Source organism: Mesorhizobium sp. BR1-1-13, from assembly GCF_020165515.1.
Lineage (GTDB): Bacteria > Pseudomonadota > Alphaproteobacteria > Rhizobiales > Rhizobiaceae > Mesorhizobium.
Genome location: NZ_JAIUIH010000002.1, coordinates 1 through 229250 on the forward strand (window position 1 = coordinate 1; position 229250 = coordinate 229250).

The following is a 229250-nucleotide window of genomic DNA, read 5'->3' on the forward strand; positions in this document are numbered from 1 at the left end:
CTGATCGCAGTTTCCGGTGCGCGCGCCGCCGACGCCGTCGTCGTCGCCGAGCCGGAGCCCGCTGAATACGTCAAGATCTGCGACGTCTACGGCGCTGGCTACTTCTACATCCCCGGCACCGAGACCTGCCTGCGCGTCGGCGGCTATGTCCGTTACGACATCGGCGTGGGCGACACCGGCTCGTTCGATGGTGCGAAGGCTGCCGATCACCAGGACGGTGACGACCACAACACCTACTACAAGAACACGCGCTTCACGCTGAAGACCTGGACCGGCCAGGAAACCGAGCTCGGCACCTTGAAGACCTACACCGAGACCCGCTTCAACTTCGGCGACGACAATGCCTTCGACGAGCCGATCAACGCCGCCCACAACCGGGACGTCTCGCTGAACTTCGCCTGGATCCAGCTCGGTGGTCTCCGCGTTGGTAAGGACGAATCGGCCTTCGATACGTTCGTCGGCTACGCCGGCAACGTCATCCAGGATACGCTCGTTCCTTACGGCGATTTCGACACCAACGTCGTCCAGTACTACTTCGATGCCGGCAACGGCTTCTCGGCCGTGGTTTCGCTCGAAGAAGGCACCGGCACCGACACGATCGACAGCTATGTTCCGCATGTCGTCGGCGGCGTGAAATATACGCAGGGTTGGGGCGCCATCACCGGCGTCGTCGCTTATGACAGCAACTACGAAGAAGTCGCCGGCAAGGTTCGCTTGGACGTCAATGTCAGCGACGCACTGTCGCTGTTCATCATGGGCGGTTACGGCACCGATGACAACCTCAACGACGACGCCGGCAATTTTGTCGAAGCCCATGGTCGCGGCTTCTACAAGGCCTGGGGCGGCAACTGGGCAGTCTGGGGCGGCGGCACCTACAAGTTCAACGAGAAGACCTCGTTCAACCTTCAGGTGTCTGCTGACGACTGGAAGAACGTCGGCGTTGCGGCGAACGTTGCTTATGACGTCGTTCCCGGCTTCACCGTCACGGCCGAAGTCGACTACCTCCATGCCGGCCGGTTTGACGATGCTGGATTCATCAACCCGTCGTTTACGCCTGCCGACAAGAAGAACAGCGTCGGCGGCATGCTCCGCTTCCAGCGCTCGTTCTAATAGCCATCGCTTCGTGAATATCGAAACCCGGCGGGCAACCGCCGGGTTTTTTTCATTGGGGGTTTCGACTGCGCGATTCCGCAGCGGACGATGATTGCTCTGGGATGCATCAGGTGTTTGGATCAGGCGGGCGGCAACGATTGCTCATTGCGCGCAACTTGCACCCGCCCGTTGAGCGCGCTAGCAAGAAGCCCCTTCCCTACGCGAGCCTACGCCATGCTTCTGCGCCCTCCGCTTACGCCGCTCATTGCCGCACTTCCGTCGACCGTGCCGTTTGTCGGCCCCGAAGCGCAGGAGCGCGAGCGCGGGCGTGCATTCCGCGCCCGCATCGGCGCCAATGAGAGCAGCTTCGGGCCGTCGCCGCGCGTCATCGCCCGGATGGCCGAGATCGCGCGCGACATGTGGATGTATTGCGATCCCGACAATCACGACCTGAAGGTGGCCGCGGCCGCGCATCATGATCTGAAGGTCGAGAATGTCGTCGTTGGCGAAGGCATCGATGGCCTGCTCGGGCTGGTGGCGCGCATGTATGTGGCGCCTGGCGATGCGGTGGTCACCTCGCTCGGCGCCTATCCCACCTTCAACTTCCACATTGCCGGCGTCGGCGGGCGGCTTGTCACCGTGCCCTATGCGAACGACCACGAGGATTTGGAAGGGCTGCTGGCTGCGGCCGCCAGGGAGAAAGCGCCGCTGGTCTATCTGTCCAATCCGGACAACCCCATGGGGAGCTGGTGGGAAGCGGCCGAACTGACGCGCTTCATCGAAGCGCTGCCGGAAACCACCATGCTCGTGCTCGACGAAGCCTATGGAGAATTGGGGCCAGCCTCCGCACTGCCGCCCATCGACGTCTCGCGGCCGAACGTCATCCGCATGCGCACCTTTTCAAAAGCTTACGGACTTGCCGGCATACGCTGCGGCTATGCGGTCGCCGAGGCCCAGGTGATCAGCGATTTCGAGAAGATCCGCAACCATTACGGCGTCAGCCGCATGGCGCAGGTCGCGGGCGTCGAGGCGCTCGCCGACCAGGATTATCTGGATTCAGTGGTGGCGCGAGTGTCGGCAGGGCGCCGGCGCATCGCGCAGATAGCCGAACAGAACGGGCTGACGCCGCTGCCGTCGGCGACCAATTTCGTTACCATCGATTGCGGCCGCGACGGCGCTTTCGCGCTGAAGATCCTGCAAGGCCTGTTGTCGCGCGACGTCTTCATCCGCAAGCCGATGGCGCCGGGGCTCGATCGTTGCATCCGCGTCAGCGTCGGACTGGACCACGAGCTCGACATTTTTGCCGAAGAACTGCCCGGCGCACTGGCCGCCGCCCGTGGAAACTGAACGCGCGTTGCCATCGCGGCGACACCTGCCGGCCCGTCAAAGATCCAGCTCCCAGTTCTGGCCGGTCAGTTCCTTGCCGAAACTGTGATGGCGCTCCTGTGAAACCAGTCTGAACCCGGCGCGCTCATAAATCGCGCGGGCGGCGACCAGAATGTCATTCGTCCACAGAACGAGCTTGATGTAGCCGCAGGCGCGCGCCTGGTTCACGCATTCCGCGACCAGCCGTTTGCCGATGCCCAAACCGCGCGCCGCCGCCTCGACATGCAGCAGCCGCAGTTTCGCAACCTCGTCGTCCTGGTGAACCAGAAACACCGCGCCAAGCGGGAGGCCGGCGCGTTCGGCGATCCAGCAGAAATCGCGCCCTGGCTTGAAATTGCGGATGAAGTCGGCCCCAATTTCGGCAACCAAGGCTTCGAACTCGATGTTCCAGCCATATTCTTCGGCGTAGAGCTGGGCCTGACGCTGCACCACCCAGCCAATGTCGCCGACGCGATGCGGACGCAACGTCACCGCCGGGGCGGCCGCCTGGCCTTCAGCCGCCGGATCGCCCAGCAGCCCCGCTGCCTTGCGCAAGGCGTCGCTGAGTTCGGCCAAGCTGTGGTCAGGCAGGTTCTCGATAAGCCGTGAGGTATCGCGGTCCGCCGCGGCCTGCAGACCGGCAAGGGCGTCCCGCCCCCTTGCCGTCAGGGACAGGATACGCCTTCGCCGGTCGACCGGATCGGTCCGGGTCTCGGTCAAGCCTTCGCTAGCGAATTTTCGCAGGATCCGCGTCAGATAGGCCGCGTCGAGACGCAGTTGTTTGGCGATGTCGGAAGCGGCTGGGCCAACATCGATGTCGAATGCTTCCGAAAGGAAGCCTCGCTCGCCGGCGATTTCCGCCGCCGCCGGGCGATCCCGGAGGCCAAGCTCGAATAGGACACGCGCCTCGGTGAGCGTGAACGGGCTCTGCGTCAAGGTCTCGTCGAGAAGGCCGACGGTGCGGGTGTAGAAACGGTTGAAGTGCCTGATATCGGCCACCAAAGCACTGCGTTGGTCCAGCATATGCATTCAGCCCTTGATTATGATGGCTACAGTGTGAGAAATTTAGTGGACTGAGTCAACTAAATTCAATTTCGACGCGGCCCTCCTTCCTCGTTCGACCGGCCCTGTTGCATTCCCCCCCGCCTGCGCCAGATTCCAGCAGACAAGCCTCAGGAGAGACCCATGGCTGACGATCGCAAGGCAGTGCGTGTGCGGGCCCGCGGCAAGGTGCAAGGCGTCGGCTACAGGATCTGGGTCCGGAGCCAGGCTGCCAGCCTTGGGCTTGCAGGCTGGGTGCGCAATGAAGCGGACGGCTCGGTGACCGCCGAGATTGCCGGCAGAGGCGAGGCCGTCTCGACCATGATCGAACGACTTTGGAAAGGACCGCCGGGAGCATCGGTTTCCGGCATTGACGTTGAAGATGCGGCGTCCGGCAATCTCCTAACCGGCTTCCGGATCGACGCGTGACGCCGGTTTCGGCATAACCCTTGAATTAATTGAACGTTCGTTTTATTAGTTAACGTCGAGGAGGCTCATTTGGCGCGCACGACAGGATCCGATGGCGGGAAGACCGAGGCGGCAGCCCGCGAGGCTGCGGTCAACCTGATCGCGCGGCTCGGCTATGAGGCGATGTCGATGCGCCAGCTGGCGGCCGAAGTCGGCGTGCAGGCGGCCGCGCTCTATCGCTATTTCCCGACCAAGGAGGATTTGCTGTTCACGCTGATGCGCGAGCATATGGAGGAGTTGATCGCAGCCTGGAACGCCGCACGGCCAGCCGACGCCGATCCGGCAAGCCGGCTTTCGGCCTTTGTCGCGAACCACATCGCCTTCCACATCGCCCGCCGCCATGCGACGCATGTTTCGAACATGGAGCTGCGCAGCCTGTCGCCCGAAAGACTGACGCAGATACTGCGGATGCGCACGGCCTATGAGAAGGAACTGTGCGCCATTCTGCGTGACGGCGCCGAGGCAGGCGTGTTCGTCGTCGAAGACACCGGCCTCACCGCCATGGCGCTGATCCAGATGATGACCGGCGTCATCGTCTGGTTCCGGCCGGGCGAGCGGCTGTCGATCGCAGAAGTCACGGCGACATATCTTTCGATGACAATGCGGCTCGTCGGCGCGAGGACCGACGCCTACAGCGCCGCGCGTCCGTTTGGACGCGCAAAGGATGCTGTAGCACTTTGATTTTCGCGCATGACCTTTCCGAAAATCCAAGGCGATTTTCGGGGGTCATGCGGCAGGAGGAACCGGATGTACACGAACACGCTCAGCTTCGGGCATGACGAGGATATCGAGGCATTGCGCGAGCTGGTGCGGCGCTTCGCCCAGGACAGGATCGCGCCGATCGCGGCGGAAATCGACCGCTCGAACGAATTCCCGGCGCATCTGTGGGCGGAACTCGGCAATCTCGGCCTCCTCGGCATCACCGCCGATCCGGAGTTCGGCGGCAGCGGCATGGGCTATCTCGCCCACGTGATCGCGGTCGAGGAGATCTCAAGGGCATCGGCCTCGGTCGGCCTGTCCTACGGCGCTCATTCCAATCTCTGCGTCAACCAGATCAACCGCTGGGCAACGCCGGCGCAGAAGGAGAAATTCCTGCCGCCGCTTTGCTCGGGCGAGCGCGTCGGCGCGCTGGCCATGTCGGAGCCCGGCGCCGGCTCCGACGTCGTCTCGCTCAAGCTGCGCGCCGAAAAGCGCAACGACCGGTACGTGCTCAACGGCACCAAGATGTGGATCACCAACGGCCCGGACGCCGAGACGCTGGTGGTCTATGCCAAGACCGATCCGGAGCGCCATGCCCGCGGTATCACCGCCTTCATCGTCGAAAAGGCCTTTGCCGGATTTTCGGTTGCGCAAAAGCTCGACAAGCTCGGTATGCGCGGCTCCAACACCGGCGAACTGGTTTTCGATAATGTAGAGGTGCCGTTCGACAACGTGCTGCACGAGGAAGGGCGTGGCGTCGAGGTGCTGATGTCCGGTCTCGACTACGAGCGCACGGTGCTGGCCGGTGGCCCGATCGGCCTGATGGCTGCCTGTCTCGACGTCGCGGTCCCCTATGTGCATGAGCGCAAGCAGTTCGGCCAGGCGATCGGGGGATTCCAGCTTGTGCAAGGCAAGCTCGCCGACATGTACACGACGATGACCGCCGCGCGCGCCTATGTCTACGCGGTCGCCTCCGCCTGCGACCGCGGCCAGACCAGCCGCAAGGACGCCGCAGGCTGCGTTCTGTTTGCCGCCGAAAAAGCAACGCAGATGACGCTTGACGCACTCCAGCTTCTGGGTGGCAACGGATACATCAACGACTATCCGACCGGCCGGCTGCTGCGCGACGCCAAGCTCTATGAAATCGGTGCCGGCACCAGCGAAATCCGGCGATGGCTGATCGGCCGCGAGATCATGGCAGAGGGGGTATAGCATGGCCGTCCTGCAGACCCAGATCTCGCCCTCTTCCGATACCTTCCATGCCAATGCCGAACGCATGCGGGCGCTGGTAGCCGATATTGCGGAAAAGGCCGCGAGCGTCGAGCGCGGCGGCTCGGAAGAGGCGCGCGAGCGACACGTCGCGCGCGGCAAGCTGCTGCCGCGCGAGCGGCTGGCGCAATTGCTCGACACCGGCTCGCCCTTCCTAGAGATCGGCCAGTTCGCCGCATGGTCGATGTATGGCGAGGACATTCCGTCCGCCGGCATCATCGCCGGTATCGGCCGCGTCGAAGGCACGGAAGTGATGGTCGTCGTCAATGACGCCACGGTGAAGGGCGGCACCTATTACCCGCTGACGGTGAAGAAGCATCTGCGCGCGCAGGAGATCGCGCTGCAGAACAATCTGCCTTGCGTCTACCTGGTCGACAGCGGCGGCGCCAACCTGCCCAACCAGGACGAGGTGTTTCCCGACCGCGAGCATTTCGGGCGCATATTCTACAACCAGGCAAACCTGTCGGCGTCAGGCATCCCGCAGATCGCCTGCGTCATGGGTTCGTGCACGGCGGGCGGCGCCTATGTGCCGGCAATGTCGGACGAGACGATCATGGTGCGCAACCAGGCGACCATCTTCCTGGGCGGTCCCCCGCTGGTGAAGGCCGCCACCGGCGAGGATGTCAGCGCCGAGGATCTCGGCGGCGCCGACGTCCACACACGGCTCTCCGGCGTCGCCGACCACTACGCGCTCGACGACGAACATGCGCTGGCCATCTGCCGGCGCATCATCAAGAACCTCAATCGGAACAAGACCGTAAGCGTTGCTGTCCAGAAAACGATTCAGCCGCTTCATCCGGCAGATGAGATCTACGGCATCGTGCCGACGGATCTGCGCCAGCCCTATGACGTGCGCGAGGTGATCGCACGCCTCGTCGACGGTTCGGAGTTCGATGAGTTCAAGCAGAATTACGGCACCACGCTCGTCACCGGCTTTGCCCATCTCCACGGCATGCCGGTCGGCATCATCGCCAACAATGGCGTGCTGTTTTCCGAAAGCGCGCTGAAGGGCGCGCATTTCATCGAGCTGTGCTGCCAGCGCAAGATTCCGCTGGTGTTCCTGCAGAACATCACCGGCTTCATGGTGGGGCGCAAATATGAGGCAGGCGGCATCGCCAAGGACGGCGCCAAGCTGGTGATGGCAGTCGCCACCGCCCGCGTGCCCAAGGTCACCGTGATCATCGGCGGCTCGTTCGGCGCCGGCAATTACGGCATGTGCGGGCGCGCCTACTCGCCCCGTTTCCTGTGGATGTGGCCGAACGCCCGCATTTCGGTAATGGGCGGCGAGCAGGCGGCGACGGTGCTGGCCATGGTCAAGCGCGAGGGTATCGAGCGCAAGGGCGGCGAATGGAGCGCCGAGGAAGAAGCGAAGTTCAGGAAGCCGATCCTGATGAAATACGAGCATGAAGGCCACCCGCTCTATTCCTCCGCAAGGTTATGGGACGACGGCATCATCGATCCGGCCAAGACGCGCGAGGTGCTGGCGCTCAGCCTCTCGGCCGCGCTCAACGCGGAGATCGAGGAAACGCGCTTCGGCGTGTTCAGGATGTGAGATGGGCAAGGTGCAGGACAGGATCCGCATTCACGTCGGCGACATCACCAGGCTGGATGTCGACGCCATCGTCAACGCGGCCAATTCCTCGCTGCTCGGCGGCGGCGGGGTCGACGGCGCCATTCACCGGGCGGCGGGGCCGGAACTCCTCGCCGAATGCCGCACGCTCAACGGCTGCAAGACCGGCGATGCAAAGCTGACCAGGGGCTATCGGCTGCCGGCGCGCTACGTCGTCCATACGGTCGGTCCGGTCTGGCAGGGCGGCGGCAAGGGCGAGGCGGAGTTGCTCGCCTCCTGCTATCGGCGTTCGCTCGAAATCGCCGCCGAGAAGGAATGCCGCTCGGTCGCCTTTCCGGCGATCTCGACGGGCATCTACCGCTATCCGAGGGATGAGGCGGCAGCAATTGCAGTCGGTGCCGTAAACAGCTTCTTGAGCGGAAATACGACGCCGCAGACCGTCATCTTCTGCTGCTTCGACGAACAAATGGCCGAACTCTACCGTGAGGCCGTTGCTTCCTCGAGGCGAACGCAGTCTACGGAGGTTTCATGTTCACAAAGATCCTGATCGCCAACCGAGGCGAGATCGCATGCCGGGTGATCCGCACGGCGCGCAGGATGGGGGTGCGCACGGTTGCCGTCTATTCCGATGCCGATGCGAAATCCCTGCATGTCGAGATGGCCGACGAGATAGTGCATATCGGTGCTTCGCCCGTCAGCGACAGTTATTTGCGCGGCGACAGGATCGTCGCGGCTGCCTTGGCGACAGGCTCGCAGGCCGTTCATCCCGGCTATGGCTTCCTGTCGGAAAATCCTGATTTCGTCGACCAGGTGGCGGCCGCGGGGCTCACCTTCATCGGCCCGTCGGCGGCCTCTATCCGCGCCATGGGGCTGAAGGATGCCGCCAAACGGCTGATGGAAAAGGCCGGCGTGCCCGTCGTGCCGGGCTACCATGGCGAGGCACAGGAGATCGTGGTCCTGGCCTCCAAGGCACGCGAAATCGGCTACCCCGTACTGATCAAGGCGCGCGCCGGCGGCGGCGGCAAGGGAATGCGCCGGGTCGAGCACCCCGATGAATTCTCCGAAGCGCTGTCCAGCGCACGACGCGAGGCGAAATCCGCTTTTGGCGACGACCGTGTACTGGTGGAAAAATATATCGACAAACCGCGCCACATCGAGGTGCAGGTTTTCGGCGACAATTTCGGCAATGCCGTCCATCTGTTCGAACGCGACTGCTCGGCGCAGCGACGCCATCAGAAAGTTATCGAGGAAGCCCCCGCCCCCGGCATGACGGAGGCGTTGCGCAAGGCAATGACCGAGGCGGCGGTGAAGGCCGCCAAGGCGATCAGCTACTGCGGCGCCGGCACCATCGAATTCATCGTCGATGCCTCGCAAAGCCTGAAGCCTGACCGCTTCTGGTTCATGGAGATGAACACGAGGCTGCAGGTCGAGCATCCCGTCACCGAGATGGTCACCGGCACTGATCTGGTAGAATGGCAGTTGCGGGTCGCCTCCGGCGAGAAGCTGCCGAAAACGCAAGGCGAGATAAAGCTAGCCGGCCACGCCTTCGAGGCGCGCCTCTATGCCGAGGATGCCGCAAGGGAGTTTCTGCCTGCGACCGGCACGCTGCATCATCTGAAATTTCCCGACACGGTTTCCCAAGGGGCCGCCATGCGTGTCGAAACCGGGGTGCGGGCCGGCGACGCCATTTCTCCCTATTATGATCCGATGATCGCCAAGCTGGTGGTGCATGACAGGGACAGGCCGGCTGCGCTGGAGGCACTCGGCGCGGCGCTTGCGCGAACCGAAGTCGCCGGTTCGATCGTCAATACTGCCTTCCTCGCCGCACTGGTGACCGATCCGGACTTTTCGGCGGGCGATGTCGATACCGGCCTGATAGGCCGGCATCAGCAGGCGCTGACCGAGATTGGGCCGCCGAGCGGCGAAACGGTCGCAGCCGCGGCCATTGCGGCCTCCGGGGCGGGCGCGCTGCCCCAATCGGACGATCCATGGTCGTCGCTTGCCGGCTACACGCATTTCCATGGCATGGCGCGACGGATCCGGCTGAAGTTTGGCGATGAGGATATTCTGGCGAAGGTCTCGGTACGGCCAGACCGACGTTCCGAGGTGACACTCCATGCACCCTACGACAGCGCCAATTCGCATGACCTTCGCGCCGTTCCTCGCCTCGCCCGCTGGCCAGGCCACATCACGATATTCGAAGGCGCGGTCGGCTATACCTTCGCGGTACCGGACCCGTTGGCCAGAAGCGATGATGCGGCGGCGGCTTCAGGCAGCTTGCGCGCGCCGATGCCGGGACTGGTCAAGCTGGTGCGGGCGACAAAGGGCGATACGGTGATGAAGGGGCAACCGCTGCTTGTTCTCGAGGCGATGAAGATGGAGCATACCATCGCCGCGCCGCATGATGGCGTGATCGCCGAGATCGCCATCGAAGGCGCGCAGGTCACCGACGGCACCGTGCTGGTGCGGTTCGAGGATATGCAAGGCTGACAGCCTCGCTGCCGGAGGCCAAGCGTCCCTGTCCTGCCGGACAGTCAGAGGCGCCGTAGAATGTCGACCGGCGCTATATGTCCATGGCAAGACACACAGGCAGAAATGAATGGCCGGGACGAGCCCGGCCATTCCATCATATGGGCAGCGATTACGGCTGGATCGGCGCGTATTTGCCGTCGTGCCACTGGTTGATGTCGTAGCTGGCGTTCTTAAGGTCGCCCTTCTCGTCGAAGGTGACATTGCCGACAACCGTGCTGATCGGCTGCCCGTTCTTCAGCGCCTCGGCGACCTTGGCCGGATCATCGCTGCCGGCACGCTTGATGCCTTCCGCAAAGGCCTGGATCGTGGCGTAGGAGAACAGCGTGAAGCCTTCCGGCACGAAGCCGCCGGCTTTGATCTTCTCGACGGCTGCCTTGGCTTCCGGCTTTGCCTGAGGATCCGACGGGAAGACGAACATGGTGCCTTCGCCGGCCGGGCCGGCAACCTGCCAGAACTCCGGCGAGGCTATCGAATCGGGCATGATCAGCTGGAACTTGATACCCTGTTCCGCCGACTGGCGCAGGATCAGGCCAGCCTCCGGGTGATAACCGCCGAAATAGACAACGTCGGCCTTGAGGTCCTTAAGCTTGGTGACCAGCGCCGAATAGTCCTTTTCGCCGGCGTTGATGCCTTCATAGTCCACTTCCTTCAGGCCGCCGGCATTCATCGTCGCCTTGACCGCATCGGCAACGCCCTGACCGTAGGCACTCTTGTCATGCAGGATGACGACGTTCTTGCCGGCATATTTCTTCGCGATCCACGGGCCTATGAAGGCGCCCTGCGCATCGTCACGCGTGTAGAGGCGCATGATCGTCGGCCAGCCGGCCTTCGCTGCGGCGTCGGTCAGCACCGGGTTCGAGGAGGCCGGGCTCATCATCAGGGCACCGGCTTCGGCATAGACGGCGGAAGCCGGAATGCTCGAACCCGAGCAAGCGTGGCCGTCGATGAACTTGACGCCGTTGGCGACGATACGGTTGGCGACCGAAACCGCCTGCTTCGGGTCGCACTGGTCATCCTCGATATCGAGCTTGATCTGGCGACCGTCAACACCGCCGGCGGCATTGATCGCGTCGGCGGCAGCCTGCGCGCCCTGCTTGAACTGATCGCCGATGGTGGCGAGTTGTCCGGTCATCGGACCGACCACCGAAAAGGTGATGTCGTCGGCAAAGGCGACCGGCGTGCTCATCATCAGGCCGAAAATGGCCGCGTTCAAAATACTCAATTTTTTCATTGTGGTATGACTCCTCCACTCACGCGCGGCCGCCCCGGCCACGCTTCTTCCAGAGAGGCCGGACAATTTCATCCTTCGTGTGGCCTGTCTAGGCGCATTGACGCCGCTCGATTGGGCCTGCGAAGCATCGCTGGAGCAAAAAGGCAAAAGCCGCGCCGGCCTTGTTCCGGCCGGTCGCGGCTTTGCCTGTCGAGCTGTTTCTCAAGCGCCCCCGCACTCGAACCCAACTCGCCTTCCCTGTCTTCCTGCTGGCCTTGATCTTTCCGAAAACCGGATCATGGCCGCCGCGCCGCTGGCCCTGTCGGGCGTGCCGCGTTCTTGGTTTGCCGCGTGGCCGTCTTACCGCGGCCTTGTCCTTGCCCGGCGGACCGGAAGGCCGCCCTGCCTTGTCTCCAAATTCAGTGCATCGTCATCCATTCGCGGGCTTCGCGCAGCGCCTTGGCGATCTCGACCTTCGACATTGCAGCCGACAGTTCCGAGCGCAATTCCGCAGCGCGAGCCGAACCCTTGATCGCGGCGATGTTGAACCATTTGTGGGCGGCCACGACATCGGTCTCGCAATCGCGGCCCGTCGCATACATCATCCCCAGTTCGAAAAGAATGTCGGCCTGGGCAGTTGCCCCCATGGCGCCGAAGCCTGCTTCAAGCATTTCAAAACGTGCCATTTTTCAACCCTCTCTTCCGGCCCTGTCTGGCTCCCGAGAGCTGCCTCCGTTTGTCTGTCCGGGCTGCTCTTTCGATGCTTTCGAGAATGCCGCTCAGGCTTGAATCCGTCGTTAAATGGCGTGCTTAATTTGAGGAAAACAAAGCTAAAACAATAGGTAAACGTGGAAATTCGTTAAGGATACAAAGCCAGCGATTCAGCCGGATAGCGCCAAATTTGACGAAAATTTTCGCGAGCGGAATCAACACTCCGCTAACCACGCGAAACAAACGCCGCGCATGCATGCATTCATTTCCCCGCCGACATTGCTTCCGTCGACGCTTCTGAATTGCCAAAGCTTCCGCTGCGGCACCGCTTTTGTTTTGCAGGGAGCTGGATTAGCTTACGTTTGCGTAAGCGGCAGACCGGCGGGCGGAGCCTCCTGCCGGGTATCCAAGGGAGGAAAGATGTTTCGAAAAGCAAGCCTGGCCCTGGCGGCCACTTTGATCCTGACCGGTGTGGCCTGGGCCGATCCGATCGAGGGAAACTGGAAGACGCAGGCCGGCGATACCGCGGCCATCGGGGGCTCGGGTTCATTTTCCATCACGCTGAAGTCTGGCAAATATGCCGGCAAGACCATCGGTTCGCTCAAGGCGTCCGGCGACAACAAATACACCGGCAGCATAACCGACCCGGCAAACGACAAGACCTACTCCGGCAAGGCGACGCTGTCGGGCACCTCGCTGAAAATGAGCGGTTGCGTGCTCGGCGGGCTGATCTGCAAGAGTCAGACCTGGCACAAGCTCTGATCGACCCCATCCTTGCGACATGAAAACGGGGCCGGCAGGCCCCGTTTTCGTTTCATGATCCTGGCACGCTGTGCCGGCGGCCATGCTCCTTATGGCCAGCGCCGCCTCAAAACTCATCAACCAATTTGAACGGCAGATGAACGCCGGCATCAGGGCCGGTTCAGTCGTGCCCGGGCATTCTCCTGCGTGTTGAAGGAGACACGACCAATGCTCGCCCGCCGCTTCACCATCGTCTGCCTGCTGGTGAGCCTGTTTGGAATGTTCTTCGCCATCCTCGTCGCCGAAGCGGGCCGTTCGGCCCGTTCCTGGGACGAGGCCAGTTCCAGAACCTGCCGCCTCGCCTGCCCGACCACCCTTCGCCCCTGAGACAGAAACCAAAGACCTGACCAAACACAAAACCTCGAAAGAAAAGCAAAGACCATGAACCGCATCGCCGCAAACCTCTTCAAGACCGTTCGGCTTCTGCCGCGGGCGGCGCTCATCCTGGTGCTTCTTGCCGCGCCGGTCCTGGCTGTGCCGATGATGCGTGCCGATGCCGGTTCCACGATCGAGGCGCCAGCCATGAAGAAATCCGGCGTCGGTTTCGTGCTGCTGGTCAGCCTGCAGCGCGGATAAATTGCGCCTTCGATCGGGACACCCCTCCCAACTGCGATTCCAAATCTCTATATTGGGCCATGGAAAAGCGAATCTATCCCCAGGCCATCGAATCTGTCGTCATGCCCGAGCCTTTTGGCCGGCAAAGCTTCGACACCGCTGAAAAAGCAGTCGCGGCACTGCAAGCACTCTACGAGCGAAACACCAAGTTCCTGCGCGACTCCTTCGCGGCACTCGCCGCCGGCGGCGACAACAGCAAGCGCTACCGCGCCTTCTACCCGGAGATCGGCGTCACGACCAATTCGTTCACCCAAATCGATTCACGCCAGGCCTATGGCCACATGCCGACGCCGGGGCATTTTTCCACCACCATCACCCAGCCGAGCCTGTTCGAAAGCTATCTGGTCGAGCAACTGCGTCTGATCATGCGCAACCATGGGGTCGCGGTCACGGTTTCGGAATCGACCACGCCCATCCCGCTGCACTTCGCGTTTCTCGAAGGCACCCATGTCGACGGAACGGCGGCCGAGCGTATCCAGCGGCCGATCCGAGACCTGTTCGACGTGCCAGATCTCGACGGTACAGATGACCAGATCGCCAACGGCACGTTCGAAGTGGCGTTCGGAGAACCAAGGCCGCTGGCGCCGTTCACCGCGCAGCGGATCGACTATTCGCTCCACCGCCTGTCGCACTATACCGCCACCACGCCGCAGCATTTCCAGAATTTCGTGCTGTTCACCAACTATCAGTTCTATATCGACGAGTTCGTGGCGCGCGCCCGCGACCTGATGGAAAATGGCGGCGGCGGGTATTCCGAATTCATCGAACCGGGCAACGTCGTCACCAAAGCCGGGCAGAGCGCCCCCAGTGAAGGGGTGGCGCCGCAGCGCCTGCCGCAGATGCCGGCCTACCACCTGAAGAAGCCGAATCATGGCGGCATCACCATGGTCAATATCGGTGTCGGCCCCTCCAACGCCAAGACAATCACCGACCACATCGCGGTGCTGAGGCCGCATGCCTGGGTGATGCTCGGCCACTGCGCGGGCCTGCGCAATACGCAGGCGCTGGGCGACTATGTGCTGGCGCATGCCTATGTGCGCGAGGATCACGTGCTGGACGACGACCTGCCGGTCTGGGTGCCGATTCCGCCGTTGGCCGAGATCCAGGTGGCGTTGCAGGAAGCGGTTGCCGAAGTCACCGGCCTGTCGGGGTACGATCTCAAGCGCATCATGCGCACCGGCACTGTAGCCACCATTGACAACCGCAACTGGGAACTGCGCGACCAGCGCGGACCGGTGCAGCGGCTTTCGCAGTCGAGGGCGATCGCGCTTGACATGGAATCGGCAACGATCGCGGCCAATGGCTTCCGCTTCCGCGTGCCTTACGGCACGCTCTTGTGTGTCTCCGACAAGCCGCTGCATGGCGAACTGAAGCTGCCCGGCATGGCGACCGAATTCTACAAGCGGCAGGTGGCGCAGCACCTGACCATCGGCATCAGGGCGATGGAAAAGCTTTCGGAAATGCCGATGGAGCGGCTGCATTCGCGCAAGCTCAGAAGTTTTTCGGAAACGGCCTTCCAGTAGCCGATCTGCGCGCCGCCAGAGCCATTCGCCGTCTTGCCGGCGATTCGCTATCTTGCCAGCAATTCGCTATCTTGATTGAGCCGCATTTTTGCCGATAACCGATCGAGGACCATCGCTGGCAACTCATGCAGATCTGATCCGATGAAACGCAGTCGAGACATGGCGGCTTCACTGGTATTCATCGTGATGATGACGCTCTCGGCCGCGCTGGTGGCCGGCTTCTTCGGCGCCTTGCACCCGGCGCTCGATTCCTTTTCGCATTTCCGCATCCACCTCTCCGTGCTGATGGCGCTTTGCGCGGTGCCGCTGCTGGCGACATCGTTTCGCCTGCAAGCGGCCGCGGCCCTGGTTTTTGCCGTGGCAGCCCTAGCCACCGCTTCGACCGCCTTGCCCCGGCTATGGCCGGTTCAGGCGGTCGCCAAATCCACCGACCAGATTGTCTACAGCCTGCTGCAGATGAATCTCCGCTATGACAACCCGACGCCGAAGAAAGTGCTGTCACTGATCGGCCGGACCAATCCCGACGTCATCACCCTGGACGAGGTGTCGGCGATGTGGGCGACGGAGCTTGGCTACATCGCCAGTGCCTATCCATACCGGATCCTCTGTCCCTATCCCAACGGCGTATTCGGCGTCGCGCTGCTCTCGCGGCGACCCTTTGTCGCCGGCACCGCGCCACATTGCGAGCGCCGGGGCGCAATGGCCATTGCGACCATCGATTTCGGCGGCAGGAGCGCCGACGTCGCCGCCATCCATCTCAGTTGGCCGTGGCCCCGGGAACAGTATTGGCAGATCGGCGAACTCTCGGAGCAGCTCTCATCGCTCGGCCAAACCGCCATCATGGCCGGCGATTGCAACGCGGTGCTATGGAGTGCCGCGGTGCGGCGCGTCGCCGCTCTCGGCGGACTGACCGTCATGCCGTCGGCCGGGTCGACCTGGATTCACCGGAAGCTGCCTGACTTCCTGCGCCGCTATGCAGGCCTCCCGATCGACCAGGCGTTCAGCAAGGGCGGCGTGACCATTCTGTCGTCAACGCGACTGGAAGATACCGGCTCCGACCATCTTCCCGTACTCGTGGAGTTCTCGCTTCGCCCCGACGACAGGCAGCCCCATGACGAGCATGAGAGCGCGCTCGCGGCGAGCGACCTTCAAAACAATCCGCGCGGTTGATGCTTCGACATTCTCAGGGCTTGGTCAACGCTTCGACAAGGTGCTCGACAGGCCCGCCGCCGCGATGCTCGCGCGCATCGAAAGCGTTCTGCCTGGCTTCATATTCGACATAGATGGCCTTGATCCGGCGCCGCGCCTCGAGATGCGTGCCGGTGCAGAACCAGTTGTCCGGGCTCCGCAGGCCGGCAAGCGCGGTCTCGGTGGCCCGCATCATCCGCCTCGCGATACCGCCATGCGTCTGCTCGTGCTTGCGAACGCCGATCATGAAACGGTCCCAACGCTTGCGCAGGACTGGGCTTGCCGACGAGAGCCGCGGGAAAGTGTAGGTTAGGTTGAGCGTCCCGTTGGCCTGCCGAAGATGGCAGGCACCATCCTTCCGGACGATATCGAGATCCCAATGCACGGCGTAACCGGTTTCGGCGATGGCACGCGCCATATAGCCGTGCTTGGGTCCCAGCCGATCCATCGCCTCGACAAGGGCGGCTCCGGTATTTCCAGCGACATCATAGGTGCGGATGTGAACGGTGAGCTTTGTGCCCGCCGACGCGGCTGATGCGCAAAGCAGCATGAAGGCCATGGTGAGCATCGTCGGGCTGGTCAGGCGCATGTCCGCCTCCTTTGTCGGAGCCGAGCAGACCACACTCGGCGGAAGGCTTCAACGGGCTTGATCGAGGCAGGCGGTCGACGGCGACAGACAAATCCGCCGCCACTCGCATGTTCTTCGTGATGGCTTAGCCCGGCACGGCTCACATGTTCTGATAGACCGGTCCTTCGCCACCTTGCGGCGGCACCCAGTCGATATTTTGGTTCGGATCCTTGATGTCGCAGGTCTTGCAGTGGACGCAGTTCTGCGCGTTGATGACGAAGCGCACGTCCTTGGCCGCCGGATCGGCAGCGGCATTGCCGTCCTTGTCGACCCATTCGTAGACGCCTGCAGGGCAGTAGCGCGTCGAAGGTCCGGCAAAGACGTCATGCTCGGAACGCTTCTGCAGCTCCATGTCCGCCACCAGCAGATGCACCGGCTCGTTTTCCTCGTGGTTGGTGTTGGACAGGAAAACCGAGGACAAGCGGTCGAAGGTCAGCACGCCATCGGCCTTGGGATAGTCTATTTTCTTGTGCTTCGCGGCGGGCTCTAGCGTGGCGTAGTCGGCCTTGCCATGCTTCAGCGTGCCGAAGGGCGAGAAGCCGAACAAAGTGTTCAGCCACATGTCCAGGCCGCCGATGGCGACGCCGGCGATGGTGCCGAAGCGCGACCACAGCGGCTTGACGTTGCGCACCTTCTTCAGATCCTTGCCGATGTCTGTCGCCCGCCACGCGGCTTCGTAGGCGGAGAGCTCGTCATTGGCGCGGCCGGCGGCGATTGCCTCGGCGACATGCTCGGCCGCCAGCATCCCCGACAGCACGGCATTGTGCGAGCCCTTGATGCGCGGGACGTTTACGAGGCCGGCGGCGCAGCCCATCAACGCGCCACCCGGGAAGCACAGTTTCGGCACCGACTGCCAGCCGCCTTCAGTAATCGCGCGCGCGCCATAGCCCAACCGCCTGGCGCCCTCGAAAGTACCGCTGATCGCCGGGTGGGTCTTGAAGCGCTGGAACTCCTCGAACGGCGACAGCCAAGGGTTCTTGTAATTGAGGTGGACGACGAAGCCCACCGCCACCTGATTGTCGTCCAGATGATAGAGGAAAGAGCCGCCACCGGTCTTGAGATCGAGCGGCCAGCCGAAGGAGTGCTGGACGAGACCCGGCCTGTGCTTCTCCGGCTTGACCTGCCACAGTTCCTTGAGGCCGATGCCGTATTTGCCCGGCTCGCGGCCCTCGGAAAGCCTGAACCTGGCGATCAACTGCTTGGCGAGCGAACCGCGCGCGCCTTCTCCGATCAGCACATATTTGCCCATCAGCGCCATGCCCGGCGCGAAACCCGGGCCGTGTGTGCCATCCTTTTCGACGCCCATGTCGCCGGTGACAACACCGGTGACGGCGCCTTCCTCGTTATAGAGCAGGCCGGCCGCGGCGAACCCCGGATAGATTTCCACGCCGAGCGCCTCGGCCTTGGCCGCCAGCCAGCGGCAGACATTGCCAAGCGAGACGATGTAGTTGCCGTGATTGTTCATCAGCGGCGGCATCATCATGTTGGGCAGGCGGAAAGAGCCGGCGGGGCCAAGCACCAGGAAATGGTCCGCCGTGACCGGCGTTTTGAATGGATGGTCTTGTTCGTCGCGCCAGCCCGGCAGCAACCGGTCGATGCCGATCGGATCGACGACGGCGCCTGACAAGATGTGGGCGCCAACCTCACCGCCCTTTTCCAGCACGACCACGGAAAGCTCGGGATTGACTTGCTTCAGGCGGATGGCGGCGGCGAGGCCGGCCGGGCCCGCACCGACGATCACCACGTCGAATTCCATGCTTTCGCGTTCGATATCGCTCATCAACCCCTCCGCACTGGCTTGTCGCTATTGCGCGTATCTTGCTGGCTCCTGCGCTGCATAGCGCATCAAGTCGCGACAGGAAACCGGCGCGTCTGTGACAACGTGGATTTGGCCAAAAAGTCGCGCATCGTGCCGAAGGACACCCGTTTTGCGCCGGCCTGCCCGCAACGCGTACGTTTTTAATTGTTCGACGGCTTGCTTATCGGCCATACTTCGCACCATGCGCATTCCTGGGCCAGCCGGCTTCTCATCAACGCGCTTCCCATCGACGCCCGGCAGGGCCTGCCGGGCGTTCCTTTCGGCCCTCCCCCTGCTGGCGCCGGTCCATGCCTTTGCCGACGAGGTGAAGGTCTGGGCCACCGGTGCCTACTCCTTCTCCGACGAGCTTGGCGGGTTCGAAATCACCGGCGCTTCCGGCACCGGCACCAAGGACGATCCGCTCGTCATCACCGAAGAGCTGAATTCAGCGACGCCGGTAACGTTGACCATCCGTGCAACCAAGCCGATCCAGGCGTTCGGCAAGGCGGGCGAGTTCGCCAACGGCATCATGTATTTGCGCTTGGACGTGCTCAACAACAGCGGCCAGGCCTGGATCGAATTCCAGTTCGAGCTTCAGGAGGTCCTGAATCAGCCGAGCGTCTTCGGCGATGGGCTTTCGTTCGACCAGCGCAACAAGACGCCTGACAACATATGGTCGAGCAATTTTGCCGATTTCGACCGCGATTTTGAACCGTATGACCGTCTGCTGTTCAAGAACGGCAAGGTCGACCCCCTAAAGACCGCCAGGTTCGAATTCCTGATCACCGACTATACGCCGCGCTGGACCTTTTATCTGGTGCAGGACCCGCGAATACCGACGGGTTAGGTTGCGGTGAGCGTATGACGCCGCCACAGACAGGCCGTCATTGCCAATGTCCCCAATCACCAACTTGCAATATGCGACCAGTCGAACGATGGTGGCGCCATGACTGCCGCTTCCCCAAACAGCCGACCTGATATCGCCGAGTTGCTCGCCTTCTATGCCAGCGCGGGCGTCGACGAGGCGTTGGATGACGCGCCGGTGAACCGCTTCGCGGAAGCCGCGCCCAAGCCGGCGGAGCGGATGCCGGCTGCCGCGCCCAGCGATAGCAGAGCACCGGAGCGACCCGCGGCCCAACCGCGTTTCGATGCGAGCGCCGTGCCTAACGCTCCGCCGGCGCGCCCGCCCATTTCGGCGGTACCCGACGGGGCGCAGGCGGCGCTGGCGCGTGAATTGGCCTCGGCTGCCTCGACGCTGGACGAGCTTCGCCAGCACATGTCGACTTTTGATGGCTGCAACCTGAAGTTCACCGCCAAGAACCTGGTCTTTGCCGACGGCAACCCGGATGCATCGGTGATGCTGGTCGGCGAGGCGCCCGGCCGCGACGAGGATATAGAAGGCCTGCCCTTCGTCGGCCGCTCCGGCCGGCTGCTCGACCGCATGTTGGCCGCGATCGGGCTAGATCGGACATCCGTCTATATCGCCAATGTCATCCCTTGGCGGCCGCCGGGAAACCGGACGCCGACGCCGCACGAAACCGAGATCTGCCGGCCGTTCATCGAAAGGCAGATCGAGCTGGTCAGGCCGAAGGTGCTGGTCAATCTCGGCGGGCCCTCGGCCAAGACCCTTCTCAATACGAGCGAAGGCATCTTGCGGCTGCGCGGCAACTGGCGCGCGCACACGACAGCGTCCGGCGTCGTTATTCCGGCGATGCCGACGCTGCACCCGGCCTATCTATTGAGGACGCCGGCGCACAAGAAGCTGGCCTGGCGGGATTTTCTCGAGGTGAAGGCGAAGCTAAGAGCGCTCACCTCTCCATGACCTCGCGGGTAATTGAAATGCGCCTGCCGTCGCCCTAACCATGCCCTCATGATATCTCCTCAAACCTCCGCCGGGCGCCTCATCCGTGAATGGCGCACGCGACGCCGGATGAGCCAGCTCGACCTCGCCACGGAAGCCGAGATCTCGCAGCGGCATCTGAGCTTCGTCGAGAGCGGGCGGGCCGCGCCCTCGCGCGACATGGTGCTGCACCTGGCCGAGCAGCTTTCGATCCCGCTTCGCCAGCGCAACCAGCTCTTGCTGGCGGCGGGCTTTGCGCCGAGCTTCAGCGAAAGGCCGCTGACCGACATTTCGCTGGCACCGGCCATGGCGGCGGTCGAGACGGTGCTTCGAGGGCACGAGCCGTTCCCGGCGCTCGCGGTGGACCGGCACTGGAACCTCGTTTCGGCAAACACCGCCATTGGGCCGTTTCTGGCCGACGTTTCCGAGCCCTCGCTGCTCAAGCCGCCAGTCAACGTGCTGCGGCTCAGCCTGCACCCTGGAGGTGTCGCGCCGCGCATCGTCAATCTCGCGGAGTGGCGGGCGCACCTGCTGGAACGCCTGAAGCACCAGAACGACGCGTCAGGCGATCCGGTGCTGATCGAACTGGAGCGTGAGTTGCGCGGTTATCCCTCCGGCCTGAAGAGTGGGCGGCCGGCGCCGGTCGAGCCGAGCGGCATCGTGCATCCGCTGCGGCTTGCCCATGGGGATCAGGTGCTGTCGTTCATCAGCACCATCACCGTGTTCGGCACGCCGCTGGACGTGACGCTGTCCGAACTGGCGATCGAGTCCTTCTTTCCGGCCGACGAGCAGACGCGGACGGCGCTGGTAAGATTGGCGAAAGAGCGGGCCTAACGGTGCTGATCACCCCTGCGGTGGGGCAGCCTTGCGCGTGCGGGTGCGTTCCAGGCCGAGTTGACGTTCGCGCCAGATGATGAAGATGCCGGCGGCAACGACGATCAGGCCGCCGGTCAGCGTGTTCAGCGTGGCGACATCGCCGAAGACGAGGTAGCCGACCACGACGCCGAGGATCATCGAGGTGTATTCGAACGGGGCCACCACCGATGCCTCGGCATGGCGATAGGCCGAGGTCATCAGGATCTGGCCGAGGCCGCCGCAGAAGCCGGCGGCGACGAGAAGGGCCGCCTGCCCCGGCGTCAGCGCCTGCCACCCAAACGGCAGCGACAGCAGCGCCATGACGCTCGCGGTCACCGAAAACCAAAGCACGATCGTGGCGGTGCGCTCGCTTTGCACGAGATTGCGCACGAGCAGCATGGCGACGGCCGAAATCGCCGCCGCTATCAGTGCGGCGATGACGCCGAGCACCTCCTGGTCGTCGAGCGCCTCGCCGGAACTCAGGAGCGTCAGCTCCGGCCAGGAGATGATCAGCACACCGACGAGACCGACGGCGACCGCGCTCCAGCGATAGACACGAATGGCTTCGCCGAGGAAAATCGAGCTGAACACCACCACCAACAGCGGCTGGGCGTAATTCAGCGTGATTGCTTCCGGCAGCGGCAACCGCGTCAGCGCGAAGAAGCCGAGCCCCATGGCGCAGACGCCGACGACGCCGCGCGCGATGTGGTTGAACGGACGGCTTGTACTGAAAGCCGTGCCGAGATTTCCCTTGAAAGCCAGAAAGGCAATGATCGGAAAGATAGCGAAGAAGGAGCGGAAGAAGACGATCTGTCCCGCCGGCACAGTACCCGCCGCCTTGATGCAGGTCGACATGCCGACGAAGACCGCCACCGAGACGATCTTCAGCATAATGCCAGTGAGCGTGTTGTGCCCTACGGTATTGTCACTGTTGCCGGGGCCTGCTGTCACGCTCCCGCCGCTTCCCGCATGGTTGCCCAGGTGCGGGCCGGTGTTGCCGGTCTCTCGATATGCCTGACGTCGTAGACGGCGGCCATGACTGCCTCGCGATGCTGGAAAGGTGGGTCTGAATAGACCTTGTCGCAGTTTTGTCGAGGCGCCGGTTCGTGTAAAGAGCGCGGACTTCAATTTTTGAACGGGCAGGACAGGCCCGGAAAGACAGGAACCACGGAATGCGCACCGACACTGGCCAGGTCTTCAAACTCGAAGACTATCGCCCCAGCGACTATCTCATTCCGGAAACGAGCCTTGAATTCCGTCTTTCGCCAGGGGCGACGATCGTCACGGCAATTTTGACCGTCGAGCGCCGCGATGGCGTCGCGGCCTCTGCGCCGCTTGTGCTGGACGGCGACGGGCTGACGCTCAGGCGCGTCGAGATCGACGGCAGGAAAGCCAAGCCGACGGATTTTGCCGTGACGCCCGACCGACTGACCATCGTCACCCCCCCGGCCGCGGGTCGCTTTCGGCTGTCGATCGAGACCGAGCTGGTGCCATCGGGCAATGAAGCGCTGATGGGCCTCTACCGCTCAAGCAACGTCTATTGCACGCAATGCGAAGCAGAGGGCTTCCGCCGCATCACCTACTTCCTCGACCGCCCCGACATCCTTTCCGTCTACACCGTGCGGATCGAAGCCTGCCGCGACGAGGCGCCGCTGCTTCTGTCCAACGGAAACCCGGTCGACAAGGGCGATCTCGGCGATGGCTGGCACTATGCCATTTGGCACGACCCCTTCCCCAAGCCATCCTATCTGTTCGCGCTGGTCGCCGGCAATCTCGGCCGGGTCGCCGACAGTTTCGTCACCATGTCCGGCCGCACGGTCGAGCTCGGCATCTATGTCGAGCCGGGCAAGGAGAAGCTCGCCGGCTACGCCATGGATGCCTTGAAGCGATCGATGCAATGGGACGAGGAGGCATTCGGCCGCGAATACGACCTCGATGTCTTCAACATCGTCGCCGTGTCCGACTTCAACATGGGCGCGATGGAGAACAAGGGCCTCAATGTCTTCAACGACAAATACGTGCTGGCCGACCGGGAGACCGCGACGGACGCCGATTTCGCCAATATCGAGGCGATCATCGCGCATGAGTATTTCCACAATTGGACAGGTAACAGAATCACTTGCCGCGACTGGTTCCAGCTTTGCCTGAAGGAAGGGCTGACCGTTTATCGCGACCACGAATTCTCCGCCGACCAACGTTCGCGTGCGGTCAAGCGCATCGCCGAGGTGCGCACGCTGCGCGCGCATCAATTCCCCGAGGACCAGGGGCCGCTGGCGCATCCGGTCAGGCCGCGCCGCTATCGCGAGATCAACAATTTCTACACGGCGACCGTCTACGAAAAAGGCTCGGAGGTGGTGCGCATGATCCGTACCATCCTCGGGCCTGATAGCTTCCGCGCCGGCATGGATCTCTATTTCGAGCGGCACGACGGCACGGCGGCGACGATCGAGGATTTCCTGACAGTGTTCGAGGAGGTGTCCGGCCGCGACTTGTCGCAATTCGCGCTCTGGTACCATCAGGCCGGCACCCCTAACCTGGCGGTGAGCTCGACCTATAACCGGGCGGAGCGGGAATTCACGCTGGAAATCGAGCAATCGGTGCCCCCGACCCCGTCGGAAAGCCGCAAACGGCTGATGCACATACCGCTCGCCTTCGGTCTGATCGGCGCCGGTGGCGAGCCGGTCGCCTATGACGCGGTCGACGGCGCCAGCGTCGAGGACGGCATCATCCACATCCGCAAGCGCCGGCATCTGGTGCGCTTCTCAGGCGTCGCCGAGCGTCCGGCGGTTTCGCTGAACCGCGGCTTCTCGGCGCCGATAACGCTTGCCGTCGAGCAGAACACCGATGACCAATTCTTCCTTGCCGGCCACGATAGCGACAGCTTCTCGCGCTGGCAGACCTTCAACACGCTGCTTACGGATGCATTGATCTTGGCCTTCCGCCAAATTCTCGGCGGCGCTGAGCCTGGCTTCACCGCGCGACTGACCGAGCTTGCCGGCAGGATCGCGAGCGACGAGACGCTGGAGCCGGCCTACCGGGCGCTGGCGCTTTCGCTTCCGGGCGAGACCGACATAGCGCGCGACATCGGCAAGAACATCGAACCCAACGCCATCTTCGCTGCGCGCGAGGCGCTGGCGCTGGCAATCGCCAAGGCGAACCGGGACGTGTTCGCAGGCCTCTACGAGCGGCTTGCCGACGAACGGCCGTTCAGCCCGGATGCGGCTTCCGCCGGTCGGCGGGCGCTGCGCAACATCCTGCTCGATTATCTCTCGCTGCTGCCAGGTGGCGCCGAACTTGCGGCGGAGCACTTCCGGTCGGCCACCAACATGACTGACCGCGCGGCCGCGCTGACCGTGCTCGCGCATCGCCACCATGGTTCGCCGGAGGCAAACACGGCACTGGCGGCTTTCGAAGAGACATATGCGTCCGACCCGCTTGTGATGGACAAATGGTTCCAGATTCAGGCCAGCGTACCCGGTCCGCAGGCGGTGGAGACGGTTCGCGCCCTGACCGCGCATCCGGCCTTCTCGATGGCCAATCCGAACCGGGTGCGCTCGTTGGTCGGCACATTCTCGAGTGCCAACCAGACCGGCTTCCACCGCGCCGACGGCGAAGGCTACCGATTCTTCACGCAGACGGTGCTCGAAGTCGAAAAACGCAATCCGCAGGTGGCGGCAAGATTGGCAACGGCGCTCCGGTCGTGGCGATCGCTCGAACCTGGCCGGCAGGCCAAGGCCAGGGAAGCGCTGCTTTCGATCGCCAATGCCGAAAACCTGTCCGCGGATTTAAGCGATATTGTCGAGCGTACGCTGGCGTGAGCCAGACCCAAGCGGCCACCATGGTGGTCGGCGGCAATGCCAAAGCAACGCCACCGGCCTGTCGGGGTGTGCCTCTGCTGCTCGAACGGATTCCCGCCTCCCTACGCGGATATCAACATGGCGATGCGATGCACGCCGACCTCGGCGCTCGTATTCGTCGCCTCATCGGTCTTGCCTTTGGCGCAAGTGTACATGTCGCCTTCCTTGAGCTTGAACTCCTTGTCGGCCTTCTTGATCGTGAATTCGCCCGCAGTGATGGTGCATACCATATCGTTGTCCATAACCATCGCCGGAGCATGTGTGCCGGGCTGAAACACGACATCGACGATTGAGATGCTTTTGTAGGCAGGAATGTCTGAGTTTCCCGTACCGACCTCCACCACTCTGATGCCGGGCGCAATTTCCTTGCCCTCCTTCGGGCCGTATGTCTTCGTTTTTGCCGACGCCGCCAGGGCGAACAAAGGCGTTACCGCTGCCGCTGACACGCCGAGAGCAATTGCAGATCTGCGATTCATGCTTTCCTCCCAATGTGCAATCCGCACGGAATATGCGTGATCTCTAATATTACTCCCTTTCAACGGTGATCGCCATCGCATGCCGCTGCTCGGTTGGCGGAAAAGCCACTATTTTAGTCGATTTTTAATCTTTTTTCGCCGGACCACTGGACAAGGCGAATCACCTTTGATTCTTTAATGACGATTCGGAAGTGCGGCGTTTGCCGGATCATCAGACAGCATAGGCAAATCGGGGAGTGCCATTTATGGCGAAGGCGGACGCGTGGGGCGCGCCCGGAGGGATAGCTTTTGCGCGTCGCGAGACGCCGCGAAGCGACGGCCTTGCCGGGAATGCGCGACTCATCGCCGAACCGGCCTACAAGCGGCTTCTGGCCGCCGAGCCATTGCTGCGCCGATCGATACCGGCTCTCATCGTCATCTTCCTGATCGCGATCGCGGCGCTGCGCGTCCTGTCGCTGATGAACGAACGCGACGATATCGAGCGCAACGCCAAGGCGATCCTGATGCTGGCGTCCAGTCAACTGGCGAGTTCGCTGGCCACCATGTCCGACACCGCGCCGGGCGCTATCCAGGACCTGTTGGAAACGACCAGCCGTCAGGGCGCAATGAGCCGCGGCCACGTTCTTGTCATCACCGACAGCGCCTTCAAGATCACCGCGGTGACGCCGCGCTCGATGTCCTGGCAAGGCCGTTCGCTGGATAGCCTCGCCCAGGGCGGCCAGCCTCTGTTCATGTTCGGCGACCGCGCCGGAGTGATGGAGGTCGATATTGGCGGGCAGGACTGGTATGCCGCGGTCAGCCTGGCGAACGGTCGCAAAGGCGCGGCAGCGGCGCTGGTGCCCCAGGACGCGGTTTTCGACGCCTGGCGCAAGACAGTCTCGCTGAATGTGACGCTGTTCGTACTGACGGCCGGCGTGCTGATCATCATCCTCTATGCCTATTTCGGCCAGGCGGCGCGCGCGCAGGCTGCCGACCGCATCTACCTCGAAGCGCATCAACGCATCGACATGGCGCTGGTACGCGGCCGCTGCGGCTTGTGGGACTGGGACATGGTGCGCGGCAAGATGTATTGGTCGCGCTCGATGTACGACATGCTGGGCTACGAGCCATGCGACACGATGCTGTCCTTCGGCGAGGTCGACGAGATCATCCATCCCGATGATGGCGACCTGTTCCAACTCGCCAACAAGATCGTCGCGCGCGAGATCGATCATATCGATCAGGTGTTCCGGATGCGGCATGCCGACGGGCAGTGGGTATGGATGCGCGCAAGGGCGCAGGTCATGGATCCGGAAGCGCCCGAAATCCAGTTGATCGGCATCGCCGTCGACGTCACCGAGCAGCGCCACCTGGCGCTTCGTTCCGAGGCAGCCGATCTGCGCCTGAGAACGGCGATCGAGAACATCAACGAATCCTTCGTGCTGTGGGATGCCGCCGAGCGGCTGATCATGTGCAATTCCAAATACCAGAAGGACAATGGCCTTTCGGACCGTGACGTGATGCCAGGCGCCGTGCGCGCCACGCTGGAAGAGCGCATGCTCGCTTTCGCTTCCGATCGGCGGCTTGCCAACAGCAATGGACCGCAGGGCGGCGCGACGTTCGAACGGCAGCTGGCCGACGGCCGCTGGTTGCAGGTCAACGAACTCAGAACCCGCGACGGCGGCATTGTCTCGGTCGGATCCGACATCACCCAGATCAAGCTGCATCAAGAAAAGCTGGTCGACAGCGAGCGCCGGCTGATGGCGACCATACACGATCTCAGCCTCGCCCGCCGGGCCGAAGAGGAGCGCGCGCGCGAACTGGTCGAGCTCAACCGCAAATACATGAAGGAAACCGAGCGCGCCGAAGCGGCGAACCGGGCCAAGTCCGAATTCCTGGCCAACATGTCGCATGAACTGCGCACGCCCTTGAACGCCATCATCGGCTTCTCCGAGCTGATGGAACAGGGGCTGTTCGGCCCGCTGGGATCGGAGCGCTACGAGGAATACGCCACCGACATCAACAGCAGTGGCAAATATCTCCTGGGCGTCATCAACGACATTCTCGACATGTCGAAAATCGAGGCCGGCCAATTCTCGCTCGACCGCGAAGAGATCGATCTCGGCCCGCTGATCAGCGAGACGGTCAGGGTCGTCTCGCTGCAGGCCGCACAGAAGGCGATCACCGTGGAGACCCGCATCGCCGACGCGCTGACGCTGTTCGCCGACCGCCGCGCGATCAAGCAGATCGTCATCAACCTTTTGTCCAACGCAGTGAAATTCACCGGCCAGGGCGGCCACATATCGGTCAGGGCCCGCAATACCTCAGGCGCGCTGGTGCTGACGATCGAGGACAATGGCTGCGGCATACCGAAGGAGGCGCTCGGCAAGCTCGGACGGCCCTTCGAACAGGTGCAGAACCAGTTCTCCAAGAGCCATGCCGGGTCCGGCCTCGGCCTTGCCATCTCGCGCTCTCTGGCCGAACTGCAAGGCGGTGCCCTGAAAATCCGCTCAACCGAAGGTGTCGGCACGATCGTGTCGGTGCGCATTCCGGTGAAGAAGGCGACGCCCGTGGTCAAGGTCGCAGCTTGAGCAACGGGCTCCGGCGATGTCGCCGAAGCCCGTGCCGGAAGGCGTTATTGCATGCTGCCGTCGTCGCCTTCGTCATCCCACTGGCGGTGTAGGCCAAAGCGGCCGCCCTTTGGCAGTTCGCCCTTGTTGATCTTTCCGTCGTTGTTCTTGTCGAGCAGGGCAAAGAGCTTCTTGTCGCGACCGGCGATGTCCTCCGTCGTCAGCATACCGTCGCCCTTGGTGTCGTAACGCGCGATGATGCGCCTGGCCATGCGCTCGAAGCGGGCCTTTTCCAGCGCCGCGGCGAGCTGCTCCACCGTGAGCTTGCCACCACTGTCGGCAACCAGCTTCTTCAACCGCGAATCCATGACGCTTGAGAACTGGTCGAAGCTGATGGTCCCGTCATTGTCCTTGATCGCCTTGTTGAGGCGCATCATTGTGCGCTCACGCCTGTTTGCGCTGTCGCTGTTCCCGGCATAGGCCGCAGTGCCGACGGCTCCTGCCAACGCGATGAAGGCGAATGCGAGCTTGGTTGTCTTTCTCATGGTCTTCTCCTGTTGCATCGTCACCCCCGATGCGATCCGCACGGCCGTTGATCACAGCCGCCCGGCACGAAGCAGAAGGTCGAAATCCTTCCTGACCTTCCGCGACGTCTCCTTGAGATGTGCTTCAAGCACACCGAAATCCGGCAAGTCGGTGACCGCCAGAAGCAGATCCGAAAGCCCCGGCGGCACATCGTCCCGCTCGAACTGGCCGGTGAGGCAAAGCCTGATCATTTGGGTCAGCGCCAGATAGAGCCGGTAGGCCTCGCCAAGCTCCTCCCTGACATCGGCGGCTGCGAATTGTGGCGCAAGGCGCGACAATACCTCTGCGGTTGCCGTGACCCTGCGGCCGGACTCGACATTGCCCGTGACGACGGCTACCTGGGCGATGAATTCGAGATCGATCAGGCCGCCGGCAATGAGTTTGATGTCCCAGAGGTCGCGCGGCGGCTTTTCCTTCTCGATCATGGCGCGCATGTCGGACGCTTCCGCTTTCACCTTTGCTGCGTCGCGCGATTGCCCGAGCACCGCCGCGACGTCGGCTTCGACCTCGGCACAGAGCCTGGCATCTCCGGCAATGGCGCGCGCCCGCGACAGCGCCATGTGCTCCCAGGTCCAGGCCGCCTGGCGCTGGTATTTCCTGAAGGCGTCGACGTGGGTGGCCACCGGCCCCTTGTTGCCCGACGGCCGCAGCCGCAGGTCGAGTTCATAGAGTACGCCTTCCGCGGTCGGCGCGGAGACGGCCGAGATCAGGCGCTGTGTCATGCGGGTGTAGTAATGCGAGGGCGCCAGCGGCTTTTCACCGTCGGATTCCTCGGCGTCCGCATCGTGGTCGTAGAGCAGGATAAGGTCGACATCTGATCCCGCCGTCAATTCACGGCTGCCGAGCTTGCCCATGCCGAGCAGCGAAACCACGCCGCCGGCGATTGTGCCATGGCGCGCCTCGAATTCGGCCATAACCGCGCGCAACGCGGCCTCAATGGTGAGATCAGCCAGGTCAGAAAAGGCGTGGCCTGCACGGGCCGGATCGATCGAGCCGGCGAGCAGCCGCACGCCGATCAGGAATTTCTGCTCGGAGGCAAAGATGCGCAAACGATCGAGAACGTCCTCATAGGCGCGGTCGCCTTCGAGGAAAGCGGTAAGCCGTGCCGATAGATAGCCACGGTCCGGCAATTCGGTGAGAAGAGCGGGATCGAGCAGGCCATCGAACACATGTGGCCGGCGCGTGATGATCGCGGCCAGCCGGGGTGCTGCGCCCATGATCGTCGCCATAAGCTTCAGCAACGCCGGATTGGACTGGAGCAGCGAGAAGAGCTGGATCCCTGCAGGCAGGCCGGCGAGGAACTCGTCGAAACGGATCAACGCCTCATCGGCCCGACGCGTCTGGCCGAAAGCCTTGAGCAGCGCCGGCGTCAGTTCCGTCAGTCGCTCGCGCGCCTCAGCCGACTGGGTGACGCGGTAGCGGCCGAAATGCCAGCCACGGATCACGCGGCAGATGTCGCTCGTTCGCTGGAAGCCGAGGCCGTGCAAGGTCTGCAGCGTATCGGGGTCGTCGACGTCGCCGGTGAAGACCAGATTGCCGATGCCTGCCGAGAGCTCCGGCGCCGTTTCGAACAGCGCCGCGTAGTGACGTTCGACCTGCTGCAGCGAGGCGCGAAAGCCCAGGGAAAAAGCAGCCGCATCGGCAAAGCCCAGCATACGGGCGATTCGCTCCAGCCCTTCATCATCCTCCGGCAAAGTGTGCGTCTGCTCGTCGGCCACCATCTGGATGGCATGCTCGACCCGGCGCAGGAACCAATATTGCCGGGCCAGTGCGTCGCGTGCCTCGGCGGTGATCCAGCCGCGCGCGGCCAGCTGGCCGAGCATCGGCACGGTCTCGCGGCCGCGCAGTTCCGGGAAGCGGCCGCCGGCGATGAGCTGCTGCGTCTGGACGAAGAACTCGATCTCGCGGATGCCGCCGCGCCCGAGCTTGACGTTGTGGCCCTTGACCGCGATTTCGCCATGCCCCTTGTGGGCGTGGATCTGGCGTTTGATCGAATGGACGTCGGCGATCGCGGCATAGTCCATGTATTTGCGCCAGATGTAGGGTTGGAGCTCCTTGAGGAAAGCGGTGCCGGCGTCCAGATCGCCGGCCACAGGACGCGCCTTGATCATGGCGGCGCGTTCCCAGTTCTGGCCGCGCGCCTCGTAGTAGCGCAGCGCCGCCTCGACCGGGATCGCCAGCGGGGTCGAACCGGGATCGGGACGCAGCCTGAGGTCGGTGCGGAAGACATAGCCATGTTCGGTGCGATCCTGCAGGATGCGCACCAGACGGCGCGTCAGCCGCGAAAACAGCTCCGTCGCATCGAGCGGATCGACGACGGCCGACGCTTCCGGGTCGAAGAAGACCACGAGGTCGATATCGGAGGAAAAATTGAGCTCATGCGCGCCAAGCTTGCCCATGCCGAGCAGGATCCAGCCCGACCGGTTCGAGGGATTGGCGGGATCCGGCAACTTCAGCTTGCCGTGGCCATGCGCGTCGCGCAGCAGGAAATCGACGGCGGCGCGCGTGCACGCATCGGCAAGGTCGCTCAACCGCCGCACCGTAAGCGAGGTCTCGGCCTCGGCGGCCAGATCGGCCAGCGCTATCAGGAAGTGCGCATCGGCCTTCCATTGCCGCAGTTCCATCATCAATCTGGATTCGGATATCGTCTCGGAGAACGATGCCCGGTCGATCGCCACGAGGAACGCCTTCAGCCGGGCCTCGACCGGCTGATCGAAAAGCCCATCCAATATTTGCGGTCGGCGACGCGCCATGTCACGCAAGAACGGCGACAGGTCGAAGACGGCGGCCAGGAAGTCCTGCGCCTCACCCGTTCCAGCCAGGAATTTCGCCAGCCGCGTCAACCCCTCTTCGCGTGCCAAGGTGGCGATCTCGGCCAGCTCCTGCCGGGCCCGGCTGTCATCCAGAGGAGCAAGCCTTGCCGCCGGCTTCAACAGCCAGTCCCTCGCCATCCGCTTTGCAGCCGCCGTCATCAATGATCCTCCCGCGCGGGAAAACTCATGACCACGGATAATCCGGGATTACCAGGCAACAGATCAAGCCGGCCATAGTGGAATGTCATGACCGCCTTTGCGAGGCTGAGGCCAAGCCCGGAACCTGGCTGGGAACGGCTCTTCTCGAGCCGCACGAACCGTTCCGTCGCCCGGGCGCGATCGGCATCGTCCGGAATGCCCTGGCCGTTGTCGGCGACGGCGAGCCTGATCTCGCCATGCGTGCGTTCGAGCGTCACGCGGACCGCCGGCTTGGAGGTGGAATCGGTCGAGTACTTGATCGCATTGTCGACGATGTTGGACAGCGCCTGGCCGATCAGCTCGCGGTTGCCGTCGACAAGGAATGCGCCATCGATCGCGGCTTCGAGCGAAACGCCAGCCTCTTCCGCCACCGGCTCGTAGAGTTCGACGACATCGCGCACGGCTGCGGCCAGATCGACGCGGCTGGTGCTTTCGGAGGAATAACCCGCCTCCAGCCGGGAGATCATCAGGATGGCGTTGAAGGTCTTTATGAGCTGGTCGGACTCGGCGATGGTGCCTTCCAGCGCCTGGCGGTAGTCCGACGTCTTGTGCTTGCCCGAAAGCGTCGCCTCGGCGCGGTTGCGCAGCCGGGTCAGCGGCGTCTTCAGATCATGCGCGATGTTGTCGGAAACCTGTTTCAGCCCCTCGTTGAGCATGGCGATCCTGGCCAGCATGGCGTTGAGGTTTTCGGAAAGCCGGTCGAATTCGTCACCGGCGCCGGTCACCGGCAGCCGGCCCGAAAGATCGCCGCCCATGATGCGGCGGCTAGCTTCCGAAACGCCATCGATGCGCTTCAGCGCGGCGCGGCCGACGAAGAACCAGATCAACAGCCCGCCCAGCCCCATCATGCCGAGCGCCAGCATCAGGGAGCGGCGGATGACGGCGCGGAACCGCTCAGGTTCGCCGAGATCGCGGCCGACCAGCATGATCATCTGGTTCGGCAGGCGCAGCACCAGGGCGATCGCATTGTGGCCCTTCTCGCCTTCGGATCGGACCGCCGTATCGCCGGCCTGCGGCGTGGCCTGATCGGAAGGTGTGCTGCGCTGCCGGTCGAGTTCGCCTTCGCCGAAACGACGGTAGGAGAACGGCTCGGTCGTCCAGCCTTCGGTTTCGATGACCCCCGGCTCCAGGCTCTGCACATTGCCGGTCAGGATCTGGCCGTTGACATCGGCGATCAAATAGAGATTGGCGCCGGGCTGGCGCGAGCGCTGCTCCACCACGCGGACCAGGACTGGCAGGCCGCCGCGCTGGTAGGCGCGGGCAAGGCCGAGCACCTCATCGTTGATGGTCTCCTGCGTCTGCGCGGTCAGCATGCGCGCCGAAAGCGAGGTCATGTAGAGGACAAGCAGCACGGCGCAGAGCGCGAAGAGCAGGAGATAGAGCGCCGAGAGCCGCGCAGCCGTCGTCTTCATGATGGCAGGCACGGAAAGGGCCATGCCGCCGCCTAACCGGCCCTAAGCATGTAGCCGGCGCCGCGAATCGTATGCAGGATGGGCTTGTCGAAGCCTTTTTCGATCTTGCCGCGCAGTCGCGAGACATGGACGTCGATGACGTTGGTCTGCGGATCGAAATGATAATCCCAGACATTTTCGAGCAGCATGGTGCGCGTCACCACCTGGCCGGCATGGCGCATCAGATATTCAAGCAGGCGGAACTCGCGTGGCTGCAGCGTGATCTCGCGTCCGGCGCGCCTGACCGAATGCGAAAGCCGGTCAAGTTCGAGATCCCCGACGCGGTAGACGGTTTCGGCTTCCTTGGCGCTGGCCCGGCGGTTCAGCACCTCGACGCGGGCGAGCAGTTCCGAGAAGGCATAGGGCTTGGTCAGATAATCGTCGCCGCCGGCGCGCAGGCCGGTGACCCGGTCGTCGACCTCGCCCAGCGCCGACAGGATCAGCACCGGCGTGGCGTTGCCCCTGGAGCGCAGGCCGGCGATGACCGACAGGCCGTCGCGGCGCGGCATCATCCGGTCGATGACCATCACGTCGTAGTCGCCGGCATCGGCGAGCGCGAAGCCGGTCTCGCCGTCACCTGCGACATGCGCGGTGTGCCCGGCCTCGGTAAAGGCTTTCTGTAGATAATCCGCAGCCTCGCGATCGTCTTCTATGACGAGAATCTTCATAGGACCGTTATACGCGATTTCGCTGGAAGATTGAGTAGCCGGCATCTGCATTTTAGCCTTCGCCAAAGCGCATCGCGATCAAGATGATCCAGGCCGCGCGCGATAAAGTCTTGGTTCTCTGGTGTTACTGTCCCAGCATGCTGCCGGCATGCCGTTGCCACCAAAGCGCTCCGCTTGTTCGCTCAGCCTGAGCGCATGGTCTGCGGGTGAGTGCGGCAGCGGGCGATGGGAAGCCCGCTGCCGCCGGAGGGGAGCACGATGACTGACTAACGCGCTCGGCTCCATGCTTTCCCGTGCGGCGGCTCGGGGGTGTTTGACACCGCCGCGCCGGAAAGTCGTCGTCAGCCCTTGGCAACGGGCAGCGCCACGAAGCGGTTGTTGTCGTCGCGGGTGATCTGCATCAGCACAGCCTTGCGCCCGGATTTCACTGCTTCATCCATGGCCTTGGTAACGTCGTCGGTGCCGTTGACTTCCATCGAATTGACCGCGGTGATGACGTCGCCCGGTTGGATGCCGCGATCGGCGGCATCGCTGTCGGGATCGACATCGGTCACCACCAGGCCCTTTCCGTTCTCGGATTTGGTGACGGTCAGACCGAGATCGGCAAGCGTATCGGCCTTGGCCGGAGCCGCCGGCTTGTCGTCGGCCGAGGCCTGCTTGTCGCTTGAAGGCAGCTTGCCGAGCTCCACCTTGACGCTCTGGCTCTTGCCGTCGCGCCAGACCGTGACGTCAACCGACTTGCCCGGCGAATAGGCGCCAATCAGGCGGGCGAGCTCCTTCGGCGAAGCAACATCCTTGCCGTCGACCTGGGTGATCACGTCACCGGCGGTGATGCCGCTCTTCTTGCCGGGGCCGTCGTCCTGAGCGCTGGATACCAGTGCGCCGTTGTTCGACTTCAGGCCGAGCGATTCGGCGATGTCTGATGTGACCGGCTGGATCTCGACGCCGAGCCAGCCGCGCTGCACGGCACCGCTCTTCATCAGATCCTCGACGACCTGCTTGGCGGTCGAGGCGGGAATGTCGAAGGCGATGCCGACGCTGCCGCCGGAAGGCGAGAAGATAGCGGTGTTGATGCCGACCACCTGGCCGCTGAGGTTGAAGGTCGGGCCGCCAGAATTGCCGCGGTTGACCGAGGCGTCGATCTGGATGAAGTCGTCATAGGGACCGGCGCCGATGTCACGGCCGCGCGCCGAGACGATGCCGGCGGTGACGGTGCCGCCGAGACCGAACGGGTTGCCGACGGCCACGACCCAATCGCCGACCCGAACCTTGGAGTCATCGGCGAAGTCGACATAGGTAAACTTGCCACCACCCTCGACCTTGAGCACCGCGAGGTCGGTGCGCGGGTCGGTACCGACCAGCTTGGCGTCGAGTTCCTTGCCGTCATTGGTCACCACGGTGAAGGCGGTGCCCTCTTCGACCACATGGTTGTTGGTGACGAGATAGCCATCCTCGGAGATGAAGAAGCCCGACCCTTGAGCCACCGGGCGCGGCTCGCCGTGGCCGCGGTTACGATGCCCGAACCGGCGGGGACCGTCGTCGTTCTGGCCCTGATCGCCAAAGCCGCGGAATTCCTTGAAGAATCGGCGCAGCTGCGGATTGTTGGGCAAATTGTCGAAGCCGTCCTGGTCGTCGGAACCGTCATCGGCAGTGGGCTGGACCTTGGCCTTGACCTTGACGCTGACCACGGCGGGCGAAACGCGCTCGACAACATCGGCGAAGCTGGGGACCTGCGGCGCCTCGACGCGCACGGCATCGGCCAGAACGGGGCTGGTTCCGCTGGTCAATGCGCCGACGCCGATCGCGCCGGCAACGGCGACGGAAGCGACGGCAGCCAGGAGACGCTTGCGGGTGCGGGAATATGAATTGGGGGCAATATTCATGGGGTCTCGTATCCTCTTTTCGAAGGGACGCGCCTTGTCGGCATCCTGACGAAGAGAATTAGAGCGGCGTACATTACGACGCCATTTCCGACGCATGAAACTTTGGTAATGTTGGCGAACGATCGCCGCCTGCACTCAATCGCGGCGCAGGATCGCCTCCAGTGCCGCCCGTTCGTCGGCGGAGAGGGATTTTGTCGCCAGTGACCGGCGCGATCTCGCGCTGAGAACGACAAACAGGCCACCGGCCAAAAGCAGGATCACCGGCGTGCCCCAAAGCAGAGCGTTGCGCAGATCGAAGCGCGGCTTCAGCAGCACGAACTCGCCGTAGCGCGAAACCACATAGTCCATCACCTGCTTGTCGGTATCGCCAGCGACCAGGCGCTGGCGCACCAGAACGCGCAGGTCACGGGCAAGATCGGCATCGGATTCGTCGATCGACTGGTTCTGGCAGACCATGCAGCGCAGCCCTTCCGACAGCGCTCGCGCCCTCGCTTCCAGCGTCGGATCGGCAAGCATCTCGTCGGGCTTCACCGCCAACGCCGTGCCGGCAAAGGACAGCGCCAGCACCATCACGAGCGACGCGATGGACAACTTCGCCTTCATGGCAGGCCCGCGGGGCTCATGGCGCCGGCCTGCTTGCGGCGGCGCGAGGGTGCGCCGACGCGCAGGCGCCTGTCCATCAGCGACATGGCCGCACCGACCATCATGACCAGGCCGCCGCCCCAGATTAGCGTCACCAGCGGTTTCCACCACAGGCGCACCACGACCGATCCGTCATTGCCCTCGTCGCCGAGCGAAATGTAAAGCTGTGAAAGGCCCATCGTCCTGATGCCTGACTCCGTCGTTGTCGTCTGGCGTACCGGATAGAAGCGCTTGGCCGAGCTGATTTCGCCAACGGGACTGCCGCCGACACCGATCAGCTCGAAGCGACCGCGATCCTCGCTGTAATTCGGTCCCTGCGCGGGATGGAGCCCGACGAAACGCAGAGTATGGCCGGACAATTCGACGGTTTGCCCGGCATGCATTGACAGGATTTTCTCGGTGCCGAAGCAAAGCGTGCCGACAATGCCAAGCGTGGTCAGGCCAAGACCGAGGTGGGCAAGCGCTGTGCCGAAGACCGAACGCGGCAGGCCGAGCAGGCGCCTGACCATGACTTTTGCTGCCACATTGCCGAACCCCGCCTTGACGGCGAGGTCGGTGAGAGCGCCGAGGATCAGCCAGACGGCAAGACCCACGCCAACGGCTGCGAATACCGAAGCGCCGTCGATGAACAGGGCGGTGACCAGCGTTGCCAGAAGCGCCGCCGCGAAGGCCGCCATCAGGCGCTGCGCGACGGCGAACATGTCGCCGCGCTTCCAGGCCAGCAGCGGCCCGAACGGAACCATGGCCAGCAACGGTAACATGAGCGGTCCGAAGGTGAGGTCGAAGAACGGCGCGCCGACCGAAATCTTGTCGGCCGAAAGGGCCTCGACCGCCAGCGGATAGAGCGTACCGACGAGTACGGTGGCGGTGGCCGTGGTCAGGAACAAATTGTTCAGCACCAGCGCGCCTTCGCGCGAAACCGGATGAAAGAGGCCGCCGGCCGTCAGCTTCGAGGCACGCACCGCAAACAGCGCCAATGATCCACCGATGAACAGCGTCAGTATGCACAGGATGAAGATGCCGCGCGTCGGGTCGGTGGCGAAGGCATGCACCGAGGTCAGGACGCCCGAACGCACCAGGAAGGTGCCGAGCAACGACAGTGAAAAGGTCAGGATGGCGAGCAGCAGCGTCCAGATCTTCAGCGCCGAACGCTTTTCCATGACGATGGCCGAATGGAGCAGCGCGGTGCCCGCGAGCCAGGGCATGAAGGAGGCGTTCTCGACCGGATCCCAGAACCAGAAGCCGCCCCAGCCGAGCTCGTAATAAGCCCAGTACGAGCCCATGGCGATGCCGCCGGTCAGGAACATCCAGGCGACCAGGGTCCATGGCCGCACCCAACGTGCCCAGGACGCATCGATGCGTCCGTCGATGAGGGCGGCTACCGAGAACGAGAAACAGATCGAAAAGCCGACATAGCCGAGATAGAGCAGTGGCGGGTGAACGGCGAGGCCGAGATCCTGCAGGATGGGATTGAGATCGCGCCCTTCGATGGGCGCCGGTGAAAGCCTCGCGAAGGGATTGGACGTTGCCAGTATAAACAGGAAGAATGTCGCGCCGATCGCACCCTGCACGGCAAGCACGTTGGCACGTAGCGTCGCCGGCAGGTTGGAGCCGAAGGCGGCGACCAGCGCACCGAAAAAGGTCAGGATCAGCACCCAGAGCAGCATCGAGCCTTCGTGATTGCCCCAGGTTCCAGTGATCTTATAGATCATGGGCTGCAGCGAATGGGAATTTTCCCAGACGCTGGCGACCGAGAAATCGGAACTCGCATAGGCGCTGAGCAGTGCGGCGAAGGACAGCGCCGTCAGCGCAAAGCTGGTGATCGCGACTGGAGCGCCGACCGCCATCAGGCGCTGATTGTTGGTGCGGGCGCCAAACAGCGGCACCACCGTCTGCACCAGGGCCAGCGCGAAGGCCAGGACCAGCGCGAAATGTCCGGTCTCAACCATGATCGCCAACCCGGCTATATCGAGCCTGCCTATTCACTCTTGCTCTCCTGCCAAACGCCCTTGGCCTTCAGCCCATCGGCCACTTCCTTGGGCATGTAGCGCTCGTCGTGCTTGGCCAGAACGCTGTCGGCCACAAAGACGCCATCAGGGCCGAACGTGCCCTCGGTGATGACCCCCTGCTCCTCGCGAAATAGGTCAGGCAGGATGCCTGTATAGGTGACCTTGACCGATTTATGGGTGTCGGTCACCGAAAACGCCACTGTCGCCCCCTGCCCGCGCTGGATCGTGCCTTTTTCCACCAGGCCGCCCAGCCTGATGCGCTGGCCCGGCTGCACCGTCGCCGTGGCCAGATCGGCGGGCATGTAGAAATAGGACGCCTTCTGGCCGAGCGCATAGAATGTCAGACCGGTGGCGGCGCCGAGGAAGGCCAGGCCGCCCGCGATCACCGACAATCGTTTCTGTTTGCGTGTCATTGTCCGGTCAGCCCTATTGCGTCGCCGTCAGGCCGAGCGAAGCGGCAAAAGCGGTGAATTTCCTGGCTTCGTCACTGTCGGCTCCAAAGACGGCAATAGCGCGGCTCAGCGCCTCGCGCGCCTGGTCGGCCTTGCCCAGCACGATGTAGGAACGAACGAGCCGCATCCATCCGTCCGGGTCGCGCGGATTCTGCCGCAGCTTCTCGTCGAGCCCGGCGACCATGGTGTTGATCATGGCTTCCCTGTCCTGCGGCGACATCGATGAAGCGGCATCGATATCGCCCGCGGTCGGTCCGTTTGCCGGCTCGCTCGAAGCGACGCGTGCATTGCCGGCGCCGGAACCACCGGACTTGGCCAGCGCCTGCTCGATCGCGCCGCGCCATGGCGAATCCTTCGGCAGCGTGCCCAGCATCGCCTGCCAGGCCGCGGCCGCCTCCTTGCTGCGGCCCTCCTGTGCCAAGGCCATAGCCAGGTAGAAGCCGGCCTTGGCATTGGCCGGGTCAAGTTTCAGGGCCGCCTCGAAGGCCTCCTGGGCATCCGCCGAAACGATGCCGCCGGCCTCGCTGGCGATCGCCTCGCCGAGACCGGCCCGGCGAACAGCGCTGTCGCCGTCGAGGCGAATGGCGTTGCGATAGGCGGCGACCGCGTCGGAAAAGCGCTGCATGCGTAGATAAACCGGCGCCAACACGTCCCATCCCCTGCCGTCGGACGGATTGGCGGCAAGGTGGGCTTCGGCGCGAGCCACAAGTTCGTCGACCGAGCTGTCGGCCGGACTCTTGGCCAGGCGCTCGCTGAGCGGCTGCGAGGGCAGATCGGGCGAGCCGATATTGATGTACAAGCCCCAACTGACCAACGGCACCGCCAGCACGGCCGCGGTGGCGACAAGCCGCGTCGCGACGGATGTGCGTCCGACGGATGCGCTGCCGGCCTGGTCCGCATTGTCGAGGCGAAGGATGCGCCGGGCGATCTCGGCGCGCGCCTCATCGGCTTCGGCAGGCTTGATCAGGCCACGCGCGGCATCGCGGTCGAGTTCGGACAGTTGATCGCGATAAACTTCCAGATCGTGCTCGCCGTTCGAAGACGCGCTTCTGGCGCCACCGGCCAGCGGCAGCAGCACCGCCAGGCTAGCGCCCAGCGTTAGGATTGCGGCTATGACCCAGAACAGCATGGTTCTTCCAATAACGGCAGAGCCTTGCCCTGCCAACACAAGCATACTGCGACGCTTTGACGGCGGGCGCGCTGCATATCCTTCATCGACATCAACCGGCCGGGTCCGAAATGGACCGGCTAGGCCGTCAGGTGAGCGGCGTCCAACTGCCATCGGCGTTGCGGCAAGCCGTTCCACGCGCCGTGACGCCTGCCCCGCCGGTAAAGACGGTCTGCGTGTACTGGCGGCAGTCTTGTGAGCCGACGCGGTAGGGCTGAGCCGGAACCACTTCGCCATAGCGGGACGCCTGGGTGCCCTTCCACGTCACCTTCTGGCCGCTCGTGGTGTATTCGAGCGCCTTGTATTCCGCCTCGAGCGCGCTGCGCTTCTCGGCGTCGCTAAGCCCGCTGCCGATCGACCCGCCAATGAGGCCGCCGCCCATCGCCGAAATGATCGTCGTGGCGACTTTGCCGCTGCTGGGTGGCGTGGAGGCCGGCGTCGCAGCGATGGTGGGAGCCTTGCCGCCCAAGGTGGTGCAGCCGGAAACGGCCATTAATGCGGAAACAAGTGCGACGCGAATCTTCATGCCAACAACCGGTTTTCTTGAGCTGGAGCCTGTCATGGATGAGCCGGGGGCCGCGTCATCGGAGAAGTCCGCGGGCCTATAATGTTGATATTTGTCGGAAATTTGGCCGTTGGGCCCGCTACGGAGCCGATCGGTGCGCCGCCGTGACATGTTCCGTCCGTCAATGTCGATCGGGCCGGGAAAGGCATCACTGAAGGCTCCGCAATCGCACTACCGCCTTCAATCCGCCCATGCCGGATCGTTCGAGCAGCAGTACGCCTCCATACTCGTTGACGAGGTCGGCGACAATGGCCAAGCCGAGACCCGTGCCCGGCTTGGTCTCGTCCAGGCGTCGTCCGCGTTTCAACGCTTCGCGCGCTTTTTCCTCGGGTATGCCCGGCCCGTCGTCTTCGATGGCGATCTCGAATATGTTGTCGTCCTTGTCACCCACGGGAACGACGGAGACCGAAACCGCGCTCTTCGCCCATTTCATCGCGTTTTCGAGCAGATTGCCGAGCAACTCCTCGAGGTCCTCGCGCTCGCCGGCAAAGACGATCTCGATCGGCGGCAGCGACAACGACAAGCTGGTCTGCGGATTGAGCTTCTGCAAAACCCTGACCATGCGCTGCACCAACGGCGCTATCGGCGTGCGGTAGACGACGCTGTCGCGCTGCGCCGCGACGCGGGCGCGCTGGAGATAGTGATCGACCTGCTTCTGCATGGAAGCGGCCTGTTCGGCGATCAGTTGCCCCTTGGCGCCGCCAAGCGCCCGCCCCTCGTTGAGCAGCACCGCCAGCGGCGTCTTCAGGGAATGGGCGAGATTGCCCACCTGAGTCCGCGAGCGCTCGACGATACGCCGGTTGTTCTCGATCAAGGCATTGGTTTCGTTGGCAAGCGGTTCAATCTCGGCTGGAAACTGGCCGTCAAGCCTTTGCGCGGTGCCTTCGCGCACCATGGCGAGCGCGTTCCTGACCCTTCGCAGCGGTTGCAGGCCGAGCAGGATGGCGATGGCGTTGATGGCGATCATGCCGACGCCGAACAGGGAAAGGTAGGTCAGGAGGCGGCGCTGGAAGGTGGCGATCTCCTGTTCCAGTTCGGTCTTGTTGCCCATGACGCGAAAGCGGGCGGCGCGATTCTTGGCATCGAGAACGAATTCGCTCTCGAACACGACCAACTCCTCGCCATCGATGCCTTGCGCCGCGTAGCTGCGCTGGAAATTGGCGTTGAAGGGAACGTCCGCCACGTCGGGCGACGGGATCGTCCTGGTCATCGATGATGAGTGGAGATTGCCGTGCACGCCTTCCGAGGCGGGTTCGACGGACCAGTACCAGCCCGAATTCGGTTCCGAGAAGCGAAGATCGCCGAGATCCGGAGCGCCGGTGAGCGCGCCGGTATCGGAAATGCCGATGGAGCCGATCAGGTTGAACAGATGCGCAGAAAGCAGGCTGTCGAAACCGCGCTCGCTGGCTTGTCGGTAGAGCGTGGTAATGAGGGTGAAAATGACGATGAGGGTCAGGATCGCCCAGACCGTGGAAAAGGCGATGACGCGGAACGTCAGCGAGCGCGGCCACAAGCGCAGCGAGAGCCGCTTACTCACGGTTGGGTTGGTAGGGAGCGGTTCCGCCTTACGCCTCCGGCTCACGCATGCGATAACCCATGCCGCGCACGGTTTCGATCATGTCGATGCCCATTTTCTTACGGAGCCGTCCGACAAACACCTCGATCGTGTTGGAATCGCGGTCGAAATCCTGGTCGTAGAGATGCTCCACCAGTTCGGTCCGCGAGACGACCTCGCCCATGTGATGCATCAGGTAGGCAAGCAGGCGGAACTCATGCGATGTCAGCTTCAACGGCACGCTGGCGACATCGGCCTTCGAGGCCTTGGTGTCGAGGCGCAGCGGCCCGCAGGTCAGTTCGGACGAGGCGTGGCCGGCGGCGCGGCGGATCAGCGCCCTGACCCGCGCCAGGACCTCCTCGATGTGGAACGGCTTGGTGACATAGTCGTCCGCGCCGGCGTCGATGCCGGAGACCTTGTCGCTCCAGCGGTCGCGAGCGGTCAGGATCAGCACCGGCATCTTGCGGCCGCCGCGCCGCCAGCGCTCGACCACGCTGATGCCGTCCATCTGCGGCAGGCCGATGTCGAGCACGACCGCGTCATAGGGCTCGGTGTCGCCGAGGAAATGGCCCTCCTCGCCGTCATAGGCCCGATCGACGACATAGCCGGCGTCGACCAGCGCATCCGATATCTGCCGGTTGAGATCCTTGTCATCCTCGACGACCAGTACGCGCATGCGGGGACCACTGCCTGTTGACCGATGGCTTCCAGCTATAGGCCGATTCCGCCGGTCTGGGAAACGATGGGTCAGTTCTGCGGGACGACAATCTCGGAGCGGCGCGGACGCTGCCCATCCTTGCCGGGGACAAGCACGACGATGACGCAGACCGGCTGCCCACCTCGCGTCGACTGCGAAGCCTTGGCAAGGGTCCCGCCATTCTGCTCGGCCACCTGCTGGCCGATCGCGTAGCAGTCGGCCGCCGCCACGACGATCGGTTCATCCTGCGCGGCTGCCGGCGCTGCGCTTGCCGGCGCCGCAATCAGCCCGGCGCAGAGCGCCAGGGTCGCGGTTCGGAAATGGGAGCGAAGCGTTCTCATGGCCAGCGTTGTAACGCATCGGCGCTGAACGTGAAATGAACGGTGATCGCCGCTGAAACCATGCTCGCCACACCCCTGCAACGCGAGACAAACAATTGAGATTTCATCGCCCAACTCGATGAAACCCATGAAGTTCCAGTCTAGACTCCGTTTCGTTCATATTGAAAGCGCGCGTCAGGCGTTTTCCTGGGTCAGCGCCCGAAAACGCAGCAGGCCGTGATGGACAAGCAGTTCCTCGTCGTAGCGTGCCTCGCTGAATTCCAGCGACAGGCGTGTCTGGCCGCGAGCGCCGACCTCCAGCACCGCATCGGCAAGGCGGGCCTCGATGGCATCCATGATGGCGCGCGTTTCGGCGTCGCCATGGGCTTTGGACCAAACATGCAGCGTAATTAGTTGATCGTCGCTGTTCTCGGCGCCAGTGTCCCAGTCAAAGGCGCAGGTCTGGCCGCATGTCACATAGGGAAAGGCGGCGTTGTCGGTTGGTTGTTGCCGCAACCCGGCACCGCCCAGCAGTGCCGACAGGGACGGATCGCTTTTCAGCCTCAGAAACAGTCCCTGCTGCAAATCGCCGGGCGCCGTCATCGTTTTTCTCCCTCGCCCGTTGCGCTACCGACCCTTGCATGCCAGAAGCTCTTCCGCGTTCTAGACGCTTTGCCATATATAGCGATTTACCGTACGGACACGATTGCCGATTCGTCGTCACGATGATGAATGTCGATGATTTCGAAAATACGACTTCCTGACAATCTCGTCAGCGACGACGCATAGCGGATACCCATTGCGCACCGCAAGCATCAGCAACGCCCGGCAGCGGCCCATTTTCCTAGATTTCAGGAGCTGATCATGCTCGATCCAGAAAAGGCCAGGGCCGCGTCGCGCCTCCTGGTAGGCCATTGGGACCAGGGCACTCGTCTCGACGCCATACCCGAGGAATTGCGGCCGAAGACGCGGGCCGAAGGCTACGCCATCCAGTCGCATGTGATGGATCGCTCAGTGGGTCCGCTCTTCGGCTGGAAGATCGCGGCAACCAGCCTGGCCGGCCAGCGGCATATCAATGTCGATGGCCCGATGGCCGGGCGCCTCCTCGCCGAGAAGGCAGTCGAGGTCGGTGGCTCCGTTTCCCTGGCGACTAGCAAGATGCGTGTCGCCGAGATCGAATTCGCCTTCCGGTTCGGCCGTCAGTTGCCGCCTCGCCCCGCGCCTTACGAAATCGCTGATGTGATGGACGCCGTGGCGAGTTTGCATCCGGCGATCGAAATACCGGACTCCCGCTATGAGGATTTCTGCGCTGTCGGCGCGCCGCAGCTTATCGCCGACAATGCCTGTGCCAATCTGTTCGTCATCGGCGGGGCGGTGGAAGATGATTGGCGCGACGTAGATCTCGCGAAGCACCCGGTGGCCGCTTCTGTCCCTGGAAAGTCGCAGCATATCGGATCAGGAGCAGCCGTGTTGGGCGATCCGCGTATTGCGCTGACATGGATCGTCAACGAATTGTCGGGGCTGGGTATAGCGCTCCAGCCGGGGCAAGTGGTGATTACAGGCACTTGCGTGACGCCGATCAGCGTAGAGGCTGGCGACGAAGTCATCGGCGATCTTGGCAGGTTCGGACGGGTCTCGGTGTGCTTCTGCTAGCAGTTTTACCTCGGTGATAATCCCCTGAGGCAGACAGGCCACCGATCATTGTCCTCCGCGCAGCCGCACTACGACGCTGCGCACTGCAAGCACCAGCACGGTGATGACGATCAGAATCACCGAGAGAGCCGCGATCGCCGGGTCGATATTGTCGCGTAGGCCCATCCACATCAGCCTGGGCAGCGTGATGGCGTTGACCGAGGTGATGAACAGCGTCACGCCGATCTCCTCCCAGGAGAGAACGAAGGACAGCAGTGCCGCGGTGACGATGCCGAATTTGATGTTGGGCATGATGACGCGCGTGGCGCGCTCCCACACGCTGGCGCCAAGGCCACGCGCGGCGAGGTCGATACGACGGTCGAGCTGGCTGAGGGAGACCAGGATCAGCACCGTGGCGAAGGGCACCGTCATCACCGAATGCGCCATGGCCACACCCAGCCAGGTGTCGTAGCCGAAAAAGGAACTGACGCCGGAGATCGAGGTGAGCAGGAAATAGAGCGTCACCGCCGAGACCACCGGCGGCACCACCATCGGCAACAGCACGAAGCCGACCAGAGCCGCGGTGAAGCGCGGCTGGAACATCCACACACCAAGGCTGAAGCACAGTGCCAGCACCGTCGAGATGACACTGCTGACGATGCCGATCCTGATCGAAAGCAGGATGGACTGGAGCCAGCGCGGATCCTCGACCAGCGAGCGGTAGTGGCGCAGCGACAACTCGCCCGTCGGCATCGCCAGCATGCGGCTCGGCGTCAGCGAGACCGGGATCACGGCCAGCAGCGGCAGAAGCAGGAACAGCGCCACCAGGACGGCGAGGGCCAGCGAAACGGGACCGGGGCGATAGGTCGGCATAGGCTACACCAATTGCTTCGGTCTGACGTAGCGGAAAAGCAGCGCCATCAGAACGCCGACGAACAGCACCAGCACCACGCTGATCGCAGCACCCAGCCCCCAGTCCGGGCTCTGGAAGATGCGGAGATAGATCAATTCGGCGATCATGACGCTGCGGCCGCCGCCAAGGATCGCAGGCGTGACGAAGAAGCCGAGGGAGAAGACGAAGACGATCAGCGCGGAGCCGATGATGCCGGAGCGGGTCATCGGCACGAACACCGTCCAGAAGGTGCGCATGCGGCTGGAGCCCAGCCCGCGCGCGGCCAGCAGCACACGCTCATCAAGGCTGCGCATGGAAGACGCCAGCGGAAAAACAGCGAAAGGAATGAGAAAGTGCGTCATGCCGACGATGACGCCGAATTCGTTGCGCACCAGCGTCAGCGGTTCGCTAATGAAACCGATCGACTGCAGCCAGGTGTTGATCAGGCCGCGGTTGGAGAGAAGCGCCACCCAGCCGAAGGCGCGCGTCAGCACTGATATCCAGAACGGCACCAGGATGCAGAATTCGGCCAGCACCCGCTGCGCCGGACTGCCGCGCACCCAGACGACGGTGATGGCATAGGCAGCGGCAACCGACACAACGGTGACGATCGCCGCGATGCGCAGCGTGCGGACGAACACCGACTGCACCAGCGGGTCGGTCATCAGCGCGCCGTACTGGCCAAGCCCGGGCGTCGGCAGCGTGAAGCTCCACTTCACCACGCCGAGGAAAGGCCAGGCATAGGCGAGGCCAAGGAACAGGAGCAGCGGCGCCATCAATAGCGCCGCGCCCATCCTGTCGGAGAGAACGCCTCTCATATCAGCCCCGCGCCGGTCAGGCGGAGATGATCTTGGTGTACTCGTCCAGCGCCGCGCCGTAATTCTTGGCGTACCAATCCATGTCGAGCGGGATCTGCTTCTTCATATTCTCGGGATCGACCGGATTGATGCGCTTCTTATCGGCCGGGACCAGCGCATCGGCGGCGGGGTTGGCCGGACCCTGGCCGAGCTTGTCGAACATGACGAGCTGCTTTTGCGGGTCCTGCGCGCTGGCGATGAACTTCATCGCCGCGTCCTTGCCGCCGGGGTTGTTCTTCAGCACGGCCAATGCGCCGGGCGAGATCAGGCCCTGGTCCCAGATGAATTTGATCTGACCTCCCGAATCCTGCTCGATCAGCGAGGCGCGCGTCGACCAGACGATGGCCATCGAGGCTTCTCCGTTGAGCAACACGCTCTGGCTTTCCGCGCCGCCGCCCCAATAGGCGACGACGTTCTCCTTGAACGCGGCGATCTTGTCATGCGCGCGCTTGAGGTCGAGCGGATAGAGCGAGGCCGGCGCGATGCCGTCGGCGAGAAGAGCCGCCTCCCAGCTCGACACGCCCCATTTGTAGAGGGAGCGCTTGCCGGGGAATTTCTTCACGTCGAAGAAATCGGCCATGCCGGTCGGGGCATTGCTGCCGTATTTCTGCGAATCGTAGGCGATCACATAGGAGAAGAAATAGGTCGAGGCGGCGTAATCCCAGCCGAAGCCCGGCCGCATCTTCTTCTTGTCGACTATTGTGTAGTCGATCGGCTCGAGCATGCCTTGCGCGCCAAGCGTGATGGCCGAGAACGGGTCGACGTCGACAAGATCCCAGGTCGGCGCACCGCTTTTGAATTGTGCCGCGATGGCCCCTTCGGTCGGGCCGGAGCCATCCATCTTCACGGTGATGCCGGTGTCCTTGGTGAAAGCCTGGCCATAAGCCGCGTCATAGGCCGTGATGGCGTCGCCGCCCCAGTTGACCAGCACCAGTTCCTTCGCCGCGGCGAAGGAACTGGTCGAACGCAGCAGCAGCGGCGTGCCGGCAAGCACGAGGGCTGCAAGTTGCGTGAATTGCCGGCGCGAGATCTCGCCGCGCCTTGTCCTTTCGGAGAGCGTTTCGAGGGCCTGTTTCTTGGTATCGTTCATGTTAGTTCCCCTTTGTTTTCGTTGATCAAATCCGGAATCCGGTGCGGCGAATTCAGGCCGCGCCGGTGCTCATAGTCCTCCGTCCGGAAGGAGGAAGCCCTTTTCCGCCGGCCAGGTCAGCCAGACGGAATTGCCCTTGCTGAGTGCCGCGGCCGCGACCTCGTTCGGCACCGAGACGGTCACTTTCGCACCTTGGCGTGTCGTAAGGTCGAGTTTGGTCGCCGCGCCCAGATAGGTCGACCCGATCGCGGTGGCGGCAATGCCGTTCTCGTCTGCCGCCGCCTCGCGCGCTATCGACATATGTTCTGGCCGGATCGCCAGGATGGCGTCGCCGTCCACCGCTTCGGCGTTGCCGCGCAGCTTGATTGCCCGGTCTTCGCAGAGCGCGGTCGCGCCATGATCGGCGGCGCGCACGCCCTTCAGCGGCAGCATGTTGATCTCGCCCAGGAACTCGGCGACGAAGCGGTTGGCCGGGCGGTCATAGACCTCGTCAGGCGCTCCGACCTGCAACAATTTGCCATGGTTGAAGATGGCGACGCGCGACGAGAGCGCCAGTGCCTCGCTCTGGTCGTGGGTGACGAAGACGAAGGTGGTGCCGGTCTCCTGGTGCAGGCGCTTCATCTCGGCCTGCATCTGGCCGCGCAGGCTCTTGTCCAGCGCCGAGAACGGCTCGTCGAGCAAAAGCACGCCCGGCTCGAACACCAGCGCGCGGGCCAGCGCCACGCGTTGTTGCTGGCCGCCGGAGAGCTGCGCCGGCAGCTTCTTCTCGTGGCCGAGCAAACCGACGCGCTCGATCATCTCGCCGACGCTACGCTTGATCTCGGCGGCCGATTTCTTGCGCACCTTGAGGGGAAAGGCGATGTTTTGCTCGACGCTCATATGCGGGAAGAGCGCATAGCCCTGGAACACCATGCCGGCAGCGCGCTGCTCGGCCGGCCGGTCGGTAATGTCGACGCCGTCGCTGAACAGGCGGCCCTCGCTGGGCTGCAGGAAGCCGGCCAGGATCATCAGGAAGGTGGTCTTGCCGGAGCCGGAGGGGCCGAGCAGCGTCAAAAACTCGCCGCGACCGATATTGAGCGTCAGATTGTCCAGCGCACGGAACGAGCCGAAGCTCTTGCCGATCCCGTTCGCCTTGATCTCTGCGGCCCGGCCGGGTTGCTGCATCCTGCCTCTTCCTTGGTGGCTGGGGAAATCGTAGGCAGCGCGAAGGCTCACCGCAACCGAATAGTTTTCGCCTGATCGGCAAATTTGATTCATCTATGGCGAATGCCGGCAACGCTGGAGCCGCGAAATTCACCTCTCCTGGGGGAGATCAGTTGATCTCAATATGTCCGCAGCCTGTTCTCCGATAGCTTCGATCTCAACCATCCCCCAAACGCCTCCAGCACAGGGTGACCCGCCTTGGCGTGCTCGGAAACCAGGAAATAGGAACGCGGCGACGGGATCGAGGTCTCGAACGGCTTGACCAGCCGGCCCTCACTTAGCGCCCGGCGGCTGGTCAGCTCGTCCCCCATGGCGATGCCCTGGCCGGCGATCGCCGCCGAGAAAACGAGGTTCATGTCGGAAAAGAAAATGCCGCCCTCGGTGTCGGGGTTCTCGACCTTGGCCAGCGCCAGCCAGCGCGCCCAGTCCTCCGTATCGCCAAGATGCAGCAGGTTGGCGCGCAGGACGTCGGCCGGCTTGGAAAAGCCGCCCACTTTGTTGAGCAGCGTCGGGCTGCAGAGCGGCGTGAACGAGATCTCGCACAGCAGTTCCACCACGCGGTTCGGCCAGTTGCCGACGCCAAAGGCGATGAAGGCGTCGGCGTCCGGATTGCTGACGTCGTCGAGCCGCCGGGGCGTCAGTATGCTCAGCGCCACATCCGGATACATCTGCCGGAACTCGCCGATATGGGTGCACAAGAACAGCGAGGCGAAGCCTGGCGTGCACGAGACGGCGAAGGAGCCGCCGACGCCGGTGCCGGCGTTTTGCGCCACCGCGTCGCCGAGCACGGTCAGCGCCTTGCGCACGTCCGCGGCATAGCGCTGGCCGCGTGGCGTCAGCGCCACGCCCTTGCCGATGCGCTCCAGCAGATCGAAGCCGAGGTCGCGTTCGAGCAAGCGCAATTGATGGCTGACCGCACTGCGGGTGAGGTGGAGTTCGTCGGCGGCGCGCCAGACGCTGCCATGACGGGCGAAACTGTCGAGGGCGCGCAGCGCCTGCGTCGATGGAATTCTCAAGAGGTGAACCGAATTTGCACGAACCGGGAAAACATATCACTTTTTGGCAAGCCGCTTCACTGCTTTCTTTGGCGTATGGAGAAACCGGTAACAACATCGGCGCAAGAAACCGCTCTTGCCTGCCTCGACGGCATCCAGCCGCTGCTGTCGGCCTGGACGCGCACCATCTTCGAGTTCGGCGAGACCGCCTGGCGTGAGTACCAGTCGGCCGCCTGGTATGTCGATCGGCTGAAGCGCGAGGGGTTTGCGGTCGAGGAAGGCTCCGCGGGCATGCCGACGGCCTTCTGCGCCCACTGGACCAATGGAGACGGTCCGACCATCGGCATGTATGCCGAATATGACGCCGTGCCCGGCAACTGCCAGGACGCCGCCACGGTGAAGCGGCCCCGCCCAGGGCTCGGCTCCGAAGCCGGCGGCCATACCGATCCACATTCGGGCCTGGGCATGGCCAGCCTGGGCGGTCTGCTCGCCACCAAGGCCGCCATGCAGCGCCACGGCATTGCCGGCACGCTGCGCTTTACCGGCGAGCCGGCGGAGAAGGTGCGCGGCTCGAAACCGATCCATGCAGCCAAAGGTTACTATGACGGCCTTGCCGGCATGATTTCCTTCCATCCCTTTTACATGCTGCCGCTCTGCAACACGGCGCGCTGGGATACCCATTGCGGCGCGGCCTACGCGATGATCTATCGCTTCATCTGCGATGAGCCCGAGAACTGGGCACGCGCCGCGGGCGACGGCGCCCCGATCCCGCAGGCACATTCGGCGGTTCGCGCGCCCGGCGCCAACGACGCGCTGATGACGATGTACATGGCCTGCAAGGCGCTGCGCGATTCCATGCTGCCGCACCAGGGCGGCTGGTCGATCAGCGAGGCGATCCTGACGGCGGGCCAGGCCACCGCCGACAATCTGCCGGCGGGCCTTGCCGAGATCCAGTACATGATCCGTGTTCCGACCATCGCCATGGCCGAGCAGGTCACCGCCGTGCTCGACCGAAACGCCTCGGCCGCCGCCGCGATCAGCGGCTGCCGGTACGAACGGCACTGGGTTTCGAAGTCGCGGCCGGGGCTGGCCAATCATGCGATGGCCGGGATCGCCTATGAGGCGTTGGCGAGCGTCGGCCCACCCCGCTGGAATGAGGCGGCGAAGAAGATAGCCCGCGAGATCCAGGCCAATGCCGGTGGGGTGGCGAGCGAAAACCCGTTCATCGACGAGCTGGAACGGTTGATTGCGCCGCAGGAGGCAGAGGCGATCCTGCGCCGCGACCTGCCGCCGTCGCAGGCGAACTCGACCTCGGACGACTACACCGACATGAGCTGGCACGCGCCGACGGCGCGTTTCTATGTCGCCCGCCCTGCCCTGCGTTCGGCAAACGGCCATGTTTTTCCAGCTTGGGCGATGAACGCGCTGGGTGGCATCCCCGCGACCATCGACCCGATGGTCATCTGCGCGGCGAAGACCGTCGCGCTATCCGCCCTTCGCCTGCTGGAAGACAAGTGCGCGCGCGACATGGCGATGGACGAATTCGTCACCCGAACCGGCGGCGGCATTGGCGGTTCGACCTGGGTCGCGCCGCTCTGCGACTACGATCCGCCCATCAACTTCCGCTGGCCGGAATATGTCACCACGCCGCGCGGCCGCGACTGGTGGATACCAAGCAAGCAATGACCGCAAACGCCCATACGAGGAGAACCGCATGACCGTTCATGACCGCATCATCGCCGAGCCGTTTTCGCTGCAGCGCCGCAACCCGGCCGGCGGCACCAAGCCGCTGACATCGTGGGGTTTCGCCAACGAGACCGACGTCTTGACCGACGTGCTGCTCGGCTCGCCCAATTTCCTGCGCCATCTCTCGACCAGCTCGCTGTCGCGGAAACACCTGCGCGAGGCACCCTGCAACGTGCAGATCGCGCAGGCGCAACACAAGGATCTTGTCGCGGCCTATGAGCATTTCGGCGTCAACATCCACTGGCACGAGCCTACGCCGGAGCTGCCGATGCAGGTCTACTCCCGCGATTCCAGCGTAATGACGCCCTACGGCGCCATCATCACCGCAATGGCCAATTGGTGGCGGCGCGGCGAGAATTACGCTGCCATCCGCACCTATGAGAAACTCGGCATTCCGATCTACGACATGGTCACCGCAGGCACCTTCGAGGGCGGCGATTTCAACGTCATCGAGAACGGCGTGGTGTTGATCGGCTGCGGCGGCGCCCGCACGCAGGAAGAAGGCGCCCGGCAGGTGCAGGCCTGGTTCGAAAAAGAAGGTTGGGAAACACGCATCGCCTTCATCGACGAGTATTATGTCCATATCGACCTGATGGTGGTGCCGATCGCAGAAAAGCTCACCGCCGTCTGCCTCGCCTGCACCGAGCCGGGGATCGTCGACTGGCTGAAGGGCAAAGGGCACGAGATCATCGACGTGCCGTTCCAGGACACGATGGCGCTCGGCTGCAACTTCATGTCGCTGGGCAAGGACAGGGTGATCGCGCCGACATCCAGCCAGACGCTGATCGGTCAACTCAAGGCGCGCGGCTTCGAAGTGGCGGCCGTCGACATGAGCGAGATCTCCAAGACCGGCGGCGGCATCCACTGCATGGCGCAGGCGCTGAAGCGCGAGGCGGCCTGAGCCCGGAACCGCAACTCCCATCTTCGCCCGCCTGATCAGCGTCAGGCGGGTGAATGGCGGTTTGTGACCGCCCCCATCAACAAACCCTGCAGGTGTGTCCTCGCCACCCTTGTGGGCGTCCGCAAATGGATGAATAGTCAGGGCGGCGTCGCCCTGAAACTGCCCGCTTGGTTTTCAGCCGTGCCATAGCCGTCCGGGTTTTTGAATGGTCAGTCCTGAACCACGCAAGAGAAGAGGTGCGATCGCCGCCCGGCTGCTGGCGCTCGACGCATGGATTGATTCCTCTCTCTACGAGATCGGGTTCAAGGCGCGCCAGTTCTGGGAGGGCGCGACGATTTTCTCCCGGCGCTTTCGCGTCGACGGCTGGCGCCGTGGCATCGTCGAGCTGTTGAGCGAAAGTTTCACGCTTGGCGCCGGTGGCATCGTCGTCATGCTGGCGCTGGCTATCCCCGCCTTCCAGGACACGGCCGGCGACTGGCGCGCCCAGGGCGACTTCGCCGTTACCTTCCTCGACCGTTATGGCAACGAGATCGGCCAGCGCGGCATCATCCAGCGCGATTCCGTGCCGGTCGACGAAATGCCGGACCACGTCATCAAGGCGGTGCTTGCCACCGAGGACCGGCGCTTCTTCGACCATTACGGCATCGACGTTCTCGGCCTGTCGCGCGCAATCTTCGAAAATGTGCGGGCAAACTCCGTCGTCCAGGGCGGCTCCAGCATCACGCAGCAGCTGGCCAAGAACCTGTTCCTGACCAATGAGCGCACCTTCGAGCGCAAGATCAAGGAAGCCTTCCTTTCGCTGTGGCTCGAAGCCAATCTGTCCAAGAAGGAAATTTTGCAGCTCTATCTCGACCGCGCCTATATGGGCGGCGGCACGTTCGGCATCGAGGCGGCGGCGGACTTCTATTTCGGCAAGAGCGTCAAGGACCTCAATCTCGCCGAGGCGGCGATGCTTGCAGGCCTGTTCAAGGCGCCGACCAAATACGCGCCGCACATCAACCTGCCGGCGGCGCGCGCGCGCGCCAATGTGGTGCTGTCCAATCTCGTCGATTCCGGCTTCATGACCGAGGGCCAGGTGCTGCAGGCAAGGCTGCATCCGGCCGATGTCGTCGACCGCGGCGAACAGAAGAGCCCCGATTATTTCCTCGACTGGGCCTTCGACGAGGTCAAGAAGATCGCCAAGCCCGGGCAGCACTCGCTGGTGGCGCACACCACCTTCGACGCCAACATCCAGAAGGCTGCGGAAGAGTCGGTGGAGTTCCACCTGCGCCAGTTCGGCAAGGAGTACAATGTCACCGAAGGCGCAGTGGTGGTCATCGAGACCAACGGCGCGGTGCGCGCGATCGTCGGCGGCCGCGACTATGGCGCCAGCCAATTCAACCGCGCCACCAAGGCGCTGCGCCAGACCGGCTCCTCCTTCAAGCCCTACGTCTATGCAACGGCGATGGAGCACGGCTTTACGCCGAATTCGATCGTATCGGGCGGGCCGATCAGTTGGGGCAACTGGTCGCCGCACAATTACGGCGGCGAGTCGGCGGGCAAAGTCCCGCTCATCGTGGCCATGGCCAAGTCGATCAACACCGTGCCCGTGCGTCTTGCCAAGGACTATCTCGGCATCGGGCCGATCAAGGCGATGGCGGAATCGTTCGGCGTGGAATCGCCGCTCGAGGCGCACAAGACCATGGTGCTCGGCACCTCGGGCATGACCGTGATGGACCAGGCGACGGGCTACAGCGTGTTCGCGCAGAACGGCTTTGTCGGCTCCAGGCATGGGATCACGCAGCTCGTCACCCGCACCGGCGAGGTGGTCTACGATTTCGCCAAGGATGCGCCGCCGCCGCATCGGGTGCTGTCCGAGCAGGCGCTGAAATCGATGAACACCATGCTTGTGGCGGTACCGGCGATGGGTACCGCCAGGCGCGCGCAGATTCCCAACATCGTCGTCGCCGGCAAGACCGGCACGACGCAATCCTACCGCGATGCCTGGTTCGTCGGCTTCACCGGCAACTACACGGCGGCCGTCTGGCTGGGCAACGACGATTTCACCCCGACCAAGAACATGACGGGCGGCTCGCTGCCGGCGATGGTGTGGCAGCGGCTCATGGTCTATGCGCATCAGAACATCGACCTCAAGCCTATCCCCGGCATCGACAAGCCCTTCGTCGACGAGGAGATCGCGGCCAAGGCCGCGGAAGCGCAGAAGAAGAGCGAGGAACAGGCAGCGGCCGATGCCGCTGCGGAACGGCCGCCGGTGCTGTCCAGCCGGACGACACAGACGCTCAGGGACATGACCCACCTGTTCGAAACGGCGCGCAGGCTCGGCGCATCGGCTCCGCCCGAAACGCTCTCCGCGCTGTGATCGCGGCGTCTTTTCCCTTCTGTCTTCTGGAAGAACGAAAAGCCGCACCTTCCGAATCCGCGTCCTGCGGCTTGCCACACGACCCCGCGCCGCGATATCCCCGAGCGGCAATTCTTCATACGCCCGGCCTTTCATGCTCAAGAACGCCTTCCTGACGCTGCTTTCGCTTGCCATAGCCATCGGCGGCGGCGGCGCCAGCGTCTGGTATGCGCTGAAAATGCAGGACGGCGTCGGGGCGATCAGGATCGGCCAGTGGACCGCCTTTCCCGATATCGGCACACCCGCGGCCGACCCCTATTCCAAGGCCCGCGTGGCGCGCGAGGGCGTGCTCGCGCTCGGCCGCGCCGAAGGGCTGTCCTTTGTCGCCGAGGACGACGCAGCTGGCGGAGAGCTCAGGCGCGAATGTACCTACACGATCGAAGGCGGATTTCCGACCGCCCGATTCTGGACCCTCTACGCCGCCGACCAATCGCTCAGCGTGGTCGAGACCGGCAAATCGCGGCTTGCCGCGCTTCAATCCTATGGCGTGCTGCGCCAATCCGACAATTCGGTGCTCATTTCCGTCGGCCATCACCCGATGCCCGGCAATTGGCTGCTGACCGACGGTTCCGGCAGGATGTATTTCGTTTTGACATTCTACGACACGCCGATCGCCAGCAGCACCGGCCTGTCGGATGTGTCGCTGCCCAAGATCACCAAGGTCGGCTGCGATGCGTAGTGTCTACGCCGCGACGCGCAGACTTGTGCATGCCGTCCTGCTCGGCCTCGTCGGCGCCGGCATCGTGCATATCGTCGTGCTGCTTCTGGTGCCTGAATTCTCGGAACGCGATGCCTGGTCGCGGCTGTCATTGGCGTCGGATCTCTACCGGATGACCCGGCTCGATGCCGAGGCGGGTGGCGCACCGGTGGTGAAATCCGTCGACCCGCTGTTTTATGCGACGGCTTGCCGGTTCGACCTGGATGAGGGCATGGTGAGGATCAGGGCGCCGGGCAATGTGCCCTTCTGGTCGGTGTCGGTCTATGACCGCAACGGCCACAACATCTATTCATTCAACGACCACACGGCGACCGGGGGCAAGCTGGATGCCGTGGTGCTGACGCCGGCCCAGATGATCGACATGCGCAGGGACCTTCCCGAGGAGCTTCAGGGAGCGATCTTCGTCGAAGCGCCGATCGACGAGGGCATATTCGTCATCCGCAGCTTCGTGCCGGACGACAGCTGGAAGTCGATCGTCTCGCGCTTTCTCGAGCAGAGTTCGTGCGAGCTGCAGGACTTTTAGACCGCGGCCCGGACAATCCGCATCAGTTCAGTGATGCGGCACTGGCGTGCGTGGCGATCCCGGCTTGTCAGGGCCGGCAGGCCGTGCTTCCCCCGCGGTGGACCGCTCATAGCGGATGCCGGGAAAGATGATCACCGCCGCCGGTATTTCGGTGGTTTGCTTTGCTCGATTGGTCGGTGCCGTTCTCGGCACGAAAGACAGTACCATGCCCATGGTTCGCGTATTCCTCTCGGTTGCCCCGGAGCACAACGCAACGCCTCCAATGTCATTAAGGCCGGCAGAGGGTTAACGGAGCGCTAACGGATCCCGGCTAAATTGATCTTTGTTCTAAGGTCAGGACATCCTGACCGAGGCAATCGCGAAACCGACATGGTTCCGGTCGAGCATGGTCAAGCGTGTATAGAGTATCGAGCGTATCCCTCGTGTCATCTTCGGACTTCAGGCAAATCGCGGCAGGGACGGAATCGGGAAAGGCCGAAAGGCTGTTCCGCGCAGCGGTGTCTGCGTTCTGCTCGCTTACGCGGCCGTCCCGCCGGGAGATCGGCCAGCTCGAAGATCTGACGCTGCCGCTGTTCGACAACGTGTCCGTCGAATCGCGCCGCTACGTGGCGGCGGCCCTCTCTGAATGCGAATATGCTCCGGCCGGGCTGGTGCGGCGTCTGTGCGAGGAGCCGGTAGACATCGCCGCCCCCTTGCTCATCCGCTCGCGCGCAGTCAGTGACATCGACCTCATTGCGCTGATCGGCCGGCACGGGCTGCCGCATGCGCGCGCGATCGCGCGCCGCAAGAACCTTAATCCGACCATCGCCGATCTGATCAGGGCGCTGGAAAGACCGACGCTGGTGCGGGTGCGCGATCCGGAAGCGGAAGCCTCCCCGGCACAAACCGCTCCCTTGGAGGCGCCGGCCGCCGACAGCACGGCGAAGCAGCAGACGCCGGGCGTTGGTGCCGAAAATGCCCGGCGCAGGCTGCGCTCCATGATGCGGACCGGCGAGGAGGCGCAGGCGGCGCAGGTCGATCCGTTCACCGGAGCCGACACCTACGCCAGATTGCGGGAGACGGCGCTGACCGGAAACGCCGCCTTCTTCCAGACCGCGCTCGCCGATGCGCTCGATATCGATTTCTCAACTGCCAGGTCGCTGACGGCGAACCAGAATTACATGCCACTGCTGGCGGCGCTGCGCTCGCTCGACCTCAGCGAGGACCGGGCATTCCTGATCACGGTTGCCGTCTACTCACGCGAGTTTCCGCATCCGCAGGCGATCCGCACCTTCCTCGATCGCTACCGGCTCCTGCACCACGACGCGGCGCTGGACAAGGTGCGGGGATGGAAGGCCGAGACCCCGTCCGATGTGGTTCGCGGCGCCGCCCCCACCAACAGCGCCAGCCGCAAGGCGTCGAACAGTGACGATGCAGCGGCCTTCCCTGGCCTCACGGCATCTTCACGGAAATAAGCTCCTCGAGAGGAACAGCGCCGGCCTCGATCTCAACCACCCAGATGTCGGGATCGAATTTCTTCTCGCGTTCCAGCCTGGCGTCCAGCGCCGAAGCATCGGGGGCGGTGGCGAGAAGGCTGAAGAAACGGTCATCGGGCTTGGCCGAATCGTAGCTCGTCTGTGGCGCCGGCCCATAGAGAGCGATTTCACCAAGCCGGCTCCGCGTCAGGACGAACACGGCGCCGGCTTCGGTCGCGCCGCGCTTGACCACGGCGGCAAATCCGCCCGCGCCGAAAACCCGACGCAACAGGGCCGATACCCACAGATCCGTGGTCACGCGCATGGGGAAATTCCGGACAGCATGCGGGCTATCTATCGGTATTTAAACCGCTGGGCGAGCCGTTTTCAGCGTCAATTGGTGAGGCCGATCTCGCGCATCTTGACGTAGACCACTTCGTCGGGCTCGCCGGTCTGCGGCAGGCCGAACAGCGACTGGAACTCCTTGATCGCGGCCTTGGTGCGCGCGCCGACGACGCCGTCGAGCTGCATGTCGTCATTGCCGAAGGCCTTGAGCCCGGCCTGTATCTTGACAATGCGAGGATCCGGCGCTTGGGAAGCCGTATCGGTCTGCAGCGACACTGGAACCGCCTGCGACACTTCGGGACGCGGTTGCGGTTTCGGCACGGCGGCGGTTTTCGGGGTCGCGCCCAACTGATCGAGCAGCAGCGCGTCGATCTCGCCGGACGTGCTGAGTCCGACCTTCTGCTGGTAGGCTTGGATCGCCTTGCGCGTGTTGGGTCCGGAAATGCCATCGACCGTGCCGGCGTAAAAATCGAGATCCTTCAAAATGCCCTGCACCTGCTCGACCACCGGATCGCCCTTGACCGGCGCCGGCGCGGTACCTGGCCGCACGATGTTGAAGGTGGTCTCCGGCTCATCAGCAGCCGCATGCGGAACGCCCTGCATGCTGCGGGTCGCGAAGAAGGCGCCGGCATGCGGAAAAGGCTGGTACCATAGCGCATTCGCCGAAACGTAGAATAGCGTCACCAGGAATGCCGTCGACCCTCCCACCAGGACGGGGTTGCGCGAAATCATACCGCCGATGGCGACGGCGCCGTCCTGGAAGGCGTTGCTGCGGCGCTTGGCCGCCACCTTAGGCTGTTTTGCGGAGCGCGCCATTTCCGTCCCCTTTCGCCCTGGCCAGCGGCATCGTCAGCACTCCGGCCTTGTCCGCCGGGCGCCCTTTCGGGCCGTTCACCGGCAGGCTGATGGTGACCGTGGTGCCCTCGCCCGGCATGCTTTCGATCGACATGGTGCCTTCGTGCAGCGCCACCAGTCCCTTGACCAGCGAAAGGCCAAGGCCGGTCCCCTCGAAACGGCGGGTATAGTCGTTCTGGATCTGCATGAACGGCTTGCCGAGATTGGCGAAATCTTCCTCGGCGATGCCGATGCCGGTGTCCCGCACCCAGAAATGCAGGCGCGAGCCGATCCGCTTGGCGCCGACGACGACATCGCCGCCGTCGGGCGTGAACTTGATCGCATTGGAGACGAGATTGATGAGGATCTGCTGCACCGCGCGTCGGTCGGCATTGATTTCGCCGGCGTCCGGCGCGATCTGCGCCTTGAGATCGATGTTCTTGGCCTGCGCCTGCAGCCGCATCATCGATTGGCACATGTCGACGGCTTCCATGAAGCGGAATGGCTCCGGTTCGGTCGCATAGACACCGGATTCGATCCGCGACACGTCGAGGATGGAGGTTACGACGGCAAGCAGATGCTGGCCGGAATCGCGCACCAGACCGACATATTCCTTCTGCCGCGGGTCCTTGAAGGCGCCGAACATCTCGTGCAGCAGCATGTCCGAGAATCCGATGATGGCATTGAGCGGCGTGCGCAGTTCGTGGCTCACCACCGCCAGGAAGCGCCCTTTCGCCACTTCGGCGGCTGCCGCGGCGTCATTGGCGGCGCCGAGGTCTTCGCGCAAGCGGGCGACCTCTTCGTTCTCGCGCAGCACAAGCGTGAAAACGTCGCCCTGCTCCTGCGCGCGCATCAGTTCGAGCGAAAACGGCCGATAGTTGTCCGCTGGGCCACCATTCTGTCCATTGCCGTCCTGCGGCAGCCTGACGCGCAACTCCAGCCTGCGCGACAGCGCCCCGTCGCGCATGTCCGCCAAGGCACTGAGATAGGAGACGCGATCCGACAGATGCACGCGATCGAAAAGCCCGGTTCCGCAAAGCAGTTCCGGGGGCAGCTTCAACAGCGTACGTGCCTTTGCCGAGGCATCGAGAACCTCGCCATGGCGGGCGACGCGCAGGACCACCGCGTCGATCATGTCTTCGAGACGATCGCCGGTGTCCCTTACGTCGGCCGCAGCCGCCGCGTTGCGAACCGCCGATATACGCGGCACCAGCGTCAGCGCCCAGGCCAATGGCAGCAGCCAGTGCCACGCGGCGATCGGCACCCCGGCGTGGGGGAGGACGGTTGCCGCCACAGGCTGCAACAAAATGGCGACGACGGCGCAGACGGCTCCCCACAGCGCCGCGCGGCGCGAGGCGCCGATCCACCAGGCTTCGAACGGCAGCGCCACGACAAGCATCGCGACCGGCGAGCTCAGCCCGCCGGCAGCGGCAACAAGACCGGCGAGCGCAAGTCCCGCGATCGCCAGCGCGGCCCGGCCGGCCACATCCATCCTGCCGGTCGCGGCCACCAGCAAGGCGATGAACCAGCAAAGACCAAAGGCCGCGAAGATGGCGGCCACGGTGACGGCCGCGCCCATGCCTGACGTGACGAGCGTGACCGCGGCACCGGCGGCAAAGAACGGAGCGGCCAGCATGGCGCCGATAAAGCGCCGCTGACGCTCGCGGTCGTCCAGCCCAAGAATGGAGGGATGGACCATACGTTCGCAACCGGCCGCCATTGCGCCAGGCAATTCAACGTATCTGGCCTTGATCGGCATCAACTCAACGCACCCGCACTCGTCGTGAACAGCTCTGCTTTTGCAGATCGTTTTGATTGACTCTGAAACTCGCACCCAGCCTTTAAAGAATGGATAAGGCAGGGCCGACCCAAGGCCCGGCCCACGGCGAATATCGGGATGGGAGCGCCCGAAAACCCGGGCAAATGCCACCATAGTAAACGGAGGGTTATCCGCAGGGACCGCCCGTGGCGTGGCCGGCCGCAGCGCACCGACCGCCTGATTTTGCGGAAAATGCAATAGAAACAAGGGAGTATATGGCTAATGGATGATAAAAAAAATGATCCCAATCTGAGACAAATCGACAGCAAAACGCTTCGTTTCGAATTTGCCTCAAATTTGAAGAAAATTCTCGGCTAACCCGCAAGCCGTCCTTTGCGCCTGTGTGCCAATATCCCGCCCACAAAAGAGGTCATGCTCATGGATGCATGATCCGGTCACGACGAGAGGCGAGCATGTTCTTCCTGATGAGAATGGCTTTCTGGTTTTCGCTGGTGCTGCTGGCACTGCCGCTGGGCGTCGGTCCCAGCGAGCCGGGCCAGGAAAGCGTAGGACCGATCCAGGCCCTGTTCGCGGCCCGCGACGCGGTCGGCGACATCGCCGGCATTTGCGAACGCAAGCCCGATGTCTGTGAGACCGGCAAGTCGGCAATGCACACCATCACCGCAAGGGCCAAGGAGACAGCCAAGATCGCGGCCGCCATGCTGGACGACAAGTCTGCCGGCCCCGACATCTCCACAATGACCGGCAGCGTTCCGCAAGAAGTCGTCTTGCCCGAGACAGTCAACCTGCCGGTAAAGAATTAAGCCGTTTCGACGGCGCACCGCGGGCAGTCTGCCTCTCGACGCCCGCGGTGTCCTTGTTTTTCCGTGACGCGGCGGCGGTGGATGACTATATCCCTGTCATGACGACCACGATCCAGACGATCCGCGACGACTTCTCATTCCTTGACGAATGGGAGGACCGCTATCGTTATGTCATCGAACTCGGCGAGGCACTGCCGCCATTCCCGGATGAGGAACGCACCGCCGCCAACAAGGTGCCGGGCTGCGTCAGCCAGGTCTGGCTGACCACCGAACGGGGACCGGGTGGCGATCCGGTCATCACCTTCAGGGGCGATTCGGACGCCCATATCGTACGCGGGCTGGTGGCGATCATGCTGGCGCTGTTCTCCGGCAAGACCGCCAGCGAAATCCAGAAAATCGATGCGGAAGCGACGCTGAAGGCGCTCGGCCTGGACGAGCACCTGTCGCCGCAGCGCGCCAACGGCCTTCGCTCGATGGTCAAGCGCATCAGGCGCGACGCAGAGGCCGCGCTCGAGCAGACGGCCTGATACCGCCTCCGCGATCAGCCGATCGCATCGTACCGCGCACTGTTACCAGCGCTGTCCCGGCCCGGCCGGCAAAGTAAAACGGCGCCCGAAGGCGCCGATGTCGATCCGGTTGAACTGTCCGTCCGGCTCTATCTATCGTTTGAGCCGCATTCTGCGATACCAAGTGTACTCACCTGGCGACAAATGCCTAGCGGGCCTTGCGCTTGCGGCCGAGGCCCATCTTCTTGGCGAGCTGGGAGCGGGCGGCCGCATAGTTCGGGGCAACCATCGGGTAGCTCGGGTCGAGGTTCCACTTTTCGCGATACTGATCCGGCGTCAGATCATAGTGGGTCATCAGGTGACGCTTGAGCGACTTGAACTTTTTGCCGTCTTCAAGGCACACGATGTAGTCGTCATGAACCGAGCGCTTCGGGTTCACTGCCGGCTTCTGCTTGTCGGCGGGCGGCTGTTCGGCGGTTCCGCCCACACGCCCGAGAGCAGCATGGACATCGGAGATGAGGTTCGGCAGTTCGCCGACCGGCACGGGATTGTTGCTGACATAGGCGGCCACCACGTCGGCGGTCAGCTCGATCAGCGCGTCGCTGTTTCTGGAAGGTGTTTCGACAATATCCATGGTCTTCAGGCCCCAACGAGAGTTAGTTTAGTGCGCCCTTTTTTACAGGCAAGGCATTGCACGAATTTTGTGCAGACAGAGCTTCTGCGATTCGTGTCGCGGGGGCATCAATGAACCTACCTAGCAAGTAAGTCAATTCGATCCTTGCACTATATTGAACAATGTTGATCAGATATTTCCGGATCAGCTTCAATCTTTCGTGCACGATGTAATTTTTCGATATTTCGCAGGCGAAACCAGCTGCCGGTGACGCAGCGTTAGCTAACCGTTACATTCTCGCTAACTCACAAAGCATCTCCGAGTGCTTTGCTTTGCTTGGCGATCGCGCCGGCAATCTTGGTTGCTCACCCCCTTTCGCAAAACCAGAGGTTGCCCCACCTCGGCCATTGCCGGCCCTCACGCGTCGTGCAGTCGACCAGATCGGATCACTCAATACGGGGCGATGTATTTGCCATAGGCCCACCCGGTGACGAAACCGCCGTTCTTGGCCGGATCATGCCAGACTTCGCACCAGCGATAGCGAACCGCCTGCTGCTGCTTCCATGCCGGCTGATTGGCGATATCGAGCAGGTTCGTCCCGCCGGTGCATCGTCCGGTCATCTGCAAAACGGTGCCGTTCGGATATGCGGCCTGTTTCTGGGACGTGCCCGAGGGATATTTGCGCACGTTGAGCGTGTCGCCGAACGGCACGTTGGCCACTTGCCAAGCGGCGAATACGGTCGCATGAGATTGGCCGGCGATGGCCATAGTTGCGGAAACGACGGCGAGAGCCGCGACGGTGCGAGCATAGATATTCATCATTTCTCCTCCCGGCCCACTTTCTGGAGCCCGGTGCAGCAATAAGGCCCGGCTCTTGAACCCGCGCTGATCGGCGTGTTCATTGGCCATCGACATTTCCAAAGCGAGACGCAATGACCAAAACTTCTGCATTCCCGGATGTCACCCCGCCAACGCCCGAGAAGCGGCCGGTTTTCGACACGCATCACGGTATCACGCGAACGGACGACTATGCCTGGCTGCGGGCCGACAACTGGCAGGAGATGTTCAGGGATCCCGCATTGCTCGATGCGGGCATCCGCGCCCATCTCGAAGCCGAAAACGCCTACCAGTCGAAGCTGATGGCCGACACGGCCGATTTGCGGAAGCGGCTGTTCAAGGAGATGAAGGGTCGCATCAAGGAAGACGATTCTTCCGTGCCGATGAAGGACGGACCCTACGCGTATGGCTCCTCCTTCAAACTCGGCGGCGAGCAGCCGCGCTATTTCCGCATGCCGCGGGACGGCGGCGCGCAGCATATCCTGCTCGACGGCGATGCCGAGGCCGAAGGCAAGGCCTATTTCCGGCTTGGCGGCGTCGATCATTCGGCCGACCATGGCAAGCTTTTATGGGCGTTCGACGACAAGGGCTCCGAATTCTATACGCTTCGGGTGCGCGACCTCTCCGACGGCAAGGAACTCGCGGACACGGTTCCAGACACAGGCGGTTCGGGGGTGTGGAACGCCGCCAATGACGGGTTTTTCTACACCCGGCTCGACCCCAACCACCGTCCCTCCAAGGTGCTGTTCCATGCGCTTGGGCAGGATCCGGCAATCGACCGGCTGATCTATGAGGAAAATGATCCCGGCTTCTTCATGAATGTCGGCGGCACGCGCTCCAATGACTGGATCATGATTGCCATCAACGACCACGAGACCTCGGAATACCGGCTGCTGAGCGCCGGCGAGCCGTTTGGCGAGCCGAAGCTGGTGGCGGCGCGCGAGACCGGTCTTCAATACGAGATGGAGGAAGGCGGCGACGTTTTCTTCATCCTGACCAACGCCGATGGGGCCAAGGACTTCAAGATCATGACGGCGCCGGCGAGCGATCCGATCCGCGCCAACTGGCAGGAACTGGTCCCGCACGAGGCCGGCCGGCTGATCCTGTCGGTGATCGGCTTCAAGAACCATATGGTCAGGCTGGAGCGCAAGGAGGGCCTGCCGCGCATCGTCGTGCGCGACCGGGCAACCGGCGACGAACACCTGATCTCCTTCGACGAGGAGGCGTTTTCGCTCGGCCTGTCGGGATCCCTGGAATACGACACCGAGATCATGCGCTTCACCTATTCATCGATGACGACGCCGGCGCAGGTCTTCGACTACAACATGCGCACCCGCGAGCGCGTGTTGCTCAAGACCCAGGAGGTGCCGTCAGGCCACGACCCCGAGCACTATGTCACGCGTCGGCTGATGGCGCCCGCGGCCGATGGCGAATTGGTGCCGGTCTCGCTCTTGTACCACCGCGATACCCCGCTGGACGGCTCCGCGCCTTGCCTGCTTTACGGCTACGGTTCCTATGGCATCACCGTGCCGGCGGCCTTCAACACCAACTGGTTCTCGCTGGTCGACCGCGGCTTTGTCTTTGCAATCGCCCACGTCCGCGGCGGCAAGGACAAGGGCTATGGCTGGTACGATGACGGCAAGCGGGCGCACAAGATGAACACTTTCACCGATTTCATCGCATGTGCACGCCATCTGGTCGCCGAACGCTACACTGTGCATGACCGCATCGTCGCGCAAGGTGGATCCGCCGGCGGCATGCTGATGGGCGCGGTCGCCAACATGGCCCCGGACTGTTTCGGCGGCATCGTTGCCGAGGTGCCTTTCGTCGACGTGCTCACCACCATGCTCGACGCCAGCCTGCCGCTGACCCCGCCAGAGTGGCCTGAATGGGGCAATCCGATCGCGTCGGCGGACGACTACCGGACGATCGCCGCCTATTCGCCCTATGACAATGTCGCCGCGCTCGGCTATTCACCGATCCTGGCGCTAGCCGGTCTCACCGATCCGCGCGTCACCTATTGGGAACCGGCCAAATGGGTGGCGCGGCTGCGCGAGCGCAAGACGGGCGACAATCCGGTCCTGTTCAAGATCAACATGGAATCGGGCCATGCCGGCGCCTCCGGCCGGTTTTCCCGGCTGGAGGAGATCGCCTACACATATTCATTCGCCTTGAAAGTGACAGGCAAGGCAACAGGGCCGCAGGGCTGAAGCGGTCATTACCTTCGGCCCCTGGCGTGACTTGATCGGCGACGAACGCCGAGGAGGATGCGAGCAATGATCGACCTGGCCACATTGACCACCTATGTCGCGGTGGTCCTCGGTTTTGTGTTTATTCCCGGCCCCGCCACGCTGCTGACGGTCGCGCGGGCAACGAGTTCGGGAACCAAAGCCGGCATCGCAACCGGCGCAGGGATCGCGGCCGGCGACGTGTTTCACACCTTCACGGCCATGGTCGGCATCTCGGCGGTCATCGCCGCATCGGCGGTGTTGTTCAGCGCCGTAAAATATCTCGGTGCGGCATATCTCGTTTATCTCGGCATTCGCGCGATCATGGAAAAGACGCCGGCCGATTTCGCCGCCGGCAGGCTCCCAATCTCAGCGGGCAAGGCGTTTCGGCAAGCCATACTGACTGAGATGCTCAACCCCAAGACGGCGCTTTTCTTCCTCGCGTTCCTGCCACAGTTCGTGCGGCCCGAAAACGGATCGGTCATGCTCCAGCTGGCGGTATTGGGGATCATCTTTGTTCTGCTGGGCCTCTTCAGCACAGTGGTTTTCGCGGTGAGCGCAGGCGGGCTTGGCACTTTCCTGCGTCGAAATCCCACGGTGCTGAAATGGCAGGGCAAGATTGTCGGCGGCATCTACTGCGGCCTGGGCGTGCGGCTGGCGCTTCAGCAGCGCTGATGCGAAACGGTGACCGGCGCGACCTTCTCGGCGAACCGGGCAATCATTGGTTTTTGAATTCCATGTTGCTGGTTTTCGCTCGCAATTGCGATGCCCGCGCGCTACCCAGGGCGGGTTTTGTCCCGGGCCATCACAGCCCACAATCGCACAAGGGCCTGCCATGCTGCTCGTCGACGTCTATCTCGACAAATCCCCCATCCAAGGCATTGGTGTCTTTGCCAAAAATCCCATTTCCCGCGGCACGATGATCTGGAAGCTGGATCCGAGATTCGACCGGCTCATCGAGGTCGGGACCTATGAGAGCCAGACAGGACCGGTGAAGAGTTATCTCGACCGCTATGCCTATCCGGACAGGCGAGATCCGAACTACATCGTCTTCGAGGCCGACGATGCACGCTACATGAACCACGCCGACGAGCCGAATTGCGACGTATCCTCGCCCGAGGAAAGCTTTGCGTTACGCGACATCGCGGCCGGCGAGGAACTGACCTGCAACTACAATCATTTCTTCGAGGCGGGCTTCGACTTCCTGGGCGATCGCCACCCGTAGTCAGCTCGCCGGTTTTTTGCGCGCCGGATAGCCATTCGGATGCGGCGGAATCGCCTTGAGATAGGCCGCGATCGCCGCGCGGTCCTCGGGCGCCAGTTCGGCCATGTTCCTCTGCACGTCGACCATGGCCCCGCCAACGGAATCGAAATCGGGCGTGAAGCCGGTTTCGAGATAGTTGGCGATGTCGGCCTGCGACCAGTCGCCGATGCCGCCCTCCCCGGAGGTGATGTTGGGGATGATGCCGCTGCCTTCGGCGGCAGTGGCTCCAGCCAGCCACTCGCTCTTCTTTGTCCCCCCTGCAAGATCACGCGGTGTGTGACATTCGCCGCAATGACCCGGTCCCTCGACCAGGTAGCGACCGGCAATCACAGGACCAGGCGCGCCTTCGGGCAGGGACACAACAGGCTGCTCGCTGAGATAGAGCCGTTTCCACAAGCCGATGCCGCGACGGATGTTGAACGGGAAACTCAATGAATTGGCCGGCGCTCGGCCAGCAACCGCCGGCAGCGTCTTCAGGAAGGCATAGAGATCGGCAATGTCGGCAGGCTTCATCCGCGCGTAGGACGCATAGGGAAATGCCGGATAGAAATGCTCGCCCGACGGCGAGACGCCCTTCAGCATGGCATTGGCGAGATCCTCGGCCGACCACGCGCCGATGCCGTCCTTCGGGTCTTGCGAAATGTTGGGCGGCACAAACGTGCCAAACGGGGTCTTGAGTTCAAGGCCGCCGACAAGTTCGAGCCGCTCGTCGCCTTTCGAACCGGGTTTTGCATGGCAGGAGGTGCAGCCGCCGGCATAAAAAATGCGCTTGCCTCTGACCGCGTCACCAGGCGCGAGCTTGGCCAGGGTTTCCGCATCGAGCTTCACCGGCGCCGAAAGCGTCCACGCAGCAACCGCGCCGGCGCCGCCGAGCACGAGTGCGGCGCCGACAAACTTCCTCAGCCATGCCATGGCCGGCGATCAGCCTTTCTTGACCCTGTAGCCCTTGTGGCAGGTGCCGCAGTCGGAGCCGATGACGCCGATTTGCGTCTTCAGGGACTCCACGTCGGCCGGGGCCGCGGCGACCGCGGCCTTGACGTCGGCAAGATACTTGTCTTCCGTCGCCTTGAAGCCGGCCATGTCTTGCCAGATCTTCGGCGCCGCCGTGGTGTCGCCCGTGTCGCTGCCCGCCGGGAACAGGACGTCGGCGTCGAATTTTTCCGCGTTCGCCTGGAGCGCCTGCAGCGCAGTCAGTACGGCGGAGGCATCAAAGGGCTCCTCACCCTTGACCACTTTCGACAGGCCGCCGACGATCTTCCCGCGTTCCTTCATCAGGGCTTGGCGGTCGAGGATCGGGTCGGCAAAGGCCGCCGAACCGGCGAACGCGAGCATAGAGATGGCGACGACAAGCTTTCTCATTCAATTGGCTCCATGATGAAGGCATTTCGGGACAGGACGTTAACGGACGTGGCGGGAGGAATATTCCCTTCCCTCGACGATTTTGCAGACCTTGCTGTGGGATCTCGGCACAGAAAAAGAAAAGCCCCGGGTGCCGGGGCTTTCTGAATCTCGATCAGGCTTTCGCTTTTTCGTAGAGTTCGAGAACATGATCCCAGTTGATCAGGCTGTCGACGAAGGCCTCGAGATATTTCGGCCGGGCGTTGCGATAGTCGATGTAATAGGAGTGCTCCCAGACATCGACGCCGAGGATCGGCGCCGCGCCATGGACGAGGGGATTCTCGCCGTTCGGCGTCTTCGAGATCGCCAGCTTGCCATCCTTGACCGAAACCCAGGCCCAGCCGGAACCGAACTGGGTCGTGCCGGCGGCGATGAAGTCGGCCTTGAACTTGTCGTAGCCACCCAGATCGCTGTCGAAAGCCTTCTGCAACGCACCCGGCAGCTTGTTGCCGCCGCCGCCCTTTTTCATCCACTTCCAGAAATGGATGTGATTGTAGTGCTGGGCGGCATTGTTGAAGAGGCCGGCATTCTTGCCGAACGACTGCTTGACCACCTCTTCTACCGACAGATCGCCAAGGCCGGCTTCCGCGGCAAGCTTGTTGCCGTTGTCGACATAGGCCTTGTGGTGCTTGTCGTGGTGATATTCCAGCGTCTCTTTCGACATGTAGGGCTGCAAGGCCTCATAGTCGTAAGGCAGAGCGGGCAATTCAAAAGCCATGGAAGGTACTCCCTCAAGGAAAATCCGGTGTCGATACCGGACTAAGATAGGTCTGGATTGGGTTCGGACAACTCCGAAAAGTGAAGCGCCGGGTGCTCTTTCTAAGCGGGTTCCGGAGAACTGTCACACAGTTTCCCGAAACCGGGCGCATTGCGACGAAAAGCCTGGACGGATCAGCCCGCCGACGTCGAATGCGCCCAATCCCAATAGAGCTCCCGTGCCTTCTTGGCCACCGGCCCGGGCTGCAGGCTGCGGTCCTCGATGCGCGTGATCGGAATGACCTTGGAATGGTTGCCGGTCGAAAAAATTTCATCCGCTTCGAGGAATTCACGCACCGAAAGCGCCTTTTCGGTGGTCTTGAACCCGTACTCGCCAAGCAACGTCATCGTGCGCGAGCGGGTGATGCCGGACAGGAAGGTGCCGTTGGGCGCCGGCGTCAGGACGTGGCCGTCCTTGACCAGGAAGATGTTCGAGGTTCCGGTCTCGGCGACGTTGCCCAGCATGTCGAGCACCAGGGCGTTGTCGAAGCCGCGCATCTTGGCTTCGAGGATGGCACGGCCATTGTTGGGATAGAGGCAGCCGGCCTTGGCGTTGGTCGGCATGGTTTCGATAGTCGGGCGCCGGAACGGCGAAACCGTCACGGAAAAGCCGGTCGGCGAGATCATGGGCGATTCGTAGAGGCACAGGCAGAAACGGGTCGAGGCGGGATCGGCCGGCACGCCCATATAGCCGCCGTGCTCGGCCCAATACATCGGCCTGATATAGACAGCCGTCTTGCCATCGAATTTCTTCAATCCGTCCCAGGTCAGCCCGACGATCTTCTCGGCCGTCATCGAAGGCTTGAGACCGAGCGCGATCGCCGAGGCATTCACGCGCGCGGCATGAAGGTCGAGATCGGGAGCGACACCCTCGAACCAGCGGGCGCCATCGAACACGCTGGTGCCGAGCCACATTGCGTGGCTGCGCGGGCCCAGAACGGCGACATTGCCCTCGTACCAGTCGCCGTCGACGAAAGTCCATGTCGCGGAAAGTGCTGCAGCCGCCAGTGTCATTGCTTTGTCCCGTTCCGATCAATCTCGTGTTGCAGCATTGGATGACGCTTTGGCCGGCGTCGTCAACCAGCATCGGGGAGTTTTGTTGAGGCCACGAACGGCGCGCTGCAATCAAGACTTGCACCTTGCCCCGCCTCGCCTCAAAACTGTTGCCATGCAATACGCCGCCTATGTTTTCGACGCCTACGGCACACTGTTCGATGTTCATGCCGCCGTGCGCCGCCACGCCGACGCCATCGGACCGGACGGCCAGTTGCTGTCCGAGATCTGGCGCGCCAAGCAACTCGAATATTCCTGGGTGCGCACGCTGATGGGCGCCTATGCCGATTTTTGGCAACTCACCGAGCAGGCACTTGATTTCGCGTTGCACAAGGTGCCCTCTGCCGATCCCGGCCTCAAGGCGGCATTGCTGGATGCCTATTGGCGGCTGGACTGCTATGCGGAAGTGCCCGCCGTACTGAAGGCGCTGAAGGCGTCCGGCGCCAAGCTGGCAATCCTGTCCAACGGTTCGCCGGAAATGCTGGAGGCAGCCGTTAAATCCGCGGCGCTCGATCAGGTGCTGGACGATATCTATTCCGTCGATGCGGTACGGCGCTTCAAGACCGATCCGTCGGTCTACGACATGGTCACCACGGGCTGGCGCCTTTATCCGGGTGCAGTCTCCTTCCAGTCGTCCAACCGCTGGGACATTGCCGGCGCGACCAAGTTCGGCTTCCGCACCGTGTGGATCAACCGCTCCAACCAGCCGGAGGAGTATCGGGATTTTCCACCGGCCCTGATCCTGCCGTCGCTCGATGCCCTTGTCACAGGTGGCTAACGCATGCGGCCCAAAAGTAATCCTTGTTTTCGCTCTAGCCGCACACCCCTGTGACCGTAGCGCCACAGTGGCGACGCGGTCACAGCTTCGCCTTTGTTTGTCCACCTTGAGGCCAGATTCGGAACCGCCTATCACGCCCAAGTGTTGATCAGGCACCCTCGCAACGGTCGGTATATTCATGCTTTGTTGCGATTTCAGACTTAAAGAAGGCAACCATGTTCCCAGCCGAAATCGAATCCTATCGCCTGAGCCGTCGCGGCTTTCTTAACGCCGCAGCCTTGGGCGCCGCCTCGATCGCGGTTTCCGCATGCGCCACCACCGGATCCGGGCCAGTCGAGCCACCACCACCGGCCTATGTCGAGCCGCCGCTCGCCGACTACGTGACGATGTACGCCGCCGTCAGCGATGGCGGTTTCGAAGTGCCGGCCATTCCCGTCGACAGGATCGATCCGCAATTCCTGCGCCAGATCGTGCCCGACCCGACCGGCCAGAAGCCGGGAACCATCGTCGTCGATACGACCGGCCACTTCCTCTATCTGGTTCGTCCGGGCGGTCAGGCGATCCGTTACGGCGTCGGCCTCGGCCGCGCCGGCTTCGAATGGTCTGGCGATGCCGTCGTCCAGTGGAAGCAGAAGTGGCCGAAATGGACGCCGCCGGACGAGATGATCGCCCGGCAGCCGGAACTGAGGCAATACAGCGCTGACAATGGCGGCATGCCGGGCGGGCTGAAAAACCCGCTCGGTGCACGTGCGCTCTATCTCTTCCAGGGCAACGTCGACACGCTCTACCGGCTGCACGGCTCGCCGGAATGGCGTTCGATCGGCAAGTCGGTGTCGTCGGGCTGCGTGCGCCTGATGAACCAGGACATTATAGACCTCTATGACCGCGTGCCTTCGAAGACCCCGGTCATCGTGACCAGCGACGCCAGCCAGCCCATGGTGGCGACCGCGAACCACAAAGCCATCCCGATCGATGCCGGCGTGCCGGACGGATCGGTGCTGCTTGGCCCGGTGAAAGCGGTGACCGACGCGATTTTCTGATCGGAGCGAGGGTGAATGCGGCGACTCACCGCCTTCACCCTCCACATCAACCTGTCCCTGCGTGACCGTTGCGCGATCGCGCTCCCTATCTGCCTCTCGACAGACTTCCGAGTATCCCGCGCACGATGGCGCGGCCGACCGACGAGCCGACGGAGCGCACTACCGACTTGATCGCGGCTTCCGCCACCGTCTGGCGGTTGGATGGGCGCGGTTGAGGCGAGCGTCTGCCGCCGGGCTGCTGCGGCGGGGCATCATTGCCGAAGCCCGGAATGGTCCAGCGTGAACGGCCTGCGTCGGCCTGTTGTGCCTCGGCATCCGCCGCGTCCTTGGCCTTCTTCTGCAGCATCTCGAAAGCCGATTCGCGATCGACACGCTCATCGTACTGGCCGATCACCGGGCTTTCCTGGATCAGCTTCTGCCGCTCGGCTGGGGTTATGGGCCCGAGTCGTGACGATGGCGGACGGATCAGCGTGCGCTGGACCATGGACGGGATGCCCTTGGCTTCCAGCATTGAAACCAGCGCTTCGCCGGTGCCCAGTTGCGTGATCACGGTCGCGCAATCGAAATCCGGATTTGGCCGGAACGTCTCGGCCGCGGTCCTTACCGCCTGCTGCTCGCGCGGCGTGTAGGCACGCAGCGCATGCTGGACGCGGTTGCCGAGCTGGGCCAGGACCTTCTCAGGAATATCCAAAGGGTTCTGCGTGACGAAATAGACGCCCACACCCTTCGAGCGGATCAGGCGCACCACCTGCTCGACGCGGTCGATCAGCACCTTCGGCGCGTCGTCGAAAAGCAGATGTGCCTCGTCGAAGAAGAAGACCAGCTTCGGCTGGTCGGGGTCGCCCACTTCGGGCAGTTCCTCGAACAGTTCCGACATCAGCCAAAGCAGGAACGTCGCGTAGAGTCGCGGATTCATCATCAGCTTGTCGGCGGCCAGCACGCTGATGGCGCCGCGGCCGTCGCGGGTGGTGCGCATGATGTCGGCGATGCGCAATGCCGGCTCGCCGAAGAAATTCGCCGCCCCCTGCTGTTCCAGCACCAGCAGCGTGCGCTGGATGGCGCCGACCGAGGGTTTCGTCACATTGCCGTAGCGGGCGCTGATCTCTTCGGCGCGCCCGGCGATATTGGCGAGCAGCGCCTGCAGGTCCTTGAGGTCGAGCAGCAGCAGGCCTTCCTCATCGGCGATGCGGAAGGCGATGTTCATGATGCCTTCCTGGGCTTCGGACAGATTCATTAACCGCGACAAGAGCAGCGGGCCCATCTCGGAGATGGCGGCGCGGATGGGGTGGCCCTGTTCGCCGAACAGATCCCAGAAGATGACGGGGAATTCCTGGAAGTCATAGGGGTCGAGCTTGACCTGCTCGGCGCGCTTGACCAGGAAATCCTGCGCCGTGCCCATCATGGCTATACCGGAGAGATCGCCCTTGATGTCGGCGCAGAACACCGGCACACCGGCATTGGAGAATCCCTCGGCCAATATTTGCAAGGTGACCGTCTTGCCGGTGCCGGTGGCACCGGTCACCAGGCCGTGACGGTTGCCATATTGCAAAAGCAGGTTTTCGGGACGCTGATAGCTGTCGTCGGGCTTGCGGCTGGCGCCGATGAAAATGGTGTCGTCAGCCATATGTCCGGTCTCCGCAAACTGCCGTGTATAAAACCAGCCCCTTGCCCGAAGGTATAGTGGGGCCCTTGCACAGCGACAATGGCGATCAGCGAAAATGGCCTTTTTTGGAGCTTGCGGATTTTGCCCATGTTTGGCAATCGTTCATGCTTCGTGCTCGAAGGCTGGTGTACGCTCGAGGGATCGAATTCGAGTCTTGGAAGCGCATTGCATTGCGGTATCGCACCGGGACCCGTAGACTGAAGTGCTCCAGGCTGATGCGGCCGCATAGTGACGAGGACAGTGGATGAGCGCCGGAGCCTTGACCAGGGATAACGAAGTTCCGAATGCCGACCGGCAGCGATGGCTGGCCTTGGCTGAAAGGGCGCTCGCCGGCGCATCTTTCGAGGAAAAACTGGTCTCGCACACTGATGACGGCATCCGCGTGGAACCGCTTTATGAGCGCGCGGCGGCGGCCGAGCCGATCGTGCGCGCCAACCCGGGATCGCCGTGGATCGTCAGCCAGCGCATCGACGATCCCGACATAGGTCGCGCCAAAGCCCAGGCGCTGGAGGACGTCGCGCAGGGTGCGACGGGATTGTCGCTCGTCTTCGAAGGCGCCCCGAACGCGTTCGGCTACGGCCTGCCGAGAACGGCGCAGGCGCTGGAGACGGTTCTGGACGGCATACCGTTAAACCGCGTCCAGATCCGCATCGACGCCCATCCGTGGAGCCGCCCCATGGCCGACTGGCTGGTGGCGTTCCTTGGCAAGCGCCGCTCCGACCCGGCAAAGCTCAACCTCTCCTTCGGCATCGATCCTGCGGCTATCCTGGCCGGAACCGGCCGGTTGCGCATGTCGATCGAGGCGCTGCAGGAATCCATGCCGCAATCGCTGGCGCATTTCTTTTCGATGGGCGTACCCGGCGTGCTGCTCGAGGCGGACGGGCGGGTGTTCCACAATGCCGGCGCCACGGAGGCGCAGGAGCTTGGCATCATGCTCGCTTCGGCCGTCTCGTATCTCAGGATGTTCGAGAAAGCGCGGCAACCGCTCGTCTACGCAGCGCCCCATATCGGGTTTGCGCTGAGCGCCGACCAGGATCAGTTCCTGTCGATTGCCAAGGTCAGGGCCTTGCGCAAGCTGTGGGCTCGCGTCCAAGAGGCCTGCTCGATCCCGACTTCGACGGCCAATATTCACGCCGAGACGTCGTTTCGGATGATGACGGCATTGGATCCGGAGACCAACATCCTGCGCACGACAATCGCCTGCTTCGCCGCGGCGGCGGGCGGAGCCGATTCGATCGCCATCCTGCCGCACACCGTCGCGCATGGCCTGCCGGCGCCTTTCGCACGCCGCGTGGCCCGTAACGCGCAGTTGATCATGGCCAATGAAAGCCACATCGATCAGGTCGCCGATCCTGCCTGCGGCTCCGGTGGCGTCGAAGCGCTCACCGCTGGCCTCTGCGAAGCGGCCTGGGCCGAGTTGCAGGCGATCGAGGCCGAGGGCGGCGTGCTGTCCAGCCTTCAGGACGGACGCATACAGGAACGCGTTCGCACCGCCGCCGCCCAGCGTGCTGCCGCCTTCCGATCCCGCGAGCGCGCCATCGTCGGCGCCACGCTCTATCCGCAGAAAACCGAGCGCGCTGTCGAGACGCTGGCCGCGGAGCGGCGACCTGCCTTCACGGAAGGCATCGTCATGTGCGAGCCGCTGTTTCCGGTCCGCATCGATCAAGCGATCGGAGCCGCTTCTTGATTCCGGATTTCAGCCAGGTCGGCTGGGCGCCGCCGCGGCGGGCGCGTGTCGAGATCAAGGGCCAGCGGATGACGCCGGAAGGCCTTGCCGTCAAACATCTGTACAATCAGGGCGACCTCAAGGGGCTGCCCCATCTCGACACCTATCCGGGCATGCCGCCCTTCGTGCGCGGACCCTATCCGACCATGTATGTCCAGCAGCCGTGGACGATCCGGCAGTATGCCGGTTTCTCGACCGCGGAAGAATCCAACGCCTTCTACAGGCGCAATCTTGCCGCCGGCCAGAAAGGCCTGTCGGTCGCCTTCGATCTCGCCACGCACCGCGGCTATGACAGCGATCATCCGCGGGTGGCCGGCGATGTCGGAATGGCGGGCGTGGCCATCGATTCCATCCTCGACATGCGCCAGCTCTTCGACGGCATTCCGCTCGGCGAGATGACGGTGTCGATGACCATGAACGGCGCGGTGCTGCCGGTCATGGCGCTCTACATTGTGGCGGCCGAGGAACAGGGCGTTGCGCAGAAGGACCTCACTGGCACCATTCAGAACGACATTCTGAAGGAGTTCATGGTCCGCAACACCTATATCTATCCGCCGAAGCCCTCGATGCGGATCGTGTCGGACATCTTCTCCTACACATCCAGGCATATGCCGAAATTCAACTCGATCTCGATCTCCGGCTACCATATGCAGGAGGCCGGCGCGACGGCGGACCTGGAGCTCGCCTATACGATTGCCGACGGAATCGAATATGCCCGCGCCGGCGTCGCCGCCGGGCTCGACATCGACCGCTTCGCCCCGCGCCTGTCCTTCTTCTGGGCTGTTGGCATGAACTTCTTCATGGAAGTCGCCAAGCTCAGGGCGGCGCGGCTTCTGTGGTCGAGCCTGATGATGAAGAATTTTGCGCCGAAGGACGAGCGTTCGCTGTCCTTGCGCACCCACTGCCAGACCTCTGGCTGGTCGCTGACGGCGCAGGATCCCTACAACAACATCATTCGTACGATGATCGAGGCGATGGCCGCCACACAGGGCCATACACAATCGCTGCACACCAATTCCTTCGACGAGGCCATGGCGCTGCCGACCGATCATTCGGCGCGTATCGCCCGCAACACGCAGCTGATCCTGCAAAAGGAATCCGGCACCACGCGCATCATCGATCCGTGGGGCGGTTCGGCTTATCTCGAGAGGCTGACGCATGATCTGGCGGCGCGTGCGCTTGCCCATATCGAGGAGGTCGAGGCGCTCGGCGGCATGGCCGCGGCGACCGAGAAGGGCATTCCCAAGCTGCGCATCGAAGAGGCCGCCGCCCGCACCCAGGCGCGCATCGATTCAGGCGAGCAGATGCTGGTCGGCGTCAACGCGCACCAGCCTGGTACGGATATCGAAGTCGACGTCTTGAAGATCGACAATGCCGAGGTAAGAGCCCGGCAGCTATCGAAGCTGCAGCGGCTGAAGGGCACGCGCGACGTCGCAGTGCTCGAGAATGCGCTCGCAGCGCTCTCCCGCGCGGCCGAGAGTGGCGACAACCTGCTCGAATTCGCCATCCATGCCGCGCGCGCCAATGCGACGGTCGGGGAGATTTCGCTGGCGCTGGAAAAGGTCTTTGGCCGCCACGTCGCGTCGGTGCAGACGATTTCCGGCGTCTACCGCCAGGCGCTCGGCGACAATCCGGCCGTCGACCGGCTGCAGCAGAAGATCGGCGCGTTCGAAAAGAAGACCGGCGGCAAGCCGCGCATCCTGGTCGCCAAAATGGGACAGGACGGACATGACCGCGGCCAGAAGGTGATCGCCACAGCCTTTGCCGACCTGGGCTTCGATGTCACCGTCGGCGCCATGTTCCAGACACCGGAGGAGATCGCGAAGCTCGCCCACGAGCAGGATGTGCACATTGTCGGCGCGTCATCGCTGGCGGCGGGACATCTCACGCTCATCCCCGAACTCAGCGATGCGCTGAAGAGGCTCGGGCACAGCGACATGCTGATCGTTGCCGGCGGCGTGATCCCTCCGCAGGACTATGATGCCGTGCTGCAAGCGGGTGCGGTGGAAATCTTCCCGCCCGGTACCGTGATCCCGGAAGCAGCGGAGCGGCTGATCGACCGGCTGCTGGTATCGTGAATTATCGGCAATGAGCGTGTCCGCGCCGACTCCCATTCGTAAGTTATAATATCTGTAGCAACGGCGCGGCGGTCGAGTTATAATTGACGTTGCAACAGGAGCACTCCAGCATGAACACCACCATTCGCAAGATCGGTAATTCCGAAGGGGTGATCCTGCCCAAGGAGCTACTCGCCCGCCTGAATCTCAAAGCCGGTGATCAGCTTCAGGTTCTCGAAACGGACAAGGACATCGTCCTCAAACCGGTCGACGATAGTTTCGAGCGGCAGATGGAAGCTGCTCGCAAGGTCATGGACAAGTACAAGGTCGCGCTTCAGAAGCTCGCCGAATGAACTGGGAGTTTCTGTCGCGCCGCGCGGTCGAAGCGATGCATGCCGAGCAATTGCGCCGGCATGGCGGCGCACAAGGTTTGCGGAATGAAAATGCACTCGAATCGGCGCTGGCCCAGGCCCAGAAAAAGGCTAATTACGGCACTCCGTCGATTGAAGATCTTGCAGCAGCCTATGTCTTCGGCATTGCCAGAAATCATGCCTTTGTCGACGGCAACAAACGCACGGCGATTGTCGCCGCCGGCGCCTTCCTGATCGTCAACGGTCACGTCCTGACGGCGGACAACGGCACGCTTTATGAATTCGTGATGGCTATCGCCGCCGGCGAGATCGATGAAGCGGGTGCCGCCGCATTCTTTCGCGACCATATCGTGAAGACTGAGGACTGACGTTGGGGTTCAGCCGCCCGCGCTCAGCTTGACGATTTCCCATTCCTTGCCGTTGACGGTGGCGACATCGCCGACCTTCTTGCCAAACAAAGCAATCGCCATTGGCGACACATGGGAAATGCTGCCTTTCGACGGGTCAGCCTCGTCCTCGCCGACGATCTTCCAGTGCACCTTCTTGCCGTCCTCCGCTTCGAGCGTGGCGCCCATGCCGAAGCGAATGACGTCGCTCCCGGGCTCGGGCACCGAAAGCTCGGCACTTTCGCGCCGCGCGGTCCAGTAGCGCAGGTCGCGAGATACCAGCGCGATACGCTCGCGGTCTCCCCGACGCTCGGCTTTGGCCAATATGTCGCGCAAATCGGCCAGATTCTCGTCGATCATTGCCAGGCCACGCTCCGTCACCAGGTTGCGGTGTTGGCTGATCGGCCGTTCGCCGACGCCTGCGATGGCGTTTTCGCTGTCTTCCTCGCGGGTAAAGGCTCTGCTCATTCCTTGAACTTATGCCTGCCCTCACGACTTCACAAGTGATTGCCCCTCGCCGGGGACGCAGGTGCCCGGCTGGCACGAATCCTGCCACGGGATGGGCAAAATGCCAGGACCTGTGCCGATGTTGAACAGACGCAAGCTGCTTGTCCGGACAGCCGGTTTTGCCGTGTTCGGGCTTTCGCTGGGCAAGGCAGCGGCCGCGGGCTTGCCCGGCATCGAGAAAGCCTCGATGCGCGGATCGATCAACGCCGCCGAGCTTGGCGTGCAACCCGGCACTTTTGACGATCAGAGCAAGGCTTTCGCCAAGCTGCTGCGCGAGGCCGGCGATCGCGATATGCCGGTGTTCCTGCAGCCCGGCACCTACGTCGTGTCCAACCTGACGCTGCCCGGCCGGGTGCGCCTTACCGGCGTGCCTGGCGCAACACGCATCGTCTATGGTGGCGACGGCCACCTGTTCATGGCCGAACAAGCCGATCACATCGAGCTCAGCGGCATAGTCCTCGACGGCTCAAACCGCTCGATGGGCGACTACGCGCAAGGACTGCTGGATCTGCGCCGCGTGGCGCATCTCATCGTCGACAATTGCCAGATAACCGGCAGCGGCAAGAACGGACTGGCGCTCGAGCACGCGGCGGGCCGGGTCGAGCGCACGGAAATATCCGGAGCGGCGGACGCCGGCATCTATTCGGTCGAGGCCGCAGGGCTGGCGATCACAGGCAACACCGTCTCCGACTGCGCCAATGGCGGCATCCTCGTGCACCGCTGGCAGGCGGCGGAGGACGGCACCATCGTCACCGGCAACCGGGTCGAACGCATCGCGGCGCGCGGCGGCGGCACAGGCCAGAACGGCAACGGCATCAATGCCTTCCGCGCCGCCAACGTGATCATCTCCGGCAATATCGTTTCGGACTGCGCATTCTCGGCCATTCGCGCCAACAGCGCCAGCAATCTGCAGGTATCGGGCAACACTTGCATGCGCTCCGGCGAGACCGCGGTCTACTCCGAATTCTCGTTCGAGGGCGCCGTCATCAGCAACAACGTCGTCGATGGGGCCGCCAACGGCATCTCGATCGTCAATTTCAACGAAGGGGGCCGCATGGGTGTTTGCTCCGGCAATATCGTGCGCAATCTGTCGACATCTGGCCCCTACCCCGCCGACCCGCCCGGTTTCGGCGTCGGCATCGGCGTCGAGGCCGACACCACCGTGTCCAACAATGTCGTCGAGAACGCGCCGCTCTACGGCATGCAGATCGGCTGGGGACCGTATCTACGCAATGTCGTGGCCACCGGCAACATCATCCGCAAGGCGGGCACCGGCATCGTGGTCAGCGTGGTCGACGGTGCCGGAACCGCCATCATCTCCGACAATGTCATCGACGGAGCGCGCAACGGCGCCATTGTCGGGCAGCGCTGGGCCGAGCCGGCGACAGGCGATCTGACATCATCGGACAAGACCGGCTTTACGCACCTGACGGTCGAGCGCAATCACGTCAGTTGAGCCCTGCTCTTTTCAGGCCAGCGCCGCCGTTGGCCTGAGCGCTCCGACCTTGGCGCCGATCCGGCTTTCGATGGGTGCGTTTGCCATTTCGAGCAGCTTCGCCGCCAGGGCTTCGTCCGCGCGCAACAGCCTTGCGAGGATGGCAGCAACCATAACTTCACTGGCACGGCTGGCGCCATCGTCGCATTTGAGCGCGATGCCGAGACCGAGTTCGGGAATTGCGGCACAATGAACGCCTTCAGCGCCGCCTTTCGCAAAAATCCGCCCGGGGGCGGCTTCCATCAACGCGACGTCTTCGCGGTCCGTTCCGGCAACAAAGAACGGCTCTGCCATGCAGGCGGCCAGCAGACGGTTTGCAGCTTTGGCTCGCACCGGTGCAAAACCCGTCCCGGTCGCCATCCGGGCAAAGCCCAGTGCGAAACTCCTGAGCGGCACCGCGTAGGTCGGGATCGAACAGCCATCGGTCGCGCGCTCGTCGGCGCCGTGGCGGGCTCCCGTTACCGCTTGCATAGCGTCGCGCACCATTTCCTGCAAGGCGTGATCCGCCCTGACATAGCCGCGATGCGCGATGCCCGCGTGGACGCAGGTGCAGAGGAAGCCCGAATGCTTGCCGGAGCAGTTGTTGTGCAGCGCGCTGGGCGAGCCGCCGGCACGCGCAAGTGTTATCTCCGCATCATGGTTTGAGGGCCAGTGCGTGCCGCATTCAAGCGCCGACCCGTCCAGCCCGGCCCTGGCGAGCATCGACCTGGCCAGTTCGACATGGGCCGGTTCGCCCGAATGGGAGGCACAGGCCAGCGCCAGTTCGCGGTTGCCGAAGCCATAGGCATCGGCAGCCCCCGTCTCGACCAGCGGAAGCGCCTGGATCGCCTTGACCGCGGAGCGCGGAAACACCGGCCGCGATGTGTCGCCGATCTCCAGAACCGGCTTGCCATCGGCGCCGAAAACCGCGACAGCGCCTCGGTGGGCGCTCTCGACGATGGCGCCACGCAGAACTTCGATCAGAACCGGATTTGTCATGTTGCCCCCGCGGATGCGGGTCGCTTTTACCGAATCCGGTCGAGAATGGAAACGTAATTGGCGACCGCCGCACCGCCCATATTGAAGATGCCGCCGAGTTTGGCGCCCGGCACCTGGATGCCGCCGGCCTCGCCGACAAGCTGCATGGCGCTCAGCACATGCATCGACACCCCGGTGGCGCCGATCGGATGGCCCTTTGCCTTCAGCCCGCCGGAAGGGTTGACCGGCAGCCGTCCGTCCTTTGCGGTCGTGCCGTCCAGCGCCAGTTTGGCGCCCTCGCCGGGCTTCGCCAGGCCCATGGCTTCATATTCGATCAATTCGGCGATGGTGAAGCAGTCATGCGTCTCGACGAAGGAGAGGTCGTCAAGCGTCACGCCGGCCTTCTTCAGCGCCCGGCTCCAGGCCTGCTCACAACCTTCGAAGGTCAGGATGTCGCGCTTCGACATCGGCAGGAAATCCTGCACGTGCTCATTGGCGCGGAAGGTGACGGCGCGGCGCATCTTCAGGGCGGTTGCGGTGTCGGTGAGAACAAGCGCGGCGGCACCGTCAGAGACCAGCGAGCAGTCGGTGCGCTTCAAGGGACCGGCTACGAAAGGGTTCTTCTCGCTCTCCTGGCGGCAGAACTCGTAACCGAAATCCTTGCGCATCTGTGCATAGGGGTTGTCGACGCCGTTCTTGTGGTTCTTGGCGGCGATCATGGCAAGCGCGTCGGACTGGTCGCCATAGCGCTGGAAATAGGCCTGCGCGATCTTCCCGAAGACGCCGGCAAAGCCTGCCGGCGTCTCGCCGTCTTCGGGGAGATACGAGGCCTTGAGCAGGTTCTTGCCGATCTCGGGACCGGGCGTCGTCGTCATCTGCTCGGCGCCGACCACCAGCACGATGCGGGCGGCATTGGCATCGATGGCGCGGATGCCTTGCCTGACCGCGGCCGAACCGGTGGCACAGGCGTTCTCGACGCGCGTCGCCGGCTTGAAGCGCAGCCGGTCGTCGGCCTGAAGGACAAGGCTGGCGGTGAAATCCTGCGCGGAAAAGCCGGCGTTGAAATGCCCGAGCACGATCTCGTCGACATCGTCCGGACCAATGCCGGCATGGTCAAGCGCCTCCGTTGCCACTTTGACGATCAGGCTCTCCAGCGTCTCGCCTTCGAGTTTACCGAAGCGGGAATGCGCCCAGCCGACGATGCATGCGGTCATGACAACCTCCGTTTGCCGCGAAGCCTAACACGTCATGTCGCGGCATGAGCACTCAATATTGTTCAATAATGAACCGTTTTCCAGTCCCTGGGATGGGCCAGAATGGATAATTGGTTATTCGCCTCGCCCGATTTTTGTTGATTGACCCGTCAATAAAAAATAATCTTCGGCAAACATCGGGAACGGCATGCCGAAAGTCGGAATGGAGCCACTGCGCCGCAAGGCGCTCATCGACGCAACGATCTCGGCGATCGGCGAGCGCGGCTCGCTTGACGTGACGATGTCGGAGATCGCCGGGCGCGCCGGCGTGTCATCGGCGCTTGCCCATCACTATTTTGGCGCCAAGGATGAACTGCTGTTCGCGACGATGCGCCACATCCTGGCCGAACTGAACACGGACATGCGGCGCGCGCTCCAGTCCGCTGGTTCCCCCCGCGAACGGGTCTCGGCTGTGGTGGCCGTCAATTTCTCCGACATCCAGTTCCGGGCCGAAACGATCGCCGCCTGGCTCGCCTTCTATGTCGAGGCACAAAAATCGGCGGCGCTGCGCCGGCTGCTCAGGATTTATGCGCGGCGGCTGCATTCGAACCTGATGAGCGGGCTGGCCGGCATCCTGTCCCGAGCCGAGGCCGATCGCGTCGCCGAAGCGACGGCGGCAATGATCGACGGGCTCTACATCAGGCGGGCGCTCAAGGACGGCGTGCCCGATGCCGCGACCGCGATCGCATTGGTCGAAGACTATCTCGAAACGAAACTCAGCGGACGGCAGACGCAGTGACACGCAAGCAACCAAATTTCCTGGTCGTCATGGTCGATCAGCTCAACGGAACTTTCTTTCCCGACGGGCCGGCTGACTTCCTGCACGCGCCGCATCTGAAGGCATTGGCCGCCCGCTCGGCGCGCTTCCGCAACAATTACACCGGCTCGCCGCTCTGTGCGCCCGGCCGTGCCTCGTTCATGAGCGGCCAGTTGCCGTCGCGCACCGGAGTCTATGACAACGCCGCCGAGTTCGCCTCGTCGATCCCGACATTCGCTCATCATCTGCGCGCCGCCGGCTACCATACTTGCCTGTCGGGCAAGATGCACTTCGTCGGGCCGGACCAGTTGCACGGCTTCGAGGAACGGCTGACCACGGACATCTACCCCGCCGATTTCGGTTGGACGCCGGACTATCGCAAGCCCGGCGAGCGCATCGACTGGTGGTATCACAATCTGGGTTCGGTGACCGGGGCCGGCATCGCGGAAACCACCAACCAGATGGAATATGACGACGAGGTCGTGTTCCTCGCCACGCAGAAGCTCTATCAGCTTTCCCGCGAACAGGACGATGAGGAGCGCCGGCCATGGTGCCTGACCGTTTCGCTGTCGCATCCGCACGACCCCTACGTCGCGCGCAAGCAGTACTGGGATCTCTACGAAAATTGCCAGGCGCTCGACCCGGAAACCGGCTTTATCGCGTATGACGCACAGGACAGGCATTCGCAGCGGCTGTATGTCGCCAGCGATTATCCTTCGTTCCAGATCACCCCTGAGCAGGTGCGCCGTTCGCGGCGCGGCTATTTCGCCAATATTTCCTATGTCGACGACAAGCTCGGCGAGCTCCTGGACGTCCTCAAGCGGACGCGCATGCTCGACGACACCACCATCCTGTTCTGCTCCGACCATGGCGACATGCTCGGCGAGCGCGGCCTATGGTTCAAGATGAGCTTCTTCGAGGGCTCGGCGCGGGTGCCGCTGATGGTTGCCGGCAGGGGCGTTGCGGCCGGGCTGATCGAAGCGCCGGTTTCCAATCTCGACGTGACTCCGACGCTTTGCGACCTCGCCGGCATCGACATCGATGCCGTCGCGCCATGGACCGATGGCCAGTCGCTGCTGCCTCTGATCGACGGTGAGCGGCGCAGCGCGCCTGTGCTGATGGAATATGCGGCTGAGGGTTCATACGCGCCTCTGGTGGCTATCCGCGAGGGCCGATACAAGTTCGTCCATTGCGAGCTCGATGCGCCGCAACTGTTCGATCTCCAATCCGATCCGCTGGAGCGGGAAAACCTCGCTGCCGATCCGGCCAACGAACCGCTGGTCGCGGCGTTCATGGACAAGGTGCGGGCGCGCTGGGACATGGCCGCTTTCGACGCTGCGGTTCGCGAAAGCCAGGCGCGCCGCTGGGTCGTGTATCGGGCGCTGCGCAACGGCGCCTACTACCCCTGGGATTTCCAACCGCTGCAGAAAGCGTCCGAGCGCTACATGCGCAACCACATGAACCTCGACAATCTCGAGGAGAGCAAACGGTATCCGCGAGGCGAATGATGACTACTACGCTTGTTCCCTCACTCGACCACCTGAAGCAAGCCTATGCGGTCACCGCCAAGGCGACGCAGATCACGCCGCTGCTGGAATCGGCGGCGCTCGCCAGGGAAACCGGCGCCGCTCGCGTCTTCGTCAAGGCGGAATCGCTGCAATGGGCGGGATCGTTCAAGGTGCGGGGCGCCTATTGGCGGCTGAAGCGGCTGTCGCCCGACGAAGTCAAGAAGGGAGTCGTCGCTTATTCTTCCGGCAATTTCGCGCAAGGACTGGCGGCTGCGGGCCAGGTGCTCGGCATTCCCGTCACCATCGTCATGCCGATCGACGCGCCGGCCGCCAAGCGCGACGCCACAGCAGGCTACGGCGCGCGCGTGGTGCTTACCGATCACGGCGAGCGCGCGCGTGAGGAAGTCGCGGCCGCCAAGGCGCGCGAGATCGCCGACACCGAAGGGCTGACATTGCTGCATCCCTTCGACGATCCGGAAATCGTGGCCGGCCAGGCAGGTGCCGGGTTGGAGGCGCTGGAGCAGCTTTCTGCCAAGGGCGCGAAGGCGGACGTGCTGTTCTGCTCGGTCGGCGGCGGCGGCCTGATCGGCGGCGTTTCGCTCGCCTTTCACCACCTGTCGCCCGCCACAGAAATCATCGGCGTCGAGCCCGAAGGTTTCAACGGCATGGGCGCCTCGTTGGCGCATGGCAGCATCGAGACCATGCCGCTCGCCCCGAATTCGATCTGTGACGGGCTGATGTCGCGGCGGCCCGGCGACGCGCCGTTCGCGGCGGTCAGAACCGCCGGCGTTCGCGGCATCACCGTCGACGACGCCTTGGTGCGGCGGGCAATGAAAATCGCCTTCGAGCGGATGAAGCTGGTGCTTGAGCCGTCCGGAGCTGCCTCGCTGGCAGCACTGCTCGGCGGCAAGGTGGATGTGGCCGGCAAGACCGTCCTTGTGGTGGCTACCGGCGGCAATGTCTCGCTCGCCGATTTCATCACACATATGAACGATGGGCGCATATGAACAATGCTTGAAGCGGATTTCGTCATCATCGGCTCCGGCTCCGCCGGCTCGGCCATGGCCTATCGCCTGTCGGAGGATGGCAAGCACTCGGTCATCGTTATCGAATTCGGCGGCTCCGATGTCGGGCCGCTGATCCAGATGCCATCGGCGCTGTCGATCCCGCTCAACATGAGCCTCTACGACTGGGGCTTCGCCAGCGAACCGGAGCCGCATCTCGGCGGCCGCGTGCTGGCGACGCCGCGCGGCAAGGTGATTGGAGGCTCGTCCTCGATCAACGGCATGGTCTATGTGCGCGGCCACGCCCGCGACTTCGACCACTGGGCCGAACAGGGAGCCGCCGGCTGGGGTTTTGCCGACGTGCTTCCCTATTTCAAGCGCATGGAAGATGCGGATGGCGGCGAGGACGGCTGGCGGGGCCATGGCGGGCCGCTGCATGTGCGGCGCGGCACGCGGAAAAATCCGCTCTATGGCGCCTTCGTCGAAGCGGGCCGCCAGGCCGGCTTCGAACTGACCGACGACTATAACGGCTCCAGGCAAGAGGGGTTCGGCCCGATGGAGCAGACCATTTTCGGCGGCCGCCGCTGGTCGGCGGCATCAGCCTATCTGAGGCCGGCGCTCAGGCGCAAAAACGTAAGCCTGGTCAAGGGCTTTGCGCGACGGGTGATCATCGAGAATCAACGCGCCACCGGGGTCGAAATCGAAGCTCGCAAACAGATTCAAGTCGTTAAGGCGCGACGTGAGGTGATCGTCGCGGCATCGTCGATCAACTCGCCGAAAATCCTGATGCTGTCGGGCATCGGGCCTGCAGAGCATCTCAGGGAAAACGGCATCGCGGTGGTGGCCGATAGACCCGGCGTCGGCCGCAACCTGCAGGACCATCTGGAACTTTATATCCAGCAGGAATCGACAAAGCCGATCACGCTGAATTCGGTGCTCAACCCGTTCTCCAAGGCGATGATCGGGGCGCAGTGGCTGTTCTTCAAGACCGGCCTTGGCGCCACCAATCATTTCGAGGCGGCGGCTTTCGTGCGCTCGCGCGCCGGCGTCGACTATCCGGATATCCAGTACCACTTCATCCCGGCGGCGGTGCGCTATGACGGCAAGGCGGCGGCGAAGTCGCATGGTTTTCAGGCGCATGTCGGGCCAATGCGCTCGAAGTCGCGCGGCTCGGTGACGCTGCGCTCGCCGGATCCGAATTCGAAACCGGTGATCCACTTCAACTACATGTCGCATCCCGACGACTGGAGCGAATTCCGCCACTGCATCAGGCTGACGCGCGAGATTTTCGGCCAGAAGGCCTTCGACGGCTTCCGTGGCCAGGAAATTTCCCCCGGCAGCCACGTGCAGTCGGACGACGATCTCGACATCTTCATCAGGGATCACGCCGAAAGCGCCTATCATCCCTGCGGCACCTGCCGGATGGGCCGCACCGACGACGTCAAGAGCGTCGTCGATCCGGAATGCCGCGTGATCGGGGTCGAGGGCCTACGCGTGGCCGATTCCTCGATCTTCCCGCGCGTCACCAACGGCAATCTCAACGCGCCGTCGATCATGACTGGCGAGAAGGCATCCGACCATATCCTTGGCCGCACGCCGCTGGCGCCTTCCAACCAGGAACCATGGATCAATCCCCGCTGGCAGGCGTCCGACAGATAGAGCATGATCGTGCAACCGCACGATCGGCATGCCGCGAAAGACGATTTGGAGAAGCCCATGCGCGCCCAGCCAACGGCATCGCACTATGTCAACGGACGCTACATAGACGACGAGCAAGGCGCGCCACTGCCGGTCGTCTATCCGGCAACCGGCGAGACCATCGCCCTTTTACGCTCGGCGACGCCGAACGTGCTGGAACTCGCCATCGAGGCGGCGCGTGCCGCGCAACCGGCTTGGGCGCGGCTGAAGCCGGTGGAGCGCGGCCGCGTCCTGCGCCGCGCCGCCGACATCTTGCGCGCCCGCAATGCCGATCTTGCCCGCCTCGAGACGCTCGACACCGGCAAGGCGATCCAGGAAACGCTGGTGGCGGATGCCCCATCGGCCGCGGATTGCCTGGAATATTTCGGAGGCGCGGTTGCCGCCTACAATGGCGAGGCTGTCGATCTGGGCGGACCTTTTGCCTACACGCGGCGTGAGGCACTCGGCGTTTGCGTCGGCATAGGCGCCTGGAACTACCCGATCCAGATCGCCGGCTGGAAATCCGCGCCCGCGCTCGCCATGGGCAACGCCATGGTGTTCAAACCATCGGAAAACACGCCATTGTCTGCATTGGCACTGGCCGAGATCTACAGCGAGGCAGGCCTGCCCGACGGGCTGTTCAACGTCGTGCAAGGCTATGGCGATGTCGGCGCCAGCCTCGTCGGCCACGACGTCGTAGCCAAGGTGTCGGTGACCGGCTCGGTGCCGACCGGCCGCAAGGTGCTGTCGCTCGCCGGCTCGAAGATGAAGCACGCGACGATGGAACTCGGCGGCAAGTCGCCGCTGATCGTCTTCGACGACGCCGATCTCGAGAATGCCATCGGCGGCGCCATGCTCGGCAATTTCTATTCGACGGGGCAGATCTGCTCCAACGGCACGCGCGTCTTCGTCCAGAAGGGCATCCATGACCGCTTCGTCGACCGGCTCGTCGAGCGAACCAAGAAGATCCGCATCGGCGATCCGCTCGATGGCGAAACCCAGATGGGGCCGCTGGTCAGCAAGGCACAGCAGGAGAAGGTCGTCTCCTACATCGCGGCGGGCAGGCAAGAAGGCGCCACGCTCGCCTGCGGCGGCAACGTGCCTTCGCTGCAAGGTTTTGAAGACGGCTTCTTCGTCGAGCCGACGGTGTTCACCGGGGTGATCGACAGCATGCGCATCGCGCGCGAGGAAATCTTCGGGCCTGTCATGAGCGTGCTGAAATTCGACGGCGAGGACGAGGTGGTCGAGCGCGCCAACGACACCGAGTTCGGCCTCGCGGCCGGCGTGTTCACGCGCGACCTGCCGCGCGCGCACCGTGTCATCGCCGAGTTGCAGGCCGGCACGTGCTGGATCAACGCCTACAACCTGACGCCGGTCGAAATCCCCTTCGGCGGTGTCAAGCAATCCGGCATCGGGCGAGAAAATTCACTGGCCGCGCTGGCGCTCTATTCGCAGCTGAAGGCGGTTTATGTCGAGACCGGGGATGTGGCGGCGCCTTATTGAATTGGCGAAAGCCGACGTGACTGCCAATCTCTCTTGCTAGCGCGGAGATTGGCAGCGCCGACATTACCGTTAGCTCGCCTCAGCCGCTCTTCTCCACGGTTCCATCCAGATACTGTGTCAGCGCGCAGACGAGATGATAAAAAATGCTGGCCGGCACATCTGATGCCAGCGAGCGGCCGCGCTCGTCGATGCGGTCGATCCAGAGACCCAGCGGTGCCGGATCGATGTGCCAGCGGAACAGCCGGCCGACGCGCGCCTCGATCTCGGGCTTGAGGTCCGGCCCGCCGGAGCCGTCCAGCGCCATTGCCGCCTTCACCGCCTCCGCCTGCGGCCAGCTGCGCGATGTCTGGTCGATCGGCAGGCCCTGGCGTGACACGGCGCCATAGGCAAGCCCGGTGGCGCGGTTGAGACCGTTGGCGACGGCCGAGGCATAGAGCTTGCGGGCGAAGCCGGCGAGTTCGGTCTGGCCGCTGCGGGCGGCGAAATCGACAAGCAGCGAGGCCCATTCGAAATGATGGCCGGGCTCGGTCCGGGTCCCTTTCTCGCCGGAGGCAGGTTTCCATTCGGCGTCGAAATATTCACCCAAGGTCCAGCTTTCGGGATCGAAGAAATGGCTGCGGAACAAGTCGATGATACGCGCCGCGCGGCGCAGATAGGCGCGCTCGCCTGTCGCCTGATGCCAGGCGAGGAAGGCTTCCAGGAGATGCATATGTGGATTGGAGCGCCGCTCGCCCTGCCCGTCCGAGGTCTCGAGGAAGCCCGTCATGCGGCTGTCCTCGAGGTGGGCATCGAGGAAGTCGAAGGTCTCCTGGCCAAGCCGCAGGGCGCCCGGATGGCCCGATATATGGGCATGCGCGAGGGCCAGAAGCACGCAGGAATGGTCGTAAGCATCCTCAACCGGGTCGGCGACCGAACCGTCGATGTTGAGGGTACGAACCCAGCCACCCCTTTCCGTTCGGCCGCTGCCGGCCATGAAGTCGATGCCATGGGCGATCAGCCGGTCGGCCGGGCCTTCCCAGCCGCGTTGCTTGGCGACCGCAAAGGCGTAGACTTGGCGGGCCTGCGTGCGCATGCGCTTGGGTTTCATCAGCGGCGTGGCGTCGAAGCCAAGCGCCTCGTGGAAGCCGCCATGGCGTTCGTCCACACCCGATGTCGACCATAGCGGCAGCGTCTCCTGGAACAGCCAATGATGGACGCGGCGGCGCCAGGCGCCGCTTTCGATGACCCGGTCGTGGGCAGGCGTGAAGCGGGTTTCCAGCCGGCCGGATTTTTCGAGCTGCTCGACGATCTTCTTGACGTGCTGGCTGTGGCTGACCGGGGCGACGAAAGTCGCGTCCGATGTCGAGACGATGGCGACATCCCTCATGCCGATGGCCGACAGCAGCCGGCCATCGCTGCGAATGTAGGAATTCTCGCAGTCGATGGCGACGACGTCGCCGACGATGACGTTGCCCTGGCCATCGGCAGGTCCGACATCGAGCAGCGACTGCCAGGAGCCGAGATCGTTCCAGCGAAAGCCGGCCGGCACCATGGCGATGTCCTTTGCCCGCTCCATGATGGCGTAGTCGATCGAGGTCGAAGGAATGGCGTCGTAGAGGTCCACCGGCATGTAAAGGCCGGAAAGATCCGATGTCGCCGCCCTGTAGGCCACTTCGGTCGCCTGCCAGATTCTCGGCTCGAAAGCCGCGAAGGCATCGCGCATCGCGCCGGCGCGAAACAGGAAGATGCCGGTGTTCCAGTGGAAATTGCCGGCTTCGAGATAGGCCTGCGCGGTGGCAAGGTCGGGCTTTTCGACGAAGCGCGAGACATCGAACACGCCTGCTCTTTCGGCGGCGACCTCGATGTAGCCGTAGCCGATCTCCGGCTGTGTCGGCCTGATGCCGAACACCACCAGCCGCCCGGCGCTGGCAGCGGCAGCGCCCGCCTCGACGCTCTGCCAGAATTGCCGCGCGGTCGAGATCTCGTGATCGGACGGCACCACCAGAACCAATTCGTCGCCGAATTCGGAGAGCGTGCGCATGCTTGCCAGCGCCACCGCCGCGGCAGTGTTGCGGCCCGCAGGCTCGAACATTGGACCCCCGCCGGCAAGATTTATACCCGCGAGATCGGCATGGACGCGCTCGGCATGCCGTTCAGAAGCGATCAGGAAGATGGGCGTCTCACCCCCCGGCCGTGACGCCAGCCGGCGCAAGGTCTTTGCCAGCATCGAGCCGTCGCCCGAGAGGTCATGGAACTGCTTGGGATTGTCCTCGCGCGACAGCGGCCAGAGCCGCGCGCCGACACCGCCGCTCATGACGAAACTGACGATGCGCTGGCTCATGGACACCCTTGTCAAAAAGTCTGATTGTAGGCGCCGACTTCCGGACTGCGGCGCAGCACGGCGTCGACGGCCTCGAACATCTGCCGGCGCCGTCGCGACGATACCGGGCTCTCCACCACCACGACAAGCTCCGGCTTGTTGGAGGAGGCCCGCACCAAGCCCCAGGTGCCGTCCTCGGCGACCACACGCACGCCATTGACGGTGATCAGCGCCGCTATCTTGTGACCGGCGAAGGCTTCGCCCTTGCGCTGCATTGCCTGGAAGTCCGCCACCACCCGGTCAACCACGCCGTATTTGACCTCGTCCGCGCAATGCGCCGACATGGTCGGCGTGCCAAAAGTCAGCGGCAGCGTGCGGTAGAGATCCGCCATCGAACGCTTCGGATTGCGGTCGAGCATCTCACAGACAGCGATCGCAGTGGCGAGGCCGTCGTCGTAGCCGCGGCCGATCGGCGGGTTGAAGAAGAAATGGCCTGATTTCTCAAAGCCGGCAAGGGCGCCGAGCTCGGCGACGCGCCGCTTGATGTAGGAATGGCCGGTTTTCCAGTAGTCGATGACGGCGCCGTGGCCCTTAAGCACGCTGTCGGTGGCGAACAGCCCGGTTGACTTGACGTCGGTGACGAAGGTCGAGCCCGGATGGAGCAGCGAAATATCCCGCGCAAGCATGACGCCGACCTTGTCGGCGAAGATCTCTTTGCCCTCATTGTCGACGACGCCGCAGCGGTCGCCGTCGCGGCCGAGACGCTTATCCCTGGTCAGATCGTCGAGATAGATCTCACGGACACCGGCGACGAATTCATAGGCGCCGCCGCCGGGAAGGTCGAAGTCGCCGGCCAGCACGATCGCCTTCAGCGCGCTCATCTCCTGCGGACCGAAGGTCAGGGGCCGCGCCGCGCCCATCTTGACGCCGGTCCAGCCATTCTCGTTGTGCGACGCCGTGACCATGGCGACGGACGGCGTGTCCAGCGCGAATTGAGCAAAATAGGCCATTGGCGACAGCGCCAGACCGATATCCCTGACCCGTGCGCCGGCGGCCATCAGGCCGGAGACCAGCGCCAGCTTGATGGACAGCGAATAGGAGCGGAAATCATGGTCGGTGACAATGTCGGGCCCGGCACCCAGCCGGCGAATCAAGGTGCCGAGTCCCATGCCCAGCGCCTGGACGCCGATCAGATTGAGCTCCGGCGGCTGCGACGAGGCAGGATGTCCGAACCACCAGCGCGCGTCATATTCGCGGAAGCCAGACGCCTTGATCAGCGCTTGGGTTTCGAATCCGAAACTGTTGGGCCGGGCTTCGCCAACGATCCTGAGGGTCAAGACTGCAAATCTCCGAGCGGCTGGAAAACACAAATCGCGCAAACGGTTGCCGACCGGTCCCTAACACGGAAGCCTTTAAGTGACGTTTATTCGAGGCGCTGAAACAGGCTCGCGAAGAAAGCTGGCGAAATGCGACAGAAGTGCTGCCATTGACGCTTGCAGGAACCAGATGCGGCGGCTATAAGCCCGCGGTCTGGTCACGGAGTGTAGCGCAGCCTGGTAGCGCACCTCGTTCGGGACGAGGGGGTCGCAGGTTCAAATCCTGCCACTCCGACCAGAAAAACAAAGCGCCAGGCGTGTTTGTTGTTCCCGCTGCAGCGGCTCGATGTTTGATCGTCGCCTGCTCCAATTCATCGCGTTACGCAATTCCGGACGGAAAAACCGCTGCGCAGTTTTCCTGGAATTGCTTTAGCTGACGCGTTCTATGAGTTCGATTGCCGCTTTTGTGACGTCGGCGGCATCAAGCCGTTGAACGCAATAAACGCCCCCTGCATTGCCCACCTTGCAGAGGCCCGGCGCTATGCACTTGCATGGCATCGGAGGCTGCAGCGTACGGTTAGGAACGCCAAGAGGGCCCCAGATGTCGGGTTGGGTCAGACCGAACAGGCCAACGACGGGCGTTTTCATCGCCGCGGCCAGGTGCATGGGTCCGCTCTCGTTGCCAAGGAAGATCAGGGCCTCGCCCAGCAGGGGCAAAAGGGTTGTCAGGGGTGCCTGGCCAACGAGATTCACGATCGGCGATGTTGCCGCATCCAACACCTTGCCTGCGATACCTGCCTCGTCGGGGCCGCCAACGATGACTGCCCGCAGACCCTTTCGCCGGTAAATCTCTCCCAGGACCGAAGCGAAACGGTCCGGCTGCCAGCAACGCCCTGGGAAACTGGCGCCGGCATGGACGGCGACAAACGATTTCCTTTCCAATTCGTGTCGGGCAAGCAACTGTTTTGCCTGACGCGAACCGGATTCGGTTGGCTTGAGGGACGGGATAGGATCGGTCACAGGAATGCCAAGGGCAAACAGCGGCGACAGGTACCGATGCAGATAATGCTCACCGCCATGGCCGTATGTGGCGGCAAAGATGTTGGCGCTTTGGCGCTCCCAGAATTTCAGGGGCTGCTCCGATGGAACATAGCCTACGCGAAAAGGCGCCTTGACGAAGCGCATGACAAGCCGTGATGTCTTGGAGTCGGACAGATCGATGATAAGATCATAATCCGACTTCCTCAGATCGTGCAGGAGCCTGGACATTCCGGACATGCGCTCGAAAGGGGAGCCGCGCATTTTGCCGCGATCGAGCGAAACCACGCTGTCGGCGATGCCTTGCTCCAGAACGAATTTCGCCAGCGCCGCCTGGCATAGCATGGTGATCGTCGCGTTCGGAAACTCTGCCCGCAGATGCCTGACCAGAACCGAAGTTAGAACAACATCCCCGATAAACTTCGTCTGATTTATGAGTATTGATTGTACGTTGTCAGCCTTCGGCAGCGCCTTTGCCGGCTCTTTTGAATTCTTGATCCAACTTTTCATGGAATGACTATTCCATTTCAGCCAAAAAGAATCCAAAATTTTCGACAAACGATCGATCTAGGCAATAGCCGCGCAATGACAAGCTCGTTCTGTCCGCTGATATAGGATATCGCCTCAGCCATCAACCAGCCAGGAATATTTGTCAACGCAGATGGGGCTCGCAGGCTCTCTTTCAAGGGTTCCGCCGAGGCCGAACTCGTGACCGTCGTGAATGTGAATGACCCCGGTTCGTTTCGGCGTACGTACGAATGCGGGCATATCGGAGGGTGGCCATGGTCGCTTACGCTGGAGTAAGGTCGTGGACATGAAATTGCAGTCGACCGCCAGCAGGCCGTTCATCCCCGTGCTCCTTCTCGCCCTTGTCGGAGGCTGCGCGTCGACCAGCGGATCGATCGACCGGGCGAATTACGACAAGATGACATGCGCCGAACTGAACAGCGCCATAGGCGAAACCGCCAGAGGCATCTCGCAGACAGCCATCACGCGCGGCAAGGTCGCCAGCACCAGTGTTCCGAGATGGCTGCTGGGCGGCTCAAGCGTCAAGGCCGCGGTCGCCAATCGCGAAACAGCCAGGATCGACCAGCTAAAGCAGCAGCAAGCGGCCATGGCCGCCGCCAGGGCGCGCAAATGCCCAGGGCTGGCGAATTGAGCTAAGGCGCCGCTGCCGGGCTCGCCTCACGCACTCAAACGAAACCGCGTGACATCGATTGCGGCGCTCATCAGCGTCTGCGTGTAGCTGGCCTGCGGATTGCTGAAAATGTCTTCCGTCGGCCCTTCCTCGACGATCTTGCCCTGCTTCATGACGATGATGTAGTCGGCCATGGCGCGCACCACGGCGAGATCGTGACTGATGAAGAGGTAAGACAGCTCATGGTCGGCCTGCAGCTTGCGCAGCAACTCCACGATCTGCTTCTGCACCGAACGGTCGAGCGCCGAGGTCGGCTCGTCCAGCACCACCAGCTTGGGCTTGAGGATCATGGCGCGGGCGATTGCGATGCGCTGGCGCTGGCCGCCTGAGAATTCGTGCGGATAGCGATTGCGCGAGTTGGGATCGAGGCCGACTTCGCGCAGCGCCTCGACGGCGCGCTGGTCGCGCTGCTTGCCCGAGAGGTTCGGTTCATGCACCAGCAACCCTTCGGTGATGACCTGGCCGATGGTCATGCGCGGCGACAGCGAACCGAACGGATCCTGGAAGACCAGCTGCAACTGACGCCGCAGCGGCCGCATCGACTGGCGGTCGGCGGTCGAGATATCGCGGTCGCCGAAGCGGATGATGCCGTCGCTCGGCAGCAGCCGCAGCAAAGCGCGGCCAAGCGTCGACTTTCCCGAGCCTGATTCACCAACGATGCCGATCGTCTGATTGCGCCTCAGCCTGATCGAGATGCGGTCGACGGCGCGCAGCATCAGCGGCTCGCCGGCCAGAAAGCCGCCGCCGATACGGAAGGTGACCTCGACGTTTCTGCCTTCGAGCAGGACCGGCGCGTTGGCCGGCGGCGGCGCCTTCGTTCCGGTCGGCTCGGCCGCCAGCAGCATCTTGGTGTAGGCATGCTGGGGACTGGCGAAGATCGCTTGCGCGTCCCCCTCCTCCACCACCTCGCCGGATCGCATGACGTAGACCCGGTCGGCAAAGCGCCGCACGATGCCGAGATCGTGGGTGATGAAGACGATCGCCATGCCGAGCTTGCGCTGCAGCTCAGCCAGAAGCATGAGGATCTGCGCCTGGATGGTGACGTCGAGCGCCGTCGTCGGTTCGTCGGCAATCAGGATGTCGGGATCGTTTGCCAACGCCATGGCGATCATGACGCGCTGGCGCTGGCCCCCCGACATTTCGTGCGGATAGGATTTCATGCGCCGTTCGGGATCCGGAATATGCACCAGCCTGAGCAGCTTGAGCGCCTCCTCGCGCGCTTGCGCCGCATTCAAGCCCCGGTGCCGGCGAATCGGTTCGATCAGCTGGTTGCCGATCGAATAGAGCGGATCGAGCGAGGTCATCGGCTCCTGGAAGATCATGCTGATCTTGCGGCCACGGACCCTGTTCAGCTCGGATTTGCTTAGCGTCAGAAGATTGCGGCCGCGATAATCGACGCTGCCAGTGGCTTCTCCATTGGAGGCCAGCAGGCTCATCGCCGCCATCATTGTCTGGCTTTTGCCGGAGCCGGATTCGCCGACCACGGCGACGGTTTCGCCCGCCTTGACGTGGATGTTGATGCCTTTCACCGCCTCGACCGCGCCGTCGAGGGTGCGGAAGCGCACCCGAAGATCCTTTACGCTGAGAATGGTCTCTGCTGTGTCCATCTTAGCGGTCCTTGGGGTCGAGCGCATCGCGCAGGCCGTCGCCGACGAAGTTCAGGGCGAACAAGGTGGAGACCAGGAAGAAGGCAGGGAACAGAAGCAGCCAGTTGGCGGTGCCGATGTTCTTGGCACCGACCGAGATCAGCACGCCCCAACTGGTCATCGGCTCCTGGATGCCGAGCCCGAGGAACGACAGAAAACTCTCCAGGATAATGACCTGCGGCACCAGCAGCGTCATGTAGATCACCACCGGCCCGAGCAGGTTGGGAATGACGTGGCGCAAAAGGATGCCGCGCTGGCCGACGCCCATGGCCTCGGCCGCCTGGACATATTCCTGCCGGCGGATGGACAGCGCCTGGCCACGCACGATGCGGGCCATGTCGAGCCACAGCACGGCGCCGACCGCCAGGAACATCAGCACGAAGTTGCGACCGAAGAACACCACCAGCATGATGACGAAGAAGATGAAGGGCAGCGAATAAAGCACGTCGACGATGCGCATCATCACCTCGTCTACCCTGCCTCCGGCAAAGCCGGCAGTGGCGCCGTAGAGCACGCCGATGGCCACGGCCACGACGCCGGCGAGCAGACCGATGGCCAGCGAAACGCGCCCGGCCATCAGCGTCCGCGACAACAGATCGCGGCCGGTGTTGTCGGTGCCGAAAAGAAAATACTGCTGCTTGACCGAGGCGCTCATCGTCGCTTCGTGGCCATCGGGCGACTTGCTTTCGATCCTGGTGTCGTCGAAGGCGTCGGACCGGTCGAGATAGCGGATGTTGCGGTCGTCGATCGCCTTGCTGGAGGTGACGGTCACGAAGACGCGATTGCCGTCCTGGCGCCAGTCCTTAATGTCGACACGCATGCGCCTGATCGCCTCATCGAGCGCGGTCTCGATCATGTCCGCCTTCGGATAGGCCGACAGGCTCGGCGGCGTACGCACATAATCACCATAGATGGTGGTGTATTGGTGCGGCACGAACCAGGGTCCGAACACGCTGATCACAGCGATCAGGATCAGGTAATAGAGGCTGAACATGGCGGCGCGGTTGGCCTTGAGGCGCGCCCAGGCGTCGCCCCACAGCGAACGGCCGACGACCGGTGCGGCGATCGCGATATCAGTCATAGCGCACCCTCGGATCGACCACGGCATACATGACGTCGACGATCAGGTTGAAGACGATGGTGAAGATGGCGATGACCACCACTGTCCCCATCACCAGCGTGTAGTCGCGGTTGAGCGCGGCATCGACGAAGTAGCGCCCGACGCCGGGAATGGAGAAGATCGTCTCGACGATGATCGAGCCGGTGAGCAGTGCGGCGGCAGCCGGACCGGTGAAGGAGACGATCGGCAGGACGGCGCCACGCAGCGCGTGCTTGACCACCACCGACCAGTCGGACAGGCCGAGCGCGCGCGCCGTGCGGATGTGATGCGAGCGCAGCGATTCGATCATCGAGCCGCGCATCAGGCGGGCGACGATGGCGATCTGCGGCAGGGCAAGCGTCAGCACGGGACCGATCTTGTTGATGAGCGCGCCATCGCCCCAGCCGCCGATCGGCAACAGCTTCCAGGTCAATCCGAACACAAGCTGGATCACCGGCGCGATGACGAAGGTCGGGATGGTGCTGCCCGCGGTTGCCAGCGCAATCACCGTGTAGTCGCCAAGTTTGTTCTGGTTGAGCGCCGCAATGGTACCGAGCACGCTGCCGAGCAGCAGCGCCAAGATCAGCGCGGAGGCGCCGAGCTGAATGGAAATAGGCAGGCCCTTGGCGAAAAGCTCGGTGACGGTAAAGTCCGGCATATTGTAGCTCGGGCCGAAATTGCCGCGCAGGAGATTGCCGAGATAGTGGACATATTGCAGCCAGAGCGGGTCGGCGAGCCCGAACTGGGCTTCAAGATTGGCCCTGATCTCGGGGCTCAGGCCCCGCTCCTGGTTGAACGGGCCGCCCGGTGCGACGCGCATCAGGAAGAACGCCAGGGTCACGATGACGAATAGCGTTGGAATGGCGGTCAGAAGCCGCCTGAAAATGTAGCGTAGCATCGGCGGTGCCCTGCTTCGGCCAGGGTGACGGGCATCCAACCGGACGCCCGCAGCGCTCTGGCACCTCTCATCTTCGCACCGCGGCCTGCGAAAATCGATTTCGACTTTCGGACCCCATGCGACGACAGATCGAACCGCCGTCCTGAACGGGCGGCGGGTCGATCAAGGTTTTCAGTCCTTGGAGATGAAGCGGGACGGGTGCACGTCCATGACGTTGTCGACGAAGCCGTGCAGCTTCGGGGAAACGATATCGTGATAGCTATAGTAGAGAAGCGGAATCTGGCCGACGTCGTCGACGAGGATACGTTCGGCGGCGGCGAGTTCCTTCATGCGCTCTTCCGGCTTGCCGCCGGCGGCGGCCGCCTTGTCCATGGCCGCCTCGTATTGCGGGCTGTCATAGACCGAATAGTTGTTGCCGCTGGCCTTGCGCGAGATGCCCAGGAAGGTTTCCGGATCCTTGTAGTCGGCAATCCAGGCGGCGCGCGCCACGTCATAGTCGCCCCTCTGCTCGAGGAAGGAGTAGTGGGTCTTGGTGTCGGTGTTGAGCAGCGTGACGTCGACGCCGAGCGGCTTCAGCTGTTCCTGGATGGCGACCGCGGTATTCTTGTGGTTCTCCGACGTGTTGTAGCGGATCTCCATCTTCAGCGGATGCTCCGGCGTGTAGCCGAGCTTCTCGAGTATCTTCTTGGCTGCGTCCTCACGGTCGATCTGCGACATGTCGGCATATTTGGCCATTGCCGGCGTGTAGCCCTCGATGCCCGGAGGGACCATCGAATAGCCCGGCAGCATTGAGTTCTGCCAGACCTTCTCGGCGATGAAATCACGGTCGATGGCCATCGAGATGGCATTGCGCAGCTCGACATTGTCCCAAGGCTTCTTGTCGGTCTTGATCGCGTAGTAATAGGTGCCGAGATACGGCCCCACCTTGATCTGGTCACCGAACTTGGCCTTGAGGTCGGCTAGCTGCTCGGTCGGGAGATCGTCATAGCTGTCAAGTTCGCCGGCCTCGAAGCGCTTCATCGCCGACGAGCGATCCTCTGTCGGGATGTAGTTGACGACGTCGATCTTGACGCTTCCGGCATCCCAGAATTTCGGATTCTTGACCAGTTTCATGTGATCGTTGGGAACCCACTCGGCCAGCGTATAGGGGCCGTTGGAAACGAGATTGCCCGGCTTGATCCAGTCGGCGCCGAGCTTGTCCATGGACGCCTTGTTGACCGGATAGGTCGCCTGGTGGGTCAGCATTTCGAGGAAATAGGGCGTCGGCGCTTTCAGCGTCACTTCAAGGGTTGTTGCGTCGATCGCCTTGACGCCCATGTCCTCGGGCTTGCCCTTCTTGGTGTTGACTTCCTCGGCGTTCTTGACGGGATAGAGCATCGAGGCATATTCGGCGGCCGTGGCCGGGTCTTCGAGGCGACGGAAAGCGAAGACGAAGTCTTCGGCCGTCACCGGGCTGCCGTCGGACCACTGGCCGTCCTTCCTGAGTTTGAAGGTGTAGACGGTGCCGTCATCCGACACCGTCCAGCTCTCGGCGGCGCCGGGGATGACGTTGGCCTTCTCGTCCTGCATCACCAGCCCTTGGAACAGGTCGCGCAAGACGTTGGCTTCATAGACCGTCGAGGTCTTGTGCGGATCAACCGACTCGGATTCGGCAGCAGTGCCCCTGTTGTAGACGACCTCGGCAAAGGCCGGCGTGTAGAATGTTCCGGCGGCCAGCGCCATGGTCGTGGCGAATGCCGTCGCCTTCAGCATGTTTTTCAGCATGAAGTTTCTCCCTGTCGGCGCTGCCAACGGCGCGCCTTTGCGTGTTGACGCCCCGGGACCGATGTCTGGCCCCTTTGAGCGCGCCGCCGGTTCCCTCCGTCGGCTGGTGGCAGGAGACTAGACAGGCGGCAAGCTCTTTTCAACCGAGTACTGATTGACCCTAAGTCAATAGCCAGGAATCAAAGAAGCCGCGGCTAAATTAGCGCAGCTTTTCAATCATACGCACTTCCAGGTGCGCCTAGAGTTTTCGCTTTTTGCATGCGAACTTTGGCATGCTCGGCGGCATGGTTCAGAACCTCTGACGGGGCTGACCTATTCGGACGTTCTGGCCTCGAAGGTACAGTCGGCCAGATCGCCACCGCCATGGCCAATGTTCCCGGGCTCGGCAACCTCGGTGAAGCCGACGTCCGGGTCACCGGCACAACGTGCGGACGTGCCGTGCTTGTCCAGTAAGGTGGCCGGCACCGTGCTGAATCAGGCAAGCTGTCCAAGAAAGCATCCGAGTGCCGGCAGCAAAAGCACAGCTTCTCTGGCGAGCGAGGCATCGCCGCCAAGTTTCGCAACCACTGCTAAGTCTTGCGGCAGCGGCCAATTGGCCGGTTCCCCGGCGAAATTGAAGGCACAAAGCAGCCTCTCATCGCCACGCTCGCGGACAAAGGCCAGCACGTCGCCTTCGGCGTCGAGAAAGCGGATCGAACCGCCGACCAGCGCTGGATGCCGCTTGCGCAAGGCGAACGCCGAACGGTAGGCGGAAAGTACCGATTGCTCATCGCCGCTCTGTACATCGACCGCGCGAGCGCGATGGCTTTCCGGCACCGGCAGCCAGGGTTTACCGGTGGAGAAGCCCGCATTGTCGGCGCCGGACTCCCAGACCATGGGTGTGCGGCAACCATCCCTTCCCTTCACACCGGGCCAGAAGCGGATGCCGACAGGATCGCGCAGGTCCTCATAGGCAAGTTCCGCCTCCTGCAAACCGAGCTCCTCGCCTTGGTAGAGTGAGATCGAGCCACGCAGGCACGAGAGCAACATGATCGAGAATTTGGCCACCACGTCGGGATCGCCGCCCGTCCGCGTCCAGCGGCTGACATGGCGCACGACGTCATGGTTGGAAAACGCCCAGCAGACCCAGCCCTCGGCGACAGCATTTTCGAAAGCCTCGACACAGCCACGCACATGCGCCGCCGAAAATTGCGGGCCGAGCAGATCGAAGGTGTAGCACATCTGCAGCTTGTCGCCGCCGGAGGTGTAGGTGGCCAGCGTCTGCAGGGAGCGCCCCTCATCGCCGATTTCGCCGACGGCGGCGCGATCCCCGTACTCGTCGAGCAGCGCCCGAAAGCGCCGCAGGAACGCCAGGTTTTCGGGCTGCGTCTTGTCGAACAGGTGCTCCTGGTAGAGGTAGGTGTTGGTCTCGGTATTGGTGCCCGCAACGCTTGACGCCAAGGGCGGATTGCTGCGCAGCCAGCGGTCGTGGACGTAGTAGTTGACGGTGTCCAGCCGGAAGCCGTCGACGCCGCGCTCCAACCAGAACCGCACCGTATCCAGGAGCGCGTCCTGGACCTCGGGATTGTGGAAATTGAGATCCGGCTGCGAAGCGAGGAAATTGTGCAGGTAGTACTGCCGGCGGGTCGCATCCCACTCCCATGAGGGGCCGCCGAAGACCGACAGCCAGTTGTTGGGCGCGCCGCCATCGGGCCTGGCGTCGGCCCACACATACCAGTCGGCCTTTGGATTGTCGCGGCTGGCGCGGCTTTCGACGAACCATTCGTGCCTGTCGGAGGAATGAGACAGCACCTGGTCGATGACGATCTTCAGGCCGAGCCGGTGTGCTCCGGCAACCAGAATGTCGAAATCCTCCAACGTCCCGAACATCGGATCGACGTCGCGATAGTCCGACACGTCGTAGCCCATATCGGCCATCGGCGACTTGAAGAAGGGCGAAAGCCAGACAGCATCCGCACCGAGCGAGGCGATGTGGGCGAGCCTTGATGTGATGCCGGGGAGATCGCCGCTGCCGTCGCCGGTCGTGTCCTGGAAGGAACGCGGATAGACCTGGTAAATGACGCAGCCGCGCCACCAGTCGGCCGGCCGCTCGGCATTATCGTCAGCCATCACGATCCTTTCCCTGTGTCGGCCATTCTGCCCTGCGCTCGATCATGAAATTCACGCTGCGGCCCGGCAGCGCGCGAGAAAGATCAACTGCTTGTGCTTCGATGGCGGGATGCCATTGAAATCCGTCTCGCGCGGGCAAAGTGAAGATGCATTGGCGGCGATCGCCATTGATCATGACGGCAAGCCGGCCATCCACGCCGCCGAGCAGCATGACGAGGCGATGCCGGGCGGGATCGTTCCACTCCGCCTCGCCGAGCGGCGCCCCCGTCTCCGTGAGCCAGGCGACGTCGGGCGTGTCCAAACCCGCCAGCGGCTGTCCGGTGAGGAAATGCGTATTGGAGAGCGCCGGCACAGTGCGGCGCAACGCGGCCAGCGCACATGCGTAGCCTTCCAGCGCCTGGTCGCGGCCTGCCCAGTCGAGCCAGGTGATGGCGTTGTCCTGCGCATAAGCGTTGTTGTTGCCTTGCTGGCTGCGGCCGAATTCGTCGCCTGATGTCAGCATGATGGTGCCGCGCGAGGCGAACAGCGTGGCGAGCAGCGCACACTGGTCGCTGAAGCGCGCCTTCCTGATTGCTGCGTCGTCCGTCTCGCCCTCGGCGCCGTTGTTCCAGGACAGGTTCTCGTTGTGGCCATCGCGGTTCTGCTCGCCATTGGCCTCGTTGTGCTTCTCCTCATAGGCGACGATGTCGGCCAGCGTCATGCCGTCATGCGCAGCGATGAAATTGACGCTTCGGCTGGTCGGCTGCCCAGCCCTGCCGAAAATATCGGACGAGCCGGCAAGCCGTGTGGCGAGCACGCCGACACCGTCGGCATCGCCGCGCCAGAAGTGCCTGACATCGTCGCGATAGCGGTCGTTCCATTCGAGGAAAGGCGGCGGAAAATTGCCAAGCTGATAGCCGTCGGGGCCGATGTCCCAGGGTTCGGCGATCAACACACGGCCGGCCAACAGCGCATCCTCCCGCACCATCTTCAGCAACGGCGCTTGCGCTTCGAATGCGCCGTTGACGCGCCCCAGCACTGGCGCCAGGTCGAAACGAAAGCCGTCGACGCCGGCGCGGCGGACGAAATGGCGAAGCGTGTCGAGCACCATTTCCCGCACCACCGGGTGGTCACACGCGACCGTGTTGCCCGTGCCGGTGTCATTGACCAGCCTGCCATCCGGCTGGTGCAGGTAATAGGCCTGATTGTCGAGGCCGCGCAGCGACAATGTCGGACCGAGCCTGTCGCTTTCGCCCGTATGGTTGAAGACGAGGTCGAGAATGGTGCCGATGCCGGCTGCACGCAGCGCGGCAACGGTGTCGCGCAATTCGGCCAGGCCGCCAGGCGCCAGGCGCGGGTCGAGCGCCATGAAGGTGACAGGATTGTAGCCCCAGGCGTTGCTCAACCCGAGCGGCGGCAGATGCCGCTCGTCGATCGACGCGGTCACCGGCATCAGTTCGACGGCGGAGACGCCGAGCCTTTGCAGGTGCTCGATGACAGCCGGATGAGCAAGTGCGGCGATCGTGCCGCGCTGGCTTTCCGGCACATCCGGATGCAGCTTGGTGAAGGCGCGCACCGGCACTTCGTAAATCAGGCCGCCGGGACGGAACAGCGGCGGCAGCACAGGCACAGCCGTGTGCAGGGCTTTCGCCACGGCCTTCGGCATCAGCGGCGCGGTGTCGGCACCCTCGTTGCGGCGCGCAGCGAGGCGCCAGTGACAGGCATAGGGTCGGTCGATTTCGATGGCGTAGGGATCAGTCAGCAGCTTGTCGGGGTCGAACCAAAATCCGCGCTCGGGCGCGTAGTCGCCATCGGCACGGAAACCGTAGCGGGTGCCCTCGGCAAGGCCGGAGACGAAGAGTGCATGCACCCCCTCTCCTTCCGGTTTCAGCTCCAGCCGGTCAAGTTCGCGGTTTCGCTGTTCGTCGAAGATCGAGACCCAAAGGCGACGGGCCGACGACGACCAGGCGGCAAAGCGGATGCCGTCCTGGGCGACGGTGGCGCCGAGTGAAGTCATGCAGGTTTCCCCTTCTCCCCTTGTGGGAGAAGGTGTCGCCGAAGAGGACGGATGAGGGGGGTTCCAGCTTGGCACCGGCGGCGATCTGTCACGCACCCCTCAACCATCTCGGCGCTACGCGCCGATCCACCGCCCTGGGGCGAGCCACGGGTCTCGCCCCGTCCTTCGGACCCCATAAGGGGAGAAGGAAGGGAGCACTCCGCCACGCTCAAGTAATCACGCTCGGCTTGTTGCGGCCGGTGTGGCTCCTGATTCCCGCGATGTCATCCGCTGCCGCGATCAGGTCGGCGAGCGCCTTCTGCGTATCGAGATCGTGCCTCGCCTTGTCCGGCTCGTAGCGCTCGATGTAGACGCGCAAGGTGGCCCCTGAGGTGCCCGTGCCGGAGAGCCGGAAGACGACGCGCGAACCGCCTTCGAACAGCACCCTTATGCCTTGATGCTCGCTCACCGAACCGTCGACCGGATCGTGATAGGCGAAGTCGTCCGCCTTGGCGATCTTCAGGCCGCGCACGCTGGTGCCCGGCAATGAGCCGAGCTTGGCGCGCAGTTCGTCGATCAGCGCATTGGCGCGCGTGCTCTCGACTTCCTCGTAGTCATGGCGCGAATAGTAGTTTCGGCCGTAGGTCGCCCAGTGCTCGGTGGCGATCTGCTTACAGCTCTCGCCGCGCGCGGCGAGGATGTTGAGCCACAGGAGCACGGCCCACAGGCCGTCCTTCTCGCGCACATGGTTGGAGCCGGTGCCGGCACTTTCCTCGCCGCAGATCGTCGCCATGCCGGCATCGAGCAGATTGCCGAAGAATTTCCAGCCGGTCGGCGTCTCATACATGCCGATGCCGAGTTTTTCGGCGACGCGGTCGGCGGCCCCGCTGGTCGGCATCGAACGGGCGATGCCTTTCAAGCCTTTCTTGTAGCCCGGCGCCAGGCGGGCGTTGGCGGCAAGCATGGCGAGAGAATCCGACGGGGTGACGAAAATACCCTTCCCGATGATCAAATTGCGGTCGCCGTCACCGTCGGAGGCGGCACCGAAATCCGGCGCGTCCGGTCCCATCATCTCGTCATAGAGATGTTTGGCATGGACCAGGTTCGGATCCGGATGATGGCCGCCGAAATCCGGCAGCGGCTTGAAGTTGCGGCAGGTGCCGGCGGGCGCGCCTAGCCGGTGTTCGAGGATCTCCTTGGCGTAGGGACCGGTCACCGCGTGCATGGCGTCGAAGCGCATGCGAAAGCCCGACTTGAACAGTTTGCGCAGCGCGTCGAAATCGAACAGGCTTTCCATCAGCTCGGCATAGTCGGCGACCGGGTCGATGATCTCGACGGTCATGCCGGCGGCCTTGACGGTGCCGATCGTGTCGATGTCGATCGGATCGATGTCGGCGGTCTTGAAGCTGGAAATCGCCTTGCTCCTGGCGAAAATCGCATCGGTCAGCTTTTCCGGCGCCGGACCGCCATTGCCGGCATTGTATTTGATGCCGAAATCCTCGTGCGGGCCACCCGGATTGTGGCTGGCCGACAGGATGATGCCGCCGAACGTTTTGTATTTGCGGATGACATGCGAAGCGGCCGGCGTCGACAGGATGCCGCCCTGCCCGACCATCACCTTGCCGAACCCGTTGGCGGCGGCCATGGCGATGGCCTTCTGGATGACCTCGCGATTGTAGAAGCGGCCGTCGCCGCCGATCACCAGGGTCTTGCCCTTGAACCCGTCCAGCGCGTCGAAGATCGACTGGATGAAGTTCTCGGCATAGTGCTCCTGCTGGAACACAGGCACCTTCTTGCGCAGCCCCGACGTGCCGGGCTTCTGGTCGGAATAGGGTTTAGTGGGAACGGTGCGTATCATGCTTCAAGCAACCCTTTTCGAAAGCAGCAGGCGATAGAGTTCAACGTACTTGTCAGCGCTTCGGTCCCAGGACAGGTCGGTCTTCATGCCCTGGCGCTGGATGGCCTCGAAGATCGCGGGGCTGGCATGGGCCTCGGCCAGGCGGCGGATGGCGTGAAGCAGCGCGCCGCCATCGTTGGGAGCGAACTGGAACCCGGTCGCCACGCCGGCGGCAATCGCCGCCTCGTTGGCGTCGATGATGGTGTCCGCGAGCCCGCCAGTGCGGGCGACCACCGGCACGCAGCCGTAACGCAGCCCGTAAAGCTGCGTCAGTCCGCAAGGCTCGAAGCGCGACGGGATGACGATGGCGTCGCAGCCGCCCTGCATGACGTGCGACAGGCCTTCGTCATAGCCGACGACGACGCCAATGCGGCCGCGATGCCGCGCCGCCGCGGCGAGCAGCGCGCCTTCGAGACCGGCATCGCCCGAGCCGAGAATGGCCAGCCGCGCGCCCGTCGCAACGATGCCGTCGACCGCCGTCGCCAATATATCCATGCCCTTCTGCCAGGTCAGGCGGCTGACGACGCAGACGATCGGGCTACCGTCGCGATCGAGCCCGAAACGGTCCTCGACAGCGGCCCTGTTAGGCGCGCGCGCCTTGAGCGAGGCGGCTGTATAGTTTGACACCAGATGCTTGTCGGTCTCCGGGTTCCAGATGGCGGTGTCGATGCCGTTGACGATGCCATAGAGATCGCTGGAACGCATGTTGATCAGGCCGTCGAGACCCATGCCGAATTCCGGCGAGCGGATTTCCTGCGCATAGGTCGGGCTGACGGTGGTGATTGCCCAGGCAGCCTGCAAGCCGGCCTTGAGGAAGCCGACGCCACCATAATATTCCACACCGTCAAGCGCCATCGCCGCCGCCGGCAGGCCGAGTTCGCCGAAGATACCGGCGCCGAACTGCCCCTGGAAGGCGAGATTGTGGACAGTCATCATCGACGGCGTGCCCACCGCCTTGCCATAGCGCATATAGGCCAGCGTCATCGCCGACTGCCAGTCATGGGCATGCACGATATCGGGCATGTAACCGGAGATGGCACCGCCGGCGATATCGGCGCCGGCCTGGCTGAGCGCTGCGAAACGGCGCCAATTGTCCGGCCAATCGGCACCCGCGGCATTTCCGTAGGGACCACCGGGACGATCGAACAGATGCGGCGCGTCGAGCACGAAAAGATCGAGCCCGGCAAGCTGGACAGAATGGACCGAAGCCTTGCCGCCCTGCAGCAGCGGATACTTGTAGACAGCCTTTTTTTTCTTGGAGGCGTCCATCACCGTGGGAAAGCCGGGAATAAGCGTGCGCATGGTCACGCCTTTGGCGGCCAGCGCGACGGGCAGCGCGCCGGTCACATCGGCAAGCCCGCCGGTCTTGATCAGCGGAAAGATCTCGGGCGTGACCGACAGAACCTGCATGCGCTTACCGAACCAATCCTGGTGCATGTAGCCCAAACCGTGCAGCGGTTCTTGGGCAAGGACATGCACAAACCACCCTAAAGTGACAGCTTGTTGATCAACCTGATCAGCTTGACAACTTGTTGATCAACCCGATCAGGTTGACAACTTGTTGATCATGTCCTGCGTGATCAGGCAGATGCCCTTTTCCGAAACGCGGAAGCGCTTGGCGTCGAGCACGGGATCCTCACCGACCACCAGCCCTTCCGGTATCCTTACACCGTGGTCGATGACGACGCGCTTCAACGTTGCGTTCCGGCCGACATGGACGTCGGGCAGCATGACGACCTCTTCCAGCGTCGAATAGGAATTGATACGCGCGCCGGTGAAGATCAGGCTTTTGCGGAGCGTCGCGCCCGAGACGATGCAGTCGCCCGACACCAGCGAGGACACGGCCGAGCCGCGCCGTCCATCCTCGTCATGGACGAACTTCGCCGGCGGCTTCAACTCGGCATAGGTCCAGATCGGCCAGTCGCGGTCGTAGAGGTCGAGTTCGGGCGTCACGTCGGTCAGGTCGATATTGGCTTCCCAATAGGCATCGACGGTGCCGACATCGCGCCAGTAGGCCTCATTTTCCGCGGTCGAGCGCACGCAGGACTTGGCGAAGCGGTGGGCGATCGCCTTACCGTGCTCGACGATATAGGGGATGATGTCCTTGCCGAAGTCGCGGCTCGAACCGGGCTCGGCCGCGTCGCGGCGCAGCTGCTCCATCAGGAACTTGGTCTTGAACACGTAGATGCCCATCGAGGCCAGGGCAAGCTCGGGTTTGTCTGGAATGCCGGGAGGATCGGCCGGCTTTTCGACGAAGGCGATGATGTTGTCCTTGGCATCGACATGCATGACGCCGAAGCCCGTGGCCTCCATGCGCGGCACTTCGAGGCAGCCGACGGTGACATCGGCGCCGGCGTCGACATGCTGGCGCAGCATCAACTCGTAGTCCATCTTGTAGATGTGATCGCCGGCGAGGATGACCATGTATTCGGGGCCATAGGCCTCGATGATGTCGATGTTCTGGTAGACCGCGTCGGCCGTGCCTTCATACCACTGGGTTTCCGACACGCGCTGGCTGGCCGGCAGGATGTCGAAGCTTTCGTTTCGTTCGGGCCGTAGGAAGTTCCAGCCGCGCTGCAAATGGCGGATCAGCGAATGCGCCTTGTATTGGGTTGCAACCCCAAGGCGGCGGATGCCGGAGTTGAGGGCGTTGGAGAGCGCGAAATCGATGATGCGCGTCTTGCCGCCGAAATAGACCGCCGGCTTGGCGCGCCGGTCGGTCAGTTCCTTGAGTCGGCTGCCGCGCCCGCCGGCCAGCACATAGGCCATGGCGTCGCGGGCCAGCGGCTGGGTTCGTTTCGAGTTTGCCATTTCTACCCTCCCAAATTACCCGGTCTCGACATGGCTTGTTCCGCGACCAGTTCAAGCATGATCGTCGACAGCGGCGGCAGGAGCATCGTTGCGGAGATGCCCCCTTCCTCCGCCCGCGCTTCGACGGCGCCGCCATTGCCCTTGCCGGAGCCGCCATATTCGGACGCGTCCGTGTTGATGATCTCGCGCCATGTGCCGGCTTTCGGCAGCGGCACGCGGTAGTTGTCGCGCGGCACCGGCGTGAAATTGGAGATGACCGCGACCGGATTGCCTCCCGGCGCGCTGCGCAGCCATGCAAAGACGGAATTCTGGCTGTCGTCGACGATCAGCCAGGAAAAGCCTTCCGGCTCGCAATCGCGGCCGTGCAGGGCCGGACGCGAGCGGTAGAGATAGTTGAGGTCGCGCACCACCTGCCAGACGCCGCGATGCGAGCGGACATCGAGAAGATTCCAGTCGAGCGCGCGCGCCTCGCTCCATTCACGGCGCTGGGCGAACTCCTGGCCCATGAACAGCAGCTTCTTGCCGGGGTAGCCCCACATGAAAGCGTAGTAGGCGCGCAAGGTCGCGAATTTCTGCCAGTCGTCGCCGGCCATCTTGCCAAGCAGCGTGCCTTTGCCGTGCACGACCTCGTCATGCGAGAGCGGCAGCACGAAGTTTTCCGAGAAGGCATAGACCAGGCCGAAGGTGAGGTCGTTGTGGTGGTGTTTGCGGAAGATCGGCTCCTTGGAAAAATACTCCAGCGTGTCGTGCATGAAGCCCATGTTCCACTTGAAGCCGAAGCCCAGCCCGCCTTCATGGACCGGCGCCGAGACCTTCGGCCACGAGGTCGATTCCTCGGCGATGGTCATGACACCCGGATGGTGGCCGTAGAGCTCCTTGTTCATCTTCTGCAGGAAGCTGACCGCCTCGAGGTTCTCGCGGCCGCCCTTCTCGTTGGGGATCCATTCGCCTGCCTTGCGCGAATAATCGAGGTAGAGCATCGAGGCGACCGCGTCGACGCGCAGGCCGTCGACGTGGTATTTTTCCGCCCAGAACAACGCATTGTTGACCAGGAACGACGCCACTTCGCGGCGGCCGAAATTGTAGATCGCGGTGTTCCAGTCGGGGTGGAAGCCCTTGCGCGGATCGGCATGCTCATAGAGCGCTGTGCCGTCGAATTGAACCAGGCCGTGTTCGTCGACCGGAAAATGCGCAGGCACCCAATCCAGGATGACGCCGACGCCGGCACGGTGGGCGCCGTCGACAAAGCGGGCAAAGCCGGCCGGGTCGCCAAAACGGGCCGACGGTGCGTAGAGGCCGGTCGTCTGGTAGCCCCAGGAGGGATCATAGGGATGTTCGGAGATCGGCATGAACTCGATGTGGGTGAAGCCGGTCTCGACGACATAGGGGATCAGCCGGTCGGCCAGTTCATCCCATGACAGAAACGTGCCGTCATCGCGAAGCTGCCAGGAACCGGCATGGACCTCGTAGATGGAGATGGCCTCGCGCCGGGGATCGGCATTGCGCCAGAAAGTCCGGTGCGCCTCATCGCCCCATTGATGGGCGGGCGACGAAGCGGTCACCGAAGCGGTCGCCGGGCGCAGTTCGGACTTGAAGGCAAACGGATCGGCCTTGAGCGGGAGCCTCACGCCATCGGGGCCGATGATCTCGTATTTATAGGGCCTGCCGGCGCCGATATCGGGGATGAACACCTCCCAGATGCCGGTGTCGCGGCGGTCGCGCATCGAATGACGGCGACCGTCCCAATCGTTGAAATCGCCGACCACCGAGACGCGCCGGGCGTTTGGAGCCCAGACGGCGAAATGCACGCCGGTGGCGCCTTCGTGTTCGATGACATGTGCGCCGAGCTTGTCGAACAGCCTCAGATGCGAGCCCTCGGCAATGTAGTAATCGTCCATCGGACCGAGCACCGGGCCGAAACTATAGGGATCGGTCAACCACCAGTCGCCGCCGGCATTCCTGGCGTGATAGCGCAACGGCTGGCGCTTCCTGATCGACAGCTTGCCTTCGAAAAAGCCGCCATCGTCACGCCTGGAGAGTTCACCAGCAATCATGCCGGTCAGCGTATAGGCGGTGACGAACTCCGCATGCGGAACGAAGCAGCGGGCAAACAGGGTCTTGCCCACCTCATGGACGCCGAGGACCGCAAACGGATCGCCGTGCGTGCCGGCGACAATCGCCGCGACATCGCTGGCCGGCGCCGATCCGTCCGGCCCGCTTGTCGCAGCGGTCGCGCGCGGTTTGCTCATCGGGCAGTGTCCCTCCCCGGGCACCAAATGTTTGTTTTAAGGTATAAATTCGGCGTTCGAACTCACACCCAGGACCACATCGTTCGTCGCTTCATGCAATCACATCAGGCAGGCACGTTCCAGATGTCTTTCGCGTATTGGCGGATCGTGCGATCGGAAGAGAACCAGCCGACGCGCGCGACGTTATGGATTGCCCTGGCGTACCAGTCCGGGCTGTTGCGCCAGACGGCGTCGACGTCTCGCTGGCAAGCGGCATAGGCGTCGAAATCCGCCGCGACCATGAACCAGTCGCTGTCGTAGAGACCATTGATGAGATCGCGGTAGCGGTTGGGATCATCGGGCGAAAAGACGCCCGATGAAACGGCCGCGAGCGCCTGCGACAGTTCGGGCGATGCCTCGATGACGCCACGCGGATCGTAGCCATTGTTGCGGCGCTCGGTGACCTCCGCCGTGGTCAGGCCGAAGATGAAGATGTTGTCGTCGCCGACGCACTCCTTGATTTCGACATTGGCGCCGTCGAGCGTGCCGATGGTCAGCGCGCCGTTCAGCGCGAACTTCATGTTGCCGGTGCCCGAAGCCTCCATGCCGGCGGTCGAGATCTGCTCGGAAAGGTCGGCGGCCGGCATCATGATCTCGGCGAGGCTGACATTGTAGTTCGGCACGAACACCACCTTGAGCAAGCCGCGAACGGCAGGATCGCGGTTGATGACCCTGGCGACGTCGTTGGCCAGTTTGATGATCAGCTTGGCATTGTGGTAGCTGGGCGCCGCCTTGCCGCCGAAGAATTTCACACGCGGCATCCAGTCGCGCTCCGGATGCGAGCGGATCTGATCGTAGAGCGCGACCGCCTCGAGGATGTTCAGGAGCTGGCGCTTGTATTCGTGGATGCGCTTGACCTGGATGTCGAACAGCGCCGAGGGATCAAGCCTGATACCGAGCCGGTCGGCGACGAGATTGGCCAACTTCACCTTGTTCTGCCGCTTCACGCCGGCGAATTTTTCGCGGAAAGCGGTATCGTCGGCAAAGGCATCGAGCCCCTTGACGGCCTCGATGTCATCCAGGAAGCGGTCGCCGATCGCCTCGCGGGCGAGTGCGGTCAGACCTGGGTTGCACTGGATCAGCCAGCGCCGCGGCGTGATGCCGTTGGTCTTGTTGTTGATGCGGTCGGGATATAGCGTGTGCAGGTCGGCGAACACCGTTTCCTTCATCAGCTCGGTATGCAGCGCCGAGACGCCGTTGATCGAATGCGAGCCGACGAAGGCGAGATTGCCCATGCGCACGCGGCGGTCGCCATTCTCCTGGATCAGCGAGATGCGGCTGATCTGCTCGCCGGAGAACTGGTTGGTGGCGCGCGCCTCGAGCAGCACCTGCGCATTGATAGCGTAGACGATCTGCATATGGCGCGGCAAAAGCCGCTCGAACAGCGGCACCGGCCAGCTTTCCAGCGCCTCCGGCAGCAGCGTGTGGTTGGTGTAGCCGAAGGTGCGTTTGGTGGTGTCCCAGGCCTGGTCGAAATCCATGCCGTGGACGTCCATCAGGAGGCGCATCAGCTCCGGCACGGCGATCGCCGGATGGGTGTCGTTGAGGTGGATTGCCGCCTTGTCGGGCAGCGACTTCAGGTCGCCATATTGGCTGAGATGCCGCTGCACGATGTCCTGCAGCGAAGCGGTGGAGAAAAAATATTCCTGCCGCAGCCTGAGTTCCTGCCCTGCCATATGGGAATCGGCGGGATAGAGCACGCGCGACAGCGCGTCGGCCTTGTTGCTTTCGGCGAGTGCGCCGATGTGGTCGCCGGCGTTGAACTTGTCGAGCAGGATCGGATCGACCGGCATGCCCGACCACAGCCGCAGGGTGTTGACGCGGTTCCCCCGCCAGCCGACGACGGGTGTGTCGTAGGCGACGGCCAGCACATGCTCGGTCGGCTTCCAGACATGGCGTTCCAGCCGGCCATCCCTGGTGGTGACCGATTCCACCGAGCCGCCGAACCCGACCTCGAACGACCGTTCGCGGCGTTCGAACTCCCAGGGATTGCCGTGATCGAGCCAGGTCTCGGGCAATTCTACCTGCCAGCCGTCATGTATCTCCTGGCGGAACATGCCGTTGGCGTAGCGGATACCGTAGCCATGCGCGGGAATATCGACGGTGGCCATGCTTTCCATGAAGCAGGCGGCGAGCCGGCCGAGGCCGCCATTGCCAAGCGCTGCATCCGGCTCAAGCGTGGCGATGAGGTCGAGTTCCACACCCAGCGACGACAACGCCTCGCGCATGTTCTCCATCAGGCCGAGATTGGAGAAGGCGTCACGCATCAGGCGGCCGATGAGGAACTCCAGCGAGAGGTAATAGACGCGCTTTTCCTGCTGGGCGTAGGCCTCTTTCGTTGCCTGCATCCAGCGATCGACGATGCGGTCGCGCACGACCTTGATCGAGGCGGTCAGCCAATCGTACTGGGTGGCGACGGTGGTGTCCTTGCCGACCCTGTATTTGAGGGCCATCAAGACTTCCCTTGCGAGCGTCTTGGGGTCGGGATTTTCAAGCAGTGGCGGGAGGGGGTCGGATGTCATCGTGCGCGTCATGCTGCCTCTCGTGCGATTGCCACGATCATACCGGCTTTCATCATTGATCCCAGCCCATGCTACCGCATTGCAGCAAAAGTTCAATCGATTTAAGTGAGCCGGGGGCGACTTACCCAGCGGCAATTTGGCAGTTCAGGCGGCCAGCGCCGCCTCCGGCGGCGTCTTTGCCCCGGTCATGAAGGCGACGGCATCGGACATTGTATGTTGTTTGGGATCGATGACGCACAGCCGACGACCCAGCCGATGGATGTGGATCCGGTCTGCCACTTCGAAGACATGGGGCATGTTGTGCGAGATCAGCACGATCGGCAGGCCCCGCTTCTTCACGTCGAGGATGAGTTCCAGCACGCGGCGGCTTTCCTTGACGCCAAGTGCTGCCGTCGGCTCGTCCATGATGACCATCTTAGAGCCGAAAGCGGCGGCGCGCGCCACTGCCACGCCCTGACGCTGGCCGCCCGACAGCGTCTCCACCGCCTGGCTGATGTTCTGGATGGTCATCAGGCCGAGTTCAGTCAGCTTGTCGCGGGCGCGCTTTTCCATCGCCGGACGGTCGAGCATGCGAAGCCATTGGCCCACAAAGCCGGGCTTGCGGATCTCGCGGCCGAGAAACATGTTGTCGGCGATCGACAGCGCCGGCGACAGCGCCAGGTTCTGGTAGACGGTTTCGATGCCGGCTTCGCGGGCCTCCATGGGCGACTTGAAGGCGACCGGTTTGCCCTCAAGCCGGATTTCGCCTTCATCGGGCACGACAGCGCCTGAAATCGCCTTGATGAGCGACGACTTGCCGGCGCCGTTGTCGCCGATAACAGCGAGGATTTCGCCGGGGTAGAGGTCGAAATCGGCATTGTCCAAGGCGGTGACGCGGCCGTAGCGCTTGACCAGTCCACGAGCGGTGAGGATAGGGTCCTGGGTCATGCCGAAACCTTTCTGATCCATTGATCGACCGCCACGGCGCCGATGATCAGCACGCCGGTGAGCAGCACCTTCCATTGCGGATCGGCGCCCAGCATGTTGAGGCCCATGGAGACGACACCGACGATCATCGCGCCGAACAGCGTGCCGAGGATCGAGCCGCGGCCGCCGAAAAGAGAAATACCGCCGATCACCGTGGCGGTGATCGCCTGCAGATTGTAGTCGGTCACGGCGGCCGACGGCGAGATCGACCCATTGCGGCCGATGGAGACCCAGGCGGCGAAAGCGGCGATCAGCCCGGCCAGGGTATAGACCGTCATGAGCACCTTCTTGGTCTGGATACCCGACAGTTTCGCCGCCTCCTGGTCGTCGCCGACAGCGTAGACATGGCGGCCCCATGCCGTGTGATTGAGCACGTACCAGAGGAGCAGCACGAGCGCGACCATCGCAATCACGCCGGCCGTCAGCACAGCGGTGCCGACCTTGAAGCTGAGCGCGAACAGATGCAGCAGCGGCGCCTGAACGTCGACATCGGTGTCGCGGATCGTCTCATTGGCCGAATAGATGAAGTTCGTCGCCATGACGATGTTCCAGGTGCCGAGCGTCACGATGAATGGCGGCAGTTTCATGTAGGCGACAAGCACCCCGTTGAGCAGCCCGCAGGCAGCACCCGCGGCAAGTCCGATCGCCACGGCAAGGACGCTCGGCAGGCCGTAGCTGACGGCGCAATTGCCCATGATCACGGCCGAAATCACCATGATGACGCCAATCGAAAGGTCGATGCCGGCCGTGAGGATGACCAGGGTCTGGGCGGCACCCAGAATGCCGACGATGGCGATCTGCTGCAGGATCAGCGTCAGCGTGTAGGACGAGAAGAAACGCCCGCCAATGGTGAGGCCGAACACGATGATCGCCAGGACCAGAACGATCAGCGGCACCGCGGCCGGCGTCGAATGCAGAAAATGCTGGATGCGTCTGACCGCCGATTTATGCTCGTCAAACGCGGCAACGCTCGTGTCGCTGCCCGAGAGAACCTTCTCGAATTCCTGAGCTTGAGACATGTTTCCTCCCCGTAGGGTATCAGCCACGCGGCGACACCCGTCCACGCCTTTCCGGTCTCCTGCCGGGATTGTTCGCGGTCACGCGACCATCGTCCACCCGAAGCGGCCGGGGATCAAGTCCGGCCGCTCCGTTTTTCGTGCCAGTCAGACCGGCATCAGCCCCAGCACTTGGCGAGGCCTTCCTTGGTGTCGATGGACTTAACGCCATTGGCCGGCTTGTCGGTCACCAGATTGACGCCGGTGTCGAAGAAGTTCTTGCCTTCGGTCGGCTTCGGCTTGGTGCCGTCCTTGGCGAAGTTGGCGATGGCCTCGATGCCGAGCGCCGCCATCTGCAGCGGATATTGCTGCGATGTCGCGCCGATGACGCCTTCGGCCACCGACTTCACGCCGGGGCAGCCGCCATCGACGGAGACGATCAGCACCTGGCTTTCCAGGCCGACGGCCTTGAGTGCCTGATAGGCGCCGACCGCGGCCGGCTCGTTGATGGTGTGGATGACGTTGATGGTGTTGTCCTTCTGCAGAAGGTTCTCCATCGCCTTGCGGCCGCCCTCCTCATTGCCGTTGGTGACGTCATGGCCGACGATGCGCGCGTCATCCTCGTCGCCGATCTTGTTGGGATCCTTCACGTCGATGCCGTAGCCCATCATGAAGCCCTGGTCGCGCAGCACGTCCACGGTCGGCTGCGAGGGGGTCAGGTCGAGGAAGCCGATCTTGGCGTCCTTGGCCTTGTCCCCCAGCGTCGCGGCGGCCCAGGCGCCGATCAGCTTGCCGGCCTCCAGATTGTCGGTGGCGAAGGTCGCGTCGGCGGCGTCGATTGGATCGAGCGGCGTGTCGAGCGCGATCACCAGCAGGCCGGCGTCACGCGCCTTCTTCACCGTCGGCACGATGCCCTTGGTGTCGGACGCGGTGATGAGGATGCCCTTGGCGCCGTCGGCGATGCAGCTCTCGATCGCCGCGACCTGGCTTTCGCTGTCGCCGTCGATCTTGCCGGCATAAGTCTTGAGGTCGACACCAAGCTCCTTGGCCTTGGCGGTCGCACCCTCCTTCATCTTGACGAAGAAGGGATTGGTGTCGGTCTTGGTGATCAGGCAGGCGCCGACACCGGCCGCGGATGCGGACGAGGCGAATGCCATCAGGCCCAGAGCAGCCGCCGCAAAAACGGTGGACTTCAACAGTTTTGTATTGGTCACGATTTCCTCCCAGTGGAACATTTCAGATGCCGGCCAACCGGCACCCCTCCGGCATCCAAGCAACCTCTCCCGGTACGGATGCCTGCCTCAAATGACACCAGACCAATCTTTCTGTCAATAATTAAATCACTCTTATTTATTATTGACAGCCTTGCGCCGTTCGCACATTCTGCCCCAAAAGCATCGAGGGGAAATAACGGGAGGAACAGGGTGGAGACGGCCATTGCCAGGCATGGTTCGCCCGAGGCGAATGAGAGCCTTATTCACCGCGGCACCAACCAGAGCGGCATGCGGGACCACAATGAGCGGCTGGTGCTGTCGCTGGTGCGCCAGCATGGCAGCCTGGCGAAGTCCGACATCGCCCGCATGACCGGACTGTCGGCGCAAACCGTCTCCGTCATCATGCGCGAGCTCGAGGAGGAAAGCCTGCTGCTGCGGCAGGCGCCGCTGCGCGGCAAGATCGGCCAGCCCTCCATCCCCATGGCGCTCAATCCCGAGGGCGCGTTCTTCATCGGCCTGAAGATCGGCCGCCGCAGCGCCGAACTCGTGCTGATCGATTTCCTCGGCAATGTACGTTCGATGCTGCAGCATTCCTACCGCTACCCTGCCCCGCGCGAGACGGTGGAATTCGCCACATCAGGCATGAAGAAGATGCGTGGCGAGCTTTCGCCCGCGCAGGACAAGCGCATAGCGGGGCTCGGCATCGCCATGCCGTTCGAGCTCTGGAACTGGGCCGATACCGCCGGCGCGCCGCGCGACGTCATGGACGAATGGCGCCATCGCGATATCCGCGCGGAGATCCAGGCGCAATGCGATTTTCCGGTCTATCTGCAGAACGACGCCACTTCGGCCTGCGGCGCGGAGCTGGTCTTCGGCCAGGCAGGCGCCCCGCGTGATTTCGTCTATTTCTATATCGGCGCCTTTGCCGGCGGCGGCATCGTCCTCAACGGGCGGCTCTTTGGCGGTCCGACCGGCAACGCCGGCGCGCTGGGCTCCATGCCGGTGCCCGGACCGGAGGGAAAGCCGACCCAATTGATCGACGTGGCCTCGATCGCCATGCTCGAAAAAGCGCTCAATGCGCGGGGCGTCGAGGCGTCGCATCTGTGGACGTCGCCCGAGGACTGGGGCGAGATCGGCGCCGAGCTCGACGACTGGATCACAAACGCCTCGCGGGCGCTCGCTTATGCCATAGTCGCGGCGTCGTCCGTGATCGACTTCGAGGCGGCGGTGATCGACGGCTGGATGCCGACGCAGGTGCGCCGCAGGCTGGTCGACGCGGTCATCGCAACCATCGACACGATCGATGCCGAGGGATTGAAACTGCCAAACGTCCGCGAAGGCACCGTCGGTATTCACGCGCGCGCTCTCGGGGGCGCCAGCCTGCCACTATCCGAGCGCTTCCTGATCGGTTCGACCACGATTTCCAGGAGCATCTGAATGCTGATCGGAATTCCGGCGCTGCTCGGTCCGGAGCTTCTGGCGATCCTGCGCGCGATGGGGCATGGCGACGAAATCGCCCTGGTCGATGGAAACTACCCGGCCGAAGAGCAGGCAAGGCGGCTGGTGCGGGCCGACGGCCACCATCTCATGCCGGTGCTGGACGCCATATTGAGCGTGCTGCCCGTCGATGACGTCGTGCCAGAGGCGCTGTTTCGCGCCTCGGCCAAAGGCGACCCTTCGCTCGCCGATCCCGTGCATCATGAAATTGAAGTGCTGTGTGCAAAACGCGCGCCGGGGCGCAAGGTGGTTGCGCTGGCCGGTGCCGACTTCTATGCACGCGTCAGGGCCGCGCACGCCATCGTCGCGACCAGCGAACCCAGGCTCTACGCCAACATCATCATCCGCAAGGGCGTGATCCATCCGCCGGAGACGACAAGACAATGATCCTTTGCTGCGGCGAGGCCCTGATCGATATGCTGCCGCGCACGACGACGGAGGGAGAACGGGCCTTCGCACCCTATGTCGGCGGCGCGGTGTTCAATACCGCCATTGCGCTCGGCCGGCTGGGCGCTCCTGCCAGCTTCTTCTCGGGCCTGTCGTCGGACCTGTTCGGCGGCCAGCTCCGCGAAGCGCTCGGGGCGAGTAAGGTCAGTTCCACCTATGCGCACACTTCGCCCCGGCCGACGACGCTCGCCTTCGTGCGGCTGAACGATGGCCAGGCAACCTACACTTTTTACGACGAGAACACCGCCGGGCGCATGCTGACCGTCGAGGATCTGCCGCAACTCGGTCCGGAGATCGAGGCCATGCTGTTCGGCGCCATCAGCCTTATTTCGGACCCGGCGGGGGCCGCCTACGAGGAATTGATGAAGCGCGAGCATGGTCGTCGCGTCATGATGCTCGACCCCAACATCCGGCCGAACTTCATCCCGGACAAGGCAAAGCATCTGAAGCGTATTCGCGAGATGATGGCGATGGCCGATATCGTGAAACTCTCGGATGAAGATCTTCACTGGTTCGACGAAGCCGGCTCGCACGAGGATGTCGTGCGCAACTGGCTCGACCGCGGCCCCAAGCTGATCGTCGTGACCCATGGCGCCGAAGGCGCCGTCGGTTACACCAGGGATCACATGGTCAGCGTGACGCCGCAAAAAGTCGAGGTAGTCGATACGGTCGGCGCCGGTGATACGTTCAATGCCGGCATCCTCGCCTCCCTGCACGAACAAGGCCTGCTGACGAAGACGGCAACCTCCGGGCTATCGCAGGACGCTATCCGCAAGGCGCTGGTGCTTGGTGCCAAGGCAGCCGCTGTAACCGTGGCGCGGGCCGGCGCCAATCCGCCCTGGCGGCATGAGGTCGCCTGAGTAGCGCTCCAGGGCAACGAATCCGAATTAACGGGTTCCTTCGAACCTTCCCCGGCGCGCTGTTGATGAAGCATTAAAGGAAAACCCGCCTGTGCCGCGGGTCCCTGGCGCAACTCAGCACCATGACTAGATTTCTACCATAGCTGCCTTCACCCAGTCAAGAAAAAATTCCTATCCTCGGATAGCGGCGCACAGAGGACTGGCCGTTCTCAGGCCTTGGCTGACCCAAGTTCGAGCCTCGGTAAGGCCCAACATGGATTGAGCCGGTCGATCACTTTATGTTTCGCAGGGTCGACTCTGGGGTTCTAAGGCCGTAATTGCGCCCGACGAAGCGCGGATTTCCGGCGTCTGGCTGACCGACACCGGGAAGATGCGGTAACAGGCTGCCACGACCAGGCAATTTGCCGCTCCGCGCGCCCGGCTTTCTCGGCAGGCGCAATTCTGATACCAGCGGGCCGAGGCTAGACCGCTTGGTTAAAATCGTTTGAGGACGACATGCAGTTCATCGATCTTGGCGCACAGCGCGAACGAATCCGCGACCGGCTGAAGGCAGCGATCGACCATGTCGTTGAGGACGGCCGCTATATCCTCGGTCCCCAGGTAGCCGAATTCGAGAAAAAGCTCGCCGCCTATGTCGGCGTCAAGCATGTCGTGGCCTGCGCCAACGGCACCGACGCACTGCTTTTGCCGCTGTTTGCTGCCGGGATCGGCCCGGGCGATGCCGTGTTCGTGCCGAGCTTCACCTTTGCCGCCACAGCGGAAGTGGTAGCGCTGGCCAAGGCCGAGCCGGTGTTCGTCGACGTCGATCCCAACACCTACAATATCGATATCGCCAGCCTCCAGGCGGCGATCGCGATGATCAAGAACGAAGGCCGGCTGAAGCCCAGGGCGATCATTCCGGTCGACCTCTTCGGCCTTGCCGCCGACTACGATGCCATCATGGCGATCGCCGACCGGGAAGGCCTGATGGTGATCGAGGATGCCGCCCAGTCGATGGGCGGTTCGGCGGACGGCAAGATGTGCGGGTCGTTCGGCACGGTCGGCTCGACCAGTTTCTATCCAGCGAAGCCGCTCGGCTGCTACGGCGACGGTGGAGCGATGTTCACCAACGACGATGCCTTGGCCGACAAGCTGCGCTCCTTCGCCTTCCACGGCAAGGGCGAGACCCAATATGACAACATCCGGGTCGGCATCAATTCACGGCTCGACACGCTGCAGGCCGCGATCCTGATCGAAAAACTCGCCATTCTCGAGGACGAGATGGTTGCCCGGCAAATGGTGGCGAACCGTTATGCCGAAGGGCTTGGCGATGTCGTGACGGCAGCCCGCAACCTGGACGGCAGCCGCTCGGCCTGGGCGCAATACGCCATCGAGACGCCCAAGCGCGACGGGCTGAAGGCTCATCTCGGCGAAAAAGGCATTCCGTCGGTCATCTACTATGTGAAGCCGCTGCACGAGCAGATCGCCTATCGCGACTATCCGAGAACGCCGACCGGCCTTGCCGTATCCGAGCAATTGCCCAAGCGCATCCTGTGCCTACCGATGCACCCCTATCTCAGCGAAGCCGATCAGGACCGGATCATCGAGACAATCCGCAACTATGTCGGATCGAACTCGGCGCAGGCTGCGGCCGAGTAGTCAGCAACCAATATCAGGCGGGGCCCGCCCCTGCCCGGCCGCTGGCGATGAAATGCGGATTGGCGAAATCCGCATCGCCGTCCTGGTTTCGCTTGCCATACATCAAGGGCTGTCCGTCCAGCGTGCGCGTGATGCCGCCGGCGGCGCGCAGCACGGCATCGCCGGCTGCGGTATCCCACTCCATGGTACGACCGAAGCGCGGATAAATGTCCGCCTCGCCATTGGCGACCAGACAGAATTTCAGCGACGAGCCGACAGAGACGATCTCAGCGACGCCTAGGTCGCGAATATAGGCTTCGGTTTCGGGCGTGTTGTGGGAGCGGCTCGCAACCACAGCCAGCGGCGTCGCAGCCGCTCTCACCGAAATCGGCCGGCGAGAAGCGATGCGGTAGTCGCCATCCATTTCGAGGGATTCCGCCCTCCCCGGCAGCCCGGAAAAGAAGCGCCCCGTGCAGGGTGCGAAGACGACGCCGACTTCGGGCACGCCATGACGGACAAGCGCGATGTTGACGGTGAAATCGGTGCGGCGGTTGACGAATTCTTTGGTGCCGTCCAGCGGATCGATCAGAAAGAAAGCCCCGTCCAGGTCCGGCGGCACGATGCCGGCGGATGCTTCCTCCTCGGCCACGCAGGGAATGTCGGGAAAGGCGGCACGCAATCCGGCCAGAATGATCTTCTCGCTCTCGCGGTCCGCCTCGGTCACCGGCGAGGAATCTGATTTCTGGTCGACCGCGCAGCCGGCGTGGAACACACGCATGACCTCGCGGCCGGCCGCCAAAGCGAGCCCCTCGAAAATTTCGAGCATCGACCTGTCGTCAGATGCCGCCGCCATTGTCGTATTGGTCTTCGGCAATGTCACGCTCGTTCAGCCAGTGTTCCAGGGCATCTACCATCTCCTCGGCCGATTTGCCGAGTGTCTTCAGATGGATTTCCGGTTTTTCCGGCGCTTCGTAAGGCGAGTCGACACCGGTGAAGTTCTTGATCTCGCCATTGAGCGCGCGGGCGTAGAGTCCTTTCGGGTCACGCCTGGCGCATTCCTCGAACGGCGTGTCGACGAACACTTCGACGAACTCGCCTTCGGCCATCAATTCGCGGGCCATGCGCCGCTCGGCGCTGAAGGGCGAAATGAAGGAAACGATGACGATCAGCCCTGCATCGGCCATGAGGCGGGCCACTTCGGCGACGCGGCGGATGTTTTCGACGCGGTCGGCGTCGGTAAAGCCGAGATCGCGGTTGAGGCCGTGGCGGACATTGTCGCCGTCGAGAATGTAGGTATGGCGCCCGGAGGCGAACAGCTTCTTCTCGAACAGGTTGGCGATGGTCGATTTGCCCGAGCCCGACAGCCCGGTGAACCAGAACACGGCGGGCCGCTGGTTCTTGATGTCCGCACGTACCCGCTTGCCGACATCGAGCGATTGCCAATGGATGTTCTCGGCACGGCGCAGCGAATGCAGGATCATGCCGGCGCCGACCGTGGCGTTGCTGATGCGGTCGATCAGGATAAAGGCGCCTGTTGTACGGTTCTCGGCGAAGGTGTCGAAAGCGATCGGCGTGCGCGTCGAGATGTTGCAGATGCCCACTTCGTTCATCTCGAGCGACTTGGCAGCTTCACGGGCAAAGTCGTTGACATTGACCCGGTATTTCAGATCGGTGACGGTGACGCTGGTCTGGTCGGTCTCGGTGCGCAGGATATAGGAGCGGCCCGGCAGCAGCGCATGTTCGTCGAACCAGACGATGTTGGCGGCGAACTGGTCGGCAACCTGCGGGCGTGCGGCAGGCGCCACCAGCATGTTGCCCCGGGAAATCTCGACCTCGTCATCGAGGACAAGCGTGATGGCCTGGCCGGCGACCGCCTGGGCAAGATCGCCGCCCTGCGCGACGATGCGCCTGACGCGGGAGGATTTGCCCGACTTGGCGACGACGACCTCGTCGCCTTGCGAGATCGCGCCCGAGGCGATCGTTCCGGCGAAGCCGCGAAAATCGAGATTGGGACGGTTGACGTACTGCACCGGAAAACGGAACGGCAACTCGGCCGCGGCCTCGTCGACCGAGACGGTTTCGAGATGTTCGATCAGCGTCGGGCCGGAATACCATTCCATCCTGTCGGAGCGGCCGGTGACGTTGTCGCCGTAGCGCGCCGACATCGGGATCGGCACGATGGTCTCAAAGCCGAGATCGCGCGAAAATTGCAGATAGTCCTGCGTGATCCGGTCGAAGACCGCCTGGTCGAAATCGACGAGATCGATCTTGTTGACGGCCAGCACGATATGGCGGATGCCGAGCAGCGAGGCGATGATCGAGTGGCGCCTGGTCTGACGCAGCACGCCTTGCCGCGCATCGATCAGCACGATCGCCAAGTCGGCGGTGGAGGCGCCGGTGGCCATGTTACGCGTGTACTGCTCGTGGCCGGGCGTGTCGGCGACAATGAATTTGCGCTTTGGCGTGGCGAAGAAGCGATAGGCGACGTCGATGGTGATGCCCTGCTCGCGCTCGGCTTCGAGACCGTCGACCAGCAGTGCGAAGTCGATGTCGTCGCCGGTCGTTCCGTGCTTGCGCGAATCGCGTTCGAGCGCGGCGAGTTGGTCCTCGAAAATCTGCTTGGTGTCGGAGAGCAGACGGCCAATCAGCGTCGACTTGCCATCGTCGACGGAGCCGCAGGTGAGAAAGCGCAGCAGCGATTTCTTCTCCTGCGCCGCCAGATAGTCGCGGACGCCGTCGGTAGGTGCGAGGCTCTTTGCCATGATGTGGCGCATGGTCAGAAATACCCCTCGCGCTTCTTCTTTTCCATCGAGCCGGCTTCGTCCCGGTCGATCAGGCGGCCTTGCCGTTCGGAGGTGCGCGCGGTCAGCATCTCGCCGACGATAGCCTCCAGCGTGTCGGCTTCCGATTCGATGGCGCCGGTCAGCGGGTAGCAGCCGAGCGTGCGGAAGCGCACCAGCCGATTCTCGATCGTCTCACCGGGGCGCAATTTCATGCGATCGTCGTCCTTGAGGATGAGCATGCCGTCGCGTTCGACGACCGGCCGCTGCTTGGCGAAATAGAGCGGCACGATCGGGATGTTCTCCTGCAGGATGTACTGCCAGATGTCGAGCTCGGTCCAGTTGGACAGCGGAAAGACGCGGATCGATTCACCCGTGGCGATGCGGGTGTTGAATATCTTCCACATTTCGGGGCGCTGGTTCTTCGGATCCCAGACATGCTGGGCGTTGCGGAAGGAAAAGATGCGCTCCTTGGCGCGCGACTTTTCCTCGTCGCGGCGGGCGCCGCCAAAGGCGGCATCGAAACCGTATTTGTCGAGCGCCTGGCGCAGCGCCACGGTCTTCATCACATGGGTGTGCGTGTTCGAGCCATGATCGAACGGATTGATGTTGTCGCGCACACCATCCTGGTTGACGTGAACCAGGAGATCGAAGCCGAGTTTTTGCGCCATCTGATCGCGAAAGGCGATCATCTCGCGAAATTTCCACGTCGTGTCGACATGAAGGAACGGAAAAGGCGGCTTGGCGGGATAGAACGCCTTCATCGCCAGGTGCATCAGCACGGACGAATCCTTGCCCACGGAATAGAGCATGACCGGCTTGGCGAAGGCGGCCGCGACTTCACGGAATATGTGGATTGACTCGGCCTCAAGCCGCTGCAGGTGCGTAAGCGCTGTTGTCATGGCCTGTCTAGCGTTCTCTCGTGCCTTCCGACAGAAGACCTGGCATCAAATCATCGGGCTTCACGCCCGGTTCAAGCTTGCTTCTGGACAATGTTATTCTTGCGGGCGTTCTAGCAGATCGCCGCTGCCCAGAACAATGCAAGACGCGCCTGGCAAGGAGCGGTTCGGGAATGAATTTTCCATCCATGCACCAAAATCCGGAAATTCCTGCTTATCACGCCGGCGGCTGAGAAAATGCGGGGGAAAAAATTGCTTGATGAAAAGTACGCGGTCTTCGCCGCGCCCAATCCGATCGTCTGCCAGCGGCTGCCGATTTTCGGTGGCAATCGGCCTTGATGCACTTTCAGAAAAAGACCCAAGCCGCTATACCGGCCCCTGAAAGCGGGCAGATGCACGATGCGACACGGGCAATTTCGGCAGGGCTATGTTCGCCGCCGTCAGACAATCCGCCGTATGAAGCGTCCGAGAATGGTGAGCCGCCCTTGAGCCAGCTTTCATCGATAAGACGGCAGTTCTCGCCCTCGCGGATCAACATCTATTTTTCCATCGCTTGCTTCTTTTTTCCACCGGTCCTGGGGTCGGTGGTGAGCTTCGTATTCAACGGCGGCGGCCTGTGGTCGGTTCTTTTGATCGCCTCGAAAAAGAGGCGTTTCAACATCGACCGGGCGATGATGGCGCTCACGGTCGCGATCTATGCCTATTGCGCGGCAAATCTCCTGGCTTCGCTCGCCAACAACACAGTTGTCAGGGATGCGCCGCATCTGATCCCGCTCGTCACCTTCCTGTTTTTCCCCCTCTCCTATTCAACCTGGAGCATTACGCAGAAAACAACCCTTGTCCGGATCATAATCCTCAGCAGCATGGCCGCCTGTTTCGTCGCGCTGCTGTTGGCGATCATCCAGCAATATTGGATCGGGATGAGGGCGGAGGGCGGAGCGGGAAATGCGATCGTGTTCGCCACGGTCGTCTGCCTTGCAGTGATGGCCTGCGTGGCCGGTGCCCTGTCGGGCATCGAAAAACACAAGAGTGCGCTGATCTGCGCAGCGCTCGGCGGAACGATCGCCATCATCTATTCCGGCACGCGCATCATCTGGCTGGCGCTGCTGATTGCCGGCATCGCCGTGCTGCTGATCAACCAGCATAGGCTGAAAGGGAAGAATGCCGTCCGTCTGCTGCTTCTGCTGGGGGCAATCGGCGTCGCGGTCGCCGCTATCGGCTTCCATACGATCTCCGACAGATTCGATTTTCTGCGCTCTGATTGGGACGCGCTTGGGGCGCACGGCAATTCCGACACCTCGCTTGGAATACGTGTTGCCCTCTGGGACATCGGCCTGAAGGCATTCCGCGACATGCCCTTGTTCGGACACGGAGTGGGTGCCAACCAGCTCTTGATCAGGCAGGGCTTCCAAGACCTGTTCGCGAAAACAGCAGGTTTCAATCATTTCCACAATGGCTTCCTGACGGCATTGGTACAGGCGGGCATTCTGGGCGCCGTGACTTTGGCGGCGATCTTTGTCGTCGCCGGCAGAAACGCCGCCCTGGTCCTGCGCAACAGCGCCGACCCGATCGAGCGCTTTGGCGCCACCATGGTCGTCGTCCTGGTGATCACCTATCTGACGGCCGGAATGACAGGCATCCTGATCGGCCAAGACATCCTGGATTCGGTGTTCATGGTCTTCCTGGTGTCCGGGACCTATCTTGCGTCGGGCCGCCAGGCCCCGCTGCCGGAAGAGATGCCACATCCGCCAGTCACGCAATAACGGCTCCGGGCAAGGCAATGAAGGTCTTGGTCACAGGCGCATCGGGCTTCATCGGACGTCTCGTCGTGCAAAGGCTTTGCGAGGCAGGCGTGGAGGTTCGCCTCGCCTCGCGCTATCCCGAAAGGCTCGGTTCGGGCAGCGACATCGTCGCCTTGCCGCGTTTCGATGCGCCGGCCAAGGCCTTCCTTGCCGTCACCCGCGATGTCACGGACGTCGTTCATTGCGCCGGCCTGAACAATGATCAAGGCGGTGCCACCGAAGCCGACTACCGAGCCGCCAACGCGGAACTGAGCGCGCGGCTGGCGCATGCGGCTGCCATGCAGGCAAGCGGACGTTTCATCCAACTGTCATCGGTCCGGGCCGTGATCGGCGCCCGTGTCAGCGCCACGATCGACGAGCATACGATCCCCGATCCGCAATGCGCCTACGGGCGCTCGAAACGCGAAGGCGAGATCAGGGTTCTGGACGCCTATGCATCGCGCGGCCGCGCCGACGCCGCCGTGCTGCGCCTGCCTGCCGCCTACGCAAGCGGCATGAAAGGCAATCTGGCAATGCTGATGCGCCTGGCCGATACGAGCCTGCCGCTGCCGACAGGTATCCTGACAGGAACCCGCTCGCTGGTGTCGGCCGACGCAGCGGTGCAAGCCGTGCGGCATTTGTTGGCTCATCCGGGGCCGCTTAGCCCTGCCTATATAGCCAGCGACGTGCCTCCGGTGTCGATGGCGGCCGTCGTAAGCGCCTTCCGTAAGGGACTTGGGCGGCCGGCGCGCCTGGCTGCCGTACCGGCCAGCCTGATGCGGATGGCCGCGGTGGCGCTAGGCAAGCGGGCGTTTTGGGAGAGCATGACGGCGACACAGATATGCGACCCTTCCCTGCTCATCTCGCAGGGCTGGCTGCCGGAAACAGCGACGCTTGATCGTCTAAGCGAAATCGCGGCGCGCAGCAGGCAAGCTCAACCTGGATAAATCGTCGCGAGCAGGATGCGAAGATCAAGACCGATCGACGCGACCTTGAGATAGTCGGCATCGGTTTCGGCCAATAGGGCCGGGTCCGACATGTCGATGCCCTTGACCTGAGCCAGGCCGGTGATGCCGGGAAGCGCCGATGAAACGCCCAGCCGTCGGCGGCACTCGATCAGCTCGGTTTGCGTCGGCAGACAGGGACGCGGTCCGACCAAGCTCATCTCGCCCTTCAGAACATTCCAGAACTGCGGCAGCTCATCGAGCTTGAACTTCCGCAGGGTCTTTCCAGCCGGCGTCACGGCATTCGCCGGCGCCTCGTGCGAAGGCAAGGATGGCGTGCCGACATACATCGTGCGCAATTTGTGACAGCGAAAGAGCACGCCATCGCGGCCAACCCGCGTTTGAGAAAAGATGGCCGGACCGGGCGACGATATACGAACAGCCAGGACAGCGAGCGCCAGGACGGGTGACGTGACCAGGAGCAGCAGCGCCGCGCCGGCAAAATCGAAGATTTGCTTGGCTGTCTTCATGAACCGCCGATAGTGCTCGTTGCCAAAACCAAAGACGAAAATACGAATCCGCTCGACGTAGCATGAGGCTATCGCTCGACCAAGCTCGACCCCTCGCCTGCTCAGATGCGCCCGCAGAGGAATGCCAACCAGAGCCCCGGGGCCCCGGAGGGTCCGCCGATAAATGCCGCTCTTGCGCAGACTGCTCAAGCGCCGAAGAAGGCCGGGGTCTTTTGAAGCATCAGTTCGCCTGCCCGGCGGCTTTCGGGATCACGGCCTCAGGCACGTCCCCTCTTACTTTCTTGGTATGGTCAAGACCCGCAAGCACTGCGAGCGAGGATGCCTTGTCCTGGCTCTTCACGGATTGCTGCAGGGCCGCAAGCGCCGCCTGGACATCGGACCATTCCGCGACATCGGTGCTCAGGCCAAAAATCTTGGAAATGCCGAGTTCGACCAGTTCCTCATCCTCACCATGCAACGTTTCATGGAGTTTTTCACCCGGCCGGATTCCGGTGAAGCGAATGGGGATGTCCGTGTATGGGCTTTTTCCGGACATGCGGATCATCGTCTCGGCAACTTCGAGGATCGGCACCGGTTTGCCCATGTCGAGCATGTAGACGGCGTAGTCGTCGCCGGCTTGCCGCGAAGCGGCATCGGCCGCCGACATGATGACGAGGTCGACGGCTTCGGCCACGGTCATGAAATAGCGCGTCATGCGCCGGTCGGTTATGGTGACCGGACCTCCGGCCTCGATCTGGGCCTGGAATATGGTTGCGACCGAGCCATTGCTGCCAAAGACATTGCCGAACCGAACGGCTATGAACTTGGTGGCAGGGCGCCGTGCGCCGGGCTCGCCGGCGGGCGTTTCATGCAAGGCGCTGACGATCTGTTCGGCCGCCCGCTTCGTCAGGCCCAGCACGGATGTCGGGTCCACGGCCTTGTCGCTCGACACAAGCACGAATTGCTTGACGCCGCATTTGGCGGCAACCTCGGCACAGACAAGCGTTCCGAAGACATTGGTCTGGATGGCCGAATCCCAGTTTTCCTCGAGCAAAGGCACATGCTTCAGTGCTGCGGCGTGGAAAACGATGTCCGGCTTGAACTCGGTGACGACACGCGTCATCTGGCGCCGGTCGGCGACATCGACAATGCGGACCTTGAGGCGGTCGTGGTCCTTCTCTTCGACATATTGGCTCAACTGGAAAATGCCGAACTCGGAATTGTCGGCAACCAGCACCGCCTCCGCGCCCAGTTCCAGCGACCTCTTGACCAGGGTGCGGCCGATGGAACCGGCGCCGCCGGTGACCAGGACGCGCTTGCCGCCGACGAAGGCCCCGATGCGTTCGATGTCGGACGGAACCGTGGGGCGGCGCAGAATCGTTTCCATCTCGACCTCGTCGAGAACGAGCTTTCCTTCCTGACCAAGCTGCGAAAGCCCCGAGAACTGCACCACCGCTATGTCGCCTTGCCGGGCAACACGGACGAGCTCCGAATACTCCTCGATCTCATGTTCGGCGCCGCTGCCGAAAATCAGCAGGTCCAGGCTTGTCGTACCCTTGGCGTATTCTTCCAGCACCTCGATCAGGCGGGGGCGGGTGGCCACGACGGGAACGCCCTGGATCCGAGTGCCCTGCGGAACACCGTGCTCAATCGCCATAATCCCTGCAATTGAATACTCTACAGGCTGCGTCGTGCGCGTGAAACGGATGATTACGTCGGCCTCGCTCAGCCTGCCGACAAACACCGCTCGCTTGGTCGAAGCCTTGCCGCGACTCAGAATGCGCCAGCTCGCGCCGTCGCGAAAGAACCGGTAGAAAATCCGGGGCGCCGAGATGATAGTGAAAGAAACGAGGAAGAAGACGATGAACTGGCGCTCATTGAGGCCCGCCACCGGCTGAAAGGAACGAACAAAAAGCGAAACACAATAAAGAGTGATGGTCAGTATCGCGCAGCCCTTCAGGATGTTGAAGAAATCCGGCGTCGAGGCGAACCGCCACACAGTATTGTATAGGCCGCAATATCTGAATAACAGGTGACTAAGAATAATGATGCTCGCCCAGCAAGCGAAACCCGCTGGAGAGAACGCTTCGAACGATAGCCTCGACTGCGATAAAGTCAGGCTAAGCGCCACCGCCACCAAAACCATGGCGATGTCTTGAATCATGATGATGGCGCGACGCATTGTGGGCCGGAGTCCGGGTACAGCTTCTACATAGAATGTCATCGGACGGTACTGAACTCCAGGCGCGAAGACTTCAATACTAAAGTGGCTCTAGAGCGAATACCATCCGTCATCGGCGGCTTCTTTTTAGTACCAAATCTTCGGCCCCCGCCGCCTGTATCGCATAGCGTGGACTTGAAATCATCGCCAGAGATTTTTTCGTAGGTCGGCGGGTGAAGAGGAAGTCCGTTTGATCAAGATCTTGCATATCAACCCCAAAGAGCCCTGGAAGCCGGCAGCAACTCAGGATAGAGAGAAGGCGGGCCGGAGGGACCGTTTCAATCTTTTACCCTTTGCCGTGGCGGCGGTCTGCTCTCGATCTATGCGCCTATGGTTCCGCGGATATCAAGCGATTAGAGAATCGCCAGCAGCGCGATCGTGAGGCTATCTACTCGTGACGCCAAACGGCTATCACCTGTCGACGCGGCTGGGAATGCGCTGTGGGTAGCTGGAAGGAAAGGTGAACCGCTCGAAGCGATTTTGCGGTTGACAGCGAAGTCTGCTGCAATATGACGGTCTTCCCTTTACCAGCCAAAGCGAAGTGATGAAGTTTGGATCAAGTGGCCTGCGAGGGTTGGCTTCAGAATTAGTCGGGAAACCCAGCGGCCTTTATACGGAGGCTTTCGCTTGGCGTCTCGTTGCCGATGGGGTTCGATCGAAGGCCAAGGTGTTCGTAGGTCGCGACTTGCGCGATAGCAGTCCGACGATCGCCGCCAACTGCATGGCTGCCTTGGCGGCAAGTGGGTTTCAACCGATCGATTGCGGTGCCATCCCAACGCCAGCCTTGGCGTTGTATGCCGGGCAGCATGACGCAGCGGCGCTCATGGTTACGGGTTCGCACATCCCTGCGGACCGCAATGGCATCAAGTTCTACAGCCCGCGGGGCGAGATCACCAAGGCCGATGAAGCCGCTATGGCACACTATGCTGCCGAACGGCTAGACGCCTATTGCCCCCCGCCGCCAACAGGTACGGCTTTGCCGGGACATCACGACAATGCGATCGCCGCCTATCGCGCGCGCGCTAATGACATCTTGGAGCCTGGGTCCCTTTCGGGCCTGAGACTTGGCGTCTATCAGCACAGTTCGGTCGCGGCGGATCTTCTGGTGGAGGTTCTCCGATCCTTTGGCGCAGATGTGACACCTGTCGGGAAATCGGAGACCTTCGTACCCGTCGATACCGAAGCCGTTGACGAAACCACAATTGCAAAGTTCAAGGGATGGGCGCGAGAATTCCACCTCGACGCCATCGTGTCGACCGATGCCGATGCTGATCGGCCACTGATTGCCGACGAGAATGGCGACCTGTTTCGCGGCGACCTGATCGGCCTTGCCACGGCTTTGTTCCTGCGGGCTGACATCGTGGTGACGCCCGTGACTTCCAATTCAGGCATTTCGAACGCCTTCGGCTTTACGGTTCTGAGAACGAAGGTCGGATCTCCCTTCGTCGTCGAAGCCATGGAAGCCTCTTACCCCCCCGGGAAAATCGTTGTGGGCTTTGAAGCCAATGGTGGCGTTCTGTTGGGGTCGGACTGTTCGCTACACGGCAAGACACTGACGGCATTGCCGACACGGGATTCAATGCTCCCCATCCTGGCTGTCCTCGGAACGGTCGCGTCAACAAGAAAATCGCTGTCAGGTCTGCGCGCGTTGTGGAACCTTCCGGCCTGTGCAAGCGAACGCCTTGAGAATTTCCCAGTGGAGAGTTCGCGCAGCTTGATGCGTCGGCTCGCGGATCGGCCTGCACTGCAGCGATTTCTGGCCCCGTTCGGGACTGTTGCTGACGTTGACGAGACCGACGGCCTAAGGACAAAAATGGAAAACGGCGAGATCATCCATCTGCGGCCGTCCGGCAACGCGCCTGAACTTCGCTGTTATTCGGAGGCAGCAGACCCAGGCAGAGCGAGAGCGATTGTGGCGCTGACGCTCGAGAGGGCGCTGGCAATCGCATCCACAAACGAAGCAGAGGTCATTTCATGAAAGTGGTTCCCGTCATCATCAGCGGTGGAGCCGGATCGCGACTATGGCCTGCCTCCAGGCAATCGCACCCCAAGCCTTTTCTTAAAGTGGCGGACGGGCATTCGCTTATTCAGCACACAGTGCTACGCGCTGCTTCGATAGAAGGCGTCGTGGAACTCGTTGCTGTGACGTCCGGCGACCATCTCTTCCTCACGAAGGACGATTTCGACGAACTGGATTCGGTTGTGTTGCCGCGTACGTTTCTGCTCGAGCCGGAAGGCCGGGATACGGCCGCTGCCGTGGCGGCAGCAACCGTGCATGCCAAGGCAACGCAGGGCCCCGACGCTATCCTATGCGTCTTTCCGGCCGATCACATGATTGGCAATCTGCCCGCGTTTCTGGGTGTCATGGACCGGGCCATCGAGCATGCGAAGCAGGGGCGCATCGCCACGTTGGGCATCAGCCCGACCAGACCGGACACGGCATTCGGCTACATCGAAGCCGATGGTGAGAAAGTCGTCCGCTTCGTTGAAAAGCCGGATCTCGACACAGCCGAGGCCTATGTCGCCTCCAAACGCTTCTTCTGGAACGCGGGGATTTTCTGCTTCAGCGCGCAGCGCATGCTCGACGAGATGGCTTTGCATTGTCCCGAAGTGATCCAGGCGGTTTCCGCCAGTTATGAGAACGGCCGATTCAGTCAAGGTGAAGGCTTTGCCAAAATCGAACTCGCGCCCGAGCATTTTGGCTCCGCTCCGCGAATCTCTCTCGATCACGCGGTTATGGAGAAGGCAAGCAATCTTGCCGTGGTTCCTTGCGACATGGATTGGAACGACATCGGATCTTGGAACGCCATGGCCGATTTGATCGCTCCTGACGAAAGAGGCAATAGGCTGCGCGGCGATGTTCACATGGTCGACACCACCGGCAGCTATGTAAGTTCCGACAAGCGCGTCATCGGCACGGTGGGAGTCAGCGATCTGGTGATCGTCGATTCTCCCGACGCATTGCTTGTCGCCTCCCGCGACCGCGTCCAGGACGTCAAGAAGTTGTTCGAGGGCCTCAAGGCTTCCGGGCACGAGGCACATTTGATCCACAGCACCGTACATAGGCCGTGGGGCACCTATACGGTTCTGGAGGAAGGCGAGCGCTTCAAAATCAAACGCATCGAGGTGAAACCCGGCAGACGTTTGAGCCTGCAGATGCACTACCATCGCTCCGAGCACTGGGTCGTGGTCAGCGGCTCCGCGAAAATAGTCAACGGCGACCAGGAGCTGTTCCTGGCGACCAACGAGTCAACCTACATCCCCTGCGGTCATAAACACAGGCTGGAGAACCCAGGCCGGATTGACCTGGTGATCATTGAAGTGCAAAGCGGCGATTATCTCGGCGAGGACGATATCGTGCGTTTTGACGACGTATACGGCCGCGCCTGACAATCCATTGGCTCACGGTGCTAAGGACCGCAAAGCCTTAGGGGCTGGGCGGACACAAATCGGATACATCGAGAACATTGATGAAAAAAAAAGCACTGATAACCGGCATCACCGGGCAGGACGGCGCCTATCTGGCGGAACTCCTGCTGGAAAAGGGTTATTCCGTTCACGGCGTAAGGCGCCGCACATCCCTTTTTAATACGGATCGCATCGATCATTTATATCATGATCCGCATGAAAAGGGTGTAGATCTGACGTTGCATCATGGCGACCTGACTGACTCATCAAGCCTGATGAGGATTATTCAGCTCGTTCAGCCGGATGAGATTTATAATCTGGCGGCACAGAGCCACGTGGCCGTTTCGTTTGAGGAACCCGAATACACCGCAAATTCAGACGCTCTAGGAGCGTTGAGAATTTTGGAAGCCATTCGCATCCTCGGTTTGGCGCAGAAAGTCCGTTTCTACCAGGCATCCACCTCCGAGCTCTACGGGCTAGTGCAAGAGACACCCCAAACGGAAACCACACCTTTCTACCCGCGGTCTCCATATGCCGTGGCCAAATTGTATGCGTATTGGATTACCGTCAACTATCGCGAAGCATACGGTATCTACGCGTGCAACGGCATTTTGTTCAATCACGAGTCTCCGATGCGGGGCGAGACATTTGTGACGCGCAAGATTACGCGAGCCCTCGCGCGTATCAAGCTAGGCATCCAAGACAGACTCTACCTGGGCAATCTCGACTCCTTGCGCGACTGGGGGCACGCCAAAGACTACGTCGAGATGCAATGGCTTATGCTGCAGCAGGAGACGGCCGAGGATTACGTTATCGCAACCGGCGAGCAACACTCAGTGCGTGAGTTTGTGACCCTCGCGGCTGCGGAACTGGACATCCAAGTCCGGTGGGAGGGAAAGGGTGTCGACGAGAAGGGATATGACACGAATGGCCGGTGTATCGTGGCTGTGGATCCTGCCTATTTCCGGCCGACGGAAGTTGAAACCCTTCTTGGTGATCCCAGCAAAGCTCGAAGGAACCTTGGCTGGGAACCTAAGACCAAGTTTATTGATCTTGTGAAAGAAATGATCCGCGAGGACTTCAAGAGCGCGCAACGCGAACAGCTCCTTACGGAGCATGGTTATCAACTCTTCACCCGCAAAGAATAAACTGTGAGAAAAATTCCAGTATACGAGCCGCACCTCGGCGGAAACGTGTCGGCATATGTCAATGAGTGCCTGACGACAGGTTGGATCTCCTCGCGCGGAGCTTTCATATCCCGGTTTGAAAAGGCGTTCGCAGAGTATGTCGGCGCTCAACAAGCGACAAGCGTAGCAAACGGCACCGTAGCCATCCACCTTGCTTTGGTTGCATTGGGCATCGGTCCCGGCGACGAGGTCATCGTTCCAAGCTTCACCTACATAGCGTCGGTCAACACCATTTTGCAGACCGGCGCGACGCCGGTCTACGTCGATTCGTTGGAAGACACGCTGCAGGTGGATCCGCAAGCAATACGTGACGCTATAACCCCGAGAACCCGCGCGGTCATGGCGGTGCATTTATATGGCCATCCTTGTGATATGGATGCGATCTCGGCCCTTTGTCGCGATCACGAGCTTTTGCTCATCGAGGACTGCGCGGAAGGCTTCGGAACCCGCTGGCGGGGTCAGCACGTCGGCACGTTCGGCGATGTTGCCACTTTCAGTTTCTTCGGGAACAAGACAATCACAACCGGCGAAGGCGGAATGGTACTGGCGCGATCGACTGATGTGATGGACAAGTGCCGGCGCCTGAAAAGCCAAGGTGTCTCGCCGACCCGCGAATACTGGCACGACATGCTCGCCTACAATTATCGGATGACCAATATCCAGGCGGCGATCGGGCTTGCCCAGCTCGAGGTGGCTGAAGAGATCATCAAACGCAAGCAGCAGATTGCAGAGATATACCGGACCCGACTGTCCCGGCTTCCATTGAGGACCCACGATCCCGTCGGCGACGTTAGTCACTCGCACTGGATGTGTTCGATTATCGTTGATCAAGTCGAGGATCGAGATCAGCTGCGTGCCCATCTTGCCGACGATGAAATCGAGACGCGCCCCTTTTTCCCCTTGGCCAGCCACATGCCGTACTGTTATTCCGACCAGACGTTCCCGATTGGCGACAGCGTGAGCAAGCGTGGCATTAATCTGCCGAGCTATCCCGGACTGACCGAGGAACAGTTGAACCGCATATGTTCTTCGATCATCGGTTACTTCGAGGATCGACCGCGGTGACGTTGCGTTAAGGAAATGGCCTGTGAACGAGTATCTTAGGGGCATTTGGGCCGCGCGATATTTTTGGATGCATCTCGCGATGTCGGACCTGCGCGGGCGCTGGAGAAGATCCTTCTTCGGTGTCCTGTGGTCGATTATCCAGCCTCTGGGCCTAACGATCCTGATCTCCATCGTATTCAGTCGCATTTTCGATTCCGCGATCTCGGAATATGCGCCCTACATTCTCTCCGGGGTCATCATCTGGGAGTACATCGTCTTTAATGTAAGTGGAGGCGCATTGGCTTTCGTCCAAGCCGACGCATACATCAAGCAGACACGTCACCCGTTAGCGATATATACGCTTCGAAACGTCATTTCCGGACTTATAGTGCTTGCCCTGGCCAGCATCAGTCTCATCGGCTGGGTGCTTGTCGTCATGCCGCAGAATTTCGGCTGGTCTTGGGTTGCCGCCCTCACGATATTCCCGATCATCGGTCTGATTGTCTGGCCGTGGGCGACGATAATGGCATATTTTTCTGCCCGTTTTCGCGATCTGCCGCATGCGCTTGGCCTGATATTGCAAGCCGTATGGTTTGTCTCACCAATCTATTTCGAGACGTCGGTGTTCCGCAAAGGCAATTTGCATGTCCTGCTGGACTACAATCCGATCTATCACCTCCTCCAGATCGTACGCGCTCCACTCCTGCATGGTGAATGGCCCGTCGCTGCCAATTACCTGTGGTGCTTCGGGACTATCGCAGTGCTCATGCTGATCGCAGCACTCGTGGGCAGGTCCGCCGAAAAGAGGGTGATCTTCTACCTATGACAAACCGGATTCACCTCGAGTCGGTAAACCTCCATTACGCATCCGTGGGCTTCAGCGAGCGGTCGCTGAAATCCATGCTGGCGTCGCTGGCGACGTTGAACGGAGGAGGCAAGAAGATCGTCGACATCCACGCATTGAAGGATGTTAGTCTGGACATTGGTCCCGGCGAACGTGTTGGCCTTTTAGGACACAATGGGGCCGGCAAGAGCACGTTCCTCAAGATGGTGGCAGGCTTATACCCGACATCTTCCGGAAAGCGCGTGGTCGAGGGAACCGTCCGGTCTTTGTTCGACCTGAGTTTGGGTTTCGAGCCTGATGCCACCGGCCGGGAGAACATCCTGTATCGCGGACTTCTCCTCGGTCTCTCGCCCAAATTCATGCGCTCGATAGAAGACGAAGTTGTCGCCTTTGCCGATATCGGGGAGTTTATCGACTATCCGATCAAAACCTATTCCGCCGGCATGCAGGTGCGCCTCGCCTTCGCGATTTCGACAGCGGTCGGCGGCGACATTCTCCTCCTCGACGAGGTGATCGGTGCCGGTGATGCGAATTTTATGGGAAAAGCGCGCAAACGCATCCTGGATCTTGTCGAGCAAGCGGAGATTCTGTTGCTCGCTTCACATGACTTTGGCACGCTGAGCTCAATTTGTGAGCGAGGTGTTGTTTTTCATCACGGAGTCGTCGCTTTTGACGGCGCAATAGGGCCCGCGATCAAGGCATACAAAAAAGTGAATGGATTGGCGCAGTGATATCGATGCCCACCCAATCTGCCTTGATCGGCGTTCATCCACGGGGTCCGGTAGCATGAGATTGGATAGCACACCTCGAGTCATGTGGATTCTAAATCACACTTCCGCACGAGCCTTCGAAGTGCCGATGTTGAAGCGTATAGGGTTCAAAGAAATCTTTCTTCCGAAGATATTTCCGCAGGACCATAATTTTCGCTCAGCCAGCATTGACTATTCCGAAGATACGAATCTTTCGATACCGTCGCATGATCTTGATAAACTTAATCAAGTCGACTGGTACAAGCCCGTTTCAAAGGAATACTGGGACATCGCCAACCGATATTTCGACGTTCTATTCTTTATAATACACGACCTAGATGCCGTGCAGAGTATGAGTAGTAGTTTTCATGGCGCAGTAATTCTGCGAGCCTACGGCCTCCCGCGCCCCTTAACTTATACATACCTTCTAAGCCAAACTGAAAACGCGCTTCTTTCGATTCAAAAACCGGTTGGAAATTTATGGTTCGGTCACGCCTATTCAGGGGCGCAAGAAGTGGAGAGTACATTCCTATCTAAACACGCACTATACCTCCCGCTAGGACTTCCAAATGACGAGGTTAATGACAAATGGATAGGTGACGACAAGCGAATACTGTTTTTTTGCCCTGATATCGGATTCAACCCGTACTACAATTCGATCTATCGAAAATTTAAATCGGATTTTAAAGGCCTCCCATGGGTTGTTGGCGGAGCTCAGCCAGTGGCCGTTAAAGATGACGCCGTGCTCGGATTCTTGCCACAGGCCCAGCATGAGAGGAATATGCAACACCTGCGAGTGATGTTCTATCACTCGCAAGAGCCCAGGCATGTGCACTATCATCCATTTGAGGCGATCCGAATTGGTATGCCACTTGTATTCATGGCAGGCGGATTACTCGACCAACTCGGCGGAGCCAATTTGCCCGGCCGAGCGAGAAATATGCATGAGGCACGGGCGAAGATAAAGCGGATACTTAACGGGGATACGCGTTTTATTGCTGAGGTGAAACGTTCCCAGACCATTCTTCTTCGACCAATGTCGGCAGATGTGTGCGATCCATACTGGCGTTCGAACTTAGAGAAAGTTATGACACGCCTGGAACAATCGAGGAGAACTCAACACAATCGGCGATCGCGGAGAAAGCGTCTAGCTGTGATTGTTCCTGTTGCTTATCGAGGCGGTAGTTTGCGTGGCGCAAAACTGCTCGCAGAAGCTCTCCTTCAGGGAAGCCAAAAGGCCGGCGAGGAAGCTGAAATAATCCTGGGTCACTTAGATGACAAAGGTTTATACTCCGACTCCGACTTTAAGGATATGCCGAAGGAAATCCTCCGGCGTCCGTTCAAGCTAAAATCGATAGATAGGCATACTGCCCAACGAGCAATGAAACTAATTGGATTTGACGCATGGGAGCCCAACGCTAACGAGTATTCTACATTTAATGACGGAATAAAATACTTCGATGATTGCGACTTACTAATAATTATTTCAGATCGCCTTTTAAGTCCTGTGCTGCGTTTCAAACCGGTTATCCATGTGGTATACGATTATATTCAAAGGTACATTGATATATTAGATAACAACCAGAACCAACAATTCATTAACGTGGCGCAGCGCGCAGATCAAATTTTCGTAACGACGGAATTCACCCGGCGTGATGCAATTGATTATGCTGGCTTACCGACCAACAAAGTTCTAAAGCTTCCGATGCTCGCGCCTGTATTTACCAAAGATCGGGCAATGAAGGACGCGCGAGAGAAATACTTTATTTGGACAACAAATGCTGCACCCCACAAGAATCACCGCAACGCCCTAGAGGCTCTGGCCCTTTATTATGAAGAGCTGGAGGGCGAGCTGGATTGTTATGTAACCGGGGTGAACACAAAGAAGCTATTCAAGGGACGAATGGAACATCTTAAGGATGCCAAAGAGCTTTTGCGAGCTAGCCCGTTGTTGCGAGAGAAGGTCAAGGTATTAGGAGAATTGCCGGAGAAAACCTATCGGCGCGTTCTTGGGAAAAGCCAATTCCTTTGGCATGCTGGCACGATAGATAATGGCACGTTCAGCGTAGTCGAGGCCGCCAGCTTGAGCGTACCTTCTTTGTCGAGCGATTATCCCGCCATGAGAGAAATGAACCAGCAGTTCTCTCTTGGCCTAACCTTTATGGATGCCAACGATCCAGAAGGTATGGCCACCATGCTCAAACACATGGAACTGAACATCCAGGAAAAGGTGGCGGCGCTGCCCTCAAGAACCGTGCTCGAAAAACAGGACATTAGTCGTTTAGCACCTGTTTATTGGAAGGCGGCAGCAGAATGGCTGTAAAGAAGTACGGCATTTTTCTGGCCTATCCACCAACTGTAAACCTTAGAACTGAGGGGCTAGGACGATACCTATCGGCGTTTGTGAAGGCAGCTTCGACTAGCCAAGACAGGCACTTGGTTATAGCGACACCGAGCTGGTTGCGGATTCAATTGTCCGATCTTTTTAAGGACGCCGAGGTCCCTGAAGCCTCCTACAGTTTTGTGGGGCCAGTAAAACTGCCGCTGCTGCTTAGAATGTACCTGCGGGCCAAGAGATCGCCGAAGCCACGGCGGGGCCCTCGATTTCGAAGGTTGCTGCGATATTCGTATCTTGTCGTAGCGGGCCATTTGAAATGGTTGACGTATGGTATCGCCAGTACGCGTAACCCGTTGATCTTTGTCGCTTTATGCTCCTATTTTGGAGTCATCTCCCTAGTCTCTTTGCCAATAGCAGCTCTCTTTGGCTTGTTTAAGTCCGCAAAAGTGACAAGAATCGTCTCTTTAAAAATTGAACGCAAACTTTACGCTCAGTTCGGAGAGCAGATTTTACGAGTGAGGCAAATCGTTACAGGTACACGGAAGAGGCTGCCAGCGTCTTCGGTCGGTAGCTTTTTCTTTGCAGGAATGCACTACTCGGAAATGAGGCAGATGGTTTCCGAAATTAACCGTACGAGACCGGCATCTGCGTGGTACTGCCCAACTGCGTTCTGGCCCCAGTTCAACGAACTGGAAGCGGCACGTTTGATGTGTGTGCCGGATATTGTTGTCTCAGATTTTGCCATAGATTTTGCAGAGTATGGGGAACCAGTGGTGATAACCTTTGATGATATCGGCTCAGCGATTGCCGGTGGATCGGATTTTGTCACCTACAGCCAGCATATCAAGACCGACACGTTGGTTCATCAGATGGGCGTGGACCCGGAAAGAGTATGGGTCGTGCCACATGCTCCGAGCACCCTCTCGCATCGTACAGATATTACTGGCTTCCCGAATAATGAAGCTGCCTCGAAAAGCCTGAGTCAAGCACTAGTCGTGCAAAGTTTGCACAAAGTCACGGGCTTGTCTCGGGCGGTTTTTCTAAGTAAAACCAACTTCAAGTTTTTATTTTATGCTAGCCAATTTAGACCCTCGAAGAATGTAATTACCTTACTAAGAGCTTATGAGCATCTCCTTAGGAAGCGGTTTATCGGTCATAAGCTGGTATTGACGGGAAACGGAGACGCAAAGAATGTCAGAGAGTTTATCGAGAGGTACGATCTTGCTGACGATGTCCTGTGTCTGTACGGGCTGACGGAAGTCGAGTTAGCTTCATTCTACAAATGTGCAGATCTCGCAGTGAACCCCTCGTTGTCTGAAGGCGGGATGCCTTTTACCTTCACAGAAGCGTTATCAGTCGGCACGCCCGTAGTAATGGCCGACATCGATGTGACGCGAGAGATACTAACCGATCCAGCACTACGCCAGGCCACGTTGTTCAATCCCTATGATTGGCGCAATATGGCTGACAAAATTGAATGGGCTCTTAAAAACCGGGATACGCTCTATCTGCAGCAGCGGCAATTTTTTGATGTGCTCGCGAAGCGTACTTGGGAGGATGTTGTGAATGAACATATCGGCATCCTTGATGCCATAGCCGAGCGGAACGACATGACAAAGTCGTCGTGAGCAAAGGCCTTTTCATTCTGGGCTTTGGCGGCCATGCGCGCAGCGTAGGAGACATAGCCTTATCGTCAGGATTCGACGATTTGATTTTCATAGATGACCAGGCAAAGGCCGGTGAGGAATTTGCGGGCTTTCCTGCTGTCGCCGTTCTTCCCAGCAATGCCGCCGGCGCCGGTTGGCTCATGTTTCCGGGCTCGGGTGACAATGCGCGGCGACGCGCGCAATGCGGGAGCGCCCTTCTTCCTCTTGCTCTTGCGACGCTGGTCGCACCGACTGCCTCTGTCGGGAGGCAATGTGAGATCGGGCAAGGCTCACTGGTCGCTCATCAGGCCCATTTGGGGCCGCTAACAAAGATCGGACGAGGCGTCATCATCAATAGCGGGGCAGTCGTCGACCACGAATGCCTGATCGGTGACTTTTCGCATATATCCGTCAATGCGACCGTCGCCGGCCGTTGCCAAATAGGCACGCAAGTTCTGGTCGGCGCAGGTGCGACCGTGATTGATCGGATCAGCATATGTGACAATGTCATTGTCGGCGCTGGTGCAACGGTCGTCCGAGACGTTGAAGTGCCTGGCGTGTATATAGGCACGCCGGCCCGTCGAGCCCACGGCTAGACAGCGCCAGCCGCATTTCTTACAGGCTCGAACAGAAAAATGGTCCGATTCATGAAAATCGGCATTGATGCCCGCAACCTTGTCCACAATCTCACAGGCATCGGCCGCTATGTGCTGGAGATGTGCCGTGGGTTGGCGGAAGCTGGTCACGAAACCTTTCTATATCTCCCGGAGCGACCGGTGTCGGATCTGTCTCGCCTATCGGGCGCAACGTTCCGGATATCTGGTCATGCAGGTAATTTCAGGCGCATGATCTGGTCTCAGACCACACTGCCGAAACAGGCGGCCGGCGATAAAATCGACGTCTTTTGGGGGCCTGCACACAGATTGCCCTTTAGCTTGGATCCGGATATTCCCCGCGTTGTGACCATTCACGATCTCGTATGGCACCATGCGGCGTCCACGATGCGTTTGCAGGGTTGGCTCGGCGATCGCTTCCTTATGCGACCAGCCATATTCTCTTCGGACGAGGTCGTCACGGTCTCGCGCTCCACGGCCGACGCTGTTCGAACGTTGTACCCATCAATCTCCAAGAAGCTGCGTGTCGTATATCCAGGGTTGACGAGGCTGGATGATGGCGGCACTAGCAGCGTGCTTGCAGACAACGGCATCGACCGCGATTACGCCCTTTTTGTCGGCACACTCGAGCCGCGCAAAAATTTGCGAAATCTGCTGGAAGCATATGCGCTGCTTGCCGGACCTGTGAGGAAAAATCTGCTTCTCGTGATAGCGGGAGGCCAGGGGTGGCGTCTTGGAGACCTGCGCGAGCACATAGTGCGTCTCAAGATCGAACCGGAGGTACGACTGGCGGGGTATGTCACAGACAGCGACCTCGCGGTCCTTTATCGCCGAGCCAAGTTTCTTGCCATGCCATCCCTATACGAAGGTTTCGGATTTCCAATTATCGAGGCTAATGCAGTGGGAGCGCCGGTCCTGACTTCGAATCTGTCGTCCATGCCTGAGGTAGCTGGCGAGGCTGCCCTTCTCGTTGACCCGACCAACATTCAAGATATCTCCACCGCCATAGAACGACTGGCGCTCGACAACACGTTGCGTTCGCGACTGGCTGAAAAAGCACCGCTTAACGCGCTCCGGTTCAACTGGAGAAAAAGCGCCTCGGAACTGGCCGCGGTATTTGAATCGGCCATCGCTGCAAGAAAGCGCTGACATGAAAGGCATGCTGGAGATTTTTGGGCAGGCCATCGAGCAAAGACGGAAGACTAACATTTGAAAGTCCTCCATTTCTTCAAGACATACTGGCCCGATACCTTTGGCGGGGTGGAGCGGACGATACATGCCATCGCTCAAAGCACCGCCAGCCGCGGCATTGAAACCGAAGTGCTCTCGTTGAGCCGTGCTCCGAACGAGAACACACGGGCTTTCGACGGGCATATGGCCCGTAAGGCCAGGCTGGATTTCGAGCTGGCATCGACCGGGTTTTCACGCGAGGTCTTTCGGGAATTCGCAGCGCTCGCCAAAAACGCCGACCTGATACATTACCATTTTCCATGGCCGTTCATGGACATCGTGCATTTTCACTCCCGTCACGGCAAACCGACTGTCGTCACCTACCATTCCGATATCGTCAAACAGAAACTCATCCTGCCTCTTTATCGACCGCTGATGCTGCGGTTCCTCAGGGATGTGGACGCTATCGTCGCGACATCTCCGGATTATTTGAAATCGAGCCCCGTTCTTAGGGCCTTGGAGGGCAAATCGGCGATCATCCCAATCGGCATAGATGAAACCGACTATCCCACGCCGACCGAAGCCGACAACAGATGGTGCCAATCGGCAGTGGCAGAGCCTTTCGTGCTCTTCGTCGGCGTCTTGCGCTACTATAAGGGGCTGGACGTGCTGATCCAGGCGGCCGACAAAGTCAGGTGCAAGATCGTTATTGCCGGATCAGGGCCTATCGAGGAGCGCCTGAAGCTTCAGGCCAAGACGTTGCGTCGCAACAATGTGATTTTCCTCGGCGAGGTGGCCGAGCGGCACAAGATGGCGCTCCTCCACAACTGCCTGGGGTTCGTTTTTCCGTCAAACCAGAGGTCGGAAGCCTACGGGCTTTCTCTCGTCGAGGCTGCGATGTGCGGCAAGCCGATGATCTCTTGCGAGATCGGAACGGGAACAAGTTATGTGAACAAAGCCGGCGAGACCGGGTTGGTCGTACCGCCTTCCGATCCAGCACGCCTTGCCCAAGCCATCAACCAGGTCGTCGATTCGCCGGTCGAAGCAGCGAACTGGGGGCGAGCTGCCCGTGATCGCTACGTTCGCCTCTTTACGGCTGACAGGATGGGAAAGGCGTATGCCGATCTCTATCACCAGCTCGATAACCGCCGACGCTGACATGCGGCTTCGCGCTGCGGCAGCCGGTGAATCCCCCGCCGGTTGCTGGTTGTTGATGCAGTCAAAGCCCGTCAGGTCACCTGCTCAGGAGACGACGGATCACCTCTCGCGCTGACTTCTGCAGTACCGGCGCACTCCATCCAAACACGGAGGCGAACTTCGCGCTCGACAGCCGTGAATTGGCGGGGCGGCGCGCCTTGGTCGGATAGTCCTTCGCAGCAATATCGCGCACCCGCGCGGAGGGGCCACCGAGCCCACCGCTTGTGTCCAGGATATAGCGGGCGAAGCCGCTCCAGTTGGTCTCGCCCGTGCCGGCCAGATGATAGATGCCCCACGCAGCGAAATCCTCGTTGCGGTGCAGCCGTGCTGCCGCATGCAGGATCGCGTCGGCGATATCAAGCGCGGAAGTGGGATTTCCCCATTGGTCGGCCACGACCGGTATCTCGTCGCGATCGCCGGCCAACCTCAGCATGGTCTTGACGAAATTCTTGCCGAACGGGCTGTAGACCCAGGCAGTTCGCAGGATGAGGTGGCGCGGATTGGCTGATGCCACGGCCTCTTCGCCGGCAAGTTTGGAGGCGCCGTAGACGCCAATCGGCGCGGTCGCGTCGGTTTCCAGATAGGGACCGTCCTTGGTGCCGTCGAAGACATAGTCGGTCGACAGATGGATGACGGGCACGCCGAGCCGAGCCGCCGCCTGCGCCACCTCGCCGGCGCCGGCGGCGTTCACCGCAAAGGCGAGCTCGGGTTCGTCCTCGGCCTGGTCCACCGCCGTGTAGGCGGCGGCCGACACGACGATGTCGGGCTTGGCGGCGGTGATGGCCTCGATCACGGTCCCGGGCCGCGCGAGGTCGAGTTGCGGCCGGCCGATGGCGACGACCTCGACGTCTTCGCGCCCGCGCCCAGCCTCCAGAAGGCTTGCCGCGACCTGCCCCTCGCGTCCGGTGACAACGAGCCTCACACCGCCTCCTTGCGCGCTCCGCCCAGTCTTTCGCCGGCATAGCGCTGTTCGCGGATCGGTCCCCACCACCATTTGTTGTCCAGGTACCAGTCGACCGTCCTTGCCAGGCCGCTGTCGAAATTCTCCCTCGGCGCCCAGCCGAGCTCGCGGCCGATCTTCGAGGCGTCGATGGCGTAGCGGCGATCATGGCCGGGGCGGTCGGTTACGAAAGAGATCAGGCCGCGATAGCTTTTGCCGCCGGCGCGGGGGCGCCTGGCGTCGAGCAGATCGCAGATCGTCTCGACGACACCCAGATTGGTGCGTTCCGAATTGCCGCCGACATTGTAGCTCTCACCCGGCTGCCCTTTCGTAGCGACGAGTTCCAGGGCACGCGCGTGATCCTCGACGAACAGCCAGTCGCGCACATTGGCGCCGACGCCGTAGACCGGCAGCGGCTTCTCGTCGAGCGCGTTGAGGATGACGAGCGGGATCAGCTTTTCGGGAAAATGGTAGGGCCCGTAATTGTTCGAACAATTGGACAGCACCACCGGCAGGCCATAGGTCTCATGCCAGGCGCGCACCAGATGGTCGGAGGCCGCCTTGGAGGCGGAATAGGGCGAAGAAGGCGCGTAAGGCGTCTCTTCCACGAACATGCCGCCATCGAAGGGCAGGTCACCGAACACCTCGTCGGTCGAGACGTGATGGAAGCGGAAACGGCCCTTCCTGTGGTCGGACAGGCCGCGCCAGTATTCCAGCGCTGCATTGAGGATCCGGTAGGTGCCGACGATGTTGGTCTCGATGAAGGCGCCCGGCCCATCGATCGAGCGGTCGACATGGCTCTCGGCGGCGAGGTTCATGACGATGTCGATATCGTCGCGGCGCAATATGTCGAGCACCGCCCTCTCGTCGCAGATGTCGGCATGGGCGAAGCTGTAATTGTGTGCATTTTCGATCGGCCGCAGCGAGGCCAGGTTGCCGGCATAGGTCAGCTTGTCGAGATTGGTCACCCGGTAGGCCGGGTTGGCGCACAGATGCCGGCACACCGCCGAACCGATGAAGCCGGCCCCACCCGTCACCAGAAAATTCATGCCGCTATCCCTTGGCATCTGGCAATGTTCATCAGGCAAACACCTCGGCGGCGGCGAGCAGCGGCGCCTTGAGGTCCTTGTCAGAAAGCTGGAAGCCGCCAGCCGGCGGCGGCCATTCGATGCCGATGGCGGGGTCGTCGAAACGGATCGAGCGGTCGTGTTCGGGCGAATAGGTGTCGGTCACCTTGTACAGTACCTCGGTATCGGGCACGAGCGTCATGAAGCCGTGGGCGAAGCCCTTGGGCACCAGGATCTGGTTGCCCTTCTCGGCCGAGACCTCGAGGGCAACCCATTTTCCGAATGTCGGCGAGGAGCGGCGGATATCGACGGCGACATCAAGGACACTGCCTCTGACAACGCGCAGCAGCTTGTCCTGGGCACGGGGCGGCAACTGATAGTGCAGCCCCCTGACGACACCGGCCGCGGCGGAATAGGAGTGATTGTCCTGGACGAAGGCGAGTTCGAGGCCGGCCTCGGCGAAGCGTGCGGCGTTCCAGGTTTCGGTGAAGTAGCCACGGGCGTCGCCGTGCCGCTTCGGAATGATTTCGAGCAGACCTTCGATGCCAAGGGGTCTCACTTCCAGCATCTAGTCCTCCGACAACTCGACCACCCGGCGGCGCAGATAGGCGGCATATTCATTTTTTCCCAATCGGGTTGCGCGCTGCAACACCTCCTCAGCCCGGAGCCAGCCCTGCTCGAAGGCGATTTCCTCCGGACAGGCGACCTTGATGCCTTGGCGACGTTCGATTGTACGCACGAACGAAGAAGCATCGTCCAGGCTGTCATGGGTGCCGGTATCGAGCCAGGCGTAGCCGCGCCCCAACCTATGCACCTGCAACTGGCCACGCTCGAGATAGGCATTGTTGACCGCCGTGATTTCGAGCTCGCCTCGAGCCGAGGGCCGAATCCTTGAGGCGATGTCGACAACCTCGTTGTCGTAGAAATAAAGGCCGGTGACGGCCCAGTTGGATTTCGGCTTCTGTGGTTTTTCCTCAATCGTGAGCGCGGTTCCAGTGGTCTTGTCGAAGGACACCACGCCATAGCGCTCCGGATCCTCGACATGGTAGGCGAACACCGAAGCGCCGCTTTCGCGCGATGCCGCGGTGCGGCAAAGCTTGGACAATCCGTCGCCAAAATAAATGTTGTCGCCCAGTATCATCGACACGCTGTCCGCGCCGATGAAGTCACGGCCGATAATGAAGGCTTCGGCAAGCCCGTTGGGCTGCGGCTGCTCGGCGTAGGACAACTCAAGCCCGAATTCCGATCCATCGCCCAACAGCTCGCGGAAAACCGGCAGGTCCCGCGGCGTGGAAATGACCAGAATCTCTCGAATCCCCGCAAGCATCAAAACGCTCAGCGGGTAATAGATCATCGGCTTGTCGTATACCGGGAGTATTTGCTTGGAGACCGCTAACGTTAGCGGATAAAGGCGCGTTCCACTGCCTCCAGCAAGGATAATTCCTTTCAAGAAACTCTCCTTGACATGCCTAAGTCCCCTCCCCTGACACAAGCCGCCCGTGCTTAGGTTTCATGCCGTGGCTTGTCAATCTGGTGCCCGACGAAGGCGCCGAGCGAGTGTCCCCGGCCCCGGCCAACCGCCCTTGCCTTGCCGGGCCCGAGGTCCTGGCCGGGACAAGCAGATTGTCTTCATCGTGATGGCCTATCTCGCCCATCTCGCGCCTTTGGTTCAGCCGCTCGGCAAAACCCTTGTGAAAGACGATCGCATTCAAATAGGCGAACGTCATCGCGAGTGCTGCGGTTCGCAAGGGATAGTCGACAAGAGAGTGAACGAGCAAAAACGACACCGAAAGAAATGCAGCCTTCTGTAACGGCTCCCGGCGAATCCGGACCGACGAGGCGAAAAGCAATATGGCATACACAATCATTAACAAAACGCCCGGTATGCCGCCCTCAAGTGCCAATTCGAGGTAGTCGTTGTGGGCATGATTTACATAAGTTCTGAAAATCATCTCTCCCTTTTCGTAAATTTGATAGACTTTCGGAAAACTGCCGAAACCAACGCCGGTCACCCAGTTCTCTTTAATCCCTTCGATCGTGGTGCGGGCAAACTCCGCCCTGCCGAAAGCCGGGTCGACCGCTTTCGCGTCGATCTTCGCCCATGCGCCGATCGTGTAGACGGAAAGACCGATGAAAACCGCAAGAATACCATATCCGCCCGCCCTTGAGCGAGCGGACAGGAAGACAACGGATATCGCGGTAATCGCCAGTCCGATCAGAATGCCGGCGCGCGAGCCGGCTGCCAGAAGAAGCAGCAAGAGCATCGTCAGCCCAAGCGATCCGGACAGAAGATGTCCACGGAACAAGCCATAATAGACCACGAATGGGATGGAGACGAAGAGCAAGGCCGAAAAGTGATTTTGATTGGCAAACAGGCCCGCATTGATCGTAAACGGCAGCAATCCTTCTATGGCGACCGTATCGGAGAGCGAATACTGGATCGCCGCGGCCAGGCCGTTGCAGATGACGCCCATGAAAAAGAATGGAACAAGGCCGTAGACCTGCTCGGCGCGCAGGCGGGTGACGCCGAGGAAAAATGCCGCGGCGGCGGCGAAATACAACATGCACTCGATCGTGCGCCCGACGCCGACGCTGACGAAGCGCGATTGCGTTTCACCATCCATCCAGGTTTTGGCAAGCAGCACCTCAGGCCGCAACCCATCCAGCAAGGCCGCGGGCAGCGGAACGATCTGGAAGCAGAACACGGCCAGGCCGAGAGCAATCAGCCACAAGATCGCCAGGGGAATTGTTTGTCCGCTGCGCCGCGACAGGATGGCCGCGGCCGAGAGAATCGCCGCGATCTCGATCAGCGTTTCGGTGTAGAGACCGCTCGCGGTGCCGCCGCCAATCAGCAGTGACAGGAAAAGAACCGACCCAAGCAGGTATTTGTCCCACTGCCCGGGCTGCCGTGACCGTGCTCTCACGACGGGACCCTTTCGATGCTCAATCTGTGCATGACCAGCGTGCCGACGTATCGAAACCGCCAGCTCTCGGCAATTGCGGCTGTTTCCAGCCTCAGCAATTGTATCGGACACGCAGCCGGTCCGACGGTGAAATCCAGGCTCAGGCTTCGCCGGTTGAATGTGCCTTCCGGTATGTTGAAGCGCGCTATCTCGCTTGACGGGTCCGCGCATCTGACGGACCAGAACAGCTGCTTTGGCAGTTTGAGATTTGTCGCGGACGCGGTCATGGACATCCGGTAAGAACCGGGGGGCAATTCGACATATTGCTGAAGCGCGGCGTTCTTGACCGGCGTGTTTAGAAATCGAACCGTCGCCCCGCTGTCGCTTTCACTTTCATCCGCGCCTTGCGATCCGGCAAAGGTGATCTCCAGCCCAGATCGGTCGTGTATCACCCAGTCGAACGGCTTGCCGCTGTAGAGCGGCTCGAAGCCGCCATTGAAGATATAGCCGCCCAGCTTACGCTCCTGATCGGACAGGCTGAAAAGAAACAGCCGATAGGCCGGGCCATAGTCCTTCTGCTTGATGTAACCGGTGATAACGGCGGACAATTCGCTGGAGGTCGGCGGCGCACCCGTGCGCCCGAGATCGAGCAGGAGCTGGTTTGCAGGTCCCAGGCTTTGCGGGTTCCGGCCAAGGGCGAGAAAAAGCTTACCACGCCACGGCGCCTCTGCCTCCAGGGCTGCCAGCACGGCCTGATAGCCGTTGGAATTGGAAAGGATGGCAGGCCAGCCTGGGGCGATGGCCGAAAACTGGTCTGGCCACCGGCGCAGCAAGGTGTCGATCTCGCCCACGGCCCTCGCCAGATCGCCTGCCGCGATCGAGCGATCGATGGACCTTTGCAGCGCATGGATTTCAGTCTTGGACAGTTTTCGCGCCTGGTCGAAAAGTTCGAAAGCCTGGGCCTGTTCGCCTTGCCGATATCTGATCTCGCCGATCAGGCTGTAGAGACGGGCGTCCGCGACATTGAAGCGAAGTGCGTTCTTGGCCTTGGCGGCCAGGGCGCTGAGATCGGCGCTCGTTTTGTTCAGCTCGCCGGCAATTTCGTCTATCAAGGCATCTGCGTTCAGCGGGTCCAGTGCCAGAGACACGCTCGGCGTTCCCTCCTCAAGGAGCCGACTTAGCCCGATCGACGAAGCCATCAACACCAGAACGGAGGCGACGAACCAAACGCTTGAACGCAGGAGATTTTGCATGAGCGGGCTGGCCTGCTCCGTCATCGACTTTGCCCTCAATCTTCGGCGTGCCCGCGCCATGTTCGTAATATTGGTAGTTCATGTATTTATAGGCGTAGTTGTAGTCGAACTTGTTCACCGCGAATTTCGACATTGCCGCCCCGATCACGTTCGCTCCGGCTGCGCGCAGGCGTTTCAGCGCCGTCTTGGCCGCCTTGCGCGTCACCTGGTTGGTGGAAATGACCACCAGCGTGCCCTCGGCGAGCCGGCTGAGAATGGGCGCATCGGACAGGCCGACGATCGGCGGAGCGTCGACGATGACGAGATCGAAGCGCTTGCCGAGATTGGTGACGATCAGCGCCATCTTCGGCGATGAAAGCAGATCCGCAGGGTTGGGCGGGATCGTTCCGGACGTCAGCACGGTCACGTTGGGATATTTGGTCGTCCTGAATATGCCCGCCACATCTTCCTTGCGCACGGTATTCGTCAGGAGATTGCTCAACCCGATCGCGTTGTCGAGACCGAACAGCCGATGAAGATTCGGTTTGCGCAGGTCGCCGTCGATAAGCAAGACCTTCGCACCGAGGGCGGCGAAATCCTGACCGAGCTTGAACGAGGTCGTCGACTTGCCTTCGGAAGGCTCGGAGCTGGTCACCAGCAGCGAACGCGGCGCGCCCTCCGCGCCGGAGAATTGCAGCGACGTTCGCAGCGAACGATAAGCTTCCGATAGCCCGGACTTCTGGTCGGCGATGCTGGCCGTCAGTTCGCGGTCATCGACGAGCGGCAGGATGCCGAGCATGGCCAGCCCCAGCTCCCTTTCGACCTGCTCGGGATTGGTGAAGGTGTTGTTCAGCAACTCGATGATGTAGATGATCGATGCAGTGAGGGCCATGAACAGCGCTAGCGCGATCGCCAGATTGATGATCAGGCGCGGAGAATAGGGACTTACGGGCAGGGTCGCGAAATCGACAATGGCTGCGCTTTGCGTCTTGAGTTCGGAGCTGACGCCTACTTCATTCAGCTTGGTGATGAGGCTGTCATATTGCGACCGGTTGGAATCGACCTCGCGCTTGAGGATGGTATATTTTATATTCTTGTCATTGAAGACAACCTGCTGCTTTTCCATCTCGGCGAGCTTGGATTTGAGGTCGGCTTCCTTGTTCTGCGCTTCCTGGTACTTCAGGCGCAGCGAATCGGTTATCGTCAGGACGCCGTTGTTATAGAGCCGCGTCAGCTCCTTGATCTGCGACTGGAGTTGCTGCATCTCCGGAAAGCCAGGCTTCAGAATGCTCAGTTTCTGCTGATATTGGCTCTTGAGGTCCGCGAGTTTTTCGCTGAGTTTTTGTAAGCCATCACTCTCCAGAACCGGCGACAGGCTGGAGCCCCGGCCCTTGTCTATCTGGTCCACGACGCGACCGGCATCAAGACGATCCTGAATAGCGGTCGCGAGCGCTGTGTTCAGCGCCTCGATATTCGATCCGATCAGCGATTTGTCGTCGCCGGTGACGGTGATGCCGGCATCCTTCGCATAGGTGACCAGCTCCTCCTCGGACTTCTGCAGCTTCTGCTTGACCTGCAGGACCTGTTCCTGGATGAACTGTCTCGCCAGATCGGACGTCTCGCTGGTCTGGTCGAGACGTTGATCGATAAAACTCTGCGCTACCTGGTTGGCGACGTCACTTGCGTATCTTGGCTTCTGGTCGACGAAGGTGATCGACAGCAAGCTGGTGTTGGTCACAAGGTTGACCGTCAGATCCTTCAGAACGCGCTTGATCGCCATTGCCTCTCGCTCTTCGGGGGTCTTTTCCTGGATCGAAGGCGATTTGGAAATTCCAAATGCACGGTAGAAGATGTTGCTGAGCGAGAAGCTCGGGGTTGGGAACAGGAAATCCGGTTTTTCGGAGAGCCCCAGCTGAAACACGACGCGCTGGGCCAGCGCCCGGCTCTTCAGTTTCTCGCGAGCGGTCAGAAACGCGCGTAAGTCGCTGTTTTCGGAAACCACTTCGATGTCCTGAAAAACCTTTGCCGAAGGGACCAGGACTTCCAGCTGCGTCGTTGCCTGATATTTCGGCGTCTGCATCATTGTCACTATGATACCGGCAACTAGGCCAGCCACCGCCATCATGACGATCAACCAGCGGTATTGCACAACATAGAAAAGCAGCTTGAGCGGATTGAACCTCTCGTCGCGAGCGGCATAGTCTCGACCGTAAGGACTATAATTCTGCGCCCCGTCATAATAGAGGTCCGCGGACAAAGCCTGGCCATGTCGAGGACCGGCGATTTGGGACTGCCTGTTGCGATCGAGCATGCGCGAGGTGATCCTGGTTGTCCTTATCCTGGCCGGCCAGGCCCTCCCTTACGGAATGACCGCAATTCGGGCCGCGCTCGATGCGAGGCCCAGGGCGTCCTTCAAATTGTTCATTGCGATTTTCGACTTCGAAGCGAAAACCACGACCACGTCGCCGCCATAGATGCGCGGGTTGCGATTCTTGCCGGCGCGGATTTCCTCGACATTGTAGTTTGCCACCAGCTTGTTTTGACCGACATTGCGGTAGACGAAGACCTTGCCGGCATCGCCGATGGCGTTGAAGCCTCCGGCAAGGGCGATCGCATCCAGCAAGGAGGCGCTGCTGGACACCGGGTAGATGCCGGCCCTGTTGACCTCGCCGTCGACCGTGATGCGCTGGCCTATCGATTCCTTGACGAAAATCGTCACATCCGGCGACTGCAGATATTTTGCGCCATAGGCGGTCTCGATATCCTTTTCGAGCTGGCGGACCGTCTTGCCGGCCGCTGTCATCGTCCCGATAAGCGGAAGGGAAATCTGGCCGCCGGCATCCACCTGAACCGTCCTGTTCAGGTTGTCGACCTGGAATACGCTGACTTCGAGTACATCGTTGGCAGACAGCGGCTGCTCGCTGCCGTTTTGTGTATTCTGCGGTGCCGGCAGATCCTTCACCATCCGTAGCGCGCCGCCCCCGGCAAGCGCCGTTGAGGACGATGTCGGCTGCAGCGCATCGACAGAGCTCGTGGACGATGATGAACTGCTCGCGCAAGCAGAGAGGGCGAGCAATACAAGCAGTGCCGGCATCCCCGCGCCACTTCCCTCAAGATCGAGAATGCCCATCACAGAGCCCCACTTTGAACAGCTTGGGCAGCCCATCGAAATGGCCCGCACAGCTGGCTCCCGGCTTCTTCGCTCGTTTTTCCGATGGCGTGAGCAACTGGTTCTGCACCATCACGCCCGAGCGTGCGCAAACCGGCGAGACCAGACCCTGGCTAGCGGCTGACTGCGTCGTCGTCATCCTGTAGTCCAATAGCCAGTGCTGCGGCGCCACCAACCGCGCCGGCGCCCAACAGCACCGGCAAAATGCCAGGTCCGGAATTGGCAGGTCCGGTAGCAGCCTGCTGCGCATCAAGCGAGACGCACATACCGCCTTGCACCGGATCGATGCTGACGGTCGCGTTGGCCGGAACATCAAGCGCGCAATTGGCGCCGACAGCCAAGGAAGCCGATGCTTGCGGCCCGGTCATGATGCGCGCGAGTGGATAGATCGGCGCTCCCGCGCCCACCCCGGCGTAACCGCCGGCCTGCGACATCTGCACATCACCCTGGACTTGGGTGAACTGGCCGACAATGCCAGACACGGGCGCAGCGGCCAGGCACGAACATGTCTGTGCCGACTGGGCAACAGCATCGAACGCTGCAAACAAGGCACCTCCCCCGGCGAGCGTGACAAAAGCTAAAACAACCCCAACCCGATGACGCTCGGTCATTTCTACCCCCATTCGAACCAACGACCCGCCCCCGGAGCGAATCGCTTACGCACCCCTTCGATCAACAACGCTCAAAGAACTCACCAGCATTCACGGTGATCCGCCCCTCAACGACTGACCGCTGTGTCGTCATCCTGCGTCGCCGCCAACACACCGCTGGTGACAAGCGCACCGACGAAAATCCCTTCGGGCAGGCCAAACCCACTTGTGCCGCCGGACCGCTGGATGGCCGCCGTCCGCTCCGAATCCACGAGTTTCAGACAGATGTTGCCACCCACGCGTGAAACATCCAGACTGGAATTCGCCGGTACATTCATGTTGCAGCCCCCAACAAGCACGGATGCCGAACCCTTGGCACCGACTACCACCCGACTGCCGAGACCGAGAGTGTTCCCCGCCTTTGCAGGACCATAGCCGACCGACTGCGACACCATCACGTCGCCATCGGCGGAACGAATGGATCCAATCGCACTCGCCGGGCCGCGATAGGCGGCAGCGCAGCTGCAGGATACATCCTGGGCGAAAGATGAAACCGAAGTGAAACCACTCGAGGCAACCAACGCGCTCACTGCGGTTCTAATGATGACATTCATCTGCTTCGCTTTTCCTTCAAATCGTCCAGGATATGCCAGATCAAAAGGTGTGACATCAGCGCCTAACATTTTTTTGCCACAATTCCAACCCGTGTCGCACGATGCGGAGAAGTTTGACCTGAACAACACGTCATTTTAGCAATTACGTATAAATAATCCCGAGCTGTCGGCGATGGATGTCTGGTCCTCCAAAGAGAAGTTACGATTCCCGTTTCATCCTGATTACACCGAGCCAACTTGATCAAAGCCGAGCACCCTCGAAAGCCGACTCCCGATCTGCAATGCAGCAAGACAAGCTTAGCGCCGCTCGAACTTCAACCGCGTTCAACTACACGCCGGCCCGGTTCATCGCATGGCGAGGCATTGAGCTTCCCTATCTGCTTCATGTAGCTCTCGATGACGATCCGTTCCGAAAACTGCCGCTCGGCTTTGTTTCGGCTCTCCGTTCCCATCCTGTCCCTGGATGCGGCATCCATCGTCGCGAATTCGAGCATCTTGCTCGCCAGGTCGCCCGCGTCTTTCACCCTGCACAGCAAGCCGTTGACGCCGTGGTCCACCACCTCCCTGCAGCCGGGCACATCTGACGCGATCAGCGGCTTGCCCATCGCGGCTGCTTCCAGCAGCGAGCGCGGCGTTCCTTCCCTGTAGGAGGGCAAGACGACGCAATCGGCAGCACCCAGGAAGGGACGGACATCGTCGGTGGTTCCGAGATACTCGACCAAGCCCTCGCCTGCCCATCGCTCGACCTGCGCACGGCTGACGGCCGTGCGGTTCTCGACATCGAGGAATCCAAGAAGCTGGAAGCGCGCGCCGGGCATGTCGCGGCGCATCTGACGAGCGGCCTGGACGAACTCGCCCACGCCCTTGTCCCAGAGAAGCCTGGCCACCAGCAGAAAGACGATCGCGCCGGACGATTGGCTCCGGCGGGGCGCCGGAGAGAAGCGAAGAAGATCGACTCCGGAGCCCGGCAGCAGCGCGGTCTGCTCCTCGCGGACCAGGCGCTCGCCGAGGAACAGCATCCTGTCGTCGTCATTCTGAAAGAAGACCATTTTCGAACGGGCCAGCGCCAGCCGGTATAGAACCTTGGCAATTTTCTGGAGAAGGCCGCCACGGACGAAAGCCGTGCCGAGCCCTGAAACATTGTTTATGACCGGGATGCCATTGAGGTTTGCCGCCAGCGATCCGAACACGTTGGGCTTGATGGTGAAGCCGACAAACGCCAGCGGCCTCTCGCGGCGAAGCAGGCGCCAGTAACGCCACAGAAGCACCATGTCGCGAAACGGCGAGGTGCCGGAATTATCCATCTCGATTTCGACATACCGGCAACCCATCGGCGGGATCAGGCGTGAATACTCATCCCTGGGCGCTGCAATCACTATCTCATAGCCCTGACCTTGCAGCGCCTCGATGAGGCCTTTGCGGAAATTGACGACATTCCAGGACGTGTTGATCGAGATGACTATCTTTCTTCCGGTTTCAAGCATCGTCCCCCCGCCTTTCGGATCCGCTCACCGTCGCGTATGCAATCGTGCCCTGCCCGGCCCAAAGGTCTCGAACAGCCGCAAGATTTCGTCCTCGTTGGCGAGCGATGATATGCGGGCGAAGCAGGCGTCCCTGGCAAGCCTCAAATCCCCGGGCCGGGCGATCAGCCCCGCGATCGCGCGTGCGATGTCTTGCGGATCGTCGGGGTTGAAATCGAAATCGGCCCCCTGGGGCATGTAGTGCCTCGTGCCGCTGTCTCGCGACATCAGCACGGCACATCCTGCCCAGGCCGCCTCGATGGGAGACACCGCCGCGGGTTCAGCCCGCGATGGCAATATCAAGAGATCATGACCGGAAAAAACCGAGATCATGTCGTCATGGGCAATGTTGTTCTGAAACCGAAGCCGGTCGGCCACGCCAAGCGCCTGAGCCTCGCGCCGCAAGGCCTGACAAAAAGCCGTGTCGGCATTCGTTGCCTCCTCGCCGCAGAATGTCAGGGAAAAGGGCATGGATGAAATCGCGGACAACGCCCTCAGAAGCAAACTATGCCCCTTGCGCTCCCGGTATTTTGCCACCACCAAAATTCGAGGCGGCCACTGCAATGGCCTGCTTTCCAGGCCTTCAGTCCGGGCCGGCTCGAAAGGGCTCCCGAATGGCAGGGATATGGCATCGCCGATCCTGAGCGGGCCAGGATTCGGCGAGAGCCGCGAGGTGAAATGCGGAATGCCCAGCCCCTGAAAGACGGCTCTTCGAACCCAAGTGCCGCTCCATGCCCGAGGCGTGGCGTCCTCCTGGTCGTAGATGACCAGTCTGCGCCCTTGCAGGATTGAACAGAGTGCCGCGACCCTGGAAAACCTTCGCGTCACACCGCGAACAATCACAATGTCGGGGTCTTCGGCCCGCAAGCGCTTCCAGTAGGAAAAGACGCCGGGAGAGGAAAAAGGCGAATTCGGAATGTTGCTCGAGCGCCGACGCATGATCATACGCGACAGCGCGGATGGAGCCATCACGTTGGGAGAAACAAGAGCGTGATTCTCCGTGACGCTCGTTTCGACCACGTCGACCGCAACATGGTGCCCCGCCGAAGTCAGAATGCGAACCCAGGGTACCGCATTGGTATGGTATCTTGGCAGGCAAAACAGGTATCTCAAAACATCAGCCTTCAGATATCTTTCCCAGGCGGATCCGCTTTTTCAACAATAGATGCGAAACCACTATCATCGCCGCATAGGCCGCCGCCGATACGAGCAAGCCGGCCCAGGCGATGCCTGAAATTCCGATCCATCCGGACAAAGCCAGGCAAAGCGGAACATAGACGGCGATCGCCAGCGCCGTGATTTTCAAAAGCGGCTTCGTGCCGGCCAGGACCTGGATCAACGGATTGAGATGCATTCCAGCGAGGCCGAAGCATTCGGCCGCGAACAAAATGGCAAAGAGCAGCGAAGCTTCGGCGTAGGCCGAACCGCCAGAGAGAAGGACGATGGGGTTTTGCAGCAGCACCCCCCCGACAGCCATGCCGGCGGCGGCGCATCCCGAAACCACGATGATGCGGGCGTTCAAGCGGTATAGACGAGAAGGAGGCTCCTGCCTGGACAGTTTCGCGATTTCGGGAAAGATCACCTGGTTCAGGGGACCGGTCAGCCGGGAAACCATCGTCGCCAGGCGCGATGCGAGCGAATAAGAGCCCGCGGCGACCTCTCCCAGCAGGCCCGCGACAAGGAACAATGCGAGATGCCGCCTGGCACTCACAAGCGTCGAGAGCAGACTGGTCCCCGTGGCCATGGCAAGAAACGCCCAGAAGAAACGGCGTTTGGACCGGGAGCGAAGCGGGTTGAACAGTTCGATGCCCCCCTGCCTGGCATAGAGCAGCATGCGAACGAACAGCGTGAGGTTGTAGAATGCGCCGACCGCTGCCAGCACGATTACATAAGCCGGCAATGAGGCATCGAGGATCCAAAGGACGAGAGAGGCAACCACCACGGCAACCCCTTGCATGAGTTGATTGCCGGCAATGACGTCGTACCGGCCGTTCAGCCGAAGCACACCTTTCGGCGTGCCCGAAAGACTCGCCAACAAGGTGAGGCTGTAGATAATCGCCAGAAGGCGATTATCCCGCGACACGCCAACAGCTTCTCCAAACAGCAAGGTCCCGCCTATCGCCAGGACCGTGGCGAGAAGGGCAGCTGAAACATCGAGGGCGATTCCGCAAGATGCCGCCGGCCCCAGACGCAAAGGCGACCTCGCGCACAGCCTGATCACTGGCTGCCAGCTCTCAAACGTGCAGAGGCCGGAAACAAACGCCACATAGGCCTGAATTACGGCGAGTGTGCCAAAATTCCCCGGTCCCAGCGACCGTGCGTTGAGCCCCAGTGCAAGGATGGAGCACAACGCGGCCACTCCGCTTGCGGACGTCGTAAACGTGACGTCGCGGGCGACCCGCCGCGCGCGCATCCATCCGGAAGGCTTGGCGACCGCCGTCACGTCCTCAGCCATTGTCTCGGCGCAAGGCTCGTGCCGCCTGCGGCATCACCTCGGCAGGGGCCGGCGGAAAACACTTCCGATGCACATAAACCAAGCCAAAAATGAAAAGCGAAACGAGAACGGCTCGCTTGGCGGAGATAAAGGCACCAAGCAGCTCCTTGCGCTGGATGTAGAATGTGAGATGGACGATAGCCACGATCAGCCCGGCCTTGAGGGCCGCGCTGCGCACGTTGCGGATTATCGCCTCGACGGCAACACAGACGAGCGACAGAATGACGACGAGCAGCGGAAATCCGGCATACCCGAAATTGGCATAGAACTCCGCCCAGATGTTTGCAGCGACGCCACCACTGTAACCCGGAAAAAGGAACGGCTGAACCTGCTCGTTGTAGGTGCATCCGTCCTTGCCAAAGACCGTATCCGAGAACGGAAACAGGGAAAGAGGCACCAGCCAAAGATTCGAGCACGGCAAGGTGTAGTCATATTTCACGACCAGATCCAGGTGAGCCAATGTCACGAACTGCTCCAGCCCCACGAGAGCGGAATCGGACAATTGGTCGAACTGTATTTTCTGACCTACAAGTTCAAAATTTCCTGCTTTTATTGCTGCATATACTGCTTTGTACACTGCAAGAAAAAAGAATGCGCCAATTCCTCCAATTATGTACCTTTTCCTGATCAAAAGCAGGGAAATGTTCCTGTATCTTATGTACAAACAAGCTAAAATCGCGATGGCAACCGAAGAGCGATGCCCGATATAAAGCGTAAGCACCAGCCCCAGGCAGCTCAAGATGATGACCAGCCTGGATTTCTTCCACCCCGACAGGGCTCCGAACACCACGCCGATGATGCAGCTGTTGTAAAATACATACTGGATCCGCCCGGTAGATGACAAAACATCGGCCTTTGAGGCCGAAAAAAGTGCCGGATTTACCATCGAAATCCCTCCGAACACCACCAGCATCGCAATTATTACGATCGACTCTCCCCGAACGTCGCATTCAACTTCGAAATCTTGTCGCCTTGGCATGAAGACCAGCATCGCAGCAGCAATGCAAGAAAGAGAAAGCGCAATGGCATATCCAGTGCCCGCGTTATATATGAAATCATACTTCCTTCTTCCGACATCAACATACTGAAATCCCCCGGTGACGAATGGCACAAAGTAGACCAAGCTCGACAAAAGCAACAACATTTGCGGCGTGAGCGCAAATGGCGAAACAAAATAATCTCGTTTGAGGTGCTTCACTTTCGTTCCATCGCCATCTGAATATTCGTATTGTTTTCACCCCTTAGCGACCCAGGGACGATTTCTCCCACAGCAAGCCATACGAGTGCGCCATCCGCTCAAGCGAGAAATCCGCAGCGATGCGGTCGCGACATGCTTGCCGCCTGCTCGCCCAAGACCGGGCATCCTGGATTTCCGAAGCCATGATCTCGATGGAACGCGAGAGCGCGTCAGGGTTCCGCGGCGGAACGATCAATCCCGTGTTGCCCACAAGCATCGCGATGTCCCCGACATCCGTTGCCACGCATGGCGTGCCGCATGCCATGGCCTCGGCAACCACGTTCGGAAACGCTTCGCTGCTGGAGGCCAGCACATGAATGTCGAATGCATTCATCAAACCGGCAATGTCGTCGCTCGGCCCGAGAAGCTTCACCTTGTGGCGAACATCATAGCGCTCCAACAGCACGGCAAGTTCAGTGTTTTCAACCGTCATACCCGGGCCGGCAAGAACACATTTGAAGGGAAAGCTCTTGTGCATCGACAGCCTGGACAAGGCAGCGAAGAGATTCTGGTGGTCCTTGTCGGGATGCCAGCGAGCGACATTTCCGATAACGAACTGGCCATCACCTATCGACCAATCCTGACGGAGCCGTGCGCGCGCCCGGTCGTCCGGCTCGAACACGGCCAGATCGTAGCCATTCGGTATGATCGTCCAGTTCGAGCTCGAATATCCTGCATGGATGTGGCGCCGCGATGCATTTTGCGAGCAACTGACAATCCGAGCCGGGATGATACCGGATATGAGAGCGCATATCCTGTCCACCGCCCTGGTCGTAAAGGAGGCCGCCCGCGGATCCAGTCCGCAATTGTGCATCCCCCAAAGAACCGGCCTGATGCCGCCAAGCCGCGCCAGGACGCCTCCGACGAGGTTGGCGTGATACATCCAGCACTGAACCACGTCCGGCCGATAGGTCGAGAACACGCGCCTGAGCGAGGCGAGCCCCTTGAGACTCAACCTTCCCTTTGGCATCGCCAGGCAGGCGAGCGGTATTTTGGCCGCGCGAAGCAACGGGCCATATTTTCCGTCACCCGAAAGCGAGACGACGAAATGGGAATGCCTGCGCTCGGCCGTGCACAGGCGGTACAGCGCTGCCTCGGCGCCGCCGTTCTCAAGTCCGGTGATGACGTGCAGGATCTTAATACGACCGCTCCTTCCCCACGGCGTTCGTGGGATCGACACCCATCGCGAGCAGGTAGGCGTCGGCCACCTTTTCGACACTGAAATCCCGCGCCCGACGCCTGACGTCCGGAGGATCAGCTTCATCAAGGGCGGCCATCACTTCTGCCGCAAAACCCTGGGCATCTCCGACCGCGGCCAGACGCCCCCACTTGCCGTCCTCCAGAATCTCGGCCGGACCGCTTTCGCAGTTGGTGCTCACCACGTTGGTCCCGCAAGCCATTGCTTCGATGAGCGTGTTTGGAAATCCCTCCCTGCGGGAGGATTGAAGAAACAACGCTGCCCGCCGCATCCACGGATACGGATTCTTCGAAAAGCCGACCAGAGCGACCGAAGAATTCAGCTCGAGTTCGTCGATCAGTGTTTGAAGCGATCCCCGCAGCGGTCCTTCCCCGACAATGGCCAATTTGACGGGCCTCTTCGTCGCAATCCGCACGAAGCTGCTTATGAGCGTGGCATGGTCTTTTGCGAAATCAAGCCGCCCAACGGCCACCAGCAAGACCCTGCCATCCTCGACCGCGAAGGGGTGATCGAGCGGTTCATCCGCCTGCTCTTCAACATGTTTGATGTCCAGCGGATTGTAGATCGTTTTGACGGAATTCCGGTCGAGCCCGATGCTCTGGATCAGGTCTTCCGCGACGCCATACGATACAGTGATGATTGTGTCGGCACGACCATAGGTCAGCCGCATGAGGAATGGCAGGAACTTCTCACGAACCAGCTTCGTATCGGCGACGGTCCTGGAAAGATTGCTCCTTTCGGATATCACGATCGGTATCCGGCGCAGCGACAGCATGGACGAGATGATGCCAACGATATTGGCATGGGGTAACGCCGTCAGCATCACCCGCGGCTGCTCCCGTCTCAAATACCGGATCAAGCCCAATACGGAAAACAGCAACCGCGAGGCTCGGAGGTCCTGTATCCTTATCGTCTTCGGAACCAAAGCGAGATACTCGCCCGTAGCACGTCCAAGCACCAGATCGATCGGCAAACCGCGCCGGCCAAATTCGCTGGCCAGGGTGAGCATTGCCCGCTCGGTGCCGCCAGCACGAAGAGAGGGAATGAAGACAGCAATCCGAGCGTCTGGGCTGCCTGACGATCTCTTGTCTTGGCGCGTGCACGTCACTCGGTTCGCCACCTTTCCTGGCCGGTCACGGCGAAGCTCCCTTGCTTGCGCCTGACATTGAGCGATGCGCGGTGCTCCACCCGGATACCGGGGAGACAGCCCGTCGCGTTCGGGTCCACCAAAGCGGAGAATATCCTCGGGTGATCAATGTCTTCGCCGAAAGACATAGGCGTAGGTTTCGGCCGCATCCTTCCCGATGAGAAGGGCCGAGAGACCTAGCCAGAGGCGCCAGACCAGGAAGGCCGGCACGAAAGCGTAGAAGTATGAACTCCTCCAGAACAGATGACGCTGGACAAGCTCCAGGCCATTTTGCGCTGCGATCCTTTCCACCTCGCTCGGCAGGCATCTGTCATAGAAGGCCGGGAAGCCGTCGTGCCCCCTACCCTTGTCGGGATAGACCGCAAACAGCAGGCGCCGCTTGATCGCCTCGGGCAAGACCCGATTGAGCCTGGCGAAAACGGCGTTGCGTGAAGGCGAGAAAATGGCGACCGTGCCGCCCGGTCTTACGCAGCTGGCAATGCCGCGAAATGCACCTTCGCCGTCGCGGACGTGCTCCAGGGTGGCCTGGCATATGACCAGATCGGCATCTCCCTTTCCCCTGAACGAGGTAAGATCCGCCTCGATCCGCTCGTCATAGATGTCGCCCGGAGCCTTCGACAGTTCCTTGGCATCGCGGTCCACCCCAACGACAACCAGCCCCAGACGACGCTTCTCGGCCAGACTTACAAGCGGCCTTGCTCCTCCGCCCAGATCATAGACCAGTGCGTTAGGTGTAAAGAGCACCGGTGCGATTTCCGCAGCAAAGGCGTGGTTGCCATCCACGCGCAGCCGTAGCGGCAAGGCTCGGTCCAGACACTCTGAGACCGCCACATTCGTGCGAACAAAGCCCTGCAGCAACGACGCTATCCCGTCATCGATTTCGTGGACAAGACGTGACCTCCCCCTACCTCCGCTCAAAATACGCCTGGTACCATTCGACGAACCGCCCGACGCCCTCCGTCACGGACGTGCCGGGACGATAGCCGACTGCCGCCTGCAGCGCCGAAGTATCGGCAAAAGTGTCAGGCACGTCGCCGGCCTGCAGCGGCAAGAGTTCCACGATGGCCTTGCGGCCAAGCGCGTTCTCAAGCGCCTCGACATAGGCGGTCAGCTTCACCGGGTTGTTGTTGCCGATGTTGAAAATGCGCCACGGCGCGCTGCTCGTCGCAGGATCCGGATGATCGGAATCCCAGGCGGGGTTAGCCGCGGCGGGGCTGTCGCTGGCGCGGATCACGCCTTCGGCGATGTCTTCGACATAGGTGAAGTCGCGTGTGTGATTGCCGTTGTTGAACAGCTTGATCGGCTCGCCGGCCAAGATATTCCTGGTGAACAGGAACAGCGCCATGTCGGGACGTCCCCAAGGGCCGTACACGGTGAAGAAACGCAAGCCCGTGGTCGGCAGCCCGAACAGATGGCTGTAGCTGTGCGCCATCAGCTCGTTGGCGCGCTTGGTTGCGGCATAGAACTGCAGCGGATGGTCGGCCGGGCGATGCTCGGAAAACGGCATGTCGGTATTGGCGCCATAGACGCTCGACGTGCTGGCATAGGTCAGGTGGCCGACACGGCTGTTGCGGCAGGCCTCCAGCATGTTGGCGTAGGCGATAATGTTGCTCTCGACATAGGCGTGCGGGTTTTCAAGGCTGTAGCGGACGCCGGCCTGGGCGGCGAGATGGATCACCCTGTCGAAGGCGTGATCGGCAAAGCAGCCGTCCACCACGTTTCGCTCTGCGAGATTGCCGTGGATGAAATGGTAGCCCGCATTGGTGTTGCGGCTTGCTTCGGCCAAAAGCCGCAGCCGCGCCTGCTTGATCTGCGGATCATAGTAGTCGTTGATGCTGTCTATGCCGACGACCTCGTCGCCGCGTTCGAGCAGCCGCCTGGCGACGTGGTAACCTATGAAGCCGGCAGCGCCGGTGACCAGAACCTTCATCAGAACCGCCCGTCCGTAACATCCCTGGGGAACAGACCCTTGATGTCGTAGACGACACTCGGGTCCTTGCAAAGTGCTCGCAGGCCGGCAACGCCCAGGGTGCGAAACTGCCCGTGCCCGACGGCGACGACAACGCCATCATAACGCGCGGCGGGCATCTCTTTAACGCTCGTTACGCCAAAGGCGCGCGCGCATTCCTGCGCATCGACCCAAGGATCCCAGATATCGATGCCGGCATTGTACTGCCTCAGCTGCGCGACAATGTCGGCGACCTTGGAATTTCGCAGGTCCGGACAGTTTTCCTTGAAGGCTGCGCCCATGACCAGAATCCGGCTGCCAACGACAGGTATGCCCTTACGCATCATAAGACGGGCCGTCTGGTCCGCCGCATGCCGGCCCATGCCGTCGTTGATGCGGCGACCGGCAAGAATCACCTCGGGATGATAGCCGAGTTCCTGAGCCTTGTGGGTGAGATAATAGGGATCGACGCCTATGCAGTGGCCGCCGACGAGACCAGGGCTGAAGCGCAGGAAATTCCATTTGGTGCCGGCCGCTTCCAGCACCTCCGACGTGTCGATGCCCAGTTTGCCGAAGATCAGCGACAATTCGTTCATCAAGGCGATGTTGAGGTCGCGTTGCGTGTTCTCGATGACCTTGGCTGCCTCGGCGACCGCGATGCTCGATGCACGGTGCGTGCCGGCGGGAATGATCGAGGCATAGAGGGCGTCGATGGCGTCCGCCACCTCCGGCGTGGAGCCGCTGGTGACCTTGACGATCGTCTGAAGCCGGTGCTCGCGGTCACCGGGGTTGATGCGCTCAGGACTGTAGCCCAGGAAGAAGTCTTCGTTGTAGCGCAGACCCGAATGTTTCTCGATCAGCGGCGCACACACCTCTTGCGTACAGCCGGGATAGACGGTCGACTCGAAGATCACCACCGCACCTTGGGAGATCACCTCGCCGACCGTGGCGGAGGCCATGACAAGGGGCTTCAGATCCGGCCGGTTGGCCCTGTCGATCGGAGTGGGGACAGTGACGATGAAAATTCCGCAATCCCGCAGATCGGCCTTGTCGCTGGTGAACCGCAGCCGTGTGGCGGCGTCGATTTCATCTCTGCTGGCCTCGAGCGTGTGATCCTCGCCACGCCTCAGCGCATCCACACGCGATTGGCTGATGTCGAAGCCAACGACGTCCCTGATCGCTCCGAGGGCCACCGCCAGCGGCAAACCCACATAGCCAAGCCCGATGACAGCTATTTTCCTGGAGCCGAGGTCCATTTGCTTCCTGTCCGGCAAGCCTTAATCAGCCACGGCCTCCGCTATCGCGCGCCATGGCCGGTAATCATCGTCTTTATGGTTCTGAGGGTGATGAGAACATCAAGCCAAGGCGAGAAGTTCTTTATGTAGTAAAAATCGTAGTGTAATTTCTCCATCACATCGTCGACCGCCGCGACATGACCCTGATTTACTTGCGCCCACCCGCTCACACCCGGCCTGACGATGTGCCGGTAGCGATAGAACGGCAATTCCGCCTCATACCAGTGCGACAGGACGACGGCCTCGGGCCGTGGTCCAATCCAGCTCATTTCGCCGCGCAGGATGTTGATGGCCTGCGGCAGCTCGTCGATCCTGAACTTGCGTAAAAAATGCCCTATCCGGGTGATGCGATCGTCGTCGAGTTTCGTGATCGCCTTGTCCTTGTCGCTGCCAATGCCGGCTTGCTGCCTCATCGAGCGAAATTTGTAGACCGTGTAGATCCGGCCCCTGTAGCCAATGCGGGGCTGGCGAAACAGCACCGGACCCTCCGAGTCCAGCCGGATCAGCAGCGCGATCAGCACCACGAAAGGCGAAAGGGCCACGACCACAACAAGCGCGGAGATCCAGTCGATTGCCTGCTTGATCTTGAGATAGGCCTGGTTCGGATTGAGCGAGCCGAGCGTGTTCTCCGACAGGTGTTCGATCGCGACGCGGCCGGTCAGCGATTCGCTGACCTGCTTGACGTGGTAGACCGGCGTGCCCGAAAGGGCCCGGTCCGCGATGTATCTTTCCCATTCGGCGTCAAGGTCGGCCCGTAGATCGACGACCACGCCATTGGCCCGTTCGATGACGGTGCCGGGCGAGGTGATCCAGAACCAGTGCACTCCCGGCAGTGTCCTTAGGCGCTCTACATCCCCGCCGGGAATGACGACCAGCCGGTACGGGTCGAGATGCCGCGTTATGAGGCTCAGGCCAAAATACCAGAGCGTGGATTGGGTGAAGCTAGCCGCCGCCTGAAACCGGCTGTACTCGAAGCGAAAAAAGAAAATGGTCAGGAAAACAAGCCCGTAGGACAGCACAAATGTCGGCAGTATGTAGCTGGCAGCGGCCACACCGGGGAAATTCCCAATGCGGCGATAGGCAAGGAAGCCTGCTAAATGTGCAATGACCGCGGCGGCGACGGTCACCTGAAGATTGGCGACGTAGACCGCATCGGGTTTGAAGGCAATCCGGATGAGGGCCGGCGCGACGATCGCGAATGTCAGTCCGCCAATAAGTTGAAAGCGAATTCTGAACAGGAAGTGCCGGCTTCCGACAAGAGTTGATGTTGCGACATTCAACTTCTTCCCCCCTCGAAGCTGCCATGTCGGCGATTGCCATTGCAATAATGCGCTTGGCTTGGCCGTTCATTCGCAAAGCGGAATCGGGCCTCTCGCTACTGGCTGTTCGACTCAGTCGAAGATCAAGAGCTACGACACTGTAACGATACCAGCAAGTATCTATTTACACTGTAGCAATCGGCAGGATTTTTTATCAATCGTGCCGCTGAATGCGGTTCAAAAGCTATCGCTAATAGATTGGCTTACTGCCCGTCATCGAGAATGTCTGGACGCATGAAGGTAAATGGATGTTCGTATCTCTGGTGACTGGCTGGCTGCTTGGCCACGACCTGCCAGTCACATCCGTCCGAGCTGGATGAACCAGGTTCTTCCCCGGAATGCCTCGGTGGATCGCTAAATTCAGTTGCGCTTCAGCAGCGACCAGACGGCGGGCACCAGGCTTGCGGCCAGAGCAACCTTGATCAGATCACCGACGATGAACGGCGCGACGCCGAACTGCCAGGATTTTTCCGGACCGATGAGCATCGCCAGCCAGGCAAAACCCATGGCCATCATGACGAACTCGGCAACCAGCATCGCGTTGAAAAGCTTGATGGGATGGCGATCCCAGCCGCGATCGGCGGCCCAGCCGACAATCGCCGCCATGACCACGAAGCCGGCGAGATAGCCGCCGGTCGAGCCGAGCATGTAGGCAATGCCGATTCCCTTTTCCGGCGTGCCCTGGAAGACCGGGAAGCCCATCGCACCCTCGGCCATATAGAGCAGCAAGGTGGCGACGCCGAGACGCAGGCCGAAAGCGGCCCCGATCAGCAGGACGGCAAGCGTCTGCATCGAAATATCGACGGGCCCCAGAACCACCTTGGTCTTGGCCGACAGCGTCAGCAACAGTGTTCCGGCTATAGCCAGGAAAAGCTGCGTTGCCAGCCGCCCCGCGCCATCTTGCGGCAGAGCCAGAGAAACAAGCGGGCGCATTGTCGTTGCAGTTGCCATGGTCTTCCCCATCCGATTGCCGCCATCCGATGATCGCGGTCTTGCGTTTTCCTATATTGGCTTGCGTGCTATGCGGCAATCGGTTTTGCCATTCCCGCAACAGGCATCGACACCGTCATGGCCCTCGAATTCGATACCAGCTTCGATCCCTGCTACGGCCGAGGCGTCAGCGTCGCCCCCGACGTGCAGCGCGTCACGGCCCGAAATCCCAGTCCCTTCACCTTCCACGGCACCAACAGCTACGTCGTCGGACGCGATACGCTGGCAGTGATCGATCCGGGGCCGGATGACGAAGCTCACCTCCGCACCTTGCTCGACGTCATCGCCGGCAGGCCGGTCAGCCACATCTTCGTCAGCCACACCCATCGCGACCATTCCCCTTTGGCGGCACGGCTGAAGCAGGAAACCGGAGCCCAGGTGCTGGCGGAAGGGCCGCACCGGCCGGCAAGGCCATTGCATATTGGCGAGATCAACGCGCTCGATGCCAGCGCCGATACCGCGTTCGTCCCCGATGTCGCGCTGCCGGACGGCGCGCTGGTCGCCGGCGACGGCTGGGCGATCCGTACGGTCCTGACCCCCGGCCATACCGCCAACCACGCAGCATTCGCGCTGGAGGGCACCGGCATCCTGTTTTCGGCCGACCATGTCATGGCGTGGGCGACCTCCATCGTCGCGCCGCCGGACGGGGCGATGGCAGACTACATGGCCTCGCTGGACCGGGTGATCGAACGCGGCGACCGCTTGCTGTTGCCCGGCCACGGCGGGCCGGTGACGGCACCGCGCGGCTTCATGCGCGGATTGAAGACGCATCGCAAAATGCGCGAGCGGGCCATATTGGAGCGGGTCAGAGCCGGCGACAGAACGATACCCGCCATGGTCAAGGCGATCTACAGGGACACCGACCCGCGGCTGCATGGCGCCGCCGGATTGTCGGTGCTTGCCCATCTGGAGGATCTGGTGGCCCGCGGCCTGATAGCGACAGACGCCGCGCCGGCCATAGATGGCGTTTTTACGCCCCCCGCATAGGTTCCAGCAGCTAGGCTATTCGGCCGGAGCCGCGCCGACCTGGCCGGCGACTTCCTGGTCCAACTCCGCCAGGAAGTCGGTGATGCGCGCAGCGTTGTCGCCGAGGTCGTGGCGGCCGTAGCGCGAAGCCGACCGCATGTCGACTATGACCGTATCCCCGTCGTCAGTAATGCGGATCGCCACGTCGGCGGGAAGACCCAGCACGAAGCTCCTGGCGACGGCGGTAATCGTCACGTCGCTCTGCCCGGCGAGCTCGGGATAGGGTCCGGTAAGATCCCAATTGCGGCGGTCGAGCACGGTTTCAACGGCAGCGACGACGGTCTCGAACGGCAGGTCGTAGCTACGCGCGGTGACAAGCGGGTAGCTGTCGGTCTGCAACCGCTGCTCGCCGGGCGTCGGCGGCGAGAGCACGTTCATGTCCTTCGTGCGACCGGTGACGTCGAGTGCCGGCGGCTCGTCAAAATCGGTCGAAATATCCCTGAGCGGCGGAAAGATTGTCGCCCAATAGGCGGCGATGCCATAGGGGGTCAGCACCAGCACTGCCAGCAAGACGCCGACCGTGATGTCGCGGCCGCCGTAGTCACCAAAATTCCACACCCTCGAGAAGGCAAATCCGGCGAACAGCAGCGCCAGTGCCGCCAACAGCGCGACAATAGCCAGCACCCACAGGAACACCGGCGTTTCAACGAGGTTGAAATAGTGGCCGACGAACACGGTCAGCAAAAGCACCGCCGAAAAAGCAGCCGTGCGCCGCGACCATCCGGCAGCCTTCGACGTTCGCCGTTCGGAAATGCTGGCCATGTTTCTCTGCGTTATCCCAAGCCGAACGAAGACTTATCGCATGGCCACCAAAATCGGAATCGATTTTCGAAAGAGATCATGCGCCCGTTGCAAATGCTATCGCGCCCCTTGCGCCTGAAAGGTGTGCGGCGCGGCGCTGTCCTCTTACAACGGCATCAGGCCGAGACGCGCATTATGGTATCAATCCGTCGGCAAGCGATAGTCGCTGAATTGCTGGCGCAGGGTGATCTTCTGGATCTTGCCGGTGGCGGTGTGCGGAATTTCGCTGACGAAAGCGACGTCGTCAGGCATCCACCATTTGGCCACCTTGCCGTCGAGAAAACCAAGGATATCGGTTTTGGTCGGTTCCTTGCCCGGCTTGCGGACAACCACCAGCAAAGGCCGCTCGCCCCATTTCGAATGAGGGACGCCAATGGCGGCTGCCTCGGCGACATCGGGATGACCGACGGCCAGATTCTCCAGGTCGATGGTCGAAATCCATTCGCCGCCGGATTTGATGACGTCCTTGGCGCGATCGGTGATCTGCATATAGCCGCCAGCGTCGATGTGGGCGACATCCCCGGTATCGAACCAGCCGCCGTCATCGAACTGCTCCGAGCCGGCGCCGCCGTAATAGGCGCTGGCCACCGCCGGGCCGCGCACCTTCAGCCGCCCGAATGTCATGCCGTCCCAGGGCATCGCGTTATCGTCATCGTCGGTCACCTTCATTTCGACGCCGAAGGGCGGATAGCCCTGCTTGGCCTGGACATCGAGCCGGGCTTCGCCCTGGAGGCCAGCATATTCGGGCTTCAGCGTGCACAGCGTGCCGAGCGGCGACATTTCGGTCATGCCCCAGGCGTGGACGACCTGGACATCGTAATTGTCCTGGAATTTCTTGGTGATGATCCGCGGACATGACGAGCCGCCGATGACGACCTTGTTCAGGTAGGGCAGCTTCCTGCCGGTCTCTTCCAGATATTGCAGCAGCATCATCCACACGGTCGGCACGGCGGCGCTGAAGGTCACTTTCTCGGTGTCGAGCAATTCATAGATCGAGGCGCCGTCCATCTTGCAGCCTGGCATGACCAGCTTGGCGCCGACCATCGGCGCGCTCTGGCCAAGGCCCCAGGCATTGGCGTGGAACATCGGAACCACCGGCAGGATCGTGTCGCGCGAAGACAGGCCCATCGCGTCTGGCATGGCGGCGATCATGGCGTGCAGCACATTCGAGCGATGACTGTAGACGACGCCCTTTGGATCGCCCGTAGTTCCCGACGTATAGCACATGCCGGCGGCGGTGCCTTCGTCGAAGCTCTTCCAGGCGAAATCGCCATCGGCCTCGTCGAGCCATTCTTCGTAGGCAACGACGTTGGGCAGCGTGGTCTGCGGCAGATGCGCCCTGTCGGTCAGCACGATCACCTGTTTCAGGGACTTGAGCGCGCCGGCGATCTTTTCAAGCAAAGGGAGGAACGTCAGGTCGACAAAGACCGCCTTGTCTTCGGCATGGTTCATGATCCAGACGATCTGCTCGGGAAACAGCCGCGGATTGAGCGTGTGATAGATCGCGCCGATGCCCATGATGCCATACCAGGCCTCGATGTGGCGCGCCGTGTTCCAGGCCAGCGTCGCAATGCGGTCGCCCAGGCGATAGCCGTCACGCTCCAGCCGCTGCGAGACCTTCAGGGCGCGACGATGAATGCTGGCGTAGGTCGTGCGCACGATCGGACCTTCGATCGAGCGCGATACGATCTCTCGCCCGCCATGCTGCCGCTCTGCGTTGTCGATAAGCTTATGGCAAAGAAGCGGCCATTCCTGCATCATCCCCAGCATTCGTTCCTCCCTTACGCTTCTCGCTTTTGTTCCCATTGTGAAGCGAACCGGTGGATTGTCCAGCCACCGCCGGGTGGCGAACGAAGTCCGGATGCCGGTCGCGCAGGCAAGCGATCAATCGCGTCTTTCTTGGAGTCCGAATGCCTGGCGCTCATGCCATCGGACCGGCGGCCTTGAAATCCATTATATCAGAGAAGGCTAAAATACTCGACCAAGAGGGGAATCCGCCACAATCCGGCCATCGTCGGCATTAAGTTTCGTTAATGGGCAAAGGGGTGCGATTGGCGACTGAAAGAGGTTCGCATGGACACGCAGCTCGACGATAAGGCACTGGAAAGTACGCTTGCCGAAAGCCTGGGCGATCTGGTGCCGGACACAAAGACTGTTTCCGAAGACGAATTTGTTGAAGTTGTCGGCGGTGCGCTCGAAGCGGTGGGCGGCACGCTGCTGTTCAAGATGTGCGTTCAGAGCGAAGGAGAAGGTGAGCACGTCGCCGCGGCATCCGTGGGCGATGGGGGCAATCGTCAATTCCTGCTGCTCACCCTGCCGACCGGCGGCGGCCACTTGAAAGTCGAGACCGCGTCAAGGAGCAGCAATCCGGTGGCCGGTATCGCGGCCGCCTATGCCGGCCTGATGGACGCGTTCAGAACCGCGGCCTGAGCCTCGCCGGACAAGGTCATCGCTAAAAATGCCGTCGGCAGCCCCCACGGCTGGAGATCGATTGCGGAATTGCTGGCAACAGTCGCCCTTGCGCAAACCACCTCGTCGACACACTTAAAGTTGAGACGAGGAGAAACAGCATGGACAAGATCGCCAATCCGGCACCCGGCTTCCGGCGCAATCCCGATAAGGTCATCACCGTCGAACCGTATAAGGGCACCGTCACCGTTCGTGCGGGCGACACGGTTATCGCCTCATCGACGAACGCCAAGGTGCTGACGGAAGCGCCCTATCCGGCCGCCTTTTACATCCCGTTCGCAGACATCGATTTCAGCAAGCTGAGCGGCACGCAATCCTCCACCCATTGTCCCTACAAGGGCGACGCGAGCTACTGGAGCGTGCTGCCTGCCGGCGAGGCAGGCAAGGATGCGATGTGGGCCTATGAGCAGCCTTTCGACGAAATGGCTGAAATCCGCAATCACGGCGCATTCTACGCAAGCAAGGTCAGCATCGAAAGCCAAGCCAGGCTGAACGGACCAACGAGGAAGGCCAGACGTCCTGCCGATCAGTCGGTGGTGCCGTTATTGCCGAAGCCGTCGGCATCGTCGAGCCGCACGAAGGTCAGCCCCTTCTGCTTGAGCGCCAGCAGCCCCTGCACGACGCCCTCCCCGGCGGCATGGGTCGGCTGGTTGATATGGGCGATGATGACGTCGCCGTCCTTGGCCGCTTCTATGCGCCTTGTGGTTTCCCTGGCGCCGAGCAGCGAACCGCCGTCGCCATTGATCGAAAAGCCGGCGATCTTGAAGCCCAGCTTGCGGATCATGGCGATCGCCGACGGACTATACTCAGCGGTCGCGCCACGAAACCATTTCGGCGCCGGCTCGCCAGTCCCGGCCAAGGCGGCGGCGCCCGACTCGACCTCGGCCAGAACCGCTTGCGGACTGCCGGCGCTGCGTATGCCATAGATCTTCTGCGGCGTGTCGACGGCCGGGATGTGATGGCCGCCATGGTTTTCCAGTTCGAACAGGTCGGGATGCGCCCGCATGATCTCGACGGCGGCGGGGTTCCGCTTCAGCCAGATGCCGGTGACGAAGATGGTCGCAGGTATCCTGTTTTCCACCAGCGCCGAGAGGATGCGGTTGTCGGTCCGTCCGCCGCAGGCGTCCAGGGTCAAGGCAATGCGGCCGGTTCCGCCTGCATCCGGCTTGATGTGCAGGATGGGTTCGACAAGCGATGCGGCATGGCCGCTGGACACCACGGCCAATGACATGGCGACAATGCAGAGATTTTTTTGCAGCGGGCGCATCAAATCCAATTCCAGTCGGGCGTTTCACCCAGGCATCCCAAGACCCGCATGAAGGCGGAAATCGGGAGCTGGATAGCAGAAGCAGCAGACGCGACAATCTGGCCGTTTTGCGGCAGTTCCTCGTTCCGATCGGCGGCAAGCGCTCAGCTGCGACCTGCCTTCGCCGCCTGAACGGCCGCCTGCGCGGCCGCCAACCTGGCGATCGGCACGCGGTAGGGCGAACAGGACACATAATCCAGTCCGACCTCCTCGCAGAAGCGGATCGAGGCCGGATCGCCGCCATGCTCGCCGCAAATGCCGAGTTTGATCCGTGGCCGCGTCGCCCTGCCCTTTTCGGCAGCCATGCGCACCAGTTCGCCGACGCCGTGGATGTCCAGCGAGACGAACGGATCCTGTTCGATGATGCCTTTCTGGCGATAGGTCTCCAGGAACGAGGCCGCGTCATCGCGCGAGATGCCGAATGTCGTCTGGGTCAGGTCGTTGGTGCCGAAAGAGAAGAACTCGGCCGATTCAGCGATGACATGGGCCCGGATCGCCGCGCGGGGTAGCTCAATCATGGTTCCAGTCAGATAATCGATCTTGACGCCGCTTTCGTCCATGACGCTCTTGGCCACCGCATCGATGCGCGCCTTGACGTAGTCGAGTTCCTTCACAAGCCCGACCAGCGGCACCATGATCTCGGGTACCACCAGCGCGCCGGCCTTGCGGCCGGCCTCGACGGCGGCCTCGAAAATGGCACGCGCCTGCATCTCGGCGATCTCGGGATAGGATACCGCAAGCCGGCAGCCGCGATGGCCGAGCATCGGGTTGAATTCGTGCAGCGCCTCGGTTCGCTGCCTGAGCTTGTCCGGCGCAACATTCATCGCCGCCGCGACTTCGGCTATTTCAGCCTCGGTCTTGGGCAGGAATTCGTGCAACGGCGGATCGAGCAGGCGGATGGTCACCGGCAGCCCGGCCATGATCTCGAACAGTTCCAGGAAATCCGCTCGCTGCATCGGCAGCAGCTTGGCAAGCGCGGCGCGCCGGTCCTTTTCGGTGTCGGCCAGGATCATCTCGCGCATGGCGACAATGCGGGCGCCATCGAAGAACATGTGTTCGGTGCGGCACAAGCCTATGCCTTCGGCGCCGAAGGAGCGCGCCATGCGCGCGTCGAGCGGGGTTTCGGCGTTGGTGCGCACTTTCATGCGCCGCACCGCGTCCGCCCATTCCATGATGGCCGCGAAATCGCCGGAAAGCTCGGGCTGCAGCATCGCCACGGCGCCCTTGAGGACCTGCCCGTTGCCGCCGTCGATGGTGATGATGTCGCCCTTGCGGAAGGTCTGCCCCATCGACATCAGCGTAGCCGCCTTATAGTCGACGCGCAGCGAACCGGCGCCCGAAACGCACGGCTTGCCCATGCCGCGCGCCACGACCGCGGCATGGCTGGTCATGCCGCCGCGCGTGGTCAGGATGCCTTCCGCCGCATGCATGCCGTGGATGTCCTCGGGACTGGTCTCGACGCGCACCAGGATAGCCTTGCGTCCTTGCGCCTTGAGATCCTCGGCGTCCACGGAGGAAAAGACGATCTCGCCGGTGGCGGCCCCTGGAGACGCCGGCAGGCCGACGCCGATGACGTCGCGCGCGGCCTTCGGATCGATTGTGGGGTGCAGGAGCTGGTCCAGCGAGGCGGGATCGATGCGGGCAACCGCCTCCTCTTTCGAGATCAGGCCGTCCCTGGCCATCTCGACGGCAATCTTCAGCGCCGCCTTGGCGGTGCGCTTGCCGGACCTCGTCTGCAACATCCACAATTTGCCGCGCTCGATGGTGAATTCGAGGTCCTGCATGTCGCGGTAGTGCTTTTCCAGCCTGTCGGAGATGGTGACGAAGGACTGGAAGGCGTCCGGCATCAGTTTCTGCAATGACGGCTTGTCGGAGCCGGCGGCGATGCGGGCCGCCTCGGTGATGTTCTGCGGCGTGCGGATGCCGGCGACGACGTCCTCGCCCTGCGCGTTCACCAGGAACTCGCCATAGAGCTGCTTTTCGCCGGTCGATGGATTGCGGGTGAAGGCGACGCCGGTGGCCGAGGTCTCGCCCATATTGCCGAACACCATGGCCTGGACATTGACCGCCGTGCCCCAGCTTTCGGGAATATCGTGCAGGCGCCTGTAAGTGATGGCGCGGTTGTTCATCCAACTCGAGAACACGGCACCGATCGCGCCCCAGAGCTGCTCGTGCGGATCCTGCGGGAACGGCCTGCCGAGCTCCTCTTCGACCTTGGCTTTGTAGAGCGCGATAACGCCTTGCCACTCGATAGCCGTCAGTTCGGTGTCGAGTTCATGGCCGAGGCTGGCCTTCTGATCCTCGAGGATCTCCTCGAACACCTCGTGGTCGAGCCCCATGACGACATCGGAATACATCTGGATGAAGCGCCGGTAGCTGTCATAGGCAAAGCGCGCATCGCCGGAATCGGCGGCCAGCGCCTCGACGGTTTCGTCGTTGAGGCCGAGATTGAGCACGGTATCCATCATGCCAGGCATCGAGGCGCGGGCGCCGGAGCGCACCGACACAAGCAGGAGTTTCGACGGATCGCCGAAACGGCGGCCGGTGAGCCGCCCGATATGGTCCAGCGCCACGGCGACATCAGCCTCGAGTCCCGCCGGATAGGTGCGGCCGTTGGCATAGTAGGCGTTGCAGACCTCCGACGTGATGGTGAAACCCGGCGGCACCGGCAGGCCAAGGCTACACATCTCGGCCAGATTGGCACCCTTGCCGCCCAACAGATTCTTGTCGCCGGCCCGGCCTTCGGCCGCACCATCGCCAAAGGTGAAAACCCACTTGGTCATGCTTTGCTCTCCGGTTGCAGGAGATTGGAAAGATTGACGAAACGGAAAGCCCCGCCATATCCCGACTTTGGACGGATATGATGCTGCAATGCGAAAGGCAAGGCGTCGGCAAAGCCGTTTGGCCGCTACAATCGATTAAGCAAAAGCTGCGGCAAAAGGACTTGCCAGTGCAACGGCGCGAGACTAGAACATACAGGGAACGAAGAGGTGCCCCATGAAGCTCACCGGAAAACTCGACTATCTGGAACTGCCGGCAACCGGCGCGACGCTGGACAGTGTGAAAGCCTTCTACAGTGCCGCCTTCGCCTGGTCGTTCACCGACTATGGACCGACCTATTCGGCCTTTAGCGAGGGACTGGACGGCGGTTTCCAGGCCGACAGCCGCGACGCCACCGCCAAGCCGTTGCCGGTGCTCTACTCCCAGGATCTGGAAGAAACACTGGCAGCCGTCGAGAATGCCGGCGGCATAATAATCAAACCGATCTTTTCGTTTCCGGGCGGCAGGCGGTTCCACTTTGCCGACCCGGCTGGAAACGAGATGGCAGTGTGGGGAGAATAGGCGACGCGATCGGCGCATGAGGCGACCATCGCCAACGGAGTCGTGGATCAGCAGGAAAGTCGCAATCTCCAGGCATTGAGCTTTCCACCGGCACAGCCTATAAGGCCGCGCGCAGTCGACGCATGTCAGCTGCTGGGGCGTCGCCAAGTGGTAAGGCATCGGTTTTTGGTACCGACATTCCCAGGTTCGAATCCTGGCGCCCCAGCCAAGCGCACAAGGTCCGTTCCGGACACATAGGTTACGGTTTGTACCGGCGACATGTTGTTGGAGCAGAATGAGAATCTATCCCGTCGCCGAGCGGATTGCCTTTGTCGTCACCCTCGTGGCCGTCCTCGTTCTCGCGCTGCTGCCGGTACATCGACTCAAGCAATTCGGGATCGATGTCGGTTTCCACTATGACAAGCTCAATCACGCCAGCGCATTCGCTGTGCTGGCTTTCCTGGGCAGCCTCGGCTGGCCGCGGCACAAGCCGGCGCTGATCGTCTTCCTCGCTTTTGTCGGTGCTGCCATCGAAGTCCTCCAGGGCACCACGGCGATAGGCCGCGATTTCGACGTGCTCGACTGGGTTGCCGATTGCGTTGGCATGGCATGCGGTCTATTGGCCGCGATCTGTGGGACCTGGATCGTGCAACGCGCAAGGTAAGAAGAAGTCGAACCGCCTGCCTTGCCAAGCGAACGACGACGCTCAAGATCAGGCTTCAGCATGGCACGTTGAAGGTGAAGTCAGCTTGCCTCGCGCATGGCTTCGGCTGCCTGCAGATCGACCGAAACGAGCTGGCTGACGCCCTGCTCGGCCATGGTCACCCCGAACAGCCGGTCCATGCGCGCCATGGTGATCGGATTGTGGGTGATGATGACGAAGCGCGTCTCGGTGGTCTTGGCCATCTCGTCCATCAGATTGCAGAAGCGTTCGACATTGTGATCGTCGAGCGGCGCATCGACTTCGTCGAGCACGCAGATCGGCGCCGGGTTGGTGAGGAACACGGCGAAGATCAGCGACATCGCCGTCAGCGCCTGCTCGCCACCGGACAGCAGCGTCATGGTTTGCGGCTTCTTGCCGGGCGGACGGGCAAGGATTTCAAGCCCTGCCTCGAGCGGATCCTCGGATTCGATCAGCTGCAATTCCGCCGTGCCGCCGCCGAAGAGATGCGAGAACAGCCGCTGGAAATGGCCGTTGACCACGTCGAAGGCCGCGAGAAGCCGCTCGCGGCCTTCGCGGTTGAGGCTCTGGATCGCTTGCCTGAGCTTACGGATCGCCTCGATGATGTCCTCGCGCTCCGAGACGATGGTCTCCAGCCGGTCCGAAAGCTCTTTCTGCTCTTCCTCGGCGCGCAGGTTGACGGCGCCGAGCCGCTCGCGCTCGATCTTCAGCCTGTCCAACTGGCGCTCGATCTCGGCCATTTCGGGCATCGGATCATCGGCTTCCAGCCCGGTATGGCGGATCACCAGATGTGGCGGAGCGTTCAGCGTCTCCTGGATGCGCGCCTCGACCTCCAGCCGGCGCTCGTCGGCCGCGGTCAAGCGCTCCTCGGCGCGGACACGGGTCTCGCGCGCCTCGGCCAGCGACTGGATGGCGCCGGTGGCCGCCTTGTCCAATTCGGCCTGCCTGTTCTCCGCTTCCTGCAAACGGTCGGCTGCCGCCTTGCGCAAGGTCTCGGCTTCGGTGAGCTGTGACAGCAAGGCGCGCCGCTTGGCATCGATCTCGTCGGGAGCGTCGGCCAATCTCTCGCGTTCGGCCTCGGCCTCCGCCTTGCGTTCGCCCAGCGAGGCGATCTGCGTCGAAGCGTTCTCGGCGCGCTCCAGCCAGTTGCTGCGCTCGGCGCCGATCGCATCGAGCCGGCGCGAACGCGCCTCGGCCTCCCGCCGCAACCCTTCATGGACGGCACGCGCATCGGCGAGCGTGGCGCGGTCGCGGGCGACATTGGCCGAGGACTGCTCAAGCTGTATCTGCAGGTCGCCGAGATCGGGCGCGTCCCGCAGCAGCATTTCCGCCTCGGCAAAGGCGGCCGACGTTTCTTCATGACTGTCGACAATACGGGCGCGGGCCTCGTCCAGGGCGGCGCGCCGGCTCGACAACTCGCCGCCGGCCTTTTCGGCTTCGGCCAGCGCGTTGCGGGCGGCGTCCAGCCCGTGCTGGGCGTCGCGTCCGGCCTGACGCGCAGCGCGCTCGGCCTCGCTGGCCTCGCGAAGCGCCTGTTCGGCCTGTGCGAGCACCGCCTCGGCCTCGCGCAGCACAAGCGTCGCCTGCACCGCTTCGGCATCGAGCTCGGCCAGCCGGTTCTTTTGCGCCAGGCGTTGCGCGGCCGCGGTCGGCGCGTCGGCGCTGGCGGTCAGCCCGTCCCACCGCCACAGCGCGCCCTCACGGCTGACCAGCCTCTGGCCGGGCGCGAGCAGCCCTTGCAGGCGGCGTCCGTCGGCGGCTTCGACAATGCCGATCTGCGCCAGCCGGCGGGCAAGCTGCGCCGGGGCACGTACCACGCTGGCCAGGCTCTTGATGCCTTCGGGAAGCGCGGCGTCGCCGGCCTGGATCGCGCTCTCGCCCCAATGCACCGGGGCGCTGCGGTCGAGCGGCACGTCGAGGTCCTCGCCGAGGGCGGCGCCCAAGGCCGTCTCATAGCCGCGCTCGACGCTGATCTGTTCCAGCACGGACGGGAAGAGATCGCCGCTGGCGGCGTTCAGGATCTTGGCCAACGTGCGGGCTTCGGTCTCGATGCGCGCCAGTTCGGCCCTGGCGTCTTGCAATGGCGGGCGGGCGGCATTTTCGGCCGCGCGCGCCTCTGCGACCGCCTGTTCGGCGGCAATCGCGCCGGCCTCGCTCTCTTCCAGCCGCGCCAGTGCATCCTCGACCAGAAGCCGCTTCTCGGCCGGGTCGGGCAAGCCCGCAACTTTGGAGAGGATTTCCGACAATTCACGGTCGACATCGGCGAGTTGGCGGGCGAAACGGTCCCGACGCTCGGCGGTCTCGCGCAGCGTCCGCTCGACCTGATTGCGCGAAGCGGCGGCCTCGGCCCGCTCGGCGGTTAGCGCTGCAAGCCTCGCTTCGCTCTGCGAGAGCGTCGCGGCTGCCTGTTCGAAGGCGGCTCGGGTGGTTGCTTCACGCTCGGCCGCGCCGGCATTTTCGGAATTGAGCGCTGCTTCCTCGGCGCGCAGGCGTTCGAGGATATCCGCATTGTCGCGCACCATGCGCTCCTCGCGGGCGATGTCACCGTCGAGCTGCTGCAGCCGGCGCTCGAGTTCCGCCTGGCGAGCGCGGATGCGGCCGGCTTCTTCCTCGATCTGCGATCTGGCGATCGACAGACGCTGGAAGGCCGCGGCCGCCGCAGCTTCGGCATCACGCAAATCGGGCAACCTATGCGCGCCGATGCCTTGCTCCCTGGCGGCGGCCATCTGAGCGGCGGCGCGTTCGCCAACCAGGGCAGTGGCGACGGCCAGCGCCGAACGTGCCTCGCCTTCCTGGGTCTTGGCCAGCGTCCAGCGCAGATGGAGCAGCGTCGCCTCGGCCTTGCGGATGTCGGCCGACAGGTTCTTGAAGCGGGAGGCCTGGCGTGCCTGGCGCTTCAGGCTTTCGATCTGGCTTTCCAGCTCGCCAACGACGTCGTCCAGGCGCTCGAGGTTCTGCTCGGCGGCCTTGAGCCTGAGCTCGGCCTCGTGGCGGCGCGTATGCAGGCCGGAAATGCCGGCCGCTTCTTCCAGCAGGGCACGCCGCGCCTGGGGCTTGGCCTGGATCAGCTCGCCGATGCGGCCCTGGCCAACCATCGAGGGCGAACGCGCGCCGGTCGACTGATCGGCGAACAGAAGCTGCACGTCCTTGGCGCGCGCTTCCTTGCCGTTGATGCGGTAGAGTGAGCCCGCCTCACGCTCGATGCGGCGCGACACCTGCAATTCGTCGGCGTCGTTGAAGGCTGCCGGCGCCGAGCGATCGCTGTTGTCGAGGAACAACGTGACCTCGGCGGTGTTGCGGGCCGGGCGCGTGCCCGAGCCGGAAAAGATCACGTCGTCCATGCCGGACGCGCGCATGTTCTTGTAGGAGCTTTCGCCCATCACCCAGCGCAGCGCCTCGACGAGGTTCGACTTGCCGCAGCCGTTCGGCCCGACAATGCCGGTCAGGCCGCGTTCGATCACGAACTCGCCTGGTTCGACGAAGGATTTGAAACCGAGGAGGCGAAGGCGTGAAAACTTCATTCACGCCGCCCTGAACGCGAAAACGCGCCGCGGGTTTGCGGCGGGGCGCACGGTCGCGGCACGGCAAAAGGGCCGCGAATGCCGAAGCGCTGCCGCTTCGGCATTGCCAGGACGTCAGAGCTGAGGGTCGATGATGGCCGACATTTCCTCAATCGACATCGCCCCTTTGTAGGTCTTTCCGTTGATGAAGAAGGTCGGCGTCGAGTCGACCTTGAATTCGTCGGCGCCGCGTTTTTGGACCGCCCTCACATCGTCCAGAAGTTTCTGGTCCGTCAAGCAGGCTTCGAAGGACTCCTGTGTAAAACCGGCGAGCTTGGAGATTTGCAGCAGCGCATCCTTGGTGTTGGACACGCCCACCCAGTTCGCCTGCTGCTTGAACAGGACATCCACCATCGGGAAGTAGTTGTCCTTGGCGCAGCGCGCCAGCATGAAACCGGCCTCGGCGCTCGGGTCGAACGGGAATTCGCGCAGAATGTAGCGCGCCTTGCCGGTATCGATGTATTTCTTCTTCAATTCCGGGAAGGTGGTTTCGGCGAAATGCGCGCAATGCGGGCAGGTCATCGAGGCGTATTCGACGATCGTGACCTTGGCGTCGTCCTTGCCGAGTTGCTTGTCGGGTAATGCGCCGGGCTTAAGCAGTTCGGCCATGTCGACGGTGCCTTGAGCCTCCGGCGCCTTGACGGCGGCCGGCGTAGCCGATGTCGCGGGCGCGGCGGGAGCGGCAGGCTTCACATCGGCCGCCTTGGCTTCCTCACCAGAGTCGCTGCATGCCGCTAGCACGGCCACCGCCGGAATGGCGGCCAGCGAAGACAGCAGGTTTCTGCGGGACAAGCTTTTGCCGAACGGAGGACGGTTCATACGAATCACCTGACAGGAGTTGGATTTTGCAACGCAAAGGCACGAAAAGGCGAGAGTTGGCGCGAATTAAGGCATCGCCGCCCCCAATCCAATCGTGAAACTTGAAGCTTATAATCACGAAAGCGAGAGATTGGCGACGGTGCTATGACTTTCTTTGTCCCAGAATAGTGGCGCCGAGCCGCTCCAGCGAGGCACGCAGGCCATCGTCTTCTATCTTGTCGACGATGTGCGAGAGTCTTGATTTTTCCGCCTCGTTGAGAGGCCTGACGGGCGGTTTCGGCCGCGCTTTTTCACTTAGGACCGGCTTCTGCACTATCCTGATGCGGCCGATGGCCGTGAAGCCGAGAAAAGCATTGACGCGATTGATGATCTCGCCGGCCTCGTGCTGCAGATGGAGCGCCGCCATCCCCTCGCAGGCGATCACCAGCACGGCAGGCTCGAACGGGTCGTCTTCATGCAGCCGCCGCGGCCATTGGATCTTTTCAGGGCGCGAATGGCCGGCCAGGCGCGAACCGGCAATCTCTTCCCACGACTGGACCAGGCTGACCGAAATGCCCGCCCGCTTGCGCAGCACCGGGTCCAGGATCGCGGTCGCGAGATCGCTCACCGGAACGGGATTGCCGAAGGGCCTTTTCCCTGCCATGTGCGTTCTCCAGCCACCCACCTCCACTCTTCCCGGCGGAGGCCGACACGAGATCAATGGCACCGCACGAGCAGACCCGCAAGACCATATCAGGCGACAGCAGCAAAGCTGCGTCTAGTGACAGCAGCGGAGCTGCGCCCGGAGACAGCGGCAGCGCTGCGTCGGGGGACAGCGGCAGAGCTGGGTCCACCGCTTCCCGCCTGCTCGCATGGTACGACGTGCATCACCGCGAGTTGCCGTGGCGCGTGCCCCCGCGCGACCATGCCCGTGGCGTGCGGCCCGATCCTTACCGGATCTGGCTGTCGGAGGTCATGCTGCAGCAGACCACGGTTGAAGCTGTGAAGGCCTATTTTCGCGTCTTTGTCGAGAAATGGCCTGATATCGCGGCGCTGGCGGCGGCGCCCGTCGAGGACGTGATGAAAGCCTGGGCAGGGCTCGGCTACTATTCCCGTGCCCGCAACCTCAAGGCCTGCGCCGATCTGGTGGCCGGGCGCGGCCGCCGGTTTCCGGATACGGAAACCGGCTTGAAGGAATTGCCCGGCGTTGGCACCTATACTTCGGCGGCGATCGCGGCGATCGCTTTCGATCGGCCTGCTGCCGTCGTCGACGGCAATGTCGAGCGTGTCGTGACCCGCCTGTTCTCCATTGCCACGCCGCTCAGCGAAGCCAAGGCAGGCATCCGCGCCCATGTCGAGCGCATGGTTCCCGCGACGAGGCCCGGCGATTTCGCCCAGGCGATGATGGACCTCGGCGCCACGATCTGCACCCCGCGCCGGCCGCGCTGCATGCTTTGCCCTCTGCGGGAAGACTGCAGCGCGGTCATTTCAGGCGATCCCGAACAATATCCCGTGCGCCTGCCCAAGGCCGACAAACCGCTGCGGCGCGGCGCTGCCTTCGTCGCCGTGCGAAGCGACGGTGCCATTCTTCTGCGCAAACGCGCCGACAAAGGGCTGCTCGGCGGCATGACGGAAGTGCCGACGACCGGCTGGACGGCGCGACTGGACGGGGCAACCACAGCGGCAGCAGCACCCTTTCCCGCCGACTGGCGGCAGGCCGGCCGGATCGCGCATGTCTTCACCCATTTTGCGCTCGAGCTTGAAGTCTTCCTAGCCCGAAGCAATGGCGAGACGCCAGCCGGCCATTTCTGGTCGCTGCCATCGGACATTTCTGGCGAAGCGCTGCCCACTGTCATGAAAAAGGCAATCGAGGCTGCGATACCCGGCGCGACGAAAAAGCCGTCGCCGAACAGTGCAGAGAGGCCCCATGACTGAAATCCGCCACATCGTCTTCGACATCGGCAAAGTGCTGATCCACTACGACCCGAACATTCCGTTCAGTCGCCTCATTCCCGATGCCGAGGAGAGAAAGTGGTTCTTCGACAATGTCTGCACGCATGACTGGAACATCGAACAGGACCGCGGCCGGACATGGGAAGAGGCGGAAACGCTGCTGATCGCGGACCACCCCGATCACGCGGAAAACATCCGCAATTTCCGGCGCCACTGGCACGACATGGTGCCGCATGCCTATGACGACAGCGTCGCTATCATGGTCGGCCTGATCGACAGCGGCCACGATGTCACCATGCTGACCAACTTCGCTGCCGATACGCTCGCCGAAGCACGCCAACGCTTCGACTTTCTCAATCGTCCGCGCGGTGTCACCATTTCGGGCGAGATCGGCAAGATCAAGCCGGATCGCGACATTTACGACCATCACGTCGCCGCGTTCGAGCTCGAACCATCCGCGACGCTGTTCATCGACGACAGCCAGAAGAACGTCGACGGCGCGAAGGCGGCCGGCTGGCAAGCGGTGCTGTTCACCGATGCCAAGACGCTTAAGGCAGATCTTGAGCGGCTCGGAATCAAGGCGTGATTTGAATCGCTTCCAGCGGTTCGTTGAGACTTTGACTCAACGCCAAGGCACGGCAGTCGGCAGGGGTCAGCCTCCTGCCCTTTCCATGCCCAGCCGGGCGATGCGGCGCAGTTCGTCGATCGGGGTCAGGCCGCCACTGCGCTCATAGTGCCAGAAGGTCCAGCCGTTGCAGGCATCCAGGCCCTGAACTTCGGCGCCGATCTTGTGGATCGAGCCGGCACTGTCGCCGATCGCCACCGTGCCGTCGGCGCGGACCTTGGCCGCCCAGCGCTTCTTGGCGTCGTAGAGCGTCGCGCCGGGCGTCACCAGCCCCGTGTCGATCAGGCTGACGAAGGCGACGCGCGGCTCGGCGCGCTTGCCGGTGAGCACGGTCAGGTCCGCGCTGTCGAGCGGCCGCACCGCGTCGATGCGCTCATTGGCGGCGTCGATATAGGCCTGCTCGCGCTCTATGCCGACAAAATGCCTGCCGAGGCGCTTGGCCACCGCGCCTGTCGTGCCGGAGCCGAAGAAGGGATCGAGCACGACGTCGCCGGGCTTGGTCGAGGCCATCATGACGCGGGCGAGCAGCGCCTCGGGCTTCTGCGTCGGGTGCAGTTTATCGCCATTGTCGTTCTTCAGCCGCTCGCCGCCGGTGCAGATCGGGAACAGCCAGTCGGAGCGCATCTGGACATCGTCATTCGACGCCTTCAGCGCTTCGTAGTTGAAGGTATAGCCCTTGCCCTTCTGGTCGCGGGAGGCCCAGATCATCGTCTCATGCGCGTTCTGGAAGCGGCGACCGCGAAAATTCGGCATCGGGTTGGTCTTGCGCCAGACGACGTCGTTGAGAATCCAGAAGCCGAGGTCCTGCATCTTGGCGCCGACCCGGAAGATGTTGTGATAGGAGCCGATGACCCAGATGGTGCCGTTGGGCTTCAGCACCCGGCGCGCCGCCAGCAGCCAGGCGCGCGTGAAGGCATCGTAGGCCTCGAAGCTCTCGAACCGGTCCCAGTCGTCGTCGACCGCGTCGACCTTGGATTGGTCGGGCCGGTGCAGGTCGCCGTCGAGCTGCAGATTGTAGGGTGGATCGGCGAAGATGACGTCGATGCATTTTTCGGGCAGCCGGTCGAGCGCCGCGACGCAGTCGCCCTTCAGGATCGTGTCCAGCCATTCGGATTGCTGGGGAGCATGGGAAAGCTCGTCGACAAGACGCACGGCTGACATTTTTACACCCAAGGCACGCGTTACTGTTTACTACCGGTTATGGTTACCGATCAGCGTAAATATTCGGTGAAGGGCAGCGAGCGGATGCCGCGGGTTTGCGCCGACATGCCCGTTGGTGTATGCCGCGCCGCCTGAAGCCTGTCCGCCCTCATTGCCCGGATCACCATGCCCCAGCCAGACCTTGTCATCTTCGATTGCGACGGCGTGCTCGTCGATTCCGAAATCATCGCCGCGCGCGTCGAGGCCGAGCTCCTGACCTTGTCCGGATACGAAATCTCGGCCGAGGAGATTGCCGAGACCTATGCGGGGCTGACGTTCAAGGACATTCTGATGCGGGTTGAGGAGAAGTCCAACATCCCGTTCCAGGTATCGCTGATCGATCGCGCCGAGGAGCTGGTCGACCGGAAACTGCGCAGCGACGTTCGCGCCATCGAGGGCGTGCGCGAAGCGGTCGCCTCGGTGACGGCGCAACGTTGCATCTGCTCCAACTCACGCTCGGAGCGGATAGAATTCATGCTGGAGAAGGTGCATCTGCTGCCATTCTTCGCCGGGCGTATCTTCTCCGCGATGGAGACGCCGACCGGAAAAACCAAACCGGCTCCGGACGTGTTCCTGATGGCCGCCGAAAAGCTCGGCGCCCATCCGGCAAACACTTTCGTCATCGAGGATTCCGTACACGGCGTCACCGGCGCAAGGTCGGCGGGAATGCGTGTCATCGGGTTCACCGGCGCCGCCCATAGCTATCCCGGCCATGCCGATGCGCTGACGGAGGCGGGCGCCGAGACGGTGATCCGCCGCTGGGCGGAGCTGAGCGGCACGCTGGCCGCTTTATCCGAGTGGTCGGCGGACGCGTGAGCGTCCGCTAGGCCTCAACGAGCACCGCCGCGGCGGATTTAGTTGGTCGCGGCGGCTTTCTTCCTGCTTTTCTTCGGTTTGTCGGTCCCCGCCTTCGGCGCATTTTCATCATAGCCGGCATAGGCCTGATAATCCTGCGCCGTCGGCGCCGGCACGACCACGTTGGAATCGGTGAAGACGAACTGGGTGGCGACCGAGGGATCGGTAACCTGGACCTGATATTGGTGGATCTGCGAGTAAAGCACCTCGGTGCCATGCATTACCGCGGTGCGGATCGGCATGGTGATGGTGCCGGGCGTGAATTTCGGCCCCGGCACGATCTTGCCGGCGACGGCGATCTTCATCGTCAGCTGTCCGTCGGCGCGGCTGCAATCGCGGGTCACGTCGCTGATCGAGGCCTGATAAATGATCCTCGCCGAATCGTCCGGCGGAGTAGCAGCGGCAGCGTCGGCCGCAGCCTGGGCCGCGGCGTCCTGCGCGGCGTCGCCGGTCTTCTTGAGCTTGGGCCTGGGCTTGCGGGCTTCGTTGGCGTAGGTGTTGAAGAATGCCGTGCCGTCGCGAAGCGTCACCCTCGGGCAATAGGCGTTCAACTGGCTGGCCAGAATCTTGGGATCCTGCGGCGGCGGTGGCGCGGTCGGGTCCTTCTTGCCAAAACCCAGGTTCAGCATACCGTTGTCGCCTGATTGGCAGCCGGCGGCGGCAAGCATAAAGCCTGTGAGCGCAAGACCCGCGAAAAAGCGACCGCTGAATGTATGAAACGCCATGAAACTGCACTTCCCTCTCGCAAAGCTGGTGACGTATATCAACCGCGCGGCCAAAATGCGACTGAGCCAGCGTAGAAATTAACCACCTTGCGGTGGGCGGAAAACCCAAGGCAGTAACGGAATTGTGACGATGCAATATGTGAGTACCCGCGGCGAAGCGCCCGCGCTTGGGTTTTGCGATGCCGTGCTGACGGGCCTGGCACGCGACGGCGGGCTCTATGTGCCGCGCCAGTGGCCGCAATTCTCGATGGCCGAGATCCGCGCCATGCGCGGCCTGGCCTATCCCGACCTGGCCCTCCGCGTGCTGTCGCCGTTCCTTGGCGACGAAATCCCGGCGCCCGTGTTCGAGCGCCTGGTGCGCGAGGCCTATGCCACCTTCCGCCACGAGGCCGTCTGCCCGCTGGTCCAGACCCGCCCCAACGCCTTTGTCCTCGAACTCTTCCATGGACCTACGCTGGCCTTCAAGGACGTGGCGATGCAGCTGCTTGCCCGGCTGATGGACCATGTGCTCGCCGAACGCAACCAGCATGCCACCATCGTCGGCGCCACATCGGGCGACACCGGCGGAGCAGCGATAGACGCCTTCGCCGGGCGCAGCCGCACCGACATCTTCATTCTCTTCCCGCATGGCCGCGTCTCGCCGGTGCAGCAACGGCAGATGACGACATCGAAGGCTGAGAACGTGCATGCCCTGGCGATCGAAGGCAATTTCGACGATTGCCAGGGCCTGCTCAAGGACATGTTCAACGACCACGGCTTTCGCGACCGGGTCTCGCTGTCGGGGGTGAATTCGATCAACTGGGCCCGCATCATGGCCCAGATCGTCTATTATTTCTCCTCGGCCCTGTCGCTCGGCGCGCCCGATCGCCCCGTCTCCTTCACCGTGCCCACAGGGAATTTCGGCGATATCTTTGCCGGCTACGCCGCCAAAAAAATGGGCCTGCCGATCGAGCGGCTGGTCATCGCCACCAACGACAACGACATACTGGCACGCACTTTTGCGACCGGCGAATACCGCACCAAGGGCGTGTTCGCGACCACCTCGCCTTCCATGGACATCCAGGTGTCGTCGAATTTCGAGCGCCTGCTGTTCGAGGCGTCGGGCCGCGACCCGGCGACCGTGCGGCGCTACATGGCCGGCCTCAAACAATCCGGCGCCTTCACCATAGAAGCCACGGAAATCGCGGGGATGCGAGCCGAATTCGATGCCGGCCGCGCAGATATGGACGAGGTCGCCGCCACCATCCGCTCGACGCTCGCGGCCAGCAACTACCTGCTTGATCCGCATACCGCGGCAGCCGTGCATGTCGCGGCCGGCAAGGCGTCGAATGCCGTACCGATGGTGGTGCTGGGCACTGCGCACCCAGCAAAATTCCCGGCCGCCGTCGAGGCCGCCAGCGGCGTGTCGCCCGCACTGCCCGCATGGCTAGGTGGGTTGATGACATCGGAGGAAAAATACACGGTACTTCCATCCGACCTGAAAATGGTGGAAGATTACGTCAGCCGCCGTGCGCGAGCGGCGCGTTAAGGAGTACGAACCATATGGGTGTTGAGGTAAGCCGTCTGTCGAACGGCCTGACAGTCGCCACCGAAACCCTTCCAAGCATCGAATCGGTTGCCCTGGGTGCCTGGGTCAAGTCGGGTGCCCGCAATGAGCGTGACGAAGAGCATGGCATGGCCCATCTGCTCGAGCACATGGCGTTCAAGGGCACAAAGCGGCGAACAGCCTTCGAGATCGCCTCGGAAATCGAGGACGTCGGCGGCGAGATCAACGCCGCCACCAGCGTCGAGACCACATCCTACTATGCCAGGGTGCTGTCCGACGACGTGCCGCTGGCCGTCGACATTCTTGCCGACATCCTGCAGGAATCGGAATTCGATCCGCAGGAGCTCGAACGCGAGCAGCACGTGATCCTGCAGGAAATCGGCGCCGCGCACGACACGCCCGATGACATCGTGTTCGACCGGTTCACCGAGACGGCCTTTCGCCACCAGACCATCGGCCGCTCGATTCTGGGCACGCCGGAAACCGTCAAATCCTTCACGTCGAAGCAATTGCACGATTTCATCGAGCGCCAATACGGCGCCGAGCGCATGGTGATCGTGGCCGCCGGCGACATCAAGCACGACAATTTCGTGCGCGAAGTGGAAAAGCAGCTCGGCGGCTTCCGCACCAAGGCCGACAACACCATCCCGCAATATGCGCAATATGTCGGCGGCGATTTCCGCGAGGACCGCGACCTGATGGACGCGCAGATCGTGCTGGGCTTCGAAGGCCGCGCCTACCATGTGCGCGATTTCTACGCCTCGCAGGTGCTGTCGATGATCCTCGGCGGCGGCATGTCGTCCAGGCTGTTCCAGGAAGTCCGCGAAAAGCGTGGCCTGTGCTATTCGGTCTATGCCTTCCACTGGGGCTTTTCCGATACCGGCATATTCGGCGTCCATGCCGCGACCGGGCAGAGCGACATCGCCGAACTGGTGCCCGTCATCATCGAGGAATTGCAGAAGGCCGGCGAGAACATCCTGCAGGAAGAGCTCGACCGGGCGCGCGCGCAATACCGCGCAGGTCTGATCATGTCGGCGGAAAGCCCGGCCAGCCGCGCCTCGCAGATCGCGAGACAGCTGCTCTTGTTCGGCCGGCCGATCGCCAAGGAGGAACTGATGGAGCGGCTCTCGGCGCTGACGGTCGATCGTTTGACCGACCTGTCGTCACGGCTGTTCTCGACCAAACCGACGCTTACCGCTGTAGGGCCCGTGGGTACGCTGGCGCCATACGAAGCGATCCTCGATTCGCTTCCGGGCACGCCCACCACGGCCCGCAAGCTCGCCGTCTAAGCCCGCACAAGCGCCGTGTTCGCGCTCCCTTTCTTTCGCCGCGACCTGCCGGCGCTGAAGGGCGACCGCGTGACGCTGCGCGTGCCGTTCACCAATGACTACCGGGAGTGGTCGACTGTGCGCGGCGAGAGCCGGGCATTCCTCGAACCATGGGAGCCGCGCTGGGCGCCGGACGAGCTTGATCGGGCGGCATGGCGACTGCGCATCAGCCGCTACCGCGAGGACTATGCGCAGGGAACCGCGATCGCCTTCTTCATATTCGAGAAGTCGAGCGGCAGGTTGGCTGGCGGAATTACGCTCGGCAACATACGCCACGGGGTCTCGCAGAGCGGGCATGTCGGCTACTGGATCGGCGAGCGCTTCGGCGGCCGTGGCCTGATGACCGACGCCGTCAAGGTCGTGACCCGCTTCGCCTTCGATACGCTGAGGTTGCACCGGATCGAAGCGGCCTGTATTCCCGACAATATCAGGTCGATCCGTGTGCTTGAAAAAGCCGGATTCCGGCGCGAAGGACTTCTGCGATCCTACCTCAGGATCAATGGCATCTGGCAGGACCACTACCTCTACGCCCGGATCGCGGACGATCCGCCAGGCGCTGGAACGAAGGACTGATTTTTGACGAAATTCCTGCGCAACGGGCCGCTGTTCGCCTTTGTCCTCGCGACGATCCTGACGCTGTGCGCGGCGTCCTCGGCCTTTGCCGTCGAACCGATCAAGATCGCTCGCGACGATGTCGCGCTCGATCTGTCCGGCGCCGTGGAAATCTACCGCAACCAGGGCGAAAACTTCCAGGTTTCGACCGCACCCGGACCCGACGGCATCGTGCGACGCATCGAGGTCGAGGCCAATGACGCCCGTTCCACCGGCGACTGGGCCGTGTTCGCGCTTGCCAACACCACCGACCAGCAGCTCGACCGGCTGATCGTGGCGCCGCATTTCCGACTGGTCAATTCCGGCATCTTCTGGCCGGATCTCGGCTCGACCCGCATCGCCGCCATCACGCCCAGCGAAGGCTTTGCTCTCGACCGCCAGAGCAGCCCCGACGCCGATGTCTTCCGGGTGACGCTGAACCCGGGAACGGTGATCACCTTCATCGCCGAACTCGCCTCACCCAAGCTGCCGCAAGTCTATCTCTGGGATCCGGAATCCTACAAGGACTCGGTCAATTCCTACACGCTGTTCCGCGGCATCGTCATCGGCATCGCCGGCCTTCTCGCGCTGTTCCTGACCATCCTGTTCGTGGTCAAGGGAACCTCCATGTTCCCCGCGACCGCGGCACTCGCCTGGGCCGTGCTTGCCTACATCTGCGTCGATTTCGGCTTCCTCAACAAGATCATCGAGATATCGCCCGGCAATGAGCAGATGTGGCGGGCGGGAACGGAGGTGGCGCTGGCGGCTACCTTCGTGGTGTTCCTGTTCGCCTATCTCAATCTCAATCGATGGCACGGCCATTTCAGCTATGGGGCGCTGGTCTGGATCCTCGGGCTGCTCTTGATCGCTGGCGTCGCCATCGTCGACCCGGCGGTCGCGGCGGGTATCGCCAGGCTCTCCTTCGCCGCCACCGCGCTGACCGGGCTCGGCCTGATCATCTTCCTCGGCATACGCGGTTATGATCGCGCGATCATGCTTGTACCCAGTTGGGTGATGGTGCTGTTGTGGTTATGCGGATCGTGGATGGCGATAACCGGCATGCTCGACAACGACATCGCCCAGCCGGCGCTTGGCGGCGGTCTGATCCTCATCATCCTGCTGATCGGCTTCACCGTCATGCAGCATGCCTTTGCCGGCGGCGCGCTGCACCAGGGACTGTTTTCCGACCTCGAGCGGCAGGCGCTGGCGGTGGCCGGCTCGGGCGACACGGTGTGGGACTGGGACGTGCTGCGCGACCGCGTCGTCACCAAGCCCGATGTCAGCATCCAACTCGGCCTCGCCCCCAACAGTCTGGGGGGTGCCGCCCGCAACTGGCTGCCGGTGCTGCATGCCGACGACCGCGACACGTTCCGCACCACGCTCGACGTGGTGCTCGAGCATCGGCGCGGCAAGGTGGCGCAGAACTTCCGGCTGCGCGGCGCCGACGGCCACTATCACTGGTTTGCGCTGCGCGCGCGCCCGGTGATCGGATCGGACGGCGAGGTCATCCGCTGCGTCGGCACCATGGTCGACGTCACCGAGCAGAAGAAATCCGAGGAAAGGCTGCTGCACGACGCCGTGCACGACAATCTCACCGGCCTGCCGAATCGCGAATTGTTCATGAACCGGCTCGAGGCGATCATCTCGATCGCACGGACCGAAGAGAAGGTGCGCCCGACCGTCTTCGTCATCGACATCGACCGCTTCAAGCAGGTCAATGACGGGCTCGGCATCTCGGCCGGCGATACCATCCTGCTCACCATCGCGCGCCGCCTGCACCGGCTCTTGAAGCCGAAGGACTCGCTGTCACGCTTCGCCGGCGACCAGTTCGCCTTGATGCTGCTTTCCGAGCAGGACCCGGCCCGCATCGCGGCGGTGGCGGACGCCATCAAGCATGCCATCAACGCCCCGATCACCTTTGCCAAGCGCGAGATCGTGCTGACCGCCTCGATCGGGCTGATCACCTGGACCTCGGCGCAGACCTCGGCAGAGGACATGGTCAAGGACGCCGAGCTTGCCATGCATCAGGCCAAGCGCTTCGGCGGCGATCGGATCGAACCGTTCCGTCCGGCCTTCCGCGCCGTCGGCACCGACCGGCTGCAGTTCGAATCCGACCTGCGCCGCGCCATCGAACGGCGCGAATTCACGCTTGCCTACCAGCCGATCGTGCGGCTGGAAGACGGCAGCGTCGCCGGCTTCGAGGCATTGCTGCGCTGGGACCATCCGCGCCGCGGCATGATCCCGCCTGCCGATTTCATTCCGGTCGCCGAAAGCTGCGGGCTGATCGTGCAGCTTGGGCTGTTCGCCATGCAGCAGGCCGCGGAGGATCTGGCGGCATGGCAGAAGCAGATCGGCGACGCGCCTCTGTCGGTTTCGGTCAACCTCTCCAGCCGCCAGCTCATCCGCCGCGACCTGGTCAGCGATGTTCGCTCGGTTATTGCTCGGGCCAATCTGAAGCCGCGCTGCTTCCGGCTAGAGCTCACGGAATCGCTGGTCATGGACAATCCCGAGCAGACCGCCCATGTGCTGACCAAGCTGAAGCAGCTCGGAATCGGCCTGTCGCTCGACGATTTCGGCACCGGCTATTCGTCGCTCGCCTATCTGACGCGCTTTCCCTTCGACACGATCAAGATCGACAAGAGCTTCGTCGACGACAACACGCCCAAACGCGCCGTGCTGCTCAAATCCATGGTCAGCATGGCCCATGAGCTCGGCCTGTCGGTGGTCGCCGAAGGCATTTCGGACGAGCGCGACGCGCTGGAGCTGCGTCAGATGGGCTGCGAATATGTGCAGAGCTTCATGTTCGGCGCCCCGATGCCCGGCGATCAGGTGCTGAAGACGCTGAAGGAACAGTATCCGCTGACGCAAGCGTAATTGGCTTTCACGCCACTGAGCTCAGGCGTGGCCGGCCGCTACACTCAAATGCGCGAGGTCGATGCCGATCGAGGCGAGAATCCGGTCGTATTTGCGCTCGATGTCGGTGTCGAACAGAAGCTCCGGAGTGGCCGGACAGGTCAGCCAGCCGTTTTCGGCTATCTCTGTTTCCAGCTGGCCGGCGCCCCAGCCCGAATAGCCCAGCGCCATCAGCGCGTGGCGCGGTCCCCGGCCCGACGATATGGCGCGCAATATGTCGACGGTCGCGGTCAGGCAGACGTCGTCGGAAACGGTCAGCGAAGACTCCACCCGGTAATCGCCCGTATGCAGCACGAAGCCACGGCTGCGGTCGACGGGCCCGCCATTGCGAACGACGAAATCGCGGGTACGGGCGGGCAACCGGATCGCCTCGTGCTCGTTCATGATGCCAAGTTGCACCAAAAGGTCCGGAAACAGCATCTGCTGCGTCTGGTTGATGATCAGCCCCATCGCGCCCTCATCGCTGTGGGCGCAGATATAGATGACCGAGCGCGTGAAACGGTCGTCCTTCATGCCGGGCATGGCAATGAGGAACTGATCGTCGAGAAAGCCGCTGCCGGCGGCCGTCTTCTTGTGGCGCAACAAGTCCATGATCAGAGCGTAACGCGTTTCCCGGGCGCCGAAAAGATGTACAGCGCCGGTTTTCGACCAAGCCCGTGCCGCCGGCCGATCATTACCTGCGGCAAAGGTCACGCAAATATGATACCGGCAAGACCATGAAATCATTGCACGGCCATGAACGGACGATCAAATCATCACCATGCAAAGCTTGAAAATCCTGTTGCTCGGCGCCGTTATCGGATCGGCAATCACACTCCCAGCCGCCGCCTCTTCGTCCGCCTGGTACAACAGCGAAGGCGGCAAGGTACGGCTGGTGACGAGCGGCAAGCCCGACGATGCCGGCCGCATCCGGGGCGTTCTCGACATAGCGCTCAAGCCTGGCTGGAAGACTTATTGGCGCGACCCGGGCGACGCGGGCGTGCCGCCGCAACTCGATATCTCGGCCAGCACCAACATTTCCGATGCCAGCCTTTCCTTCCCGGCGCCGAAGCGTCATGACGACGGCTACGGCAAATGGGCGGGCTACGACTATCCGGTCTCGCTGCCGGTGACGTTCACGCTGTCGGCCGCGAAGGATCCATCCGTCATCGACGCCGACATTTTCCTCGGCATTTGCGAGACGATCTGCATTCCTGTGCAGACGCGGCTGACCGTCGACCCCGGCTCTGACCCGGACAATGCCGAGGACGCGGAGCTGGTCAAGGCGAGCTTCGCCACCTTGCCCGCGCCGGCAAGATCCGACTTCGGCATCAACGTGCTGCCGGGCGACCATGAAACGCTGGTTGTGGAGGCGAGCTTTCCCGGCGATCCGGAAGCGGCGGACTTCTTCGTCGCAGGAGACCGCGACTACATGTTCGGTTCGCCGGCACGCAGCCAGAAGGACGGCAAGCTGATCTTCACCGTGCCGATCCTCGACCGGCCCTCGACGACACCCACGGATGGCGGACTTCACTATACGCTGACGAGTTCGGCAGGCGCGGTCGAAGGGCTCTTGCCTTTCCCTTGATCCAGCCCCCCGCGATGGTTGCGGGAAAGCGCATAGTTCGCTACCCAAGGCTACGTCCTTCCCCATTCTCCCAAGCGAGGAACTCATGACCATTTCCGCTGGCGACAGACTGCCCGATACGACGTTCAAGACGATGACTGCCGACGGCCCCAAGCCGATCACGACGGCCGAGATTTTTGCAGGAAAGAAGGTCGTGCTGTTTGCCGTGCCAGGCGCCTTCACGCCGACCTGCAGCAACAATCATTTGCCCGGCTATCTGGAGAACCGCGACGCCATCCTGGCGCGCGGTGTCGATACGATCGCTGTGGTTTCGGTCAACGACGTCCATGTCATGGGCGCCTGGGCACGCTTCACCGGCGGTGAAGGCAAGATCCTCTTCCTCGCCGACGGCAATGGCGACTTCGCCAAGGCGATCGGCCTCGACGCCGACTTCTCCGGTGGCGGCATGGGTCTTCGGTCGAAGCGGTTTTCAATGATCGTCGATGACGGCAAGGTCACCGCCCTAAATGTCGAGACCAAGCCCGGCGTCGATGAATCCGGCGCCGCCAAGATCCTCGAACTGCTCTGACCATGACGTTCGACATCGTCTGGCGTAGCGTGGCGATCGGCGTCGGCGCCACGCTGCTGATGGATATCTGGGCCTTTCTTCTCTACAAGATGTTCGGTCAAGCACGGCCGAACTGGGCCCCCGTTGGCCGCTGGGTCTGGCATTTACGGGAAAAAGTCTTTCACGACGATATTGGCGATGCGACGCCCTATGTACACGAATCGGCTTTGGGCTGGGCCTTTCACTATGTTGTCGGCATCGTCTACGGCATCATCCTTGTCGTCGTGGCCGGAGCGGGCTGGCTTGTCGCACCGACTTTCCTGCCGGCTTTCATCCTCGGCATGGTCACAGTCGGCGCCGGCTGGTTCCTGCTGGCGCCCGGCATGGGCGCGGGCTGGGCAGCGTCGAAGCGGCCCAACCCGATGAAGGTACGGGCGCTGAACCTGGTGTCACACACCGTGTTCGCCCTCGGGCTTTGGGGCACGGCGCTGTTGATCCGCTGAGGATCTACGGCTGTGCCGGCCTGTCGATCGGCCGCCACCCGTGGACAATTTGGCGCGCGCCCTCCCATTCCGGCACCGGAATTTTGGCGTCGACCTGAACCTGGGGATGCGTCACATAGTGCAGGACCGGCATGATAGAGATCCCAGCCTGGGGATGGTGCCGACCCGGAATTCAATAGCTTTGGGTCGAACGCCGCGCCTTTGCCACCGCCGGCTGCTTGGACTGCGAGACCGGCTTGGGTGGGGTAGAAACAAGCTTGACCGGGCCCTTCTTGAACGGCGCCATGCCCTCACGAGCGAGTTCGTCCGCCCGTTCGTTCTCGATATGACCGGCATGGCCCTTGACCCAGATCCACCTAACCTTGTGACGCCGATTGGCTTCATCCAGCGCTTGCCAGAGTTCGCCGTTCTTGACCGGCTTCTTGTCGGCGGTCCTCCAGCCGTTCTTCTTCCAGCCATGGATCCACTTTGAAATGCCGTCCATGACATATTTGCTGTCGGTGTGAAGATCGACCGTGCAAGGTTCCTTGAGCGCGTTCAGCGCCGAGATGGCGGCAAGCAATTCCATGCGGTTGTTGGTCGTCTCGGCCTCGCCACCCGATAGTTCCTTGGTGGCGCCGTTGAAGCGCAGGATCGCGCCCCAGCCGCCCGGGCCGGGATTGCCCGAACAGGCACCATCGGTGAAGATCTCAACGTGTTTGCTCATGCCAGCCCATATTCCGAAGCAGATTTGATCGTCCGATGAAACCGCATTCTCCTGATGTATTCGGTCGGATCGCGTTTCATCACCAGCCCGCCATCGGGAACGGTCAGCCAGTCATACAGCCGGGTCAGCATGAAACGCAGCGCCGAGCCCCGTGCCAGCATCGGAAGTGCTGCCTTTTCCTGATCACTCAGAGGCCGCACACCTTGGTAGCCGGCAAGCAACGCCTTGCCCTTGGTGAGATTGAAGGAAAAATCCTTCTCGAAGCACCAGGCGTTCAGGCAGGTGGCGACGTCATAGGCGTAGAGGTCGTTGCAAGCGAAATAAAAATCAATCAGGCCGGAGAGCTTCTCGCCGAGAAAGAACACGTTGTCCGGGAAAAGATCGGCATGGATGATGCCTTCCGGAAGACCCTTCGGCCAATTCCGCTCGAAGTCGGCGAAGTCGGCGTCGACTTCGGCCGCAAGGCCCGGCTCGACCTCATCGGCACGGTCGCGGGCCGCTGACCAGAGCTTGCGCCAGCCGTCGATGGCGAGCGCATTGGGGCGGGTCATCGGAAAGTCGGCACCGGCCAGATGCAGGGAGGCCAGCGCCTTGCCGACCTCGGCGCAGTGGATCGATGTCGGCCGCCGGAGCGAGAGACCCTCGAGGAAAGTGATGATGACGGCCGGCCGGCCCGCCAGCGTGCCGATGACGCTACCGTCATGCGCGGTCACCGGCAGCGGGCAGGACACGCCCTTTTTGGCGAGATGGCCCATCAACCCGAGGAAAAACGGCAGATCCGCCTTCTCCACCCGTCTTTCATAGAGCGTCAGGATGTAGGAGCCGCTGGAGGTGTGCAGCAAAAAATTCGAGTTCTCGGTGCCCTCCGCGATGCCCTTGTAGGACAGGAGATCGCCGACCGGATAGTGCTTCAGGAATGCGCCGAGTTCGCCTTCCGCAACGTCGGTGTAGACCGCCATGTGCCTTACGGCGCCCCGTTGACGAAAGCCATGTCGGCCGCCGTCAGTTCGACATCGCGCAGTACCCGCATGACGGGAAAATCCTCCGTTTCGGTGGCCGTGATGGCCAGGTCGATCGTGACATCGAAGCGCTGGCGGAACGCATCGATGATCTCGTCGACGATGATCTCCGGGGCGGACGCCCCCGCCGACAGCCCGAGCGTCGAGATGTCGCTGATGTCATCCCACGGAATCTCGGCGGCGCGCTGCACCAGAAGCGACATCGCAGCCCCCGCACGCTCAGCCACTTCGACAAGACGCCGCGAATTGGACGAATTGGGCGCGCCGACGATCAGGTATAGATCGGCGCCCGCGGCAGTGTCCTTGACCGCTTCCTGGCGGTTCGTGGTGGCATAGCAGATCGATTCCGCCGCCGGCGCCTGCAGGTCGGGAAAGCGGTCCTGCAGCGCCCGGATGATGCCGGCCGTATCTTCGACCGAAAGCGTGGTCTGGGTGACGAAGCCGAGCGCCTTCGGGTCCGCCGGCGCGAGCCTCGCGGCATCGGCTTCGGTCTCGATCAGCGTTACCGCGCCGTCCGGCAATTGTCCCATGGTGCCGATCACCTCGGGATGTCCGGCATGGCCGATCAGGAGCACGTGGCGGCCGAGCCGCTGGTGGCGCATCGCCTGCTTGTGGACCTTCGAGACCAATGGGCAGGTGGCGTCGAGATAGAACAAATTGCGCGCCTGGGCATCCGCCGGTACCGACTTCGGCACGCCATGCGCAGAAAAGACGACGGGCGACTGCCGATGTTCGGCCGGAATCTCGGAAAGTTCCTCGATAAACACGGCGCCAAGGCTTTGCAGCCCTTCAACGACATAGCGGTTGTGCACGATCTCGTGGCGGACATACACCGGCGCGCCATATTTCTTCAGCGCCAGCACGACGATCTGGATAGCACGGTCGACGCCGGCGCAAAAACCGCGCGGCTGGCAGAGGCGGATCGTCAGAGGAGGCTTTGTGGTGGTCTGAAGCATGAATCCGGGCCGTTTGATCAGAGCCGAAATGAGGTGCCTACCCCCGTCCTGTCAAGGGCGAGGGCCCTTCAAGCGGGTCTGTCGCGCTCATTCCTCTTTCGCTGGTCTGCGAAGCCGCAGGATGAGAACGGCGGCAAGTGCGGCGGCAAGCCCATACCAGGTCACGGCATATTGCAGATGGCTGTTCGGCAGGTCGATGATGGTGACACCGCCGATGGGCAAACCGCCCGGATTGGGCGTCTTGTCGGCGTCGATGAAGATGGGCACCAGCTTGGCGCTCGCCGGCAAGCCAGCGCTCGCCGCCATCACGTCACGGTCCTTCCAGTAAAAGATATTCTTCGCCACGTCGTTGTCGGGAAGCATCATCGACGGCTTCACCGGCAGCGGATTGCGAGCGAGACCGGTGACCGTCACCTTGCCCGCGACCTGTCCCTTGGCGCGCTTGGCGGCATCCTTCAGATCGTATGGCACGAAACCGCGATTGATCAGGACGAAGCGGCCGTCGTCGAGGGCCAGCGGCGTGTAGACGTTGAAGCCGGCTTCGCCTTCCCATGTCGCGTAGAAATGCCGCTCGCCCGCATGCAGGAACGTGCCGGTCACCGTCACCGGCGTGTAGTCGACGTCCCCAGTCGAGGCGAATTGTTTCTCCACCTCGGCCAGCGGGAGCGGCGGCGAGTGGGTGCGCTGGTCGATGGTCTGGAGAAGACCCTCCTTCCAGTGCAGGCGCTGGACCTGCCAGGTGCCGAGCGCCAGCAGGATCAGAAGCAGGACGAGGCCAATGCCGAGCAGCAATACCGATCCCGGCCGCGAACGACTGCCGTCTTTGGCGGACATGTCGGTCATTCGCCGCGATCCAGCCGGCCCTCGGCCGCCTTGTTGCGGTACTGCAGCGTAAGCAGCACCCCCTTGATCAGCCGGAGCGCCGTCAAGCACAGCACCAGCGCCAGCGGTATCCAGACCAGCAGATGCAGCCAGAGCGGCGGGCTCAGCGTCACTTCGACCCAAAGCGCTAGGCCGACGATGATGAAGCCGATGATCAGGATGACGAAAACCGCGGGCCCGTCGCCGGCATCGGCATAGGAATAATCAAGACCGCAATTGGTGCAGCGTTTGCCTACGGTGAGAAAGCCGGAAAACAGCCGCCCCTCGCCGCAGCGCGGGCAGCGTCCATGCAAGCCCGCCGAAATAGGGTCGATCGGAGGCCAGATCGCCTTGTCGTCGCTCATTGCTCACCGCTCAATCCCGATGGGTGCCCCATCGACCACCGCTGCCCAGGCTTCGTCCATGTCGGAGTCCGTAACGGCAATGCCGCCGTCGGTCCAGTCGACCAATTGAAGCAGCCGCCGAATCCGTTCGGCTGGCCGTGATCATGATCATGCCGCCGGCGTCGACGCTGCGCGCCTTCGCAACCGACCGGATTGCGTTGCGCCGAAAAGAAGAAGGCGGCCACGTCGCCGCAGCCGCCCCTTCAAAGTCATCAGACCGGTATCAGTGGGCTTCGATCACCGCGCCGACCGATCCCCAGACGTAGATCGAGGCGAACAGGAACAGCCAGACCACGTCGACGAAATGCCAGTACCACGCGGCAGCCTCGAAACCGAAATGCTGCTTGGGCGTGAAATCGCCTTTCATGGCCCGGATCAGGCAAACCAGCAGAAAGATGGTGCCGATGATGACATGGAAGCCGTGGAATCCGGTCGCCATGAAGAAGGTGGCGCCGTAGATGGAATCCTTGAAAGCGAACGGAGCGTGCATGTACTCGTAGGCCTGCACCATGGTGAACAGCATGCCGAGGCCGACGGTCAGCACCAAGCCGTTGATCAGGCCCTTGCGATCGCCGTGGATTAGGGAGTGGTGCGCCCAGGTGACCGTGGTGCCGGACAACAGCAGGATCACGGTGTTGTAGAGCGGCAGATGGAAAGGATCGAGAACCTCCATGCCCTTCGGCGGCCAGACGCCGCCGGTGAACGCGGTGCGGGCATATTGCTGGGCCTCGCTCGGAAACAGGCTGGCATCGAAATAGGCCCAGAACCAGGCGACGAAGAACATCACCTCGGAGGCGATGAACATGATCATGCCATAGCGCAGATGCAACGACACGACCCGCGTGTGATGGCCCTCATGCGCTTCCTTGATCGTGTCCGACCACCAGGCGAACATGGTGTAGAGGACGATCGCGAGGCCGATGAAGAACAGCCACGGATTGGCGATGTTGAAGCCGAAGATCGGGAACGAGCCGCCCTTCAGATATTCCATGAGGCAAACGCCGCCAAAGGCGGTGACGAGCGCCCCTATCGATCCGAGGAAAGGCCACGGGCTCGGGTCGACAAGATGATAGTCGTGATGTTTTGCGTGCGCGTCTGCCATATCAACCCCCGAGATTTCCTTCGGTATTTGAAATTGTCTTGCTGTTGCCCTGGACCGGCTCCGACGATGCGACCGGCTTGTTCTTCTCGACCGGGAACATCGTGTAGGACAGGGTGATCGTCTTCACGTCCTTCAGTTCCGGCACGTTGACGATATCGGGGTCCACGTAGAACAGGACCGGCATGTCAAGCGTTTCGCCAGGCTTCAGCGTCGTGTCGGTGAAGCAGAAGCATTCGACCTTGTTGAAATAGGGCCCCGCCAGTTCAGGCTGGACATTGAAGGTGGCGCGGCCGGTGATAGGGCGATCGAACTTGTTGGTCGCCTGATAGTGCGCCTGCACCGTCTCGCCGATCTTCATGGTCATCGAGCGCTGGACCGGCTGGAAATCCCACGGCACGCCGGCGATATTGGCGTCGAAGCGAACGGTGATCTCGCGATCGAGCACGCGGCCGGCATACTGCTTCTCGACGCGTTGCGTCGTGCCGCCATAGCCTGTCGCCTGGCAGAACATCTTGTACAGCGGCACCGCGGCATAGGCCATGCCGATCATGCCGGTGAAGAAGGCAAGGCAGACGGCCGCCACAAGGCGGTTGCTGTTGTGCCCGGCCGGTTTGGCGCTCGTGTCGACACCCATCTCCCGCCTCACATCGTGCCAGAGAGGTTATGACCGAACTTCACGATCGTCGCGATATAGAAGATAACGACCAGCACGGCCAAGGCTACGCCGATGGCGACCGAGCGGTTGCGCCGGGCCTTCCGCTGGCGTTCGGTCAAGGTGACCGTTTCGAGCTTGTCTTCGATCATGCTCATGCTCCACCCACCGCGAGTGCACGTTCGACGACGCTGTCGGCGAGATAGACGGCGAAGATGGCGAAGAGATAGAGCAGCGAATAGCCGAACAACGCCTTGGCTGGCTTCATCGCGCGATCGTCATCGGCCATGCCAAGCACTTTCCACGCATACCAGACAAAGCCGAGCCCGAGCAGCAGGGCAGCCACGCCATAGAACGGCGTGGTGTAGCCAAGCAGCCACGGCAGCACACCGACCGGGGCCAGCACCAGAGCATAGGCGAAGATCTGGCGGCGGGTCGACGCCGGGCCGGCGACATTGGGCATCATCGGGATGCCGGCGCGTTCATAATCCTGCGACTTGAACAGCGCCAGCGCCCAGAAATGCGGCGGCGTCCAGAGGAAGATGATGAGGAACAGGACGACGCTCTCCAGGCTGACCGTGCCGGTCACCGCGGCCCAGCCGATCACGGGCGGGATGGCGCCGGCGGCACCGCCAATGACGATGTTCTGCGGCGTCCAGCGCTTCAGCCACATCGTGTAGACGACGGCATAGAAGAAGATGGTGAAGGCCAGCAGCGCCGCCGACAGCCAGTTGACCAGCACGCCGAGCGTCATCACCGACAAAACCGAAAGCACCAACCCAAAGCTCAACGCCTCGTGGGGCTGGATGCGGCCGGCCGGCACGGGGCGGGTGGCAGTGCGTGTCATCACCGCGTCGATATCGGCATCGTACCACATGTTGAGCGCGCCGGAGGCACCAGCCCCGATGGCAATAGCCAGGATCGCGATCACCGCCAGCAGCGGATTGATGGTCACCGGCGCCGCGACCAGTCCGACAAAGGCGGTGAAAACCACCAGCGACATGACGCGCGGCTTCAGGAGGGCGAAGAAATCACCCGCCGTCGCTTCCGACATGCGGAAGCCCGCTTCGTCAATGCTGGTTTCGTCGACAAGGGCCATGCGTACTCAAATCCATATTCCGTTTGGCCGAAACCGCCGGCAGGCCGGCGGTTTCGATTCCGGGCTGCCGCCTTATTTGATCTTCGGCAGCTGCTCCCACTGGTGGAACGGCGGCGGCGAAGGCAGCTGCCATTCCAGCGTCGTTGCTCCCTCGCCCCATGGATTGGCGCCAGCGATCCGCTTCTTCTGGAAGGCTTCGAACACGCCATAGAGGAAGATCACCACGCCGACGGCCGAAATATACGAACCGTAGGACGACACCATGTTCCAGCCCGCAAACGCGTCCGGATAATCGATGGTGCGGCGCGGCATGCCGGCAAGGCCGAGGAAGTGCTGCGGGAAGAAGACAAGGTTGACGCCGACGAACATGACCCAGAAATGGGTGTTGGCGATGACAGGCGAATACATGTAGCCGGTCATCTTCGGGAACCAGTAGTACCAGCCGGCGAAGATGGCGAACACCGCCCCCAGCGACAGCACGTAATGGAAGTGCGCGATCACGAAATAGGTGTCGTGCAGCGACCGGTCGAGACCGGCATTGGCCAGCTGAACCCCGGTGACGCCACCGATCGTGAACAGGAAGATGAAGCCCAGCGCCCACAGCATCGGCGGCTTGAACGATATCGATCCGCCCCACATCGTCGCGATCCAGGAGAAGATCTTCACGCCCGTCGGCACCGCGATGACCATGGTGGCGAAGACGAAGTAGCGCTGCGTGTCGAGCGACAGGCCGGTCGTGTACATATGGTGCGCCCAGACGATGAAGCCGACCGCGCCGATCGCGACCATGGCGTAGGCCATGCCGAGGTAGCCGAACACCGGCTTGCGCGAGAAGGTCGAGACGATATGGCTGATGATGCCGAAGCCCGGCAGGATCAGAATATACACTTCCGGATGGCCGAAGAACCAGAACAGGTGCTGGAACAGCAGCGGATCGCCGCCGCCATCGGGAGCGAAAAAGGTCGTGCCGAAATTGCGGTCGGTAAGCAGCATGGTGATGCCGCCGGCAAGAACCGGAAGCGACAACAGCAGCAGGAATGCGGTGACCAGCACCGACCAGGCAAACAGCGGCATCTTGTGCAGCGTCATGCCTGGCGCGCGCATGTTGAAGATGGTGGTGATGAAGTTGATGGCGCCCAGGATCGAGGACGCGCCGGCGATGTGGATCGACAGGATCGCCAGATCCATGGCCGGACCGGGCTGACCGGAGGTCGAAAGCGGCGGATAGAGCGTCCAGCCGCCGCCGACGCCGTAGGCGCCGGGCGCGCTCGGCACGAACATCGAGATAAGCAGCAGGATGAAAGCCGGCGGCAGCAGCCAGAACGAGATGTTGTTCATGCGCGGGAACGCCATGTCCGGGGCGCCGATCATGATCGGCACCATCCAGTTGGCAAAACCGCCGATCAGGGCCGGCATGACCATGAAGAAGATCATGATCAGCGCGTGCGCCGTGGCGAAGGCGTTATACATGCTCTTGCCGCCGTCGATCGCGGCGTCACCGTTCATGCCGTAGACCATCTGCGCCAGACCGCTGAAGATCTGGATGCCAGGCTCCTGCAACTCCATGCGGATGGCGACCGACAGCGCGCCGCCGATGATGCCGGCCATGATCGCGAAGATCAGGTAGAGCGTACCGATGTCCTTGTGGTTGGTCGAATAAACCCAGCGCACCCAACCATGATAAGGCTTGTGGTCGTGCCCGTCGTGAGCTGCAGCGTCTGCCATGTTCCGCTCCGTTCCCTAAATCTTGCTAACCCGCGGCATCAGTTGCCGGCGGCCGCTACCTTGTTCTGGCCATCGACCTCGGCCATCAACGTCTTGTTGGCGCCGGGCAGATCGGTCTTGGCCGCAGCCAGCCAGGTCTTGAACTGCGCGTCGGAGACGACGCGGATGGCGATCGGCATGAAGGCATGGTCCTTGCCGCAAAGCTGCGAGCACTGGCCGTAATAGAGGCCTTCCTTCTCCGCCTTGAACCAGGTCTCGTTGGTGCGGCCGGGAATGGCATCGATCTTGATGCCGAAGGACGGCATGGCGAAGGAATGGATCACGTCGGTCGCGGTGACGAGCACCCGGGTCATCGTGTGGACGGGCACTACCATCTCGTTGTCGACGGCAAGCAGGCGCGGATAGACCTTGCGATCCTCCTTGCCTGCGGCGGCACGGTCGCCATCCTGGAGGATCGCCGAGTTGAACGAGAGCGTGTTGTCGGTCTGGTATTCGTAATCCCAGTTCCACTGGTTGCCCGTCGCCTTGACGGTGAGCTTGGCTTCCTCCGGCGGCGTGTACTGCGCGGTCAACAGCTGGAACGAGGGGATGGCGAGGCAGAGCAGGACGACGACGGGGCCGACAGTCCAGATCACCTCGATCAGCGTGTTGTGGCTGGTCTTGGACGGAACCGGGTTGGCGCTCGCGCGGAATTTCACGATGCAGTAGATCAGAAGCAGCAATACCAGGGCGGTGATCGGGATGATGAACCACATCGTGTAGTTTCCGAACCACTCGATCTGGCGCATCATGTCGGTTGCCGGCGCCTGGAAGGTCGTCTCCCACTCGACAGGCTGATCGGCATGGGCGGCCGTGCCGGCGAAAAACGTGGTAACGGCACAAGCGCTTAGGAACTTGGCACTTGCTGGAAACTTGGCGTTTGCCAGGAAATTTCTCATCGCCCTCTTCGTCTCCCAGTTCCTCGCGGCTGTGTCCACGAGAATAACGAACAATGCCGGGACGGGAATCCCGACTGTCTCAAGCTGGTTCAAACCATACTCTTTTTCCCTCCGCAAGAAAGGAGCGGAGGAAACCGTGCGGCATTTTTGCGCGCAAGCCGGAATGCATCTTTGAAGGCGGCGGCCGCCATGGCGAATCGACTATGTTCGACGGATCGGCTGCTTCCTGCCGGCCGGCGCGTCTGGCGTCGTAATTCGGGCGAAATTGGCTAGGAAAAGCGCCGCATTGGCACTTTCGTGGCGACTCGGCCGCTGTCTCGTCCTTTACTTGGCTTTGGCGCGGCTTAAAGTGCCGTGATTCGCAATGGAGCCGTCATGAACTCTTGGCTGTCGGGATTTGGGCTTTCGAGCCCCTTGGCGAAGGTCATCTTTCTCACCGCCTTGTCCGTCGCCGGCTTGTCGGCCGCCGGCCAGGCCAACGCGGCCCAGCCGAGCGGCACGGTGCGCTCGACGCATGGCGCGTGGTCGATCATCTGCGACACGCCGGCCGGCGCCACATCAGAGCAATGCGTGATGATGCAGAACGTCGTCGCCGAGGACCGTCCCGAGATGGGGCTGTCGGTCGTGGTGCTGCGCACCGCCGACAACAAGGCGGAGATCCTGCGTGTGCTGGCGCCGCTCGGCGTGCTCTTGCCCAACGGGCTCGGCCTCAATGTCGACGGCAAGGATATCGGCCGCGCCTATTTCGTGCGCTGCTTCCAGGACGGCTGCTACGCCGAGGTCATTCTCGAGAAGCCGCTGCTCGATACGCTGAAGACCGGCACGTCAGCCACCTTCATCGTCTTCCAGACGCCGGAAGAAGGCATCGGCATCCCGGTGGACCTCAAGGGTTTTGCCGACGGATTTGCGGCCCTGCCGTAGACTCCCGCGCCTCGACCCTGGATCTGGCGATCAGCGACAGGTTTTCCGGACCTGGGATAGACGGGGTGCCGGCGCCCGGCATTTGCATGACGATTGGCGATTGTCTGGGCGCGGCTTCGCGCCTACATCCCGGATATAACCATTCATCCACGGACATACGCCATGAACAGTCTTATCGGCCAATTCGATATTTCCGACGATCGCGTCAAGGAGATCGTCGCAGAGACCATCAACGGCGCCGACGATGGCGAGTTGTTCGTCGAATACAGCGAGAGCGAAGCGCTGATGTTCGACAACGGTCGGCTGAAGACAGCCAATTTCAACACCGACCAGGGTTTCGGCCTGCGCGCGGTTGCCGGCGAAGCCAGTGGCTATGCCCACTCCAGCGACCTGTCCGAGGCCTCGCTGCGACGCGCGGCTGACGCCGTCTCGACCGTCAAGGGCGGCTATTCCGGAACGCTTGCCGCCGCGCCCGCCCGCACCAACCGCCATCTCTATGGCGATGAGAACCCGATCCCCTCGCCTTCCTTCGAGGCCAAGGCGAAGCTGTTGCAGGAAATCGACGCTTGGCTGCGTGCCGAGGATCCGCGCGTGCGCCAGGTCTCGGCATCGCTGACCTCGTCATGGCAGCATGTCGAGATCGTGCGTGCCGACGGGCAGGTGGTGCGTGACATCCGGCCGCTGGTCAGGGTGAACGTGTCCGTGGTGGTCGGCGACGGCGACCGCCAGGAAAGCGGCTCCTACGGCATGGGCGGACGCAAGGCGTTCGGTGACTTCCTCGTCGAGGACAGCTGGAAGCATGCCGCCAAGGAGGCGCTGCGTCAGGCGCTGGTCAATCTCGAAGCCGTACCGGCGCCGGCCGGCACTTTCGACATCGTGCTCTCCAGCGGCTGGCCCGGCGTCATGCTGCACGAAGCCGTCGGCCACGGGCTGGAAGGCGACTTCAACCGCAAGAAAACTTCAGCTTTCGCCGGACTGATGGGCCAGCAGGTGGCGGCAAAGGGCGTCACCGTCGTCGATGACGGCACGATCGCGGAACGACGCGGGTCGCTCACCGTCGACGATGAAGGCACGCCTTCGGCGCGCAACGTGCTGATCGAGGACGGCAAGCTGGTCGGTTACATGCAGGACCGCCAGAACGCCCGGCTGATGGGCATGCGAGCCACCGGCAACGGAAGGCGCGAGGGCTACGCGCACCAGCCGATGCCGCGCATGACCAACACCTACATGACATCGGGGGACATGGAGCCGGACGAGATCATCGCCTCGGTCAGGAACGGCATCTATGCCGTCTCCTTCGGCGGCGGCCAGGTCGACATCACGTCGGGAAAATTCGTGTTCGGCTGCACCGAAGCCTATATGATCGAGAACGGCAAGGTGACGCAGCCGATCAAGGGCGCCATGCTGATCGGCAACGGACCCGACGCCATGCACCGCGTTTCGATGATCGGCAACGACATGAAGCTCGACAATGGCATCGGCATGTGCGGCAAGGCCGGACAGGGCGTGCCGGTCGGCGTCGGCCAGCCGCACCTCAGGATGGACCAGATGACGGTCGGCGGCACCCGGGTTTGAAGCCGCCTCGTGGGCAGTCTGCTAGGTCTTGCTCACAGACCGGCGCGACGTAGCGTACAGGATCAGGAAACCGACAACGCCACCGATCGCGTACTGGGTCCTGCACTCAGGTAGTCGACGGTTGCATCGTGGCCGGAGACATAGAGCGCAGCGCCGACAAACGTCATGACCGCGACGCCAAGCGCATAGGATGGCACCAGCCCCATACGCGTGAATTTTCTCAAGATCCAAGCGAGCACCGCACCGGTGAGCGCCATGATGAGAGCCGAGCCAAAAATCTCGGCAACAAGTCCCGATGAAATCATCTTCTCCCCCTATCCCAATTTGGATTATGCCTTTTTTCGAGGGCAGATTCAACTGCAGTGGCGATGATCCACAACTTTAGCGATAAACCTGGCCGGGATTTCGGGGGCAGACTGCATGACGCAGCCAGTCTCGCTGAGCAGGGCTAAGCGCCTAGCGTCTTTTCCGCGGCTTCTCCAGCAAGGCAACAGCCTCGACATGGGGCGACCACAGAAACTGGTCGATCGGCGTCACGCTTTTCACCGCGTAGCCGCCGTCGATGAGGATGCGCAAATCCCGCGCGAGCGTCACCGGGTTGCAGGAGACCGCGGCAACGAATGGAACATCCGAGCGGGCGATCTGCTTCGACTGATCCTCGGCGCCCGCGCGGGGCGGATCGAAGACAACGCCATCAAAGGCGTTCAACTCCTTGAACGTCAGCGGACGGCGGAACAGATCTCGGCGCTCGCCGGTCACGCGTTTCAGGCCGGTGGCGAAGCGTGAACCCCGATCGAGCGCCGAAAGCGCGGCCGCATCGCCTTCCACCGCATGCACTTCCGATCTCGCGGCCAACCGCAGGGCGAAGCTGCCGCAGCCGGCGAAGAGATCGGCAATTTTTTTGGCACGTTTCAAATGTCCGCCGACGATATCGGCCATGGTCCGTTCGGCTGCCTCCGTTGCCTGCAGGAAGGCGCCCGGCGGCACCGCGACGGCAACGCTGCCGAACATGACGACAGGCTTCTTCGGCTCGATGATGATCTCGTCATCGATGGACAGTCTGGCAAAGCCCTGCGCAATGACAAAATTGGAAGCGACGCGTCGCTGGTTTTCGCCGAGCTTGCCCGATTCATGCACCGCCACGTCGAGGCCGGAACCCGTCACGGTGACCGCCATCCGGAACGATTTCGGGGTGGCGCAGATCAATTCGGCGAGCGCCCTCAAGCCGTCGAGCGCGCCGACGATCCCGGGCAGCGAGATCGGGCATTCGGAGATGGAAATGGTTTCCGGCGACAGATGGCGGTTGAAGCCGAGCAGCATGCCTGTTTCGGTGCGCCTGGCGGCGAGCACGACGCGGCGGCGCGTGTGCGGCGCGCAGGCAACCAGACCGCCTATTTCGCAATCGATGCCCCTCAGCGCATGCACGACCTTCTCGCGCTTCCACTGCTGATAGGCTTGCGCCTCCAGATGCTGGAGGGCGCAGCCGCCGCACTCGCCGAAATGGCGGCAGGCGGGTTCGATGCGCAGGGGCGAGGCCTCGATCAGCGCCATCAGCGCGGCGCGATCCCTTTCGCGCGCGGCGGTGACGGTTTCGCCCGGCAGCGTGAACGGGATGAAGACCTCTCCGGTCTCGGTCTCGGCGACGCCGTCACCCTGCGCGCCGAGCTTGCCGATGGTGAAGCGTGCGCTCATCGGTCCTTGACCCCGCCGAGCAGGAATTCGCGATTGCCGTCGCTCCCTTCGATCGGCGACGGATGCAGGCCGAGCGCGCGCCAGCCTGGAACGGCGTCCAGCCAGTCTCTGAGCAGATGCGCCACGTCGGCGACGCCACGGGAATCTTTCAGCAAACCGCCCTTGCCGATCGCTTCGCGGCCTGCTTCAAATTGCGGCTTGACCAGAAAGACCGCGGCGGCACCAGGCTTCGCAACGGCGAGCGCGGGCGGCAATGCCAGCTTCAGGGAAATGAAACTGACGTCGGAGACGACGAAGTGCGGATCGCGGCCGCCAAGATCGGCGGCCGAGAGATCGCGGGCGTTCAGCCCTTCGATGACCGTCACGCGCGCGTCATTGCCGATATCGGGATGCATCTGGCCGTGACCGACATCGATCGCCGTGACATGGGTCGCGCCGCGTTCGAGCAGCACTTGGGTGAATCCGCCGGTCGAGGCGCCGATATCGAGCGCCTCGCGGCCGGCAGGGTCGAGGCCGAAATGGTCGAGCCCGGCGATCAGTTTCAACGCCGCGCGCGAGACATAGCCCTGGGCCGGATCATCGACGACAACAAGGCATTGCGGAGAAACGTTCTGACCAGGCTTGCGGGCAATGGCGCCATCGACCGTCACCGTGCCGCGCTCGACGGCGTCGCGGGCACGTGAGCGGCTGGCAAACAGCCCGCGCTGGACGAGCAGGTCGTCGAGCCGCTGGCGGGTGCTGGCTGGCAGGGGCGAGTTCATCGGCCTTCATGGCGAATGCGCGCTGCGAAGGCAAGGACATTGGGCGGGGAACAAGAAACATCATCGCAAGCATGGGGGGCGTCAGGCCGCTACGCGGCTTGCGAGCGTCGCGGCGGGCCGGCACAATGGGGTTGCTGTCTATACGGGGAAGTCGAAAGTGCTGACCGGAACCTGTCACTGTGGCGCGACGCACTGGACGCTGGAAGGCGATCCTGGGTCGATCACAGCCTGCAACTGCACGCTTTGTCGCCGCTACGGCGTGCTCTGGGCCTACGACTATGTCGATGAACGGATCCGCGTCGCGGGGCCGACGAGAAGCTACAGGCGCACCGAAAAGGGCACGCCTTCGCTGGAAATCCTGTTTTGCCCGGCCTGTGCCTGCGTGCTGGCCTGGCGCGGATTGCGCGCCGATGCTTTCGGTCGAACACGCATCGCCGTCAATGTGCGGCTGGCGCCGCCGGAGGCCGTCGCCGATCTGCCGATCGACCATTTCGACGGTCTCGATGCCTATGACGATCTTCCACGCGACGGCCGTTGCGTGCGCGACATGTGGTTTTAGCAATGGCTGGGCTAAAATGTGGCGCGCGGCACCTGGCGCTCGACGGCGGGAGACAGGCCGTCATCCCCGTTGCCTGACGCCTGCTCACGTGAATGCTCGACCGGGACAGCCGGCACTGGCGCGGCGTCCGGCACCAGTTGCGGCACCTGCTTGTAGGAAAAGCCGCCCCTGATATCGCCCATCTTGCCGGCGACTATACCCGCGGCCGCCCTTTCGAGATTACGGTCGTATCGCGTCTCTGCGGCAGCCGGTACGACCATCACGGCTAAAACGGCCGTGCCGTACAGAAACGTCCTCATTCCAATTGTCTCCCTGCCTGATGCGGATCTAGCAGGGCGCCGTTCAAAAATGACCAAGAGACACGGTAATCAAACCGCCAAACAGCAGCGTAAACAATGTGTTATTACAAATAGCCGACAAACCGATCCAGAGGTTTGAGACTTTGATTCAGGCGCGCTGGGCGCGGACCGCCTGCCCGAGGGCGGTGAAAACCGTATGGACGATGCCGGCGGCATCGAGACCGGCATCGGCATACATCTTTTCCGGCTTGGCGTGGTCGGCAAACACGTCCGGCAGCACAAGCGGGCGCACTTTCAGGCCGCTTTCCAGCAGGCCCTCATGGGCGAGGAACTGCAAAACGTGACTGGCGAAGCCGCCGATGGCGCCCTCCTCCACCGTGACCAGAACCTCATGCGAGCGGGCCAGCCGGCGGATCAGGTCCACATCGAGCGGCTTGGCGAAGCGGGCATCGGCGACGGTGGTCGAAAGCCCGGCCGCGCCCAGTTCCTCGGCCGCGACCAAGCAATCCTGCAAGCGCGTGCCGAAGGACAGGAGCGCCACCTTGCTGCCTTCCCTGACGATGCGGCCCTTGCCGATTTCGAGCACCGAGCCGCGATCGGGCATGTCGACGCCGACGCCATTGCCGCGCGGATAGCGGAAGGCGATCGGGCCGTCATCGTAGGTTGCCGCCGTGCGCACCATGTGGCGCAGTTCCGCCTCGTCGGCCGCCGCCATGACGACGAAGCCCGGCAGGGAGGCCAGGAAGGTGGTGTCGAAGGCGCCGCAATGGGTGGCGCCGTCGGCGCCGACGAAGCCGGCGCGATCGATCGGGAAGCGCACCGACAATTTCTGGATCGCCACGTCGTGCACGACCTGGTCGTAGGCACGTTGCAAGAAGGTGGAATAGATCGCCGCGAACGGCTTGTAGCCTTCGGTGGCGAGGCCGGCCGCGAACGTCACCGCATGCTGCTCGGCGATGCCTACATCGAAGGTCCTGGCCGGAAACACTTCGCCGAACAGGTCAAGCCCGGTGCCGCCCGGCATGGCGGCGGTGACGGCGACGATGCGCTCGTCCTCCTGGGCCTCCCGGATCAGGCTTTCGGCGAACACCTTGGTGTAAGCCGGCGCGTTGGCCGGAGCCTTGGCCTGCGCGCCGGTGATCACGTCGAACTTGTTGACGCCGTGATATTTGTCGGCCGCGGCCTCCGCCGGCGCGTAGCCCTTGCCCTTCTGGGTGACGACATGGATCAGCACCGGGCCCTTGCCATTATCACGGACATTTTTCAGCACCGGGATCAGATGGTCCAGATTATGACCGTCGATCGGGCCGATGTGGTAGAAGCCGAGCTCCTCGAATAGCGTGCCGCCGGTCACGTAGCCGCGCGCGTGCTCGACGGCCCTGGTGATGGCGCGATCGGCACGCTTGCCAAGATACGAGGTCAGTTTCTTGCCGAAGTCACGCAGGCCGACATAGGCCTTGCCAGAGGCCAGGCGCGCCAGATAGGCGCTCATGGCGCCGGTCGGCGGCGCAATCGACATGTCGTTGTCGTTGAGAATGACGATCAGGCGGGCATCGAGCGCGCCGGCATTGTTCATCGCCTCGTAGGCCATGCCGGCCGACATGGCGCCGTCGCCGATGACGGCGATGACATTGTTGCGGCCGCCGGCAAGATCGCGGGCCGCCGCCATGCCCAGGCCGGCCGATATCGACGTCGAGGAGTGGGCGGCGCCAAACGGATCGTATTCGCTCTCTGTGCGGCGGGTGAAGCCGGAGAGGCCGCCCTCCTGGCGCAAGGTGCGGATGCGATCGCGGCGCCCGGTCAGGATCTTGTGCGGATAGGCCTGGTGGCCAACATCCCAGATCAGCCGGTCATCGGGCGTGTTGAAGACATAATGCAGCGCCACGGTCAGTTCGACAACGCCAAGCCCGGCGCCGAGATGACCGCCGGTGTGCGACACCGCGTCGATCAGTTCGAGGCGAAGCTCCGATGCCAGTTGCGGCAATTCGCTTTCGGAAAGCGTGCGCAGCTCGGCCGGGATGCGGACCTTGTCGAGAAGCGGCGTATGCGGCGTTGCGTTCACGGGTAGGCCCAGGCTTCTGTTCATGCGGGGGATAGGCCGCCGTCAGGCGAAAGTAAATGCCTGTCAAATGACGCGGAAGGCACGGCCCTGTCGTCGATTTCCTCAGCCTTCCGGCAGTGGAATGAACTCTTTCTCATCGCCGGGAACGATGTCGAAGCGGCCGGTCTTCCATTCTTGCTTGGCCTGTTCGATGCGCTCCTTGGAGGACGAGACGAAATTCCACCAGATGTAGCGCTTCGAGCCCAGCGAGGCGCCGCCGAACAGCATGAAATGGGCACCGGCCTGTGAGGCTACGACGATCTCGTCGCCGGGCCGGAACACCAGCAGCCGTTCGGCCGGAAACACGTCGCCGGAAATCGAGACCTCGCCTTCCAGCGTGTAGATGGCGCGTTCTTCCGCGTCGGCCGGGATTTTGACGCTGGCGCCCGGCGCCAGCCTGAGGTCAGCGTAAAGCGTCTCGGAATCGGCCCGCACCGGGGAACGCAGCCCCTGGAAATCGCCGATGACGACGCGGCCACCGACGCCTTCCGCGTCAATGTCGGGAAGCCGCGCGACAGCGGTGTTCTCGAACACCGGCGCCACTTCCTCCTTGCCGTCCGGCAGCGCCAGCCATGTCTGCAGGCCCGAGACCGACATCGGCGCGCCACGCAGTTCTTCCGGCGTGCGCTCCGAATGGACGATGCCGCGGCCGGCGGTCATCAGGTTCACGTCACCCGGCTCGATCACCATTTCGGTGCCGAGCGAATCGCGATGCCTGATCCTGCCATCGAACAGGTAGGTGACCGTCGACAGGCCGATATGCGGATGCGGCCGGACGTCGAGCGCCTGACCGGCGCGCAGGATGGCAGGCCCCATGCGGTCGAAGAAGATGAAGGGACCGACCAGCCGCCTTCTGGCGGTCGGCAAGGCACGGCGAACCTGAAAACCGCCAATGTCCTTGGCGTTCGGAATGACCATCAATTCGATCTGGTCGCTGGCAAAGGCGTCGCCTATTTCGGGGTCCTTCCCGGGGAAGAAGCTCATGAACTCTCCTTGTCAGCGGTCGATGGCTGCTTTGGGCAGATCAGGCAAAGCGGATCGCCGCCTTCGCCCGCAGCTTGGCCGCAACCTCCTCGCGATTGCGCGGATGCTGGTTGGTTTCAAGCGAATCGAGAAGCTCGCGCGCCGACGCCGCGATAGCCTCGACGGCATGGTCGAAGGCATGCTGGTTCTGCTTCGAGGGCCGCGTCGTTCCGCTCAGCTTGCGGACGAACTGAAGGGCTGCATCGCGCACCTCGTCATCGGTTGCCGGCGGATCAAAATTGAACAGGGTCTTGATGTTTCTGCACATCGCTTCCGTATCTCCTCTTGTCCTGGAGCCGTTTCAATCGGGACGCGTTCTATCCTCAATCATGATCGTGTCAAAAACCAGAGAGACGGCTGCATGCCTCAATCCGCGTCCAGCGGCTCCGTCCCGATCGGCTTGCCGTCGCGGGACAGCCTGATCTTCTCCACCTTGTCCTCGGCCGCCTTGAGCAGCCGGTCGCAATGCACCTTCAGCGCCTCGCCGCGCTCGTAGATCCTGATCGACTGGTCGAGCGGCACATCGCCACGCTCCAGATCATCGACGATCTTCTCCAGCGCGTCGAGAGCCTGTTCGAAGCTCATCGCCTTGACGTCTTCGTTGGTTTCACCAGCCATCATTCATCCTTTCATCAGTCGCCCGACATGGGCGGCGACCGAAAATGCCAATCCTTGCAGATCGTAGCCGCCCTCGAGCAGGCTGACGAGCCGGTTGCCGCTGTGGCGCGCCGCGCGCTGCATGAGTTGGCCGGTGGCCCAGTCGAAATCATCCTCGGTCAGGTTGATCTCGGCCAGTGGGTCGCGATGATGCGCGTCGAAGCCGGCCGAAATAATGATCAGGTCGGGTGCAAAATTGTCGAGCGAGGGCAGCACGCGCGACAGGAAGGCGTCGCGGAACGCCTCGCTGCCGGTCTGCGGCGCAAGCGGCGCGTTGATGATGTTGCCGGCGCCGGTTTCGTTCTTTGCTCCGGTGCCCGGGTAGAGCGGCATCTGGTGGGTCGAACAATAAAGCACGGACGGATCGTCCCAGAAAATATCCTGCGTGCCGTTGCCGTGATGCACGTCCCAGTCGACGATGGCGACACGTTCGATATCGTGTTTGCGCTGTGCATAACGTGCGGCGATGGCCGCCGTGTTGAACAGGCAGAAGCCCATTGCCGTCGCTTTCTCCGCATGATGGCCGGGCGGCCGGGCGGCGACGAAAACGTTGTCTGCCCTGCCGGCAAAGACGTCGTCGACGGCGGCATTGGCGGCGCCGATCGCGGTGATCGCCGCTTGCCAGCTCTTCGGGCTGGCCGTTGTGTCGGCATCGATGCGGGCGATGCCCGTCTCGGGAATGGCGGCGCGTACCCGCTCGACGAAATCCCCGGGATGCGCATAGAGAATGGTGGCCTCGTCGCCTTGTGGCGCCTCGAGGCGGTCGAGCGCGGCAAAAGCCTCCTCGTCGAGCACGCGCTCGATGGCGCGCAAGCGGTCCGGCCGCTCCGGATGGCCGGGTGGCGTGATGTGCTCGAGGAAGATCGGATGGGTGTAGAGACGAGTGGCCATGCTCCCTATCTAGTGCCCCGGCGCGGCGATGGCCATGCGTTGCGGCCTGATGGCTGGGGAAAATCGCGCCTGCGTCCATTCGCGTCGCCGCGGGCGATTGGCGGCGCGGAGGCTTCGTCGTAAAGTCCCGGCCACTGCCTGGTGCCCGCCGCGAGCGGGAGAATCGGGAACACGGTTTGATACCGTGGCGTGCCCAACGCTGTAAGGGGGACCGCGCCGGTAAATGCCACTGTCGATGACGGGAAGGCGCCGGATGCGGGTTGATCCCGAGCCAGAAGACCGGCCTGGCAGGCATCGTCATCCGCATGGTCAGGCGGACGGCAGTTGATTGCAATCGCAAGGGGACAAGCGATGCCGGACGAGATGACCATCCCCGTGGGTGACGGATTCGACCAGATGGCGCGCGATGCGGTCTACCGCGCCATGTTCACGCGGCGCGATGTCCGCAGCCATTTTACATCAGAGGCCGTCGATGACGAGGTGCTGGCGCGGCTGCTGCTTGCCGCCCATCACGCGCCATCGGTCGGCTTCATGCAGCCATGGAATTTCATCGTCATTCGTGGCACCGAACGACGGGAACAGGTGCGCGCCCTGTTCCTGGCGGCGCGCGAGCAGGAATTGCCCGCTATCGAGGAAGAGCGGCGGGCGCTCTACCGCAAGCTCAAGCTGGAAGGCATCTGCGAAAGCGCGCTCAATATCTGCATCACCTGCGACCGGCGACGCTCACAGGGTTCACCGCTGGGACGCTGGCACAATCCCGAGATGGATCTCTACAGCACGGTCTGCGCGGTGCAGAATTTCTGGCTGGCGGCACGCGCCGAAGGGGTCGGGGTCGGCTGGTCAGCATTATCGAGGCGCAGGCGTTGAAAGACCTTCTGTCGATTCCCGAGCATGTGACGCCGGTGGCCTATCTCTGTGTCGGCCGCGTCTCCGAGTTCGCGCCGAAACCGGACCTCGAAACACATGGCTGGGGTCGACGACTGCCGCTGCCCGAGCTGATCATGAGCGAGACGTTTTGCGGACAGGGCGAAGTGCCGCTCAAGTCAACGATCGCCCGCCTCAAGGCGGCAACACGGGAAAAATCTGGCAAACCCTTGATTTGATTGCCGACACGGCATGCGCAGCGCTGCCGGCGGCCTGCGCCTTGTCCTGAGCATCTGAACCTGGAAGCACCTCGGCTATCCGCCTTCAGGCGGCTCCGGTATCCTTCCTCAACAATCCTTCGAGCAGTTGCTTGAATGCCGCTACCACGGTCTTTGATGTCGCTTCCGGGTCGTTCGAATTGGCGATCCGCTGCGCCGCCTGACTGCTCGCCCCGTTGATTAGCCGCGCCGCGGTCTCAGGGTCGACGCTTGGGACCACCACCCCGTCCCCTTGCAGCATCGTCAGATGATCGGTCATGGAAGCGACGCAGGCATTGGCGTTCGGCCATTGCGCGGGGTCCCCCAGCACGGCCGGACCGTCCCGGAACATGATGCGCTGGATTTCCGGCTCCAGCGCCATTTCGATGTAGCTCGTGCATTCGTCGACGAAGCTTTGCCAGCGGGTCGGTGCTTTCGCTGCAACCTCATTCACCCGTGCCGCCATCTCGGCGTCGATCTCGGCGATGACCGCCTGCAAGAGCCCCTTCTTGTGGCCGAAATGATGATAGAGCGCACCGCGCGTCAGTCCTGCCGATGCGGTGAAATCGTCCATCGACGCTTCGGCATAGCCGATCGTTCCGAAGGCATGCCGGGCCGCGGCAATCAATTTGGCGCGGGTTTCGGCGATCATTTCCTTGCGAGGCTTGTGCATTTCTTCTGGCCTTATGCACATACGTTCCGTATGCCAATTGACATACGCAGCGTATGATCTATCTAGTGTTCATACGCATCGTATGTAATTTCCGAATCGCCTTTTGTCGAGGAACGGACCATGCAAAATCCCTACTCCGAGATCTTTCGATCCCCTGGCGCCAAGGGCTTTGCCGCTGCCGGCTTCATGGCGCGCCTGCCGATCGCCATGGCGCCGATCGGCATCGTGGCGATGCTGTCGCAGACGCGTGGCGAATACTGGCTGGCGGGTGCCGTCTCGGCGACATTCGCGCTGGCCAACGCTTTCCTGGCGCCGCAGATCTCCAGGCTGGTCGACCGCCTCGGCCAGACACGGATCGTCGTGCCCACCACCATCGTCTCCGTGGCGGCATTCCTGCTGCTGATTGCGTCGGCCAACCAGGATTGGCCGGTATGGACATTGTTCGTGTCGGCGCTGCTGGCCGCGGCCATGCCCAGCATGCCGGCAATGGTGCGCGCGCGCTGGACCGAGCTTTTTCGCGGCCGGCCGGAGATGAACACCGCCTTCGCCTTCGAATCGGCGGCCGACGAGCTGGTCTATATCGCCGGTGCGTCGCTGTCGGTGGGCCTCAGTGCGGCGCTGTTTCCGGAAGCAGGCATGCTGGCGAGCACTTTGTTTCTCGCCTTGGGCTCCATAGCGTTCATTCTGCAGCGATCGACCGAACCAAGAGTGCGGCCGGCGGACCATGGTTCGGCCGGCTCGGCGATCCGCCTGCGGCCGGTACAGATCATCACCTTCGCCCTGATCTTCATCGGCGCGACCTTCGCGACGACGGAAGTGAGCACCGTGGCGATCACCAAGGAGTTCGGCCAAGCCGGTGCCGCAAGCCTGGTGATCGGCGTTTATGCGCTGGGATCGTTCGTGTTGGGCATCGTGGTCGGCGCACTCAACCTCAAGACGCCGCTACAGCGCCAGCTGGCCGTGGCGGTCGCGATCATCGCGGTCAGCACGCTTTTGCCGCTCACCGCCGACAGCGTGCCGCTGCTGGCGGTGACCGTCTTCATCAGCGGCGTGGCGATCTCGCCGACTTTCATCACAGCATTTGGCCTGATCGAACGGCATGTGCCGGAAGCGATGCTGACCGAGGGCATCACCTGGGTGACAACGGGAATCGGCATCGGCATGGCGCTGGGCTCTTTCGCCGCCGGCGCCGTGGTGGATGCGTTCGGCGCCCAGAACGGGTTCTGGGTCTCGGTGGTCGCGGGCGGCATCGCGCTGGTCACGGTGCTGCTCGGCCAACGCAGCCTTGCCACTCACAAATGCGAGCTGGATGGGTGTGAAGCGGCCGTCGTTGCCGCGGAATGATCCATGACGCGTCCGGTTCAGCGGATCGGACGCTACTGCCGCCGTCGAACTTCAGAGAATCTCGGTCTTGGCGATATGGATGCCAAAACCTTCAAGGCCGACATAGTGGCGCTCGCGCGAGGCGATCAAATTGATCGAGGAAATGCCGAGATCCTTCAGGATCTGAGCACCGAGCCCGATCTCGCGCCATTCATTCTCGCGGCGGCGCGCCTCTTCGTGATCCTCGCGGTCGCCGCTCGCAGGCCGGTTGCGTTCCTGGTGGGCGACGCCGACCGAGCCCTCTCGCAGATAGACGATGACGCCGCGCTTGCGCTCGCCCATCGCCTTCATGATGCCGTCCAGCCGATGGCTGGTGCCGAAGACGTCGGTCACCACGTCCTCGGAGTGGAGACGCACAGGCACCTCTTCCCCATCGCGGATGTCGCCGAAGACGACGGCGACATGATGCATGGAATCCCAGGGCAGCGTGTAGGTGAAGACCTGCGCCTTGCCGCCGAGCGTGTCGATCTCGGAGCAAGCAACGCGTTCGACCAGCGTTTCCTTGCGTTGCCGGTAAGCAATGAGGTCGGCGACAGAAACCTGCTTGAGGCCATGTTCCTCGGCAAAAGCCGCGACCTGCGGGCCGCGTTTGACGGTGCCGTCATCATTGACCAGTTCCGAGATCACGCCGATCGGCGGCAGGCCGGCGAGCTTGCACAGATCGACGGCCGCCTCGGTATGGCCCGAACGCATAAGCACGCCGCCTTCGCGCGCGATGAGCGGGAAGATGTGGCCGGGGCGGACGAAATCGGAGGCGCCGACATTGCCATTGGCGAGATTGCGCACGGTCAGCGTGCGGTCGTCGGCGGAAATGCCTGTCGTGGTGCCATGCTTGAAATCGACGCTGACGGTGAAGGCTGTGGTGTGCGCTGAATCATTGTCGGCGACCATCGGCGCAAGGTTGAGGCGCTTGGCCTCCTCGCGCGGCATCGGCGTGCAGACGATGCCCGAAGTGTTCCGCACGATGAAGGCCATCTTTTCCGGTGTGCAATGGACGGCGGCGACGATCAGGTCGCCCTCGTTCTCGCGCCCGTCATCATCCATGACGACGACGATCTCGCCACGCTCGAAGGCCCGGATTGCTTCGACGATCTTCTTCTGGTCGTAAGACATGGAATGCTCGCTTCGCTCGCAAGGGAGTAGGGGAATAGGGCAGTAAGGCAGTAGGGGAAAGGAAAAATTGCTCGTCTCGCGGGCAGCTTAACATACTGCCATACTGCCCTACTGCCCTACTGCCCTACTGCCTTCCTTACCTGTCTGTCCTCGGTGCCGCAGATAATGGTCGGCGATGGCGCAGGCAACCATCGCCTCGCCGATCGGTACGGCGCGAATGCCCACACAGGGGTCATGACGGCCCTTGGTCATCACTTCGACGTCGTTGCCGTCCTTGTCGATCGACTTCCGTGGCGTCAGGATGGAGGAAGTCGGCTTGACGGCGAAGCGGGCGATGATCGCCTGGCCGGTCGAGATGCCGCCAAGGATGCCGCCGGCATTGTTGGACAGGAACACCGGCTGGCCGTCATTGCCGATGCGCATCTCGTCGGCATTCTGTTCGCCGGTGATACGGGCGGCCTCGAAGCCGTTGCCGATCTCGACGCCCTTGACGGCGTTGATCGACATCAGGCCTGACGCGATATCCTGGTCGAGCTTTGCGTAGATCGGCGCGCCGAGGCCGGCCGGAACGCCGTCGGCGACGATCTCGATCACGGCGCCGACGGAGGAACCCGCCTTGCGGATGCCGTCGAGATATCGGGTAAAGACCGGAACGGACGCCGGATCAGGCGTGAAGAACGGATTATCCGCGTCGCCGATGAAATTCCAGTTCCAGTTGGCGCGGTCGATCGACTTCTCGCCCATCGATACCAGCGCCCCGCGCACGACCATGCCCGGCACGACCTTGCGGGCAAGGGCTCCGGCCGCGACCCGAGCCGCTGTCTCGCGCGCCGAGGATCGGCCGCCGCCGCGATAGTCGCGCACACCGTATTTGACGTCATAGGTGTAGTCCGCATGGCCCGGCCGGTACTGGCGGGCGATCTCGCCATAGTCCTTCGAGCGCTGGTCGACATTTTCGATCAGCATGGAGATCGGCGTACCTGTCGAGATCATCGTCTCGCCGTCATCGTCAAGGATAAAGCCCGACAGCACCTTCACTTCGTCAGGTTCACGGCGCTGCGTGACGAAGCGCGACTGGCCGGGCCGGCGCTTGTCGAGTTCAGCCTGGATTTCGTCACGCGTGAAGCGGATGCCGGGTGGGCAGCCGTCGACCACGCAGCCCAATGCGGCTCCATGGCTTTCGCCCCAAGTGGTGACGCGGAAAAGATGGCCGAACGTGTTGTGAGACATCGCAAAGTGCCTTGCCCGGCATCGGAGCCGACTGAAGCCTGCCTTCTATTGGCGTTTTCCACAGGGGTCAAACCGTGATCTTCGGATTTAGTTTTGACACATTCGATTGGTTTCTGCTCTGTTCCATTCGCCGTTGAGGATCCGCCGCTACCCATGCCGGCGCAATACCAAAGAGGACGATGATGCGTACCCTGATTGGCGCTGTTGCCGCCACATTCCTGCTTTGCACCGCCGCTTTCGCCGGGCAGACCGAAGGCCTGATCAAGAAGATCGACAAGGACGCGCTGACCCTGACGCTGGACGACGGCAAATCCTACAAGCTGAACGCGGAAACCGATCTCGACGCGCTGAAGCCCGGCATGGATATCGTCATCGCGTATGACGTGACCAATGGCGAAAACGTCGTGACCGATATGCAGTTGCCGGACAGCGACTCCAACTAGGCTTCCAATGCAAATCGGCTGTTCGGCGTTTGTTGAGCCGTTACAGCCGTTTTATGCACCTGCAACCGGCAGTCTGCATGAGCCTTCCTGGATCGTGCCGGGAGCCTAAAGCCACCCCAGGCGGTCGCCTTCCAGCTTGAGCACGCGGTCCTGCGGTATCGCCAGCTTCGCCGCATCGTCCTCGGCCATGTCAAGCACGAAGCGAAACAAGGTGCGCATGACGCCGCCATGCGTCACGCAGACCGTCTGGCGCTCGAGCGCGTCGAACCACGGCTTTACCCGTTCGAGCAGCATCTGGTAGCTCTCGGCATCTTTGCCCGGCGGCTGAAAGTTCCATTTGTCCAGCGCACGCGTCCTGCTCGCACCCGGAAATTGCGTCTCCAACTCGGCAAAGGTGAAACCCTGCCAGTCGCCGAAATTCACTTCAACAAGGCGGGGATCGGTCCCATAGGCAGCGGGGTCGAGCTTCATGGCGGCGCGAATGCGCTCCATGGTCTCGCGCGTGCGCCGCATCGGGCTGGCGACGAAATCGAACTCTGCCGGATTGGAGATCAGGTCAGCCAGCCGATGCCCGTTTGCGCTCGCCTGCTCGCGGCCGAGCGCGTTGATGTCGGTATCGGCCTGCCCCTGAAGCCGGAATTCGGCATTCCACGCGGTCTGGCCGTGGCGCACGATATAAACCAGCGGGTACATCAGGTCTTCCGGAGGTCGGGCCTGGGCCTGGGCGGAGGATAGGCGGAGGGAGTTAATCCTTGACCGTCGAAATATCGGGTGCGTCAACCGCCTTCATGCCGACGACGTGATAGCCGGAATCGACATGATGCACTTCGCCGGTGACGCCGCGCGACAGGTCGGACAGGAAATAGACGCCGGAATCGCCGACCTCTTCCTGGGTGACCGTCTGCTTCAGCGGCGAATTGTATTCGTTCCACTTCAGGATGTAGCGGAAGTCACCGATGCCGGAAGCGGCCAGCGTCTTGATCGGGCCCGCCGAGATCGCGTTGACGCGGATCTTCTTGGCCCCGAGATCGACGGCGAGGTAACGCACGCTGGCCTCGAGTGCGGCCTTGGCTACGCCCATGACGTTGTAATGCGGCATCACCTTTTCGGCGCCGTAATAGGTCAGCGTCAAAAGCGAACCGCCATCGGTCATCAGCGCCTCGGCGCGCTTGGCGATGGTGGTGAAGGAATAGACCGAAATGTCCATCGTGCGCAGGAAATTATCGCGCGTCGTCTCGACATAGCGGCCGGTCAGTTCGTCCTTGTCGGAAAAAGCGATGGCATGGACGAGGAAGTCGAGCTTGCCCCAGTGATTGGCGACATTGGCGAAAACCTCGTCGAGGCTCGCCGGATCAGTCACATCGCAATGGCCGGCGACAAAGGCGCCGAGTTCCGCAGCCAGTGGCTCGACCCGCTTCTTGAACGCTTCGCCCTGATAGGTCAGCGCGATCTCGGCGCCGTGGTCGACACACGCCTTAGCGATGCCATAGGCGATCGACCTGTTGTTGGCGACGCCGAGGATCAGGCCGCGTTTGCCGGCCATCAGGCCCTGTCCACCCGCCATATGCGTGCTCTCCGCAAGATTTCTTATTTGTGGAGAGCCCTATCGCACAGGCACAGAGCCCCTTCAAGCGCTCAAACAGGACAGTTCGGGGGACAAGAGCCGCCAATCAGCCTTTTTGGCTGCGCAACAGCCCTTCGAGCGCGCTGTCGCCGCCTTCCGGCAGCATGATGCGCACATGGGCGTAGAGATCACCGTGGCCGCCGGCCTTTTCCGGAAGGCCCCTGCCCTTCAGGCGCAGGACCTTGTCCGAGCTCGACCAGGCGGGAACGTTGACCGCGAGCTTGCCAGTCGGCGTTTCGACGGCCACCTTGGCGCCAAGCACGGCATCGGCCAGCTCCACCGGCAAATCGGCATGCAGGTCGCGGCCGTCTAGGCGGTAGCGCGGATGCCGGCGGAAGCGGATCTTGACCAAGGCATCGCCGGGCTGGCCCGGCCCCTGCTCGCCCTGCCCCTTCAGCCGTATGGTCTGCCCGTCCTCGACATAGGCCGGCAGCTTGACCGCCACCTTGCGGCCGTCGGGGAACATCGCCGTGACCTTTTCAGCGTTCGCCGCTTCCTCGATGGTGATGTCGAGCGTGACATTAATGTCGGCGGCGGTTGCCGGCTGGCGGCGGTCACCCATTCCTGCCCCGCTTTGGCCGGGGCCGCGCGAGCCGGAGAAGACGTCGCCAAAAATCTGGCTGAAGATATCGCTGTTGCCGTCGAACGGATCGCCGCCCGGGCGTCCGGAGCGGAACTCGAATCGCGAACCGCCGGCCCCCTGCTGCTGGCGGCGAAAACCGGCGAAGGGGTCACCGCCACCGGGGGCGCCCTCGAAGCCCTGGAAACGCGGCTTGCCGTCGGCGTCGATCTCGCCGCGATCGAAAGCGGCGCGGGTCTTCTCGTCGCCGACGATTTCATAGGCCTGATTGGCCGCGGCAAAACGGTCCTTCGCCTTGGGATCATTCGGATTCTGGTCCGGATGATGCTTCTTGGCGAGTTTGCGGTACGCCGATTTTATGTCCTTGGCCGATGCGTTCTTTGCAACGCCCAGCACCTCATAAGGGTCGCGCATGCTTCCTGCCCTGGAGAAAGAGTGAGTCCATAGTCGCCTTTTATATGCGCTCGCATAGGAAGAAATTCCAGTGCTGGACGTTATTTCAAAGGTGGAAGATCAAAGCGTCCTGAAGTCCTGCATGCGCCAGCCGCCGCTGGCCAGGCAAAGTTCGCCCGCGAACATGGCAACGCCGTCAAAGCTTTCGCGCGAAGCCTTGAAGCGGCGGCAGGTCTGGCCCCCGTCCTTCAATTCCGCCAGTTCGGTGATGGAGCCGCGCGAACCCGTACCGGCATTGGCCCACGGCACGGCCTGACCGCCGAGCTGCTCGATGTCGGCGGAGGACACCGCGTTGCCGATCGTCGTCTGGTCGGAATCGCGGTCCGAATCGGCCGGCGGGGCCGGCGCCGAAATGCTGCCGGTCAGGATCGAGCGATCGACCTCGGCTTTTTGCAGGCTGAAGCCGCCCGCGCCACATGCGGCAAGCGGCAAGGCAATCATCACGATCGCGGCTTTGGCGCTGGCTGAAGCAAATAGGCTGCCTTGCCTGCTGTCAAAAGCTTGCGCGATACGCAACAATCGGCAACCTCCCCTGCTTGGTGAAAATTTGAGAAAAACTATGAGTGACACTGAGTTAACAAGCGGTGACTTTACCGAGGCCGCAGAGCCGTTTCGCCTTTTTGCCGCATGGCTGGACGACGCCACCAAAAGCGAAATGAACGACCCCAACGGCGTGGCGCTGGCAACCGTCGATGCCGAGGGCATGCCGGATGTGCGGATGGTGCTGCTCAAGGGCTTCGATGAGAGCGGCTTTGTGTTCTACACGAATTTCGAAAGCGCCAAGGGCCGGGAGATCCTGGGCAGCATGAAGGCGGCGATGTGCTTCCACTGGAAATCGCTGCGCCGCCAGGTGCGCGTGCGCGGGCCGGTGGAGATCGTCAGCGATGCCGAAGCCGACGCCTATTATGCAACACGGCCGCGCGGCAGCCGCATCGGCGCCTGGGCCTCGAAACAGTCGCGGCCGCTGGAAAGCCGGTTCGCGCTGGAGAAGGCGGTGGCCGAATACACGGCCCGCTACGCCATCGGCGAGATTCCGCGCCCAGAACACTGGTCGGGTTTCCGCATCGTGCCGAAGACGATCGAGTTCTGGCACGACAGGCCGTTCCGGCTGCATGACCGGATGGTATTTTCGCGCAATGCCGGAGGCGGCTGGGACAAGACGCGGCTTTATCCCTGAAGAGGACTCAGCTCTTCTTTCTGGTCATGAATGCCGTCAGCGCGGCGCGTGCCTCATCCGATTTCAGCCGCTCGCGAAAATGCTCGCTTTCCTCGCCGATGCGAGCGACGAGGTGCTCGCGCGGCCCGCGCATCAGGTCGCGCGCGATCCTGAGCGCCTGCGGCGGCTTGGCCGCGATCTGGCCGGCGGCCGCCAGAACCGACGCCTCCAGCGCTCCTTCCTCGACCACTTCGTAGATCAGGCCGGCGGCCTTGGCGCGTTCGGCCGAGAAGCCTTCGCCAAGGCCGAGCAGCGCGAACGCGCCCTGCTGGCCCAGGATGCGCGGCGCCAGCAGGCTCGATCCTGCTTCGGGCACAAGGCCAAGGTCGACGAAAGGTGTCCTGAACACGGTGCGCGGCGTGGCGAAAGTCAGGTCGCAGTGCAAATTGAGCGTGGTGCCGATGCCGACCGCGATGCCGTCGACACCGGAGACGATGGGTTTTTCGACCCTGGCCAGCGCCATCAGGAAATCCCAGACTTCCGTGCCGCCTTCGCCGCCCGTGGCGACGATCATGAAGTCGGCGAGGTCGTTGCCGGAGGAGAAGGCCCCGGGCACGCCGAGAAAGACATGGACGCGGACTGCCGGATCCGCATCCCCTTCGGCCAAGGTTTGCGACATCCTGGAGTACATGGCGCGCGTCAGCGCGTTCTTCTTGTCCGGGCGGTTCATGCGGATGATCTGGATGGCGCCCTGGCGCTCGACGAGGATATGGTCTGTCACGGTTCTTTCCTTGTGAACGTCAAGCGGAAATCAATGTCTTGCCGGCAGCGGCGAGGCTTGCGGCGCCGTCGACAACGCGCCCCTTCAAGGCACTTGTCTCGCCGAGCAGGTTTTCGGCGAAAAAGCGGCAAAGGGCGACGCGGCCCTGATCGGCAAGGGCGCCCCGCGCCAGGTAGGCGCCGCCGGCGGCAAGCGAGATGAGCCTGAGATAGGGTGTCGCGCCGGCAAGCGCCTCGTCCGTCCGGCCATCGGCCAACAGTTTTTGCAGGAAACGCGTCGCTTGCGTCAGATCGTCGAGCCCGCGGTCGAGAGCATCGGCGGTGCGGCCAAACCCTTCGAGATTCGATGTCCGCACGGCACTGGCGACAGCGGCAAGCTCGGCGATGAAGCCGTGCACATGCTCACCGCCGCCGAGCGGCAGTTTTCGGGCCACCAGATCGATCGCCTGGATGCCGTTGGTGCCCTCGTAGATCGGCGCGATGCGGGCGTCGCGGTAGAGGGCCGCAGCCCCCGTCTCCTCGATGAAACCCATGCCGCCATGGACCTGGACGCCGAGCGAGGCGACCTCGACGCCGATATCGGTCGAAAAGGCCTTGGCAAGCGGCGTCAGCAGGTTGGCCCGATCGCGCCAATGCGCCGCCTGATCACCATCCGAAACCCGCGCCATGTCGATAGCATGAGCACAGGAATAGCTGATCGCCCGCGCGATCTGCGTCAGCGCCTTCATGGTCAGGAGATTGCGCTGCACATCGGGGTGATGGACGATCGGCGCCATGCCGGCACCGGCATAGTCCGCCGCCTTGCCCTGGCGGCGCTCATTGGCATAGGCAATCGCCTTCTGGGTCGCTGCTTCCGCGACCGCCACGCCCTGCATGCCGACGGCGAGGCGGGCATTGTTCATCATGGTGAACATGCAGGCCAGCCCCTTGTTCTCCTCGCCGATCAGCCAGCCGATGCCGCCGGGCTTGGCGTCCTGAAAACCGTCGCCATAGATCATGGTGCAGGTCGGCGAGGCATGGATGCCGAGCTTGTGCTCGAGGCCCGAACAGAAGACGTCGTTGCGCGCGCCAAGCGAGCCGTCCGCGCCGACCAGGAATTTCGGCACCAGGAACAGCGAGATGCCCCGCGTACCCGTCGGCGCATCGGGCAGCCGCGCCAGTACCAGATGGATGATGTTGTCGGTGAGATCATGCTCGCCATAGGTGATGAATATCTTCTGGCCGAAGATGCGGTAGGTGCCGTCGCCGGCCGGTTCGGCGCGCGTGCGCAAGGCAGCGAGGTCCGAGCCGGCCTGCGGCTCGGTCAGGTTCATCGTGCCCATCCACTCGCCGGAGACGAGCTTCGCGAGATATTTGGCCTTGAGCTCTTCCGAAGCGTGCTTGTCGAGCGCCTCGACCGCACCCATGGTCAGCGTCGGGCCGATGCCGAAAGCCATGGCGGCGGAGTTCCACATTTCGAGCGCGGCGACGCCAAGCATGGTCGGCAGCGCCTGGCCGCCATATTCTTCGGGGCCGGAGAGCGCGTTCCAGCCGCCGTCGATCCAGCGGCGATAAAGTTCCTTCCAGCCCGGCGGCATGGTCACTGCCGCGTCCTTCAGCACCGCGCCGTGCTCGTCGCCGATCTTGTAGAGCGGCGCGACCTCTTCGCTGGCGAAGCGGCCGGCCTCGCTAAGAACGGCGTCGACGAGATCCTCGCCGAGATCGCCGAACGTGCCGTCATCGAGGGCGGGCTTCAGGCCGGCCACATGCTTGAGGGTGAACGCGATGTCTTCGACCGGTGCCCGATACATGCCGCTCGCTCCTCCTGATGCATGGGTCCGGCTGATCCCAGGACCTGATTGGGACCTGCTTCCCACACCGTATTCGCCTTTGGGCGACCGCCCATCTTCTTTTTACGTAAACGTCAAATTTTGTCACGCTGATTTTGCAATCGCGCCGGCTCGTATTAAATGCGATGGACGCCGGGTCAAAATCGACCGGAGACAGACAGAACCAGCCGACTGGAAACCAACTCATGCTCGCCAGACCTGACGCCTACCGTTGTATCGAGTGCGGCCTGCCCTACCGGGCGGCGGGGTTCTCGTACTATCACGGTGAATTGGAAAACGGCGCCGCCTATTGGTCGGATCGCGGCATATTGTGCTCGCCGAAATGCTCGCTCGCCCATCATCGCAAACGCACGGCCGAAGGCACGTTGCAACAGGGCCCGGCGCCGGATCCGTTTGAATTCCGGCCGTTCATCCGGCGGTGAGCGCTGGACCCTGCATTGACGAGGCTGCCGCCATCCGTCTTTCCATCGGGGATCGGATCGCCTTGGCGGAAGCGATTGTGAATCCACCGAAAGCAAATGGAACGTTGCGCGCACCGTCAACGCTTACAAACGGTC

Annotated in this window: 203 protein-coding genes, 2 tRNA genes, 3 pseudogenes and 1 riboswitch; of the genes and pseudogenes, 85 read left to right on the forward strand and 123 right to left on the reverse strand. The window is 62.3% G+C overall.

What is annotated here, in order from left to right; translation table 11 throughout:
* Window positions 1-1110, forward strand: a 1110-nt coding sequence (locus tag LB533_RS04495; RefSeq protein ID WP_224676764.1) for a porin, incomplete at its 5' end; no start/stop codon positions are given.
* Between the two features lie 216 nt (window positions 1111-1326).
* Window positions 1327-2439, forward strand: coding sequence for a pyridoxal phosphate-dependent aminotransferase (locus tag LB533_RS04500; protein ID WP_140638799.1), 1113 nt, complete (start codon window positions 1327-1329; stop codon window positions 2437-2439).
* Window positions 2440-2475: 36 nt separating this feature from the next.
* Here LB533_RS04500 and LB533_RS04505 read toward each other — a convergent pair whose 3' ends face one another.
* Entirely contained in the window at window positions 2476-3480 is a 1005-nt protein-coding gene (locus LB533_RS04505; protein ID WP_224556842.1) for a bifunctional helix-turn-helix transcriptional regulator/GNAT family N-acetyltransferase, read from the reverse strand.
* 162 nt (window positions 3481-3642) lie between these two features.
* Between LB533_RS04505 and LB533_RS04510 the strand changes: the two genes are divergently transcribed.
* From LB533_RS04510 to LB533_RS04535, 6 genes are all read left to right on the forward strand, one after another.
* The gene (locus tag LB533_RS04510; protein ID WP_140638797.1) at window positions 3643-3927 is read left to right on the forward strand and encodes an acylphosphatase; all 285 of its coding nucleotides are present in this window, start codon (window positions 3643-3645) and stop codon (window positions 3925-3927) included.
* A gap of 69 nt (window positions 3928-3996) precedes the next feature.
* The gene (locus LB533_RS04515) at window positions 3997-4647 is read left to right on the forward strand and encodes a TetR/AcrR family transcriptional regulator (RefSeq protein WP_224676765.1); all 651 of its coding nucleotides are present in this window, start codon (window positions 3997-3999) and stop codon (window positions 4645-4647) included.
* Between the two features lie 66 nt (window positions 4648-4713).
* Entirely contained in the window at window positions 4714-5877 is a 1164-nt protein-coding gene (locus LB533_RS04520; protein WP_140638795.1) for an isovaleryl-CoA dehydrogenase, read from the forward strand.
* Between the two features lies 1 nt (window position 5878).
* A complete protein-coding gene (locus LB533_RS04525) occupies window positions 5879-7486 on the forward strand; it encodes a carboxyl transferase domain-containing protein (protein WP_140638794.1) in 1608 nt (535 codons plus the stop codon).
* A 1-nt stretch (window position 7487) separates the two neighbouring features.
* The gene (locus LB533_RS04530; RefSeq protein WP_140638793.1) at window positions 7488-8051 is read left to right on the forward strand and encodes an O-acetyl-ADP-ribose deacetylase; all 564 of its coding nucleotides are present in this window, start codon (window positions 7488-7490) and stop codon (window positions 8049-8051) included.
* Complete coding sequence (locus tag LB533_RS04535; RefSeq protein ID WP_224676766.1) at window positions 8033-9994, forward strand: acetyl/propionyl/methylcrotonyl-CoA carboxylase subunit alpha; 1962 nt, start codon at window positions 8033-8035, stop codon at window positions 9992-9994. The genes LB533_RS04530 and LB533_RS04535 overlap by 19 nt, the downstream gene beginning before the upstream one ends.
* 151 nt (window positions 9995-10145) lie before the next feature.
* Here the strand turns inward: LB533_RS04535 and LB533_RS04540 are convergent, their stop codons facing one another.
* Together LB533_RS04540 and LB533_RS04545 are read right to left on the reverse strand one after the other, a co-directional pair.
* Window positions 10146-11267, reverse strand: a complete 1122-nt coding sequence (locus tag LB533_RS04540; RefSeq protein ID WP_140553885.1) for a branched-chain amino acid ABC transporter substrate-binding protein — start codon at window positions 11265-11267, stop codon at window positions 10146-10148.
* A 398-nt stretch (window positions 11268-11665) separates the two neighbouring features.
* A complete protein-coding gene (locus LB533_RS04545; RefSeq protein ID WP_010915070.1) occupies window positions 11666-11932 on the reverse strand; it encodes a sel1 repeat family protein in 267 nt (88 codons plus the stop codon).
* 445 nt (window positions 11933-12377) lie between these two features.
* Between LB533_RS04545 and LB533_RS04550 the strand changes: the two genes are divergently transcribed.
* The 5 genes from LB533_RS04550 to LB533_RS04570 all read left to right on the forward strand — a co-directional run bounded on the left by LB533_RS04550 (window position 12378) and on the right by LB533_RS04570 (window position 16066).
* A complete protein-coding gene (locus tag LB533_RS04550) occupies window positions 12378-12719 on the forward strand; it encodes a DUF2147 domain-containing protein (RefSeq protein ID WP_140517988.1) in 342 nt (113 codons plus the stop codon).
* Window positions 12720-12926: 207 nt separating this feature from the next.
* Complete coding sequence (locus LB533_RS04555; protein WP_181165140.1) at window positions 12927-13085, forward strand: hypothetical protein; 159 nt, start codon at window positions 12927-12929, stop codon at window positions 13083-13085.
* 54 nt (window positions 13086-13139) lie between these two features.
* Window positions 13140-13334 carry a hypothetical protein gene (locus tag LB533_RS04560; RefSeq protein WP_140638791.1) on the forward strand — a complete coding sequence of 65 codons (195 nt, stop codon included), beginning with the start codon at window positions 13140-13142 and terminating at the stop codon, window positions 13332-13334.
* Between the two features lie 101 nt (window positions 13335-13435).
* Window positions 13436-14896, forward strand: a complete 1461-nt coding sequence (locus LB533_RS04565; RefSeq protein ID WP_224676767.1) for an AMP nucleosidase — start codon at window positions 13436-13438, stop codon at window positions 14894-14896.
* Window positions 14897-15055: 159 nt separating this feature from the next.
* Window positions 15056-16066 carry an endonuclease/exonuclease/phosphatase family protein gene (locus LB533_RS04570; RefSeq protein WP_224676768.1) on the forward strand — a complete coding sequence of 337 codons (1011 nt, stop codon included), beginning with the start codon at window positions 15056-15058 and terminating at the stop codon, window positions 16064-16066.
* Between the two features lie 13 nt (window positions 16067-16079).
* Here LB533_RS04570 and LB533_RS04575 read toward each other — a convergent pair whose 3' ends face one another.
* Both LB533_RS04575 and LB533_RS04580 read right to left on the reverse strand, forming a co-directional pair.
* On the reverse strand, window positions 16080-16673 hold the full coding sequence (locus tag LB533_RS04575) for a DUF922 domain-containing protein (RefSeq protein WP_224676769.1): 594 nt from the start codon (window positions 16671-16673) through the stop codon (window positions 16080-16082).
* Window positions 16674-16812: 139 nt separating this feature from the next.
* The gene (locus LB533_RS04580; protein ID WP_140657989.1) at window positions 16813-18492 is read right to left on the reverse strand and encodes an electron transfer flavoprotein-ubiquinone oxidoreductase; all 1680 of its coding nucleotides are present in this window, start codon (window positions 18490-18492) and stop codon (window positions 16813-16815) included.
* 220 nt (window positions 18493-18712) lie between these two features.
* On the opposite strand from LB533_RS04580, the gene LB533_RS04585 reads away from it, so the two are divergent.
* The 3 genes from LB533_RS04585 (at window position 18713) to LB533_RS04595 (ending at window position 21184) form a co-directional block, all read left to right on the forward strand.
* Window positions 18713-19357: a hypothetical protein gene (locus LB533_RS04585; protein ID WP_140517982.1), complete on the forward strand. Its 645-nt coding sequence runs from the start codon at window positions 18713-18715 to the stop codon at window positions 19355-19357.
* 99 nt (window positions 19358-19456) lie between these two features.
* Window positions 19457-20332, forward strand: coding sequence for a uracil-DNA glycosylase family protein (locus tag LB533_RS04590; RefSeq protein WP_224676770.1), 876 nt, complete (start codon window positions 19457-19459; stop codon window positions 20330-20332).
* Window positions 20333-20380: 48 nt separating this feature from the next.
* Entirely contained in the window at window positions 20381-21184 is an 804-nt protein-coding gene (locus LB533_RS04595; protein ID WP_224676771.1) for a helix-turn-helix domain-containing protein, read from the forward strand.
* A gap of 9 nt (window positions 21185-21193) precedes the next feature.
* Here the strand turns inward: LB533_RS04595 and LB533_RS04600 are convergent, their stop codons facing one another.
* Window positions 21194-22096 (reverse strand): DMT family transporter, encoded by a 903-nt coding sequence (locus LB533_RS04600; RefSeq protein ID WP_263487350.1) that lies wholly within the window; start codon window positions 22094-22096, stop codon window positions 21194-21196.
* Window positions 22097-22377: 281 nt separating this feature from the next.
* On the opposite strand from LB533_RS04600, the gene pepN reads away from it, so the two are divergent.
* Window positions 22378-25023: an aminopeptidase N gene (gene pepN / locus LB533_RS04605; protein WP_140638783.1), complete on the forward strand. Its 2646-nt coding sequence runs from the start codon at window positions 22378-22380 to the stop codon at window positions 25021-25023.
* A gap of 101 nt (window positions 25024-25124) precedes the next feature.
* Here the strand turns inward: pepN and LB533_RS04610 are convergent, their stop codons facing one another.
* Complete coding sequence (locus tag LB533_RS04610) at window positions 25125-25565, reverse strand: hypothetical protein (RefSeq protein ID WP_224676772.1); 441 nt, start codon at window positions 25563-25565, stop codon at window positions 25125-25127.
* A 218-nt stretch (window positions 25566-25783) separates the two neighbouring features.
* On the opposite strand from LB533_RS04610, the gene LB533_RS04615 reads away from it, so the two are divergent.
* Window positions 25784-28108 (forward strand): PAS domain-containing sensor histidine kinase, encoded by a 2325-nt coding sequence (locus LB533_RS04615; RefSeq protein WP_140638782.1) that lies wholly within the window; start codon window positions 25784-25786, stop codon window positions 28106-28108.
* A 44-nt stretch (window positions 28109-28152) separates the two neighbouring features.
* Here the strand turns inward: LB533_RS04615 and LB533_RS04620 are convergent, their stop codons facing one another.
* From LB533_RS04620 to LB533_RS04685, 14 genes are all read right to left on the reverse strand, one after another.
* A complete protein-coding gene (locus tag LB533_RS04620; RefSeq protein ID WP_224676773.1) occupies window positions 28153-28632 on the reverse strand; it encodes a hypothetical protein in 480 nt (159 codons plus the stop codon).
* Window positions 28633-28683: 51 nt separating this feature from the next.
* Window positions 28684-31644, reverse strand: a complete 2961-nt coding sequence (locus LB533_RS04625; RefSeq protein WP_224676774.1) for a bifunctional [glutamine synthetase] adenylyltransferase/[glutamine synthetase]-adenylyl-L-tyrosine phosphorylase — start codon at window positions 31642-31644, stop codon at window positions 28684-28686.
* Window positions 31644-33119 carry a sensor histidine kinase gene (locus LB533_RS04630; RefSeq protein ID WP_224676775.1) on the reverse strand — a complete coding sequence of 492 codons (1476 nt, stop codon included), beginning with the start codon at window positions 33117-33119 and terminating at the stop codon, window positions 31644-31646. The genes LB533_RS04625 and LB533_RS04630 overlap by 1 nt, the downstream gene beginning before the upstream one ends.
* A gap of 8 nt (window positions 33120-33127) precedes the next feature.
* Window positions 33128-33802 carry a response regulator transcription factor gene (locus tag LB533_RS04635; RefSeq protein WP_181165141.1) on the reverse strand — a complete coding sequence of 225 codons (675 nt, stop codon included), beginning with the start codon at window positions 33800-33802 and terminating at the stop codon, window positions 33128-33130.
* 341 nt (window positions 33803-34143) lie between these two features.
* Entirely contained in the window at window positions 34144-35685 is a 1542-nt protein-coding gene (locus tag LB533_RS04640; RefSeq protein WP_224676776.1) for a Do family serine endopeptidase, read from the reverse strand.
* Between the two features lie 135 nt (window positions 35686-35820).
* Window positions 35821-36288, reverse strand: coding sequence for a cytochrome c-type biogenesis protein (locus LB533_RS04645; RefSeq protein ID WP_140638777.1), 468 nt, complete (start codon window positions 36286-36288; stop codon window positions 35821-35823).
* Complete coding sequence (locus LB533_RS04650) at window positions 36285-38276, reverse strand: heme lyase CcmF/NrfE family subunit (RefSeq protein ID WP_224676777.1); 1992 nt, start codon at window positions 38274-38276, stop codon at window positions 36285-36287. Before LB533_RS04650 ends, LB533_RS04645 begins: the two co-directional genes overlap by 4 nt.
* A gap of 29 nt (window positions 38277-38305) precedes the next feature.
* Complete coding sequence (gene ccmE, locus LB533_RS04655) at window positions 38306-38749, reverse strand: cytochrome c maturation protein CcmE (protein WP_140494692.1); 444 nt, start codon at window positions 38747-38749, stop codon at window positions 38306-38308.
* Window positions 38750-38762: 13 nt separating this feature from the next.
* Window positions 38763-39917, reverse strand: a complete 1155-nt coding sequence (gene ccmI / locus LB533_RS04660; protein ID WP_140638775.1) for a c-type cytochrome biogenesis protein CcmI — start codon at window positions 39915-39917, stop codon at window positions 38763-38765.
* A gap of 127 nt (window positions 39918-40044) precedes the next feature.
* The gene (locus LB533_RS04665) at window positions 40045-40482 is read right to left on the reverse strand and encodes a hypothetical protein (RefSeq protein WP_140638774.1); all 438 of its coding nucleotides are present in this window, start codon (window positions 40480-40482) and stop codon (window positions 40045-40047) included.
* A gap of 187 nt (window positions 40483-40669) precedes the next feature.
* Window positions 40670-42058 (reverse strand): ATP-binding protein, encoded by a 1389-nt coding sequence (locus tag LB533_RS04670; RefSeq protein WP_281407115.1) that lies wholly within the window; start codon window positions 42056-42058, stop codon window positions 40670-40672.
* Window positions 42059-42086: 28 nt separating this feature from the next.
* On the reverse strand, window positions 42087-42752 hold the full coding sequence (locus tag LB533_RS04675) for a response regulator transcription factor (RefSeq protein ID WP_140638772.1): 666 nt from the start codon (window positions 42750-42752) through the stop codon (window positions 42087-42089).
* 71 nt (window positions 42753-42823) lie between these two features.
* Complete coding sequence (locus LB533_RS04680; RefSeq protein WP_140638771.1) at window positions 42824-43114, reverse strand: hypothetical protein; 291 nt, start codon at window positions 43112-43114, stop codon at window positions 42824-42826.
* Window positions 43115-43288: 174 nt separating this feature from the next.
* A complete protein-coding gene (locus LB533_RS04685; protein ID WP_140553928.1) occupies window positions 43289-43696 on the reverse strand; it encodes a DUF3168 domain-containing protein in 408 nt (135 codons plus the stop codon).
* A 261-nt stretch (window positions 43697-43957) separates the two neighbouring features.
* Here LB533_RS04685 and LB533_RS04690 point away from each other — a divergent pair, with 261 nt between their 5' ends.
* Window positions 43958-44746: a 2-keto-4-pentenoate hydratase gene (locus LB533_RS04690; protein ID WP_140638770.1), complete on the forward strand. Its 789-nt coding sequence runs from the start codon at window positions 43958-43960 to the stop codon at window positions 44744-44746.
* A 45-nt stretch (window positions 44747-44791) separates the two neighbouring features.
* Here LB533_RS04690 and LB533_RS04695 read toward each other — a convergent pair whose 3' ends face one another.
* The 5 genes from LB533_RS04695 to LB533_RS04715 form a co-directional block, all read right to left on the reverse strand.
* Window positions 44792-45598 carry an ABC transporter permease gene (locus LB533_RS04695; RefSeq protein ID WP_140638769.1) on the reverse strand — a complete coding sequence of 269 codons (807 nt, stop codon included), beginning with the start codon at window positions 45596-45598 and terminating at the stop codon, window positions 44792-44794.
* Between the two features lie 3 nt (window positions 45599-45601).
* Window positions 45602-46435: an ABC transporter permease gene (locus tag LB533_RS04700; RefSeq protein ID WP_140638768.1), complete on the reverse strand. Its 834-nt coding sequence runs from the start codon at window positions 46433-46435 to the stop codon at window positions 45602-45604.
* Between the two features lie 16 nt (window positions 46436-46451).
* Window positions 46452-47564: an ABC transporter substrate-binding protein gene (locus LB533_RS04705; protein WP_224676778.1), complete on the reverse strand. Its 1113-nt coding sequence runs from the start codon at window positions 47562-47564 to the stop codon at window positions 46452-46454.
* Window positions 47565-47633: 69 nt separating this feature from the next.
* Window positions 47634-48728, reverse strand: a complete 1095-nt coding sequence (locus LB533_RS04710) for an ABC transporter ATP-binding protein (protein ID WP_140638766.1) — start codon at window positions 48726-48728, stop codon at window positions 47634-47636.
* 158 nt (window positions 48729-48886) lie between these two features.
* Window positions 48887-49783 (reverse strand): LysR substrate-binding domain-containing protein, encoded by an 897-nt coding sequence (locus tag LB533_RS04715; protein ID WP_140553936.1) that lies wholly within the window; start codon window positions 49781-49783, stop codon window positions 48887-48889.
* A gap of 75 nt (window positions 49784-49858) precedes the next feature.
* Between LB533_RS04715 and LB533_RS04720 the strand changes: the two genes are divergently transcribed.
* The 6 genes from LB533_RS04720 (at window position 49859) to LB533_RS04745 (ending at window position 57502) form a co-directional block, all read left to right on the forward strand.
* Window positions 49859-51448 carry an amidohydrolase gene (locus LB533_RS04720; RefSeq protein WP_140638765.1) on the forward strand — a complete coding sequence of 530 codons (1590 nt, stop codon included), beginning with the start codon at window positions 49859-49861 and terminating at the stop codon, window positions 51446-51448.
* 28 nt (window positions 51449-51476) lie between these two features.
* Window positions 51477-52409: a dimethylarginine dimethylaminohydrolase family protein gene (locus LB533_RS04725; RefSeq protein WP_140638764.1), complete on the forward strand. Its 933-nt coding sequence runs from the start codon at window positions 51477-51479 to the stop codon at window positions 52407-52409.
* 205 nt (window positions 52410-52614) lie between these two features.
* Window positions 52615-54768 carry a transglycosylase domain-containing protein gene (locus LB533_RS04730; protein WP_140638763.1) on the forward strand — a complete coding sequence of 718 codons (2154 nt, stop codon included), beginning with the start codon at window positions 52615-52617 and terminating at the stop codon, window positions 54766-54768.
* Between the two features lie 133 nt (window positions 54769-54901).
* On the forward strand, window positions 54902-55486 hold the full coding sequence (locus tag LB533_RS04735; protein WP_140638762.1) for a DUF1214 domain-containing protein: 585 nt from the start codon (window positions 54902-54904) through the stop codon (window positions 55484-55486).
* Window positions 55479-56048, forward strand: coding sequence for a DUF1254 domain-containing protein (locus LB533_RS04740; RefSeq protein ID WP_140638761.1), 570 nt, complete (start codon window positions 55479-55481; stop codon window positions 56046-56048). Before LB533_RS04735 ends, LB533_RS04740 begins: the two co-directional genes overlap by 8 nt.
* A 422-nt stretch (window positions 56049-56470) precedes the next feature.
* Entirely contained in the window at window positions 56471-57502 is a 1032-nt protein-coding gene (locus LB533_RS04745) for a hypothetical protein (RefSeq protein WP_140638759.1), read from the forward strand.
* Here LB533_RS04745 and LB533_RS04750 read toward each other — a convergent pair.
* The 3 genes from LB533_RS04750 to LB533_RS04760 all read right to left on the reverse strand — a co-directional run bounded on the left by LB533_RS04750 (window position 57480) and on the right by LB533_RS04760 (window position 60380).
* Entirely contained in the window at window positions 57480-57827 is a 348-nt protein-coding gene (locus LB533_RS04750) for a DUF1491 family protein (protein ID WP_140638758.1), read from the reverse strand. The two genes, LB533_RS04745 and LB533_RS04750, sit on opposite strands and share 23 nt — an antisense overlap.
* 68 nt (window positions 57828-57895) lie before the next feature.
* On the reverse strand, window positions 57896-58663 hold the full coding sequence (locus LB533_RS04755) for a peptidoglycan-binding protein (RefSeq protein ID WP_140638757.1): 768 nt from the start codon (window positions 58661-58663) through the stop codon (window positions 57896-57898).
* Complete coding sequence (locus tag LB533_RS04760; RefSeq protein ID WP_140638756.1) at window positions 58638-60380, reverse strand: PAS domain-containing sensor histidine kinase; 1743 nt, start codon at window positions 60378-60380, stop codon at window positions 58638-58640. The genes LB533_RS04755 and LB533_RS04760 overlap by 26 nt, the downstream gene beginning before the upstream one ends.
* A gap of 533 nt (window positions 60381-60913) precedes the next feature.
* Here LB533_RS04760 and LB533_RS04765 point away from each other — a divergent pair.
* Window positions 60914-61264, forward strand: coding sequence for a DUF5330 domain-containing protein (locus tag LB533_RS04765; RefSeq protein WP_140638755.1), 351 nt, complete (start codon window positions 60914-60916; stop codon window positions 61262-61264).
* Window positions 61265-61362: 98 nt separating this feature from the next.
* Complete coding sequence (locus LB533_RS04770) at window positions 61363-61791, forward strand: SufE family protein (protein ID WP_140495047.1); 429 nt, start codon at window positions 61363-61365, stop codon at window positions 61789-61791.
* Window positions 61792-61978: 187 nt separating this feature from the next.
* On the opposite strand, the gene LB533_RS04775 is transcribed toward LB533_RS04770, so the two are convergent.
* Together LB533_RS04775 and LB533_RS04780 are read right to left on the reverse strand one after the other, a co-directional pair.
* The gene (locus LB533_RS04775; protein ID WP_095089970.1) at window positions 61979-62404 is read right to left on the reverse strand and encodes a MucR family transcriptional regulator; all 426 of its coding nucleotides are present in this window, start codon (window positions 62402-62404) and stop codon (window positions 61979-61981) included.
* A gap of 429 nt (window positions 62405-62833) precedes the next feature.
* Window positions 62834-63205 (reverse strand): SH3 domain-containing protein, encoded by a 372-nt coding sequence (locus tag LB533_RS04780; protein WP_411908878.1) that lies wholly within the window; start codon window positions 63203-63205, stop codon window positions 62834-62836.
* 110 nt (window positions 63206-63315) lie between these two features.
* Between LB533_RS04780 and LB533_RS04785 the strand changes: the two genes are divergently transcribed.
* The 3 genes from LB533_RS04785 to LB533_RS04795 all read left to right on the forward strand — a co-directional run bounded on the left by LB533_RS04785 (window position 63316) and on the right by LB533_RS04795 (window position 66673).
* Window positions 63316-65430: a S9 family peptidase gene (locus LB533_RS04785; RefSeq protein WP_140638754.1), complete on the forward strand. Its 2115-nt coding sequence runs from the start codon at window positions 63316-63318 to the stop codon at window positions 65428-65430.
* Between the two features lie 66 nt (window positions 65431-65496).
* Window positions 65497-66123, forward strand: coding sequence for a LysE family translocator (locus tag LB533_RS04790; protein ID WP_140638753.1), 627 nt, complete (start codon window positions 65497-65499; stop codon window positions 66121-66123).
* Window positions 66124-66283: 160 nt separating this feature from the next.
* Window positions 66284-66673, forward strand: coding sequence for an SET domain-containing protein (locus LB533_RS04795; protein WP_140638752.1), 390 nt, complete (start codon window positions 66284-66286; stop codon window positions 66671-66673).
* On the opposite strand, the gene LB533_RS04800 is transcribed toward LB533_RS04795, so the two are convergent.
* The 4 genes from LB533_RS04800 to LB533_RS04815 all read right to left on the reverse strand — a co-directional run bounded on the left by LB533_RS04800 (window position 66674) and on the right by LB533_RS04815 (window position 69880).
* Complete coding sequence (locus LB533_RS04800; protein WP_140638751.1) at window positions 66674-67624, reverse strand: cytochrome c; 951 nt, start codon at window positions 67622-67624, stop codon at window positions 66674-66676.
* Window positions 67625-67633: 9 nt separating this feature from the next.
* A complete protein-coding gene (locus LB533_RS04805) occupies window positions 67634-68071 on the reverse strand; it encodes a c-type cytochrome (protein WP_140638750.1) in 438 nt (145 codons plus the stop codon).
* Window positions 68072-68225: 154 nt separating this feature from the next.
* A complete protein-coding gene (locus tag LB533_RS04810; protein WP_140638749.1) occupies window positions 68226-68828 on the reverse strand; it encodes a superoxide dismutase in 603 nt (200 codons plus the stop codon).
* A gap of 173 nt (window positions 68829-69001) precedes the next feature.
* A complete protein-coding gene (locus tag LB533_RS04815) occupies window positions 69002-69880 on the reverse strand; it encodes a branched-chain amino acid aminotransferase (RefSeq protein WP_140494756.1) in 879 nt (292 codons plus the stop codon).
* A gap of 154 nt (window positions 69881-70034) precedes the next feature.
* Here LB533_RS04815 and LB533_RS04820 point away from each other — a divergent pair, with 154 nt between their 5' ends.
* Window positions 70035-70697 carry a haloacid dehalogenase type II gene (locus tag LB533_RS04820; protein ID WP_140494758.1) on the forward strand — a complete coding sequence of 221 codons (663 nt, stop codon included), beginning with the start codon at window positions 70035-70037 and terminating at the stop codon, window positions 70695-70697.
* A 215-nt stretch (window positions 70698-70912) separates the two neighbouring features.
* Window positions 70913-71737 (forward strand): L,D-transpeptidase, encoded by an 825-nt coding sequence (locus LB533_RS04825; RefSeq protein WP_140553967.1) that lies wholly within the window; start codon window positions 70913-70915, stop codon window positions 71735-71737.
* Window positions 71738-71822: 85 nt separating this feature from the next.
* Here the strand turns inward: LB533_RS04825 and LB533_RS04830 are convergent, their stop codons facing one another.
* Entirely contained in the window at window positions 71823-73361 is a 1539-nt protein-coding gene (locus LB533_RS04830; RefSeq protein ID WP_140638748.1) for a helicase HerA-like C-terminal domain-containing protein, read from the reverse strand.
* A gap of 283 nt (window positions 73362-73644) precedes the next feature.
* Here LB533_RS04830 and LB533_RS04835 point away from each other — a divergent pair, with 283 nt between their 5' ends.
* The 4 genes from LB533_RS04835 to LB533_RS04850 all read left to right on the forward strand — a co-directional run bounded on the left by LB533_RS04835 (window position 73645) and on the right by LB533_RS04850 (window position 77922).
* Window positions 73645-75087: a methylmalonyl-CoA mutase subunit beta gene (locus LB533_RS04835; protein WP_140638747.1), complete on the forward strand. Its 1443-nt coding sequence runs from the start codon at window positions 73645-73647 to the stop codon at window positions 75085-75087.
* Window positions 75084-77204 carry a methylmalonyl-CoA mutase gene (gene scpA, locus LB533_RS04840; protein WP_140638746.1) on the forward strand — a complete coding sequence of 707 codons (2121 nt, stop codon included), beginning with the start codon at window positions 75084-75086 and terminating at the stop codon, window positions 77202-77204. The genes LB533_RS04835 and scpA overlap by 4 nt, the downstream gene beginning before the upstream one ends.
* A gap of 110 nt (window positions 77205-77314) precedes the next feature.
* Window positions 77315-77536 carry an AbrB/MazE/SpoVT family DNA-binding domain-containing protein gene (locus LB533_RS04845; RefSeq protein ID WP_224676779.1) on the forward strand — a complete coding sequence of 74 codons (222 nt, stop codon included), beginning with the start codon at window positions 77315-77317 and terminating at the stop codon, window positions 77534-77536.
* Window positions 77533-77922, forward strand: coding sequence for a type II toxin-antitoxin system death-on-curing family toxin (locus LB533_RS04850; RefSeq protein ID WP_224676780.1), 390 nt, complete (start codon window positions 77533-77535; stop codon window positions 77920-77922). The genes LB533_RS04845 and LB533_RS04850 overlap by 4 nt, the downstream gene beginning before the upstream one ends.
* Window positions 77923-77931: 9 nt before the next feature.
* Here the strand turns inward: LB533_RS04850 and greA are convergent, their stop codons facing one another.
* Window positions 77932-78408: a transcription elongation factor GreA gene (greA, locus tag LB533_RS04855; protein WP_224676781.1), complete on the reverse strand. Its 477-nt coding sequence runs from the start codon at window positions 78406-78408 to the stop codon at window positions 77932-77934.
* A gap of 118 nt (window positions 78409-78526) precedes the next feature.
* On the opposite strand from greA, the gene LB533_RS04860 reads away from it, so the two are divergent.
* Window positions 78527-79903 carry a TIGR03808 family TAT-translocated repetitive protein gene (locus LB533_RS04860; RefSeq protein ID WP_224676782.1) on the forward strand — a complete coding sequence of 459 codons (1377 nt, stop codon included), beginning with the start codon at window positions 78527-78529 and terminating at the stop codon, window positions 79901-79903.
* 12 nt (window positions 79904-79915) lie between these two features.
* Here LB533_RS04860 and LB533_RS04865 read toward each other — a convergent pair whose 3' ends face one another.
* Complete coding sequence (locus LB533_RS04865) at window positions 79916-80920, reverse strand: asparaginase (RefSeq protein WP_224676783.1); 1005 nt, start codon at window positions 80918-80920, stop codon at window positions 79916-79918.
* Window positions 80921-80946: 26 nt separating this feature from the next.
* Window positions 80947-82113, reverse strand: coding sequence for an acetyl-CoA acetyltransferase (locus LB533_RS04870; RefSeq protein ID WP_140638741.1), 1167 nt, complete (start codon window positions 82111-82113; stop codon window positions 80947-80949).
* Between the two features lie 187 nt (window positions 82114-82300).
* Here LB533_RS04870 and betI point away from each other — a divergent pair, with 187 nt between their 5' ends.
* Genes betI through betB form a run of 5 tightly spaced genes read left to right on the forward strand, consistent with a single transcriptional unit; the run spans window position 82301 to window position 88601 of the window.
* Window positions 82301-82891: a choline-responsive transcriptional repressor BetI gene (gene betI / locus LB533_RS04875; protein WP_224676784.1), complete on the forward strand. Its 591-nt coding sequence runs from the start codon at window positions 82301-82303 to the stop codon at window positions 82889-82891.
* A complete protein-coding gene (gene betC / locus LB533_RS04880; RefSeq protein ID WP_224676785.1) occupies window positions 82888-84417 on the forward strand; it encodes a choline-sulfatase in 1530 nt (509 codons plus the stop codon). Before betI ends, betC begins: the two co-directional genes overlap by 4 nt.
* The gene (locus LB533_RS04885) at window positions 84417-85424 is read left to right on the forward strand and encodes a threonine/serine dehydratase (protein WP_224676786.1); all 1008 of its coding nucleotides are present in this window, start codon (window positions 84417-84419) and stop codon (window positions 85422-85424) included. The genes betC and LB533_RS04885 overlap by 1 nt, the downstream gene beginning before the upstream one ends.
* Before the next feature lie 3 nt (window positions 85425-85427).
* Entirely contained in the window at window positions 85428-87080 is a 1653-nt protein-coding gene (gene betA, locus LB533_RS04890) for a choline dehydrogenase (RefSeq protein WP_224676787.1), read from the forward strand.
* Window positions 87081-87137: 57 nt separating this feature from the next.
* Entirely contained in the window at window positions 87138-88601 is a 1464-nt protein-coding gene (gene betB / locus LB533_RS04895) for a betaine-aldehyde dehydrogenase (protein ID WP_224676788.1), read from the forward strand.
* Window positions 88602-88680: 79 nt separating this feature from the next.
* Here the strand turns inward: betB and LB533_RS04900 are convergent, their stop codons facing one another.
* Together LB533_RS04900 and LB533_RS04905 are read right to left on the reverse strand one after the other, a co-directional pair.
* Complete coding sequence (locus LB533_RS04900; RefSeq protein ID WP_224676789.1) at window positions 88681-90921, reverse strand: AGE family epimerase/isomerase; 2241 nt, start codon at window positions 90919-90921, stop codon at window positions 88681-88683.
* 11 nt (window positions 90922-90932) lie between these two features.
* Complete coding sequence (locus LB533_RS04905) at window positions 90933-92237, reverse strand: phosphomannomutase/phosphoglucomutase (RefSeq protein ID WP_224676790.1); 1305 nt, start codon at window positions 92235-92237, stop codon at window positions 90933-90935.
* Window positions 92238-92437: 200 nt separating this feature from the next.
* On the opposite strand from LB533_RS04905, the gene LB533_RS04910 reads away from it, so the two are divergent.
* A tRNA-Pro gene (locus LB533_RS04910) sits at window positions 92438-92514 on the forward strand.
* A gap of 131 nt (window positions 92515-92645) precedes the next feature.
* Here LB533_RS04910 and LB533_RS04915 read toward each other — a convergent pair.
* Window positions 92646-93764 carry a glycosyltransferase family 9 protein gene (locus tag LB533_RS04915; protein WP_224676791.1) on the reverse strand — a complete coding sequence of 373 codons (1119 nt, stop codon included), beginning with the start codon at window positions 93762-93764 and terminating at the stop codon, window positions 92646-92648.
* A gap of 304 nt (window positions 93765-94068) precedes the next feature.
* Here LB533_RS04915 and LB533_RS04920 point away from each other — a divergent pair, with 304 nt between their 5' ends.
* Entirely contained in the window at window positions 94069-94413 is a 345-nt protein-coding gene (locus LB533_RS04920; protein ID WP_224676981.1) for a hypothetical protein, read from the forward strand.
* Between the two features lie 26 nt (window positions 94414-94439).
* Here the strand turns inward: LB533_RS04920 and LB533_RS04925 are convergent, their stop codons facing one another.
* From LB533_RS04925 to LB533_RS04990, 14 genes are all read right to left on the reverse strand, one after another.
* Entirely contained in the window at window positions 94440-96059 is a 1620-nt protein-coding gene (locus tag LB533_RS04925; RefSeq protein ID WP_224676792.1) for an ABC transporter ATP-binding protein, read from the reverse strand.
* Between the two features lies 1 nt (window position 96060).
* Complete coding sequence (locus tag LB533_RS04930) at window positions 96061-97179, reverse strand: ABC transporter permease (RefSeq protein ID WP_224676793.1); 1119 nt, start codon at window positions 97177-97179, stop codon at window positions 96061-96063.
* Complete coding sequence (locus LB533_RS04935) at window positions 97172-98095, reverse strand: ABC transporter permease subunit (protein WP_224623166.1); 924 nt, start codon at window positions 98093-98095, stop codon at window positions 97172-97174. The genes LB533_RS04930 and LB533_RS04935 overlap by 8 nt, the downstream gene beginning before the upstream one ends.
* A gap of 171 nt (window positions 98096-98266) precedes the next feature.
* Window positions 98267-99859 (reverse strand): peptide ABC transporter substrate-binding protein, encoded by a 1593-nt coding sequence (locus tag LB533_RS04940; protein WP_140494803.1) that lies wholly within the window; start codon window positions 99857-99859, stop codon window positions 98267-98269.
* Window positions 99860-100333: 474 nt separating this feature from the next.
* The gene (locus LB533_RS04945) at window positions 100334-101968 is read right to left on the reverse strand and encodes an alpha-glucosidase family protein (protein ID WP_140638731.1); all 1635 of its coding nucleotides are present in this window, start codon (window positions 101966-101968) and stop codon (window positions 100334-100336) included.
* Window positions 101961-103964, reverse strand: coding sequence for a glycogen debranching protein GlgX (glgX, locus tag LB533_RS04950; RefSeq protein WP_140638730.1), 2004 nt, complete (start codon window positions 103962-103964; stop codon window positions 101961-101963). The genes LB533_RS04945 and glgX overlap by 8 nt, the downstream gene beginning before the upstream one ends.
* Window positions 103965-104172: 208 nt before the next feature.
* Window positions 104173-105801 carry an alpha-D-glucose phosphate-specific phosphoglucomutase gene (locus LB533_RS04955; RefSeq protein WP_140638729.1) on the reverse strand — a complete coding sequence of 543 codons (1629 nt, stop codon included), beginning with the start codon at window positions 105799-105801 and terminating at the stop codon, window positions 104173-104175.
* 3 nt (window positions 105802-105804) lie between these two features.
* A complete protein-coding gene (glgA, locus tag LB533_RS04960) occupies window positions 105805-107250 on the reverse strand; it encodes a glycogen synthase GlgA (RefSeq protein WP_140638728.1) in 1446 nt (481 codons plus the stop codon).
* Window positions 107251-107385: 135 nt separating this feature from the next.
* Entirely contained in the window at window positions 107386-108651 is a 1266-nt protein-coding gene (gene glgC, locus LB533_RS04965; protein WP_224676794.1) for a glucose-1-phosphate adenylyltransferase, read from the reverse strand.
* Between the two features lie 2 nt (window positions 108652-108653).
* On the reverse strand, window positions 108654-110900 hold the full coding sequence (gene glgB / locus LB533_RS04970; protein WP_224676795.1) for a 1,4-alpha-glucan branching protein GlgB: 2247 nt from the start codon (window positions 110898-110900) through the stop codon (window positions 108654-108656).
* A gap of 104 nt (window positions 110901-111004) precedes the next feature.
* Window positions 111005-113473: a glycogen/starch/alpha-glucan phosphorylase gene (locus LB533_RS04975; protein ID WP_140638726.1), complete on the reverse strand. Its 2469-nt coding sequence runs from the start codon at window positions 113471-113473 to the stop codon at window positions 111005-111007.
* A gap of 132 nt (window positions 113474-113605) precedes the next feature.
* Window positions 113606-114388, reverse strand: coding sequence for an ATP-binding cassette domain-containing protein (locus tag LB533_RS04980; protein WP_140495053.1), 783 nt, complete (start codon window positions 114386-114388; stop codon window positions 113606-113608).
* On the reverse strand, window positions 114385-115446 hold the full coding sequence (locus LB533_RS04985) for an ABC transporter permease (protein ID WP_140494823.1): 1062 nt from the start codon (window positions 115444-115446) through the stop codon (window positions 114385-114387). Before LB533_RS04985 ends, LB533_RS04980 begins: the two co-directional genes overlap by 4 nt.
* A gap of 155 nt (window positions 115447-115601) precedes the next feature.
* A complete protein-coding gene (locus tag LB533_RS04990; RefSeq protein ID WP_411910452.1) occupies window positions 115602-116657 on the reverse strand; it encodes a sugar ABC transporter substrate-binding protein in 1056 nt (351 codons plus the stop codon).
* 189 nt (window positions 116658-116846) lie between these two features.
* Between LB533_RS04990 and LB533_RS04995 the strand changes: the two genes are divergently transcribed.
* From LB533_RS04995 to LB533_RS05010, 4 genes are all read left to right on the forward strand, one after another.
* The gene (locus tag LB533_RS04995; RefSeq protein WP_224676796.1) at window positions 116847-118073 is read left to right on the forward strand and encodes an ROK family protein; all 1227 of its coding nucleotides are present in this window, start codon (window positions 116847-116849) and stop codon (window positions 118071-118073) included.
* Window positions 118074-118520: an RbsD/FucU family protein gene (locus tag LB533_RS05000; protein ID WP_140638723.1), complete on the forward strand. Its 447-nt coding sequence runs from the start codon at window positions 118074-118076 to the stop codon at window positions 118518-118520. It abuts the gene before it with no gap.
* The gene (locus LB533_RS05005; RefSeq protein ID WP_224676797.1) at window positions 118517-119440 is read left to right on the forward strand and encodes a carbohydrate kinase family protein; all 924 of its coding nucleotides are present in this window, start codon (window positions 118517-118519) and stop codon (window positions 119438-119440) included. The genes LB533_RS05000 and LB533_RS05005 overlap by 4 nt, the downstream gene beginning before the upstream one ends.
* Window positions 119441-119935: 495 nt before the next feature.
* Window positions 119936-121078 (forward strand): DegT/DnrJ/EryC1/StrS family aminotransferase, encoded by a 1143-nt coding sequence (locus LB533_RS05010; RefSeq protein WP_224676798.1) that lies wholly within the window; start codon window positions 119936-119938, stop codon window positions 121076-121078.
* Between the two features lie 13 nt (window positions 121079-121091).
* Here the strand turns inward: LB533_RS05010 and cysQ are convergent, their stop codons facing one another.
* The 4 genes from cysQ to LB533_RS05030 form a co-directional block, all read right to left on the reverse strand.
* The gene (gene cysQ / locus LB533_RS05015; RefSeq protein ID WP_224676799.1) at window positions 121092-121883 is read right to left on the reverse strand and encodes a 3'(2'),5'-bisphosphate nucleotidase CysQ; all 792 of its coding nucleotides are present in this window, start codon (window positions 121881-121883) and stop codon (window positions 121092-121094) included.
* A 10-nt stretch (window positions 121884-121893) separates the two neighbouring features.
* Window positions 121894-123831, reverse strand: a complete 1938-nt coding sequence (cysN, locus tag LB533_RS05020) for a sulfate adenylyltransferase subunit CysN (protein ID WP_181169313.1) — start codon at window positions 123829-123831, stop codon at window positions 121894-121896.
* 2 nt (window positions 123832-123833) lie between these two features.
* Window positions 123834-124739 carry a sulfate adenylyltransferase subunit CysD gene (cysD, locus tag LB533_RS05025; protein WP_140638718.1) on the reverse strand — a complete coding sequence of 302 codons (906 nt, stop codon included), beginning with the start codon at window positions 124737-124739 and terminating at the stop codon, window positions 123834-123836.
* 343 nt (window positions 124740-125082) lie between these two features.
* On the reverse strand, window positions 125083-125274 hold the full coding sequence (locus LB533_RS05030) for a hypothetical protein (RefSeq protein WP_224676993.1): 192 nt from the start codon (window positions 125272-125274) through the stop codon (window positions 125083-125085).
* A 46-nt stretch (window positions 125275-125320) separates the two neighbouring features.
* Here LB533_RS05030 and LB533_RS05035 point away from each other — a divergent pair, with 46 nt between their 5' ends.
* Together LB533_RS05035 and LB533_RS05040 are read left to right on the forward strand one after the other, a co-directional pair.
* Window positions 125321-126499: an O-antigen ligase family protein gene (locus tag LB533_RS05035; RefSeq protein WP_224676982.1), complete on the forward strand. Its 1179-nt coding sequence runs from the start codon at window positions 125321-125323 to the stop codon at window positions 126497-126499.
* Between the two features lie 17 nt (window positions 126500-126516).
* Entirely contained in the window at window positions 126517-127464 is a 948-nt protein-coding gene (locus tag LB533_RS05040; RefSeq protein ID WP_224676800.1) for an NAD-dependent epimerase/dehydratase family protein, read from the forward strand.
* Here LB533_RS05040 and LB533_RS05045 read toward each other — a convergent pair.
* Both LB533_RS05045 and LB533_RS05050 read right to left on the reverse strand, forming a co-directional pair.
* A complete protein-coding gene (locus tag LB533_RS05045; RefSeq protein WP_224676983.1) occupies window positions 127452-127991 on the reverse strand; it encodes a sugar transferase in 540 nt (179 codons plus the stop codon). The two genes, LB533_RS05040 and LB533_RS05045, sit on opposite strands and share 13 nt — an antisense overlap.
* A 220-nt stretch (window positions 127992-128211) precedes the next feature.
* On the reverse strand, window positions 128212-130194 hold the full coding sequence (locus LB533_RS05050; RefSeq protein WP_224676801.1) for a nucleoside-diphosphate sugar epimerase/dehydratase: 1983 nt from the start codon (window positions 130192-130194) through the stop codon (window positions 128212-128214).
* Window positions 130195-130735: 541 nt separating this feature from the next.
* Here LB533_RS05050 and LB533_RS05055 point away from each other — a divergent pair.
* From LB533_RS05055 to LB533_RS05105, 11 genes are all read left to right on the forward strand, one after another.
* Window positions 130736-132169 carry a phosphomannomutase gene (locus LB533_RS05055; RefSeq protein ID WP_224676802.1) on the forward strand — a complete coding sequence of 478 codons (1434 nt, stop codon included), beginning with the start codon at window positions 130736-130738 and terminating at the stop codon, window positions 132167-132169.
* Window positions 132166-133581, forward strand: a complete 1416-nt coding sequence (locus LB533_RS05060) for a mannose-1-phosphate guanylyltransferase/mannose-6-phosphate isomerase (protein WP_224676803.1) — start codon at window positions 132166-132168, stop codon at window positions 133579-133581. The genes LB533_RS05055 and LB533_RS05060 overlap by 4 nt, the downstream gene beginning before the upstream one ends.
* 80 nt (window positions 133582-133661) lie before the next feature.
* Complete coding sequence (gene gmd / locus LB533_RS05065; protein WP_224676804.1) at window positions 133662-134747, forward strand: GDP-mannose 4,6-dehydratase; 1086 nt, start codon at window positions 133662-133664, stop codon at window positions 134745-134747.
* Window positions 134748-134750: 3 nt separating this feature from the next.
* Window positions 134751-135851 carry a DegT/DnrJ/EryC1/StrS family aminotransferase gene (locus tag LB533_RS05070; RefSeq protein WP_224676805.1) on the forward strand — a complete coding sequence of 367 codons (1101 nt, stop codon included), beginning with the start codon at window positions 134751-134753 and terminating at the stop codon, window positions 135849-135851.
* A gap of 67 nt (window positions 135852-135918) precedes the next feature.
* Complete coding sequence (locus LB533_RS05075) at window positions 135919-136656, forward strand: ABC transporter permease (RefSeq protein ID WP_263487354.1); 738 nt, start codon at window positions 135919-135921, stop codon at window positions 136654-136656.
* Window positions 136653-137405 (forward strand): ABC transporter ATP-binding protein, encoded by a 753-nt coding sequence (locus tag LB533_RS05080; protein WP_224676807.1) that lies wholly within the window; start codon window positions 136653-136655, stop codon window positions 137403-137405. The genes LB533_RS05075 and LB533_RS05080 overlap by 4 nt, the downstream gene beginning before the upstream one ends.
* Window positions 137406-137532: 127 nt before the next feature.
* A complete protein-coding gene (locus LB533_RS05085) occupies window positions 137533-139746 on the forward strand; it encodes a glycosyltransferase (RefSeq protein WP_224676808.1) in 2214 nt (737 codons plus the stop codon).
* Window positions 139737-141389: a glycosyltransferase gene (locus LB533_RS05090; protein ID WP_224676809.1), complete on the forward strand. Its 1653-nt coding sequence runs from the start codon at window positions 139737-139739 to the stop codon at window positions 141387-141389. Before LB533_RS05085 ends, LB533_RS05090 begins: the two co-directional genes overlap by 10 nt.
* Window positions 141386-142003, forward strand: a complete 618-nt coding sequence (locus LB533_RS05095; protein WP_224676810.1) for a NeuD/PglB/VioB family sugar acetyltransferase — start codon at window positions 141386-141388, stop codon at window positions 142001-142003. The genes LB533_RS05090 and LB533_RS05095 overlap by 4 nt, the downstream gene beginning before the upstream one ends.
* A 51-nt stretch (window positions 142004-142054) precedes the next feature.
* A complete protein-coding gene (locus LB533_RS05100; RefSeq protein WP_224676811.1) occupies window positions 142055-143170 on the forward strand; it encodes a glycosyltransferase family 4 protein in 1116 nt (371 codons plus the stop codon).
* A gap of 60 nt (window positions 143171-143230) precedes the next feature.
* Window positions 143231-144349: a glycosyltransferase gene (locus tag LB533_RS05105; RefSeq protein ID WP_224676812.1), complete on the forward strand. Its 1119-nt coding sequence runs from the start codon at window positions 143231-143233 to the stop codon at window positions 144347-144349.
* Between the two features lie 76 nt (window positions 144350-144425).
* On the opposite strand, the gene rfbD is transcribed toward LB533_RS05105, so the two are convergent.
* The 21 genes and pseudogenes from rfbD to LB533_RS05210 form a co-directional block, all read right to left on the reverse strand.
* Complete coding sequence (gene rfbD, locus LB533_RS05110) at window positions 144426-145310, reverse strand: dTDP-4-dehydrorhamnose reductase (RefSeq protein ID WP_224676813.1); 885 nt, start codon at window positions 145308-145310, stop codon at window positions 144426-144428.
* Window positions 145307-146377: a dTDP-glucose 4,6-dehydratase gene (gene rfbB / locus LB533_RS05115; RefSeq protein WP_224676814.1), complete on the reverse strand. Its 1071-nt coding sequence runs from the start codon at window positions 146375-146377 to the stop codon at window positions 145307-145309. Before rfbB ends, rfbD begins: the two co-directional genes overlap by 4 nt.
* A 31-nt stretch (window positions 146378-146408) precedes the next feature.
* A complete protein-coding gene (gene rfbC / locus LB533_RS05120) occupies window positions 146409-146963 on the reverse strand; it encodes a dTDP-4-dehydrorhamnose 3,5-epimerase (RefSeq protein WP_140550994.1) in 555 nt (184 codons plus the stop codon).
* On the reverse strand, window positions 146964-147845 hold the full coding sequence (gene rfbA / locus LB533_RS05125) for a glucose-1-phosphate thymidylyltransferase RfbA (RefSeq protein ID WP_140638700.1): 882 nt from the start codon (window positions 147843-147845) through the stop codon (window positions 146964-146966).
* Between the two features lie 19 nt (window positions 147846-147864).
* Window positions 147865-149319, reverse strand: coding sequence for an O-antigen ligase family protein (locus tag LB533_RS05130; RefSeq protein WP_224676815.1), 1455 nt, complete (start codon window positions 149317-149319; stop codon window positions 147865-147867).
* Entirely contained in the window at window positions 149316-150446 is a 1131-nt protein-coding gene (locus LB533_RS05135; RefSeq protein WP_224676816.1) for a tetratricopeptide repeat protein, read from the reverse strand. Before LB533_RS05135 ends, LB533_RS05130 begins: the two co-directional genes overlap by 4 nt.
* Window positions 150447-150462: 16 nt before the next feature.
* Window positions 150463-152841 carry a GumC family protein gene (locus tag LB533_RS05140; RefSeq protein ID WP_224676817.1) on the reverse strand — a complete coding sequence of 793 codons (2379 nt, stop codon included), beginning with the start codon at window positions 152839-152841 and terminating at the stop codon, window positions 150463-150465.
* 48 nt (window positions 152842-152889) lie between these two features.
* The gene (locus tag LB533_RS05145; RefSeq protein WP_224676818.1) at window positions 152890-153495 is read right to left on the reverse strand and encodes a polysaccharide biosynthesis/export family protein; all 606 of its coding nucleotides are present in this window, start codon (window positions 153493-153495) and stop codon (window positions 152890-152892) included.
* 317 nt (window positions 153496-153812) lie between these two features.
* The gene (locus LB533_RS05150) at window positions 153813-154310 is read right to left on the reverse strand and encodes a hypothetical protein (protein WP_224676819.1); all 498 of its coding nucleotides are present in this window, start codon (window positions 154308-154310) and stop codon (window positions 153813-153815) included.
* 107 nt (window positions 154311-154417) lie between these two features.
* Window positions 154418-154903, reverse strand: a complete 486-nt coding sequence (locus LB533_RS05155; RefSeq protein ID WP_224676820.1) for a hypothetical protein — start codon at window positions 154901-154903, stop codon at window positions 154418-154420.
* 314 nt (window positions 154904-155217) lie between these two features.
* On the reverse strand, window positions 155218-156387 hold the full coding sequence (locus LB533_RS05160; RefSeq protein WP_224676821.1) for a glycosyltransferase family 4 protein: 1170 nt from the start codon (window positions 156385-156387) through the stop codon (window positions 155218-155220).
* Window positions 156388-156411: 24 nt separating this feature from the next.
* Window positions 156412-157392 (reverse strand): glycosyltransferase family 4 protein, encoded by a 981-nt coding sequence (locus LB533_RS05165; RefSeq protein ID WP_318012492.1) that lies wholly within the window; start codon window positions 157390-157392, stop codon window positions 156412-156414.
* 148 nt (window positions 157393-157540) lie between these two features.
* Window positions 157541-158878 carry a lipopolysaccharide biosynthesis protein gene (locus LB533_RS05170; protein ID WP_224676823.1) on the reverse strand — a complete coding sequence of 446 codons (1338 nt, stop codon included), beginning with the start codon at window positions 158876-158878 and terminating at the stop codon, window positions 157541-157543.
* On the reverse strand, window positions 158871-160115 hold the full coding sequence (locus tag LB533_RS05175; RefSeq protein WP_140638693.1) for an O-antigen polymerase: 1245 nt from the start codon (window positions 160113-160115) through the stop codon (window positions 158871-158873). Before LB533_RS05175 ends, LB533_RS05170 begins: the two co-directional genes overlap by 8 nt.
* 43 nt (window positions 160116-160158) lie before the next feature.
* A complete protein-coding gene (locus LB533_RS05180) occupies window positions 160159-161418 on the reverse strand; it encodes a glycosyltransferase family 4 protein (protein WP_140638692.1) in 1260 nt (419 codons plus the stop codon).
* Between the two features lie 52 nt (window positions 161419-161470).
* Window positions 161471-162472: pseudogene (locus LB533_RS05185) on the reverse strand (glycosyltransferase); the annotation flags it as partial.
* Window positions 162473-162604: 132 nt separating this feature from the next.
* Window positions 162605-163357 (reverse strand): class I SAM-dependent methyltransferase, encoded by a 753-nt coding sequence (locus LB533_RS05190; RefSeq protein WP_181169308.1) that lies wholly within the window; start codon window positions 163355-163357, stop codon window positions 162605-162607.
* Between the two features lie 46 nt (window positions 163358-163403).
* On the reverse strand, window positions 163404-164429 hold the full coding sequence (locus tag LB533_RS05195) for an NAD-dependent epimerase (protein ID WP_140638689.1): 1026 nt from the start codon (window positions 164427-164429) through the stop codon (window positions 163404-163406).
* Window positions 164429-165703, reverse strand: a complete 1275-nt coding sequence (locus LB533_RS05200) for a nucleotide sugar dehydrogenase (protein WP_140551007.1) — start codon at window positions 165701-165703, stop codon at window positions 164429-164431. The genes LB533_RS05195 and LB533_RS05200 overlap by 1 nt, the downstream gene beginning before the upstream one ends.
* A 41-nt stretch (window positions 165704-165744) precedes the next feature.
* Window positions 165745-167022, reverse strand: coding sequence for a sugar transferase (locus LB533_RS05205; RefSeq protein ID WP_224676824.1), 1278 nt, complete (start codon window positions 167020-167022; stop codon window positions 165745-165747).
* A gap of 399 nt (window positions 167023-167421) precedes the next feature.
* Complete coding sequence (locus LB533_RS05210; RefSeq protein ID WP_140638687.1) at window positions 167422-168012, reverse strand: biotin transporter BioY; 591 nt, start codon at window positions 168010-168012, stop codon at window positions 167422-167424.
* A 117-nt stretch (window positions 168013-168129) separates the two neighbouring features.
* On the opposite strand from LB533_RS05210, the gene LB533_RS05215 reads away from it, so the two are divergent.
* A complete protein-coding gene (locus tag LB533_RS05215; protein WP_140638686.1) occupies window positions 168130-169038 on the forward strand; it encodes an MBL fold metallo-hydrolase in 909 nt (302 codons plus the stop codon).
* A gap of 15 nt (window positions 169039-169053) precedes the next feature.
* Here LB533_RS05215 and LB533_RS05220 read toward each other — a convergent pair whose 3' ends face one another.
* Both LB533_RS05220 and LB533_RS05225 read right to left on the reverse strand, forming a co-directional pair.
* Window positions 169054-169839: a DUF1499 domain-containing protein gene (locus LB533_RS05220; protein WP_224676825.1), complete on the reverse strand. Its 786-nt coding sequence runs from the start codon at window positions 169837-169839 to the stop codon at window positions 169054-169056.
* 180 nt (window positions 169840-170019) lie between these two features.
* Window positions 170020-171648 carry a fatty-acid--CoA ligase gene (locus LB533_RS05225; protein WP_224676826.1) on the reverse strand — a complete coding sequence of 543 codons (1629 nt, stop codon included), beginning with the start codon at window positions 171646-171648 and terminating at the stop codon, window positions 170020-170022.
* A 303-nt stretch (window positions 171649-171951) separates the two neighbouring features.
* Here LB533_RS05225 and LB533_RS05230 point away from each other — a divergent pair, with 303 nt between their 5' ends.
* Complete coding sequence (locus tag LB533_RS05230; RefSeq protein ID WP_140551013.1) at window positions 171952-172308, forward strand: hypothetical protein; 357 nt, start codon at window positions 171952-171954, stop codon at window positions 172306-172308.
* 140 nt (window positions 172309-172448) lie between these two features.
* Window positions 172449-172826 (forward strand): annotated as a pseudogene (locus tag LB533_RS05235) (DUF427 domain-containing protein); the annotation flags it as partial.
* 47 nt (window positions 172827-172873) lie between these two features.
* Here LB533_RS05235 and LB533_RS05240 read toward each other — a convergent pair.
* Both LB533_RS05240 and ppdK read right to left on the reverse strand, forming a co-directional pair.
* Window positions 172874-173614 carry a polysaccharide deacetylase family protein gene (locus LB533_RS05240; RefSeq protein WP_224676827.1) on the reverse strand — a complete coding sequence of 247 codons (741 nt, stop codon included), beginning with the start codon at window positions 173612-173614 and terminating at the stop codon, window positions 172874-172876.
* 143 nt (window positions 173615-173757) lie between these two features.
* Window positions 173758-176436: a pyruvate, phosphate dikinase gene (gene ppdK, locus LB533_RS05245; RefSeq protein ID WP_224676828.1), complete on the reverse strand. Its 2679-nt coding sequence runs from the start codon at window positions 176434-176436 to the stop codon at window positions 173758-173760.
* A 214-nt stretch (window positions 176437-176650) separates the two neighbouring features.
* Here ppdK and LB533_RS05250 point away from each other — a divergent pair, with 214 nt between their 5' ends.
* The 3 genes from LB533_RS05250 to LB533_RS05260 all read left to right on the forward strand — a co-directional run bounded on the left by LB533_RS05250 (window position 176651) and on the right by LB533_RS05260 (window position 177638).
* Entirely contained in the window at window positions 176651-176995 is a 345-nt protein-coding gene (locus LB533_RS05250; protein ID WP_140638681.1) for a VOC family protein, read from the forward strand.
* A 133-nt stretch (window positions 176996-177128) separates the two neighbouring features.
* Window positions 177129-177203 (forward strand) — tRNA-Gln (locus LB533_RS05255).
* Between the two features lie 66 nt (window positions 177204-177269).
* Entirely contained in the window at window positions 177270-177638 is a 369-nt protein-coding gene (locus tag LB533_RS05260) for a VanZ family protein (RefSeq protein WP_140638680.1), read from the forward strand.
* 80 nt (window positions 177639-177718) lie between these two features.
* Here the strand turns inward: LB533_RS05260 and smc are convergent, their stop codons facing one another.
* The 3 genes from smc to LB533_RS05275 all read right to left on the reverse strand — a co-directional run bounded on the left by smc (window position 177719) and on the right by LB533_RS05275 (window position 182678).
* Window positions 177719-181177, reverse strand: coding sequence for a chromosome segregation protein SMC (gene smc / locus LB533_RS05265; RefSeq protein WP_224676829.1), 3459 nt, complete (start codon window positions 181175-181177; stop codon window positions 177719-177721).
* Window positions 181178-181291: 114 nt separating this feature from the next.
* On the reverse strand, window positions 181292-182035 hold the full coding sequence (locus LB533_RS05270; RefSeq protein ID WP_140638678.1) for a DsbA family protein: 744 nt from the start codon (window positions 182033-182035) through the stop codon (window positions 181292-181294).
* Between the two features lie 142 nt (window positions 182036-182177).
* Window positions 182178-182678: a DUF721 domain-containing protein gene (locus tag LB533_RS05275; RefSeq protein WP_140638831.1), complete on the reverse strand. Its 501-nt coding sequence runs from the start codon at window positions 182676-182678 to the stop codon at window positions 182178-182180.
* Window positions 182679-182734: 56 nt separating this feature from the next.
* On the opposite strand from LB533_RS05275, the gene mutY reads away from it, so the two are divergent.
* A complete protein-coding gene (gene mutY / locus LB533_RS05280; RefSeq protein WP_224676830.1) occupies window positions 182735-183949 on the forward strand; it encodes an A/G-specific adenine glycosylase in 1215 nt (404 codons plus the stop codon).
* The gene (locus tag LB533_RS05285; RefSeq protein WP_224676831.1) at window positions 183942-184553 is read left to right on the forward strand and encodes an HAD family hydrolase; all 612 of its coding nucleotides are present in this window, start codon (window positions 183942-183944) and stop codon (window positions 184551-184553) included. Before mutY ends, LB533_RS05285 begins: the two co-directional genes overlap by 8 nt.
* Window positions 184554-184619: 66 nt before the next feature.
* On the opposite strand, the gene LB533_RS05290 is transcribed toward LB533_RS05285, so the two are convergent.
* Complete coding sequence (locus LB533_RS05290; RefSeq protein ID WP_224676832.1) at window positions 184620-185753, reverse strand: site-specific DNA-methyltransferase; 1134 nt, start codon at window positions 185751-185753, stop codon at window positions 184620-184622.
* A 165-nt stretch (window positions 185754-185918) separates the two neighbouring features.
* Between LB533_RS05290 and LB533_RS05295 the strand changes: the two genes are divergently transcribed.
* On the forward strand, window positions 185919-186608 hold the full coding sequence (locus tag LB533_RS05295) for an HAD family hydrolase (protein ID WP_140638674.1): 690 nt from the start codon (window positions 185919-185921) through the stop codon (window positions 186606-186608).
* Between the two features lie 38 nt (window positions 186609-186646).
* Here LB533_RS05295 and LB533_RS05300 read toward each other — a convergent pair whose 3' ends face one another.
* On the reverse strand, window positions 186647-187372 hold the full coding sequence (locus tag LB533_RS05300; protein WP_224676833.1) for a hypothetical protein: 726 nt from the start codon (window positions 187370-187372) through the stop codon (window positions 186647-186649).
* 130 nt (window positions 187373-187502) lie between these two features.
* On the opposite strand from LB533_RS05300, the gene thrC reads away from it, so the two are divergent.
* The 4 genes from thrC to LB533_RS05320 are packed head-to-tail and all read left to right on the forward strand — an operon-like array spanning window position 187503 to window position 193711.
* The gene (gene thrC, locus LB533_RS05305; protein WP_224676834.1) at window positions 187503-188900 is read left to right on the forward strand and encodes a threonine synthase; all 1398 of its coding nucleotides are present in this window, start codon (window positions 187503-187505) and stop codon (window positions 188898-188900) included.
* A gap of 14 nt (window positions 188901-188914) precedes the next feature.
* Complete coding sequence (locus LB533_RS05310; protein ID WP_140494943.1) at window positions 188915-190207, forward strand: M16 family metallopeptidase; 1293 nt, start codon at window positions 188915-188917, stop codon at window positions 190205-190207.
* A 15-nt stretch (window positions 190208-190222) separates the two neighbouring features.
* Window positions 190223-190819, forward strand: a complete 597-nt coding sequence (locus tag LB533_RS05315) for a GNAT family N-acetyltransferase (protein WP_140494945.1) — start codon at window positions 190223-190225, stop codon at window positions 190817-190819.
* 3 nt (window positions 190820-190822) lie between these two features.
* Window positions 190823-193711 carry an EAL domain-containing protein gene (locus LB533_RS05320; RefSeq protein WP_140638670.1) on the forward strand — a complete coding sequence of 963 codons (2889 nt, stop codon included), beginning with the start codon at window positions 190823-190825 and terminating at the stop codon, window positions 193709-193711.
* Window positions 193712-193732: 21 nt separating this feature from the next.
* Here the strand turns inward: LB533_RS05320 and LB533_RS05325 are convergent, their stop codons facing one another.
* The gene (locus LB533_RS05325) at window positions 193733-194341 is read right to left on the reverse strand and encodes a YqgE/AlgH family protein (protein WP_140494949.1); all 609 of its coding nucleotides are present in this window, start codon (window positions 194339-194341) and stop codon (window positions 193733-193735) included.
* A 169-nt stretch (window positions 194342-194510) separates the two neighbouring features.
* On the opposite strand from LB533_RS05325, the gene LB533_RS05330 reads away from it, so the two are divergent.
* The 3 genes from LB533_RS05330 to LB533_RS05340 all read left to right on the forward strand — a co-directional run bounded on the left by LB533_RS05330 (window position 194511) and on the right by LB533_RS05340 (window position 196367).
* The gene (locus LB533_RS05330) at window positions 194511-195317 is read left to right on the forward strand and encodes a protein-disulfide reductase DsbD domain-containing protein (protein ID WP_140638669.1); all 807 of its coding nucleotides are present in this window, start codon (window positions 194511-194513) and stop codon (window positions 195315-195317) included.
* Between the two features lie 85 nt (window positions 195318-195402).
* Window positions 195403-195885: a peroxiredoxin gene (locus tag LB533_RS05335; RefSeq protein ID WP_140558196.1), complete on the forward strand. Its 483-nt coding sequence runs from the start codon at window positions 195403-195405 to the stop codon at window positions 195883-195885.
* A 2-nt stretch (window positions 195886-195887) separates the two neighbouring features.
* On the forward strand, window positions 195888-196367 hold the full coding sequence (locus LB533_RS05340; RefSeq protein WP_140638668.1) for a DUF2938 domain-containing protein: 480 nt from the start codon (window positions 195888-195890) through the stop codon (window positions 196365-196367).
* Window positions 196368-196371: 4 nt separating this feature from the next.
* Here the strand turns inward: LB533_RS05340 and LB533_RS29825 are convergent, their stop codons facing one another.
* The 12 genes from LB533_RS29825 to coxB form a co-directional block, all read right to left on the reverse strand.
* Window positions 196372-196500, reverse strand: a complete 129-nt coding sequence (locus LB533_RS29825; protein WP_263487317.1) for a hypothetical protein — start codon at window positions 196498-196500, stop codon at window positions 196372-196374.
* Window positions 196501-196539: 39 nt separating this feature from the next.
* On the reverse strand, window positions 196540-197073 hold the full coding sequence (gene rnhA, locus LB533_RS05345; RefSeq protein ID WP_140638667.1) for a ribonuclease HI: 534 nt from the start codon (window positions 197071-197073) through the stop codon (window positions 196540-196542).
* Window positions 197070-198032 (reverse strand): homoserine kinase, encoded by a 963-nt coding sequence (locus LB533_RS05350; protein ID WP_140638666.1) that lies wholly within the window; start codon window positions 198030-198032, stop codon window positions 197070-197072. Before LB533_RS05350 ends, rnhA begins: the two co-directional genes overlap by 4 nt.
* A gap of 5 nt (window positions 198033-198037) precedes the next feature.
* Window positions 198038-199048 carry a 4-hydroxy-3-methylbut-2-enyl diphosphate reductase gene (gene ispH / locus LB533_RS05355; RefSeq protein WP_140638665.1) on the reverse strand — a complete coding sequence of 337 codons (1011 nt, stop codon included), beginning with the start codon at window positions 199046-199048 and terminating at the stop codon, window positions 198038-198040.
* 87 nt (window positions 199049-199135) lie between these two features.
* Window positions 199136-199882 (reverse strand): SURF1 family protein, encoded by a 747-nt coding sequence (locus tag LB533_RS05360; protein WP_411908879.1) that lies wholly within the window; start codon window positions 199880-199882, stop codon window positions 199136-199138.
* Window positions 199883-199887: 5 nt separating this feature from the next.
* Window positions 199888-200274 carry a DUF983 domain-containing protein gene (locus tag LB533_RS05365; protein ID WP_140494962.1) on the reverse strand — a complete coding sequence of 129 codons (387 nt, stop codon included), beginning with the start codon at window positions 200272-200274 and terminating at the stop codon, window positions 199888-199890.
* A 262-nt stretch (window positions 200275-200536) separates the two neighbouring features.
* Window positions 200537-201415 (reverse strand): cytochrome c oxidase subunit 3, encoded by an 879-nt coding sequence (locus LB533_RS05370; protein ID WP_140638664.1) that lies wholly within the window; start codon window positions 201413-201415, stop codon window positions 200537-200539.
* Between the two features lies 1 nt (window position 201416).
* A complete protein-coding gene (locus tag LB533_RS05375; protein WP_140514826.1) occupies window positions 201417-202049 on the reverse strand; it encodes a cytochrome c oxidase assembly protein in 633 nt (210 codons plus the stop codon).
* An 8-nt stretch (window positions 202050-202057) separates the two neighbouring features.
* Window positions 202058-202219 (reverse strand): hypothetical protein, encoded by a 162-nt coding sequence (locus LB533_RS05380; protein ID WP_140494968.1) that lies wholly within the window; start codon window positions 202217-202219, stop codon window positions 202058-202060.
* A 2-nt stretch (window positions 202220-202221) separates the two neighbouring features.
* On the reverse strand, window positions 202222-203166 hold the full coding sequence (locus LB533_RS05385) for a heme o synthase (protein ID WP_140551041.1): 945 nt from the start codon (window positions 203164-203166) through the stop codon (window positions 202222-202224).
* Between the two features lie 72 nt (window positions 203167-203238).
* The gene (gene ctaD, locus LB533_RS05390) at window positions 203239-204891 is read right to left on the reverse strand and encodes a cytochrome c oxidase subunit I (RefSeq protein ID WP_140494972.1); all 1653 of its coding nucleotides are present in this window, start codon (window positions 204889-204891) and stop codon (window positions 203239-203241) included.
* A gap of 38 nt (window positions 204892-204929) precedes the next feature.
* Entirely contained in the window at window positions 204930-205829 is a 900-nt protein-coding gene (coxB, locus tag LB533_RS05395; RefSeq protein ID WP_140638663.1) for a cytochrome c oxidase subunit II, read from the reverse strand.
* Window positions 205830-206204: 375 nt separating this feature from the next.
* On the opposite strand from coxB, the gene LB533_RS05400 reads away from it, so the two are divergent.
* Together LB533_RS05400 and tldD are read left to right on the forward strand one after the other, a co-directional pair.
* Complete coding sequence (locus LB533_RS05400) at window positions 206205-206750, forward strand: invasion associated locus B family protein (protein ID WP_140638662.1); 546 nt, start codon at window positions 206205-206207, stop codon at window positions 206748-206750.
* Window positions 206751-206912: 162 nt separating this feature from the next.
* Window positions 206913-208325: a metalloprotease TldD gene (gene tldD / locus LB533_RS05405; RefSeq protein WP_140638661.1), complete on the forward strand. Its 1413-nt coding sequence runs from the start codon at window positions 206913-206915 to the stop codon at window positions 208323-208325.
* A 62-nt stretch (window positions 208326-208387) separates the two neighbouring features.
* Here tldD and LB533_RS05410 read toward each other — a convergent pair whose 3' ends face one another.
* The 3 genes from LB533_RS05410 to LB533_RS05420 form a co-directional block, all read right to left on the reverse strand.
* The gene (locus LB533_RS05410; RefSeq protein WP_224556883.1) at window positions 208388-208630 is read right to left on the reverse strand and encodes a hypothetical protein; all 243 of its coding nucleotides are present in this window, start codon (window positions 208628-208630) and stop codon (window positions 208388-208390) included.
* Between the two features lie 151 nt (window positions 208631-208781).
* The gene (locus LB533_RS05415) at window positions 208782-210017 is read right to left on the reverse strand and encodes a class I SAM-dependent RNA methyltransferase (RefSeq protein ID WP_140638660.1); all 1236 of its coding nucleotides are present in this window, start codon (window positions 210015-210017) and stop codon (window positions 208782-208784) included.
* The gene (locus LB533_RS05420) at window positions 210014-210778 is read right to left on the reverse strand and encodes a TlyA family RNA methyltransferase (protein ID WP_140638659.1); all 765 of its coding nucleotides are present in this window, start codon (window positions 210776-210778) and stop codon (window positions 210014-210016) included. The genes LB533_RS05415 and LB533_RS05420 overlap by 4 nt, the downstream gene beginning before the upstream one ends.
* 157 nt (window positions 210779-210935) lie before the next feature.
* Between LB533_RS05420 and LB533_RS05425 the strand changes: the two genes are divergently transcribed.
* The gene (locus tag LB533_RS05425; RefSeq protein WP_140638658.1) at window positions 210936-211337 is read left to right on the forward strand and encodes a GFA family protein; all 402 of its coding nucleotides are present in this window, start codon (window positions 210936-210938) and stop codon (window positions 211335-211337) included.
* A gap of 11 nt (window positions 211338-211348) precedes the next feature.
* Here the strand turns inward: LB533_RS05425 and LB533_RS05430 are convergent, their stop codons facing one another.
* The 6 genes from LB533_RS05430 to LB533_RS05455 form a co-directional block, all read right to left on the reverse strand.
* Window positions 211349-211636, reverse strand: a complete 288-nt coding sequence (locus LB533_RS05430; protein WP_140638657.1) for a hypothetical protein — start codon at window positions 211634-211636, stop codon at window positions 211349-211351.
* Between the two features lie 148 nt (window positions 211637-211784).
* A complete protein-coding gene (dxs, locus tag LB533_RS05435) occupies window positions 211785-213722 on the reverse strand; it encodes a 1-deoxy-D-xylulose-5-phosphate synthase (RefSeq protein ID WP_181169305.1) in 1938 nt (645 codons plus the stop codon).
* A gap of 78 nt (window positions 213723-213800) precedes the next feature.
* Entirely contained in the window at window positions 213801-214721 is a 921-nt protein-coding gene (locus tag LB533_RS05440) for a pirin family protein (protein ID WP_140638656.1), read from the reverse strand.
* A 40-nt stretch (window positions 214722-214761) separates the two neighbouring features.
* On the reverse strand, window positions 214762-215028 hold the full coding sequence (locus tag LB533_RS05445) for a DUF2277 domain-containing protein (protein WP_140551052.1): 267 nt from the start codon (window positions 215026-215028) through the stop codon (window positions 214762-214764).
* 98 nt (window positions 215029-215126) lie between these two features.
* Window positions 215127-215378, reverse strand: coding sequence for an exodeoxyribonuclease VII small subunit (locus LB533_RS05450; RefSeq protein WP_140638655.1), 252 nt, complete (start codon window positions 215376-215378; stop codon window positions 215127-215129).
* A gap of 3 nt (window positions 215379-215381) precedes the next feature.
* Entirely contained in the window at window positions 215382-216308 is a 927-nt protein-coding gene (locus tag LB533_RS05455; RefSeq protein WP_140638654.1) for a histone deacetylase family protein, read from the reverse strand.
* Between the two features lie 122 nt (window positions 216309-216430).
* Window positions 216431-216611: riboswitch (cobalamin riboswitch) on the forward strand.
* A gap of 48 nt (window positions 216612-216659) precedes the next feature.
* On the opposite strand from LB533_RS05455, the pseudogene bluB reads away from it, so the two are divergent.
* Window positions 216660-217411: pseudogene (gene bluB, locus LB533_RS05460) on the forward strand (5,6-dimethylbenzimidazole synthase).
* 85 nt (window positions 217412-217496) lie between these two features.
* Here bluB and LB533_RS05465 read toward each other — a convergent pair.
* A complete protein-coding gene (locus LB533_RS05465; RefSeq protein ID WP_140638652.1) occupies window positions 217497-218102 on the reverse strand; it encodes a TetR/AcrR family transcriptional regulator in 606 nt (201 codons plus the stop codon).
* 120 nt (window positions 218103-218222) lie between these two features.
* Between LB533_RS05465 and LB533_RS05470 the strand changes: the two genes are divergently transcribed.
* Window positions 218223-219446, forward strand: a complete 1224-nt coding sequence (locus LB533_RS05470) for an MFS transporter (protein WP_140638651.1) — start codon at window positions 218223-218225, stop codon at window positions 219444-219446.
* Between the two features lie 51 nt (window positions 219447-219497).
* On the opposite strand, the gene ribB is transcribed toward LB533_RS05470, so the two are convergent.
* Window positions 219498-220598, reverse strand: a complete 1101-nt coding sequence (ribB, locus tag LB533_RS05475; protein ID WP_140638650.1) for a 3,4-dihydroxy-2-butanone-4-phosphate synthase — start codon at window positions 220596-220598, stop codon at window positions 219498-219500.
* A 108-nt stretch (window positions 220599-220706) separates the two neighbouring features.
* Complete coding sequence (gene aroC, locus LB533_RS05480; protein ID WP_140638649.1) at window positions 220707-221828, reverse strand: chorismate synthase; 1122 nt, start codon at window positions 221826-221828, stop codon at window positions 220707-220709.
* A 182-nt stretch (window positions 221829-222010) separates the two neighbouring features.
* On the opposite strand from aroC, the gene LB533_RS05485 reads away from it, so the two are divergent.
* Window positions 222011-222271 (forward strand): DUF1344 domain-containing protein, encoded by a 261-nt coding sequence (locus tag LB533_RS05485; RefSeq protein WP_140551058.1) that lies wholly within the window; start codon window positions 222011-222013, stop codon window positions 222269-222271.
* A gap of 105 nt (window positions 222272-222376) precedes the next feature.
* Here the strand turns inward: LB533_RS05485 and LB533_RS05490 are convergent, their stop codons facing one another.
* The 4 genes from LB533_RS05490 to LB533_RS05505 all read right to left on the reverse strand — a co-directional run bounded on the left by LB533_RS05490 (window position 222377) and on the right by LB533_RS05505 (window position 225447).
* Complete coding sequence (locus LB533_RS05490; RefSeq protein ID WP_224676835.1) at window positions 222377-222964, reverse strand: histidine phosphatase family protein; 588 nt, start codon at window positions 222962-222964, stop codon at window positions 222377-222379.
* 52 nt (window positions 222965-223016) lie between these two features.
* Window positions 223017-223835 carry an enoyl-ACP reductase FabI gene (fabI, locus tag LB533_RS05495; RefSeq protein ID WP_140498045.1) on the reverse strand — a complete coding sequence of 273 codons (819 nt, stop codon included), beginning with the start codon at window positions 223833-223835 and terminating at the stop codon, window positions 223017-223019.
* A 106-nt stretch (window positions 223836-223941) separates the two neighbouring features.
* The gene (locus LB533_RS05500) at window positions 223942-224889 is read right to left on the reverse strand and encodes a DnaJ C-terminal domain-containing protein (protein WP_224676836.1); all 948 of its coding nucleotides are present in this window, start codon (window positions 224887-224889) and stop codon (window positions 223942-223944) included.
* A 99-nt stretch (window positions 224890-224988) separates the two neighbouring features.
* Window positions 224989-225447: an RT0821/Lpp0805 family surface protein gene (locus LB533_RS05505; RefSeq protein WP_224676837.1), complete on the reverse strand. Its 459-nt coding sequence runs from the start codon at window positions 225445-225447 to the stop codon at window positions 224989-224991.
* Between the two features lie 40 nt (window positions 225448-225487).
* Between LB533_RS05505 and pdxH the strand changes: the two genes are divergently transcribed.
* Window positions 225488-226105, forward strand: coding sequence for a pyridoxamine 5'-phosphate oxidase (gene pdxH / locus LB533_RS05510; protein ID WP_224676838.1), 618 nt, complete (start codon window positions 225488-225490; stop codon window positions 226103-226105).
* A gap of 7 nt (window positions 226106-226112) precedes the next feature.
* Here the strand turns inward: pdxH and LB533_RS05515 are convergent, their stop codons facing one another.
* Both LB533_RS05515 and LB533_RS05520 read right to left on the reverse strand, forming a co-directional pair.
* Complete coding sequence (locus tag LB533_RS05515; protein ID WP_224676839.1) at window positions 226113-226865, reverse strand: crotonase/enoyl-CoA hydratase family protein; 753 nt, start codon at window positions 226863-226865, stop codon at window positions 226113-226115.
* Window positions 226866-226884: 19 nt separating this feature from the next.
* Entirely contained in the window at window positions 226885-228654 is a 1770-nt protein-coding gene (locus LB533_RS05520) for an acyl-CoA dehydrogenase (protein ID WP_224676840.1), read from the reverse strand.
* 224 nt (window positions 228655-228878) lie between these two features.
* On the opposite strand from LB533_RS05520, the gene LB533_RS05525 reads away from it, so the two are divergent.
* Entirely contained in the window at window positions 228879-229115 is a 237-nt protein-coding gene (locus LB533_RS05525) for a hypothetical protein (RefSeq protein ID WP_140638642.1), read from the forward strand.
* Window positions 229116-229250: the final 135 nt, after the last annotated feature.

What these genes read in the sequence shown, in the direction of transcription:
- LB533_RS04630 (WP_224676775.1), bottom strand. Translation starts at nt 33,119, where the DNA reads ATGGCCCTTTCCGTGCCTGCCATCATGAAGACGACGGCTGCGCGGCTC.
- LB533_RS04675 (WP_140638772.1), bottom strand. Translation starts at nt 42,752, where the DNA reads ATGCGCGTACTGGTCGTCGAGGATGACAAGGATCTCAACCGGCAGATA.
- LB533_RS04820 (WP_140494758.1), top strand. Translation starts at nt 70,035, where the DNA reads ATGCAATACGCCGCCTATGTTTTCGACGCCTACGGCACACTGTTCGAT.
- LB533_RS04700 (WP_140638768.1), bottom strand. Translation starts at nt 46,435, where the DNA reads ATGAGAGGCGTTCTCTCCGACAGGATGGGCGCGGCGCTATTGATGGCG.
- LB533_RS04770 (WP_140495047.1), top strand. Translation starts at nt 61,363, where the DNA reads ATGACGACCACGATCCAGACGATCCGCGACGACTTCTCATTCCTTGAC.
- pdxH (WP_224676838.1), top strand. Translation starts at nt 225,488, where the DNA reads ATGAGTGACACTGAGTTAACAAGCGGTGACTTTACCGAGGCCGCAGAG.
- LB533_RS05290 (WP_224676832.1), bottom strand. Translation starts at nt 185,753, where the DNA reads ATGTCAGCCGTGCGTCTTGTCGACGAGCTTTCCCATGCTCCCCAGCAA.
- ccmI (WP_140638775.1), bottom strand. Translation starts at nt 39,917, where the DNA reads ATGCTGTTCTGGGTCATAGCCGCAATCCTAACGCTGGGCGCTAGCCTG.
- LB533_RS04565 (WP_224676767.1), top strand. Translation starts at nt 13,436, where the DNA reads ATGCCCGAGCCTTTTGGCCGGCAAAGCTTCGACACCGCTGAAAAAGCA.
- LB533_RS04860 (WP_224676782.1), top strand. Translation starts at nt 78,527, where the DNA reads ATGTTGAACAGACGCAAGCTGCTTGTCCGGACAGCCGGTTTTGCCGTG.
- fabI (WP_140498045.1), bottom strand. Translation starts at nt 223,835, where the DNA reads ATGGCGGGTGGACAGGGCCTGATGGCCGGCAAACGCGGCCTGATCCTC.
- LB533_RS05075 (WP_263487354.1), top strand. Translation starts at nt 135,919, where the DNA reads ATGCATCTCGCGATGTCGGACCTGCGCGGGCGCTGGAGAAGATCCTTC.
- LB533_RS04750 (WP_140638758.1), bottom strand. Translation starts at nt 57,827, where the DNA reads ATGCGCGTGACCACGGATCTGTGGGTATCGGCCCTGTTGCGTCGGGTT.
- LB533_RS04560 (WP_140638791.1), top strand. Translation starts at nt 13,140, where the DNA reads ATGAACCGCATCGCCGCAAACCTCTTCAAGACCGTTCGGCTTCTGCCG.
- LB533_RS04680 (WP_140638771.1), bottom strand. Translation starts at nt 43,114, where the DNA reads ATGAGAACGCTTCGCTCCCATTTCCGAACCGCGACCCTGGCGCTCTGC.
- LB533_RS05525 (WP_140638642.1), top strand. Translation starts at nt 228,879, where the DNA reads ATGCTCGCCAGACCTGACGCCTACCGTTGTATCGAGTGCGGCCTGCCC.
- LB533_RS05225 (WP_224676826.1), bottom strand. Translation starts at nt 171,648, where the DNA reads ATGCTGGGGATGATGCAGGAATGGCCGCTTCTTTGCCATAAGCTTATC.
- LB533_RS05370 (WP_140638664.1), bottom strand. Translation starts at nt 201,415, where the DNA reads ATGGCAGACGCGCACGCAAAACATCACGACTATCATCTTGTCGACCCG.
- LB533_RS04505 (WP_224556842.1), bottom strand. Translation starts at nt 3,480, where the DNA reads ATGCTGGACCAACGCAGTGCTTTGGTGGCCGATATCAGGCACTTCAAC.
- LB533_RS04720 (WP_140638765.1), top strand. Translation starts at nt 49,859, where the DNA reads ATGGAGAAACCGGTAACAACATCGGCGCAAGAAACCGCTCTTGCCTGC.
- LB533_RS04635 (WP_181165141.1), bottom strand. Translation starts at nt 33,802, where the DNA reads ATGAAGATTCTCGTCATAGAAGACGATCGCGAGGCTGCGGATTATCTA.
- LB533_RS04800 (WP_140638751.1), bottom strand. Translation starts at nt 67,624, where the DNA reads ATGGCATGGCTGAGGAAGTTTGTCGGCGCCGCACTCGTGCTCGGCGGC.
- LB533_RS29825 (WP_263487317.1), bottom strand. Translation starts at nt 196,500, where the DNA reads ATGCCGGTCCTGCACTATGTGACGCATCCCCAGGTTCAGGTCGACGCC.
- LB533_RS05165 (WP_318012492.1), bottom strand. Translation starts at nt 157,392, where the DNA reads ATGGCTCCATCCGCGCTGTCGCGTATGATCATGCGTCGGCGCTCGAGC.
- LB533_RS04690 (WP_140638770.1), top strand. Translation starts at nt 43,958, where the DNA reads ATGCTCGATCCAGAAAAGGCCAGGGCCGCGTCGCGCCTCCTGGTAGGC.
- LB533_RS04555 (WP_181165140.1), top strand. Translation starts at nt 12,927, where the DNA reads ATGCTCGCCCGCCGCTTCACCATCGTCTGCCTGCTGGTGAGCCTGTTT.
- LB533_RS05415 (WP_140638660.1), bottom strand. Translation starts at nt 210,017, where the DNA reads ATGAGCGCACGCTTCACCATCGGCAAGCTCGGCGCGCAGGGTGACGGC.
- LB533_RS04945 (WP_140638731.1), bottom strand. Translation starts at nt 101,968, where the DNA reads ATGGCTGACGATAATGCCGAGCGGCCGGCCGACTGGTGGCGCGGCTGC.
- LB533_RS04600 (WP_263487350.1), bottom strand. Translation starts at nt 22,096, where the DNA reads ATGCTGAAGATCGTCTCGGTGGCGGTCTTCGTCGGCATGTCGACCTGC.
- LB533_RS05260 (WP_140638680.1), top strand. Translation starts at nt 177,270, where the DNA reads ATGAGAATCTATCCCGTCGCCGAGCGGATTGCCTTTGTCGTCACCCTC.
- LB533_RS04725 (WP_140638764.1), top strand. Translation starts at nt 51,477, where the DNA reads ATGACCGTTCATGACCGCATCATCGCCGAGCCGTTTTCGCTGCAGCGC.
- LB533_RS04665 (WP_140638774.1), bottom strand. Translation starts at nt 40,482, where the DNA reads ATGAAGATTCGCGTCGCACTTGTTTCCGCATTAATGGCCGTTTCCGGC.
- cysQ (WP_224676799.1), bottom strand. Translation starts at nt 121,883, where the DNA reads ATGCTCGAAATTTTCGAGGGGCTCGCTTTGGCGGCCGGCCGCGAGGTC.
- LB533_RS04620 (WP_224676773.1), bottom strand. Translation starts at nt 28,632, where the DNA reads ATGAGAAAGACAACCAAGCTCGCATTCGCCTTCATCGCGTTGGCAGGA.
- LB533_RS04545 (WP_010915070.1), bottom strand. Translation starts at nt 11,932, where the DNA reads ATGGCACGTTTTGAAATGCTTGAAGCAGGCTTCGGCGCCATGGGGGCA.
- LB533_RS04570 (WP_224676768.1), top strand. Translation starts at nt 15,056, where the DNA reads ATGGCGGCTTCACTGGTATTCATCGTGATGATGACGCTCTCGGCCGCG.
- LB533_RS05215 (WP_140638686.1), top strand. Translation starts at nt 168,130, where the DNA reads ATGGCCCTCGAATTCGATACCAGCTTCGATCCCTGCTACGGCCGAGGC.
- LB533_RS05335 (WP_140558196.1), top strand. Translation starts at nt 195,403, where the DNA reads ATGACCATTTCCGCTGGCGACAGACTGCCCGATACGACGTTCAAGACG.
- LB533_RS04695 (WP_140638769.1), bottom strand. Translation starts at nt 45,598, where the DNA reads ATGCCGACCTATCGCCCCGGTCCCGTTTCGCTGGCCCTCGCCGTCCTG.
- LB533_RS05275 (WP_140638831.1), bottom strand. Translation starts at nt 182,678, where the DNA reads ATGGCAGGGAAAAGGCCCTTCGGCAATCCCGTTCCGGTGAGCGATCTC.
- LB533_RS04585 (WP_140517982.1), top strand. Translation starts at nt 18,713, where the DNA reads ATGCGCATTCCTGGGCCAGCCGGCTTCTCATCAACGCGCTTCCCATCG.
- LB533_RS05220 (WP_224676825.1), bottom strand. Translation starts at nt 169,839, where the DNA reads ATGGCCAGCATTTCCGAACGGCGAACGTCGAAGGCTGCCGGATGGTCG.
- LB533_RS04710 (WP_140638766.1), bottom strand. Translation starts at nt 48,728, where the DNA reads ATGCAGCAACCCGGCCGGGCCGCAGAGATCAAGGCGAACGGGATCGGC.
- LB533_RS04940 (WP_140494803.1), bottom strand. Translation starts at nt 99,859, where the DNA reads ATGCTGAAAAACATGCTGAAGGCGACGGCATTCGCCACGACCATGGCG.
- LB533_RS05455 (WP_140638654.1), bottom strand. Translation starts at nt 216,308, where the DNA reads ATGGCCACTCGTCTCTACACCCATCCGATCTTCCTCGAGCACATCACG.
- LB533_RS04535 (WP_224676766.1), top strand. Translation starts at nt 8,033, where the DNA reads ATGTTCACAAAGATCCTGATCGCCAACCGAGGCGAGATCGCATGCCGG.
- LB533_RS05520 (WP_224676840.1), bottom strand. Translation starts at nt 228,654, where the DNA reads ATGTATCGGGCACCGGTCGAAGACATCGCGTTCACCCTCAAGCATGTG.
- LB533_RS04765 (WP_140638755.1), top strand. Translation starts at nt 60,914, where the DNA reads ATGTTCTTCCTGATGAGAATGGCTTTCTGGTTTTCGCTGGTGCTGCTG.
- LB533_RS05085 (WP_224676808.1), top strand. Translation starts at nt 137,533, where the DNA reads ATGTTGAAGCGTATAGGGTTCAAAGAAATCTTTCTTCCGAAGATATTT.
- LB533_RS05310 (WP_140494943.1), top strand. Translation starts at nt 188,915, where the DNA reads ATGGGTGTTGAGGTAAGCCGTCTGTCGAACGGCCTGACAGTCGCCACC.
- thrC (WP_224676834.1), top strand. Translation starts at nt 187,503, where the DNA reads ATGCAATATGTGAGTACCCGCGGCGAAGCGCCCGCGCTTGGGTTTTGC.
- LB533_RS04615 (WP_140638782.1), top strand. Translation starts at nt 25,784, where the DNA reads ATGGCGAAGGCGGACGCGTGGGGCGCGCCCGGAGGGATAGCTTTTGCG.
- LB533_RS04830 (WP_140638748.1), bottom strand. Translation starts at nt 73,361, where the DNA reads ATGGCTGACGACACCATTTTCATCGGCGCCAGCCGCAAGCCCGACGAC.
- LB533_RS04850 (WP_224676780.1), top strand. Translation starts at nt 77,533, where the DNA reads ATGAACTGGGAGTTTCTGTCGCGCCGCGCGGTCGAAGCGATGCATGCC.
- LB533_RS05330 (WP_140638669.1), top strand. Translation starts at nt 194,511, where the DNA reads ATGCAAAGCTTGAAAATCCTGTTGCTCGGCGCCGTTATCGGATCGGCA.
- LB533_RS04915 (WP_224676791.1), bottom strand. Translation starts at nt 93,764, where the DNA reads ATGAAAAGTTGGATCAAGAATTCAAAAGAGCCGGCAAAGGCGCTGCCG.
- LB533_RS04705 (WP_224676778.1), bottom strand. Translation starts at nt 47,564, where the DNA reads ATGAACGATACCAAGAAACAGGCCCTCGAAACGCTCTCCGAAAGGACA.
- LB533_RS05240 (WP_224676827.1), bottom strand. Translation starts at nt 173,614, where the DNA reads ATGCGCCCGCTGCAAAAAAATCTCTGCATTGTCGCCATGTCATTGGCC.
- LB533_RS05090 (WP_224676809.1), top strand. Translation starts at nt 139,737, where the DNA reads ATGGCTGTAAAGAAGTACGGCATTTTTCTGGCCTATCCACCAACTGTA.
- LB533_RS05300 (WP_224676833.1), bottom strand. Translation starts at nt 187,372, where the DNA reads ATGGCGTTTCATACATTCAGCGGTCGCTTTTTCGCGGGTCTTGCGCTC.
- LB533_RS05340 (WP_140638668.1), top strand. Translation starts at nt 195,888, where the DNA reads ATGACGTTCGACATCGTCTGGCGTAGCGTGGCGATCGGCGTCGGCGCC.
- LB533_RS04625 (WP_224676774.1), bottom strand. Translation starts at nt 31,644, where the DNA reads ATGACGGCGGCTGCAAAGCGGATGGCGAGGGACTGGCTGTTGAAGCCG.
- LB533_RS05050 (WP_224676801.1), bottom strand. Translation starts at nt 130,194, where the DNA reads ATGACATTCTATGTAGAAGCTGTACCCGGACTCCGGCCCACAATGCGT.
- mutY (WP_224676830.1), top strand. Translation starts at nt 182,735, where the DNA reads ATGGCACCGCACGAGCAGACCCGCAAGACCATATCAGGCGACAGCAGC.
- LB533_RS05350 (WP_140638666.1), bottom strand. Translation starts at nt 198,032, where the DNA reads ATGGCGGTCTACACCGACGTTGCGGAAGGCGAACTCGGCGCATTCCTG.
- cysD (WP_140638718.1), bottom strand. Translation starts at nt 124,739, where the DNA reads ATGACAACAGCGCTTACGCACCTGCAGCGGCTTGAGGCCGAGTCAATC.
- LB533_RS04595 (WP_224676771.1), top strand. Translation starts at nt 20,381, where the DNA reads ATGATATCTCCTCAAACCTCCGCCGGGCGCCTCATCCGTGAATGGCGC.
- LB533_RS05360 (WP_411908879.1), bottom strand. Translation starts at nt 199,882, where the DNA reads ATGTCCGCCAAAGACGGCAGTCGTTCGCGGCCGGGATCGGTATTGCTG.
- LB533_RS05400 (WP_140638662.1), top strand. Translation starts at nt 206,205, where the DNA reads ATGAACTCTTGGCTGTCGGGATTTGGGCTTTCGAGCCCCTTGGCGAAG.
- LB533_RS04815 (WP_140494756.1), bottom strand. Translation starts at nt 69,880, where the DNA reads ATGACACTGGCGGCTGCAGCACTTTCCGCGACATGGACTTTCGTCGAC.
- LB533_RS04955 (WP_140638729.1), bottom strand. Translation starts at nt 105,801, where the DNA reads ATGATACGCACCGTTCCCACTAAACCCTATTCCGACCAGAAGCCCGGC.
- tldD (WP_140638661.1), top strand. Translation starts at nt 206,913, where the DNA reads ATGAACAGTCTTATCGGCCAATTCGATATTTCCGACGATCGCGTCAAG.
- LB533_RS05195 (WP_140638689.1), bottom strand. Translation starts at nt 164,429, where the DNA reads ATGAAGGTTCTGGTCACCGGCGCTGCCGGCTTCATAGGTTACCACGTC.
- LB533_RS05440 (WP_140638656.1), bottom strand. Translation starts at nt 214,721, where the DNA reads ATGAGCTTCTTCCCCGGGAAGGACCCCGAAATAGGCGACGCCTTTGCC.
- betB (WP_224676788.1), top strand. Translation starts at nt 87,138, where the DNA reads ATGCGCGCCCAGCCAACGGCATCGCACTATGTCAACGGACGCTACATA.
- LB533_RS05100 (WP_224676811.1), top strand. Translation starts at nt 142,055, where the DNA reads ATGAAAATCGGCATTGATGCCCGCAACCTTGTCCACAATCTCACAGGC.
- ribB (WP_140638650.1), bottom strand. Translation starts at nt 220,598, where the DNA reads ATGTCTTACGACCAGAAGAAGATCGTCGAAGCAATCCGGGCCTTCGAG.
- rfbB (WP_224676814.1), bottom strand. Translation starts at nt 146,377, where the DNA reads ATGAATTTTCTGGTGACGGGTGGGGCCGGCTTCATCGGTTCGGCGGTG.
- LB533_RS05410 (WP_224556883.1), bottom strand. Translation starts at nt 208,630, where the DNA reads ATGATTTCATCGGGACTTGTTGCCGAGATTTTTGGCTCGGCTCTCATC.
- rfbC (WP_140550994.1), bottom strand. Translation starts at nt 146,963, where the DNA reads ATGCTGGAAGTGAGACCCCTTGGCATCGAAGGTCTGCTCGAAATCATT.
- LB533_RS04730 (WP_140638763.1), top strand. Translation starts at nt 52,615, where the DNA reads ATGGTCAGTCCTGAACCACGCAAGAGAAGAGGTGCGATCGCCGCCCGG.
- LB533_RS04935 (WP_224623166.1), bottom strand. Translation starts at nt 98,095, where the DNA reads ATGCTACGCTACATTTTCAGGCGGCTTCTGACCGCCATTCCAACGCTA.
- LB533_RS05080 (WP_224676807.1), top strand. Translation starts at nt 136,653, where the DNA reads ATGACAAACCGGATTCACCTCGAGTCGGTAAACCTCCATTACGCATCC.
- LB533_RS05375 (WP_140514826.1), bottom strand. Translation starts at nt 202,049, where the DNA reads ATGGGTGTCGACACGAGCGCCAAACCGGCCGGGCACAACAGCAACCGC.
- aroC (WP_140638649.1), bottom strand. Translation starts at nt 221,828, where the DNA reads ATGTCTCACAACACGTTCGGCCATCTTTTCCGCGTCACCACTTGGGGC.
- LB533_RS05285 (WP_224676831.1), top strand. Translation starts at nt 183,942, where the DNA reads ATGACTGAAATCCGCCACATCGTCTTCGACATCGGCAAAGTGCTGATC.
- LB533_RS04805 (WP_140638750.1), bottom strand. Translation starts at nt 68,071, where the DNA reads ATGAGAAAGCTTGTCGTCGCCATCTCTATGCTCGCGTTCGCCGGTTCG.
- LB533_RS04865 (WP_224676783.1), bottom strand. Translation starts at nt 80,920, where the DNA reads ATGACAAATCCGGTTCTGATCGAAGTTCTGCGTGGCGCCATCGTCGAG.
- LB533_RS05145 (WP_224676818.1), bottom strand. Translation starts at nt 153,495, where the DNA reads ATGGTGAAGGATCTGCCGGCACCGCAGAATACACAAAACGGCAGCGAG.
- LB533_RS04530 (WP_140638793.1), top strand. Translation starts at nt 7,488, where the DNA reads ATGGGCAAGGTGCAGGACAGGATCCGCATTCACGTCGGCGACATCACC.
- LB533_RS05030 (WP_224676993.1), bottom strand. Translation starts at nt 125,274, where the DNA reads ATGTTGATCCGCGAGGGCGAGAACTGCCGTCTTATCGATGAAAGCTGG.
- LB533_RS04540 (WP_140553885.1), bottom strand. Translation starts at nt 11,267, where the DNA reads ATGAAAAAATTGAGTATTTTGAACGCGGCCATTTTCGGCCTGATGATG.
- LB533_RS05270 (WP_140638678.1), bottom strand. Translation starts at nt 182,035, where the DNA reads ATGAACCGTCCTCCGTTCGGCAAAAGCTTGTCCCGCAGAAACCTGCTG.
- dxs (WP_181169305.1), bottom strand. Translation starts at nt 213,722, where the DNA reads ATGAACAGAAGCCTGGGCCTACCCGTGAACGCAACGCCGCATACGCCG.
- ispH (WP_140638665.1), bottom strand. Translation starts at nt 199,048, where the DNA reads ATGCTTCAGACCACCACAAAGCCTCCTCTGACGATCCGCCTCTGCCAG.
- LB533_RS05200 (WP_140551007.1), bottom strand. Translation starts at nt 165,703, where the DNA reads ATGGACCTCGGCTCCAGGAAAATAGCTGTCATCGGGCTTGGCTATGTG.
- LB533_RS05150 (WP_224676819.1), bottom strand. Translation starts at nt 154,310, where the DNA reads ATGACCGAGCGTCATCGGGTTGGGGTTGTTTTAGCTTTTGTCACGCTC.
- LB533_RS05210 (WP_140638687.1), bottom strand. Translation starts at nt 168,012, where the DNA reads ATGGCAACTGCAACGACAATGCGCCCGCTTGTTTCTCTGGCTCTGCCG.
- LB533_RS04980 (WP_140495053.1), bottom strand. Translation starts at nt 114,388, where the DNA reads ATGACCCAGGACCCTATCCTCACCGCTCGTGGACTGGTCAAGCGCTAC.
- coxB (WP_140638663.1), bottom strand. Translation starts at nt 205,829, where the DNA reads ATGAGAAATTTCCTGGCAAACGCCAAGTTTCCAGCAAGTGCCAAGTTC.
- LB533_RS04685 (WP_140553928.1), bottom strand. Translation starts at nt 43,696, where the DNA reads ATGACGGCGCCCGGCGATTTGCAGCAGGGACTGTTTCTGAGGCTGAAA.
- LB533_RS05380 (WP_140494968.1), bottom strand. Translation starts at nt 202,219, where the DNA reads ATGATCGAAGACAAGCTCGAAACGGTCACCTTGACCGAACGCCAGCGG.
- LB533_RS05170 (WP_224676823.1), bottom strand. Translation starts at nt 158,878, where the DNA reads ATGGCTGAGGACGTGACGGCGGTCGCCAAGCCTTCCGGATGGATGCGC.
- LB533_RS05140 (WP_224676817.1), bottom strand. Translation starts at nt 152,841, where the DNA reads ATGCTCGATCGCAACAGGCAGTCCCAAATCGCCGGTCCTCGACATGGC.
- LB533_RS04525 (WP_140638794.1), top strand. Translation starts at nt 5,879, where the DNA reads ATGGCCGTCCTGCAGACCCAGATCTCGCCCTCTTCCGATACCTTCCAT.
- LB533_RS05430 (WP_140638657.1), bottom strand. Translation starts at nt 211,636, where the DNA reads ATGAGGACGTTTCTGTACGGCACGGCCGTTTTAGCCGTGATGGTCGTA.
- LB533_RS05500 (WP_224676836.1), bottom strand. Translation starts at nt 224,889, where the DNA reads ATGCGCGACCCTTATGAGGTGCTGGGCGTTGCAAAGAACGCATCGGCC.
- LB533_RS04580 (WP_140657989.1), bottom strand. Translation starts at nt 18,492, where the DNA reads ATGAGCGATATCGAACGCGAAAGCATGGAATTCGACGTGGTGATCGTC.
- glgB (WP_224676795.1), bottom strand. Translation starts at nt 110,900, where the DNA reads ATGAGCAAACCGCGCGCGACCGCTGCGACAAGCGGGCCGGACGGATCG.
- greA (WP_224676781.1), bottom strand. Translation starts at nt 78,408, where the DNA reads ATGAGCAGAGCCTTTACCCGCGAGGAAGACAGCGAAAACGCCATCGCA.
- LB533_RS04985 (WP_140494823.1), bottom strand. Translation starts at nt 115,446, where the DNA reads ATGTCTCAAGCTCAGGAATTCGAGAAGGTTCTCTCGGGCAGCGACACG.
- ccmE (WP_140494692.1), bottom strand. Translation starts at nt 38,749, where the DNA reads ATGACACGCAAACAGAAACGATTGTCGGTGATCGCGGGCGGCCTGGCC.
- LB533_RS04510 (WP_140638797.1), top strand. Translation starts at nt 3,643, where the DNA reads ATGGCTGACGATCGCAAGGCAGTGCGTGTGCGGGCCCGCGGCAAGGTG.
- LB533_RS05005 (WP_224676797.1), top strand. Translation starts at nt 118,517, where the DNA reads ATGATCCTTTGCTGCGGCGAGGCCCTGATCGATATGCTGCCGCGCACG.
- betA (WP_224676787.1), top strand. Translation starts at nt 85,428, where the DNA reads ATGCTTGAAGCGGATTTCGTCATCATCGGCTCCGGCTCCGCCGGCTCG.
- LB533_RS04520 (WP_140638795.1), top strand. Translation starts at nt 4,714, where the DNA reads ATGTACACGAACACGCTCAGCTTCGGGCATGACGAGGATATCGAGGCA.
- ctaD (WP_140494972.1), bottom strand. Translation starts at nt 204,891, where the DNA reads ATGGCAGACGCTGCAGCTCACGACGGGCACGACCACAAGCCTTATCAT.
- LB533_RS04500 (WP_140638799.1), top strand. Translation starts at nt 1,327, where the DNA reads ATGCTTCTGCGCCCTCCGCTTACGCCGCTCATTGCCGCACTTCCGTCG.
- LB533_RS04760 (WP_140638756.1), bottom strand. Translation starts at nt 60,380, where the DNA reads ATGGTCCATCCCTCCATTCTTGGGCTGGACGACCGCGAGCGTCAGCGG.
- LB533_RS04590 (WP_224676770.1), top strand. Translation starts at nt 19,457, where the DNA reads ATGACTGCCGCTTCCCCAAACAGCCGACCTGATATCGCCGAGTTGCTC.
- LB533_RS05385 (WP_140551041.1), bottom strand. Translation starts at nt 203,166, where the DNA reads ATGGCCCTTGTCGACGAAACCAGCATTGACGAAGCGGGCTTCCGCATG.
- LB533_RS04775 (WP_095089970.1), bottom strand. Translation starts at nt 62,404, where the DNA reads ATGGATATTGTCGAAACACCTTCCAGAAACAGCGACGCGCTGATCGAG.
- LB533_RS04550 (WP_140517988.1), top strand. Translation starts at nt 12,378, where the DNA reads ATGTTTCGAAAAGCAAGCCTGGCCCTGGCGGCCACTTTGATCCTGACC.
- LB533_RS04790 (WP_140638753.1), top strand. Translation starts at nt 65,497, where the DNA reads ATGATCGACCTGGCCACATTGACCACCTATGTCGCGGTGGTCCTCGGT.
- LB533_RS04925 (WP_224676792.1), bottom strand. Translation starts at nt 96,059, where the DNA reads ATGGACACAGCAGAGACCATTCTCAGCGTAAAGGATCTTCGGGTGCGC.
- LB533_RS05295 (WP_140638674.1), top strand. Translation starts at nt 185,919, where the DNA reads ATGCCCCAGCCAGACCTTGTCATCTTCGATTGCGACGGCGTGCTCGTC.
- LB533_RS05040 (WP_224676800.1), top strand. Translation starts at nt 126,517, where the DNA reads ATGAAGGTCTTGGTCACAGGCGCATCGGGCTTCATCGGACGTCTCGTC.
- LB533_RS05465 (WP_140638652.1), bottom strand. Translation starts at nt 218,102, where the DNA reads ATGCACAAGCCTCGCAAGGAAATGATCGCCGAAACCCGCGCCAAATTG.
- LB533_RS04780 (WP_411908878.1), bottom strand. Translation starts at nt 63,205, where the DNA reads ATGATGAATATCTATGCTCGCACCGTCGCGGCTCTCGCCGTCGTTTCC.
- LB533_RS04640 (WP_224676776.1), bottom strand. Translation starts at nt 35,685, where the DNA reads ATGAATATTGCCCCCAATTCATATTCCCGCACCCGCAAGCGTCTCCTG.
- LB533_RS05250 (WP_140638681.1), top strand. Translation starts at nt 176,651, where the DNA reads ATGAAGCTCACCGGAAAACTCGACTATCTGGAACTGCCGGCAACCGGC.
- LB533_RS05325 (WP_140494949.1), bottom strand. Translation starts at nt 194,341, where the DNA reads ATGGACTTGTTGCGCCACAAGAAGACGGCCGCCGGCAGCGGCTTTCTC.
- LB533_RS04885 (WP_224676786.1), top strand. Translation starts at nt 84,417, where the DNA reads ATGACTACTACGCTTGTTCCCTCACTCGACCACCTGAAGCAAGCCTAT.
- LB533_RS05160 (WP_224676821.1), bottom strand. Translation starts at nt 156,387, where the DNA reads ATGCTTGAAACCGGAAGAAAGATAGTCATCTCGATCAACACGTCCTGG.
- LB533_RS04845 (WP_224676779.1), top strand. Translation starts at nt 77,315, where the DNA reads ATGAACACCACCATTCGCAAGATCGGTAATTCCGAAGGGGTGATCCTG.
- LB533_RS04795 (WP_140638752.1), top strand. Translation starts at nt 66,284, where the DNA reads ATGCTGCTCGTCGACGTCTATCTCGACAAATCCCCCATCCAAGGCATT.
- glgA (WP_140638728.1), bottom strand. Translation starts at nt 107,250, where the DNA reads ATGCAGGTTCTGTCGGTCACGCCCGAGATCTTTCCGCTGATCAAGACC.
- LB533_RS05450 (WP_140638655.1), bottom strand. Translation starts at nt 215,378, where the DNA reads ATGGCTGGTGAAACCAACGAAGACGTCAAGGCGATGAGCTTCGAACAG.
- LB533_RS04870 (WP_140638741.1), bottom strand. Translation starts at nt 82,113, where the DNA reads ATGACCGCATGCATCGTCGGCTGGGCGCATTCCCGCTTCGGTAAACTC.
- LB533_RS05485 (WP_140551058.1), top strand. Translation starts at nt 222,011, where the DNA reads ATGCGTACCCTGATTGGCGCTGTTGCCGCCACATTCCTGCTTTGCACC.
- LB533_RS05155 (WP_224676820.1), bottom strand. Translation starts at nt 154,903, where the DNA reads ATGAATGTCATCATTAGAACCGCAGTGAGCGCGTTGGTTGCCTCGAGT.
- smc (WP_224676829.1), bottom strand. Translation starts at nt 181,177, where the DNA reads ATGAAGTTTTCACGCCTTCGCCTCCTCGGTTTCAAATCCTTCGTCGAA.
- LB533_RS04900 (WP_224676789.1), bottom strand. Translation starts at nt 90,921, where the DNA reads ATGAGCCAGCGCATCGTCAGTTTCGTCATGAGCGGCGGTGTCGGCGCG.
- LB533_RS04740 (WP_140638761.1), top strand. Translation starts at nt 55,479, where the DNA reads ATGCGTAGTGTCTACGCCGCGACGCGCAGACTTGTGCATGCCGTCCTG.
- LB533_RS04755 (WP_140638757.1), bottom strand. Translation starts at nt 58,663, where the DNA reads ATGGCGCGCTCCGCAAAACAGCCTAAGGTGGCGGCCAAGCGCCGCAGC.
- LB533_RS04810 (WP_140638749.1), bottom strand. Translation starts at nt 68,828, where the DNA reads ATGGCTTTTGAATTGCCCGCTCTGCCTTACGACTATGAGGCCTTGCAG.
- LB533_RS05470 (WP_140638651.1), top strand. Translation starts at nt 218,223, where the DNA reads ATGCAAAATCCCTACTCCGAGATCTTTCGATCCCCTGGCGCCAAGGGC.
- LB533_RS04735 (WP_140638762.1), top strand. Translation starts at nt 54,902, where the DNA reads ATGCTCAAGAACGCCTTCCTGACGCTGCTTTCGCTTGCCATAGCCATC.
- LB533_RS05010 (WP_224676798.1), top strand. Translation starts at nt 119,936, where the DNA reads ATGCAGTTCATCGATCTTGGCGCACAGCGCGAACGAATCCGCGACCGG.
- LB533_RS04575 (WP_224676769.1), bottom strand. Translation starts at nt 16,673, where the DNA reads ATGCGCCTGACCAGCCCGACGATGCTCACCATGGCCTTCATGCTGCTT.
- LB533_RS04785 (WP_140638754.1), top strand. Translation starts at nt 63,316, where the DNA reads ATGACCAAAACTTCTGCATTCCCGGATGTCACCCCGCCAACGCCCGAG.
- LB533_RS05420 (WP_140638659.1), bottom strand. Translation starts at nt 210,778, where the DNA reads ATGAACTCGCCCCTGCCAGCCAGCACCCGCCAGCGGCTCGACGACCTG.
- LB533_RS05055 (WP_224676802.1), top strand. Translation starts at nt 130,736, where the DNA reads ATGAAGTTTGGATCAAGTGGCCTGCGAGGGTTGGCTTCAGAATTAGTC.
- LB533_RS05060 (WP_224676803.1), top strand. Translation starts at nt 132,166, where the DNA reads ATGAAAGTGGTTCCCGTCATCATCAGCGGTGGAGCCGGATCGCGACTA.
- LB533_RS04835 (WP_140638747.1), top strand. Translation starts at nt 73,645, where the DNA reads ATGAGCGCCGGAGCCTTGACCAGGGATAACGAAGTTCCGAATGCCGAC.
- LB533_RS04975 (WP_140638726.1), bottom strand. Translation starts at nt 113,473, where the DNA reads ATGACGCGCACGATGACATCCGACCCCCTCCCGCCACTGCTTGAAAAT.
- gmd (WP_224676804.1), top strand. Translation starts at nt 133,662, where the DNA reads ATGAAAAAAAAAGCACTGATAACCGGCATCACCGGGCAGGACGGCGCC.
- LB533_RS04650 (WP_224676777.1), bottom strand. Translation starts at nt 38,276, where the DNA reads ATGGTTGAGACCGGACATTTCGCGCTGGTCCTGGCCTTCGCGCTGGCC.
- LB533_RS05445 (WP_140551052.1), bottom strand. Translation starts at nt 215,028, where the DNA reads ATGTGCAGAAACATCAAGACCCTGTTCAATTTTGATCCGCCGGCAACC.
- LB533_RS05230 (WP_140551013.1), top strand. Translation starts at nt 171,952, where the DNA reads ATGGACACGCAGCTCGACGATAAGGCACTGGAAAGTACGCTTGCCGAA.
- LB533_RS04645 (WP_140638777.1), bottom strand. Translation starts at nt 36,288, where the DNA reads ATGAAGGCGAAGTTGTCCATCGCGTCGCTCGTGATGGTGCTGGCGCTG.
- glgC (WP_224676794.1), bottom strand. Translation starts at nt 108,651, where the DNA reads ATGGCAAACTCGAAACGAACCCAGCCGCTGGCCCGCGACGCCATGGCC.
- LB533_RS04930 (WP_224676793.1), bottom strand. Translation starts at nt 97,179, where the DNA reads ATGACTGATATCGCGATCGCCGCACCGGTCGTCGGCCGTTCGCTGTGG.
- glgX (WP_140638730.1), bottom strand. Translation starts at nt 103,964, where the DNA reads ATGACTTCACTCGGCGCCACCGTCGCCCAGGACGGCATCCGCTTTGCC.
- LB533_RS04825 (WP_140553967.1), top strand. Translation starts at nt 70,913, where the DNA reads ATGTTCCCAGCCGAAATCGAATCCTATCGCCTGAGCCGTCGCGGCTTT.
- ppdK (WP_224676828.1), bottom strand. Translation starts at nt 176,436, where the DNA reads ATGACCAAGTGGGTTTTCACCTTTGGCGATGGTGCGGCCGAAGGCCGG.
- betI (WP_224676784.1), top strand. Translation starts at nt 82,301, where the DNA reads ATGCCGAAAGTCGGAATGGAGCCACTGCGCCGCAAGGCGCTCATCGAC.
- cysN (WP_181169313.1), bottom strand. Translation starts at nt 123,831, where the DNA reads ATGCGCCACATCATGGCAAAGAGCCTCGCACCTACCGACGGCGTCCGC.
- LB533_RS04990 (WP_411910452.1), bottom strand. Translation starts at nt 116,657, where the DNA reads ATGTTCCACTGGGAGGAAATCGTGACCAATACAAAACTGTTGAAGTCC.
- LB533_RS05045 (WP_224676983.1), bottom strand. Translation starts at nt 127,991, where the DNA reads ATGAAGACAGCCAAGCAAATCTTCGATTTTGCCGGCGCGGCGCTGCTG.
- LB533_RS05000 (WP_140638723.1), top strand. Translation starts at nt 118,074, where the DNA reads ATGCTGATCGGAATTCCGGCGCTGCTCGGTCCGGAGCTTCTGGCGATC.
- LB533_RS04920 (WP_224676981.1), top strand. Translation starts at nt 94,069, where the DNA reads ATGAAATTGCAGTCGACCGCCAGCAGGCCGTTCATCCCCGTGCTCCTT.
- LB533_RS05365 (WP_140494962.1), bottom strand. Translation starts at nt 200,274, where the DNA reads ATGAGCGACGACAAGGCGATCTGGCCTCCGATCGACCCTATTTCGGCG.
- pepN (WP_140638783.1), top strand. Translation starts at nt 22,378, where the DNA reads ATGCGCACCGACACTGGCCAGGTCTTCAAACTCGAAGACTATCGCCCC.
- rnhA (WP_140638667.1), bottom strand. Translation starts at nt 197,073, where the DNA reads ATGAGCAAACACGTTGAGATCTTCACCGATGGTGCCTGTTCGGGCAAT.
- LB533_RS05180 (WP_140638692.1), bottom strand. Translation starts at nt 161,418, where the DNA reads ATGAAGCTGATCCTCCGGACGTCAGGCGTCGGGCGCGGGATTTCAGTG.
- LB533_RS05490 (WP_224676835.1), bottom strand. Translation starts at nt 222,964, where the DNA reads ATGTACCCGCTGGTTTATATCGTGCGCCACGGCCAGACCGCGTGGAAT.